This is a genomic window from Corynebacterium canis (assembly GCF_030408595.1).
Lineage (GTDB): Bacteria > Actinomycetota > Actinomycetes > Mycobacteriales > Mycobacteriaceae > Corynebacterium > Corynebacterium canis.
Genome location: NZ_CP047080.1, coordinates 1382185 through 1612870, shown reverse-complemented (window position 1 = coordinate 1612870; position 230686 = coordinate 1382185). Strand labels below are relative to the sequence as shown.

General features: G+C 60.1%; 202 protein-coding genes, 2 tRNA genes, 3 rRNA genes and 1 pseudogene (2 of these 208 running past the window's edge). 91 read left to right on the top strand and 117 right to left on the bottom strand.

All coding sequences use genetic code 11. From position 1 onward, the window contains the following. Positions 1–76: the end of a YbhB/YbcL family Raf kinase inhibitor-like protein gene (locus CCANI_RS07095; RefSeq protein ID WP_146323177.1), read on the top strand. 440 nt of this gene lie to the left of the window's left edge; only the last 76 of its 516 coding nucleotides appear in the window; its start codon lies beyond the left edge, outside the window; the stop codon is at positions 74–76. Between the two features lie 12 nt (positions 77–88). Continuing rightward, complete coding sequence (locus CCANI_RS07090; protein WP_146323176.1) at positions 89–454, top strand: hypothetical protein; 366 nt, start codon at positions 89–91, stop codon at positions 452–454. On the opposite strand, the gene CCANI_RS07085 is transcribed toward CCANI_RS07090, so the two are convergent. From CCANI_RS07085 to CCANI_RS07075, 3 genes are read right to left on the bottom strand one after another with little or no spacing between them, the layout of a single operon-like run. Beyond that, positions 451–1551: a quinone-dependent dihydroorotate dehydrogenase gene (locus tag CCANI_RS07085; RefSeq protein WP_146323175.1), complete on the bottom strand. Its 1101-nt coding sequence runs from the start codon at positions 1549–1551 to the stop codon at positions 451–453. The genes CCANI_RS07090 and CCANI_RS07085 overlap by 4 nt on opposite strands. Positions 1552–1562: 11 nt before the next feature. Beyond that, positions 1563–2552, bottom strand: a complete 990-nt coding sequence (locus CCANI_RS07080) for an SMP-30/gluconolactonase/LRE family protein (protein ID WP_146323174.1) — start codon at positions 2550–2552, stop codon at positions 1563–1565. Positions 2553–2569: 17 nt separating this feature from the next. After that, the gene (locus CCANI_RS07075; protein ID WP_146323173.1) at positions 2570–3469 is read right to left on the bottom strand and encodes an aldo/keto reductase; all 900 of its coding nucleotides are present in this window, start codon (positions 3467–3469) and stop codon (positions 2570–2572) included. A gap of 51 nt (positions 3470–3520) precedes the next feature. On the opposite strand from CCANI_RS07075, the gene CCANI_RS07070 reads away from it, so the two are divergent. From CCANI_RS07070 to metH, 4 genes are all read left to right on the top strand, one after another. Continuing rightward, positions 3521–4348 (top strand): undecaprenyl-diphosphate phosphatase, encoded by an 828-nt coding sequence (locus CCANI_RS07070; RefSeq protein WP_146323235.1) that lies wholly within the window; start codon positions 3521–3523, stop codon positions 4346–4348. Positions 4349–4358: 10 nt separating this feature from the next. Further along, complete coding sequence (mshC, locus tag CCANI_RS07065) at positions 4359–5588, top strand: cysteine--1-D-myo-inosityl 2-amino-2-deoxy-alpha-D-glucopyranoside ligase (RefSeq protein WP_146323172.1); 1230 nt, start codon at positions 4359–4361, stop codon at positions 5586–5588. Further along, complete coding sequence (locus CCANI_RS07060) at positions 5585–5917, top strand: hypothetical protein (RefSeq protein WP_146323171.1); 333 nt, start codon at positions 5585–5587, stop codon at positions 5915–5917. Before mshC ends, CCANI_RS07060 begins: the two co-directional genes overlap by 4 nt. A 70-nt stretch (positions 5918–5987) precedes the next feature. After that, complete coding sequence (gene metH / locus CCANI_RS07055; protein WP_146323170.1) at positions 5988–9530, top strand: methionine synthase; 3543 nt, start codon at positions 5988–5990, stop codon at positions 9528–9530. Positions 9531–9541: 11 nt separating this feature from the next. On the opposite strand, the gene CCANI_RS07050 is transcribed toward metH, so the two are convergent. Further along, complete coding sequence (locus tag CCANI_RS07050) at positions 9542–10840, bottom strand: HNH endonuclease signature motif containing protein (protein WP_146323169.1); 1299 nt, start codon at positions 10838–10840, stop codon at positions 9542–9544. Between the two features lie 351 nt (positions 10841–11191). Here CCANI_RS07050 and CCANI_RS07045 point away from each other — a divergent pair, with 351 nt between their 5' ends. Together CCANI_RS07045 and CCANI_RS07040 are read left to right on the top strand one after the other, a co-directional pair. After that, positions 11192–11365: an Rv0909 family putative TA system antitoxin gene (locus CCANI_RS07045; RefSeq protein WP_146323168.1), complete on the top strand. Its 174-nt coding sequence runs from the start codon at positions 11192–11194 to the stop codon at positions 11363–11365. A 60-nt stretch (positions 11366–11425) separates the two neighbouring features. Then, positions 11426–12352: a Dyp-type peroxidase gene (locus tag CCANI_RS07040; RefSeq protein WP_146323167.1), complete on the top strand. Its 927-nt coding sequence runs from the start codon at positions 11426–11428 to the stop codon at positions 12350–12352. Here the strand turns inward: CCANI_RS07040 and CCANI_RS07035 are convergent. Together CCANI_RS07035 and CCANI_RS07030 are read right to left on the bottom strand one after the other, a co-directional pair. Then, the gene (locus CCANI_RS07035; RefSeq protein WP_146323166.1) at positions 12349–12771 is read right to left on the bottom strand and encodes a hypothetical protein; all 423 of its coding nucleotides are present in this window, start codon (positions 12769–12771) and stop codon (positions 12349–12351) included. The two genes, CCANI_RS07040 and CCANI_RS07035, sit on opposite strands and share 4 nt — an antisense overlap. Before the next feature lie 68 nt (positions 12772–12839). Continuing rightward, positions 12840–13316, bottom strand: a complete 477-nt coding sequence (locus CCANI_RS07030) for a P-loop NTPase family protein (RefSeq protein WP_146323165.1) — start codon at positions 13314–13316, stop codon at positions 12840–12842. A 115-nt stretch (positions 13317–13431) separates the two neighbouring features. Between CCANI_RS07030 and CCANI_RS07025 the strand changes: the two are divergent. The 9 genes and pseudogenes from CCANI_RS07025 to CCANI_RS06985 form a co-directional block, all read left to right on the top strand. Beyond that, positions 13432–13968 (top strand): annotated as a pseudogene (locus CCANI_RS07025) (HAD family hydrolase); the annotation flags it as partial. Positions 13969–14046: 78 nt separating this feature from the next. Continuing rightward, positions 14047–14319, top strand: coding sequence for a phosphoribosyl-ATP diphosphatase (locus CCANI_RS07020; RefSeq protein WP_246118141.1), 273 nt, complete (start codon positions 14047–14049; stop codon positions 14317–14319). An 11-nt stretch (positions 14320–14330) separates the two neighbouring features. Beyond that, entirely contained in the window at positions 14331–15176 is an 846-nt protein-coding gene (gene hisG, locus CCANI_RS07015) for an ATP phosphoribosyltransferase (protein ID WP_146323163.1), read from the top strand. Between the two features lie 233 nt (positions 15177–15409). After that, on the top strand, positions 15410–16954 hold the full coding sequence (gene aspA, locus CCANI_RS07010; protein WP_146323162.1) for an aspartate ammonia-lyase: 1545 nt from the start codon (positions 15410–15412) through the stop codon (positions 16952–16954). A gap of 104 nt (positions 16955–17058) precedes the next feature. After that, complete coding sequence (locus CCANI_RS07005) at positions 17059–18366, top strand: anaerobic C4-dicarboxylate transporter (protein ID WP_146323161.1); 1308 nt, start codon at positions 17059–17061, stop codon at positions 18364–18366. 133 nt (positions 18367–18499) lie between these two features. Continuing rightward, positions 18500–19156, top strand: a complete 657-nt coding sequence (locus CCANI_RS07000; RefSeq protein WP_146323160.1) for an ABC transporter ATP-binding protein — start codon at positions 18500–18502, stop codon at positions 19154–19156. An 86-nt stretch (positions 19157–19242) separates the two neighbouring features. Next, entirely contained in the window at positions 19243–19965 is a 723-nt protein-coding gene (locus CCANI_RS06995; RefSeq protein ID WP_146323159.1) for a hypothetical protein, read from the top strand. Between the two features lie 107 nt (positions 19966–20072). After that, complete coding sequence (locus CCANI_RS06990) at positions 20073–21110, top strand: sensor histidine kinase (RefSeq protein WP_246118131.1); 1038 nt, start codon at positions 20073–20075, stop codon at positions 21108–21110. Continuing rightward, entirely contained in the window at positions 21088–21726 is a 639-nt protein-coding gene (locus tag CCANI_RS06985; RefSeq protein ID WP_146323157.1) for a response regulator, read from the top strand. The genes CCANI_RS06990 and CCANI_RS06985 overlap by 23 nt, the downstream gene beginning before the upstream one ends. A 4-nt stretch (positions 21727–21730) precedes the next feature. Here the strand turns inward: CCANI_RS06985 and CCANI_RS06980 are convergent, their stop codons facing one another. Continuing rightward, positions 21731–24049, bottom strand: a complete 2319-nt coding sequence (locus CCANI_RS06980; protein ID WP_146323156.1) for an ABC transporter permease — start codon at positions 24047–24049, stop codon at positions 21731–21733. Further along, on the bottom strand, positions 24049–24729 hold the full coding sequence (locus CCANI_RS06975; RefSeq protein ID WP_246118130.1) for an ABC transporter ATP-binding protein: 681 nt from the start codon (positions 24727–24729) through the stop codon (positions 24049–24051). Before CCANI_RS06975 ends, CCANI_RS06980 begins: the two co-directional genes overlap by 1 nt. A 691-nt stretch (positions 24730–25420) precedes the next feature. Between CCANI_RS06975 and CCANI_RS06970 the strand changes: the two genes are divergently transcribed. Then, entirely contained in the window at positions 25421–26305 is an 885-nt protein-coding gene (locus CCANI_RS06970) for a DUF8462 domain-containing protein (protein WP_484037855.1), read from the top strand. Here the strand turns inward: CCANI_RS06970 and CCANI_RS06965 are convergent. From CCANI_RS06965 to CCANI_RS06955, 3 genes are read right to left on the bottom strand one after another with little or no spacing between them, the layout of a single operon-like run. Further along, on the bottom strand, positions 26302–27114 hold the full coding sequence (locus CCANI_RS06965; protein ID WP_146323153.1) for a RecB family exonuclease: 813 nt from the start codon (positions 27112–27114) through the stop codon (positions 26302–26304). The two genes, CCANI_RS06970 and CCANI_RS06965, sit on opposite strands and share 4 nt — an antisense overlap. A 51-nt stretch (positions 27115–27165) precedes the next feature. After that, the gene (locus CCANI_RS06960; protein WP_146323152.1) at positions 27166–28299 is read right to left on the bottom strand and encodes a SufD family Fe-S cluster assembly protein; all 1134 of its coding nucleotides are present in this window, start codon (positions 28297–28299) and stop codon (positions 27166–27168) included. Between the two features lie 16 nt (positions 28300–28315). Next, positions 28316–29020, bottom strand: coding sequence for an ABC transporter ATP-binding protein (locus CCANI_RS06955; RefSeq protein WP_290210685.1), 705 nt, complete (start codon positions 29018–29020; stop codon positions 28316–28318). A 291-nt stretch (positions 29021–29311) separates the two neighbouring features. Between CCANI_RS06955 and CCANI_RS06950 the strand changes: the two genes are divergently transcribed. From CCANI_RS06950 to dop, 4 genes are read left to right on the top strand one after another with little or no spacing between them, the layout of a single operon-like run. Then, positions 29312–30538, top strand: a complete 1227-nt coding sequence (locus CCANI_RS06950; protein ID WP_146323150.1) for a M18 family aminopeptidase — start codon at positions 29312–29314, stop codon at positions 30536–30538. Between the two features lie 32 nt (positions 30539–30570). After that, entirely contained in the window at positions 30571–31407 is an 837-nt protein-coding gene (locus CCANI_RS06945; RefSeq protein ID WP_146323149.1) for a tRNA (adenine-N1)-methyltransferase, read from the top strand. 36 nt (positions 31408–31443) lie between these two features. Continuing rightward, positions 31444–32940, top strand: coding sequence for a proteasome ATPase (gene arc / locus CCANI_RS06940; protein WP_146323148.1), 1497 nt, complete (start codon positions 31444–31446; stop codon positions 32938–32940). Continuing rightward, positions 32940–34412 (top strand): depupylase/deamidase Dop, encoded by a 1473-nt coding sequence (gene dop / locus CCANI_RS06935; RefSeq protein WP_146323147.1) that lies wholly within the window; start codon positions 32940–32942, stop codon positions 34410–34412. The genes arc and dop overlap by 1 nt, the downstream gene beginning before the upstream one ends. Positions 34413–35317: 905 nt before the next feature. On the opposite strand, the gene CCANI_RS06930 is transcribed toward dop, so the two are convergent. Next, entirely contained in the window at positions 35318–37984 is a 2667-nt protein-coding gene (locus CCANI_RS06930; RefSeq protein WP_146323146.1) for an HtaA domain-containing protein, read from the bottom strand. A 273-nt stretch (positions 37985–38257) separates the two neighbouring features. On the opposite strand from CCANI_RS06930, the gene CCANI_RS06925 reads away from it, so the two are divergent. The 14 genes from CCANI_RS06925 (at position 38258) to CCANI_RS06860 (ending at position 52047) form a co-directional block, all read left to right on the top strand. Beyond that, on the top strand, positions 38258–38449 hold the full coding sequence (locus tag CCANI_RS06925) for a ubiquitin-like protein Pup (RefSeq protein ID WP_146323145.1): 192 nt from the start codon (positions 38258–38260) through the stop codon (positions 38447–38449). Beyond that, positions 38446–39879 (top strand): Pup--protein ligase, encoded by a 1434-nt coding sequence (gene pafA, locus CCANI_RS06920; protein WP_146323144.1) that lies wholly within the window; start codon positions 38446–38448, stop codon positions 39877–39879. The genes CCANI_RS06925 and pafA overlap by 4 nt, the downstream gene beginning before the upstream one ends. After that, positions 39873–40826, top strand: a complete 954-nt coding sequence (locus CCANI_RS06915) for a helix-turn-helix transcriptional regulator (protein ID WP_146323143.1) — start codon at positions 39873–39875, stop codon at positions 40824–40826. Before pafA ends, CCANI_RS06915 begins: the two co-directional genes overlap by 7 nt. Next, entirely contained in the window at positions 40816–41778 is a 963-nt protein-coding gene (locus CCANI_RS06910; RefSeq protein WP_146323142.1) for a helix-turn-helix transcriptional regulator, read from the top strand. Before CCANI_RS06915 ends, CCANI_RS06910 begins: the two co-directional genes overlap by 11 nt. A gap of 24 nt (positions 41779–41802) precedes the next feature. Further along, positions 41803–42087 (top strand): Sec-independent protein translocase subunit TatA, encoded by a 285-nt coding sequence (gene tatA / locus CCANI_RS06905; protein WP_146323141.1) that lies wholly within the window; start codon positions 41803–41805, stop codon positions 42085–42087. A gap of 20 nt (positions 42088–42107) precedes the next feature. After that, positions 42108–43121 carry a twin-arginine translocase subunit TatC gene (gene tatC, locus CCANI_RS06900; protein WP_425457299.1) on the top strand — a complete coding sequence of 338 codons (1014 nt, stop codon included), beginning with the start codon at positions 42108–42110 and terminating at the stop codon, positions 43119–43121. A gap of 17 nt (positions 43122–43138) precedes the next feature. Beyond that, positions 43139–45904, top strand: a complete 2766-nt coding sequence (locus CCANI_RS06895) for a DEAD/DEAH box helicase (protein WP_146323140.1) — start codon at positions 43139–43141, stop codon at positions 45902–45904. Then, a complete protein-coding gene (gene gluQRS / locus CCANI_RS06890) occupies positions 45897–46772 on the top strand; it encodes a tRNA glutamyl-Q(34) synthetase GluQRS (RefSeq protein ID WP_186749991.1) in 876 nt (291 codons plus the stop codon). The genes CCANI_RS06895 and gluQRS overlap by 8 nt, the downstream gene beginning before the upstream one ends. Before the next feature lie 23 nt (positions 46773–46795). Further along, a complete protein-coding gene (locus CCANI_RS06885; protein ID WP_146323138.1) occupies positions 46796–47923 on the top strand; it encodes a M24 family metallopeptidase in 1128 nt (375 codons plus the stop codon). Then, positions 47923–48642: an SDR family NAD(P)-dependent oxidoreductase gene (locus CCANI_RS06880; protein WP_146323137.1), complete on the top strand. Its 720-nt coding sequence runs from the start codon at positions 47923–47925 to the stop codon at positions 48640–48642. The genes CCANI_RS06885 and CCANI_RS06880 overlap by 1 nt, the downstream gene beginning before the upstream one ends. Positions 48643–48664: 22 nt before the next feature. After that, positions 48665–49900, top strand: coding sequence for a precorrin-6y C5,15-methyltransferase (decarboxylating) subunit CbiE (gene cbiE / locus CCANI_RS06875; RefSeq protein ID WP_146323136.1), 1236 nt, complete (start codon positions 48665–48667; stop codon positions 49898–49900). A gap of 1 nt (position 49901) precedes the next feature. After that, entirely contained in the window at positions 49902–50675 is a 774-nt protein-coding gene (cobM, locus tag CCANI_RS06870; protein WP_146323135.1) for a precorrin-4 C(11)-methyltransferase, read from the top strand. Beyond that, positions 50663–51400 (top strand): cobalt-precorrin-6A reductase, encoded by a 738-nt coding sequence (locus CCANI_RS06865; protein ID WP_146323134.1) that lies wholly within the window; start codon positions 50663–50665, stop codon positions 51398–51400. The genes cobM and CCANI_RS06865 overlap by 13 nt, the downstream gene beginning before the upstream one ends. Before the next feature lie 110 nt (positions 51401–51510). Next, positions 51511–52047 carry a hypothetical protein gene (locus tag CCANI_RS06860; RefSeq protein ID WP_146323133.1) on the top strand — a complete coding sequence of 179 codons (537 nt, stop codon included), beginning with the start codon at positions 51511–51513 and terminating at the stop codon, positions 52045–52047. Here CCANI_RS06860 and cobJ read toward each other — a convergent pair. The 3 genes from cobJ to CCANI_RS06845 are packed head-to-tail and all read right to left on the bottom strand — an operon-like array spanning position 52044 to position 55340. Then, entirely contained in the window at positions 52044–53534 is a 1491-nt protein-coding gene (gene cobJ, locus CCANI_RS06855) for a precorrin-3B C(17)-methyltransferase (RefSeq protein ID WP_146323132.1), read from the bottom strand. The two genes, CCANI_RS06860 and cobJ, sit on opposite strands and share 4 nt — an antisense overlap. Beyond that, positions 53531–54178, bottom strand: a complete 648-nt coding sequence (locus CCANI_RS06850) for a precorrin-8X methylmutase (protein WP_146323131.1) — start codon at positions 54176–54178, stop codon at positions 53531–53533. The genes cobJ and CCANI_RS06850 overlap by 4 nt, the downstream gene beginning before the upstream one ends. A gap of 10 nt (positions 54179–54188) precedes the next feature. Next, entirely contained in the window at positions 54189–55340 is a 1152-nt protein-coding gene (locus tag CCANI_RS06845; RefSeq protein WP_435382837.1) for a ferredoxin-like domain-containing protein, read from the bottom strand. Between the two features lie 178 nt (positions 55341–55518). Here CCANI_RS06845 and cobN point away from each other — a divergent pair, with 178 nt between their 5' ends. Further along, on the top strand, positions 55519–59091 hold the full coding sequence (gene cobN / locus CCANI_RS06840; protein ID WP_146323129.1) for a cobaltochelatase subunit CobN: 3573 nt from the start codon (positions 55519–55521) through the stop codon (positions 59089–59091). A gap of 588 nt (positions 59092–59679) precedes the next feature. Here cobN and CCANI_RS06835 read toward each other — a convergent pair. Then, complete coding sequence (locus tag CCANI_RS06835; protein ID WP_146323128.1) at positions 59680–60378, bottom strand: LbetaH domain-containing protein; 699 nt, start codon at positions 60376–60378, stop codon at positions 59680–59682. Between the two features lie 151 nt (positions 60379–60529). Between CCANI_RS06835 and CCANI_RS06830 the strand changes: the two genes are divergently transcribed. The 3 genes from CCANI_RS06830 to CCANI_RS06820 all read left to right on the top strand — a co-directional run bounded on the left by CCANI_RS06830 (position 60530) and on the right by CCANI_RS06820 (position 61986). Then, complete coding sequence (locus CCANI_RS06830; RefSeq protein WP_146323127.1) at positions 60530–60793, top strand: hypothetical protein; 264 nt, start codon at positions 60530–60532, stop codon at positions 60791–60793. Positions 60794–61024: 231 nt separating this feature from the next. Continuing rightward, positions 61025–61474, top strand: coding sequence for a hypothetical protein (locus CCANI_RS06825; protein WP_146323126.1), 450 nt, complete (start codon positions 61025–61027; stop codon positions 61472–61474). Positions 61475–61479: 5 nt separating this feature from the next. Continuing rightward, entirely contained in the window at positions 61480–61986 is a 507-nt protein-coding gene (locus CCANI_RS06820) for an O-acetyl-ADP-ribose deacetylase (protein ID WP_146323125.1), read from the top strand. On the opposite strand, the gene CCANI_RS06815 is transcribed toward CCANI_RS06820, so the two are convergent. Next, positions 61983–62993 (bottom strand): alpha/beta fold hydrolase, encoded by a 1011-nt coding sequence (locus CCANI_RS06815; protein ID WP_146323124.1) that lies wholly within the window; start codon positions 62991–62993, stop codon positions 61983–61985. The two genes, CCANI_RS06820 and CCANI_RS06815, sit on opposite strands and share 4 nt — an antisense overlap. Before the next feature lie 108 nt (positions 62994–63101). Between CCANI_RS06815 and CCANI_RS06810 the strand changes: the two genes are divergently transcribed. The 3 genes from CCANI_RS06810 to CCANI_RS06800 are packed head-to-tail and all read left to right on the top strand — an operon-like array spanning position 63102 to position 65882. Beyond that, entirely contained in the window at positions 63102–63620 is a 519-nt protein-coding gene (locus CCANI_RS06810; RefSeq protein ID WP_146323123.1) for an FxsA family protein, read from the top strand. Between the two features lie 38 nt (positions 63621–63658). Continuing rightward, positions 63659–65143 carry an apolipoprotein N-acyltransferase gene (gene lnt, locus CCANI_RS06805; RefSeq protein ID WP_146323233.1) on the top strand — a complete coding sequence of 495 codons (1485 nt, stop codon included), beginning with the start codon at positions 63659–63661 and terminating at the stop codon, positions 65141–65143. Further along, positions 65085–65882, top strand: coding sequence for a polyprenol monophosphomannose synthase (locus CCANI_RS06800; RefSeq protein WP_146323122.1), 798 nt, complete (start codon positions 65085–65087; stop codon positions 65880–65882). Before lnt ends, CCANI_RS06800 begins: the two co-directional genes overlap by 59 nt. A 50-nt stretch (positions 65883–65932) precedes the next feature. Here the strand turns inward: CCANI_RS06800 and CCANI_RS06795 are convergent, their stop codons facing one another. Then, on the bottom strand, positions 65933–66316 hold the full coding sequence (locus CCANI_RS06795) for an RNA polymerase-binding protein RbpA (protein WP_146323121.1): 384 nt from the start codon (positions 66314–66316) through the stop codon (positions 65933–65935). 86 nt (positions 66317–66402) lie between these two features. Here CCANI_RS06795 and CCANI_RS06790 point away from each other — a divergent pair, with 86 nt between their 5' ends. From CCANI_RS06790 to CCANI_RS06775, 4 genes are all read left to right on the top strand, one after another. Further along, a complete protein-coding gene (locus CCANI_RS06790; RefSeq protein WP_246118129.1) occupies positions 66403–66735 on the top strand; it encodes a hypothetical protein in 333 nt (110 codons plus the stop codon). A gap of 23 nt (positions 66736–66758) precedes the next feature. After that, the gene (locus tag CCANI_RS06785) at positions 66759–67454 is read left to right on the top strand and encodes a YceI family protein (RefSeq protein WP_146323120.1); all 696 of its coding nucleotides are present in this window, start codon (positions 66759–66761) and stop codon (positions 67452–67454) included. Then, positions 67451–67615: a hypothetical protein gene (locus CCANI_RS06780; protein WP_186749989.1), complete on the top strand. Its 165-nt coding sequence runs from the start codon at positions 67451–67453 to the stop codon at positions 67613–67615. The genes CCANI_RS06785 and CCANI_RS06780 overlap by 4 nt, the downstream gene beginning before the upstream one ends. Before the next feature lie 203 nt (positions 67616–67818). Then, on the top strand, positions 67819–68502 hold the full coding sequence (locus CCANI_RS06775; RefSeq protein WP_146323119.1) for a DedA family protein: 684 nt from the start codon (positions 67819–67821) through the stop codon (positions 68500–68502). On the opposite strand, the gene CCANI_RS06770 is transcribed toward CCANI_RS06775, so the two are convergent. Continuing rightward, positions 68483–69688 (bottom strand): class I SAM-dependent methyltransferase, encoded by a 1206-nt coding sequence (locus tag CCANI_RS06770; RefSeq protein WP_146323118.1) that lies wholly within the window; start codon positions 69686–69688, stop codon positions 68483–68485. The two genes, CCANI_RS06775 and CCANI_RS06770, sit on opposite strands and share 20 nt — an antisense overlap. Positions 69689–69856: 168 nt before the next feature. Here CCANI_RS06770 and CCANI_RS06765 point away from each other — a divergent pair, with 168 nt between their 5' ends. The 5 genes from CCANI_RS06765 to CCANI_RS06745 all read left to right on the top strand — a co-directional run bounded on the left by CCANI_RS06765 (position 69857) and on the right by CCANI_RS06745 (position 75135). Continuing rightward, positions 69857–71257 carry an NAD(P)/FAD-dependent oxidoreductase gene (locus CCANI_RS06765; RefSeq protein ID WP_146323117.1) on the top strand — a complete coding sequence of 467 codons (1401 nt, stop codon included), beginning with the start codon at positions 69857–69859 and terminating at the stop codon, positions 71255–71257. Between the two features lie 208 nt (positions 71258–71465). After that, a complete protein-coding gene (locus CCANI_RS06760; RefSeq protein ID WP_146323116.1) occupies positions 71466–73580 on the top strand; it encodes a pyruvate formate lyase family protein in 2115 nt (704 codons plus the stop codon). Between the two features lie 31 nt (positions 73581–73611). Next, positions 73612–73863 carry an autonomous glycyl radical cofactor GrcA2 gene (grcA2, locus tag CCANI_RS06755; RefSeq protein WP_146323115.1) on the top strand — a complete coding sequence of 84 codons (252 nt, stop codon included), beginning with the start codon at positions 73612–73614 and terminating at the stop codon, positions 73861–73863. Positions 73864–73873: 10 nt separating this feature from the next. Beyond that, positions 73874–74740, top strand: a complete 867-nt coding sequence (gene pflA, locus CCANI_RS06750; protein WP_146323114.1) for a pyruvate formate-lyase-activating protein — start codon at positions 73874–73876, stop codon at positions 74738–74740. Positions 74741–74826: 86 nt separating this feature from the next. After that, the gene (locus CCANI_RS06745; RefSeq protein ID WP_146323113.1) at positions 74827–75135 is read left to right on the top strand and encodes a hypothetical protein; all 309 of its coding nucleotides are present in this window, start codon (positions 74827–74829) and stop codon (positions 75133–75135) included. 814 nt (positions 75136–75949) lie between these two features. On the opposite strand, the gene CCANI_RS06740 is transcribed toward CCANI_RS06745, so the two are convergent. The 4 genes from CCANI_RS06740 to CCANI_RS06725 form a co-directional block, all read right to left on the bottom strand. After that, the gene (locus tag CCANI_RS06740; RefSeq protein WP_146323112.1) at positions 75950–77239 is read right to left on the bottom strand and encodes an amidase family protein; all 1290 of its coding nucleotides are present in this window, start codon (positions 77237–77239) and stop codon (positions 75950–75952) included. 241 nt (positions 77240–77480) lie between these two features. Further along, positions 77481–78062, bottom strand: a complete 582-nt coding sequence (locus CCANI_RS06735) for a class I SAM-dependent methyltransferase (RefSeq protein ID WP_146323111.1) — start codon at positions 78060–78062, stop codon at positions 77481–77483. Next, positions 78046–79524: an MFS transporter gene (locus CCANI_RS06730; protein WP_146323110.1), complete on the bottom strand. Its 1479-nt coding sequence runs from the start codon at positions 79522–79524 to the stop codon at positions 78046–78048. The genes CCANI_RS06735 and CCANI_RS06730 overlap by 17 nt, the downstream gene beginning before the upstream one ends. Before the next feature lie 58 nt (positions 79525–79582). Further along, positions 79583–80017 (bottom strand): PaaI family thioesterase, encoded by a 435-nt coding sequence (locus CCANI_RS06725; RefSeq protein ID WP_146323109.1) that lies wholly within the window; start codon positions 80015–80017, stop codon positions 79583–79585. A 31-nt stretch (positions 80018–80048) separates the two neighbouring features. On the opposite strand from CCANI_RS06725, the gene gnd reads away from it, so the two are divergent. The 7 genes from gnd to CCANI_RS06690 all read left to right on the top strand — a co-directional run bounded on the left by gnd (position 80049) and on the right by CCANI_RS06690 (position 88676). Continuing rightward, a complete protein-coding gene (gnd, locus tag CCANI_RS06720) occupies positions 80049–81494 on the top strand; it encodes an NADP-dependent phosphogluconate dehydrogenase (RefSeq protein ID WP_146323108.1) in 1446 nt (481 codons plus the stop codon). A 15-nt stretch (positions 81495–81509) separates the two neighbouring features. Then, positions 81510–82742 carry a DEAD/DEAH box helicase gene (locus CCANI_RS06715; RefSeq protein ID WP_146323107.1) on the top strand — a complete coding sequence of 411 codons (1233 nt, stop codon included), beginning with the start codon at positions 81510–81512 and terminating at the stop codon, positions 82740–82742. A gap of 3 nt (positions 82743–82745) precedes the next feature. After that, positions 82746–84125 carry a hemolysin family protein gene (locus CCANI_RS06710; RefSeq protein WP_146323106.1) on the top strand — a complete coding sequence of 460 codons (1380 nt, stop codon included), beginning with the start codon at positions 82746–82748 and terminating at the stop codon, positions 84123–84125. Further along, entirely contained in the window at positions 84122–85171 is a 1050-nt protein-coding gene (locus CCANI_RS06705) for a hemolysin family protein (protein WP_146323105.1), read from the top strand. Before CCANI_RS06710 ends, CCANI_RS06705 begins: the two co-directional genes overlap by 4 nt. Next, entirely contained in the window at positions 85158–86006 is an 849-nt protein-coding gene (locus CCANI_RS06700) for a 3-methyladenine DNA glycosylase (protein WP_146323104.1), read from the top strand. Before CCANI_RS06705 ends, CCANI_RS06700 begins: the two co-directional genes overlap by 14 nt. Positions 86007–86151: 145 nt before the next feature. Further along, positions 86152–87393: a vWA domain-containing protein gene (locus tag CCANI_RS06695; protein ID WP_146323103.1), complete on the top strand. Its 1242-nt coding sequence runs from the start codon at positions 86152–86154 to the stop codon at positions 87391–87393. Positions 87394–87701: 308 nt separating this feature from the next. Continuing rightward, positions 87702–88676, top strand: a complete 975-nt coding sequence (locus tag CCANI_RS06690; protein WP_146323102.1) for a putative endonuclease domain-containing protein — start codon at positions 87702–87704, stop codon at positions 88674–88676. Positions 88677–89593: 917 nt separating this feature from the next. Here the strand turns inward: CCANI_RS06690 and CCANI_RS06685 are convergent. The 5 genes from CCANI_RS06685 to secA2 form a co-directional block, all read right to left on the bottom strand. Next, positions 89594–90133, bottom strand: a complete 540-nt coding sequence (locus tag CCANI_RS06685) for a MerR family transcriptional regulator (protein ID WP_146323101.1) — start codon at positions 90131–90133, stop codon at positions 89594–89596. Positions 90134–90235: 102 nt separating this feature from the next. Beyond that, the gene (locus CCANI_RS06680; RefSeq protein WP_146323100.1) at positions 90236–90787 is read right to left on the bottom strand and encodes a bifunctional nuclease family protein; all 552 of its coding nucleotides are present in this window, start codon (positions 90785–90787) and stop codon (positions 90236–90238) included. Positions 90788–90791: 4 nt separating this feature from the next. Continuing rightward, a complete protein-coding gene (gene ftsR, locus CCANI_RS06675; RefSeq protein WP_146323099.1) occupies positions 90792–91520 on the bottom strand; it encodes a transcriptional regulator FtsR in 729 nt (242 codons plus the stop codon). Positions 91521–91562: 42 nt separating this feature from the next. Continuing rightward, on the bottom strand, positions 91563–92000 hold the full coding sequence (gene odhI, locus CCANI_RS06670; protein ID WP_146323098.1) for an oxoglutarate dehydrogenase inhibitor Odhl: 438 nt from the start codon (positions 91998–92000) through the stop codon (positions 91563–91565). A gap of 87 nt (positions 92001–92087) precedes the next feature. Continuing rightward, positions 92088–94370, bottom strand: coding sequence for an accessory Sec system translocase SecA2 (gene secA2, locus CCANI_RS06665; protein WP_146323097.1), 2283 nt, complete (start codon positions 94368–94370; stop codon positions 92088–92090). A 140-nt stretch (positions 94371–94510) separates the two neighbouring features. Here secA2 and CCANI_RS06660 point away from each other — a divergent pair, with 140 nt between their 5' ends. From CCANI_RS06660 to CCANI_RS06640, 5 genes are all read left to right on the top strand, one after another. Beyond that, on the top strand, positions 94511–95692 hold the full coding sequence (locus CCANI_RS06660; RefSeq protein WP_146323096.1) for an alpha/beta hydrolase family protein: 1182 nt from the start codon (positions 94511–94513) through the stop codon (positions 95690–95692). Continuing rightward, positions 95689–96117: a YchJ family protein gene (locus CCANI_RS06655; protein ID WP_146323095.1), complete on the top strand. Its 429-nt coding sequence runs from the start codon at positions 95689–95691 to the stop codon at positions 96115–96117. The genes CCANI_RS06660 and CCANI_RS06655 overlap by 4 nt, the downstream gene beginning before the upstream one ends. Before the next feature lie 42 nt (positions 96118–96159). Next, the gene (locus tag CCANI_RS06650; protein WP_146323094.1) at positions 96160–97122 is read left to right on the top strand and encodes a diacylglycerol/lipid kinase family protein; all 963 of its coding nucleotides are present in this window, start codon (positions 96160–96162) and stop codon (positions 97120–97122) included. Positions 97123–97223: 101 nt separating this feature from the next. After that, positions 97224–97297 (top strand) — tRNA-Pro (locus tag CCANI_RS06645). A gap of 264 nt (positions 97298–97561) precedes the next feature. Next, positions 97562–98290 (top strand): Ltp family lipoprotein, encoded by a 729-nt coding sequence (locus CCANI_RS06640; protein ID WP_146323093.1) that lies wholly within the window; start codon positions 97562–97564, stop codon positions 98288–98290. Positions 98291–98297: 7 nt separating this feature from the next. Here the strand turns inward: CCANI_RS06640 and CCANI_RS06635 are convergent, their stop codons facing one another. From CCANI_RS06635 to CCANI_RS06570, 14 genes are all read right to left on the bottom strand, one after another. Continuing rightward, positions 98298–100643, bottom strand: a complete 2346-nt coding sequence (locus CCANI_RS06635) for a hypothetical protein (RefSeq protein ID WP_146323092.1) — start codon at positions 100641–100643, stop codon at positions 98298–98300. Positions 100644–101025: 382 nt separating this feature from the next. Continuing rightward, on the bottom strand, positions 101026–102201 hold the full coding sequence (locus tag CCANI_RS06630; RefSeq protein WP_146323091.1) for an SPFH domain-containing protein: 1176 nt from the start codon (positions 102199–102201) through the stop codon (positions 101026–101028). 147 nt (positions 102202–102348) lie between these two features. Then, the gene (locus CCANI_RS06625) at positions 102349–107013 is read right to left on the bottom strand and encodes a hypothetical protein (RefSeq protein WP_146323090.1); all 4665 of its coding nucleotides are present in this window, start codon (positions 107011–107013) and stop codon (positions 102349–102351) included. Between the two features lie 35 nt (positions 107014–107048). Beyond that, positions 107049–107915, bottom strand: a complete 867-nt coding sequence (locus CCANI_RS06620; protein ID WP_246118127.1) for a DUF4132 domain-containing protein — start codon at positions 107913–107915, stop codon at positions 107049–107051. A gap of 46 nt (positions 107916–107961) precedes the next feature. Continuing rightward, positions 107962–109572 carry a hypothetical protein gene (locus CCANI_RS06615; RefSeq protein WP_146323088.1) on the bottom strand — a complete coding sequence of 537 codons (1611 nt, stop codon included), beginning with the start codon at positions 109570–109572 and terminating at the stop codon, positions 107962–107964. Beyond that, positions 109569–112919, bottom strand: coding sequence for a DUF5682 family protein (locus CCANI_RS06610; RefSeq protein WP_146323087.1), 3351 nt, complete (start codon positions 112917–112919; stop codon positions 109569–109571). The genes CCANI_RS06615 and CCANI_RS06610 overlap by 4 nt, the downstream gene beginning before the upstream one ends. Continuing rightward, a complete protein-coding gene (locus tag CCANI_RS06605; RefSeq protein ID WP_146323086.1) occupies positions 112909–114048 on the bottom strand; it encodes an ATP-binding protein in 1140 nt (379 codons plus the stop codon). Before CCANI_RS06605 ends, CCANI_RS06610 begins: the two co-directional genes overlap by 11 nt. A 144-nt stretch (positions 114049–114192) precedes the next feature. After that, positions 114193–114801, bottom strand: coding sequence for a class I SAM-dependent methyltransferase (locus CCANI_RS06600; RefSeq protein WP_186749987.1), 609 nt, complete (start codon positions 114799–114801; stop codon positions 114193–114195). A 32-nt stretch (positions 114802–114833) separates the two neighbouring features. Continuing rightward, a complete protein-coding gene (locus CCANI_RS06595; protein WP_146323084.1) occupies positions 114834–115820 on the bottom strand; it encodes a ribonuclease HI in 987 nt (328 codons plus the stop codon). Positions 115821–116182: 362 nt separating this feature from the next. Next, entirely contained in the window at positions 116183–117670 is a 1488-nt protein-coding gene (gene der, locus CCANI_RS06590) for a ribosome biogenesis GTPase Der (protein WP_146323083.1), read from the bottom strand. A 35-nt stretch (positions 117671–117705) separates the two neighbouring features. Beyond that, positions 117706–118401, bottom strand: a complete 696-nt coding sequence (cmk, locus tag CCANI_RS06585) for a (d)CMP kinase (protein ID WP_146323231.1) — start codon at positions 118399–118401, stop codon at positions 117706–117708. 8 nt (positions 118402–118409) lie between these two features. After that, on the bottom strand, positions 118410–119297 hold the full coding sequence (locus CCANI_RS06580) for a pseudouridine synthase (protein WP_146323082.1): 888 nt from the start codon (positions 119295–119297) through the stop codon (positions 118410–118412). A gap of 67 nt (positions 119298–119364) precedes the next feature. Then, positions 119365–120009 carry a dethiobiotin synthase gene (gene bioD / locus CCANI_RS06575; protein WP_146323081.1) on the bottom strand — a complete coding sequence of 215 codons (645 nt, stop codon included), beginning with the start codon at positions 120007–120009 and terminating at the stop codon, positions 119365–119367. Further along, positions 120006–121307, bottom strand: coding sequence for an adenosylmethionine--8-amino-7-oxononanoate transaminase (locus tag CCANI_RS06570; RefSeq protein ID WP_146323080.1), 1302 nt, complete (start codon positions 121305–121307; stop codon positions 120006–120008). Before CCANI_RS06570 ends, bioD begins: the two co-directional genes overlap by 4 nt. Before the next feature lie 174 nt (positions 121308–121481). Between CCANI_RS06570 and CCANI_RS06565 the strand changes: the two genes are divergently transcribed. Next, the gene (locus tag CCANI_RS06565) at positions 121482–122939 is read left to right on the top strand and encodes a peptide MFS transporter (RefSeq protein WP_146323079.1); all 1458 of its coding nucleotides are present in this window, start codon (positions 121482–121484) and stop codon (positions 122937–122939) included. A gap of 903 nt (positions 122940–123842) precedes the next feature. Here the strand turns inward: CCANI_RS06565 and CCANI_RS06560 are convergent. From CCANI_RS06560 to CCANI_RS06440, 25 genes are all read right to left on the bottom strand, one after another. Beyond that, positions 123843–124736 carry a metal ABC transporter permease gene (locus CCANI_RS06560; protein ID WP_146323078.1) on the bottom strand — a complete coding sequence of 298 codons (894 nt, stop codon included), beginning with the start codon at positions 124734–124736 and terminating at the stop codon, positions 123843–123845. Further along, entirely contained in the window at positions 124733–125608 is an 876-nt protein-coding gene (locus CCANI_RS06555) for a metal ABC transporter permease (protein ID WP_146323077.1), read from the bottom strand. Before CCANI_RS06555 ends, CCANI_RS06560 begins: the two co-directional genes overlap by 4 nt. Next, positions 125608–126369 (bottom strand): metal ABC transporter ATP-binding protein, encoded by a 762-nt coding sequence (locus CCANI_RS06550; RefSeq protein ID WP_146323076.1) that lies wholly within the window; start codon positions 126367–126369, stop codon positions 125608–125610. The genes CCANI_RS06555 and CCANI_RS06550 overlap by 1 nt, the downstream gene beginning before the upstream one ends. Beyond that, entirely contained in the window at positions 126341–127321 is a 981-nt protein-coding gene (locus tag CCANI_RS06545) for a metal ABC transporter solute-binding protein, Zn/Mn family (protein ID WP_146323230.1), read from the bottom strand. Before CCANI_RS06545 ends, CCANI_RS06550 begins: the two co-directional genes overlap by 29 nt. A 187-nt stretch (positions 127322–127508) precedes the next feature. Continuing rightward, entirely contained in the window at positions 127509–128057 is a 549-nt protein-coding gene (gene scpB / locus CCANI_RS06540; protein WP_146323229.1) for an SMC-Scp complex subunit ScpB, read from the bottom strand. 27 nt (positions 128058–128084) lie between these two features. Beyond that, entirely contained in the window at positions 128085–128915 is an 831-nt protein-coding gene (locus CCANI_RS06535; RefSeq protein WP_146323075.1) for a sulfurtransferase, read from the bottom strand. Between the two features lie 15 nt (positions 128916–128930). After that, a complete protein-coding gene (locus CCANI_RS06530; RefSeq protein ID WP_146323074.1) occupies positions 128931–129758 on the bottom strand; it encodes a segregation and condensation protein A in 828 nt (275 codons plus the stop codon). 3 nt (positions 129759–129761) lie between these two features. Continuing rightward, a complete protein-coding gene (locus CCANI_RS06525; protein WP_146323073.1) occupies positions 129762–130709 on the bottom strand; it encodes a ParA family protein in 948 nt (315 codons plus the stop codon). 74 nt (positions 130710–130783) lie between these two features. Further along, positions 130784–131683, bottom strand: a complete 900-nt coding sequence (gene xerD, locus CCANI_RS06520) for a site-specific tyrosine recombinase XerD (protein ID WP_146323072.1) — start codon at positions 131681–131683, stop codon at positions 130784–130786. Then, positions 131680–132336 carry an NUDIX domain-containing protein gene (locus tag CCANI_RS06515; protein ID WP_146323071.1) on the bottom strand — a complete coding sequence of 219 codons (657 nt, stop codon included), beginning with the start codon at positions 132334–132336 and terminating at the stop codon, positions 131680–131682. Before CCANI_RS06515 ends, xerD begins: the two co-directional genes overlap by 4 nt. A 20-nt stretch (positions 132337–132356) precedes the next feature. Then, positions 132357–133286: a copper transporter gene (locus CCANI_RS06510; protein ID WP_146323070.1), complete on the bottom strand. Its 930-nt coding sequence runs from the start codon at positions 133284–133286 to the stop codon at positions 132357–132359. A gap of 8 nt (positions 133287–133294) precedes the next feature. After that, a complete protein-coding gene (gene steA / locus CCANI_RS06505; protein ID WP_146323228.1) occupies positions 133295–134488 on the bottom strand; it encodes a putative cytokinetic ring protein SteA in 1194 nt (397 codons plus the stop codon). Positions 134489–134526: 38 nt separating this feature from the next. After that, positions 134527–136245 (bottom strand): DNA repair protein RecN, encoded by a 1719-nt coding sequence (gene recN, locus CCANI_RS06500; protein ID WP_146323069.1) that lies wholly within the window; start codon positions 136243–136245, stop codon positions 134527–134529. A 57-nt stretch (positions 136246–136302) separates the two neighbouring features. Next, complete coding sequence (locus CCANI_RS06495) at positions 136303–137208, bottom strand: NAD kinase (protein WP_146323068.1); 906 nt, start codon at positions 137206–137208, stop codon at positions 136303–136305. Further along, entirely contained in the window at positions 137205–138026 is an 822-nt protein-coding gene (locus tag CCANI_RS06490; RefSeq protein ID WP_146323067.1) for a TlyA family RNA methyltransferase, read from the bottom strand. Before CCANI_RS06490 ends, CCANI_RS06495 begins: the two co-directional genes overlap by 4 nt. Before the next feature lie 9 nt (positions 138027–138035). After that, a complete protein-coding gene (locus CCANI_RS06485; RefSeq protein WP_186749985.1) occupies positions 138036–138200 on the bottom strand; it encodes a hypothetical protein in 165 nt (54 codons plus the stop codon). Then, a complete protein-coding gene (locus CCANI_RS06480) occupies positions 138191–139186 on the bottom strand; it encodes an HAD-IIA family hydrolase (RefSeq protein WP_146323066.1) in 996 nt (331 codons plus the stop codon). Before CCANI_RS06480 ends, CCANI_RS06485 begins: the two co-directional genes overlap by 10 nt. 38 nt (positions 139187–139224) lie before the next feature. Continuing rightward, a complete protein-coding gene (locus CCANI_RS06475; protein ID WP_425457298.1) occupies positions 139225–140244 on the bottom strand; it encodes a hypothetical protein in 1020 nt (339 codons plus the stop codon). A gap of 124 nt (positions 140245–140368) precedes the next feature. Then, a complete protein-coding gene (locus tag CCANI_RS06470; RefSeq protein WP_146323064.1) occupies positions 140369–140752 on the bottom strand; it encodes a VOC family protein in 384 nt (127 codons plus the stop codon). 1072 nt (positions 140753–141824) lie between these two features. Beyond that, positions 141825–141941 (bottom strand): 5S ribosomal RNA (gene rrf, locus CCANI_RS06465). A gap of 62 nt (positions 141942–142003) precedes the next feature. Next, positions 142004–145128: ribosomal RNA gene (locus CCANI_RS06460) — 23S ribosomal RNA — on the bottom strand. 312 nt (positions 145129–145440) lie between these two features. Then, positions 145441–146987 (bottom strand): 16S ribosomal RNA (locus tag CCANI_RS06455). Together the 16S, 23S and 5S rRNA genes form the textbook arrangement of a ribosomal RNA operon. A 438-nt stretch (positions 146988–147425) precedes the next feature. Then, positions 147426–148685 (bottom strand): tyrosine--tRNA ligase, encoded by a 1260-nt coding sequence (gene tyrS, locus CCANI_RS06450; RefSeq protein ID WP_146325472.1) that lies wholly within the window; start codon positions 148683–148685, stop codon positions 147426–147428. Positions 148686–148712: 27 nt separating this feature from the next. Next, on the bottom strand, positions 148713–148904 hold the full coding sequence (locus CCANI_RS06445; RefSeq protein ID WP_146325473.1) for a Trm112 family protein: 192 nt from the start codon (positions 148902–148904) through the stop codon (positions 148713–148715). Positions 148905–148923: 19 nt separating this feature from the next. Further along, a complete protein-coding gene (locus CCANI_RS06440; RefSeq protein WP_146325474.1) occupies positions 148924–150222 on the bottom strand; it encodes an MFS transporter in 1299 nt (432 codons plus the stop codon). 85 nt (positions 150223–150307) lie between these two features. On the opposite strand from CCANI_RS06440, the gene CCANI_RS06435 reads away from it, so the two are divergent. After that, positions 150308–151069 (top strand): TetR/AcrR family transcriptional regulator, encoded by a 762-nt coding sequence (locus CCANI_RS06435; RefSeq protein WP_146325475.1) that lies wholly within the window; start codon positions 150308–150310, stop codon positions 151067–151069. Here the strand turns inward: CCANI_RS06435 and argH are convergent. The 9 genes from argH to CCANI_RS06390 form a co-directional block, all read right to left on the bottom strand. Continuing rightward, the gene (gene argH / locus CCANI_RS06430) at positions 151066–152499 is read right to left on the bottom strand and encodes an argininosuccinate lyase (RefSeq protein WP_146325476.1); all 1434 of its coding nucleotides are present in this window, start codon (positions 152497–152499) and stop codon (positions 151066–151068) included. The genes CCANI_RS06435 and argH overlap by 4 nt on opposite strands. Continuing rightward, on the bottom strand, positions 152499–153698 hold the full coding sequence (locus CCANI_RS06425; RefSeq protein ID WP_146325477.1) for an argininosuccinate synthase: 1200 nt from the start codon (positions 153696–153698) through the stop codon (positions 152499–152501). Before CCANI_RS06425 ends, argH begins: the two co-directional genes overlap by 1 nt. A gap of 123 nt (positions 153699–153821) precedes the next feature. After that, positions 153822–154340, bottom strand: coding sequence for an arginine repressor (locus CCANI_RS06420; protein ID WP_146325478.1), 519 nt, complete (start codon positions 154338–154340; stop codon positions 153822–153824). 18 nt (positions 154341–154358) lie between these two features. Further along, positions 154359–155330, bottom strand: coding sequence for an ornithine carbamoyltransferase (gene argF, locus CCANI_RS06415; RefSeq protein WP_146325479.1), 972 nt, complete (start codon positions 155328–155330; stop codon positions 154359–154361). Next, positions 155327–156526: an acetylornithine transaminase gene (locus CCANI_RS06410; RefSeq protein WP_146325480.1), complete on the bottom strand. Its 1200-nt coding sequence runs from the start codon at positions 156524–156526 to the stop codon at positions 155327–155329. The genes argF and CCANI_RS06410 overlap by 4 nt, the downstream gene beginning before the upstream one ends. Before the next feature lie 4 nt (positions 156527–156530). Next, the gene (gene argB / locus CCANI_RS06405; protein WP_146325481.1) at positions 156531–157469 is read right to left on the bottom strand and encodes an acetylglutamate kinase; all 939 of its coding nucleotides are present in this window, start codon (positions 157467–157469) and stop codon (positions 156531–156533) included. A 12-nt stretch (positions 157470–157481) separates the two neighbouring features. Then, the gene (gene argJ, locus CCANI_RS06400; RefSeq protein ID WP_146325482.1) at positions 157482–158642 is read right to left on the bottom strand and encodes a bifunctional glutamate N-acetyltransferase/amino-acid acetyltransferase ArgJ; all 1161 of its coding nucleotides are present in this window, start codon (positions 158640–158642) and stop codon (positions 157482–157484) included. A gap of 66 nt (positions 158643–158708) precedes the next feature. After that, positions 158709–159752 (bottom strand): N-acetyl-gamma-glutamyl-phosphate reductase, encoded by a 1044-nt coding sequence (gene argC, locus CCANI_RS06395; RefSeq protein WP_146325483.1) that lies wholly within the window; start codon positions 159750–159752, stop codon positions 158709–158711. 43 nt (positions 159753–159795) lie between these two features. Beyond that, positions 159796–160296 carry an HXXEE domain-containing protein gene (locus CCANI_RS06390; protein WP_146325484.1) on the bottom strand — a complete coding sequence of 167 codons (501 nt, stop codon included), beginning with the start codon at positions 160294–160296 and terminating at the stop codon, positions 159796–159798. Positions 160297–160377: 81 nt separating this feature from the next. Between CCANI_RS06390 and CCANI_RS06385 the strand changes: the two genes are divergently transcribed. Continuing rightward, a complete protein-coding gene (locus CCANI_RS06385) occupies positions 160378–160944 on the top strand; it encodes a TetR/AcrR family transcriptional regulator (RefSeq protein WP_146325485.1) in 567 nt (188 codons plus the stop codon). On the opposite strand, the gene thiD is transcribed toward CCANI_RS06385, so the two are convergent. The 9 genes from thiD to infC all read right to left on the bottom strand — a co-directional run bounded on the left by thiD (position 160926) and on the right by infC (position 168651). Beyond that, positions 160926–161741, bottom strand: a complete 816-nt coding sequence (thiD, locus tag CCANI_RS06380) for a bifunctional hydroxymethylpyrimidine kinase/phosphomethylpyrimidine kinase (RefSeq protein ID WP_146325486.1) — start codon at positions 161739–161741, stop codon at positions 160926–160928. The genes CCANI_RS06385 and thiD overlap by 19 nt on opposite strands. A 127-nt stretch (positions 161742–161868) precedes the next feature. Beyond that, positions 161869–164364, bottom strand: coding sequence for a phenylalanine--tRNA ligase subunit beta (gene pheT, locus CCANI_RS06375; protein ID WP_146325487.1), 2496 nt, complete (start codon positions 164362–164364; stop codon positions 161869–161871). Positions 164365–164401: 37 nt separating this feature from the next. After that, positions 164402–165439 (bottom strand): phenylalanine--tRNA ligase subunit alpha, encoded by a 1038-nt coding sequence (gene pheS, locus CCANI_RS06370; RefSeq protein ID WP_146325488.1) that lies wholly within the window; start codon positions 165437–165439, stop codon positions 164402–164404. 64 nt (positions 165440–165503) lie between these two features. Continuing rightward, a complete protein-coding gene (locus CCANI_RS06365; RefSeq protein ID WP_146325489.1) occupies positions 165504–166319 on the bottom strand; it encodes a TrmH family RNA methyltransferase in 816 nt (271 codons plus the stop codon). A 10-nt stretch (positions 166320–166329) separates the two neighbouring features. Next, the gene (locus CCANI_RS06360) at positions 166330–166668 is read right to left on the bottom strand and encodes an NINE protein (protein ID WP_186750381.1); all 339 of its coding nucleotides are present in this window, start codon (positions 166666–166668) and stop codon (positions 166330–166332) included. 110 nt (positions 166669–166778) lie between these two features. Continuing rightward, positions 166779–167255, bottom strand: coding sequence for a TM2 domain-containing protein (locus CCANI_RS06355; RefSeq protein ID WP_146325491.1), 477 nt, complete (start codon positions 167253–167255; stop codon positions 166779–166781). Between the two features lie 158 nt (positions 167256–167413). Further along, positions 167414–167797, bottom strand: coding sequence for a 50S ribosomal protein L20 (rplT, locus tag CCANI_RS06350; protein WP_146325492.1), 384 nt, complete (start codon positions 167795–167797; stop codon positions 167414–167416). 60 nt (positions 167798–167857) lie between these two features. After that, entirely contained in the window at positions 167858–168052 is a 195-nt protein-coding gene (gene rpmI, locus CCANI_RS06345) for a 50S ribosomal protein L35 (protein WP_146325493.1), read from the bottom strand. Between the two features lie 38 nt (positions 168053–168090). Then, positions 168091–168651 (bottom strand): translation initiation factor IF-3, encoded by a 561-nt coding sequence (gene infC / locus CCANI_RS06340; RefSeq protein WP_146325494.1) that lies wholly within the window; start codon positions 168649–168651, stop codon positions 168091–168093. A gap of 400 nt (positions 168652–169051) precedes the next feature. Here infC and CCANI_RS06335 point away from each other — a divergent pair, with 400 nt between their 5' ends. Both CCANI_RS06335 and CCANI_RS06330 read left to right on the top strand, forming a co-directional pair. Next, positions 169052–170944 (top strand): DUF2339 domain-containing protein, encoded by a 1893-nt coding sequence (locus CCANI_RS06335; RefSeq protein WP_146325495.1) that lies wholly within the window; start codon positions 169052–169054, stop codon positions 170942–170944. Next, positions 170941–172542: a hypothetical protein gene (locus tag CCANI_RS06330; protein WP_146325496.1), complete on the top strand. Its 1602-nt coding sequence runs from the start codon at positions 170941–170943 to the stop codon at positions 172540–172542. The genes CCANI_RS06335 and CCANI_RS06330 overlap by 4 nt, the downstream gene beginning before the upstream one ends. Positions 172543–172572: 30 nt before the next feature. Here the strand turns inward: CCANI_RS06330 and CCANI_RS06325 are convergent, their stop codons facing one another. The 3 genes from CCANI_RS06325 to CCANI_RS06315 form a co-directional block, all read right to left on the bottom strand. Beyond that, a complete protein-coding gene (locus CCANI_RS06325) occupies positions 172573–172722 on the bottom strand; it encodes a hypothetical protein (RefSeq protein ID WP_186750383.1) in 150 nt (49 codons plus the stop codon). 502 nt (positions 172723–173224) lie between these two features. Then, positions 173225–174082 (bottom strand): IS3 family transposase, encoded by an 858-nt coding sequence (locus tag CCANI_RS06320; RefSeq protein ID WP_246118325.1) that lies wholly within the window; start codon positions 174080–174082, stop codon positions 173225–173227. Positions 174083–174153: 71 nt separating this feature from the next. After that, positions 174154–174444: a transposase gene (locus tag CCANI_RS06315; protein WP_290211243.1), complete on the bottom strand. Its 291-nt coding sequence runs from the start codon at positions 174442–174444 to the stop codon at positions 174154–174156. 88 nt (positions 174445–174532) lie between these two features. Between CCANI_RS06315 and CCANI_RS06310 the strand changes: the two genes are divergently transcribed. Beyond that, positions 174533–175987, top strand: coding sequence for an HNH endonuclease signature motif containing protein (locus CCANI_RS06310; protein WP_290211548.1), 1455 nt, complete (start codon positions 174533–174535; stop codon positions 175985–175987). 26 nt (positions 175988–176013) lie between these two features. Here CCANI_RS06310 and uvrA read toward each other — a convergent pair whose 3' ends face one another. Continuing rightward, entirely contained in the window at positions 176014–178869 is a 2856-nt protein-coding gene (gene uvrA / locus CCANI_RS06305; protein ID WP_146325546.1) for an excinuclease ABC subunit UvrA, read from the bottom strand. Positions 178870–178949: 80 nt separating this feature from the next. On the opposite strand from uvrA, the gene CCANI_RS06300 reads away from it, so the two are divergent. The 3 genes from CCANI_RS06300 (at position 178950) to CCANI_RS06290 (ending at position 182813) form a co-directional block, all read left to right on the top strand. Further along, positions 178950–179549: an MBL fold metallo-hydrolase gene (locus CCANI_RS06300; RefSeq protein WP_146325547.1), complete on the top strand. Its 600-nt coding sequence runs from the start codon at positions 178950–178952 to the stop codon at positions 179547–179549. A 97-nt stretch (positions 179550–179646) separates the two neighbouring features. Next, positions 179647–180498 carry a DoxX family protein gene (locus CCANI_RS06295; RefSeq protein ID WP_146325548.1) on the top strand — a complete coding sequence of 284 codons (852 nt, stop codon included), beginning with the start codon at positions 179647–179649 and terminating at the stop codon, positions 180496–180498. A 104-nt stretch (positions 180499–180602) separates the two neighbouring features. Next, positions 180603–182813, top strand: coding sequence for a HelD family protein (locus CCANI_RS06290; protein WP_146325549.1), 2211 nt, complete (start codon positions 180603–180605; stop codon positions 182811–182813). 605 nt (positions 182814–183418) lie between these two features. Here CCANI_RS06290 and CCANI_RS06285 read toward each other — a convergent pair. The 4 genes from CCANI_RS06285 to CCANI_RS06270 all read right to left on the bottom strand — a co-directional run bounded on the left by CCANI_RS06285 (position 183419) and on the right by CCANI_RS06270 (position 188834). After that, on the bottom strand, positions 183419–183859 hold the full coding sequence (locus CCANI_RS06285) for a universal stress protein (protein WP_146325550.1): 441 nt from the start codon (positions 183857–183859) through the stop codon (positions 183419–183421). 74 nt (positions 183860–183933) lie between these two features. Continuing rightward, positions 183934–186021, bottom strand: coding sequence for an excinuclease ABC subunit UvrB (uvrB, locus tag CCANI_RS06280; RefSeq protein ID WP_146325551.1), 2088 nt, complete (start codon positions 186019–186021; stop codon positions 183934–183936). 5 nt (positions 186022–186026) lie between these two features. Beyond that, positions 186027–186623: a dephospho-CoA kinase gene (gene coaE, locus CCANI_RS06275; protein ID WP_146325558.1), complete on the bottom strand. Its 597-nt coding sequence runs from the start codon at positions 186621–186623 to the stop codon at positions 186027–186029. Positions 186624–186779: 156 nt separating this feature from the next. Continuing rightward, positions 186780–188834 (bottom strand): glucose PTS transporter subunit IIA, encoded by a 2055-nt coding sequence (locus CCANI_RS06270; protein WP_146325552.1) that lies wholly within the window; start codon positions 188832–188834, stop codon positions 186780–186782. 579 nt (positions 188835–189413) lie between these two features. Between CCANI_RS06270 and CCANI_RS06265 the strand changes: the two genes are divergently transcribed. Next, on the top strand, positions 189414–190220 hold the full coding sequence (locus tag CCANI_RS06265; protein WP_146325553.1) for a DUF4253 domain-containing protein: 807 nt from the start codon (positions 189414–189416) through the stop codon (positions 190218–190220). Between the two features lie 80 nt (positions 190221–190300). Here CCANI_RS06265 and rpsA read toward each other — a convergent pair whose 3' ends face one another. Continuing rightward, positions 190301–191755 (bottom strand): 30S ribosomal protein S1, encoded by a 1455-nt coding sequence (gene rpsA, locus CCANI_RS06260; protein WP_146325554.1) that lies wholly within the window; start codon positions 191753–191755, stop codon positions 190301–190303. A gap of 197 nt (positions 191756–191952) precedes the next feature. Here rpsA and CCANI_RS06255 point away from each other — a divergent pair, with 197 nt between their 5' ends. Next, on the top strand, positions 191953–192729 hold the full coding sequence (locus CCANI_RS06255; RefSeq protein WP_146325555.1) for a class I SAM-dependent methyltransferase: 777 nt from the start codon (positions 191953–191955) through the stop codon (positions 192727–192729). Here the strand turns inward: CCANI_RS06255 and CCANI_RS06250 are convergent, their stop codons facing one another. Beyond that, positions 192730–193377 carry an LppP/LprE family lipoprotein gene (locus CCANI_RS06250; protein WP_186750393.1) on the bottom strand — a complete coding sequence of 216 codons (648 nt, stop codon included), beginning with the start codon at positions 193375–193377 and terminating at the stop codon, positions 192730–192732. Positions 193378–193673: 296 nt separating this feature from the next. Further along, positions 193674–196313 carry a DNA polymerase I gene (gene polA / locus CCANI_RS06245; protein ID WP_146325559.1) on the bottom strand — a complete coding sequence of 880 codons (2640 nt, stop codon included), beginning with the start codon at positions 196311–196313 and terminating at the stop codon, positions 193674–193676. 131 nt (positions 196314–196444) lie between these two features. On the opposite strand from polA, the gene CCANI_RS06240 reads away from it, so the two are divergent. From CCANI_RS06240 to ehuA, 8 genes are all read left to right on the top strand, one after another. Further along, positions 196445–196518 (top strand) — tRNA-Leu (locus CCANI_RS06240). Between the two features lie 312 nt (positions 196519–196830). Further along, on the top strand, positions 196831–198165 hold the full coding sequence (locus CCANI_RS06235) for an NINE protein (RefSeq protein ID WP_146325557.1): 1335 nt from the start codon (positions 196831–196833) through the stop codon (positions 198163–198165). Positions 198166–198377: 212 nt separating this feature from the next. Further along, positions 198378–199358: a putative endonuclease domain-containing protein gene (locus tag CCANI_RS06230; protein ID WP_290211547.1), complete on the top strand. Its 981-nt coding sequence runs from the start codon at positions 198378–198380 to the stop codon at positions 199356–199358. Between the two features lie 1516 nt (positions 199359–200874). After that, entirely contained in the window at positions 200875–201075 is a 201-nt protein-coding gene (locus CCANI_RS06225; protein WP_146325744.1) for a hypothetical protein, read from the top strand. Positions 201076–201218: 143 nt separating this feature from the next. Beyond that, positions 201219–202151 carry a DUF368 domain-containing protein gene (locus CCANI_RS06220; RefSeq protein WP_425457363.1) on the top strand — a complete coding sequence of 311 codons (933 nt, stop codon included), beginning with the start codon at positions 201219–201221 and terminating at the stop codon, positions 202149–202151. Positions 202152–202251: 100 nt separating this feature from the next. Continuing rightward, entirely contained in the window at positions 202252–203172 is a 921-nt protein-coding gene (locus CCANI_RS06215) for an ABC transporter substrate-binding protein (protein ID WP_146325743.1), read from the top strand. Then, positions 203169–204080, top strand: coding sequence for an amino acid ABC transporter permease (locus CCANI_RS06210; RefSeq protein WP_146325742.1), 912 nt, complete (start codon positions 203169–203171; stop codon positions 204078–204080). The genes CCANI_RS06215 and CCANI_RS06210 overlap by 4 nt, the downstream gene beginning before the upstream one ends. A gap of 10 nt (positions 204081–204090) precedes the next feature. Then, positions 204091–204855 carry an ectoine/hydroxyectoine ABC transporter ATP-binding protein EhuA gene (gene ehuA, locus CCANI_RS06205; RefSeq protein WP_146325741.1) on the top strand — a complete coding sequence of 255 codons (765 nt, stop codon included), beginning with the start codon at positions 204091–204093 and terminating at the stop codon, positions 204853–204855. Between the two features lies 1 nt (position 204856). Here the strand turns inward: ehuA and CCANI_RS06200 are convergent, their stop codons facing one another. The 4 genes from CCANI_RS06200 to CCANI_RS06185 form a co-directional block, all read right to left on the bottom strand. Then, positions 204857–205600, bottom strand: a complete 744-nt coding sequence (locus CCANI_RS06200; RefSeq protein ID WP_146325740.1) for an ABC transporter permease — start codon at positions 205598–205600, stop codon at positions 204857–204859. Further along, a complete protein-coding gene (locus CCANI_RS06195; protein ID WP_146325739.1) occupies positions 205600–206340 on the bottom strand; it encodes an ABC transporter permease in 741 nt (246 codons plus the stop codon). The genes CCANI_RS06200 and CCANI_RS06195 overlap by 1 nt, the downstream gene beginning before the upstream one ends. Continuing rightward, the gene (locus CCANI_RS06190) at positions 206337–207242 is read right to left on the bottom strand and encodes an ABC transporter ATP-binding protein (RefSeq protein ID WP_146325738.1); all 906 of its coding nucleotides are present in this window, start codon (positions 207240–207242) and stop codon (positions 206337–206339) included. Before CCANI_RS06190 ends, CCANI_RS06195 begins: the two co-directional genes overlap by 4 nt. Positions 207243–207334: 92 nt before the next feature. Continuing rightward, positions 207335–207811, bottom strand: coding sequence for a winged helix-turn-helix transcriptional regulator (locus CCANI_RS06185; protein WP_146325737.1), 477 nt, complete (start codon positions 207809–207811; stop codon positions 207335–207337). A gap of 64 nt (positions 207812–207875) precedes the next feature. Between CCANI_RS06185 and CCANI_RS06180 the strand changes: the two genes are divergently transcribed. Continuing rightward, complete coding sequence (locus CCANI_RS06180; RefSeq protein WP_246118321.1) at positions 207876–208658, top strand: NADP-dependent oxidoreductase; 783 nt, start codon at positions 207876–207878, stop codon at positions 208656–208658. Here CCANI_RS06180 and CCANI_RS06175 read toward each other — a convergent pair. Then, positions 208635–209417, bottom strand: coding sequence for a transposase family protein (locus tag CCANI_RS06175; RefSeq protein WP_290210929.1), 783 nt, complete (start codon positions 209415–209417; stop codon positions 208635–208637). The genes CCANI_RS06180 and CCANI_RS06175 overlap by 24 nt on opposite strands. Positions 209418–209506: 89 nt before the next feature. Here CCANI_RS06175 and CCANI_RS06170 point away from each other — a divergent pair, with 89 nt between their 5' ends. Together CCANI_RS06170 and CCANI_RS06165 are read left to right on the top strand one after the other, a co-directional pair. Beyond that, the gene (locus CCANI_RS06170) at positions 209507–209770 is read left to right on the top strand and encodes a zinc-binding dehydrogenase (protein WP_146325583.1); all 264 of its coding nucleotides are present in this window, start codon (positions 209507–209509) and stop codon (positions 209768–209770) included. Continuing rightward, a complete protein-coding gene (locus CCANI_RS06165) occupies positions 209767–210597 on the top strand; it encodes an alpha/beta fold hydrolase (protein ID WP_146325582.1) in 831 nt (276 codons plus the stop codon). Before CCANI_RS06170 ends, CCANI_RS06165 begins: the two co-directional genes overlap by 4 nt. 168 nt (positions 210598–210765) lie before the next feature. Here CCANI_RS06165 and CCANI_RS06160 read toward each other — a convergent pair whose 3' ends face one another. The 3 genes from CCANI_RS06160 to CCANI_RS06150 form a co-directional block, all read right to left on the bottom strand. Next, the gene (locus CCANI_RS06160) at positions 210766–211896 is read right to left on the bottom strand and encodes a hypothetical protein (protein ID WP_146325581.1); all 1131 of its coding nucleotides are present in this window, start codon (positions 211894–211896) and stop codon (positions 210766–210768) included. 659 nt (positions 211897–212555) lie between these two features. Next, a complete protein-coding gene (locus CCANI_RS06155; protein ID WP_146325580.1) occupies positions 212556–213209 on the bottom strand; it encodes a response regulator in 654 nt (217 codons plus the stop codon). Then, positions 213206–214306 (bottom strand): sensor histidine kinase, encoded by a 1101-nt coding sequence (locus tag CCANI_RS06150; RefSeq protein ID WP_146325579.1) that lies wholly within the window; start codon positions 214304–214306, stop codon positions 213206–213208. Before CCANI_RS06150 ends, CCANI_RS06155 begins: the two co-directional genes overlap by 4 nt. Positions 214307–214392: 86 nt before the next feature. Here CCANI_RS06150 and CCANI_RS06145 point away from each other — a divergent pair, with 86 nt between their 5' ends. Further along, a complete protein-coding gene (locus tag CCANI_RS06145) occupies positions 214393–214899 on the top strand; it encodes a hypothetical protein (protein ID WP_146325578.1) in 507 nt (168 codons plus the stop codon). A 7-nt stretch (positions 214900–214906) separates the two neighbouring features. Here CCANI_RS06145 and CCANI_RS06140 read toward each other — a convergent pair whose 3' ends face one another. The 4 genes from CCANI_RS06140 to CCANI_RS06125 are packed head-to-tail and all read right to left on the bottom strand — an operon-like array spanning position 214907 to position 216899. Continuing rightward, entirely contained in the window at positions 214907–215647 is a 741-nt protein-coding gene (locus CCANI_RS06140; protein WP_146325577.1) for a sulfite exporter TauE/SafE family protein, read from the bottom strand. Positions 215648–215656: 9 nt separating this feature from the next. Further along, positions 215657–216130 carry a pantetheine-phosphate adenylyltransferase gene (coaD, locus tag CCANI_RS06135; protein WP_146325576.1) on the bottom strand — a complete coding sequence of 158 codons (474 nt, stop codon included), beginning with the start codon at positions 216128–216130 and terminating at the stop codon, positions 215657–215659. Further along, positions 216123–216686, bottom strand: a complete 564-nt coding sequence (gene rsmD / locus CCANI_RS06130; protein ID WP_146325575.1) for a 16S rRNA (guanine(966)-N(2))-methyltransferase RsmD — start codon at positions 216684–216686, stop codon at positions 216123–216125. The genes coaD and rsmD overlap by 8 nt, the downstream gene beginning before the upstream one ends. Then, on the bottom strand, positions 216687–216899 hold the full coding sequence (locus tag CCANI_RS06125; RefSeq protein ID WP_146325574.1) for a biotin/lipoyl-containing protein: 213 nt from the start codon (positions 216897–216899) through the stop codon (positions 216687–216689). A gap of 229 nt (positions 216900–217128) precedes the next feature. Between CCANI_RS06125 and CCANI_RS06120 the strand changes: the two genes are divergently transcribed. Next, positions 217129–218169, top strand: coding sequence for a DUF11 domain-containing protein (locus CCANI_RS06120; RefSeq protein ID WP_186750398.1), 1041 nt, complete (start codon positions 217129–217131; stop codon positions 218167–218169). A gap of 19 nt (positions 218170–218188) precedes the next feature. On the opposite strand, the gene CCANI_RS06115 is transcribed toward CCANI_RS06120, so the two are convergent. The 4 genes from CCANI_RS06115 to CCANI_RS06100 are packed head-to-tail and all read right to left on the bottom strand — an operon-like array spanning position 218189 to position 223283. Next, positions 218189–220300 (bottom strand): ATP-dependent DNA helicase RecG, encoded by a 2112-nt coding sequence (locus CCANI_RS06115; protein ID WP_146325572.1) that lies wholly within the window; start codon positions 220298–220300, stop codon positions 218189–218191. Further along, entirely contained in the window at positions 220301–221704 is a 1404-nt protein-coding gene (locus CCANI_RS06110) for a DAK2 domain-containing protein (protein WP_146325571.1), read from the bottom strand. Between the two features lie 11 nt (positions 221705–221715). Further along, positions 221716–222354, bottom strand: a complete 639-nt coding sequence (locus CCANI_RS06105) for a uracil-DNA glycosylase (RefSeq protein ID WP_146325570.1) — start codon at positions 222352–222354, stop codon at positions 221716–221718. Next, positions 222339–223283: a thiamine-phosphate kinase gene (locus tag CCANI_RS06100; RefSeq protein ID WP_146325569.1), complete on the bottom strand. Its 945-nt coding sequence runs from the start codon at positions 223281–223283 to the stop codon at positions 222339–222341. The genes CCANI_RS06105 and CCANI_RS06100 overlap by 16 nt, the downstream gene beginning before the upstream one ends. A gap of 25 nt (positions 223284–223308) precedes the next feature. Here CCANI_RS06100 and CCANI_RS06095 point away from each other — a divergent pair, with 25 nt between their 5' ends. Next, positions 223309–224214: a DUF3515 domain-containing protein gene (locus tag CCANI_RS06095; RefSeq protein WP_146325568.1), complete on the top strand. Its 906-nt coding sequence runs from the start codon at positions 223309–223311 to the stop codon at positions 224212–224214. On the opposite strand, the gene CCANI_RS06090 is transcribed toward CCANI_RS06095, so the two are convergent. Both CCANI_RS06090 and CCANI_RS06085 read right to left on the bottom strand, forming a co-directional pair. Beyond that, complete coding sequence (locus CCANI_RS06090; RefSeq protein ID WP_246118303.1) at positions 224201–225271, bottom strand: D-alanine--D-alanine ligase family protein; 1071 nt, start codon at positions 225269–225271, stop codon at positions 224201–224203. The two genes, CCANI_RS06095 and CCANI_RS06090, sit on opposite strands and share 14 nt — an antisense overlap. Before the next feature lie 12 nt (positions 225272–225283). Next, a complete protein-coding gene (locus CCANI_RS06085; protein ID WP_146325566.1) occupies positions 225284–226276 on the bottom strand; it encodes an NAD(P)H-dependent glycerol-3-phosphate dehydrogenase in 993 nt (330 codons plus the stop codon). 53 nt (positions 226277–226329) lie between these two features. Between CCANI_RS06085 and CCANI_RS06080 the strand changes: the two genes are divergently transcribed. Beyond that, positions 226330–227187, top strand: a complete 858-nt coding sequence (locus CCANI_RS06080; protein ID WP_246118302.1) for an NUDIX hydrolase — start codon at positions 226330–226332, stop codon at positions 227185–227187. A gap of 10 nt (positions 227188–227197) precedes the next feature. Here CCANI_RS06080 and leuD read toward each other — a convergent pair whose 3' ends face one another. Both leuD and leuC read right to left on the bottom strand, forming a co-directional pair. Continuing rightward, entirely contained in the window at positions 227198–227785 is a 588-nt protein-coding gene (gene leuD / locus CCANI_RS06075; RefSeq protein ID WP_146325564.1) for a 3-isopropylmalate dehydratase small subunit, read from the bottom strand. A gap of 13 nt (positions 227786–227798) precedes the next feature. After that, positions 227799–229247 carry a 3-isopropylmalate dehydratase large subunit gene (gene leuC / locus CCANI_RS06070; RefSeq protein WP_146325563.1) on the bottom strand — a complete coding sequence of 483 codons (1449 nt, stop codon included), beginning with the start codon at positions 229245–229247 and terminating at the stop codon, positions 227799–227801. A gap of 289 nt (positions 229248–229536) precedes the next feature. On the opposite strand from leuC, the gene CCANI_RS06065 reads away from it, so the two are divergent. Continuing rightward, positions 229537–230256: an IclR family transcriptional regulator gene (locus CCANI_RS06065; protein ID WP_146325562.1), complete on the top strand. Its 720-nt coding sequence runs from the start codon at positions 229537–229539 to the stop codon at positions 230254–230256. Between the two features lie 6 nt (positions 230257–230262). Here the strand turns inward: CCANI_RS06065 and CCANI_RS06060 are convergent, their stop codons facing one another. Further along, on the bottom strand, positions 230263–230686 hold the end of the coding sequence (locus CCANI_RS06060; protein ID WP_146325561.1) for an alpha/beta fold hydrolase. 467 nt of this gene lie beyond the right edge of the window; the window shows 424 of its 891 coding nt (coding positions 468–891); its start codon lies off the right edge, out of view; it ends in the stop codon at positions 230263–230265.

Genomic DNA, 230686 nt, shown 5'->3' with positions numbered 1-230686 from the left:
CACTGTGCTGGGATTCAACCTGTTCTTCCACTCCCTCGGGCGTGCGATTCTTTGGGGCTGGCACGAGAATCAGTAGACTGCCACACTTATGAGCGAGAATCGTGTTCCAGCCACTATTCGGATCGGCGGGGCGTTCGCCGCACTCGGGATCGTGTTGCTGATTTTCACCTTTGTGGAAGTAACCACCGCCGGCTGGCTGACCCCGTTTTCGGTCACCCCAAGGTTTCTTATGATTCTCCTCGCCGCCGGCCTCGTCGGGGCGTTCGCCACCGCTGGCGTTGCTAATTCGCGCAGCGTCGGCCAAGTGGCGGCGCTGGCGGTCGCACTGGTGTTGGTGGTGGCGGGGCGCCTCGTTCCAAACCCAACACTGATGATTATGGAACAGTGGTGGCTGCCCGCCTACGGCCTGCTGGCGCTCGCCTGCTCGTTGGTGCTGCGCCGCGCCGCCGTCTAATCCTTCCACTCCAAGCCGCTGCCGATGGCCTCCGAAATATTGGTCAGGCCATGGGCGCGAATCTGGTCCGCGATGCCTAGGTGGATATCGCGGATCCAATCCGGGCCGCCGTAAATCAACCCCGTGTAGCCCTGCAGCAGGGTGGCGCCGCTGGTAATGCGTTCCCAGGCCTGTTGCGGGGTAACAATCCCGCCGACGCTGATCAGCACCAGCTTGCCGCCCACGCGGGCGTACAAACGTTTGAGGATCTCCAGGCTGCGGGCCGCCACCGGGGGGCCGGAAATGCCGCCCGCGCCCATGGCCTCCACCTCGGCGGCCGGGGTGGTCAAACCGTCGCGCGAGATCGTGGTATTGGTGGCCACGATGCCGGCTAGGCCTAGCTCCACCGCGAGATCCGCGACGGCGTCCACGTCTTCATCGGAAAGATCCGGGGCGATCTTTACCAGCACGGGGATGGGCACCACTTCCTGCACCGCCACCAGGATGGGGCGCAGGGATTCCACGGCCTGCAGGTCCCGCAGCCCGGGGGTGTTCGGGGAGGACACATTGACCACGAGGTAGTCGGCGAGGCTGCCCAAAAAGCGGGCGGAGCAGCGGTAATCATCCACGGCGTCGGCGGCCGGGACGACCTTGGTTTTGCCGATATTAATGCCGATGATATCGCGGCTGCGGCGCCGCCGCAGATTGTCCGCTACGGCGGCCGCGCCATCGTTGTTAAAGCCCATGCGGTTTAGGATCGCTTTGTCGCGGGGCAGCCGGAACAGCCGGGGAGCGGGGTTGCCGCTTTGCGGGGAGGCGGTGACGGTACCCAGCTCCGCGTACCCGAACCCGATGCTCGACCACACGTCCGAAGCGGTGGCGTTTTTGTCGAACCCGGCGGCGAGCCCCAGCGGGCGCGGCACGGTGACCCCGAAGACGTTTTGGGAAAGCACCGGATCATCCACCGGCAGGAATTTCCCCAGCAGGCGGTTGACGGGGCCGGCGAATTGCAGGGCGCCCAGTCCATCGGTCATCAGGTGGTGAATTCGCTCGGGTTGGAGCAAAAACATGCCTTTCAAGGCGGTTTCATAGGCTTTGATTCGGAACGGATGTGCCATAGAGAAAAGTCCTAGCTCAATGCGTTTGTAAGGGTGTCAGCGTCCAAGACTTGAAGCTCGGAATCGCTGCCCACCAAAAGATTGCCGTCAGCGTCGATCGCCACCGCGCGGGCGTTTGCGATGGTTTTGAGTGTGCCTTTCTCCTCGGGAACACCAGTGTTAATGCTGTAGGCGGTGATCGTATTGGTCCCAGTAGACGCCACCCACACCACGTTGTTGTCCTTGTCCCAGGTCAAGCCCCAAGGGCTGTCCGCAACAGGGGCGGTTTGGTGTAGCCGGATCACGGGATCGAGCGTATATACGGCAAGCTGGTCACCGCTAGTATCGGTGGCGAACACCACGTCACCATCGCCCGGCGCGACCTTGCCCACACCCACTCCGACGCGCAACGCGGCCCCGTGCGTGCGGTCTTTCCACAACACGCCCTGGATGGCGGTCTGCTCCCGATTGATCGCGGCCACGGAGTCTGTCGGGGTAATAACCAGCTGGTCAGTGCGCTGGCCCACCGCGACCGTGTGCTGTTCATTGTTCGCAAAAATGGTGAGATCCCCGCGGTCCGTGCCGCCCGCAATCACCTCACCGGTGGAGGTCACAACAGCGCTGCTGAAGGGCCGCTCCCCGGTGAGTTTATTGTCCAGGCTGGGGTCCGCGGCGTCGATACGAAACACGTCGGTGCCGCAAGCCAGTACGAATGATGCGCCGCTCGCCGTGGGTTCCCCGCATTCGCCGTTGAGGTTCAGCGACTTTGCCTTGTCCGCGACGATATCGTCCAGGGAGCCGATGCGGAGGGTGGAACCTTGGACAATGGCAAGCGTTTTCCCGGCGATAGCAATATTGTTCGCCGCGATTTCGGACACTTTGCCGTCGGGTTTCGCGCCATCGGGGGAGCTCACAGGCGTGGCGTTTCCCATCGCCGCCGCTTGTTCTTCGCTTGCTTTGAGGGTTTCCACGCTGGAGCATCCGGCGAGCAATGCTGCCAAGAGTGCCACTGTTACTCGCATCTTCACAGTGCGTAATACTACAAGGAGATATCGTCTAAAGCCGCACGGATTGCACGCGGCACAGTTAAATCCTCGCTGGTATAGATTTCGTCCCACTGTTCGGGGGTGCGCGCGCCGACGATCACGGCCGTCACCTTTTCCCGCGCCCAGGCCACCGCCACAGCCGCCGGGGTCGCCTTTAGCCCCGCCGCCGCCGTCACCAACGCTTCCACGATTATCGACGCCCTGGCATCCAGGTATCCCTGCACCTCGGCGTTGCGGTCCGCCGACGCCCCTCTCGAATCCTTTGGAATGTTTGTGCGGTACTTGCCGGTAAGCACGCCCTGGGCGAGCGGCGCGCCTGCGAACACACCTACGCCTAAATGCTGGGCCGCCGGGATCAGTTCCTCCTCGGCGCGGCGCATGAGCAGGCTGTACTCCGTCTGGGCCGCGACGAGCGGAATCTCCGCCTCCGCCGCGGCGACCGCCAGCTGCCAGGCCGTGTAACTCCGCACGCCGGCGTAACGCACACGGCCCGTACGGACGGCCCAATCCAGCGTGTCCGCGACCTCCGCGGCGGGGGTGCGGGTATCCCAATAGCCGACGCTCCACAGGTCAATGTAATCGGTGCCAAGGTTGTTCAAGGTCTGGTCTAGGTGTGCCATGAGGCTACGGCGGGAACAATCAACACGCCGCCCTAAGGGCAATGCTGGGTTTACGCCGGCGCCGGCCGAAATCACCAATCTGGAGCGGTCGGCGATGGACAGCACAGGGCCTACAATTGCCTCATTATCTGGATTGACATCAACTAAAGTTCCCCCCGCATTGAGGAATCGACGAAGCACAGATTGTGCCCCATCAACCGTTGTCCACGTCGAAGTACCTAATCCGAGACGGGAAACACGGAGACCACTTGCACCCACGGTTTGTTCTCTCACCCCTCACACAGTAGTACGGTATTCGGGGTGACTACCTCAGCAGCGGAATCCATGAGTTGGATTCAAATCATCGTCTTATCCATTGTTCAGGGGCTTACAGAGTTTCTGCCCATCAGCTCCTCCGGGCACCTCCGCATTATTTCCCAGCTAATCTGGGGGCAAGACGCTGGCGCTTCGTTTACCGCCGTGATCCAATTGGGCACCGAGCTCGCCGTGCTGGTGTTTTTTGCCAAAGACATTTTCTATATTGTGGTCGGTTGGTGCAAAGGGCTCTTTAATAAAGAAGAACGCGGATTCGAATACCGCATGGGGTGGATGGTCATTGTGGGCACCCTGCCCGTGGTGATCCTCGGCGCCTTGGGCAAGGACCTTATCCGGGATGGGCTGCGCAACCTATGGATTACCGCCACCGTGTTGGTGCTGTTTTCCTTTGTGTTCCTGCTGGCGGAAAAATACGGCTCCAAGAAGCGCAATTATGAGGATCTGACCATGCGCGACGCCATCATTATGGGCTTCGCCCAATGCTTGGCGTTGATCCCCGGCGTGTCTCGTTCCGGCGGCACGATTTCGGCCGGCCTGTTTGTGGGCCTGAACCGCGAGGTGGCCGCTCGGTTCAGCTTCCTATTGGCCATTCCGGCGGTGTTTGGGGCGGGCATTTTCTCGCTCAAGGACGCCTTCGAACCGCAGGTTGGGCAGGCGGCGTCGGGCTCCCAATTGCTGGTGGGCAGCGCCATCGCCTTCGTGGTTGGCTACGCCTCTATCGCCTGGTTGCTCAAGTTCGTGGCCAGCAATTCTTTCGCCTGGTTCGCGGCGTATCGTATTCCGGTCGGTTTGGCCGTGATGGGTCTCTTAGCTACTGGCATGATCAGCGCAAGCTAAAGTATGTGGCATGTATTCGTGGCCTGAACCAGAAGTACCCAAGCTTGCGGGTGCGGCTGTACCTTTGCAATTGTTTGATACCGCCGACGGCGAAGTGCGCCCAGTGGTAGTGGACGGCACCGCTGGAATGTTTGTTTGTGGCATCACGCCCTATGATGCGACGCACCTGGGCCACGCTGCCACCTATATCGCATTCGATTTGATCTATCGGCAGCTGCTGGATAACGGGTATGACGTGCATTACGTGCAAAACGTCACCGATGTTGATGAACCATTGTTCGCCCGCGCCGAACGCGATGGCGTGGATTGGCGGGAGCTGGGCACCGAGCAGATCGACCTGTTCCGGTCCGATATGGAGCAGCTGCGGATTCTGCCGCCGCGCGACTATGTCAGCGTGATGCACGCCGTGGATGAGGTCATCGAATTGGTGAACCGCCTTATCGCCAGGGGAGCCGTCTACGAATTGGAGGGCGACCTTTACGCGAGCATCGACGCCACCAGCAATTTCGGCTATGAATCCAATTACGATCAGCCCACCATGCTGGCCTTTTTCGCGGAGCGCGGCGGCGACCCAGACCGCCCGGGAAAGCGGCACCCGCTGGATGCCCTCGTGTGGCGGAAATCCAAGGATGGCGAGCCCGAATGGGACGCGCCCTTTGGGCCGGGGCGGCCGGGCTGGCACATCGAATGCTCGGCGATCGCAACGAACCGCTTGGGGCCGAGCTTTGCCATTCAAGGCGGCGGCAAGGATCTGATCTTCCCGCACCACGAGTTTTCCGCGGCGCATGCGGAGGCCGCGCTGGGTTGCTCCCGCATGGCGGGCCACTATGTGCACGCAGGCATGCTCACCCTCGGCGGCCGCAAGATGAGCAAATCGCTGGGCAATCTGCTGTTTGTGTCCAAATTGGTGGCCGCAGGCCACGATCCGCGCGCTATCCGCCTGGGCATTATTTCTGGGCATTATCGGGCGTCCCGCGAATGGACCGAAGAATTATTGGCGGCGGCGGAGGAGCGCTTGGAGCGGTGGGAACGCGCCGTCGAAAAGCCCTCTGATGAGGAGGCGGCGCAGGAGCTTGTGCAATTGGTCCGCGCGTGCCTGGCCAATGACCTTGATACCCCGAGCGCCATCGCCGCGATCGACGCGTGGGCGGATGATATCTCCGGCGCTGGTTCCGGCGGCGAAATCGTCGGCGCGGCCCTCGATGCTTTGTTCGGTTTGAATATGCGCGGGGAAGAATGAATCAATTCGTGGAGGAATTCCTCGCAGATTTGGAGGCCTTTGCCACGGGCGCGTACCTCCGCGAAGAGGACAAGGAGTTCTGGGAACAACCGTACGATCCCGCCGCGGTGGTCGAATTGCGCGCAATCCTCGAGGGGTTTTTGCGCGGACCGGCTACTGTGGCGCGGGCCTCGGCATGCATCGAGCAATTGTGCGCCATGAATCGCGAGTACGGGGATGCGGTGATCGAGCCCGAGGAAGAGGCGGAACTGACGGCGTTTTTTCACCGCGTTCTTGCGGCGGCTGGCGTGATGGAAGAGGAGTTCAAAAGCCTGCCGGAATTTGAGTAGCGGCAGCACAGCGGGCGTACCGAGCGGTAAACTATGACAGAAACGGCTTACATACTAAGCTGTCTGTTTTATGAACCTCCTTGAAGCTCTCGATCGGCGCGTACTGATAGGCGATGGCGCCATGGGTACCCAATTGCAGTCCTTTGACCTCGACGTGGAAAAGGACTTTTTAGGGCTTGAAGGCTGTAATGAAATCCTCAACCACACGCGGCCGGACATCCTGAAAACCATCCACCGCGCGTACTTCGAAGCCGGGGCGGACTTGGTGGAAACCAATACCTTTGGCTGCAACCTGCCAAACTTGGCGGATTACGATATCGCCGATCGCTGCCGCGAGCTCGCGTATAAGGGCGTGGCGTTGGCGCGGGAGGTCGCCGATGAAATGGGCCCCGGCGCGGACGGCATCCCGCGTTTTGTGGTGGGTTCGATGGGCCCGGGCACGAAATTGCCGTCGCTGGGGCACGCGCCGTACGAGGACCTCAAGGCGTATTACAAGGAGGCCGCGCTCGGCATGGTGGAAGGCGGCGCCGATGCCATCCTCGTGGAAACCGCGCAGGACTTGTTGCAGGTCAAGGCAGCGGTGTTAGGCTGCCACGAGGCTTTCGACGCCCTGCACACCACCTTGCCGATTCTGTGCCACGTCACCGTAGAAACCACCGGCACCATGCTGCTCGGTTCCGAGATCGGGGCGGCGCTGACGGCTTTGGAGCGGCTCGGCATCAGCATGATTGGCCTGAACTGCGCCACGGGGCCCGCGGAAATGAGCGAGCATCTGCGCTACCTTTCGCAGCACGCAAATATTCCGGTATCGGTGATGCCGAACGCCGGCCTGCCTATCCTGGGTAAAAACGGGGCGGAGTATCCGCTGACGGCACCGGAGCTGGCGGTGGCGTTGCGGGATTTTGTTACCGAATACGGCCTTTCGATGGTCGGCGGATGTTGCGGTACCACGCCGGACCATATTCGCGCGGTGGCTTCGGCGCTGCGTGGCGTCACCCCTGCGCAGCGCAAGGTGAGCGAGGACGATAACGTGTCTTCGTTGTACACGACCATGCCGTTGACGCAGGATACCGGCATTACCATGATCGGCGAGCGCACCAATGCGAATGGTTCCAAGGCGTTCCGCGAGGCGATGCTTGCGGGGGAGTGGGAAACCTGCGTTGACATTGCCAAACAGCAGACTCGCGACGGCGCGCATATGCTCGACCTCTGCGTGGATTACGTGGGTCGCGACGGCCGCGCGGACATGGCGAAGCTGGCAGGATTGCTGGCCACCAGCTCCACGCTGCCCATCATGATTGACTCCACCGAACCGGCGGTAATCCAAACCGGTCTAGAACACCTGGGCGGTAGGTGCGCGGTAAACTCCGTGAACTTCGAGGACGGCGACGGGCCCGATTCCCGCTACCAGCGCATCATGCGCCTGGTGAAAGACCACGGCGCGGCGGTGGTGGCGCTGACCATCGACGAGGAGGGCCAGGCCCGCACCTGCGAGAAGAAATTGGAGATCGCCTCGCGGTTGATCGACGATATTACGGGTTCGTGGGGTTTGGAGCAGCAGGATATTATTGTGGACTGCCTGACCTTCCCCATTTCCACCGGCCAGGAGGAAACCCGGCGCGATGGAATCGAAACTATTAACGCCATCCGTGCGCTCAAGGAAAAGTACCCGCGGGTGCACACCACGCTCGGTCTTTCGAACATTTCTTTTGGCTTGAACCCGGCGGCGCGGCAGGTGCTGAACTCCGTGTTCCTGCACGAGTGCATCGAGGCCGGCCTGGATACCGCGATCGCGCATTCCTCCAAGATTCTGCCCATGAACCGAATCGATGAACGGCAGCGCGAAGTTGCCCTGGACATGGTCTACGACCGCCGCGCCGAGGGCTACGACCCGCTGCAGGTCTTTATGGAATTGTTTGAGGGCGTATCTGAGGCCGACGCCAAAGACGCGCGCGCCGAAGCCCTCGCCGCCATGCCGCTTTTCGAACGTTTGTCACAGAGGATCATTGACGGCGATAAGAACGGCATTGAGATCGATCTGGACGCCGGTATGGAGGAAAAAACCCCGATCGAGATCATTAACCAGGACCTGCTCGGCGGCATGAAAACCGTGGGTGAGCTGTTTGGTTCCGGCCAGATGCAATTGCCTTTCGTGCTGCAATCCGCGGAAACGATGAAGACCGCCGTGGCGTACCTCGAAAGTTTTATGGAGGCCTCCGACGACTCCGGTGGCAAGGGAACAATTGTTCTGGCGACGGTAAAGGGCGACGTTCACGATATCGGCAAAAACCTGGTGGATATCATCCTTTCCAACAACGGCTATAACGTGGTCAACCTTGGCATTAAACAGCCCGTGGCCACCATTATTTCCGCAGCTCGCGATCATGGTGCGGACGTCGTGGGCATGTCCGGTTTGCTGGTGAAATCCACGGTGGTTATGAAGGAAAACTTGGAGGAAATGAATAGCGCTGGCGCGGCGGATATCCCGGTGCTGTTGGGCGGCGCGGCGTTGACCCGCACGTACGTCGAAAATGACCTTACGGAGGTGTATCAGGGCGACGTTCACTATGCGCGCGACGCGTTCGAGGGCCTGCGCCTGATGGACGAGATCATGGCGATCAAGCGCGGCGATTTGGCGGCGGTGGATCCGGAGGCGCAGCAGAAACGTGAGGCTCGCCGAGCCCGCCACGAGCGTTCGAAAAGAATTGCGGATCAGCGGAAGGCTGCGGCGGCCCCCGTGGAGGTTCCGGAGCGCAGCGACGTTGCAACAGATGTTCCAGTGGCAGCGCCGCCGTTTTGGGGGACGCGCATTATTAAGGGCTTGCCGCTCGCCGAATATTTGCCCACGCTCGACGAACGCGCCTTGTTTATGGGGCAGTGGGGGCTGAAGGCGGCGCGCGGCGGCGACGGCCCCGACTACGATGAGCTTGTGGAATCGGAGGGTCGGCCGCGGTTGCGCGCGTGGATCGACCGCCTGAAGTCCGAGGGCATTCTCGACCATGCGGCCGTGGTGTACGGCTATTTCCCCGCCGTTTCGGAAGGCGACGACGTGCTGATCCTGAGCGAACCGGAACCGAATGCACCCGTTCGCGCCCGTTTTTCGTTCCCTCGTCAGCAGCGCGGACGTTTCCTGTGCATCGCCGATTTTATCCGTTCGCGTGTCGACGCCGCGGCCACCGGCACCGTGGACGTGTTGCCGTTCCAGCTGGTCACCATGGGCCAACCCATTGCGGACTTTGCTAATGAGCTGTTTGCCGCCCACGAATACCGTGATTATCTGGAGGTGCACGGTATCGGTGTGCAGTTGACGGAGGCGTTGGCGGAGTATTGGCACGCCCGCGTGCGATCCGAACTCTCGTTCGCCGATGGTGGTTCCGCTGGCGATGAGGACGCGGCCGATAAGCGGGGCTTTTTCAACCTCGAGTATCGGGGTGCGCGTTATTCGTTCGGCTATGGTTCCTGCCCCGATTTGGAGTCACGCCGCACGATGGTGGAGCTTTTGCAGCCCGAACGTATTGGCGTGCATTTGTCGGAGGAGTTGCAGCTGCATCCGGAGCAGTCCACGGACGCGTTTGTGCTTTACCATCCTGAAGCGAAGTACTTCAATGTGTGATGGCACGTGGTTTAGAAGGGTATGTCTTCGGCACCTTCGAACGAGGGTTTTCGTTTGAGGTGTTTGGTGAGTCGTTTTAATTTGTGGTTAACCGTGTAGCCCCACCTTCCGATTCCGTTGTTTATTGGTGGTTTTATGTTGTCATCTGCTTGGGTGTGTTTGCCCCAGCGGGTGGAAACGGCTTTTGGGTTGCCTCGGATGCCGGCGAGGATCCCGGTTGGCATGGATATTGCGATCCGACCGTCGGGGAAGTACCAGGTGGATACCCCGTATTCGTTCATGGTGGTGCGGATTCGCCGGTCGGTTTTCGTATTGTGGTGTTCCGTGCACAGGCTTTGCAGGTTTCCGGCGGAGGTCCAGCCGCCGGCGCCGTGGTTGATCACGTGATCCATTTGGCATTTCAGTGCGTCGCGGTCGCACCCGGGGTAGCGGCAGGTTCCATCGCGTAGCCGCACTACGGCGCATTGCGCTGCGGTGGGCACGTAGCTGTCTCGGAGTTGCTGCGCAGTTTTGGTTATCGAATGATAATGTTTATGGAGTTTTGTGAGGTTGGCTTGCTGGTCTTTGGCGAGTTCGCCTGCGCCAACGATGTGCGTGGGGGTGGGGTCGTGCGAGGTTTTGGCAAAACCCACCAGCGTGATGGAGGTTTGGGCGTTTTCGTTGCAGATGCGGTGCATCGCCTCGGAGCGGGAAATGCGTTCTCGGTTCACTAGGTTGCAGATGCTTTGGTCGAGCCGCAGGATCTGATCGCTCGGGCCGATCCAGGTAAAACCGCTGAGCCCCGGGGTGTGGGTGGGGAACGCTTCGGCGCTGGTGGTGCAGGTTTCGTCCCGCTCGTCGCTGCCGGTGATATTGAGGCGAATAAGGTAATCCGAAAGCTGGCGCCGTAAATGCTCGGGGCGCGGCAGCGCCTGGTGCTCAAACCTTGCGGTGGTGATTTTTACCAGGAAGGCGTCAACCTTGGCCATCACCGTATAGATGCTTTCGTGTTCCGGGAGGAGCGGCTCGATCGTCCGCAGCACGGCGGTGAGTTTTTGGAAATGCTGATACTCCAGGTGCGCCTTGCTGATCACGTGCTCCTTGAAATCTGGGAGCCACGTGTGCAGGTAGTGCATAAACAGCAGCCATTGTTCAGCGCGGTGCTGTGAAATACCCATTTCCACGCCGACGCGCCCGGCATGCTTGTTTAGGCATTCCGTGTTCCCCATTTTTGCGTATTGTTTCAGGTACGCCTGCAATTGCAACCTATTGGCGGCGCGCTGCATTTTGGAGGCTTCGCACGTTGGATCCTCAATAGTGTAGTAGGCCAACCGTGTCCGCTTGGGCTTGCGCCCAATTACTCTCCGCAATGTGATGCACCCCCTTCAAGGCCGTTGTGCAGTGTCTGTGTGTGGATTCCGATGCTGTACACAGCCCTCCCGATCCGGCTGCTAACACATATACTACCCCTACAGCAATTCCACCACCACCCCCAGGGGTAGCGATTTTCGCAGCTCAACCGAGATTTTTTCGCGCGCACAGCTACGTTGCGCAAAATTGAAACGGGGTGGGTCGCGGCGTCGAAAAGCGGAAGTATTTTATGGGTAAACCTATTGCGCGGAGGCGTTTGCGGGTATATTTACGTGCGTTGTAAACGTTTTGGAATGTAAGGAGTTACTGCGATGGGAATTTTCGACGCCGCGAAGCAAAAGGCGCAAGACGCGCTTAAGAGTGAGCAAACTACCGACACTGTTCTGGATAAAGGCGAAGAATTGGCCAAGAATAAGTTCGGTGCAGATAAAGCCGATCAGGTTTCAAAGGCTCGCCAAGTGATTGACGATAAGGTGGGCGAATAGCATTTATTCGTTGCCTCTTCGCATTATGTCTGCACCGTGCGTGTACGGCATAATGTCCGTATGACTTACCAACACGGAATTAATGCGTATGGCACTACGGATCACGTCTATTTAGAGTTTGATCTTGTGCAAGGCGCCGATGCGAAAGAGGCTATCGGTAAACTCGCCGCGGCCGTCAATCTGCCCACCACCGTTGGCGCAAACGCGGTCGTCGGCGTGCGTCCCGAGCTGTGGGCGGAGCTTGCCGACGCCGCGAACGTACCAGCGAATGTGCACGGCTTCAACGAGCCCATTCGGGGCGCCGACGGGTATGAAATGCCGGCTACGCAGCATGATGCTTGGCTGTGGGTTGCCTCCGCGTCGCGTTCGGAATCGTTTAATGTGTCCCGCCATATCCTTGATAAGGTCGCCGGGCTGCTCGATATCGCCGATGAGACTGTCGGATGGGTGTACGAAGGCAACCGCGACCTTACCGGTTTTGAAGACGGTACCGAAAACCCCGGCGCGCTGGAGGTCCCGAGCGTGATCGCCGTGCCGGCGGGCGAACCCGGCGCTGGTTCCTCCGTGTTGCTCTTCCAAAAGTGGCCACACCTAGTGAACAAGTGGGCGAAACTTTCGGTGGATAAGCAGCAAAGCGTGATCGGCCGCACCCGCGCGGATAGCGTCGAGCTGCCCGAGGAAGCCATGCCGGAAAGCTCGCACGTGTCCCGCACCGTGGTGGAGCACGATGGCGAGGAGCTGGAGGTGCTGCGCCGCAATACTTCCTATGGTGAGCTGCGCGAACACGGCACCGTCTTCGTCGGCTTCTCCTTCGATCAGTGGCGCCTCGAGGAAATGTTGCGCCGCATGGCGGGCGCTGTGGATGGCCCGCGTGACGCGCTGACGTACTTTGCCGACGTGGTCAGCGGCTCCTGGTACGTGTGCCCTTCGGTTTCGGCGCTCCTCGCCATTGCCGAAACTGTTGGCGAAGACGCCGAGGAGGACTAAGTCTCCGGATCCCGAACGGGAGCATCGAAGGTTTCCCACGCAAACCTTGGGTCTTCCGTCGGGATTTTTTGCGTGTGGAAGTAGGCGAGCGCGCACTTGGTTGCCTCGCTGCGCGTCACCACATACTTCGGTTCGAACTGGCCTTCGTTGCCTCCGGCGACCACGGTGATGCGTTCCGTCGCGTGTGTGTTGGGGTTGGTGAGGTTGTGGATCGTCTCCGATTCCGCGCTGGTGATCACAAAATGCTCCGGTCCGCCGGCGATCTGCAGCAGGTTATCGTCCGCAACCACGAACGATAGTAACGTGTGTTGCTCGCCGTCGAGGCGGTTGATCAGCGGCGGGATTTCCGTATCGTCGCTGAGCACGAGTTCGTCTTGGGTGCAGGTTTCACCGTGCCAGTCATCTAAGAATGCTTGCATTGTTTTTCTCCTCTGACCTCGATTAATGCGGTGGATTGTGCGGGCCCGAACCAGGTGCGTTCGGCTGGCTATTTTGGAAGTGCCGCGGCGCGGTTCAAAAGATCGGGTATGCCCCACGGGCTGTGTATGTAGTGGACCGTGGCGTGACGGCCAAACTTTTGGATCAAGCGTTTGATCCGAGGAAGGTGCTTGATGCGGTAACTGAGCAGCCAACGCCAATATTCGCCGTTTTCCTTACCGCGGCGCACGGTGCGCCACGCGCAAATTCCGAGCGGATAATCCAGCACCATAATCGTGTCTGCGGCTGCAATTCGGGCGCCTAGGTCCTTATCGTAGGGGCCCAAATCGCCATCGATAATCCAGGAATTTTTGGCGATTATTCCGTCTTGTATTTTGCGCCATTGTTCCGGCGGTGTAGGGGAGAGGTTGGCTTGCCAGAATATGGAATCCAAATTGATGTGTTCGATTTGCAAACGGTGTGCCAGAGCTTGAGCAAGCGTGGATTTGCCTGCCCCGCCTCGGCCCAAGATAAGTACACGTTTCATAGCATCACTGTACCGAGAATATAAGTTGAGTAGTAGTAATTACGAAGATGTTTAATTGCGGACCGCAAAATTACACTCAAGCGACCATGTAAAACCGCGAGGTAAGCTAAGAATTATGCTAAAAGCAGTTTTATGGGATATGGACGGCACGCTGATACAATCCGAGCCGCTATGGGCCCAAGCCACATTTGAGATGAGCGAAATAATCGGCAGGCGCCTAACCCCAGAGTTGCACCTCACAACCATCGGCGGCACCTTCACGCACGCACTGAAAGTTTGTTTGGATCACGCGGGCGCCGAATGGTCCGCCGAAACGCACGAACATTACTTCGAATGGATGCACACGCGTATGGCGCAACTGATTCCCCACGCGGAGATCACCCCGGGCGTCCCCGCGCTTCTCGACGCCCTCGCCAGCGAGCAAGTGCCGTGCTTCGTAGTCACCAACACCGCGCGCAGGCTTGCCGACGGCGCGATAGCCAGGGTCGGCGCGCACCGCTTCGCTGGCAGCATCACGGGTGACGACGTCGCGCGGGGCAAGCCGGACCCAGAAGGCTACACCGCCGCGGCCCTCCAGCTGGGCGTACGTTCGGATGAGTGTTTGGTTTTCGAGGATTCGGCGGCGGGCATGAGGGCCGCGCGGGCGGCTGGGTGTTGCGTCATCGACGTAACTAAATTGCCCACGTTTGAGGGGGTGGGAGTCTCTGACTTGCGCCAATGGTATGAAACAATGTCCACCGTGAAAAATTTTGACTCGCTGTATTCCGAGCTTGTTGATCGTGCGGCTTCTCGCCCCGAGGGTTCCGGCACCGTCGCAGCACTTGATAAGGGTGTTCATGCGTTGGGGAAAAAGGTCATCGAGGAGGCCGGCGAGGTGTGGTTGGCCGCCGAGTACCAATCGAAAGAAGAGCTGGCGGAGGAAATCTCGCAGCTATTGTATTGGACCCAAGTCATGATGGTGGCGCGTGGCGTGACTCCTGACGATGTTTATAAATACCTCTGAGGTTGCCAACAATGCTTAAAGTTGCTGTTCCGAATAAAGGTTCGCTGTCTGAGGCGGCGGTGGAGATCCTGCGTGAGGCAGGCTACGTCGGCCGCGGCGATTCGAAATCCCTCACGGTCATAGACAAAACCAATAACGTCGAGTTTTTCTTTCTGCGTCCGAAAGACATTGCCATCTACGTCGCGAACGGGCACCTTGATCTCGGCATCACCGGGCGCGATCTCGCGGCGGATTCGATGGCTGATGTCAGCGAGATTCTGAGTCTGAGTTTCGGCGCCTCTACGTTTCGTTATGCCGCGCCGCGTGACCAGGACTGGACGGTGGACATGCTGCACGGCAAGCGCATCGCTACCTCTTATCCAAACGTTGTTCGGAAAGACCTAGCCAAGCGTGGCATCACCGCGGAAGTGATTCGGCTGGATGGCGCGGTGGAGATTTCCATTAAATTGGGCGTGGCGGATGCCATCGCCGACGTGGTTTCTACGGGGCGCACGCTCCGCCAGCAAGGATTGGAACCTTTCGGCGAACCGCTGGTGGATTCCGAGGCCGTGATCGTGGGGCGCAAAAACGCTCCGATCACCCCCGAACAGCAGGTTTTATTGCGCCGGGTTGAAGGCATTCTGCACGCGCAGAACTTCCTCATGCTGGACTACAATGTGCAACGCAACCTGCTCAAGGAAGCCACGAAAATCACGCCGGGGCTTTCGGGCCCCACGGTGTCTCCGCTGGCACTTGAGGATTGGGTTGCGGTTCGGGCCATGGTTCCAAAGTCCGAAGCAAATGCGATCATGGATGAGTTGGCGGCGCTGGGGGCCCGCGCGATCCTCGCTTCCGAGATTCGCATCGCACGTATTTAATGCGCCGCGGCACGGGGGAGGTGCCGCGCGCTACCATCGGGGGTGTTCCAGGGGTGTGAGAAGACCGTAAAACGCCGAGATTTTCGGCTGCAAATGGTCTCACCGGACCCCGCTTCGCGTGATCCTTCCAAAATGGCGCAAAATGTTATCACTAGCAGCAATAAGTGGTTGTTACCAGGCGTACAATCGGTAGTGTAAGTCCCCGCACCGATTCCCATGGAGGTACACCGCTCATGAGTAAGAGGAAGGCGCAAACAGCCGCCGAAGACACCAAGGTTGATTCACAAGAAAAGCCTGTTGCACCTGCGGAACCCGCAGCTGGCGCACCAAGCCAAGCTTCGAACAAATCGGGGAAACCGGGGTTCCGTATCGAGGAGGATCTGCTCGGCAAGATGGAAGTCCCCAATGATGCGTACTACGGTGTGCATACATTGCGGGCCATCGAAAACTACCAGATTTCGCGTACGACCATCAATCAGGTTCCGGAGTTTATTCGGGGCATGGTGCAGGTCAAGAAGGCGTGCGCATTGGCGAACCGCAGGTTGCACACGCTCCCTGGCAAAAAGTGCGAGGCGATCGTATGGGCGTGCGATGAAATCTTGGAGCATGGTCGCTGCATGGATCAATTCCCGATCGACGTGTTCCAGGGTGGCGCTGGCACCAGTTTGAACATGAATACTAATGAGGTGGTCGCCAACCTAGCGCTCGAATACTTGGGCGAGCCGAAGGGTTCCTATCACATCATTAACCCCAATGATGATGTCAATATGAGCCAGTCCACCAATGACGCGTACCCCACCGGTTTCCGCCTCGGCGTGTACGCGGCTATGCAGGAGCTCATCGTGCGTTTCGACGCCCTGCAATCGGCGTTTAACGCCAAAGGCTCGGAGTTCATGGACATTCTGAAGATGGGTCGAACCCAGTTGCAGGATGCCGTGCCTATGACTCTTGGCGAGGAGTTCTTGGCCTTTGCCCACAACCTGGCTGAAGAGCAGGCGATCCTGCGTATGTCTGCGAATCGTTTGCTGGAGATCAACCTGGGCGCTACCGCTATCGGTACCGGTGTGAATACCCCGGCCGGGTATCGGCACCAAGTGACGGCTACCTTGTCCGAGGTCACGGGCCTGGAAATGAAGTCGGCGCGAGACTTGATTGAGGCGACCTCTGATACGGGCGCATATGTGCTTGCTCATGGCGCGGTGAAGCGTGCCGCGATGAAGCTTTCCAAGATCTGTAATGATCTGCGGCTGCTGTCGTCGGGTCCGCGTGCCGGGTTGAACGAGATCAACCTGCCGCCGCGCGCCGCTGGTTCCTCGATCATGCCGGCCAAGGTGAACCCGGTGATCCCGGAGGTTGTCAACCAGGTGTGCTTCAAGGTGTTTGGCAATGACTTGACCGTGACCATGGCCGCCGAAGCTGGCCAGCTGCAGCTGAATGTCATGGAGCCGGTGATCGGTGAGGCCTTGTTCCAGTCCATCCGTTTCCTTGGCAACGCTGCGGAGACGTTGCGCACCAAGTGCGTTGTGGATATCACTGCAAATCCGGAGGTGTGCCGCCAATACGTGGATAATTCCATTGGCATTGTCACGTATCTGAACCCTTTTATCGGGCACCATAACGGCGACATGATTGGCAAGGAGGCCGCCGCAACCGGAAAGTCGGTTCGTGAATTGGTCCTGGAAAAAGGGCTTATGGATGAGAAGACTCTGGACCAGGTTCTTTCCAAGGAAAACCTGATGCACCCAGTCTTCCGCGGGAAATTATACTTGGAGAACTAGGAAAAGGGCCCCGCATTGGGGCCTTTTTCGGTTCCGCGGAAGGAGGGGATGTTTCGTGTAGCTAAGGATGTCGTCTGCTCACATCATAATCTGAAGGAGTAAACGTGTTTTTAGTTTTATGCATTCTAATCGTTATCGGGGCCATTGTTTTGGGGGCCCGGTTGGGTTCTGTGGCGATCGGCCTCGCCGGCGGGCTAGGCGTGTTGCTGCTCGGCCTCGTTGGCGTCCCAGTAACCCGAGACGATATTCCCTTCGATGTCATCGGCATCATTATGACGGTGATCGCCGCAATCGCGGCGATGCAACGTGCCGGAGGCATGGATTACTTGGTGTTCGTAGCGGAACGCGTATTGCGTAAACGTCCCCGTTACGTTACCTATTTGGCACCGTTGGTGACCTATTTAATGACCCTATTCGCAGGCACCGGGCATACCGCGTTTTCCACATTGCCGGTGATTGCGGAGGTGGCAAAGGACGGGAAGGTACGCCCGTCTCGCCCGTTGTCTATTGCGGTGGTTTCCTCGCAGCTAGCCATCACGGCATCGCCAATCTCGGCGGCGGTTGTGTTTATGGCTTCGCTTATGGAGCCGCTGGGCGTCGGATATTTAGAGTTACTTGCGGTGGTTATACCAGCAACATTTTTTGCGATATTCCCAACCGCATTTGTCACAAATAAATTGGGCAAAGAACTCGAAGATGACCCCATCTATCAGCAAAGATTGGAACAAGGTTTAGTCAAGCAGCCCAAGGGTTCAGATTATGTTCCCACAAAGGCGGCGCGCCAATCCGTATGGATTTTCCTCGCCGCCATTGTGATCGTGATGTGTTATGCAACAGCGATCTCGGAACAGGTCGGATTGATTACTGAACCGACATTGCCGCGTAATGAGGCGATTATGTCCATTATGTTGGCGACAGCAACCGTAATCACCATTGTGTGCCGCATTCCCGCCTCGGAAATCGCAGGTACACAGGTGTTCAAATCGGGCATGTCCGCGTGCGTGTGCGTGATGGGCGTGGCCTGGCTCGGCACGACCATTATCAACGCCTACATTGAGGACATCAAGGTGCTTTCCGGCAACGTGTTGCAGGCGTACCCGTGGATGCTGGCCGTGGTGCTATTCTTCGCCGCTGCCTTGCTGTACTCGCAGGCCGCGACGGCGAAGGCGCTGATGCCGGCCGCATTGGCGGTGGGCGTTTCACCGCTGACGGCCATAGCATCGTTCGCCGCAGTGTCCTCGCTGTTTGTTCTCCCCACGTATCCGACATTGCTTGCGGCTGTGGAAATGGATGATACCGGTTCCACACGGATTGGAAAGTTTGTATTCAACCATTCCTTTATCATTCCGGGTACTTTGTGTATCGCCCTTGCCGTCGCATTCGGGTTCCTTTTTGGGTCCATTATTTTGTAGTCGACTGCCACAGAGCGGGTTGCCTTGAGCAGCCCGCTTTTCGACGCCGCGCCCGCCTCCACCATTTGGGGGAGATTGGAAAATCGCCTGTTCAGGGGATGTTTTTCCAGGTGGCTATCGGCACGATAAAGGTATGAGCAGATTACTTGAAGGCCGAGACGTATGTGTTCGCTTCGGCCATACTGAGGCGTTGAAAAACGCGCACTTAAGTGCAAAGCCGGGAGAGGTGGTGGCCCTGTTGGGGCCAAACGGCGCTGGTAAAACCACGCTGCTGAAGTCCCTTTTGGGGCTGATCAAACACACCGGAGAAATCACGATCACCCCTGACGTTGGCATCCTTCTCGATGACGGTGGCTTACTCCCCGGATTGACTGGTCGCCAGCATCTCGTGGCGGTGCTGTTGCATCGCGGCTTGCCTGCTAAGCGAGCCGATGAGCTTTTGGAACTGGTCGACATGGCTAGGCACGCGGACCGTAAGTTGGGGCAGTATTCGTTGGGTATGCGGCGTCGAATAGCGCTTGCTGCGGCATTGGCTACCCAACCGAAATTATTGCTTCTTGATGAGCCTGCAAATGGCCTAGACCCCGAAGGAATCCGTTGGTTGACTAGTTTTTTGCAACGGTATGCGGCGGCGGGTAACGCCGTGGTGATCTCCACGCATCATTTGGCGGAAGCCGCGATCATGGCAAGCAAAGTCACCATGATCAATAACGGCACAACCGTTTATGAAGGCGAAACTCAAGACAACCTTGAACAGCACTATTTTGAACTCATGGGGAGCGAATCCTGATGAAAAGTGAACTTTACACGGCAAGAAAACTACTGGTAATCAGGATTATTTGTGGGATTCTGTTCTGTGGAATCCTTGCGACTTCCATGTTGATGGGATTTTTGCCTAAACTCCTGGAGATTCAGGAGGTGCAGGTGATGGATCCGCAAGCGCAGCAGATGTTGCAAATGTTAGATCCGAAGCTGGAGATTTTCCAATTGCAAATGCTTGATATCACGGGTTCGAGCCAAAGCGGAGGGCTTGTGATTTCGCAGATCGCCGCCGTTGTTTTGGGCGTGATTTTGGTGGCGGGCAATTTCCGGCATGGTGCGGTGGTATGGAAAGTCCTGCAGGGGCGTTTGCGCTGGGGTCTTAATATTCTTGGAGCTACAGCATTGTGCACGGCGAGTATTGCGGCGCTGAGTTGTTTTGGAACGCTTGGTGTCACGGGTGTGGTCACGAGTTTGTACGGTGTGGACTGGAACGTACAGGTTGGCGAATTGCTGCTGGTGTGGGTGCGGGGAATACTATCGCTCACGCTTTTGGCATTGGCTTGTGCCGGCGTAACCCTAGCCACGCGTAGCGGTGGTTTGGCTGCGGCCGTGATCGGCGGTGTGCTCGGAGCGGAAGTGATCATCGGCACGATCATGACGCTGGCGCATTACGATGCGAAGTACCTTTCGTGGATGCCCTCGCACGCAATTGCCGCCGCCGTGGGCGTAGGAAATGACCTTAGCTATGGCATCGGTGCTGGCTTATTGTGTTGTATCGGGTGGGCTCTCGTCGCTTGTCTTGTTGGTTGTCTTCGCCTGCGTACCTACAATTTATAGTCATGGTAACGGATCGGATTCTCTGTGTAATAGTGCTCTGTACTGGAGTTTTAAACACAGTAATCTCGCTGTGGCTCACGCAGTCCCTGCCCGTTAATTTGCCTCCCATGCAGCCTGTAACCATTGCGGTGACCGGCTGCATGTTGGTTGTTCAAGCACTCGCAATGCTGAGGCGCCGCACCCAGCCTGTTCGAATGTTTTGGCTAGCCCTGTGTTGTGAGGTTTTTATCGTTATCACGCCAGTCATGCAGGTCCCGCCGACGAGCGCGGGCCAAGGGTTAGCCTTGCTATTTTTAGCGTATGCGCTGGTGCGCTATTCGCAGCATCCGGTGCGTCATTTAATTCCCGGAATTATTATCGTTTCGATTGTGTATGCGATGCCTGCGATGGTGGTTCCGGTATTGAGAATCAATACACCGATTCTAGCGCTCGCATCGTTGGTTACGGCGCTATTAACGCTCGGCGGCGGCGCGCTCACTGGGTTTATTGTGCTGAGTAATCAGCGGCTTCAGGATGCGCAACGGCAAATGATCCTTGCGGAGGAACGTACGAGGATTGCGCGGGAGTTGCACGATACTACGGCGCATCATCTGAGCAGCATCGCCATTCAGACTACGGCTGCGCGGGCAATGTTGGATACGGATCCGGCGGCGGCGCGCTCTCATCTTGAAGGCGTTTCTGCAAGTATTTCTGCGGCTCTTGCGGACGTACGTGCGACGGTGTCAACGTTGCGTAACTATACCGCGGCGGAGGTGGATAATGCGCCGCAGCCAACTCTTGACAACGTTCCGGAGTTAATCGAACACTGCCGCGAATTGGGCATGGATATTCGAGTGCAGGGGTCCGGATTGTCGGAGGGTTTAACCACCGTGGAACAGCGCTGCGCATACCGGATTTTGCAGGAGGCGTTAACTAATGCGCGGAAGCACGCCCCCGGAGCCACAGTCGAGGTGACGCTGTACGATGCAGGGTTGAAGGTGCACACCCGCGGTAGTTTTACCGCAAAACCGTTGGGGCGTGGCGGTACCGGAATGCGGGAACGTGCAGCTCAATGTGGTGCAGAATTGTTGAATGGGCCGGCCGAGCACGGCTGGTTGGTGGCGCTGAAATGGAAGGAAACTCGTGATTCGCCTGTTGATTGTTGACGATGAAGCGCTCATACGCACCGGCCTAGCCACGATTTTTCGCGCTTCCGGCGAGATTGACGTGGTGGGGGAGGCGGGCACGGGACGCGAGGCCGTCGCCCAGGCCCAGGCGCTGCACCCGGACGTTATTTGTATGGATATTCGAATGCCCGATGGGGACGGATTATCGGCCACGCGGGCGATTCGCGCCTTGGATCCGGCGCCGAATGTCATCGTAATCACCACCTTCGATATGGACGAATACGTGTTCGGGGCGCTGGAGGCGGGCGCGTGCGGGATCCTGCTCAAGGATTCGCCGATGGAAACCCTAGTCGAAGGCGTGCGGCGCGCGGCCTCCGGGGAGGGGCTTGTCGACGCCGCGCTGACCCGCCGTGTCATCGCAGAGTTTGCGCGCCGCAAAACCGGCGTGGCACTTGCTTCTGCGGGGCTCACTCCACGGGAGCGTGATTGCGTAATTGCATTGTGCCAAGGATTCAGCAATACCGAAATTGCGCGGAGCCTATTCTTGGAACCTTCGACGGTGAAAACTCATTTGTCCTCCGCGATGGCGAAAACTGGAACGCATAATCGCGTCCAGCTCGCCATCTGGGCCTTTAGAAACAATGTGGTCAGCTAGGGGATTATTCTTCTCGGGCTTTGAGGCCCGCCACCAAATCCTGTTTGCGGAGCTGGGTGCGGGCGTTGAGCCACACAATGCCGATCACTACAATTGCCGCGGCGATTGCGACCGCATAGCTGATTTCCGTAACCTGCGCCTGGAATAGCATCGAATCGTTTGAAAATAGCGATGTCAGGTATGTGGTGAGCACATATCCGCCAACCAAACCGATCGGGAGTGCCAACAAGAATTGCAGGACCATTTCTTTGAGGTATGCCCTGAGGATGTCGTTTCGGGAATACCCCATGACCTGCAGCACAATGAATTCGTATTGCCGCGCCAGCAGGGTGATTGAGGAAACTGAGTATAGGGTCGCAATGCCCAATACGATGGAGAAAACCACCAACAGTGTTGTGTACACCCCGAACGTATCGGTGAGTTTTTGGTAGCTGGTTTTATCGTCCGTAATGGAACTGACGGATAGCACGTCGTCTTCGCGTTCCAGTTTCTTTACAATGGCGTCCACATTGGTGCTTGCCTGCGCGTATACCGTGTTATACACCGGATCGTGCAAGTTCAGGTGCTTCTCCGCGGTATCGAACGTGAGCGCGACGGTAAAACCGAGGTTTTGATTGGACAGGTCGGAGATTTCTACGCTGCCGGACGCCAGCCCGCTCGGCGTCGAAATATCCACGCTATCCCCAATGCCCACGCCAAGCTTTTCCGCATAGTATTTCGGAATCACCACGCCGCCCTCAAAGTCCACCGGCTCGCCGACTTCGGTGGTCAGGTTGTGCATTTCAATTGGGTTATCGGCGATCAGCAGCGGCAGATCCTCAGAATGCTCATTGGAGTCCAGCGTTGCGGAAAGCACGAGTGCGCGTTCGTAGGCGTCGAGGGACACGGCGTCGATAAACTCCGGTTCCTGGTCGCGCGGTGTGGGCGGCACGTTGATGGACACATCGTAGCGGGCAACGGTGTCGTAGTAATTCGAGGTCACATAGCGAAACGAGTCCCTGAATCCGAGCGACATCACGGTCAGCATGAGCAGTGCGATCATGCCGCACAGCATGGCGATAAAGCGCCCCTTGTTGCGCAGGGTGGCCTTCGCGGCATAGCGCGAATTGAAGGACATTCTTCGCCACAGGGGGGTGCGTTGCAGCAGGATATTTTTGCCTTCTTGCGGCGCTTCCGCGTGCATGGCCTCCGCCGGGCGGATCATGACGATGCGCCCCACCGCAAATAGTGTGGACGCTACACAAACGGCGATAGCGAGCGCGGACGGCACCACAAGGTTGTCGATAGAACCATCGAAATCCAGGAACGGCGCAGAAAGCACGGAGTCGAAATTCCCGATCACCCACGGCCCAGCGAGCTGCGCAAATCCGAAGCCTAGGATGGAGCCAACCAACGCCGTCACTACAGCCGCAAATATGTACAAACGCATGACTTCCCAGGAGCCGTAGCCCATCGCCTTGAGCACGCCGATCTGGCGCCTATCGCGCAGCACATTGCGGCGCTGCCCCACGAAAATCACAACCGCAGCGATAATCAGAAACACCAGCGGAAAAACGTACGCCATCAATCCGAAATGTTCGACGTCGGATTTAAAGGCGTTGTAGCTATAAATGTCCGGCCGCCGCGTGACGTCGCGCACTTTGTCGCCGAGTGTTTCAGCGATGCGATCGTCCAAATCTTCCGTATCGACGCCCTCACGGTAGCGCACCGCAATTTCGCTTAAGGGCAGCTCGTGGCGCGTCATAAATTCGGTATCCACGTACAGCATCCCAAAGTCTTTGGGATCGGCGATCGGCTGAGTTGCGCTCTGTTTGAGGTATAGGTCTTCGGGTGTCGTGGCGAATCCCGCTACCACGCACGAATCCTCAAAGCGCTTATGGGAAAACTCAATCCGGTCACCGACCCGCACCTTGTTCGCCTCTGCGTATTTCTCCGTAATTAAACACTCGTCGGGGCTGCGCGGGGATTTCCCGCTGTAGATATACGGCTTATTGGCCCGCGGGCTGCTGGTGTCGTACGACATTAAACGCAGCGTGTGATCGCCGCGCTGCGTATCCACCACGGCGCGGCGCTGCACGGCCTCCACCCCGGGAATTTCCGCTACCTTCTTTTCGTCCTCCGCATCGAATTCCCCGCCCGCGACGAGCAGGTCGGGGAGCGCGTACTGGTGAAAGAACTTATTGGAGCTATTTTCGTAATTCACCGAGGAGGTTTTAATGGTCACGTAAAACCCAATGCCCACCGCAATAATGATAATCAAGCCCAGAAGCGATCTGGCCTGCCGGGCGGATTGCCGCAGCATGTTTTTGGTGGGTGCTTTCACTACCACTTCACCTCGGCCGGGCTTAGTGGGTTGGCGTTGGATTCAATATCAATGATCTTTCCGCTGCGCATTGTGAGCACTAGGTCAGCGATATTCGCTATGTCTTGATTGTGCGTGATCACAATGATCGAAGTGTTGTTTTCCCGATGTAGCTGATGCAGCACCTCCAGCACTTTGATGCCGGTTTGGAAATCTAGGGCGCCGGTCGGCTCGTCGCATAACAGCACCGCCGGTTTTTTCGCCAAACCACGGGCGATTGAGACGCGTTGTTGTTGCCCGCCGGATAATTGGGCGGGGTAATGGTCGAGCCTGTCGCCTAGGCCCACTTTTTCTAATGCCTCGGTGGCGTATTCCCGGGGAATGCCCGCGATTTCGGTGGAGAATTCCACGTTCTCTTTCGCGGTAAGGTCCGACAATAGGTTATATGATTGGAATACGAACCCAACTTCGTTTTTCCGAAACTTTGTCAATTGTTTCGCGGAATAGTTCGAAATGTCCGTGCCATTAAAAAGCAATGTGCCCGAGGTTGGGGTATCCATTCCGCCAAGCATATTAAGTAGGGTACTTTTGCCGGAACCGCTGGCTCCTAGGACAACAATGAATTTGCCTGCGGGAATATCCACGCTAACGTCGTCGAGCGCGCGCACTTCGGCCGGTGGTTCGCCATAGGTTTTCGTCACATTTTTCAGTGAGTAAAGCAATGTATTTTCCTTTAAATGCGGGGTGGATGGTGTTTTGTGGCATTTCCACGCTAGGCGTTCTGATCGGCAAAGGCAATAGGTCCGATGAATGCGCAACGCTCACTTTAATAATACTAGGAATAACGCAACGGGAAACTCGATAGCAATTAAAAAGTCGCAAAAACGGTCGTTTGTGTTACAGATTTTTGGGCGCCGAGGTCGGCCGGCACATCGCCTAGCCAACGTGGCGAGCCGCCGCAGTGGGGGAGGTGGCGGCGGAGAAACTGAGTAAACCGATAGCTATCCTGTCCTGCCTTCTATGTGCGAATTGGGCGCAACCTCTCAGCTTTAGCTTCAGAAAAACGCCAGGTAGATCGACAAAAAGAGCAGCGAAACCCCCAAACCATGCAACATTTGGTCGAATTGAAAAACCTGAGTAAACTGACAGAACAGAGTGAATTGAGTGAACCGAGCCGTTGGCGCTCGGCGGATTGGTGAGGCGATGATCGTGAAGTCCCCCTTCGACCCCCGGCTGGGCGTTATCCCCGAATTAGTCGCTGCGTGCGATTGGCCGGTTGCGGAGTTTTCGGCGAGCGCGCCGCGTGGCTGTTTGCTCCTAGGGTTCCCCGGTGCCGGGAAGACAACGGTCCTTGACGGCCTTGAACAGGCCGCGCGGAATAATAATTGGGCGGTGATTGCGGAAAACGCGACTGCCGGTGTTTCTGCGCGATTCAGAGACGCACATGTGCCCGCTTTAATGGATGCATTAGGGATTTCGGTTCACGGCCGCAGGGTCACCGGAGTTTCCGCCCCGCAATTCTTTGGTGTTGCGCGCCAGGAACAATCCTCGTCGGCGGGAGTCCTGCACGAGAGTTTTAAGCAGATCGTGGAAGTCCTCGCGCAACATAACAGTGGTGTACTTATCACCATCGATGACCTCAACGCACATACTTTCACGGAATTCGAAGAGATTTTCGCCGCCATTGCGCCGCTTTTGCGCGCGAGCGCTTACGTCCGTGTCGTGGCAACAATGTCACCCTATGAATTTGGCAAGCTTCCCCAAAACAAACAGGAGTTGCCGGGGTGTGTAATCGAGAAATGCGCGCCATTGAGCCTAACCCAGGTGCGGGAATTGTTTATCAATGCGGCGGCGCAGCTGGAATGGCAGTGGGAAGAAACAGCACTGACAAAGGCGGTGGCGGCGACGCATGGTTATCCGCTTCTCGTGCAATTAATTGGCCACCATTGCATAGACGCGGCGAAACAATCCGGCCGCCTCGATGATCTTTGCGTCCAACAAGCTCAATCAATTGCGCTGCAAGAATTCGCGGAGCTTGTGGTGCGCCCATTGTTGGCGGAATTGTCTGGCTTAGATCTGGTGTTTTTACAAGCGGTTGCGGCCGAAGAGGGGCCGGTAAAAATCGCGAATATTGTGGCGCGAATGGGGCGTTCGGCGGATACTATTGCCCAGTATCGCAGGCGCCTTGTGGACCGTGGTTTGCTTGAAATGGCGCGTCGCGGCTGGGTCGATTTTGCCCTGCCGGGAATGCGGGAATGTCTCCGCCAATTGCATTAATCGGCGGTGCTTCCCGGCCACCCGGGATATGCCGGCGGTGTGCCACCGAATTCGGGGCAGAGTTTTTGGTGCGGGCACCAACCGCATAGCTTCGAGGTGCGCGTCCGGAATATCCCGCTTTTTCCATCGCCTTCGATCTTGGACCACAGATCGCCCAGATCCCGCTCAAAGTATTCGAGTTCCTCCCGCGAGGGCGTAAGAAACATGGAGTCGATTACCTTTAAATACATGAGGCGCAATTGCGTCGGGATAACCTGAAACAGCCGCCAGTACACCAGCGCGTAGAAGCGCATTTGGAATTGCGCTTGTTGGCTGTACCTGGGGAGGGGCTTTTTGCCGGTTTTATAGTCCACCACGCGTACTTCGCCGGTTGGGGCGATATCTACGCGGTCAATAAACCCGCGCACTGGAACCCCGTTGGGTAGCACGGTATCCACATACATTTCGCATTCGTGCGCATCGAAGCCTTGCGGGTTTTCCATGCTGAAATAGCCGCGCAACAGGCTGCGGCATTCGACGAGGAAATCGTAGAGTTGATCCTCCGGCACCAGCGTTTGGAGGTCGCCGTCTTCCTTGCACATGGCCGCCCATTGCGGTTTTAGTCGTTTGACGGCGGCTGGGTAGAGCCGCTGCTCCCTGGGCAGCTTGTGCATTTCTTCGAGTACCGCGTGCACTAGGGTGCCTTTGACCTGGGCCACGGTTTTGGGTTCGGGTAGTCGGTCGATGGCGCGCAACCGGTAGAGCAGGGGGCATTGCTGGTAGTCCCCGGCGCGGGAGGGGGAGAGGGCGAGAGGTCGAGGCTGGTTCACGGTTCAATACTGTACCGTGAGAACCTCGCCTCGACCTGTGCGCTCCTTGAGCTACATCGCACCTGCGCGTGCTTTGGCGATGAGCCCGGCAACGGTGTGCCGGAGGTTGTCGGGGATATCGCGATCCTCAACATCGAGGAAGCCGCGGACGATCAGATCGCGCGCCTCGTCTTCGTCCAGGCCGGTGGACATCAGGTATTCCAGCCTGTCGGAATCCACCATGCCCACGCTCGCTTCGTGCGAGAGTTGCGCGGTGTCGGTGGCCGCGACGAGTGCGGGCACGGAGGTGATGGTGCCGTCGGGCGAGATCATCAGGCCGTCGCATTGCAGGAATCCGCTGGTGCCATCGCCGCGCCCGAAGAGGGTGGTTTCGTTTTCAATGTCGCCACCGTCGGAAACCATGCGGGCGACCTGTTCACAGCGCGACCGATCGCCCTTCAGTTCGACGATGGATTGCACTTTGCGGTGGGTACCGGTGGGCGCAAACACGACGGAGTGGTTGGTGTCCACGGCGTCGTCATCGAGGACGGTGTAGGACGATGCGATGTGGCTGCGGATCGCATTGACGGCGACCGAAATGGAGCTGCATACGGCGCCTTCCGCGATCTTGGTGCCGCTGTAGGATCGCACATCCATTTGTGCGCCCCAGCGTTCCACATCGAGGGAACGCACGCGTGCCTTGGGGTGGATAAAGGTCTCGGAGACGGAGACGTGGGTGCCGTGCGTCATATGTTCGGTTACGGCGGCGCCGGAGATGGAATCCACCACCGCTCCCTCGCCGATCACAGTGATGTCGTGCATGTATTGGCGTTCCTGCGGCACCGTCATCAGGGTGAAGGATTGCAGGGGCTTATCCAATACGGCATTGTCGTGAACCCACGTGAAGGTGCCAAAGGGGCGGCGGGTGGATTCGAATGCGCGGCGCAGCACTTCATCGCTCGTAGGATCGATCAGTGAGAACATGAGTTCTTGCAGCCACGGGTAGGTGACCAGGGCGTCGGCAAGCGGCATGATCTCCACTTGGCCGTCGTGCGTGACCATGTGCTCAACGTGGTGGTCGACGAGTATCGACGTCGCGCTTGACTCGGTCTCCGGCACGTACCCCACCGTCTTCAGCAGGTCCGGGTTGACTGAGGTGTGCCCCAGCCCAGTAACTGGGGTGACAGGGGCTGGTTTGGTGTTCATGATGAACTCGCTTCCATTAGGTGTGGTATCCGTGAAGGCGAATACGTTCGAATAGTTCACGGGGATCGCCGGAATCAACGATGCGACCAGCAACCATAAGGTGGGCGATCGTGGCATCAACGTGATCGAGGATGAATCCTGTGTGGGTCACAATCAGCGCGCCTCGGGCGCCGGCGCTACCCGGCTCCTTGAGCAATTCTTGGACCGCGTGGCCTACCACTGCAACGTGTTCAAGATCCACGCCCGATTCCGGTTCATCGAACAAACACAGATCCGGTTTTTGCAGCAGTAGCTTCATGATTTCCCAGCGTTTGGTTTCGCCGCCGGAAAAACCGCAGTTCACTTCGCGGTCATGAAGATGGCCCAGTCTTAATGTTTCTGCGGCGCGAGCCACGGCGGGCTCTGCGTGCATCGCTGCGGCCAATTGGGAGACCGTAACACCCGGCATTTTCGGCGGGCGTTGGAACGCCATGCCAACTCCGGACTTTGCGCGTTCGGTGACATCCATATCGGTGATATCTTTGCCACGGAAAAGGATTTTCCCGCCCGTTACAGTGAACGGACCTACGCCCATGATTGCGTGAAGCAATGACGATTTCCCGGAACCATTTGGCCCAAGAAGAACGTGAGTTTCGCCCTCTTGGATGGTGAGTGAGACTTCGTGGCAGATGGGGGTTTCGCCGACCCCGACGGAAACCTCGTCCAACTGCAATAGGGGCACAGTAGACACTGTGACCTCCCTTCGTTTGATTTTTCTAATACCTAAATCTTAACGCAATAAAGCATTCACCGCAGGGGTGTTAATACCGAAATTGGGGGTACGCTGAGTGAAATATTGTGAGAAATAGATAAACGTCTAAATGTCACCGATATTTAACTTTTAGGCTAGGCTGCATTTGCCCATCAATTGTGAAAACGATTTCTTTAGTAAAGTTAAGCCCGCATGGAATTTGCTTGTGATCCCAGGCGAGATCACCATCGGCGGTTGCACATATGGCTTAGGCTAACTGGCATGCGTAATTTCCCAGCTTTCCTCAATGCCTCGCCAAGTAGTTTTCATGCGGCGGCTGAGGTTTCGAACATGCTTACCGGTTTCCGTCAGCAAGACGAGACACAACCGTGGGATGCCAGCCCCGGCGGGCATTACCTTATTCGAGGTGGCGCGATTGTCGCCTGGTGGATTCCGGAATCGCCCCGGCACGCGTTCCGCATCGTCGGTTCGCACACCGATTCGCCAGGTTTTATGCTGAAGCCTACCCCCGAGGCAACCGTGGCGCACTGGCAGCAGGCGCAGGTGGAGGTATATGGTTCACCCATTCTGGCCTCGTGGTTCGACCGGGAACTACAGTTCGCAGGCAGGATCGTCCTGCGGGACGGCACGGAAACCTTGGTAGCCACGCCACCGGCGTTCCGCATCCCGCACTTGGCCATCCATCTTTCGCGTGAGAATAATCTCACCCTGGATAAGCAACAGCACATGCAGCCGATCTTCGCGGCCCGGGAGGGTGCGGGCGGCGTGTTGGACTTGCTGGCGGGTGCGGTGGGCGTCGATAAGCACGACATTGCCGCGTGGGACCTTATTACGCGCGACGCACAACCCGCACGGGTATTCGGCATGGAGGATGCCTATATCGCCGCCGGAAGGCTGGACAACCTTTCGTCCGTATATGCGAGCGCCCGCGCGTTTGTGCAGGCCACGGCCGATGCGACGGACATCCTCGTGCTGGCGTGCTTCGACCACGAGGAAATCGGCAGCGCAACCACCAGCGGCGCGGCGGGACCACTCTTGCAGGATGTGCTGACGCGCACCGCATACGCCTTGGGGGCGGACGAGGACGCCTTGCGGCGTATGTATGCACGTTCGAGCTGCGTTTCCGCCGATGCCGCGCACGCGGTGCACCCGAACTACGTACAAAAGTACGATCCCGCGACGGGGGCGCAGATGAATGCCGGGCCGGTGCTCAAGATCAACGCCAACCAACGCTACGCCACCACCGCGCCCACATCGGCATTGTGGTTGCGCGCCTGCGCCGCCGCCGATGTGCCCGTGCAACGCTTTGTCAGCCGCAATGACGTGCCCTGCGGTTCCACGATCGGGCCGATCACGGCGACGCGGCTGGGCATCCCGACGGTGGACGTGGGCGTTCCATTGTTGTCCATGCACTCCGCGCGCGAGTTAGCAGGTGTGCGCGATATGGAGTGGTTTACCAGTGCGTTACACGCATACTTTGTCGATTAGACTCACCATGGATAGCGATACGAAAGGTACCCATGGCATACTCTGGCCCGTTTCAGCCGGGAGACCGCGTTCAATTAACGGACGCGAAACGCAGGCACTTTACCATTGTCCTTACCCCGGGCGAATTCTTTTTCACGCACAAAGGTGGCATTGCCCACGATGACATCATTGGTCAGCACGAAGGCACGGTGGTCGAATCCGCGCAAGGAGGACAGTACCTGTGTTTCCGTCACCTCTTGGTCGATCACGTGCTTTCCATGCCGCGCGGCGCGGCGGTAATCTACCCCAAAGACGCCGCGCAGATCCTTGTGGAAGGCGATATTTTCCCCGGTGCGCGGGTGCTGGAGGCGGGCGCGGGTTCCGGCGCATTGTCTATGTCTTTGTTGCGGGCAATTGGGCCCAGCGGCGAATTGTTTTCGTATGAGATTCGGGAAGATCACCTGGAATTCGCCCGGCAGAACGTGTGCGAATATTTCGGGGAAATGCCGCCGAATTGGCACCTGCGGTTAGATGATTTCAATAATGCCACCGTGGCGAGTTTGGGTGGCCCCGTGGATCGGGTGATCTTGGATATGTTGGAGCCGTGGGAATGTTTGAACACGGTTTCAAAACTCCTCCAACCCGGCGGCGTGTTTATGACGTACGTGGCCACGGTGCCGCAGCTTATGAAGGTGATGGAGGGGATTCGGGAGCAGCGGTGCTTTACCGAGCCGCGGGCGTGGGAGTCGCTGGTGCGCGAGTGGAAGGTGGAGGGCTTGGCTACTCGCCCGGAGCACCGCATGAACGCCCATACCGCGTTTTTGGTGTGGACGCGGCGGCTTGCGGACGGCACCGTCGCCCCGCGACCCCAACGCCGCGCCCGAAAATAGTATCGAATACATCTGAGGAGATTTCGAAGGATTCGCATGGAAACAGCAGACCTGCAACGCCGTATTCAACAATTAGGGGCCCGCAATGCCAAGCTCGCGGAGCTGTTGAAGGCCTCCCGGGACAAACTTGCGGTGCTGCGGGAGGAGCTGCAGCAGCTGGCGGACCCGCCGAGCACCTATGGCATTTACCTTGAGCCCAGCCAGGGCGGCCGGACCGCCGAGGTGTTTACGCTGAACCGGCGTATGCGTTTGGTGGTCTCGCCGATGGTTGATAAGACGCAATTATTGCCCGGGGTGCGCGTGCGTTTGGGCGAATCTTCGCAGGTAGTTGAGGTGTGCGGCAAGGAGGACGCCGGCGACCTCGCGGTGATCACCGAGCTGTTGGGCCGCCGGGTGCTGGTCGCGGATTCCACGGGGGAGGAGCGGCTCGTGCGGCTGGCGGCGGGCGTCGTGCCCAAGCGCGGCGATACCGTGCTTGTCGACGTCCGCGCCGGTTACGCGTTCGAAGTCATCCCCAAGGCCGAGGTGTCCAAGCTTTCCTTGGAGGAAGTCCCAGATGTGAGTTATGCCGATATCGGCGGTTTGGATGAGCAGATCGAGGCGATCCACGATGCGGTCGAACTCCCATTCGCGCACCCCGAGCTGTATCACAATTATCAATTGCGGCCGCCGAAGGGCGTGTTGCTGTACGGCCCGCCCGGGTGCGGGAAAACCTTGATTGCCAAGGCGGTGGCCCGCTCCCTTGCCGAACGTTCTGGCGATAATGGGAAGTCTTATTTCCTGAACGTGAAAGGCCCCGAATTGCTCAATAAATATGTCGGGGAAACGGAGCGGCAGATCCGCGTGATCTTCGACCGCGCCCGCGAGCTGGCGGAAGAGGGGCGGCCCGTGGTGGTCTTTTTTGATGAAATGGAGTCTATTTTCCGCACGCGAGGTAGTGGGGTCAGCTCCGATATGGAAACTACGGTGGTGCCCCAATTGCTTACGGAACTCGATGGGGTTGAGGGGCTGGATAATGTGATTGTTATCGGCGCCACGAACCGCGAGGAGCTTATCGACCCCGCCATTTTGCGCCCCGGTCGCCTCGACGTGAAGATCCGTGTGCATCGCCCCGATCGCGCCGGATCCCGCGATATTTTCGGGCGTTATATTACCGATGAACTGCCGCTCGCCGAGCCCGCCGCGGACCTTATTGATATCGCCGTGGAACAATTGTTTACGGATAAGCCTTTTGTGGAGTTAACGCTGGTTGATGGCTCCACGGAGGTGCTGCATTACCGGGATTTTGTGTCTGGGGCGATGATAGCCAATATCGTCGACCGGGCGAAGAAAAACGCTATTAAAGACCAGATTCATGGCGTGGGTTGTGGGATCACTCGCCAGCATTTGATCGCCGCTATTAATGCGGAAAATCGCGAAAACGAGGATCTGCCAAATACCTCGAAGCCGGATGAATGGTCGCGGATTACCGGCCGCCATGGGCTGCGGGTTGTGGAGGCAAAAGTACTTATCGATGCAGGAGTCGAAACATAATGGTTCGTTTTCTAGGTACGGAAACGGAATACGGGATCGCAACGCCCAGTGATCCGACCGTGAGCCCGATCATTACCTCCACGCACCTGGTGGTGGCGTATGCTGGCAAGTCGCAGCGCACGCGGTGGGACTTCGCCCCGGAATCGCCATTGCGGGATTTACGAGGCTTTGACCTGCGGCGTTACCACACCGTGCCGGTGGTTGATCCGCAGGCCCTCGGCGTGGCCAATGTGGTGACCGCCGCCGGCGCTCGGTTTTATGTGGACCACGCGCATCCGGAGTATTCCGCCCCCGAAACTACCAACGCATGGGACGCAATGGTATACGATGCAGCCGGGGATTTGGTCTTGCAATCCGCCGTCGCCGCAGTGGCGGAGATCACCGCCTTGGGTCAGTCGGTTTTGGACAAACATGCGCCGTGCCCGCCATTAAAGGTGTATAAAAACAATGTCGATGGCAAGGGCGCCTCGTACGGTGCGCACGAAAACTATTTGTATCATCGTTCCACCGATTTTGATGTATTGGCCCAAGCCCTGATCCCGTTTTTCATTGCGCGGCAAGTAATTATCGGCGCGGGGCGCGTGGGTTTGGGTCAGCATGGGGAGCAGCCGGGCTTTCAAATCAGCCAACGCGCGGATTATATTGAGCAGCAGATTTCCCTAGAGACGACGTTAAATCGCGGCATAATTAATACTCGTGATGAGTCCCACGCCACGGACGAATTGGCCCGCCTGCACGTGATTATTGGCGACGCAAACATGTCCCAAACCTCGAATTTCCTCAAACTCGGCATGACAAAATTGGTCATCGACGCCATCGAGCAGGGCGTTGATTTCACCGATCTTGCCGTGGTCGCCCCCGTGCCCGAGGTGAGCCGCGTTTCCCGCGACCTTACATGCACGCACCGCATCCCGCTTTGCGACGGCCGCGCCCTCACCGCAATCGAACTCTTGCGCGTGTACCACTCCCGGACCAGCCCGCAGAATGCCGTGGATACACGAGTGTGGGAAATGTGGGCGGAGGTCATGGATCTGCTGGAATCCGATCCGCTGAGCACCTCGCACCTGCTGGATTGGACGGCGAAGCTGGCCCTGCTGCGCGCCTTTGAGGCGCGAAACGTGTCTTGGTCCGATCCGAAAATGGCGTTGATCGATCTCCAATATTCGGATATCGACCCCGCAAAAAGCCTCTACCACGCCTTGGTCCGCAAAGGCCGCATGGTTACGCTTGCCAGCGAGGCGGAAATCGCCGCGGCGGCGCACACCCCGCCGTCGGATTCGCGCGCGTATCTTCGGGGCCGCATGATGTCTCGCTTTGGTGCCGAGATCGCGGCGGCAAACTGGGACAGCTTGACCCTTTCCGATGGTTCCACGATCCCAATGCCAACCCCGGCCGATGGCACCTTCGATCAGGTTGGCCACTTGGTGGAGTCCGCCACATCGGCAGCCGAGGTCGCGGCCGGCATCGCCTAGATTTTTTAGACGCAGAAAATGATTCCGCCGTAGCAGCCCCGCTAAGCCCGTGAAGTTCGCTACCCTTGGTCACCTATGGGCGAATCCCGCTAACTGGCCTCATTCAGCACGGTAGGTCGCCCACAAGCCATTCCCACGCCTGGAGTTGAACGGTGTCTACCGATATTTTTTACATCAAAATCCGGAAATCTGTGTAAAACATATCGCACCGGCGGCCCTGGGCGGCCCCAGATGATGAAAATTACACAAAATCCGGCTTTCGTGTGTAAAAAACTTCATGCACCGCGCACAACCCATCGCTACGGCATACCGATCGCCCACCGATGGCTCGCCACCGCGCCTAGAGCCACCCTCAACCCTACGAAGATGCAGGCAGATCCAAGGGCGTGGCTTGCGCTGTGGGTGCCGTTCACACACCGGGGATCTGCCCGACATTGAAAAGGTATGTATAGATAACCGCATTGGTTCGGGTGGTCGGCGTCGGCCTGAGGTTGATGGCAACCATTTTGTGCGCAATAGTTGCGAGCCCGCTGGAGGCCTCGATTCGTCTCCCTATATAAAAGCATGGCGGAATTACGTCACTGTGACGAAAAGAAGATCTGATCCGTAGTGGGCAACCTATTACGATAGCTAGAGTTGAACGGTGTCTACCGATATTTTTTACATCAAAATCCCGAAATCTGTGTAAAACATATCGCACCGGCGGCCCTGGGCGGCCCCAGATGATGAAAATTACACAAAATCCGGCTTTCGTGTGTAAAAAACTTCATGCACCGCCCACAACCCATCGCTACGGCACGCCGATCGCCCACCGATGGCTCGCCACCGCGCCTAGAGCCACCCAACACCAAAGCCCCCGTCAGCATTGTGATCGGGGGCTAGGGGCGGTGATGTGCTAGTCGCAACTATCCACGGCTGCCGAACAATCCGATGAACGGGTGCATGATGGAGTAGATGATTCCAGCGAAGAACGTGAGGAATCGTGCGATCGGACCGCCAACGCCGCGGTTTTCCAACCAGTGCTGGAAGCCGTTCTTCCACTTGTCGGGGCTAGCGTTTGGCTTTTCTGCCTCACCGGAGGTACCCGGCTTGCCAGCCTTTTCGGCGGCTTTTTGTGCTTCCTCGGCTGCCTTCTTGGCTGCATCGGCGGCGTCGCGAGCTTCCTCGGCTGCCTTGGCTTCCGCAGCTGCCTTTTCGGCCGTCGCTTCGGCGACCTTTTGTGCCTCGGTTGCAGCGTCCTTAGCCTTTTCGGCTTCTTCCTTGTCTGCGGCGGCCTGGGCGGCGAGCTTTTCGGCTTCGGCTAGGAGTTCGGCCGCCTTCGCGGCTTCGGCCTCGACCTTTGCCCGATTTTCCGCTGCCTTGGCTGCGGCATCTTCGGCCTTCTTGGCCTGTTCCTGTGCCTTGGCTACTTGCGCCTCTACTTCGGCAGCCTTGGCGGCATCAGATTTCGCGGCCTCGGCGTGCTTCTTGGCTTCTTCTGCGGCGGCTTCTGCCTTCTCAGCTGCGGCCTTTGCCTGGTCAACGGGGTTTTCCGAAGTGCCGGGATCGGTGTTGTCGCCGGGCTTGGGGTCAGTGCCAGGATTGGTGTTGTCGCCGGGCTTCGGGTCCGTCCCAGGCTTGGGATCGGTGCCGGGGTTGGTCGCGGGCGGCAGATTGTCCTCGGCGGAAGTATCGTCGGTGTTGCTGTAACCGGGGTCTGCCTGTTGGCCCGCCATGGTGTAGCGGCTCAGCAAGGGGTCACGCTGCTGGACGGTGGTCGGCAGAGTCAGGCGCTGGAATCCAACATATTCGCGCCAATCGTTTTCTGCGGGCGGGCGGTAGTCGATCACGTAGAGGGAACCGTCTGTGCCGAATACCGCGCCGTCGTTAAGCAGGCGTGCGGTGTCCTTCATGAAGGAGCCTAGCGACGCCCGCCCAACTTCCTCGGTGGTGGCAGGGTTGACGAATACGGCTATCGAACGGTCTTGGCTCACGAAGACCGCGTTGCCATCCTTATCAAAGCCCACGCCGGCAACGCCTACGGCGTCTGGGTGCTTCTTCGCAGGGTAAACGGTGAAGGAACCATTGTTGTACCGGGCGAAGCCGATGGTTGCGCCGGATGCGGTGCCTGGCTGGTCAAACTTGGTGTAGATGGCGATATTGCCAGCATCGTCTACCGTGATACCACGGAAGTTGCCCTTGCTGCCGTGCATGACATCCGTAAACGCTTGGACGCGGGTTACGATGTCGGCGGGTGCTGCGTCGGGCTTAATGTGCAGCGGAATATTGGATTCGGCGGCCTTGTCGTTGGTGCGCAAAACAACGTCGTAAAGCGAAATGAACGTGCCATCGGGGAGTGCGCGCAAGCCTGCGGCTTCGCTGCCGAAGCTGGACCCGTACACTTCGCTGACGTCCTCAAACCCGGGGGCTACGGTTGACGGCGCTGGAAGTTCGATGGTCCGGACTTCCTTGTTTGCATCGACCATGGTGAAGCGGTACTTCGGGTTACTATAATCGCCCTCGTTGTGCAGCGCGGCGGCCACGTTGCGGCTGGGGGAGTAGGCAAATCCGGTGGCCTTGCCGGTGAACGTGGTCAAGTCTGTGACCTCGGTGAGCCCGCCATCGGTAACCTTTGCGGTTTTGATGGTGGATCCGTGCAGCCAGTACAGGCGATCGGCCCTCGGATCGTAGCCCGCCGGGGTGTTCGGATTGATCTGAATGTCGCTGACGGCCTTGACGTTCTTGAGCTCCTTGTCTAGGAGCTGTACTTTACCGTCACTGCTGGCGGTGACGTGGAGGATCGAGCCGTCAGGGCGGGCGAACACGCGGTTGGAGTTGTCAGCCTCAACCTCGGTGGCGATCTGGCTGCTCAGGTTGTAGCCGGTGCGCTCGCCGACTTCGAAGGTGTCATCGAGGCTAAAGGAAAGCGAATCGAGGAAGCCGCCCTCTTCGTAGAAATTGCTGAATGCGGCATTGCCGTCGGCGGTCAGGGTGGCGGACACGCCCTTCCAGTGCATTTTCCCGCCGGTCACGTTGTAGCGGGCGGCATTGGAGTCAAGGTTGCCGATGTGACGTTCTTCGGGGCCGGACCACTGCTTGCTCAGGTAGTCCTTGGTGTGGATCGTGGCGTAGAGCTTGCCCATGCCGGTCTTGGTGTCCAGCACGATTTTCGGGGAGCCGAAGGTGAAGTCAAGGTCACAGTTCGGACGCTTGGTCTCGCCACTGCAATACTTCATGAAGTTGACGGTGCCACCGTATTGGATGGTTACCTCGCCGGTATCGGCGTTTTTGGTGGTGGATTTGTAGGGCCACAGGTAGCTGTTGTGGGGGCCTTGTTTTGCGCCGTCAAGGATGTTCGTTGCGCCGCTGACGTATCGAACAAACGATCCGCGGATACCCCATTGCAGGGCTGATGCTTCAGCGGGGACGGTCTGTTCGACACCTTGTTGGGCTTCAATGCCGAACTTGGAGTTGGCGTCGGCAAAGGCGACCGGCATGGCCGGGCTGAACATTGCGATTGAGGTGGTCAGCGCGGCGATCGCGAGGGTGGCGGGGCGGACACTCCGACCCAAACCAGAGTGTTGTTCAGTCACGAAATACTTCCTTAACGTGAGCAGTCGACCTGGATGGTGTTGCAGTTGTCGCGCCGAAGCTGAGCCGAACCTTAACTCTTAATCCGTAAAGGTTAATGCTAGCCAAATCTAACTCGACAAACCGTTAAGAAAACTATCAGAGGTTTGCCTAACCTCCGCTATAATTAGATTGGCTTCAAAGCTGCGGGGGTAATGGGGTACCCCCACCCGCGTCGAAGGGCAGACTAACGTAAAGGACGATATCGTTTGGTTTTTTACGAAAGGTGGTTTGTAATGTCGACGCCACAATCCCATATCCAGCGCCCCGGCGGTGGCAATAATGACGAGTTCGCCGGTGATGCGACGTTTGGGCAGGCGCAGATACAAACGCACGGCACCGACGATCTCCTCGATGAAATCGACGGTTTGCTCGAAAACAACGCGGAAGAGTTCGTTCGCTCATACGTGCAAAAGGGTGGGCAGTGACTCTCCTGCACAGAATCTTCGGGGTTGAGACCGAATATGGCATCACCTTTACCTCCGACGGCCGCAAAAAGCTCGGCCCGGATGAGATAGCCCGCTATATTTTCCGCCCAGTGATGGAACAGTACGGCAGCGCCAATGTATTCATTGAAAACGCCGGCCGCCTGTACCTTGATGTGGGCTCTCACCCCGAATACGCCACCCCCGAATGCGATAGCCTGACCCAGCTATTGCATTACGACAAGGCCGGGGACCGGATCGTGGACAACTTGGCGCGCGTGGCGGAGGCTTCGCTCGCCGGCGAGGGCATCAATGGCCAAGTGTTCCTCTTTAAAAACAACGTGGATTCCATCGGTAATTCCTATGGCTGCCACGAGAATTACCTGGTCAGCCGGTCCACGGTGCTGCGCACGCTCGGCACCACGTTTTTGCCGTTTTTGATTACCCGGCAATTGATTGTCGGCGCCGGGAAAATCTACCGCCCGTTGCCGAATTCGGGCGAGCAGGATTTCGGCCTTGGGTTCTGCGTGTCGCAGCGGGCGGATCACGTGTGGGAGGGGGTGTCTTCGGCGACCACTCGTTCCCGCCCGATCATCAATACCCGCGATGAACCGCACGCGGATTCGGAAAAATACCGGCGCCTGCACATTATTGTGGGCGATTCGAACATGGCGGAGCCGACCTTCGCGCTGAAAATCGGGTCCACGCAATTAGTGCTGGAGCTGATCGAGGCGGGTTGGCCGCTTCCGGATTTCACGCTGGAGGATGAGATCAGCGCTATCCGCCACATCGCCCGCGATATCAGTGGCAACGCGCCGATCCGATTGCGCAATGGTTCCACGGTGACGGCCCTAGAAATACAGCGCGCGTTTTTCGACGCCGCGCAGCAATGGCTGGAGCAGCGACCCCCCTGCGAGCAGGGCACCACCGTCGCCGAGTTTCGTCGGGTGCTGGATTTGTGGGGCAGGATGCTTGACGCGATTGAGACGCAGGATTTTTCCGCGGTGGATACGGAGATTGACTGGGTGATTAAGCGCAAGCTTTTGCAACGGTTCCAGCATCGTCACGGGCTTGAGCTTGACCACCCGAAATTATTGCAGGTGGATTTGGCGTATCACGATGTGCGTCAAGGCCGTGGCCTGCACTGGGCGCTAGAATCGAAGGGGTTGGTGCAGCGTTGGACCACCGATGCTGATATCGATCGTGCCGTTGCGGGTGCCGCGCCGCAGACCACGCGGGCGCGGTTGCGCGGTGAGTTTTTGCGTCACGCGTTTGCCACGGGTTCGCCGATTACGGTGGATTGGATGCGGTTAAAGATCAACCAGCCGGCGGCATTGAGCGCGGAACTCGGCGACCCATTTGCCACAACCGATGCTCGAGTCGATGAAATGATTGCCTATATGAACTCTCATCAAGGGGGTAGTACATGGTAGCTCGTGATCGCGTCATTGAACGCCTCACGAATTTGACCTTTGCGTTTCTCAATGCCGATCGCCTTGGCCGCAAGTTTTTATCTCCGCAGTGGATTCATGAACACGTGGATGGTTATGCGGAGTATTCGGCGGCGTCGTTTCATACGATTTTCACGCGTGACCGTGCTATTTTGGCTAAGGTAGGGGTGCCCATCGAGTCCGTGGCTCAGGCTGGCTACCGGCTGCAGCGCGAGCGGTACATGTTGCCGCCAGTGCACTTTACGCCCGCGGAGGCCACCGTGCTCGGTCTCGCGGGCGAACTGGGTTTCGATCCGGACCTTGGTTCCTTCGCTCGCTCCGGGTGGACGAAGCTGGCAGCTGCAGGCGCAGATCGTGAGCTCCATTCCGCACCTCAATTCACGGCAGTAAACGATATTTCTACGTTGTCTGCTCGCCAGCTGGACGCATTGCTCAACGCCACCCGGCGCGGGCGTCGAATAGCGTTTCAGTATCGTTCGGGGCAGGCGGCGCAGGCGATCACACGTACGATGGACCCGTGGGGTTTGGTCAACGTGCGCGATCGGCTTTACCTCGTGGGCTTCGATATCGATCGTGATGCCCCGCGTTCCTTCCGCATTACGCGCGTCGATGACATTGTGCCGGTGGGTGAGGCGACGCACCCGCGTCCGAACGAAGATTTGCAAGGCTTTGTGGAGCGGTTGTTGCGCACCGGGCAGGAGCTTATCGACGCCCACCTGGCCATCGCCGAGGGGCGCGCCTACGAGCTTGCAGCGAAGGGCGTGCAACGGGCCGATGGGACTTGGGATCTCACCGGTGTGGATCGGAATTGGCTGGTCAGGACCGCCGCGGCGTACGCTCCGCACGCGGTTGTGTTGGGTCCGAGCGAGGTGCGCGAGGCCGTGATTCAGCAATTGGCAGTGGCGCAGGAGGTGTACCGTGGCGCATAGTTCGGCCAGGCTCGAAGATTTGGTTCGTATGCTCAATCTGCTTCCGTATTTTGAGGCCCATCCGGGTCGCACGATCATGGAGGCCGCCGCCGATTTGGGCCGTAAACCATCCGAAATTAAAGACGATTTGGATCGCCTGTGGTGCTGCGGTTTGCCCGGCATGTTTCCGGACGATCTGGTGGATTTGGACCACAGCTATCTCGGCGTCAATGTTACGAATAATCAGGGCATGGATCAGCCGTTGCGGCTGACGCAGACCGAGGCCGGGGCGTTGTTATTGGCCCTGGATTCCTTGGAGAATGTGCCGGGGTTGATGGACCGATCCGCGGTGCTCAGCGCGGCGGAGAAGCTGCGCGGCATTATGCAGGATGAGATGGTTGCCGTGGTGGATTCGTTGGCGGGTGAGGTGTCTACCGAACCTGTGTTGGACGCCGTCCGGCAGGCGATGGAGCAGCAGCATAGGCTGAAGTTCCGCTATCACAGCGCCTCCACCGATGAAGTGTCGGTACGCGAGGTCTCGCCAGCACGTGTGTTCGCGCACGAGGGTATCACGTATGTGACGGCTTGGGATACCCAGGCGGAGGCGCACCGCACCTTCCGCACGGATCGCATGCTGGACGTTGAGGTGTTGGAAGCCGCCGCCGAGCCGCACACCGAATTGCTGCGTTTTGATGCCAAGAATCCGTTCGATTTCGGCGCCGATGAGGTGCAGTTGCGGCTGCGTTCGGAGGCCACATGGCTGGCCGAGTATTTTCCGATTACTCTCGGTGACCAGCACGATGCGGAGTGGTTTGATGCGACGATGCCGCTGCTTTCGGAAGATTGGGTTGTGCGGTTCGCACTGAGTAACGCCGATCGGGTTAGTATTGTTGCACCGACGTCCCTCGTTTCAGCCGTGGCAGCGCGTTCCAGTTCTGCCCTGGCAGCGTATGATGAAACATCAGACAATTAAACTTCCAGCTTGGAGGAAGACACCATGCCTACTCTAGGGCCCACCGAATTCATAATTATTGCCGTGCTCGTGGTGCTTTTGTTCGGCGCTAAGAAGCTTCCAGATGCGGCACGTTCGCTTGGGCGTTCGATGCGCATCTTCAAGTCCGAGGTGAAGGAAATGAGCCGCGACGATGAGGCGCACGAGCAGCGAGCCATCACGCAGCAGCAGGTGCAAGCGCAGCCCATCCAGGCGCAGCCGCTTGAGCAGCCGGTGCAGCAACCAGTTCAGCAACCCGCTCCGCAGCAGCAGTCGCAGCAACAGCAATAGTGGGGTAGCAGCGTCGTCCCATGAGCACCGCTGAACAAAAACCCACCAAGAAGAAAAAGAAAAAGCGGCCCGCCGACGGCTCGATGTCGCTGGTAGAACACATTCAGGAGCTGCGGCGCCGCCTGATCATTTCCCTCGTCGCGCTGGCGATTGGCACTATCGTTGGCTTCTGGTGGTACCAGGCCAACCCGTTCGGCCTGCCATCGCTCGGTGAGATCTTGCGCGGCCCCTATTGCAGCCTGCCGCCGGAGGCGCGGGCTAGTTTCACCGCCGATGGCGAATGCAAGCTGCTGGCCACCGGGCCGTTTGAGATGTTTATGCTGCGCCTCAAGGTAGGTTCGCTGGCGGGCGCGGTGTTTGCCTCACCCATATGGCTCGCCCAATTGTGGGGTTTTATCACGCCGGGATTGATGAAGAACGAGCGCCGCTGGACGTTTTCGTTTGTGTCCATAGCCGTCACATTGTTTGTGTGCGGCGCGGTGCTTGCATACTTTGTTATCGCGCTTGGCCTTTCGTTCTTGCTGACCATCGGCGCAGATAGCCAAACCACCGCCCTCAACGGCGAACAATATTTCAACTTTTTGCTCGCATTCCTGCTTATATTTGGCGTGAGCTTTGAGGTTCCGCTGATCCTGGCCATGTTGAATATCGCCGGTGTGATCACGTACGAACAACTCCGCACCAAACGGCGTTTAATTATCATTCTGCTCGCCGTCTTCGCCGCGTTTATTACCCCAGGCCAGGACCCGTATTCGATGGTGGTGCTGGGATTCGTGCTGGTGCTCCTTGTGGAGGTGGCCATCCAGTTCGCTCGCCTGAACGATAAGCGCCGGGACCGGAAGCGCCCCGACTGGCTGGATATTGCTGACGACGAGTCTTCGCCGATCACCGCCTCGGGTGGGGTGGGTGCGGCGGGCGATATCGCGGCGTCGACAAGCATTGACGCGCCGACGCCAATCACGAATGCCCGCGGGGTTGAGCAGCGCGGAAATCTTGCGGAACGGAGCGGTTCGGACTTCGACGACGTGCTCTGACCGGGTAAGTTGGAGGCATGAGTCACCTCGCCGAATTCACAGCTAACCTGAAGTTTCCCCTGGATCCGTTTCAGATTCAGGGGTGCCGCGCTGTCGAAGAGGATCGGGGCGTGCTGGTGTGCGCACCCACCGGCGCCGGCAAAACCATCGTCGGGGAATTCGCGGTTTCGCTCGCGCTTTCGAGGGGCACAAAGTGCTTTTACACCACGCCGATTAAGGCGCTGAGCAACCAAAAATACCACGACCTTGTAAAGGCGCACGGCGAGGAAACGGTGGGGTTGCTTACCGGCGATGTGTCTATAAACGGCCACGCCGAGGTGGTGGTCATGACCACCGAAGTATTGCGCAATATGATTTACGCGGAATCGCCAACATTAGAACGTTTGAGCCACGTTGTGATGGACGAGATCCACTTCCTTTCCGACGTCTCCCGCGGCGCCGTGTGGGAGGAAGTGATCCTGAACTTAGACGAACGCGTCCGCATCATTGGGCTGTCCGCGACGGTGAGCAATTCCGAGGAGTTCGGCGCCTGGTTATCCATGGTCCGCGGGGATACGGACGTGATTGTTTCGGACATTCGCCCGGTGCCGCTCGAGCAGTGGATGATGGTGGGGCGGAAGGTGTTTCCGCTGTTTGAGCCGGACACGGGCGGGCAGGTAAACCGTTCGCTACAGCAGGCCGTGACCCGCCTTGAACACCGCGAACATGTGCGCGAACAGTGGTCGCAGGAAACGGGTGGGTTTAGGGCCCGTTCAAGCGGCAAACGCGCAACCACGGGGCCGCGCGCGGAGGCCGAATTCCGGCCGTTGGGGCGCCCCGAGGTGCTGCGGATTCTGCACGGCAAAAACATGCTGCCCGCCATTAACTTTATCTTTTCCCGCGCGGGTTGCGACGGCGCGCTTATGCAATGTTTGCACTCACAGCTCACCCTGACCACGGACGAAGAAGCCGAACAGATTGGCCAAATCGTGGATAACGGGGTGGCGGATATCCCCGCGGCCGATCTGGAGGTGCTGCGGTTTAGGCAGTGGAAACGCGCCCTGCAGCGGGGGTTCGCCGCGCACCACGCAGGCATGTTGCCCGCCTTCCGGCATATCGTCGAAGAGTTGTTCGTACGCGGGTTGGTGCGGGCGGTGTTCGCCACGGAAACCCTGGCGCTGGGCATTAATATGCCGGCGCGCAGCGTGGTGCTGGAGAAATTGGTGAAGTTCGACGGCGAGGCGCATGTGGACCTCACCCCCGGGCAGTACACGCAGCTGACGGGCCGCGCGGGGCGGCGGGGTATCGATATCAAGGGCAATGCGGTGGTGCAATGGTCGCCCGCGATGGATCCGGAGGCGGTGGCGGGGCTGGCTTCCACACGCACCTACCCGCTCGTATCCACGTTCGAACCTGGCTATAACATGAGCGTGAATCTGCTGTCCACGGTCGGCTACGAGCAAGCCCACCGGCTGCTCGAAAAGTCTTTCGCCCAGTATCAGGCCGACGAATCCGTGGTCGACGAGGTGCGCGAGGCGGAACGCGCCGCGAACACGGTGGCCACGCTAAGCCGCGAATTCGCCGAGGCCATCCAAGAGCTCGCGCCGGAGGAAGTCCGCAGCAACGAAAGCGCCGACCCGGAGGCGATGGTGCGGGACTACCTGGACCTGCGTTACCGGCTGAGCGCGGAGGAGCGCAACGCCAAACGCCGTAACCTTGAGGAACGCTTCCGCGAGGTAAAGGCGGTGCTGCGCAAGGCTCAGCTTGGCGACGTCCTGGCACTACCCGGCAAGAAAAAGCCCATGTTAGCGGTGGTTGTGCGAGTGGCGGATAGCCCGCACGATCCGCGACCGTGGGTCACCATGGAGACCGGCTGGTCCGGCCGCATTGATTCCGAATCTTTTGCAAATCCGCCGATCGTGGTGGGGCATATGCGGTTGCCGCGCGATGTGACGCTGAAACCGCGGCGCACCACCAATTCGATCGTGGAAGAGTTCCGCCGGGGCAATTATCCGCGCCCGAAACGTTTAAAGCATCAGGCGCGGGTGCGTGGTGGTCCCGTGGTGGCGGGTTTGCGCGCGGAGATTCGCGCCCACGAGGTGCACCATTGGCCACAGCGCGAACACCTCGCACGTTTGGGCGAACGCCTGCTGCGGCGCGAGCGTGAATTAGAACAATTGCGCGGACGGGTGTCGGCTGCCGTGGACACCCTGGGCAAGCACTTTGACCGGATCTTGGACCTGCTCGAAGAGATGAATTACGTGGAGTTCGATGAGCAACGCGTTCCCACTATCACGGAGGAAGGGGAGCGGCTGGCCCAGATCCACAACGAGTCGGACCTCTTGGTGGCGCAATGCTTGCGGCGCGGGATTTGGGAAGGCTTGGATCCCGCGGAGCTGGCCGGCGTGGTCAGCATGTGCACCTTTGAGAATCGAAAAGAGACGCGACGCGTGGCGGAGGCCGCCACGGATGCGATGGCGAACGCCATGAACAACACCGACCGCATTTGGGAGGAATTGGTCATGGATGAGCAGCGCCATAATCTGCCCGCCACCCGCCGCCCGGAGCCGGAGTTTTCGCTGGCCATTCACCAGTGGACGGCCGGCGCCCCGCTGGGTTATTGCATGGCGGCGGCAGCGCAATGCGGCGCTGAGCTTACCCCTGGTGATTTTGTGCGCTGGTGCCGCCAGGTCATTGACCTACTCGAACAGGTGCGCGCCACGGGGTATTCGCGGGAGATTCGCCGCAGCGCGCAGCAGGCCATCGAGGCGATTCGACGGGGCGTGGTGGCGATCGGTGCCTGATACAACGAGCGGCGCTGGCCGATACGCGCCTTCCCCTTCGGGGGACCTGCATTTTGGCAATCTGCGCACCGCCCTCCTCGCCTGGTTGTGCGCCCGTTCAACCGGACGTGCGTTCTATATGCGGGTGGAGGATATCGATTCCGGGCGTTCCTCGGACGCTTCCGCCGCGCGGCAGCTGGAAGACCTCGCCGCGCTCGGGGTGGATTGGGACGGTGAGGTGTTGTACCAGCACACCCGTTTTGCGGCCTACGAGGACGCATTGCGCCGCCTGCCCACCTACGAGTGCTATTGCTCCCGCAAAGATATTCTAGCGGCCGCGGCGGCCCCGCACGCCTTGCTGGGCGCGTATCCGGGCACTTGCCGAGACCTAAGCGAAGCGGAGCGGGATCACCGCCGCGCGGCGTTGCGCGCCCAGGGTCGGGTGCCCGCATTGCGGCTGCGCAGCACGGTGAATTCGTGGACGGTCACCGATGAATTTGTGGGCGATTACGTGGGGCTCGTCGATGATATGGTGCTCAAGCGCGCCGATTGGGCGTATAACCTCGCCGTGGTTGTCGACGATGCGTTCCAAAACATCGACCAAGTAGTGCGTGGGGACGATCTGCTTTCCTCCGCGCCGCGCCAGGCATATCTCGCGCATCTGCTCGGCGTGGCCACCCCGCGCTACATCCATGTGCCCCTAGTGTTGAACGCCGCGGGCCAGCGGCTGGCCAAGCGGGATGGCCCGGTAACCTTCCGCGAAATGGGCGATGACGTGCTCGAACGTCTTGGCGCTTCGATCGGTTTGCCGGGGGCGCGCTCGGCCGCGGAATTGCTGGAGCGTTTTAGCATCGGGGCCATTCCGCGTGAACCATTCATCTGGCTGTGACCGGGCATGCCTATGATGGGCGCATGTCTTCCTTGTTTCCAACGCATACGTATGCCGATCGCTTGGCCCGCGCCGCGGCCGCGGCCCGCACTGCCGACCTTGATGGATTGATCTTTGGTACCGGCGCCGAGCTCGCCTATCTCACCGGTTCGTGGATACAAACACACGAGCGGCTTACGGCTTTAGTGGTCCCGGCGAACGGGAGACCTACGATGCTGCTTCCCGCCGTGGACCGTGGCGATCTAGCGCTCTCCGCGATTCCCGAACTGGATATCGAGGTCCGCGGTTGGGTGGACGGCGAAGAACCGCACCGGCTCGCGATTGCGGCCCTTGGCAGCTTGCCGACGGCCCCCGTGGTCGGCCTCGGCTCCGCGCTTACCGCCGACCACGTCCTGCCGTTGCAGGAGCTGCTGCACGGCAAGACCGTCTTGGCTGGTCAGGTGCTTAAAGAGCTGTTTATGCGCAAGGATCCCGGCGAGATCAGCGCCCTGCGTGAGGCTGGTGCCGCCATCGACCGCGTGCACGCCATGGTTCCGGAGTTGTTGGTGCCCGGCGCGACCGAGGCGCAGGTGGCGGCGGAGCTGGAGCGCCTGATCCTGCAGGAACATGCGTCCGTGGACTTTATTATCGTTGGCTCCGGCCCGAACGGCGCCAACCCGCACCATTCCTTTTCGGATCGGGTGCTGCAGCTCGGCGATGTTGTGGTGGTGGATATCGGCGGTACGTTCGGCCCGTCCTATCACTCCGATTGCACCCGCACGTACGTGGTGGGCGGCCCCGATCAGCCGGTTTCCGATCCCGATTTCGCCCGCCTGTATGCGGTGCTCGAAGAGGCGCAGGCGGCGGCCGTGCGTGCGGTGCGTCCAGGGGTCACTGCGGCGAGTATCGACGCGGTCGCGCGGGGCATTATTTCGGCCCATGGGTTTGGGGATGACTTTATCCACCGCACCGGTCACGGCATCGGGCTATCCACCCACGAGGAGCCTTTTATCATGGCCGGAAACGAACTGGTGTTGGAGCCCGGCATGGCGTTTTCCGTGGAGCCCGGCATCTATCTGGAGGGCCGCGTCGGCGCGCGCATTGAAGACATCGTGATCGTCACCGAACACGGCTGCGAGGCCGTAAATAACCAACCCCACGGGCTGCAATAATGGGAAATATCGTATTGTTTGGCGGCACCAGCGATATCGGCGTGGAATTGGTGCAACGCCTTTGCAAAGGCAAGAAGGTTATCGTGGCGGCCCGCCGGCCGGAGGCCGTGCACATCCCCAATGTGGAGGCGGCGGTCGAGGTGGTGCCCTTTGAGGCGACTGATTACGCCTCGCACCGCGGCGTCGTCAAACAGGTGTTGGAGCATGGGCCCATCGAAACCGCGATCGTCGCGTTCGGCATTTTGGGTGATCAGCAGCGCGCGGAACACGATGAAGCCCACGCCGTAGAAATCGCAAGTGTGGACTATACGGCGCAAGTTTCCGTGCTTACCGTGCTGGCCGATGAGCTGCGTCATCAGGCGGAGCCCGCGACGCTCGTGGCGTTTTCCTCGATCGCCGGGTGGCGGCCGCGGCGGCCCAATTATGTGTACGGTTCCACCAAGTCCGGGTTGGATGCGTTTTGCCAGGGGCTCACCGATGCCCTGCATGGAACACATATTCGGTTGATCACGGTGCGGCCGGGGTTTGTGATCGGCTCCATGACCGCCGGCATGAAACCCGCACCCCTATCCGTGTACCCCGCGGATGTGGCCACCAAGGTTGCGGAGCGGCTGCGGCGTCCCGGCTCGGCAACCATCTGGGTACCTGGCAAGTTGCGTTATGTGGCGGGTGTGATGCGCTTGGTGCCGCGCCCCGTGTGGCGTCGTGTGCCGCGTTAAAAACCCAGTACGATGGGTGCCTATGACGCAACTCGCTGCGAAACGGCATCCGACCGACCCGGCCACCCCCATCGAAGTGGTCGGCATCGGCGCCGACGGCTTCCCCGGCCTCACCGAAACGGCCCGCAACGCGCTGCTTAATGCGGAGGTTATCGTGGGTTCGTGGCGGCAACTCAACCTGCTGCCCGAGCAATGTCGCGCCGAACGCCGCCCCTGGCCCTCGCCGCTCATACCTTCTATTGAGCCGCTGTTTCAGGAACTTGCGGGAAGCCGGGTCGCGGTGCTGGCTTCCGGCGATCCCATGTTCCACGGGATAGGCACCACCCTGATTCGCATCCTCGGCGCGCAGTACATTCGCGTGCATTCCGCGCCGTCTTCGGTGTCGCTGGCGTGCGCGCGCCTCGGCTGGGCGGTGGATCAAACACCAGTGGTATCGCTGGTGACAAAACCCGTGGCCAGCATCGTGCCATTCGTAGACGGTGGCCAACCCTTTATGGTGCTGTGCCGCGACGAAACAAGCGTGGGGGAGGTGGCCGCGCTTTTGCAGGCCCTCGGGCACGAGGCCGCCAAACTTACCGTGTTGAGCGATCTCGGCAGCGCCGACGAGCAGGAGCTCTATGGCACCGCCGCCTTGCCCCCGAATCCGGAAAGCGCTTTGAACGTACTTGCGGTGGTTCCGCGGGGCCCCACGCACAGTTGCGTGCCCGGCTTGCCGGACGCCGAATACGAGTCCGATGGGCAGCTGACCAAGCGCGATATCCGGGCGCTGACCGTTTCCGCATTGGCCCCGCGGCCCGGCGAGATGTTGTGGGATATCGGGGGTGGCTCGGGCTCGATCGCTATCGAGGCGATGCGCGCCGAACCCCGGCTATCCGCATGTTGTTTCGAAGTCAACGAGGACCGGAAACAGCGGATCGCCCGCAACGCCATGGCCTTGGGCGTGCCCACGCTCAAGGTGCTGGGCGCGGCCCCGAAAGCGCTTCTGGACGCGCCACCGCCCAATATCATCTTTATCGGCGGTGGCCTTACCGCGGCCGCCGTGTTTGAAACCGCGTGGGCCGCGCTGCCCGTGGGGGGTCGCCTAGTGGCCAATGCCGTCACAGTAGAATCCGAACAAAAGCTCTGGCGGTTGCGTAAGCAATACGGCGGTTCGATCATGCGTATCGACGTCGCGCACGAATACCGCGTGGGCACGTTTACCGCTATGAAACCAGCGCTGCCAGTGATTCAATGGCGCGTAACCAAGGAGAACGACTAACGTGACTGTGTATTTTATCGGCGCTGGTCCGGGTGCCGCTGACCTGCTGACCCTGCGGGCCGACCGGCTGATCCGCAGCTGCCCAATCTGCATGTATGCGGGCAGCATCGTGCCGCCGGAGGTGCTGGCCAGTTGCCCGCCCGATGCGGAGGTTATCAATACCGCGCGGATGCCGCTGGAGGAGATCGTTAGAATCTTTGTTCGCGCCCACGCCGAGGGCAAGGACATCGCCCGCCTGCAATCCGGCGACCCCGCCGTGTATTCCGCCCTTGCGGAGCAGGCGCGGCGGCTTACTGAACTGGGCATCCCGTACGAGATCGTCCCGGGAGTGCCCTCCTATGCGGCCGCCGCGGCCGTCTTGGGCCACGAGCTGACCGTGCCGACGGTGGGCCAGACCGTGATCCTGACCCGTGTGAATGGCCGCGCCTCGAAGATGCCGAAAGGGGAGGATTTGGCTACTTTGGGCGCGTCTCGGGCTACCTTGTGCATCCACCTCGCCGCCCACGATATCGAACGTGTGGTCGCCGAGCTGGTGCCGAACTACGGTTCGGATTGCCCGGCTGCCGTCGTAGCTTTTGCCGCCCGCCCGGAGCAGGTTATTCTGCGCGGCACGCTGGCGGACATCGCGAGCCAAGTCCAGGAGGCCGGAGTCACCCGCACGGCCGTGATTATCGTTGGCAAAGTGCTGGCGGCGGAGGGTTTCCCGGATAGTTTCCTGTATTCCGATGATCGTCCCCGCGACGCCGAGGGCAGGACCATCCCATGCGTGCACTGATCCTCGGCGGCACCCGCGAGGCCCGTGAGCTGGCGCAATTGCTGCAAAACGACAATTGGCACGTGACCAGTTCCCTCGCCGGCCGCGTCAAGGAACCCGCCCTGCCCGTCGGCGAGGTCCGCATCGGGGGTTTCGGCGGACCCGCCGGCCTCGCTTCATGGCTGTTGCAGGAAAAGGTAGAGGTGGTTATCGACGCCACGCATCCCTTCGCCGAACGTATTAGCGTCTCCGCCGCTGAGGCTACGCGCGCAACGGGCATTCCCCTGATCGCCTTGCACCGCCCGGCCTGGGTGCCGCAGGAGCGGGATCACTGGATACCCGTGGCATCCATGGCGGAGGCCGCGCGGGTGGTGGCCCGCGATTATCACCATATTTTCCTTACCATCGGGCGCCAGCAATTGGCCGCGTTTTCGAAGGATCCGCACAATCTATATGTGATCCGTTGCGTGGATACGCCGGAGGTCGATTTGCCCAAGCGCCACCGCATGATTTTCTCCCGCGGTCCGTTCACCCTTGCGGATGAAAAACAATTGATGCGCGATAATCAGATCGATTGCGTGGTCACCAAGAATTCCGGTGGTGAACTGATCCGCGCCAAGCTCGATGCCGCCCGTGAGCTGGGGATTCCGGTGGTGATGGTGCAGCGCCCCGAATTGCCCGGCGGCCCCCGCATTATCGAGGTGCACACCGCCCAAGAGGCCCGCGACGCGGTCTACAAGGTCTAGCACGAACGTACGAACCTGCGGCTCAACACCCCCGTTGCCACACCCCTGCACAACGGCTCTCATAGGATGGACAGCAAGTTTCCAATTCAGGGCTGAAAGGAACACGTCAAGTGAATAATGTTTCGGACTTCGATGTGTCGAACACAACGGTGGTTGTTGAGGATTGGCTGGGGCATTTCACCCTTTCCAATAACGGTGAGACACGCACGACCCAGATCGGTGATTGGGACCTCAGCGCGGCCGACGTCGCTGCGGTACTGGCCAGCATTCCCGGCTTGGAAAACCCAACCAAACGAGCCTGGCTCGTCGCGCCTAAACAGCACGGGCGTGAAACTACCCTTCACTTGCTGAATTCCTATAGCTTTGCCAGCGCCCCCCGCGTCGTGCAGCTGACCTTGGGGCGCGACGATTCCTATGTGGAGGTCTACACCAACGAGGAAGAGACTCCGGTGTTTTCGGACAGCCTTGCCAGCGCGGAATGGTCCCCTCTGGAATTCGAATCTGAGATCGAAGATGCCGGATATGGTGTGGCGTCGCTGTGGGTGGTTTGGCCGCAAATCAGCGCCGATGGCGGCGAACGCGCGCTGATTTGCCGCGCCATGTGCACGCCACTCAATGAGGAAGAGTGGCAGCCGGTCTGGATCTAACTTTGGCGCTCGCCGTAGGTGCGGGAGGTAAACACGCGATCCCCGTAGCGTCGCGTGGTGCTGGCGCCGATGATAAGCATGGTGCGCATGTCCACAACCTCGGGGTCGAATTCCGCGAGCGTGGTCAGGGTCACCTGTTCCTGGTCGGAGCCCACGGCCCGCGCCACCACCACGGGGGTGTCGGGCGCTTGGTATTCCAGGACGATCTCGCGCAGGCGAATTACCTGGTGGCGGCGTTCTTTGGAGGCCGGGTTATACACGGCAAAGGCCATGTCCGCCCCGGCGAGCGCGCGGATGCGCGTTTCCACTTGGTCCCACGGCTTCAGGCGGTCGGACAGCGAGATCATGCCGAAATCGTGCCCCAGCGGTGCGCCGACGCGGCTGGCTACGGCTTGGGCCGCGGTCATGCCGGGGATAATGCGCACCGGGACGTCGCGCCATTGGTCGTCGTCCGCGGTTTCGAGGACGGCGGCGGCCATTGCGAATACCCCGGGGTCGCCGGAAGATACGACCGCTACTCGACGCCCGCGTTTGGCCAGGTCCAGGGCCATGGCCGCGCGCTCAGCCTCGACCTTGTTGTCGGATAGGTGGCGGCGTTGGCCGGGGCGTTCGGGGACCCGGTTGACGTAGGTGGAGTAGCCGACGATATCCGTGGCTTGTTTGAGTTCCGCCGTGACTTCCGGGGTGGTCCACCGGGCGGCACCGGGGCCAAGCCCAACCACCACGACCTCCCCGGCGGGGGCGTTTTCTGCCGCCGGGTTGTGGTGGGTTTCGGTCGGGGAAGGGACCACGATCACGGAAAAGTACGGGATGTGATCGGGGTCGGCGGCGAGCACGGGGGTGGATTGCTGGCCTTCCATGCCGACGCGCACCACCACATATGCCTCCTCGGCGCGCCCGGCGGCGACCAGGGCGCGCCGAACCTTTGTAAAGGTGCGGCCGAGTTTCATGATCACGGCGGAATCCGTGTCTGCGAGGCGGCGGATCAATTCCCCTTCATCGAGGGTGCCCGCGAGGACGGACAGCACCTCATCGTCTTCGGCCAGCGGGATGCCAAGCTCGGAGGCGGCGGCGGTCAGGGACGGGACCCCGGGGATCACTCGGGTGGGATAGTGGTCCACGAGCTCCCGGTGGAGATGTTGAAAGGAGCTGTAGAGCATGGGGTCGCCGAGGGCGAGCACGCACACGGTGCGCCCGGCGTCGAGATGCGCCTGTAGGCGGGCGACGGCGGAGATGTAAAAGTCGGCCATCGCACCGGCATATCCGCCAGGGTGTTCGGTAATGCCGGTGGTGACGGGGTAGTGGAGCAGCTCGTGGATCTGGCCCTCGCGAAAATACGGGGCGGCGATCCGGCCGGCGGAAGAGGTGCCGCCGGGGCGGGCGTGGTAGGCCACCACATCGGCTTCGGCAATCGCGCGGGCGCCAGCAATGGTCACGAGCTCGGGGTCGCCAGGCCCCACACCCACACCGATCAATTGTGCGGTCATGGCAGGATTTCCTGCTCGGTAGCCAAGGCGTTTATGGCGGCGCAGGTAATGGCGGAACCGCCGCGACGGCCGTGCACCGTCAGAAATTCCACACCCAATGCGGCGGCATCCTGGGCCAGTGCCGCCTTGGATTCGGCCGCGCCAACGAACCCCACCGGAATGCCCAGAATCGCGGCGGGCCGGGGGCGATCCGGGTCCGCAGCCAGCCAATTCAGCAGGTGGAATAACGCGGTCGGCGCGTTGCCAATGGCCACCACGGAACCCGCCAGGCGATCCGCCCACAACTCCACGGCGGCGGCGGTGCGGGTGGTGCCGAGCTGCGCTGCCAGGGCGGGGACGCGGGCGTCGTGAAGCGTGCAAATCACCTCGTTATCGGCGGGCAAACGGTTGCGCGTCACGCCGGAAGCCACCATATTTACGTCCGTAAAAATCGGCTTCCCGGCGCGCAATGCGGCGCGCGCGGCCGGCACCAAACCCGCAGAACACGCGATATCCGCGGCGAGGTCGGTCTGGCCCGCGGCGTGAATCATACGAACCGCCACCTGCGCCTGGTCCGCGTCGAAAGCGGTGAGGTCGGATTCGGCGCGGATCATGGCGAAGGAACGACGGTAAATCTCATTGCCGTCGGTAATGTAGGTGTGCATTCTCAGTAGCTTACCTTCGGCCGACTTCGTACTCGTTTTCGGCTACTGCCAGGTAGTCGGTGTATTCGCCGAGCGGGTGCCCGCAGCGGCGTTCGCAGCCGGAAAAATGCACCAACCCTTCCTCCACCTCGCCCAACGCAATGTGGTGCGCGGCATCATCGCGGGTGTATGCGGGGGATTTCGCGCAGCCCGGCAATCCGGTGCAGGCGGTGACCCGCAGCCAGGTGGAGTTGGCGTCGAAAATCAGTCCGAGCGGGGCCAGCACGCGCACCACCTGTTCGGCAATATCTTCGGCCAAGCCGTGGATCACCAGCGAATGCCACGGGGTGACGGTCACCGGCGCATTGATCACGGCGATCATGCGGGCAAGCTGGCTCGACAACATGCCGAACCGCAGCCCCGCGCCGAGGTGCACGGCGCCGTCAAACTCCAACCAGCCGATTGGGCGCCCCGGCGGATTCGAAAACTCTGGCGCTTTGTCCGGGGCCGTGAATTCCGCGACCTGGGCCAGCATTTCGGCGTGCAATTCGGGGCGTTCCTGCACCCGCCACGCTGGCCCGCGGCGCTCTGCCCAGGTTTCGGCGAGCCGCACCAACACCCGGGCGACGTGCTCGCGCCCGCAACTCACGCCGGCGGCCTGTCCGCCAAGGATCACGTGGAAGCGGTCGCCGCGATCGATCACGCCGAAATCAACCCGGTGCCCGTAAATATCGCCTTGGCCTGCATCGATACCAAATAGCGTCCGGCCGGACAGGCTGGTCACCTGTGTGGATTCCAGCAGCGCGGCGTCCAGCTCGGCTACCAGTGAGTGCACGGCGAATCCGAGCGGGGAGACGATGATATTGCGCATGCGGTCGTGTGCCGGGCTGGGCAGCAGGCCGTGGTCGCGCACCGCTTGGGCGAATTCGCCGTCTTGCGTGATGCCGCGGATTTGCAGGTTTCCGCGGGAGGTGACGTGGATATCCCCGTCGCCGAACGTATCGGCGAGGTCGGCGAGGGTTTCCCAAATGGTCGGGGTGAGTTGTCCACCAGGGACGCGGATGCGCCCGATGTGGCCGTCTTCTGCCACATGCATTTTCAGCGCGCCGGGGCAGCCGTCGCTGCGGTCGCGATCGCCGAGGTGGAATGACTCGGATAGCAATGAGGTGGTCATGGAGTTCAGCTTAGTCCGCTCGGGTAGGCTACTCAGTTAAGCTCCACGAAGCCAAGTGGTGGAACCCACGGTGAAATTCCGGGCGGTCGCGCCATTGTTACAGCCAGACCCACCGCATGGCTTTCCCAGTTTCCAGGGCTTAACGTTTCCGGGGCGCGAATCCCCTGAGAAAGGATCACACTGTCTTATGTTCCTATTGTTGTCCACCTCTGACACGGACTTGCTTTCCGCCAAAGCCGCCAGCAGCGCCGAGCACGTTTCGTACCGTTTTGCTAATCCCACGCTGCTTAGCGACGAATTGTTGGCAAGCCACCTCGAGGAATCCGAACTGATTATCGTCCGTTTGTTGGGCGGTAAGCGCGCCTGGGAGGAAGGGCTGGAACGCGTGCTTGCTACGGGCAAGCCGGTGATCGTGGTGTCGGGTGAGCTTGCGGTGGACGCGGAGCTTACGGATATTTCCACCGTGCCGGCCGGCGTGGTCACTACCGCACATACGTACCTTGCCGAGGGTGGCGCGAAGAACCTGGAGCACCTGTACCGTTTCCTTTCCGATACCGTGCTGTTGACCGGCTTGGGCTTTGACGCCCCCGAGCATATGCCCATGTGGGGGCACCTGGAACGTCCGGCTTCGCAGCTTGACGACGCCGCGCCCCGCATCGCCGTCCTCTACTACCGTGCGCAGCACCTTGCTGGTAATACGGCCTATATCCAGGCGTTGTGCGATGCGATTGAGGCGCGCGGTGCGCGCCCCGTGCCGATCTTTACCGCCTCGTTGCGGCAGGCCCCGGCGGAGCTATTGGACGAGCTGGCAACCGTGGATGTGGCTATTACCACCGTGTTGGCGGCGGGCGGCACGAAGCCCGCAACGGCGCAGGCTGGCGGGGACGATGAGGCTTGGGATGTGGCCCAGCTGGCGGCCCTTGATATCCCGATTATTCAGGGCTTGGCGTTGACCTCGCCGCGCGCCGATTGGGATGAAAACGATGATGGTTTGACCCCGCTGGATGTGGCCACGCAGGTGGCGGTCCCGGAATTCGATGGCCGCCTGATCACCGTGCCGTTTTCCTTTAAGGAGCACGACGCCGACGGGCTGATTTCCTATGTGCCGGATGCGGAGCGGTGCGCGCGGCTTGCTGGCATCGCGTACCGCCATGCGCGGCTGCGTCACCTGCGCAATAGCGAAAAGAAGATCGTGGTGATGCTATCGGCATACCCGACCAAGCACGCCCGCATCGGTAACGCCGTGGGCTTGGATACCCCGGCTTCCACGCTGCGGGTGTTGCGCGCGATGGCGGACGCCGGCTATGACCTTGGCGATACTTCGGCCATCCCCGGCTACGCCGATATGGACGGTGATACCTTTATGCACGCCGTGATTGACGCCGGCGGGCACGACCCGGAGTGGCTTACCGATGAGGTGTTGGCGAGCAACCCATTGAAGCTGTCCCGTGAGCAGTACCTGGAGTTTTTTGCCACGCTGCCGGAGGATATGCAGGCGGAAATGCAGGAGCATTGGGGGGCGGCGCCCGGCACGCATTACGTGAATCCGGAGACCAATGAGATTTATATCGCCGGACTGGTGTTCGGCAAGGTGGTTGTGATGGTGCAGCCGCCGCGCGGTTTCGGCGATAATCCGGTGGGCATTTATCACGACCCTGACCTGCCCGCGAACCACCATTACCTGGGCACGTACTACTGGCTGCGCGAAGTGTTTGGCGCGGATGCGATCGTACATATGGGCAAGCACGGCAATATGGAGTGGTTGCCCGGCAAGACGGTGGGCTTGTCCGCCGGCTGCTATTCGGATGCCGCGATCGATGAGCTGCCGCTGATTTACCCGTTCTTGGTCAATGATCCCGGCGAGGGCACACAAGCGAAGCGCCGCGCGCATGCCACGCTTATCGACCATATGATCCCCCCAATGGCCCGCGCCGAGACCTATGGCGATATCACCCGCCTCGAACAGTTGTTGGACGAGCACGCGAATATTTCGGCCATGGATCCGGCGAAGCTGCCCGCGATCCGTCAGGAGATTTGGACGCTGCTTACCGCCGCAAAGATGGACCGCGACCTCGGCTGGGACGAACGCCCCGACGAAGAGGTGTTCGACGACATGCTGATGCATATCGACGGCTGGCTGTGCGAGATCAAGGACGTTGCCATCCGCGGCGGCCTGCACATCCTCGGCGAGGAAGTCTCCGGCGAAATGCGTGTTGACCTCGTGCTTGCCATGCTGCGCGCCCGCCAACTCTGGGGCGGCGAAACCGCAGTGCCCGGCTTGCGTGAAGCCCTCGGCCTGTCCGAAGAGGGGGACGAAACTCGTGCGCGTGTCGACGCCGCGGAGGAACAGGCTCGCGGCCTGCTCACCGCCCTTGACGCCGCCGGGTGGGACAAGTCGGCGATTCCGCAGATCGCGGAAGGGCTTCCTGCGGATGTCGCAAAGATTTTGGAATTCGCGGCGGATGAGATCATTCCGCGCCTTGCCCAGACCCCGCGCGAAATCGACCAGGTGTTGCACGCTCTCGATGGCGGTTTTATCGAGGCAGGCCCGTCCGGTTCCCCGATGCGTGGCCTGATCAATGTGCTGCCCACCGGCCGCAATTTCTATTCGGTGGACCCGAAGTCGCTGCCTTCCCGCTTGGCTTGGGAGACCGGCCAGCTGCTCGCGGATTCCTTGGTGGAGCGCTATCAGGCGGATCATGAGGGCGCGTATCCGAAGTCCGTGGGCCTGTCCGTGTGGGGCACGTCCGCGATGCGTACCTCCGGCGACGATATCGCCGAGGTGTTCGCCCTGTTGGGTGTTCGCCCGGTGTGGGACGAGGCGTCCCGCCGCGTGATCGACCTCGAGGTGATCTCCCTGGCGGAGCTTGGCCGTCCGCGCATCGATGTGACGGTTCGCATCTCCGGTTTCTTCCGCGATGCCTTCCCGCACGTGCTTGCGCTTTTGGACGATGCGGTGCAGATGGTTGCAAACCTCGACGAACCGCTGGATCAAAACTATGTTCGCGCGCACGCCCAGGACGATGGGGCGGAGCACGTACGCCGCATCTTCGGTTCCAAGCCGGGCACCTATGGCGCCGGGCTGCTGCAGCTGATCGAATCCGGCAATTGGCGCGACGATCAAGACCTTGCCGCCGTGTACACCACCTGGGGCGGCTACGCCTATGGTCGCGGCCTCGATGGGGTGGCCGCGGCCGACGATATGCGCACCGCCTACAAGCGCATCCAGGTCGCCGCCAAAAACGTGGATTCCCGGGAGCACGATATCGCCGATTCGGACGATTATTTCCAGTTCCACGGCGGCATGGTCGCCACGGTACGCGCCCTTACTGGCAAGGATCCCGATGCGTTTATCGGCGATTCCACCCGGCAGGAAACCGTGCGCACCCGCACGCTGCACGAGGAGTCTCGGCGCGTGTTCCGCGCCCGCGTGGTCAATCCGCGCTGGATCGAGGCGATGCGTAACCACGGCTACAAGGGCGCGTTCGAAATGAGCGCTACCGTCGATTACCTGTTTGGTTACGACGCCACCACCGGCCTTATGGACGATTGGATGTACGAAACCCTCACCGACACGTATGTCGGCGACCCCACCAACAAGGAATTCTTCGAACAATCCAATCCCTGGGCGCTCCGCGATATCTCCGAACGCCTCATCGAAGCCGCCGAGCGCGGCCTGTGGGAAAAGCCCTCCGCCGAGGCCATGGAATTGCTCCGCAATACCTTCCTCGAAATGGAAGGCCAGCTGGAGGACCGCTAGCCATATTGCTCTAGGTTTTGGCGCGCCAGCTCCGCGATCCGCTCACGGAGCTCCGGCGGAATTGCTTGCGTGAGCCGAGTTCGGCAGCCGGTTCAACCCCGCCACATCACATCACCGATAGGTTGTGCGCAACCGCCTAGGTCGCCGATGGGTTGTGCGCAACTGCCGACCTGGGGCTGGTCTTTCTATTCTTCATTCGGGGCCCCAACGAAGAAATCCAGGACGAATCTGGCCCAAAAACGCCCAAAAACGCCGCAGCTCGTCTTTCCATTCTTCGTTAACTACCCTAATGAAGAAATTCCGGACGATCGCAGGTCAACGGCTGCGCACAACCTATCCGGAACCACACACGACATAGCGGCGGAAGCGGCGGGGAGAGCATTCCCGGGCAATAAGGTTCGAACTTTCTCAAACCAATCACCTTGGCCAGATCTGCCTCAGGCACATCTCACGCGGCCGTTTTGCGCACCTGCGGAAACACCGACCCAAGCACCCCGGCATGTCGAATCTGCCTGAGCGGCGGGATCGGCGGGCGGGAGCGGTCGGGCCTACCGTGCGGCTCGCAGCATTCCTCGGCAGGGCAATGGACTAGTCCGCCCACCTCACTATCAATGTTTCAAGGAATTTGACCAGCTGACCTATTTGATGTTCGTTGTTTTCGCGCAGCTGGTCCAATGAATGCTCGGAATTGCCGTGGCGGATTATCGCGTTACCATTGCGGTCGCGATACATAATAATAGGTTGCCCCTCAAAAGCCGGGAAATTCTGAATTACTAGGTATTGATTGCGTGCAGTAATTTCCGCAAAACCGGCGATATATGCATTATCGGCCACCACAGCATTCCCGAACACCTGTGCGCGTTCGGTGATGGTGGCGTGACCGCAGATGCGGGCGTTGCCATGGACGTGGGCGCGGCCGTCGATAAGCGCGTGATCGGTGATCGTCGCCTTGCCTTGTACGCAGGCGCGGCCGGTGATTCGTGCGTTGTCTGTGACCGTGGCTTGCCCGCGCACGATGGCGCCTTCGCAGACAAGCGCGTGGCCTTGAATTTTCGCACGTCCCTTGACTAATGCGTGGTCAAGGAGCCGCGCTTCACCGCGCAACGTTGCGTCCCCGCCGAGCCATGCGGTGGGTGCAATGCGCGGTTGCCCGGCCGCGGTATGGGTGGAGGAAACCCAACCTCCGTAGTCGCCGGCGCGGACGCCGTGCATTGGAATGTCCGTCAGCGCGCGGATGCGGGATAGGCCCCCCGATTGATAATCGGCAAGTTCGAAAATTAGATCCACTATTGCCTCGATTGTGTGTCAATGGTTTACTGTGACAATGTACCCCGATTTGCTTGTAAAAGTACCCGCAAACCACTTAACAAAACCTGCATCTTTCATAGAGAAAGCATTAGCCTTCAATCCGCTGCAAATACTCGTTGGAACCGGCGGAATGATTGCGCGCGGCGGACACCTTGGCGTCACGCCGGATCGCTTGGTATTTGAACCGCACGCGCTGAATTTCAATACCCAAGAGAGCCAGATCGCCATCCCGTTTACGGAACTCACTGGATTGCGCAAACATAAGCGCATGGCGGCGGTGTTACTGACCGCAACAACGAGGGCGGGAATCGATTTCGAGTTTGTGTGCTGGAAGCGTGACGCCGTGATCGAAGCGGTGCGGCAGCAGTGCCCGCAAATCGCCGTTTCTGAATAATACTTCGTGGTTTTCTCGAATTTAAATAAGCGTACGCCAATACTCTTGTATTGCGCTAAGCCTAGCCATAAAGCAAGGTATTGGGTGTGGGAAAACTGTGCTGAGCTGCAGGGTTGAGAAACGTTCCCGATTATTGAAAACCCACACCGTTAACTTCCGTTACGAAACCTAAATGCCATCGTTGGGTTTTGGTCCTGATGCTTTGTATTTTTCCCACCTACACTGGGTTGTGTGAACATTAGGAAGGACGAACTCGTCGAGCTTCCCGGCCTGGGCGAGTTTCGGCGCAGCGAATTCTTCTCGCCTGAAGGTGACCGAATCAGCAGGCCCGAATACACCGGGGAAGTGGCCACGGCGCTCGGCAAGTGCTACATCGTGATTCGTGACTGGGAACGATACCTGGATACCGAATCCGTGAGCGCGCTCATCCCGCGCGTCCAGCTTGTGTGCCAGCAATTGGAAGCGCTGAAATTGCGCGCTGCGGAAACCATCGTGGAGATCTTCGCAGGGGAGGAGAATGCGGAAGTGGTGCCGGAGGAATTCGACGCCTCGCTGGAATTCGACTCTGAAACAATTGTGCTACACATGGTGGACCTGATGGGCAGATTCGAGGACGGCTATTGGCCGGCCGTGCACTTTAACCCCCACTTTGAGGTTATTAACGTCACCCTGGAATGCTAGGTGGCATGAACATCGAAGTGATGCGCGGCGACATCACCGCATTACGCATCGACGCGATTGTCAACGCCGCGAACACCAGGCTCGTGGGCGGGGGCGGCGTCGATGGCGCGATCCACCGCAAAGCTGGTCCCAGCCTGGTGGAGGAATGCCAAGTGATCCGTAATCGGCAGGGCGGGTGCCGGGTAGGCCAGGCGGTGGCCACCAGCGGCGGGCTCTTGCCTGTGCGGCACATTATCCATACGGTTGGCCCGACGTGGGTGGGCGGCGGCCATAACGAGGAAACGCTGCTTGCGGAGTGCTACGCCAATAGCCTGCTGGTGGCGGAGGAGCTCGGCGCAACAAGCGTGGCGTTTCCAAATATCTCCACTGGGGTGTACGGCTTCCCCAAGGAACTCGCCGCGCCCATCGCGATCGCGGCGGTGCAGGAGTTTCTGGCGCAGCGCGTGCAGCGGGTGCTATTTGTCTGCTTTGACCAGGAAAATCACCGGTTGTATCGGCAGGCGCTGGGCTAGGGCTGCCCCCAAAATTCGGCGAGTTCGTCGGCCAGGGGGTCGGCCACCTCCATGGGGAGCGAATGGGTGGTATCCGGCCATACCTTAACTTGGGCGTGGGGGATAAGCTCTTTTGCCGTATCGGCGCCGCCGGATCCGCCGGCGAGCGAAAAGCCGCCCGCAATGGCCACGTATACCGGCATGCGCAGCTCGGCGGCTTCCTGATTAGTAAGCGGATGCGGGGTGGGCAAAGCCGCCGAATATTCCTTCGATCCGACGTCGATCATGCGGGCCACGGGCGTTTCCGCGGAATACTCAGACCCGGAGATTTTGCCGAGCGCGTACTCCCGCGCCGATTGCGGCAATCCTGGCAATTGCGTGATGGCGGACCACCACAGCACGCTCGCCGGCGGGTAGCCAAACACAAATGCCGGTTCGAGGAGCGTCAAGGTTTTCACCTCGCTGGGGTAGTGGTGGGCGTAGGTGGCGGCGGTCGCGCCGCCGAAGGAGTGGCCGACGATGTGCGCGCCTTCGGGGGCGAGTTCCTTAAGGGTTTGGTGCACCCAGTGGGCCTGGTGCGCCGTATCGGTCAGCGGGACGCGCTGGGTGGAAAGGCCGGCGTCGCCGATGGCGTCGAAGGCGATCACGCGGTGTTGGCGCGCAAACCCCGCCAGGTTTTCTGACCACATGGGAGCCCCCGAAGCCCGTCCCGGAATCAATACCACCGGCACGCTGTGTTCGGTTTCCGGCGTGCTCCATTCGTAGGCGCGCACGGTGCCAAAATCCGTGGGCACGTCCAACATACGTTTGGGTGCCGGCATATCCGCCAATGCGGCGTCGTACTCACGTTTGTACGCCGCATAGCCTTCGGCGGTGCGGAATTTGCCCACCTCGCCGTCCCGTTGAAGCAAGCCGCCCACCACCAGAATTGCGCCGAGGACGCAGGCGATGATGGCCACTCGCCGCAGCCATCCCCGGCGGCCCCGCTGCCACCAGCGCGGCGGTGTTGCTTCAGTTTTTATACCCATAGTTTTACGCTACACGGGGCGAACATACGCAGCAACAAGGCGTTTTCGGCGCACGGTTCGGCGGGCACCGTTGCTAGCGCGTCTCCCAAAATGGGTAATCTTGACAGTGTGCCATTGATTATTGCTATCCCGTATATCATTCTCGAAATGCTCGCGTTCTGGGGCATGGCCACCTGGCTGGGTGTCGGGTGGGCGCTCCTGCTGTTGGTCGCTTGTTTCTTCGGCGGCCTGTTCCTAGCCGCCTTTGAGATGCGCCGCATTGCGCTAGCCGCATCCCAGGGGCGCAGCACCCCCGGCCAACTCGCCGGGGATTACGGCTTGCTGGCGGCCGGTTCGGTGTTGGTGGCCCTGCCGGGGTTTGTTTCCACGGTCATCGGATTGCTATTTATCCTGCCGCCCACACGTGCGATTGCGCGCAAGATATTGGCGAAGAAGCTGCGCGCCCGGATCGAAGAGATGGGCGTACGGAGTTTCGTGGCCACCAGCCGCTACGGCAACACCTACGGTTCCTTTATTGATATGGAATCCGCGCCGAGCCCGCAGCCCCCGAAACCCGCGGAACCCAACCCCACGGAGGAGGAGATCCAGACTTGGGCGGATAAGGCCCGGCCCGAGGATTTTAAGTGATCCTCACGTTGCTGCTCGCCGCAGCATCCGGGGTTTTCATGTACGCCGCCACCCAACCGATCGGCTGGTGGCCGGCGGGTATCGCGGGCATGGGGTTGTTGTATTTCGTGCTGCTCCGCGCCCGTTCAAAACGCCAAGGTGCGCTGTTTGGGTGGGTGCACGGCGTCGTCACGTATTTATTGCTGCTGCCGTGGATCGGCGAATTTGTCGGCCCGCTGCCGTATATCGCGCTTGCGCTCACGGAGTCACTGTATTCGATTCTCCTCGGCGCCATCGGCGTCCTTCTGGTGCGCTGGCCGCGCCTCGGTCCGATAGCATTTTCGCTTTGGACGGTGGCCGTGGAATGGCTGCGAAGCTCGTGGCCGTTCGGCGGTTTCCCATGGACGCGCGCGGCATGGGGGCAACTCGGCGGCGTCCTCCAATGGTTCACCCCGATCGGCGGCCCGGCGCTGGTCACCGCGATGTTGGTGATCACGGGCGCGGGCTTGGCGTTGCTGCTGCACAGGCCGCGTGTGTGGGGTGCGGTGTACCTGATCGTTCCGCTTGCGCTGGGCACGGCGTTAAGCTTTGCGCAGGTAGGGGAGCCGACGGGCACGGTCAAGGTGGCGGCGATTCAGGGCAATGTTCCCCGCCTGGGCTTGGATTTTAACGCCCAGCGTCGCGCCGTTTTGGCTAATCACGTGGCGGAGACGCAGCGCCTGGATGAGCCCGTTGACCTGGTAATATGGCCGGAGAATTCCTCCGACGTAAACCCGTTCGCCGATGTTGAGGCGCGCAAGGGTATCGACGCCGCGGTACGCCACGTTGACGCCCCCGTGCTGGTGGGCACGCTCACGCGCGATGAAGTTGGCATGCGCAATACCATGGTTGTGTTCGATCCGGAGGAAGGGCAGGGGGAGTGGCATCATAAGAAATTCCTGCAGCCATTTGGTGAGACGATGCCCATGCGGGATTTTTTCCGGCTGTTTTCCTCGTTTGTGGATCGCGCCGGTAATTTCCAGCCCGGCGACGGCAGCGGCGTGGTGCATATGGACGGTATCGCCGTGGGCATTGCCACCTGCTACGAAATTGCTTTCGACGCCGCGGCGCGGGAGGCGGTGCTGAATGGCGCGGAGATTCTGACCAGCCCGACGAACAATGCGACCTTCGGTTTCACGGATATGACCTACCAGCAATTGGCCATGAGCCGGATGCGGGCGCTGGAGCTTGATCGCGCGGTGGTAGTGGCGGCGACCTCTGGGGTTTCCGCCATTGTGCAACCCGATGGGAGCGTCACCCAAAGCACACAAATCTTCGAGGCCACGACGTTGGTTGCGGATCTGCCATTGAAGGACTCGAAGACAATTGCGGCCCGCTTCGGTTCAGTCATTGAGTACACAATGGGTATCATTGGGGCATTGATTGCGGCCGCAGCCGTACTGAAGGACCGCAACAGGAGAACCTTATCCAAGGAGACTGACACCCATGAGCAATCCCAGCGACCGTACGTTGGTCATCATCCCGACCTACAACGAGCTAGATAATCTGCCGCTAATTACCGGTCGCGTCCGATCCGCCGCCCCCACAGTGGACATCCTGATTGTGGACGATAACAGCCCCGATGGTACCGGCGAGTTGGCCGATAAGCTGGCCGCCGAAGACGATCACATCAAGGTATTCCACCGCGAGGGCAAGGGCGGCCTGTGCGGTGCCTATGTGGCGGGGTTCCAATGGGCCTTGGAGCGCGACTACCAGGTGATATGCGAAATGGATGCGGACGGTTCGCACGCGCCGGAGCAATTGCACCTGCTGCTCGCCGAGGTTGATCGCGGCGCTGATCTGGTGATCGGTTCCCGCTACGTGCCCGGCGGCAAGGTGGTCAACTGGCCCAAGAAGCGCTGGGTGCTATCCAAGGGCGGCAATATCTATATCTCGCTGGCGCTGGGGGCCGGGCTGTCCGATATGACGGCCGGCTACCGGGCGTATCGCCGCAGCCTGCTCGAATCCCTGGATCTGGATGAGCTTTCCAACGCCGGCTATATCTTCCAGGTGGACTTGGCGTGGCGGGCCGTTCGCGATGGTTTCGATGTCCGCGAAGTGCCCATCACGTTTACCGAACGTGAGATCGGGGAGTCCAAGCTGGATGGGTCCTTTGTCAAGGACTCCCTGCTGGAGGTCACGCGTTGGGGGATTGCCCATCGGGGTTCACAAGTGCGCGAGATTTCCAAGGAATGCGCAAAGATTGCCCGTTACCAATGGAAGAAGCTGCGTAAGCGCTCCTAGGAATCCTGCGGACATAGGGAAAGGCACTCATGATCGAGTGCCTTTTTGGGTTAGCCGTTCTTTTCGGCTTCTTCTTGCTGCTGCTTGAGCAGGCGGGCCGCGTTCCGGCGGCGCTTGCGCAGCAGCTCAATGCGTTCTTCCAGAAGCACGTCAAGCTCCTCAATGGTGCGGCGTTCCCGCAGCATATCCCAGTGAGTGCGCGGCGGCTTCACCGGCTTGGCTTCAATTCCCTCGCCCTCAACGAGGGTTCCTAGCTGCCCGTTCTTGCACATCCAGGTGCCGGGAATTTCGGCATCATCGGCGAACGGAACTTCGAAGATTTCACCGGCTTCGGTACGGTATTTGACCATTTGGCGGGGTGCCAAATCATGGTCGCGGTCTGTCTCATAGCTCACGGCGCCCATGCGGCTGCCACGAAGTACGCGATCTGCCATAGAGGTTATTCCGTCCTTACCCTCAATAGTGGTTGGTGTATTTCTCCACTATAGCCAACCAAAGCGCGTGGGCTAGGGTTGGGCGTGTGGAGGAGATTGAAAAGCGATGCGAATGGTGTGGGAAGCCCATTCCGCTACCACCCGCAAACCGTGGGCGGCCGAAACGATATTGCAATCGCTCCTGCCGGCAACGTGCCTACGAACAACGCAACCTTCACATCACTAAAAAAATTCCACGGCAGGGGGTTCGCCTGAGTTATGGCCAATTGTTGATGCTTCACGATCGCTTATTTGCGCTACGCTGCGCCTCCGAGGATATACAGATCGCCCTACAGGATGAAAGCCCTGATCAGGAGGAGATTCAGCAGCTGTGCGAAGAGCTGATTCGGCTCGCTAAGACCATTGAAAATTCGTACTAGTCGCGTTGGATAGGATGCTGGGTATGAGAAAACCGTTCCTCGTTCTGACAGTAATTGCCATTGTGCTTCTCACGCTGGCAAGCGTCGGTCCCGTGGTATACAAGGCGCTCACTGATCCGGGGATTAAAACGGGAGGCTTGAATGCATCCCAGGCGGTTGGTGCCACGACCGAACTGAGCGGAACGTGGAAGGTGATTCCCGGCAGCGGCGCAAATACCACATCGGTCGGCTACACGTTTTTTGAAATTCTGCCGGGCGAGCCGCGGTCGACCTCTGGGAGCACGCGTGATGTGACGGGCTCCATTGAGGTGGTAGGCACGCAATTGAAAACCGGTGCAATTGAGGTCGATATGACCACGCTGCGCACCGATGTGGAGCAACGCGATATCAATGTGCGCCGCAGCCTGCTGCACACAGACGATTACCCGAAGGCCTCATTCGAATTGACCAACCCGGCGGAGCTGAGCAATATCCCGGACAACGGGACCGTAGGCAAGGCGCGCGTGATCGGCAACCTACAATTGCACGGTGCATCCCGCGAAGTCTCCGGCGATTTCGAGGTGCTGCGCACGGCGCAACGCTTGGTGGTCGCCGGAACCTTGCCGCTGAACCGGCTGGACTTCGGCGTGGAGACCCCAGAGTTCGTGGCGGCAAAGATTGATGAGCAAGGCGAGCTAAATATTCGCCTCACGTTTGAGAAGGTGGCTGACGCAAAATGATCTCCAAGATGATTCCGGCATTGTGGTTGCGCATCGTCGTGCTGATTGTCTTTATCGGCTACACGATGTACAACGAGATGACCTTGATGGCGCTCATGTGCGCCGGGTTGATGATTTTGACCTCGGTGCAGCTTGTGCAGGCGTACCGGCAACGCCGCTGAGGCTGACTAATTTCGTCGCCAACTAATTTCGTCACAGTGACGTAATTCCGGCATACCGTCACATACCACTCAATTAGTCCGATAATGTACATTATGTCATTTTACGTTTTTGGTCTGACTTTTGGGATCGCCGGGAGCCGCGACACGCTATCATCTTTCTAGCTACCTATGTAACTCCGGATTTGAAGGATACGTACCAGCCTGTGTTCGATGTTCACATGCTGCTGACCACATTTGGTCTGGCAGGAATCCTAGGCATTGTCTTTATGGAAACGGGCCTTCTCATCGGCTTTATTTTCCCCGGCGACACGCTGTTGTTTACGGCGGGCATCATGGCCGCCGCCGATCCGCCGTTCACTCCGCTTTGGACGCTGATGGTCGGCATCCCGATCGCCGCCGCGCTCGGCGACCAGCTCGGGTTCTTTATCGGCCGCAAAGCCGGGCCCCGCATCCTGCGCAGCCGCGTGATGCGATGGATCGGTCCAGAGGCCGTGGAAAAGACCGACAGGTTCTTTGATAAATATGGCGTGGTCACCGTGCTCTTCGCCAGGTTTATCGGCGTGGTACGTACCGTCACCCCCGTTTTCGCCGGATTCTCCCATATGAACCACCGCGCATTCACCCTCTACTCGGCGCTAGGCAGCACGCTTTGGGGCGCAGGCATTCCCTTCCTTGGTTATATGCTCGGCGGCGTTCCATTCGTACAGGAGTTCCTGCACTGGTTCATTATCGCCGGCCTCGCCACGGTGTTCGTACCCATGGCCATTAAGATCATTCGCCTGTGGTGGAAAAACCGGGGCGCCGCACCCCCAGAAGACGAGGCACCTGAGGCCGCAGCAGAGCCCGAGGCTGCGACGGAGCCCGCCACTAGCGACGTCGTAAAGTAAGCTGCACCGAATCTAGAACGCCCAGGCGAAACAGCGCCTCGAGCAGCGCGAGGTGGTAACGCCAGAGGCGGCGATACACGGGATCGTAGCCAGCCGCAGCGGCCTCCCGCATCCGCCCCTCAAACAATGATCGCTGCAGGCCACAAGCGATTCGGCTGTGCTTGCCTGTGTGCACCTCGTGCGTGATGCGCAAGGAAGTCCCCCGGTCCACGATGCGGTATAGCTCATCCAATGTCGGATAATCCAACGCCGGCCAAATGTATGCGCGAAGCAGATCGGTGGCCTCCCGCACCACCGGAAATTGTTGCTCGGCAAGCACGGTTACGCCGAGCGCGGCCGTCCCACCCGATTGCAGGAGCTGGTCGATGCTGCGCAGGTAACTCCCCCGCAAACTTCGGCCAATAGTTTCGATCCGCCCAATGCCCACCACGGCCTCGTACACACGTCTGCATAATTCCGGCGGCAACACGTGATCCGGGAGCTCGCGAATATGCAATGAATGTTCGACAATATCGCCGCGCACCAATTCGCTTAGGTCCTCCAGCGCGCCCGCGTCCAAGGCCCAGGTGTCCACAGTCGCCTCGCGCTGTGCCGCCCGAATGGACAGTGCCCCACCCGAAGCGGGGTAATCCAGAAGGTAAGTGCCGCGCCCCACCCCCGCGGCGTCGAGAAGCATGTCCACGGCGCGCGTTTGCGCATCGGCCAGGTCGCAGCGCTCCACGTGCACGGGTTCGTCGAGCATAGTCACGTCCACGTCGCGCTCGTTGCGCACGGTCGTGGCCACGCCGGATGCGAACACACCTCCGAATGGGCTGTAGCCGTCCCCGGCGTACAGGCGTACCAGCGACGCCGGCAGCGAACCCCCCGGCGGTCCGAACGCGGAACGGGCCGGGCGGTAGCTGCGCTTGGGGCGATAACCGCTGGCAATCAGCGTGCTCAGCGCGCCCACCAAATCTGCGGTGTGCCACTCCCCTGCCATAAACCCCTCCGCCAGCCCGAGCCAGCCGGAGTCCGCGATGCGGGCAAAGAGCACGTCTTGTTCCACGCTGATATCAATGTCGTTGCGTTCGCACACTTGGTAGAAACCCCGTTCGGCCCGCCGAAAGCTAACCGCCCGCACGTTCGGCACGGTGGCTACCCCGGGCCAATCCGTTGCGCTGATATGCGCCAAATGCTCGAATGCCACAATGCTCCTTGAATGAACCTCCAAATCGGTTCACATAGTACCGCTGTCCCCGCGCGGAGCTGCGGAGGCGCCGCCGAAGGTGTGATCGTGGCGACAAAGCATTACGATAGTCACACAGCTAAGCAGATGATTCACTAGAATCCGCATTTTTCAGGAGCATTCATCGTTATGACCGAGAAGCCGTTCCGCCCAGAAAGCGGCCGTCAACATGTCGTCATCATCGGTTCCGGCTTCGGCGGTTTGTTCGCCACCAAGTCGCTCAAAGACGCTGACGTAGACATTACGATTATCGACCGCACAAACCACCACCTGTTTCAGCCGCTGCTGTATCAGGTGGCCACCGGTTTGTTGTCCTCCGGCGAGATCGCGCCGTCCACGCGGCAAATCCTGCGCAATCAAGGCAACGCCCACGTGGTCAAGGGCGAGGTCACGGATATCGACCTCGACCGCAAGGTGGTTACCGCTTGCCTGGGCCAATACAGTCGCGAATATGAGTACGATTACCTGATTGTCGCCGCGGGCGCCGGCCAGTCCTATTTTGGCAATGACCACTTCGCGCAGTTCGCCCCCGGCATGAAAACCATCGACGACGCGCACGAGATCCGCGCCCGAATCGTAGGTGCGTTCGAGCGCGCCGAATTGTGTAGCGACCCCGCCGAGCGCGACCGCCTGCTCACCTTTGTGGTGGTCGGCGCTGGCCCCACGGGCGTTGAGCTCGCCGGCCAGATCGCGGAGATGTCCCGCCGTACCTTGCGTGGGCACTACTCAAACATCGACCCTGCGGCCGCCAAGATAGTGCTTCTCGACGGCGCGCCCCAAGTGCTGCCACCCTTCGGCAAGCGCCTCGGACGCAACGCCCAACGGCAATTGGAAAAGCTGGGCGTGACGGTAAAGCTCAATGCGATTGTCACCGATGTGTCCGAAAATTCCGTCACCTTCAAGTCCACCCAGGACAATTCCGTGGAGGTGATCCCGGCCTATTGCAAGATCTGGTCGGCGGGCGTGGCGGCTTCCCCGCTGGGCAAGCTGATTGCGGACCAGGCCGGCGTGGAAGTGGATCGCGCGGGGCGCGTGATGGTCAATGAGGATCTCAGCGTCGGCGGCTATAAAGACGTGTTTGTGATCGGCGATATGATGAACTTCCAGAACCTGCCCGGCGTGGCGCAGGTGGCCATTCAGGCCGGCGAATACGTCGCCGCCAACATCGAAAATGAGACCGAAAAGCCCGGCGCGGATCGGGAGCCTTTCGAATACTTTGACAAGGGCTCCATGGCCACCGTGTCGCGCTTCTCCGCCGTGGTAAAGCTGGGCAAGGTCGAGGTGACCGGCTTTATCGGCTGGGTGCTGTGGCTGGCCGTGCACCTGATGTTCTTGGTGGGCTTCCGCAATCGCTTTGTTTCCGCCGTGTCCTGGGGTTTGAATGTGCTCAATCAAAACCGGTGGCAATTGACCACCACGCGGCACCAGATGCATTCCCGTAATGCGCTAACCAAGCTGCGCACTTTTGTCGGCGATAGCGGTGACGTGGTGGAAGTGAACGAAACCGAGCAATTCAACGGGAAAAAGTAAGATTATTCACGCCTAGCCCCCAATTCGGGGGCTTTTCCTATGTGTGCCGTCGTGTCAATGTATGGTTGGTCACTTTTACTGTGGTCTTGTAAGGAATTCCACAGGGGGTAGACATCAGACATTAACCCCACACAGGTGTACACTGAACGCAGAACCGCATAGTGGTAGATAGGCCCATAAAAGAACACTTGAAAGGCTTTGAAATACAGTGCCTCAATATGCTGCTTGGGAAGGTTTCGCTTCCGGTCCATGGCAAACCGCCATTGATGTCCGTGATTTTATTCAGCGCAATTACACTCCTTATCAGGGAGATGCATCCTTCCTCGCCGGCCCCACCGACAAAACCCTGCGCGTGTGGGACCACCTAGAATCCAAGTACCTGTCCGAAGAGCGCGCGCGCCGCGTGTATGACGTGGATACGGAGACCCCGGCCGATATCGATGCCTTCCCAGCGGGCTATATCAGCGCCGATGATGATGTCATCGTGGGCCTGCAAACCGATGTCCCGCTCAAGCGCGCCATGATGCCGAACGGCGGCTGGCGCATGGTGGAAACCGCCATCCGCGAGGCGGGCAAGGAACCCAACGATCGCATCAAGGAGATCTTTACCAAGTATCGCAAGACCCATAACGATGCGGTCTTTGATATTTACACCCCGCGTATCCGCGCCGCCCGCTCCTCCCACATCGTCACGGGCCTGCCGGACGCCTATGGCCGCGGCCGCATTATCGGCGATTATCGCCGGGTGGCGCTCTACGGTGTGGACGCCCTGATTGCGGAAAAGAACGCTGCCAAAGACAAGGTGATCGATCAACCGTTCTCCGAGCATTGGGCCCGGTACCGCGAGGAACACGCCGAGCAGATCAAGGCCCTAAAGCAGCTCAAGGCCATGGCCTCCGAATACGGGTTCGACATTTCCGAGCCCGCCACCACCGCCAAGGAAGCGGTGCAGTGGACCTATTTCGCCTACCTCGCCTCCGTGAAATCCCAGGACGGCGCCGCCATGTCCATCGGCCGCCTTTCCGCCTTCCTCGATATTTACTTCGAGCGCGACCTACAGGCCGGCCGCATCACGGAGACCGAGGCGCAGGAGATTATCGACGCCCTGGTGATCAAGCTGCGCATCGTCCGCTTCCTGCGCACCATTGATTACGACCAAATTTTCTCCGGCGACCCCTACCGGGCCACCTGGTCCGACGCCGGATTTTCCCTCGATGGCCGCGCCCAGGTGACCAAGACGTCCTTCCGCCTGCTGCAAACCCTGCGCAATCTGGGCCCCGCCCCGGAACCGAACATCACCATTTTCTGGGACCCCGCCCTACCCCAGGGCTACAAGGACTTCTGCGCCGCGATCTCCATTGAAACCTCCTCGATCCAATACGAATCGGACGAGCAGATTCGGGACAGGTGGGGCGACGACGCCGCAATTGCGTGCTGCGTTTCCCCGATGGCCGTCGGCAAGCAAATGCAGTTCTTTGGTGCCCGCGTCAATGCGGCAAAGGCCCTGCTCTACGCAATCAACGGCGGCCGCGACGAGGTTTCCGGCAAGCAAATCGTCACCGGCTTCGCCCCCATCACCGGCGACGGCCCCCTCGACTTCGACGAAGTCTGGCAAAAATACGAAGACATGCTCGATTGGGTCGTGGGCACCTATGTGGAAGCGCTCAATATCATCCACTACTGCCACGACCGCTACGCCTACGAAGCAATCGAAATGGCGTTGCATGATTCCGATATCGTCCGCACCATGGGTTGCGGCATCGCCGGGCTGTCCATCGTCGCCGACTCGCTCGCCGCAATCAAATACGCGCAGGTCACCCCCGTGCGCGACGAAACCGGCCTCGTGGTGGACTACCTCACCGAAGGCGATTTCCCCGTCTACGGCAACGACGACGACCGCGCCGACGATATCGCCGCCACCGTCGTGCACACCGTGATGAGCAAAATCAAGGAAATCCCCCTGTACCGGGACGCGATCCCCACGCAATCCGTGCTCACCATCACCTCCAATGTGGTCTACGGCAAGGCCACCGGCTCCTTCCCCTCCGGGCACAAGGCGGGCACCCCGTTCGCGCCGGGCGCCAACCCCGAAAACGGTCTGGACAGCCACGGCATGCTCGCCTCCATGCTCTCCGTGGGCAAACTGGATTACGAGGACGCACTCGACGGCATTTCGCTCACAAATACGATCACGCCGTCCGGCTTGGGCCGCACCAAGGAAGAGCAGGTAGGCAACCTGGTGGGCATCCTCGACGCCGGCTTTATCATGGACGAGCCGCTGTTGGACCCCGCGAACGCCGTGGTCGACGAACCCGTCCGCTAACGTTTCCCCCGCACACATTCAAGGAGAACACATGTCCAGCAAAACCTTTGACGAGCGTATGGCCGATATGAAAGCCGCCCGCACCGAACACAATGCCGGTTCCGGCCTGTACCACGCGAGCATCAACGTGCTTGATCGTGGCACGCTGGAGGACGCCATGGAGCACCCCGAAAACTACCCCAACCTCACCGTTCGCGTGTCCGGATACGCCGTCAATTTTGTCAAGCTGACCAAGGAGCAACAGCGCGACGTGCTTTCCCGCACCTTCCACTACGGCGCGTAAAGGAGTACCGATGGCCGACGGCATCAACGCCCCTGTCACCCTCACCGCTGAATCCCGGCCTCGGGTCCGGGGCGCCGCTGCCGGCCTCGGGTCAACCGCCACGATTACGCTCGAGCGCCCTGCGCTTTTCGACGCCCGCCGCACCGGCGATATCGGCCTCGTCCACTCGTGGGAGCTAGTCACCGCCGTCGATGGGCCCGGCACTCGCCTCACGGTGTTTATGTCCGGTTGCCCGCTGCGCTGCCAGTATTGCCACAACCCCGACACCATCGAAATGCGCGAAGGCACCCTGGAGCGTGTGGAGGACATCATTGCCAAAGTGATGCGGTACCGGCGGATTTTCCAGGCCTCCGGCGGCGGCCTGACCGTTTCCGGCGGCGAACCTTTGTTTCAAATCGCGATGACGCGGCGGATATTGGCCGCGGCGCATCAGGCGGGGATCCACACAGCAATTGATACCTCCGGTTTCCTTGGCTCCCGGCTAACGGACGAGGACTTGGACAATATCGACCTCGTGCTTCTCGACCTCAAATCCGGCATCCCGGAGACATATCGCGAGGTCACCGGCCGCGCTTTGCAGCCCACCATTGATTTCGGCGATCGCCTCACCGCGATGGGTAAGCGCATTTGGTTGCGCTACGTCCTTGTCCCCGGGCTTACCGACGCCCCGGAAAACCTCGCCGCCGCAGCAAACATTGCCGCCAATTGGAAAACCTCAATCGAACGTGTGGAGGTACTGCCCTTCCACAATATGGGTGAGGACAAGTGGCATCGCCTCGGCATGAAATACACCCTGCACGGCGTGCGCCCACCCACCCCCGAAAGTGTGGAGGCCGCCCGCGAAACCTTCCGATCCCACGGCCTCACCGCGTTCTAATTCCGGTATGGGGGTGCCCCAGGGCACGTTTCGGCTCCAAAACGTAGACTTCAAGTACATGGCCTAACGCAATGGAGTGACCTTTTATGTCTTTGCCACCACTGCCCTGCATTATCCGCTGGGACCCAGAAGTCTTCGCCCCCGAAAAGCGTTCCCTGCCTAGCGCGTTAACGCTGCACACCCAGTTGCATCAACCCGACGCCGCTTGGAGCGTCGTGTTCTCCATGAAGACCCCACCCGTGGAGCAAGGCCTCGAAACTTTTGTCGACGAAGTCCGCTTCCTTGTCGACGACGCCCCCCACTATCTCCTCTCCGCCGGATCCCGCTTCCCCTTTTTCGACGGTGGCAATATCATCGGCGAGTGCGAGGTCCTCCCCGACGCCGACCAAGCTTAAGTCGTGCACTTCACATGAAGTTTTTTACACACGAATCGCCGAATCTGTGTAATTTTCATCATCCGGGGCCGCCCAGGGCCGCCGGCGCGATATTTTTTACACAGATTTCTGGATTTTGATGTAAAAAATATCGGTAGACACCGTTCAACTCCCGGCCTGGGAATAGATCGCACGCAACCGACCGCATCGAATGAGGCCAGTTAACGAATTTTGGCCATAGGTGACCAAGGGTAGCCGATTTCGACGGCTTAGCGGAGCCCCTATGACGTTTTCCTAATAAGCTTTTGGTTAGAAAATATATTGGCGCCGATCGGCCTCGCCTAGGGGCCGGCATGTTGCGGCCCGCCGATCGCCGAGTGGGATACAACTACAGCAACGGGCACCCCGCAAGTCGCCGGGCGGCCCAAGTGGTGCATCAGTGATGTTCCTGGGCTTAGGCTTCGGCGCAGAATGGCACGCACCACCCCGCCAGGGGGCCTGTGGCAATAGGTTGCGCACTTCACATGAAGTTTTTTACACACGAATCGCCGATTTAGTGTAATTTTCATCATCTGGGGCCGCCCAGGGCCGCCGGCGCGATATTTTTTACACAGATTTCTGGATTTTGATGTAAAAAATATCGATAGACACCGTTCAACTCCCCGCCCGGAAATAGATCGCGCGCAACCGACCGCATCGAATGAGGCCAGTTAACGAATTTTGGCCATAGGTGACCAAGGGTAGCCGATTTCGACGGCTTAGAAACGCTCCTACGGCGTTCCCTAACGAGCTTTCGGCCGCAAAATATATTGCCCGCCAGCAATCTCGCCGAAGCTCAACGGGGTGTGATGCGTTCCGCCAGGTGTAGCAAGAGTGCCTCGCTGTCCCGCGGCCCGCCGATTTGCACGGAGATGGGCAGTCCGTCCGGCCCGTGCCCGAAGGGTATGGCGATGGCGGGGTGCCCGGTCACATTCCAAAGCGCCGTGTATGCGGCGAAGGGTGCGTTGGCCATCAGGGTGCGCATCAGGCCTTTGCCTTGGATCCCCTCTGCGGGGGCAGGCCGCGCGGCGATTGTGGGCGATACGATCACGTCGTAATCCGCAAAGATCGCATCGAGTTCGCACGCGTATTCCCTTCCTCGTCGGCGCGCCCATTCCAGCATGCGCGGTGGGATTCGTGTCCCTATCGCGGCGATTTGCCGGGTCCGCCGTTCCAAACGTTCGGGATGTTCCATGGCCGAGACCTCGGCCGCGACGCCGGCGAAGAATTGCACCATAAAGGCGTCGGTGGGTACGGGGAGCCGAACGTCGAGCTTTGCGACGCCGCCAATGGCTGCGGCGACGTTGTGGGCGGCGTCGATAAGCGTCTTTGGCGCCCGGATCCCCGGCAAGCCTGTTCGAATGGCCACGGCGACGCGGGTGGGGGTTTGGAAGACGGGTGGGAAGGGTCCGCCGGCGATCACCTCGTAGATCAGGCGCAGGTCGCGAACCGAACGTGCGATCGGTCCGATAACCCCAAGGTCGTACCATAGGTGTTCGGCGGGGGCCGTGGATACCCGTCCGCGTTGCGCTTTCAACCCGTATAAACCGCAATGAGCTGCGGGGATGCGGATGGAACCGCCGCCGTCGCCACCGATGGCAACGGGAACCATGCCTGCGGCTACGGCCGCCGCGCTCCCGCCGCTCGAACCTCCGGGCGTATATGCGGCATGTTGCGGATAGCGCGTTACCCCGCCGTGTTCGGATGAGGTCAGCGCCCATGCCCCGCACTCCGGCATCCGCGTGGTCCCGATGATTATCGCACCGGCGTTCTGAAGCGTCGCGACCACGTGGCTATCGGCCCCGGCTGGGGTGACGCAGGCCGCCGTGCCGTAACTGGTAGGGATCCCGGCGATGGCGTTTTCGGCCTTGATGGCCACCGGAACCCCATGCAGAGGACCCCGTTCGCGCATCGGCACGCCCGCCAATTCCACGGCTCGCCGCCGCGCGGAAGCGGCGAACACACGCTCGAATGCATTGATGGTGGGGTCTAGAGAGCGGATCCGCCGCAGGCACAGCTCCACCCCCTCCACCGGGTCGAACACACTATTCCATGAGCTTGCGTCCGGTAGGGTCTGGTCCGCCATGGTGGTCCTTTCCGCAGGTCGGCACCCATCGCCGAGGTTACCCACATTGATAGCACATCCTCGGCGCAGCGGGTATTGTGTGCAGTGCGCCCTTGCAGGAACTCTGTGAAAGGTAATACCACGCTGGCCTCTTGTGTACCCTTCCGCCAATTGGCCAAACAGCGGAATAGCCGAGGGTTAAGAATCCAGCACAGGACCTGGGAAAACGCCTCACCACCCCAACATCGTGGCGGGGCGTTTTCTAATGCTCCAGGATTGCCACCAGGAATTCGGAGTCGGCGGTAAACGGGTGCAGCTCCCACGAGGAGAGCAGCAGCGAGGGCCGCAATCCTGCGGATTTGGCGTCGGCCAGGAATTGCTCGAAGCTCCACCCCCGTCCGGCGCTAAAGCCGATTACGGCGCGCCCGTCCGGGGCGAGATGCGCGGCGTGGGCGGTAAGTGCCGGGATGCGCCCCTGTTCCGGCAGGAAACCCATCACATTGCCGGCGGAGACGATCACATCGTATTCCCCGCCGGGGATTTCGCCTTTGCACAGGTCCCCGACCTCCCATCGGCAATCGGGGTAGTCTTGCCGCGCGTATCCGATCAATATGGGATCCAGATCCACGCCCACCACATCGTGCCCGCGGGCGGCAAGGTAGCCTCCGACGCGACCGGTGCCGCAGCCAGCGTCGAGGATGCGTGCGTGGCGGGGTGCCAGGGCGTCGATAAGCCGGGCCTCGCCGTCAATGTCGCGTCCCTCGGCGACGAAGTTGCGCCAGCGTTGCGCGTAATTTTCGGAATGCTGGGGGTTGCGGGCGAGAATCTCATTCCATGTTGGCATGCATGTTACTGTACCGACGCACCAATAGCGCGGATGCAAAACCCAGTGCGAGGAACGCCACGGTGCTGTAGAGGGTTATCCGCGTGGCTTCCGCAAACCCCTGCACAAGCGTATCGACGTCCATACTGTGACGCATTGCGGCAAGTGCGGCGCCCCCGGAGGCAATCACCGCCTCCGAACCCGGGCCGGTGACATATGCCTTCATGCCCCACGACAACACGGTGCCCATGATCGCCGTGCCCAGGGCCGAACCGATCTGCCGCACGGTGGACTGCGTCGCGGAGGCCTGCCCGGAATGCTGGGCGGGAACCTGCGCAAGCACCAGGCTGGTGAGCTGGGCGCTGGCCAAGCCAAGCCCCACCCCGTAGATCACTAATGCGACGGCGACGAGCCATATCTGCTGGTCCGGGCGCTCCTCCGCGGCGAGCTGCAACGCCCCAAACACCTCGAGGCCCAGGCCCAGGATCACCACGCCGGAGGGGCCGATCGCGGCCGCCAGGTGACGCGCCAACGCCCCCGATAGGAAAGCCCCAGCCGCCATGGCGGCGAGCACCCCGCCGGCGGCCAGCGTGGACAGGTTCATGCCCGAAACCAGAAACAGCGGCAGCACGAACACCAGGCCGAATTCGCCGATGGCCACCAGCATGGCCGTGAGATTGCCCCAGGTAAACGCGCCGATCCGCAGCATGGAAAGATCGAGCAGCACAACCTTGCCTTGCTGGAGGCGCAGCCGCTCCCACACGATAAACGCGACCAGAAACAGCGCGGCGACCAGCGTGAGCGTGATGTTCTTTTGAATAATCCCGTGGACCAGGCCGCCGAAACTCACCGCGGACAGCAGGAAACCCACGGCGTCGAACCCCGGCGCGGCATCGCCCTTGGTATTGGGCACGATAAGCAGCGCGGCGGCGATGAGCAGCAACCCTAAAGGAACGTTTACCCAGAACACCCAGCGCCAATGCGCCCATTCGGTGATCATGCCGCCGAGCAGCGGGCCGACCGCCGCGGCGCCCGAGATCACCGCGCCCCACACGCCGAAGGCCGCCGCCCGATCGCGGCCGCGAAACAGGGCGTTTACCGTGGACAATGTGGAGGGCAGGATCAGCGCCCCGCCGACGCCCTGCACGATCCGGCCGGCGATCAACGCCGCGGCGGTGCCGGAAAGCGCCGCCAACACGGAGCCCGCCAGAAAGAACGCGAGGCCTAGCAGGAATGTGGTGTTGCGCCCCACGCGGTCCCCGAGCGTGCCCGCAGCCAGCAGCAATGCCGCGAGCACGGTGTTATAGAGCGCGCTGACGCGCTGGGCGTCTACCAGGCTGAGCTGCAGGTCCTGCATGATCGCCGGCATGGACACCCCAACGATGGTTGCGTCCAAGACAATCAGGGAAAGGCCGGTGGCCAGGATGACCAGCACCCACCAATTGCTTGCGCGGTGCCCGCCGGTCGCCTCGGATTCATTCATACTTCCCGATGGTGCCGCATCAATTAGACGCTTGCATCAGCGAAAAGGTGGATTCGGGCTACACCATCACCATCGTCCTAAGGGAGGTTACGGCCAGCAACTTGCCGTCGACGGAGCAATTAATTTCCCACATTTGCACGTGCTTGCCAAGGTGTACCGGGCGGGCCTGGGCGTGAATAGTGCCGCTGGTGCCGGGGCGTAAAAAGTGGGTAGTGTTGCTGAGCCCCACCACGGGGGCACCGGCGGCGAGGCAACCGGCGAACGAGCCGACGGATTCGGCGAGGGCCGCGTAGCTGCCGCCATTGACCAGCCCAAACGGTTGCAGCATGTGCGGTCCGATCTCCAGTTCGGCGGATACGCCGTCTTTGGCGATCTCCGTATAGCGAATTCCCAGGGTGGCGTCCATGCCGGTGATTCGGGCATTTATGGCGGCGATTTGTTGCTCATTGAGGGGGCCGGATTCCACCAGCTTCACCAGGGCCTGCAGGTTCATGGGGCCGAATATACAGAATCGAACAGGTACCATGACAACCATGACAAATCTTGCTCAGATTGGCGTTGTCGGCCTTGCGGTCATGGGTTCGAATATCGCCCGTAATTTCGCGCGGCACGGCCACACCGTCGCCGTATACAATCGCAGTTTTTCCAAAACTGAAGCCTTTATGGAAAGCTACGGCGCTGATGGATCGTTTCTCCCCTCGGCCACGATCGAAGACTTCGTCGCATCGTTGGAGCGCCCGCGTCGCGCCCTCATTATGGTGCAAGCCGGCGCCGCTACCGACGCCGTGATCCAACAACTCGCCGCCGCCATGGAACCGGGCGACATCATTATCGACGGCGGTAACGCGCTATACACCGATACCATTCGCCGCGAGGCCGAATTGCGCGACCGCGGCCTGCACTTCGTGGGCGCCGGCATTTCCGGCGGCGAGGAGGGCGCCCTGAACGGCCCGTCGATCATGCCCGGCGGCCCGGCGGAATCCTACGAGTCGCTCGGCCCGCTGCTGGAATCCATTGCCGCGCAGGTGGATGGCGTGCCGTGCTGCACCCATATTGGGTCCGACGGCGCCGGCCACTTTGTCAAGATGGTGCACAACGGTATCGAGTACGCGGATATGCAGGTCATCGGCGAGGCGTATCACCTGTTGCGTTACGCCGCCGGTTTGACCCCGCTGGAGATTGCGGAGGTGTTCCGCGAGTGGAATACCGGCGACCTTGATTCCTACCTCGTGGAGATCACGGCCGAGGTATTGTCCCAGGTTGATGCCGCCACCGGTAAGCCGCTTATCGACGTCATCGTGGACGCCGCCGGCCAGAAAGGCACCGGCCGGTGGACGGTGAAGGCCGCCCTTGATTTGGGCATTCCCACCACGGGCATCGGCGAGGCCGTGTTTGCCCGCGCCTTGTCCGGTGCCCGCGCGCAACGTGCCGCGACGGCCGGGGTGTTGCCCTCCGGTGAGCTGCGGGAATTGGCCACCGATCGCACTCAATTCGTGGCGGATGTGTGCCGCGCGCTGTACGCCTCCAAGCTGGTGGCTTACGCTCAGGGGTTCGATGAGATCCGCGCCGGTTCGGAGGAGCACGGCTGGGACATTGATCCCCGCGACCTGGCCACCATTTGGCGCGATGGCTGCATTATCCGCGCCAAGTTCTTAAACCGCATCGTGGCTGCCTATGACACCAATCCGGCGGTGGAGTCCCTGCTTCTCGACCCATACTTCAAGCACGAGCTGGAAGGATTGATCGATTCCTGGCGCCGCGTGGTGATCACCGCCACTGCCGCCGGCCTGCCGATCCCGGTGTTCGCTTCCTCCTTGTCCTATTACGACAGTTTGCGTGCGGAGCGCCTACCTGCGGCGTTGATCCAGGGCCAGCGCGACTACTTCGGCGCACACACGTACGAACGCACGGATAAGCCGGGGCATTTCCACACGCTGTGGAGCGGAGATCGTTCCGAGGTGGAGGCATAATACACTGGGAGGACGATGACTACGTTCCAAGAGTTGGGTCTCCCCCAAACCATCGTCCGTGAGCTGCGGCGCGAGGGCATCACGGAGCCGTTTCCCATGCAGGTAGCAACCATTCCGGATATCCTTGCCGGGCGCGACGTGTTGGGCCGCGGCCCGACCGGCTCCGGCAAAACCTTCGCTTTTGGCTTGCCCATGCTTTCCCGTTTGGCTGGTGCGCCCTCGCGTCCGCAACACCCGCGCGCCTTGGTTTTGGTGCCCACCCGCGAGCTTGCGGTGCAGGTAAAAGAGCGTCTCGACGCCCCGGCTGCCGCCCTCGGGCTGCGCATCCTCGCCGTGGTTGGTGGGGTGAATATCAAGCGCGACGTCACCTTTCTCGCCGCCCCGGTGGATCTTTTGATAGCCACCCCGGGCCGCGCCATCGACCTAGTGAAGCAAGGCTTGCTGCATCTGGACGCGGTGGAGATCACGGCGATCGATGAATGCGATCAGATGGCCGATTTGGGGTTTTTGCCGCAGGTGAGCACCCTGTTGCAGCGTACGCCTCAGGGCCAGCGGCTGCTCTCTTCCGCCACCTTGGATGGGGATGTGCAGGCGCTCGTCGACCGTTTTATCGCTGATCCCGTGTTGCATGCCACGGCCGCGGTGACCGCCGCCGTGGACACCATGGAGCATTACCAATTCGATGTTGGCACCGCGGCGGAGCGCGATCAGGTGGTGTTGCATATCGCGGGTCGCGCGGGCAAGACCTTGCTGTTTCGCCGCACCCGTTACGATGTGGACCGCCAGGTCAAGGCCCTGCGGGAGGCCGGCATCGATGCCTTAGGCCTGCACGGCAATAAGGGTCAGGCTTCCCGCACGGAGGCCGTGCGCAAGTTCACCAGCGGCGAATCCCGGGTGCTGGTGGCCACGGACATCGCGGCCCGCGGCATCGATATTTCGGATGTCTCGCTCGTGGTGCACGTGGACCCGTCGGCGGATCACAAGGCCTACCTGCATCGCGCCGGGCGCACGGCGCGCGCCGGGGCGGCCGGTATGGTGGTGACGCTGGCAACGGACAAGCAGCTTGCCGAAGTGACTACGCTATTCAAACAAGCGGGCGTACGCCCGCATCGCGAACGGATGCACACACACTCCAGCCGCCTTCGCGAACTCACCGGTGCTCGGAAACCGAAAGGAAAACCTGTGGAGCCCCCACATCAGCGCCCTCACCATCGAAAACCCCGCCGACCGAGGCGGCCTGGCCGGTAATCCATGGACACTGCACTCAGTATCCTGTCCCTGCTGGGCTTTATCGCGCTTACCCTCGGCACGGGCTTTTTCGTGGCCATCGAATTCGCGCTGACCGGCCTGGAACGCGCCGCCATTGACAACCATGTGGAAACCCAAGGGGACGCCAAGGCCCGGGCGGTGCAGGCCGCCCACACCAACCTCTCCTTCGAGCTTTCCGGGGCGCAGCTGGGCATCACCATCACCACCCTGGCCACCGGTTTCCTCGCGGAGCCCATCTTGGCCAAATATTTCACCCCGCTGCTGGAATTGTGCGGCTTGGGCCCCGGTACGGCCACCGCCGTGGCGCTGGTATTGGCGCTGGCCGTGGCCACACTATTATCCATGGTGTACGGCGAGCTCGTTCCGAAAAACATGGCGATTACCGACCCCCTTCGCACCGCCCGCTTCACCGTAATCCCCGTCCGCACATTCAACCGTTTGTTCGGGTGGTTTATTCGCGCGCTCAATGCCTCCGCCAATGCGGTGATCCGCAAGATCGGCTTGGAACCCGCCGATGAATTGGCCTCCGCGCGCTCCGCCCAGGAACTCGGCGCGCTGGTCCGCAATTCCGCCGAACACGGCGCCCTCACGCAGGCCCAGGCGGCGCTGCTGGATCGCTCCCTGAAGTTCGGCGAATCTACCGCCGAGGACGTGATGACGCCCCGCTCGACCATCGAATACCTGTCCGTGGACGACACGGTGGCGGACCTGCTCGCCCTATCCCAAAAAACCGGCCGTTCCCGGTTCCCGGTGGTGGACGGGGATCTGGACGATACGATCGGCGTGGTCCACGTCAAGGCCGCCTTTGGCGTGCCCCGCGAACAGCGCAAACACGTCTCCGTGCGGGCGCTGGCACGGTCCGTTCCGGTGGTCCCCTCGAGTTTGGATGGCGACGCCGTGCTCAATGCCGTCCGCTCCGCCGGCACCCAAATTGTGCTGGTTGCGGACGAATACGGCGGTACGGCGGGCATCGTGACAATCGAAGACGTGGTCGAGGAAATCCTTGGCGAGGTCTACGACGAATACGATGACGCCAATGCGGAACGCGATTTCCAGCAACTCGGCGCCAGCTGGGAGGTTTCCGGGCTGGTCCGCGTCGATGAACTCCCCGAACGCATCGGCTATCACGCCCCCGACGGCCCCTACGAAACGCTGGGCGGCCTGGTGATGGCCTGCTTCGGTTATATCCCAACCGTCGGCGAAAAGAAGCTGCTCCCGCAGACCGAACACGACGCCTTCGACGAATTCGAATCCGGCATTTCCGGGCGCTGGGGCGTCCGCGTGACCATGATGGACGGGCGGCGCATCGACCGCGTGATCCTCACCCCGATGTCCAACGAGGAGGCGAGCAATTTCTCATGAGCGACTGGTATGCCGTGATTTTGACCGTGGTGCTCCTCGGCGTGAATGCGTTTTTCGTGGGCGCGGAGTTTTCCCTGATCTCTTCCCGCCGCGACCGCCTCGACGCGCTGATCGCCCAGGGCAAGGCGCGCGCCCGCAAGGTCCTCTACGCCTCCGAGCACCTGTCCATGATGCTGGCGGGTGCCCAATTTGGCATTACGATCGCCTCCCTGCTGCTCGGCAAGGTGGGCGAACCCGCCATCGCGCACCTGATCGAAGGCCCGTTCCATGCCCTGGGTTTACCCGATGCGCTGCTGCACCCGATTTCCTTTGCCATCGCGCTCGGCATTGTCACCTTCCTGCACATCCTGCTTGGCGAGATGGTGCCCAAAAACATCGCGCTCGCTGGGCCGGAATCGGTGGCCATGATGCTGGTGCCCACGCATATGGTGTTTGTGAAAGTCACCCGACCGCTTATCCTGGCCATGAACTGGATGGCCCGCATCACGCTTCGCATGTTTGGAATCGAACAAAAAGATGAGCTGGAGGCGGCGGTGGATCCCGAGCAATTGGCCACCATGATCACCGAATCCCGCTCCGAAGGGTTGCTGGACGAGGAGGAGCACGCGCGCCTGAATAAAGCGCTACGCTCGGATCGCCGATCCATTCGAGAGGTGCTGATCCCCAATGAGCGCGTCCGGATGCTCCCCTTCGAACAGGGGGTACCGCTCGGCCTCATCGAGGAAGCCGTCCAGGAAACCGGGTTCTCCCGCTTCCCCGTCACCGCAGGTGAAGATGCCTATATCGGCTATATCCACGTCAAAGATATTATCGAACGCATGGTCGCCGATGATCCGCACGAACTCTTGCCCCGCTCCGCCCTGCGGCCGCTCACCAATATCGACGGCACCTGCACCCTCGACGAGGCGCTTCGCCTGATGCACCGCCGCAATGCCCATATGGCGCAGGTGCGAGAACGCGGCCAAGTGATCGGCATCCTTACCCTCGAAGACCTGATCGAGGAATACGTGGGCACCGTGCGAGATTGGACCCATGAGGATGCTTAGCGTCGGCGAATGGACGGCCCGTTTGGAGGCCCACCGCAGCCGCGCAGAGGCGCTTACTGGGGCGCACCTGGCGCGGCGTCGAAAAGCGGAAAAACACCCCGTATTCGACTTCCTTTTCGAGTACTACCCGATCTCGCCGGGCAAACTCGCGCGGTGGCACCCCGGACGCGGAGAAACGCTCGCAGGCGAGCCCCCACACGCGCGCTGGCGCGACTATACCCGCACTCCGGAAGGCGTCACCGTGGACCTGCATGCCATGTGGGCGCGCCGCGGAAACGCCATCGAATACGTCAAACACTTGTTGGAACGCACGGCGACGAACCCGACGCACTTCGATTGCTTCGGTTTGCACGAATGGGCGATGGTGTATCAGACGGATCGGCCGCGCCACAACCTTCCGTTGCGGCTCGGCAAAGACGGCACCAACGACGTCGTCAAAACGCACAATATCCGGTGCACCCACTACGACGCGTTCCGCTTTTTTACCCCTGCCGCGCGCCCCTTAAACCTTCACGCGCTGCGCCGCGAAGATCAACCTGAGTTCGATCAAAGTGGTTGCCTACATGCGACAATGGACTTATATAAATGGGCTGCAAAACTGGGACCTTTAGTGCCGGGCGAACTCTGGCTGGACACCTTCGAACTAGCACGAGATGTTCGAATTCTAGATATGGAAGCGTCACCATATGATTGCAGTGAATACGGATTCCATGTCGTGGCGATTGAAACTGCGCAAGGCAAAGCCGAATATGTTGCACGCCAACGCAGACTCGCCGAACGTGCAGCACCATTGCGGCAGTCACTCATTGACTTGTGCACAAAGCCTACAATATGAACCAACGCCTCATGTCAGTTAACGCTTAGGAAGAACACTCGTGGCTCGGCATTCAAACGGACTTAAAAACTACGCAATTGCCCCTAGCATTTTCGCCGCTGTTATCGTCCTTGCGCTAATCCTCGTTGGAGGTGTCTGGTGGCTCATGAAACGCGACCAGGCAAACCAACAACACGAAGCCTCGGACAGCTCCTGCATCGAAGGGGACGTCAAACTCCCCGTCTCAAGCGCCTCCACCGCCGTACTCCAACAACTAGTCACCGACTACGCCGCAAGCAAACCAGTGGTAAAAGACCACTGCGTAAAAATCGAACACGTTCAAGACATCAAAGACGCCGCACTGGTGTTCCTATCCGGGGACGTCCAAGGCAGCCTCGAAGCGGCGAAACGCTCCGCCGCCTCCGCCACCTGGCCGGTAGCACAAGCCGACCCGCTGGGCGTGGCCTACAAAGTCGGCTCCGAAAAACCCAGCGGAACCTGGGAAACCCTCCGCGAACAAGCCAGCATCGGCGCCCCCGCCAGCTTCGAAGGCAAACTCGCCGCAGCCTTCCTGGGCAATATCCACGGGCAGCCATACCAAGTGGTGACCTCTACCACGACGCCGAAGGGGATGGAGTTCTACCAGCCGGAAGACACCATCGCCGTGCCCATATACGCGGTGGCGCTCAACCCCGCCGGATCGGTCACCGAAGACCAGACGCGCGCCGCCGATGACTTCACAAACTTCATAAAATCTACCGATGCGAAAACCGTGAAACTCGCCAGCGACGAACTGCTGACGCAGGCGAAACAAGCCAATGTTGAGGTGCAGGTGAACCTGCCTACCGGGACCGATACCCTCGTGCTGCTGGACACCTCCAGCAATATGCAAACCGATATGGGCGGCGGCAGCTACTTCGACGAAACCGTCGCCGCGATCGACCCCCTACTCCACGCCGTGGGGCGCAATGGCGGAAATGTTTCCCTGTGGAACTACTCCTCGCCATTGACGCAAGGCGTAAACCGCGCGTGGCGCAGCAACGTGGAGTTCAGCAAAAACGACGACGGCACCGCCAGCATGGACGCCATGCGGAAATTCGGCACCGGCGGCACACCCCGCACCCGCGAAGCCCTCGACGAAGCGATGAAAAAAGCCGGTGACCATGCGCGCGAGACCAATAACCCAGTGCGGCTCGTGCTGATCACCACCGGAACCCAAGATGCGGACCCGACCACGCCGTACAGCGGCCTGGACAATGTCATCTTGGAAATCGTCCACATTGGCAGCCAGCCGGTAGACACCGGTATCGCCGATTGGGCCACCACCCACGGCGGATCCGCCACCGTGGTTTCCACCAGCTCCGAATTGCAGGCGGCATTGGCCACCATCTTTGGGGCGACGGGGTAAAGGGGCGCGGCGAGGGAAACGCCGCCCCCGCTTTTGCCTGCTGAGCGGTAGTGTACAACCACCGGAACTCGCCTTGGTGGGCCACTCTCCGTGCGTTGCGCGGGGTTGCGGCGGACTCGGGGGTTTTAGCTGGTGGGAGTGGTTTCATTTGCTGCGGACGGCATTATACCCTTTTGGCTTGCTGGGCGCCACCTTATTGCTGCTGGCACCCTGTGTGTCTGTGGATTGTTTGGGGTTATCCACAGGTTGGTGGGGTGTGTTTAGGAAACCCCTAGGTTTTGTGCTGTTTTGGGGTTATCACTGGTGCTATGGGTTTGTTTCAGCGTCGCACCAAATTGCTTGATACCTCTTTCATCAATGTGACTCGCCGGCTTGCGATGCCGCGTGGGTATTGTCGTGCGAGCCGGGAGGTGGAGTGGGGTTCGCGATATCACCCGCAGCGCCTAGGGTTTGCCGCCCCGATCATGCTGCGGGCCCGGGCCCATTTCACCCAAACCCCGAATGTCATTATCGGCGGCTGGGCCGCCGCAGCCTACGCCGGCCTGAAGTATTGGGTGGATGATGCCCACATCACCGTGCATGTGGCCAGTAATTTCCAACGCAGCCACAGCGTGTTCGACGCCACCCGCCGCAGACTGCGACCAGGCACCAGGGTGTGGACCCCGGACCAGGAACTGCCCGGCATGCAGGTCGTCGCCCCCGAATACGCGTTGGTGGATTGCCTAATTGATCTGCAGCGCGACCGCCACTCCTGGTGGGTCTACCAGGTGCCCAACCTTGCTAACTGGGAAGTCCGCGCCATCCAGCTCATCGACGCGCTGCGCGCATGCACCACACTAAACTTTCAGCTGGTGCGTGACATCGCGCGGAATATTTTCAGCGCCCGCCAATTGAAAAAACTGCTGAACCTGTCCCGCACCGGGGCGCAGTCGCCTCCGGAAACCGTGTTGCGGTTGATTGCCGAGCAGCTTCGCCAACACCTGGAGGTGCAAATCCCAATCTACGATTCCGGTGCGCTGGCAGACGATGGCACACCCCTGCTGACCGTGCTTGATTCCGGCTGGCCCGATATTCGCGTTGGTTTGTTCTACGACGGTGCCCACCACCTTCAACGCAGCCAACGTGACTACGACGCCAAAGTGTTGATCCGGCTACGCGAACTCGGCTGGGAACCACTACGTATCACCCACGGGCTGCTGCAACAACCCCGCGACCTGATCACCACCCTGCGCCGCGCCATCCACCGCGCCGAAACCAACACCACACAACCACCAAAACCATAAACGGCCGAAACCAAACACCAAATCCTGACGCCGAACCTTAACGGCCGAATCCCCACGGCCGAATACTCACGGCGATCGTTCGCTGCACCCCAGCTATCTTGGCGTGGTCGCCGATCCGCCTTGTTGCTGCGTGCCCATCACACCCCTGTAACCGGCACGGTCAAGCTCAACACTGTTCGGTGAAGCCCGAAACCCAGCGCACCCTCGGCTCATTTTGTGCGCCGCGCCTGCCCCGCTACTTCCGTCTGCCCGCAGCACCCTGCAGCTGCCCGTGGTTTACGCGCCTCCGTTTCCCCGGCTACGTCAAATCTGCCTGACTGCGCTCCGGCGATGTCACATCTGCCTGGCTCCGCCGGATCTGCCTGATTTTTGGGCCGAGTTTTCCTGGGGAAATGCGACCGCGACGAATCTGCCTCAGGCACATCTGACACGGCAGGCATCGCAGGCAGATCCTCACCACTAGGTGATGCAGCGAGTTGGGCCAGAATCGGCCGACGATTTTTCATGCTCAGGCAGATTCGACACGCCGGTCGTCGCGTGGTGGTGTTTTCCCAGGAACGCGAAACGGCCGTGTTATATCTGCCTGGCCGCGCAGGATCTGCCTGATTTTTGGGCCCAGTTTTCCTGGGGAAATGCGACCGCGACGAATCTGCCTCAGGCAGATTTGACGCGGCAGAGAACCAGGCAGATCTAACGCGGCAGAATTTCATCGGTGCCGCCGAGTTGGAGGCCAATCATATCTGCGGTACCGCGCAGCGGCGGGATGCTAAGTGTGTGATATTCACCTGTTTGGTTTCGGCGAACTCACTGACACTGCGACGGTCACCACGCCGGCTGGCAGAGCGCCTGAAACTCGCCCGCCATTCGGATAGGCCGACAGGTCAACGAGTCGACGGCGCGGAGCGCAACCTACGCGCCTAAGAAATCCGCCGGTTGCGGCGCCGTTCGGCGAGGTCATCGCGCATGGTATCCGAATCGTCAGCGATGCGTTCGGAGGGGAAGGAAGAAATGGTTCCGGTAAGTTCTTTGACAATGCCGGGGACGGCGATACCGAACACGCCCTGGCCGCCGCCAAGTAAATCAATCACTTCTTCATTGGAACGGCAGTGGTACACGGTGGTGCCGTCCGACACGAGGGTGATTTCCACCAGATCATTCACCCCGAGATCCCGCAGTTTATCCACCGCCAGCCGGATGTTTTGTAAAGAAATGCCCGTATCCAGCAGGCCTTTCACAATTTTCAGCACCAAGATATCGCGGAAGGAGTATAGCCGCTGCGATCCGGACCCTTTGGCGGTGCGGATGGAGGGCACCACGAGTTTGGTGCGCGCCCAATAATCCAATTGGCGGTACGTTATCCCCGCGACTTGGCATGCCGTAGGCACTCGGTAGCCGACTTCTTCGTCGGGTCCGAGGTCAAACAATGACTCTTGGATGCCGCGGGGCTCGTCGTACATCTCTACTCCCTGTGACGTTGGATAATCCTGAAAGCAAGATTAAACGAACTGGAATAGCATTCCAATAACGACACGCCCAAAGACGGCCCCTGCACCGGAAGGTTAGTCTTTGTCCGAATCGTCGTCCTCAGAAAACAGGTCTTCCTCAAAAACGCCCATGCTTTCCATGAACTGCTCGAAATCTTCATCCTTCAATAACTCAGTATCGTCAAAGATATCCGAAGGTTCAATATCTAGGTAGTCCTGAAGATCAGAATCCACCAAAAATACCGCCGTTTGCGCAGCTACCTCCTCATCTACCGCGACGGGAAGGTTCAGCAATTGCGCCAAAATGAGGGCATCCACGGGCCGCGCATCCAATTCTTGACCATCGTTTGTCACGATCGAAGCAATAAATACGCCCTCGAAATAACTGACGATATTTACCTGCGCCACACCATTGGTTAACCGCGTCAACGATTCCGCCAGCAGATCGTGGGTGCCCGGCCGCCGGGTCTGATACCCGGCATCCCGCGCCTCCAAAAGCTCAGCGTCCCGTTGGGAAATCCAAATCGGAATCACTCGGTTTTTTTCTTTCCACAGCAATAAAGCGCAGTAGAAATTCTCAGGTCCAAGGGTGTGCACACCGTGATACTTAACCGGAATAAAAGCCATAAGGCTAACCCAACTCCTCGCGCAACGCGCTTTTGACCAGTGAAGCGTGTAATGACACCACCAGCGCCGTCATCTGCTGCGATAATTCCTCGGCGCGCTGCCGGGAATCCCCACCCTGGGAGCGCGCGATGGGCGCGGCAACCTGGCCGATCAGCCCGGCCTGCCGCCCCGCCGCCGTGCGCAGCGATTTCAAATGCCGCTCGTCGAATCCGAATTCGGATAATGCGACGGCGGTTTGCACTACCCGCACATCGTCGACGGTAAAGTACCCGGACACGTCCGGCTTGACCAGGCCGATTCTGAGCAATTGCTCAACGCGTTCAGTTTCCACCCCGGCCTGCGCGGCCACGTCTTCGATGCTGAAGCGCGTGTCCCCGGGCGCCCGGAAATTGTCGGGGCTGATCATCGGCGTCGCGCGATTCGCACGCATTATCGAAGTCACGGCCCCGGAATCCATCGCCTCCAACTGCTCGCGGATCACCTTCAGCGGCAGGTAATCGTCCCGCTGCGTCACCAGGATATAGCGGAGGCGTTCAATATCTTCCTCAGTAAACCGCCGATACCCCGCCGAGGAACGTTGCGGAGCAATCAAACCTTCCGTTTCCAGAAACCGAATCTTGGAATGGGTAACGTCCGGAAACTCTGCGCGCAGCTGTTCTAGCACCACACCAATGGACTTGGTCTTCACGGTTTTTACAGCCTGTACGGCCGCAGTTTTGCGGAGTGCAGTCACGGTTCGAGTTACTCCTGTGTGAGGCGGGCAGCAACGGGGGGTTTATTGGGCTTTCGGCCCTGCGATAAAGACCAGGCGGAACTTGCCAATCTGGACTTCATCACCAGTGTTCAGGATCGCGGCGTTCTTGGGTTCGCGGTTGACGTAGGTGCCGTTCAGACTCCCAACGTCCACCACTTCGAACTCGCCGTGGTTCATGCGGAATTCCGCATGCCGGCGAGACACGGTGACATCATCGAGGAAGATGTCCGCTTCGGGGTGACGTCCGGCGCTGGTGGTGGGCCGGTCCAACAGGAAGCGAGAACCCGCGTTCGGACCGCGCTTCACTAGCAAGAGTGCGGCACCGACAGGTAGTTGATCGGCACCCACGGGCACTGCTGGATTTTGCCCAGTATTGGACTCCATCTCCTTCAGCAGGTCCGCACGAAAGACTGATGTAGTCTCTACCTGCGGCTCAGGGATGCCGTGATTCTCGCTCATTGTATAACCTCCGGGTCGACATATTCGCTGGATATAATTCCAATGCTTTTCATCATAGCGGTTGGGTACCGCCACGAGTGCCCAACGTTACCTGAACATTGCAGATAACGAGCCAATAACGGATTTACCCCCACCCGCCAGCGGGTTATCACCCACCATATAGGTCCACGTCGCGGACGGGCGTGCGAGGCCTTCATCTGCGAGGTGTGCCCCCGCGGCGTCGATACGCACGGTATTGAAGGTGTCCACAGCTTCCGTCACCGCGCGCTGGGCAAGCTCCTTAAATTCCGCAACGGCGATTCTGTGGAATTCATCGATGGGGGTTTCCTTAGCGATGGCGCGCAGGTGGATGGATTCGCGGACATCGTCGAGCAATGCCAAATGCTCGCTCCAGCCGCGGTCCAGGTGATACAGCATGATTTCCCGCGCTGCCTGCTCCAATACCTCCTGCGGTAGTTCGCTTATCGACGCCGCGCGCTCCGGCGACCGCGCCGACAATTCCTCCCATGCACGGGGCGTGTCGAGTAGGTTCGCGCGCCGTTCGTCGATGATCACCCGCTGGTCCGCCAGCAGCTTGTTGTATTTCCAGGTTTGCGCGTGGATCTCCAATAGCTGCCCCTCGGTGACGCGTTGGCAATGCTCCACGAAATCCTGCACCCGTTTGGAATCGATGCGGCCATCGCCCGCCGGGTGCGCGGTCACGGATTCCCCCGCGCCGCCCACGGCCACCACATCGTCCTCCAATGAGACGAAAAACACGCTCGTGCCCGGGTCCCCTTGGCGGCCGGCGCGGCCCCGCAGCTGATTATCCAAGCGGGAGGTGCGATGCCGCGCGGTGCCGATCACGGCGAGGCCGCCGAGCTCCACCACGGCGTCGCGGTCCGCCTCGTCCGTGCCCCCGAGTCGAATGTCTGTGCCACGGCCGGCCATTTGGGTAGACACCGTCACGCGGCCCAAATCGCCCGCCTCGGCGATAATGCGCGCCTCCTCGGCATCGTTTTTGGCATTGAGCACGCTCACCTCGATCCCGTGGCCGCGCAGCCGGGTCGCCAGGGCCTCGGACTCCGCGACGTCGTGCGTGCCCACCAGCACGGGGCGCTGCACGGAATTCAGGGCGATAATCTCGGCGACAATCGCATCGTTTTTCTCCGCCTCGGTGGCGTAGATGCGATCGGCTTCGTCGAAACGCTGCAGCTCCTTGTGGCGATCGATCACCGAAACCCGCAGGTCATAAAATTGGCGGAGCTGGTCCGTGGCCTCCACGGCCGTGCCGGTCATGCCGCACACCATCGGATATCGCCCCACCAAAGCCTGCAGCGTCATCGTGTCCAAGATGCGCCCGCCCTCGGACACCGCCAACCCCTCCTTGGCCTCCACCGCGGCCTGCAAACCATCCGGCCACCGCTGCAGATCCGCAACGCGGCCGCGGGAGGCGTCGATCAGCGCCACCTTGCCATCGCGCACAATGTAGTGCACATCGCGCACCAGCAATTCCTGCGCATGCAACGCCAGATTGACCTGCACCAAGGTCGAACCCACGTGCTCATCGTTATACAAACTGGTGATCCCCAACGCCCGCTCCACGGCGGCCGCCCCCGCATCCGTTAAAAACACATTGCGGCGATCATCGTCCACGGTGTAATGCGCGCCTAGGCGCAGGCGCTTGACCACATTCACGATCTTGCCGGTCGGCGCGCGCCCCGGCTCATTGCCCGCCAGCACCAGCGGCACCAGCGCCTCATCGACGAGGACAGAATCCGCCTCATCCACCAGCGCCACATCGGCGCCGTGCTGCACCGCCTGATCGCGGGACGTAATCAGCTGGTCCCGCAGCACATCGAACCCGATTTCGCTTACGGGGGCGTACACCACATCGCTGCGATACGCCGCGCGACGCTGCTCGGGCGTCAATTTCTCCGTGACGCTCGCCACGGACAAGCCAAAAAACTCCACTAGGGGGCGCATCCACTCGGCGTCGCGGTCCGCCAGGTAATCATTCACCGTCATCACATGCACACGCTTGCCGGACAAGGCGAACCCAGTAGCCGCCATCGCGCCCACCAGGGTTTTGCCCTCGCCGGTAGCCATATGCACCACATCGCCCTCCAGCAGGCGCAATACCGCCTGATTCTGCACATCGAACGGCACCATGCCGATCGTGCGATGCGCCGCCACGCTCAAACACGCCAACAACAAGGCGGGGTCGTCGGCGACGGTGGAGTTGGTGACGCGGGCTGCCAGCGCGGCGTCGTCAAGCTGCCACAAATCACGCCGCAACTCGTCGGCGCGCTGCACAATCGCCTTACTGCGCTTCTGGTTACGGCCCTGCTGACCGCCCATAGCCTTCCAGAACCAGTCAAATCCCGCCACCGGTGCGTCTCCTTTAATGTGATGTATGGCCAACCCCAACCATAAACCAGGACCTGGCCACACGCCGCGACCAGTGGCTCCTAGCTGGGATAAGGTTGTGTTCGAGCAATAACCGTCGTTGTGAAAGCGAGCAACACCTCGTGCATTCCGTCAGCGTAAAACTACCCAGCAGCAAGGGCCTCACCATGGCTGGGACTATCGACACGCCCGACACCCCACCCGTGGCGTGGGCGATGTTCTCCCACTGCTTTACCGGCAACCGTTTCACCCCCGCCGCCGCCCGCGTATCCAAAACGCTGGCCGAACACGGGATCGCCTGCCTCCGCTTCGACTTCCCCGGGCTGGGGCAATCCGAAGGCAATTTCCACGAAACCACCTTTAGCGAAAACGTGGCAGATCTCGTCGCGGCAAGCGAATGGTTGAGCGAACATTACGAGGTGCCGCAATTGCTTATCGGGCATTCCCTCGGCGGTGCGGCGGCGCTCAAGGCGGGAACGCAGATTCGAAGCTTGCGGGCGGTGGCCACCATCGGCGCGCCTTTCGACCCCGCGCACGCCGTGCTGCACTTCGCGGACCGCATCGGCGAAGTCGACGAATCCGGGGCCGTCACCCTCGTTCTGGGCGGCCGCGAAATCACCATCTCACGCGAATTCCTGGAGGACTTGGCGGAGGTAAACCCGGAAAGCTATATCGGAAGGTTGCGGCGGCCGCTGCTGATCCTGCACTCCCCGATCGATCAAACTGTCGGCATAGATAACGCCCAGAAAATCTTCCTGGTGGCGCGGTACCCCAAATCTTTGATCGCCCTAGATAAGGTCGACCACCTGTGCACCCGCGCCGGATCCGCACAGCGCGCGGCGCAACTGATCCGCACCTGGGTGGAGCCCTATCTGGAACCCCACGAGGAAGCAATCGCAGACGCGATCCCGGAAGGCGTGGCCATCGCGCGCTCCATCCCGGCGGGCCGGTACACCGACCAGGTGCGCACCGGGACGCACAGCTTTACCACCGACCGCGAAAAGGCATTGGGAGGCAAAAACCTAGGCTATTCGCCGACCTCATTGCTGCTTTCCGCGCTCGCCGCGGCGACCTCGCAGGCGATCCGGGAGGCTGCGAAGGAATCCAAGATCCGCGGCTTGGACGATGTGGAGGTAAGCATGTCTCAGGTGTTTAGCTCCGACGAACAGCCCGTGCTGCGCCGCAAGATCAGCCTGCTGGGCAGCGTGTCCGAGTCGGAGCGCGCGGAATTGCTGGCGGCCGCAGCCAACACGCCGATCGAACAATTGCTCGGAGGCGTGCGGATCGTCGATGAGGACCAATGATGTGTCCGTGCGGTAGCGGAACGCCATACGAACAATGTTGCGGCGTGTACCACCGTGGCGCGCCCGCACCCACCCCGGAAGCACTGATGCGCTCGCGGTACACCGCCTTCGTGCGTGGCGACGCCGCGTACCTCCACCGCACCCACGCGCCGGAAACGCGGCCCGCGCGCTACGAATTGGACCCAAACATCCAATACTTTGCGCTCAAGGTGCATAGTGCGGTTGGCAATACCGTGGAATTCTCCGCGCATTACTTAGTAAAAAACCAGCCCACGGCGGCGATTCCGGGCGGGATTCTCGCGGGCCTAGGCGAAGGCATCCCTGGAGTGCAGCGGGAGCTTTCGCGGTTCCGCAAAGAGGGCAACCAATGGCTGTATGTGGCTGGGACCATGAAGGCCGATGCCAAAACCGGCGGTTCCCCCTAAAGTAAGTGGTATCACCTCAGCGCTAGGGGAAGGACAACCACTGTGACGGGCAACCGCATCGGTATTATCTGGAACCCAACAAAAACGGATAAGGCCGCGTTAGAGGCCGCCTTTGACAGGCGGCTGGTTAATGTTGAAAACCTTGAGGTCGCCTGGTACGAAACCACCCCGGAGGACGCCGGCCAAATGGCCGCCCAACGCGCCATAGACGCCGGGGCAACGCTTATTTTTGCGGCGGGCGGGGACGGCACCATCCGGGCCGTGGCCGAACACCTCGCCGTGACGAAATCCACCGCCGAAATGAGCATTATCCCGCTGGGCACCGGCAATCTGCTGGCCCGCAACCTGGGGGTGCCGCTGAATAATCCCACCGCCGCCTTTAACCGCGCGTTTATCAATAACCCGCGCCGCATCGATATCGGGTGGGCCGAAATCAGTACCGCAGCGGGACATTGCCGCCACGCCTTTGTGGTCATGGCCGGCTTTGGTATCGACGCCCACATGATCACCGAAACCAACGACAGCCTCAAGGAAACCGCTGGGTGGCTCGCCTACCTCGAATCCGTGGGCAGGGCGGTATCCGCAAGCGAACTGGTGGATATCCGGCTGCGGCTCCCCCGCCGGCACCCCGAGCACGGCAAGAAAACCAAAAAGCTGCGGGCGCACACGCTGATCATAGGCAATTGCGGCACCCTGCAAAGCGGCTTCCGGTTGCTTCCCGACGCCGACCCCAGCGACGGCGAACTGGATATCCTCGTGCTGCAGGCGCGCGGGATTTGGGGCTGGTTGGACACCCTGCGCAATGTGGTGTGGGACAACGGGATCAAACGAGTGTTCACGCGGCACATGAGCGCACACAGCAGCAGCACCATCACCCACCGACGGGCCACGGAATTCACCATCATCCTGGCCGAACCCCGCATCTTTGAGATCGACGGCGACGAAGTGGGAGAAACCACCCGCATCGAGGTAACCATCCAGCCAGGCGCGATCCGAGTCCGATAATCCTCCCCGTATCTGCGCGCTGACCTGCGGATTAGCCCAAGGGAACCACAGTGTTGTAACCTATAGCAGTTGCCGCGGTGCACTCGCACCAAGACCAACACCGGACTGTGGCGCAGCTTGGTAGCGCACTTGACTGGGGGTCAAGGGGTCGCAGGTTCAAATCCTGTCAGTCCGACAACAGCCCAGCTGAGAACATGATTCCCAGCTGGGCTTCAACGCGTTTTGGCAGAAAGCCCGCAATGCGCAAGTTTTAGCTGATTGGTTGGGGTGGCGGGGCGTCGATAAGCAACAATGCGTGGCCCCAAATGTTGCGGGCACCAGTTTTTCGCATTGTGTGCGTGTTTTCTTTGGTACTGCTTAATAGCTAACATGATTAGGTAGCAAGAAGCGTATAAGCTTTTGGCAAATAATATGGTCGCAGCCTACGCGAAAGGTTTCGATGACAAACCCGAATTCGACCCCACCAAACCCCTATAGCTATCACCCCGGCGGCGGCAACGGCGCACCCCAAGGGCAACAGAACACACCGGCGGAAGTGCCCCCCACGCCGACACCCGGACAAGGGTTCTACGGCCCCGGTCCCGCTGCGGGGATGCCTCCGGCGGGGATGCCGCAAGCTGGTGCGCCGAACTATGCGGGCATGCAGCAACCCCCGCAGCCGCAAAAAAAGAAGAAGAACGGGTGCCTGATCGCGGGGATCATTGGCGCCGTATTGTTTATCGCACTGATTATCGTCGCAGCCGTATTTGTGGTGCCGATGATTAGCCGAATGCTTTTTCTATCCCCGCCGGAAATCCAGACGGGACCCTTGCCCACTGCTTCGATTAGCACGTCGAGCGGGGCGCCCGCCGGTACAAATACCGATGTGGAAGCGGCGAAAGTGTCCGCGCAACGATACGCCGATTTGCTGAACCTTTCCAAAAAGGATCTCCAAGAACAGCTGGTGACTTACGATAGTTTCACTCCGGAGACGGCCCAGGAGGCGATCGAAAGCCTGGATATCGATTGGAAGGAAAACGCATTAAAACAGGCGGAGGTGTATGTGAATGAGATGGATATGCCGATCAATCAGGTTTACGAGCAACTTACCTCCGAATACGGCGGTCAATTCACCTCGGAGGAGGCGCAATACGCGGTGGACACCCTGACGAAACGATCCGGCGGATAACGCGGCCCTATTGCGCTTGGGCGGCGGCCGCGCGGGCCAGCTTTGTCTCGCGCGGAATGACCGCGGCCAGGACCGAAATCGCGCGGGGCGGATCGACCACATTGACGATCGTATCGGGGAGGGAAATCGGGGTTCCGTAATCGAGTGACAGCATCGCCGCGAACCGCAACAGCGTCTCGCTTTCGCCAATATCTTCGCAATCATTGAGAATGCGCTCCACAGCCTGCAGGATGCGGTAACCGCTGATGGCGTTAATTTGGGCGGCGTCCGCAAGCGTGGCCGCAAGGCGCGCCGGGCGGATCAGGCCCAGCGACCACAACGTGGCAACCTGGTCCGCGAAAAAATCCGCCTTGAAAACCCCCGACAATGCCCACGCCGCCAGCGTTTGCGCGCTCGCGTACCGATGGCGCTGGTGCAGGGCGCAACTGGTAAGGGCGAGCAATGAATACTCCGGTGCCACCAGCGGGCGACGCACCGTGGCAAGAGCCTGCAGTACCGGCTGCAAACCGAACGCATTGACGGACATGCCGGAGACCAGTGCCGCTGGGTGCGCAAGTGCGGCCAGCGTATCGAGGTTGTGCTGCAAAAGCCACGCCGCCCAGTCCATGGCTATCTCCGCGTCGCGGCTAATCAACGCTTCGAGGGCGCGATCCTGGTACTCATTAAACATGCCCAGCGTATCGAAAATACGTTCTTCTATCGGGGCGGTTGCGGGAACGGGAGCATCGCCGATGCCCCGCCACACCAAACCAGTGGAGATAGTGTCCAGCTGGCTAAAGTTAAGCTTTTCGGGGCGGAAATCGTCGAGCTCCCAGGCGCGGTGCTGGCGCGGAAACGGGGTCACGGTGCGATAACTCACGCCCTGGTGCTGCACCTCCCAAACATGTTGAAACAACGCCCCCAGCACCCCGATTGGGGCATTGGTTTCGATGTATTCCCACTGGTAATCGTCGTAATGCAACCTGCCGTACGCCTGTTTTACCGCGAATTGGTTTTCCGGATCGTCGCAGCTTCTGAGCAGGCGCGCAAGCTGCACGCGCGGGGCCGCAGAATCCTCGTATAACGGGAAGGCTCGCGCTTTGGCAGCCAGCTCCGCGGGGATCTCATACCCCGGCCTGCTGCCCAAATAATCGATCACACATTGCAATTCGGTGCCGCTGGCGAACTGCCCAAAAATATGGGAAACGAAGGTAGCGAACTGCCGCTCTTCAATACTGGGCAGCGGCGCTGTGTGTTCGTACATGATAGTGCCGAACTTTGCCTTTGGCGTAGGGATTCGCAGCTTCTCCCCCGCCGGCTCATTGGCGCACGGGCCATCGACGCGGTCAATGTAATCTCGCACGTCGTGGGGTGCCCGCTTGGCCAGCTTGCGCATGACGGAGCAGATCTTTTGCGTTCTCGTGGGGGTGATCAACGCCCATTCGCGGAGCAACCCAAGCTGTCTTCGCATCAACAGCGCCTCGCCGAGTTCAAACACATCATGGGAAGCCGCCAAGAGGGATTCGCTCGGGCAGGCGCCAAGATTGCGCCGCAGCATCGTTTGGCCGAGCTCGATGCAGCCGTGCAACCCCTGCGACATCAGCAGGCAATATTCCCGTACCCGCGCGGCTACCTCCTCCGCAGTTGGGTCTAGGGCCTCGTGCACCGCGATATGCAGCGCGGAATCCATTTTGGACACGCCCCTGAACAGGCCTTTCAACGTCGCGTCGAGGACACGGTTGCGCAGCTGTGGATCCTCGGAGGCGAGTTGGACGATCGCCTGGACCCACGTATCGAGCTTTTCGGGGAACCGAGTGATCTCATCGACAATGCCGGGTGTGCTGAGCGCCACGATAAGCTCGTGGTTCAGCAGACCCGGATCGTTGCGGAAAAAATCGCACAAACTTTCCACCGGACGGTCCACGTAATAGGTGCAGCGATTGCCATTGCTAACAAAAGCCCGCAGGTAACTCACGCTCGAACATTTCACCTTGGACTGCCGCAATACCTCCCGCTGCAAACCCCAGCCAATGAAATCATTGGGCAGCGCCGCAACGAATGCGCAAATCCACTCCGGGGTGCGCCCAACCGCACCCAACAATAACCGCGAATAGTCACCGTGAAACGGCCCGTTGCGCACCAATTGCTCCGCCGCAGCCCCCGGAGACTCGCTGGCCAACAACAGGTAGCAGGCGCGCGGGGTGGGGCCTTCATAGGTAAAAAGCGTTTCGGGAGGGACGATCTGGGCAAGCGCTTTGCGCTGTTCGTCCGATGCCCCAGCAAAGGCCGACTGGAGTTTTTCAAATGCGCGTAGGCCACCCATCATCAGCGCTTCTTCCACGAGCGCACGCCGACGATTTATTCCGTTATCCAACGCATTCTCCTCCAGCGACAAAAGCCACCGCCGTAACAATCCTGCACAACGTGCCCTAGGCGCAAAATCGGCGCAGCGTATCGCACTTGACACAACTCAACCGAAGTATAGTTTACGTAGCAGATTCGCAACCGGCGTTATAGCCTCACTAGTTTTACACCACAATGTCCGAAACAAGACGAGCCACACCCCCGCATGCAGGGAGTGACGTCACATCCCGTAACACTACTAATAAATGTGTAAAATATATAATCGCTTGTCATTGCTTGTTTACGCAAATACAAAGCCCGCGGAAAAGCCGTGCCCCCGCATCGGCTCAAAGGAAACAGCCGGCGCGGGGGCACGATGAATGCGTTACAAATGCGGGATTGATCCGCCGCGGTTAAGAACCGATCGGCTCGGCGCTATCAACCGAATTCACGTCGGTTTCGGAGAGGGCGAGCGCATTCGCAACATCGGCAGTTGTTTGCGAATCATCTTGATTGCTCAGGGCCTGATTTCGCGCGCTGCCAATAAGGTGCTGGGTCAGCGCGGTAATCTCGGAATACAATTGGGTCAGCCCTTCCCCACCGTTAAACATGGTGATTCGGCTTTCCGCCAATGCGGAAGCGATGTTTTTGGCAACCTCCGGCATCACCTGAATAATTTCGGCGTCTAAACCGATCCGATCGTGCGATGCCAGCGCCTCATTAAGCAAGCGTTGTGCCTGCGCTTCCGCCTGCGCCTCGATGGTGCGGCGTTTCGCCTCCGCTTCGGCAGGTTTAATCACCTGAGCGATCAATTCCACCTCGCGCAATTCCGCTTCTTCGGCCGCCAATTCCTTGCGGCGCTGCGTCAACTCAATCAACGCTTCCGCCTCGGCGGTCGGCCCGGATTGGGCGGCGCGGGCGCGTTGCTTTGCCGTCTCCATTGTATTCGAGGAAACCTGCAGATCCGTTTCCTTTTGGTACAAGGATTTATCGCGCGCCGCCTGTTGTTGCGCCTTTTCAATTTCGGCATCCGCCTGCGCTGCAGAAACCTCGGCGAGTTTCCGAACGCGGCTCAATTCCGGCTGCGAGAGGTTATTGATGTGATTGTTATGATCGCTGATCTCATTGATTTGGAAATTATCAATCTTCAAACCCATTGCCAGCAATTTCGGCTCCGTGGCCGTCAGCACATCCATATTCAGCGAATCGCGATCACAAATAATATCCTCAACGCTGCGCGCACCCACCAAAGAACGAACCTCACCGGAAAACACATCCGAGGCGATGCGATTCATTTCCTCATCGGTGGTGCCCAAAAACCGCGATCCCGCCTCGGCGATGCTTTGCTGATCGGGATTAACCCGATACACAAAAGTGGCCTCTACCTGGAGCGAAATGTTTTGGGCGGTTTGCGCATCAACGGTCACCCGAACCGAACGCGAGCCAATGTGCAGACGATCCACCTTGTGTATCAGCGGCAACACGATAACGCCGCGGCCAATATACACACGAAATGGCGTGCCGTGACGCTGCCGCAGCCCACCAGAGACCAAAAGGGCCTCATTCGGCTTTGGAATAAAGTACAGCATCTATCTCCTTAAAAAGTGAATTTAATCAGGCATCGAAGGATATGACTGAGACATGAGTTGTCCCGTAAAATATCCTACATTTTACATGCCAAGTGCTACCTCTTTGCCCTCAATAGATCCCTGGAAACGGCGAAAGATTCGCATATATTATCGACGTTTCCGATACCGCTTCGTGGTCAATTCCTCATAGCGCGGCACATCCCCAGACGAATAACGTTTCCACGCCGCAACAAACAATTCCTCCGCGGGCAGAATCGGCGGACACCACGGCACAACCGAAAACGCTTTTGGATTGTAGCGAACCAGGTAATACTCGGTTTTCCATTCTTCCATTGGCATATGGGGATTCGAAGCCTCCAGCCACATACCGTCGAAGAACACCGTTCGCCCTGCTCGAGAGCGTTTCCCTTCGACCACCAGCCCAGCCGCAAGCAATTCCGCGCGCGCCTGATCGAATTCTTTCTTGCGCCAAGCGTTCCATCGCTTAATGTTTCGATCCGTGCATTCAACGAGGCACAACAATTGCAGGAAATAGGTGGCAGCGTTTTCGCTTAACCCCAATTGCTCTTGCACCGCGGCGACGGTTTCGCTCGCCGAGGTCCTAGGATCCATCACACAACCGGGCTGACCGGCCGGACGACGCAACGAGGCAATCAGGTTGTCAAAGACGCCTTCCTTGATTGCCCGAATGGCGTCGGCATTATGGGAAGGAGAAAGCCACGGGTACTCATCGTAATCGGTCTCAACGATTTTGCCTTGTAAAGGCAACTTTGTCAGATGCTCGTTACCCAACGCGCTATCTTCGATGGTCTTCAGCGCCTCCAATTGGTCGGCGTAAAACCCACGCAATGGATCATTCATTTCCGCATGCGTGGCCCAATGCAAAACCGCGCCGGCCACCCTGCCATAGCCCATCCCAAACTGCAGCGTTGCCTTGGCCGGCAATGGGTTCGCGGCACGGAGCAACAGGTCAAAGGACTTTTCGGAATACGGCGTGTACCAACCAAGCAAAAGATCAACCTGCTCATCGGTCATAGGCACCTTCGCTTGACGCAGCGTCTTGGCAATGGCCGTCACGGCTTCCAAGTTTCGGTCATATGCGGCGGCAAGCAACAACTCGACCTTTTCCTGCGGGAATACCTCCAATTGCCGCACGGCGTTTAGGTACGGCGTCTTTGTCAGGGAAAGCTTTCTCAACGCTGCCTTAAAATGCTCCTGATCCCCAATGCTAAACCCTTGGTTATCCGCGCTGGGCCGATAATAATCATCGCGATCGTTCCAATACAGCTTGAGGTTCTCCACGCTCGGATTAAAACCACCAGCAAGAAGCACTTTCGCCGCCCGCGGAGTCAACGCGCAATGCTCAACCACCGCATCAATATAGGGCTGCATTTCCGCCAACCAGGCTGCGATATCCACCTCTTGCGGTTGCTCGTGATCGTCCACCCAGCGCTGGAGTTCCGCCCGCGACATCGCAACCGAAATACCCAGCTTCTCCGCCATATCCACATGCGACACCACCGGCGAATTTGCAATGGTTGTAGGCGGGGTGCCCGTAATGAGCGCCTTCATGTACTTTTGTCCGCGCTGTACTAACACGGCGTCGACAGTAGGGGTTGCGGGGAAGATCATGCCCATATGGGATTTGCCGTACACGCGGGCCAATTGCTGCCAATTTACAAAGATGTGGCGCCACTGCTCATTGACCAAATTGTGGTACAGCTCAGAACGCATGAATTCCCGCATGAATTCCCGCATTTCCGGGGGAACCAGCGGCCCTTGCGCCCACATCAAATACGGCTTCTCATTGCCCACAATGTGCATCCAGACCCAGCGTTTCGCGCGGGCACCCGGACGTTTTTGGATCGCATTAGCGAGCTGCTCGCACTCCCGCGCCGCCAAATTTTTACTGGGCTGCGGCTTCGGCTGCTCCTCCGCCGGCTTGGTGGGCTCGGTCGCCGCGGCCTGTTCCTCATGCTCCGCCGCTAATTCATCTCGCTTGCGTTTGCCCGCCAAGAACTTGTGGTTTCGAACAAATCGCTTGGCCAACGCAGCTACCTCCATGGCTAGCTGCACCACGCTAGCGGAGAGCTCGGGGTCCGCACTTCCCAAGATTTCCGCCACGGTTCGCATCGCATCGGAATCCACCTTGCAATTCGAATGCGTAACCGTAAATCGATCCGTCAGCGTATTGGGGTTTGGTTCGGCCTTGGGGCGCTTGAGCGGGTGATTATCCAAGGCATCGAGGATCCGCTGCGCGTCCTCCGAAGTGATCTCGCGCAGCTTACGGCTAGCGTCGTGATCCCGCACCCGCAGGTTAACCCACATGGACCAGGGCAAACGATGCAGCCAGTGGACTGCCCCACTGCCATCCCGGGCGCACGCGAGCTGCCCATCCGCGCTCCGGGCGTTGGGGAGATACACCTTGCCGGTATCGTCGACCAGCAGCGTGACACCCGCGCCTTGCACCGCCCCAATTACCGGAACATCGCAAGCGTATTCGGTTCCATCGCCGAGCCGCAAGCGGGCCCGCAAGGGGTCCGGCGAAGCGGCGGGCTTTTCGGACACCACGCACACAATATTTCCTTCGTGCAGGGCCACGATGCTATCGCTCGGCGCGTGTGGTGCCGCAAGCACGGTCGAAAGCGGCACCCGTGTTTCGGAGCCTTCGGCGGCCGAGATTTCCAGATACGAAGGCAGGCCAGCTTCCTTCGTATTGCCCGTCGCTGGGTCGACCTCGTGGCAAGCGAAACGCTGGGGCACATCAGCGGCATCGCAACGCCACGCGCGTCCATCGCTGGTGGTAAACACTTGACGCAGATCGTTTTGGTAGGCGTGCAGGTGAAGGCTTGATTGCCCAGGCATGACCACCCCAGAAGGCAATAGCCGCCCACCCGCCAGCGGCACGGAATTCCACCGCAATCCGATGCCGCGCCAGAAATACCCCGCGATTTTCGTTTCCACGAAGGCCCCGCTGGACCATTCACTAATCACTGGGTTGTAATTGCTTTCGCTTACTTGTAGCACGTCATATTCGTCGCCAAAATAGCCCGCGAAGTGCAGGTTCTGTCGGACATCAAGGCGGCGCTCCGCGACCACCTGATCCCCTTCAATAACAACGCACTGCTTTTTAAAAATCACAACGATGCCCGGATACGAAGGATAGAACTGTATTTCCCTCATCCCACGCGCTTCTGTGCTGTTTCGCCACGATTGCACTTGGCGTTCCAACGCGGGCCACGTGAACTCCGTAAGCAAACCTGCGCGAAGATTATCGCGCAATACATCAGCGGCATTGATATCGGTGATCGACACCATAAAATCCTGCAGGTCGGACGGCAAATCTAGGCCACGGATATGCCCCAACCACGGGTCGACATGCTGCAATGCGGGCACTAATTTCGTCGTGCTCAAGTGCTGGATTTCGCGGCGCAAACAGAACGCCACGAGGTCATCGTTGCCGGTTTGATGCAATACATGCGCAAAACTGCTCAGGAACTCATCCACGCTGTACCCATGAAGGAGCCGCTCGCAAATCTCGGCATCCTGAAAAAGTGGCGAAAGATCCCACGGCGGTTCATGCTGCGCATGGTTTTCGCGTATTTGGTACAAATGACGCGTGCGAAACTCGGCCGAATCCAGCCATTCCCATTGCACACCGCAGCGTTGAAGCTCCGCCAAATACGCTATGTGAAGTTTTTTAAACGAAACGCGCATCGGTTGATCGCGCAATATTTCGGAATTCTCCGCGATCCATTCGCGCAGCCGGGGATCATAATCATCGGGCGAGCTGACATCATTCCAGGTATTCCCCAACCATTCGCGGAATAGCTGGGGCTGGTCCCGCAGCGCATCCAAGACCCCGGTTTTCAACACCACGTCGCACCATTGATCGAGCTCCGTACCCGTGGGCATGCGGAGCAACAGGCGGATAACTTGATCGCTGGGAGGCGCGGTTTTGCTCCCCGCCTTGGTGGCCAATGCGGCAAGGAATTTCAAGGGAGCTTTGCGCATGCCGGGCGTATCAATCACCGCATCGAGCAGGCGCGTCGCAATATCTCGCTCCGCAAGGCCGGCATTGCGGCCAAGCTTGATCAAATCCCGCACCAAATAGACATAAGGGGCGCCGCCCGCCTTCATGCGGTCAATATTCAGGTCAAAGAAGTATTCGTACGCCTCGGCGGGATCGTCGAAGCGCCGCGCGCAACTAGCCGCCTCCTGTGCCAGCTCTTTCGCGCTAATCAAACCGCGGCGCCCGAATTCCAGGAATACCTCGCGATGCCGCTGCGGATCGATTTCCAAACCGTAAGTGCGTTCGAATTCCCGAGCCTTGCCAAAATACCGAATCGCGTACCGCGAACTCCCAACGCTATCGAAGATACGGGCGAGTTCTTCAAAGAGCGTGGGGATAAAGTGCGGCGTCGACTGCGCGAGCACCTGGGCGAGCTCGTCGAACCGCGCCGCGACTTTTCCCGTCGAACCGCGGGCTAGGCGGCGCGCCCACTCCAAATCTGCGACAAGGTTCAACGCGTGATGCGCATTGTCTGGATCCTTGAGCATCGGCCATGCCGGAAACCCCACGGCCCGAGTAATCGACGCCCCAACGGGTTGCGAGGATCCGCTGGTTAACCCCAATAATTCCTGGGTAAGGACCTCCGCGGGCAGCAGCGCTTCATCCACGACGCGCACCACAACGCGATCCCCCAACAGCGCCGGGGAACTGGCCGAAAGCGCGACCACCCGCGAATCCTTTTCCCCTTGCTCTTCGAGGGGTACCACGCCGCCGTACCGCGTGATCAAGCTCGGTTCCATTGTGTCAGACTCCTCCACGTAAACTTCAGCGGTAATTAATCTTGTTCTGGTTGCTCGGAAATACTGCGACCGGCATATACGAATTCGCACATACGAATGCCTTCAGACCAGGCAATGGGGCCCACCTGTTCCGGAGAAATAACGTGACCATCGCGGGCGAATTGCACTTCGTACAGGGCCGCCTCTTCGTCGTAATACCAAGCGTCGATCCCCAACATGGCGGTGATTTCCACGCCGTTTTCCAATACGGTGAGCGAAATGGAATCACCGGAGGTTTGAAACCCGGCACCTCGGCTGCGTCCGATCAGCGTGCCCGCCTGGTTATACATCGCACCGTCGTATTTGGACACCGCAGCCTCCAGGCCATCCTTGTCGCCGGGTTTGCGGTAGATATCACGAAAGAGCTGGTCAATGCCCTGCGTAAAGCCGAGCTCCACGGCGAATTCCCGCCACTGGTCAATATCCTCCATGATCGCGGGGTGCGGAATGCTCAGCACCTTGCTTGGTGCCGCACCAATATCCACGGTTTCCCCGTCCAGGTCCACCAGCTGTAACCCCTGCTCAGTGGCGGAACGCAGAAACCCCATCACATCATCGCCGACCGATACCACGAGGTTTTTTAAACACCGCTGCCACGCCGGATCCGGCCACACCGCAGCGACCAGCGCCACCGGGACGGGCAGCCCTTTCAAAAACCAATCGCGCACCGTATCCCCGCATAACACCTCGTGGCTTTGCAGGTAGGCTTGCAACATTTCGATGCGCTGAAATACCTCCGTTTTCCGCGCCTTCGGCGGAATGCTTTTTAGCACGCGACCTTTCGCATTCCTGGCGATAATAGTTTCGCCGTCCAACCTGAAACTATAATCGCCAGCATCAATCCACTGCTGTGTTGTATCCATAAAAGTGGTCATCCTTGTATTTCGGTTACGCCAACTTGTTTCGTGGCTATAATTTATTCGCGTATAGCGCCAGCGCAAGACATGCCTGCGGCGTCTGCTGATCCAAAAGATTGCGCAATAAGGTTGCGGCAAACGGGGCGGCCAAAGATTCCAAGTGCTCCGCATCGCGATGCAATTCTTGATGCCGCCGCAGCACCATTTGATACCCACCGAGGGCGGCCCGTGCGAGCCAAGGATTGACGACGTCGCTCACGCTGCGGTGCGCGGCGTCGTCACCCTCGGCGGTACCCACCGTATTCGCATAGGTGTTTGCAAGCGCCGGTGCCGGCACGCGCCCGAGACCGGGAAACACGCGGCCACCAAACTCCGCGGGTAATTCGAACGATGTATCCAATGGCCAGAAGCACAGCACGGTGCCGTCGCGAACCAAACATGCGCACGGCATGGGCACCTCATTGCTGAGGTAACGCTGGCACGCCTCGACAAAACTTGCGAGCTCGGCCTTGCGGGAGGCCGCCGTAAAGCCCAAGGTGGTCGGCGGGACATCCTCCGCGAATTGCAAGGTCATGCCCTTGAACGTGATGGCCGTCATGGTGCCTTCGAGGATTATCAGGCCGTCGCCAAGCGGCAACGCTTTGACCATGTCGAGGGTGACGGGTTTGCCTAATGCGGCGCGCACGCCCTTGCCGGAGCCGATGCGACCATCCGAGGACGCCTTGCCGCCGGTGACCATGAGCACCCGCTGCGCGAGTTGCGCGTGGCTGCAATGCAGGTCCCCCAGCCGAATCGGACCGTGCCACACCGCGGCGATATCGTCCGCATCGCCCGGCGGGGTTTTGGTCACGGAATAGAAACCGCCTTGGGAGGTCATCAGCACCACACTGACCCCGGCGAAACCGGAGGCCGTCACGATCGGCTCGGCGTAGATCGGGGTGAACATCCCGGCGCCGACACCGGATTGCGCATCCAATGTGGCGTACGCGCGACGGGCCTGACCAATGGCCTCCCTATCTGCGGGATCGCGTTCGAGGCAATGACACAGGTACGCCAACCTCATAATGGCGATCGTGGCATCGAGGCGGCCTATCGGACGGCCCATTCGCATGTGCTGCGAACACGTGGCCACCGCCGTCAGGGCGCGTTCGAGGCGCGGGAGACCGCACACACGTGCGCGTTGCACGCAGGCCAATAATTCCGTGTGCTGCTGGATGCTCAGCTGCCCCAGACCATAGCCGAGGATCCCGGCCAGGATGCCATTGACGCTTGCCACGATCTCCGCAATAACGGCCGGGGCGGGGAGCTCTTTTGCCCACGCGGCCCCCTCGGAATTCGAATTTGATTTCGGATCTTCTGCTGGGGTTTCGGGAGGCGATGCCGCCGGTTCGGCGGCAACCGTTGCCTCGCCGACTGGGGCGGCGACACATACCGCCCCAATGTGCGCGCAGCGGGGTGACAGCAAACAGTCACAAGTCAGGGCGTCGGTAAGCGTCACCGTGGACTGCCCAATGGTAATGCGCACGGCTGTGCTATCGGCGTGAACTTCCCAGGTATCCGAATCGGCGGCGAGCTTTTCCGCGCGCTTTAACAATCGCGGTGCGAGCTCGGCTAAGGCGGCGGCGCTCAACGCCGGATCCAATGGTGGCAATGGATTGCTCACGAAAGCGCCTCCTTGACCCAACGGGCGAGCTGCATCGGCGTTACGCTGGCCACACGCATGCCGGCCGCCGCAACCTGCTCGGCGATACCGACGTTATACACGGCTTGGCCGGTATCGTCTAGGGCCGCGCAGCCGATCAGTTTTACACCCGATTCCGCGAGGCTTCGAATGCCGCCAAGCAATTTGCCCAGCGAGCCGAATTCCTCGAAATCGCTCACCAGTATGAGCGCTGTTTTGGTGGGGTTTTCTACCTTGGTTGCGGCGTAACGCACCGCCTGCCCGATATCCGTACCGCCGCCTACGCGGATCTCTAAAAGGAGCTCTAGGGGGTCGCCGGCGAGCCCGGATAGGTCGATCACGCTGGTATCAAAGGTAATAAAACTCACCTTCATGGTTCGAACACCAGTAAGGATCGCGGCGGTCATGGCGGCGTACACCGTGGAAGCTTCCATGGAGCCGGAAACATCCACAAGCACGATAACGTGCCACGGCGAGGTGCGCTGCTCCGGGGTGCGAAATATGGGCACCACAGGCACGATTTGCGGGCGCCCGTCGAGCTCGACAACATGTTTGAGGTTGCGCCTGATGGTGAGCGGCATATCCAAGCGCGCGCTCTTGCGACGCGTCGGCTGCGAACGCGCAAAGCCGGACATCACCGGGGTCAGATCCTGGGCTAGCACCCGGGACAGCTCCTCAACAATGCGGGCCACCAAAGGGCGCAGCTGGCGCAACCGAGATTCCGGCAGCGCGCCCTTGAGGTTCAGCACCGTGGTCAGCAGGTCAATCGAGGGCCGCACCTGGTCCACATCGAGGGAGGTCACCACGTCGGGGCGGCCCTTTTCGGCGGCCGCACCAAAGATTTCTTGGACATGGTCCGTGCCGAACAAAGCTTCGATTTCCGCACGCCATTTTCGCACGCTGACCTGGCTGGGCCCGGAGCCACCCCGGCGGACCCTGCCATCCGCCTCGCCGGTGACATCCTTCCCGGGCCCGCCATACAATTCATCGAGGGCGGAGGCCATCTGCGCGCCGCGAGCATCGAGTTGCTCCGGTTCTGCGCCGAGGATCAACCGCCACCGCATGGCGGGCGTAAACGACACATCCGCCAACCCCAACGCCGCTAAGCGCTCACGCGCGGCGACATCCATGCGCGCGTTCGCCTCCAGCAGGCGGGGATCGATGCTGGCGGTCCGCGCCACCGCGCCCACGCGATCGCGAAGGTAGTCCAAGAAGCGTTCCCGCTCCGAGGCCGGCACCGTATCAAAAGCGCCGCGCAGCGCCGGTAGCGCTTGCACGAAATGGGCGTCCTCGATCCCGGCCACGCGTTCGATAATGGCGTCCATGCAGGGACTATCGCACCACACGCCGCGGGATGCGCAAAGATAACCCGTGAGCCGCAATTGCAGCTTTGCGCGCGTTGCACCGGCCGCGCATTGGTCGATCCAGCTGCCGATAAATTCGGAGGTTTGTGTGTAGTCGGCCTCGCCGTGATCCAGGGCGTCCAAAACCGCATAGGCCGCGCCCTGCATCAATGGTGAGCCTTCCCGTTTCACCTGTTCCATGACGGCGCCCACGCTCACTTGATGCGTACCGATCAAACCGGCGACCTGCCCGAGCAGCCGGGCGTGCTCCGGGTCCTCCGAACCCGCGATGCCGCGGATTTCGCGGACTACCACCGAACCCAATTGGTCCGCCACGGCCCGGCACCTGGCCAAAACGTGTTGGCTAAACAGCCGCCCCGCGGGTTCCCGGTTGCCGACGACGCCGAGCAGCACTTCGATGACCTGCACGGCATCGGTAAACCCCAAGCGATGCAGGACGTGAGATTCCAGCGCCGTGACCGCCGCGAGCAGCACCTCGTTGGCACCCGTGCGGGCCGCGTGTTGCAGCACCTCAAGCACCACGCGGGGATCTAGTTCGCCCGCGGCCGCGACTTGCGCGCCCAACCTGGCACCCAGCACGGTATTGATTACCTGTTCGAGCGTGACGCCGGCGTGGGACACCGCCGCCAGGCCCGCCGCCGTATTGGAGCTAAACGAACAGGTGGCGGTGTAGCTTCGCGCCTCTAGCCCGCGATTCGAGGCGTTGGTGCGTTCCCGCACATAGCTGATATCCAATACCTCAAGGCGGGCCAGCAGCAGGTGCCGGGCGAAATCCTTGCCGCCCTGAAACGGGTCGATCCGCCGGGTCGCGCTCGCCTGGCGTTCCTTGAACGGCAATCCGAGCTTTTCCATCTCCGCACGGGTGTGCGCCTCCAGCGCGGGTACCGGGGCTGCGGAGGGTAGTTCGCCAAAGCGATCGCCCACGAGCACCTCGCGCATGGCATCGGCGATCCCACGCCCCCGGCCGGTCACGTTGCCATGCGCAAACACGCTGGTCATGGCCTCCACCAATTCGCGCCGACCCGGTGCCGGAAGCGCGCGGATACGAGCGAGATCACCGGCAAAACGGCAGGCCTCCGCGACCTCGCCGGTGCCCGCAGGCTCCCCGGCCGCGCGGCACGTACGGGCGATATCGGTGATGATCCCGCGCGTGAAATCCACGACCTCGTCGGCGGTTTCGCAGGCCCAGATCCCCTGCTGCCACTGGGGATCGCGAATACCAGAGGCATAGCCGGAACGGGAGTCCAATTGCTCAAAGCTATAACGCACAAGCGACGACACGATCGGACGCAATGCCGCAGGCGCTGCGGCCTCGCCGGATAACAGGCCGAGGCAGTGGAAGGATCCGACCACAACCAAGGTAGCCTCGGGAACTTCCGCAAGGCACGAACGCATATACGCCTCGCGGGCGGCGGTGTAGGCATCCAGACCCGGCTCCGCCAGCCGCGCGCCGATACCCACCGCCAACGCGGCGCGGCGCACATTGCGCCACCCCTGCCCGATCGCGCGGGCCTCCACCTGCGTGTCCCACGCCTCCTGGCCCACCAGTTCGCTCACATCAACAAGATCACGGTTGGCGCCATCGCCGGCTTCGTCTTGCACAACCTGATACCGGGCCCCAACGGGAAGATCAATGCAATGCACGGGGATCCCGCGCTGCCCAGCCCACCGGATAATCGCTAACTCTGGCGAAAAGTCCGCGAATGGGTACAGCGACATTCCGATCGGCCCGACCTCCTTATCGGATACCGCCACCGCCACCGGCGCGACGGTCTCCGCATGCCATAACCACGGCAGCACCTCCGCCAAATCCGCCGGAAATTCCACCGCGATGGCTTGAGGTTGTAGCTCCTCAGCCGCCGCGATCACCGCCCGAGCACATGCCGGTGAGTGGTGGCGAACGCCGAAGAATGTGTGGGAGGCCGAGGTCAGGGCGTCGAGAAGCTCTTCGGGGTCAGCGAACATCCTCGCGCGCCTCCCACAATGTGCGCCACGTCCCCGCGTGGTCTTCGTGGGTGCGGCGGCGGATCACAGCATCCCAATACGCCTGCAGGCGGCCGGCGTCCTTATCATCGTCCTTGCGCACCGCACCCAGCAAATGGCCGGGGATCAGCTGCAGCGCGCTCGGGCCCTGCGGAAAATATGAAGTCGAAAGCGCTATCGAAGACGAGATGGCCACGGCCTCTGCGGTAGACATGATCGTGCCCGGCTTTTCCACCGCCCAACCCTCGGGGGTGATGCCATTGCGCAAATCGCGGAAAATTGTGACCAATGTGTTCACAACTACCTCGTCGACGCTGCCCGGTGCGGCGGCGTCCACAAGCGCCTGCTTCGTCTTCGTTGTTACCAGCGCAACCTCCGCGTCGCGATCCGCAATCGGGTCAATATGTTCGAAATTGAAACGGCGCTTTAAAGCGGCGCTCATTTCGCTCACCCCCTTATCGCGCAGGTTCGCGGTAGCGATCACGCAGAACCCCTGAATCGCCGGCACGCTATGCTCGCCCAATTCGGGGATGGCCATGCGGCGCTCGGACAGGATCGGCACGATGGCATCCTGGACTTCCGGCTGGCAGCGGGTGATTTCCTCGATGCGCGCCACCTTCCCGGTGACCATCGCCTGCAGCACCGGCGACGGCACCAGCGCCGCCTCGTTCGGGCCCTGCGCCAACAGCATGGCGTAGTTCCAGCCGTAGCGCAATTGGTCCTCCGTGGTCCCCGCGCTCCCCTGCACCGTCAGCTCCGAAGTGCCGCAAATCGCGGCGGATAAAAGTTCGGAAAGCATGGACTTTGCCGTGCCCGGCTCGCCAACCAACATCAGCGCCCGCGAGCCAGCAAGCGTGACCACGCAGCGTTCGATGAGCGCCTGATTGCCTATAAATTTGGGGGTGATATCCATGCGCTGCGGCAGCTCTGGATGTTGTTTTTTCTTGGCGGGGGTAAGGCGTAAACCCACCGCGCCGCAAATGAAATTGACCACGGATTGCGGGGTGAGCAACCAGCCCGGGGGCTTCGGGCCTTGGTCATACACGGCGAGAAACGCCAGTTCATCGGCGTAGCGGACTTCGGGGAGGGCTATCTGTTGGTTGTCATTCACAATTACTCAAGCTACCGGAGCCCCAAAACAACGCGCCGTGATTTCTCAGCCAAGCATTCGAATTATAGAAAACGTGCAGCCTGAGACCGGTTTTATGCGCCGCGCAAAGGGGTGTGAAAAGCACCCCCGAACCTTGGCTTGAACCTATGCCGCGGCACCCTTTTCCGCGGTGATAAGAAACGTCCGATACGGGTTTTCGGTGCCGTCTTCGCGCACCTTAACGCCCTCGTACGCGGTTTCGAACTTCAGCACGGTGAAGCCCAGCTCTTGCAGCAGTTTGGCGAATTCCTCCCGCGCAAACCCGTGATGGAACACTTGTACGTCCACGCCGTGGTGGAAGGATTCGCTGCCGGCATCGAGGTCCAACACGCTGAGCAGCCCGCCTGGGCGCAGTTTTTCCGCCAGTGTCGCCAGCGTTTCCCGCACGTTTTCCACGTGGTGCAGCACCATCGACGTAAACACAACGTCCAAGCTAGCGGCGGGTATTTCCGCGAGGGAACTCACGGTGGTATAGCGCTCGGAAGGCGCCTTGCTGCGGTAGACCTCCAACATATTTTCGGAGGTATCGTATCCGATAAACCGCGCGGCGCAATCGCCCAACGCATACGTGACGGTGCCCGTCCCGCAGCCGAACTCCAGTGCGGTTTCTAGGTCGCGCTCGCCCCAATGTTCGCGCAGCAATCGCGCTTGGACTGCGGAGCGTTCCAACACATGCGGCGTGTCCCACTGAAAAGCTTTTTCATCAAAGTACATGCGCCCAGTATAGAAAAAGGTGGCGATCTGCGTTACGACGCCGCGACCCCGGCACCACCGCCGCCCGCAAGCTGTTCCCACAACTCGGCGACAATCTTTCGTTGCACCTGCGCCCTGTGCTCGGTGGGGATCTTCCATTCCACGCTGCGCCGGGCATGTACGGCGAGGCGATGCGCCGCCTCATTGAGCGGGTGCCCGCAATGGCCACGAACCCACGCCACCCGGATCACACCGATCTGCAATAACGTGTCTATATCCTGCCGGTTTACACCGCGCCGCTTTAGCAAATAGATCGCCGGTTTGGAGTCGCTATACACCAATACCCTGCGCCCTGGGTGCCGCTTGAGCACGCGCTCGATGCCGCGGATCAGCGCAGCGTATTCGGCGACATGGATCTTGGTCCCGCGTTTGATCAATGCGCTCCCATAGTCCCCGTGGTCGGTGGCCCAACCGATAGCAGCCTGCTTGCTTGAGGTATTCAGCGAGGCGTCGGTGGCTACCTTGACCGGCGGCAAGCGACTCGCAATATCGCTCATGGTTTGCTCGGTGGCGGTGCGCTGCATCAGCGAACGCGCGGCGCGTATCGCCGGTTTGATCAGCATTAGGGCCATATTTGCCTTGGTTTGCAGCAGCATGCGGGATGCGAAAGCGCGCAGGTGCAACGAGAGCGGCGCAGCGGTCTTTTTGGATCTCCACACCACTGTCGCGTCGGCGCTGGAATACGGCGTTACAAACACCTCAATCGCGCCGTGGACCAATGCGATGGCGCGAATCGAGCGTTCCGCCTCGATATGGATGTCCGCGATCGCGGCGTCGCGGTGCTCGACCAGCACGGATCGGGCAATGATTTTCAGCCACTCCCCGCTTGGGGAACTCGTTGCCACCACGAGCGCTAGGCAGCATTGGTCTTCAATAATCGTCTCCGCGATGCCGTCCACGACGACCCAACTGGCCAGCCGCGGGCGCACGCTTCGGGCCGCCAGGAGGGCGGGGTTTAAAGCGCGGTTCATCGCAGTCATGGGGTCTATCTTACGAGGTAAAACGGGACGCAAGTTCCACGCACCCGTTACCAAAAGTGCATTGAAACCCGATAAATTGTAAAGATTACTCGACGAAACCCCTTAGTTACCTCTATAGTAATAGCGTTAACTATCCGCATAACGAAAGGCACGAACCTATGGACATCGCTGCAGTATTGGAATTCGTCAAGCTGGTCGGCTCCGTCTTCTCGCTGGTCAAGCTCGTAAACGATGGCGATCTCGCCGGCAGCCTTGACGGCGCACAGCTCAGCGCTTAATAACTATCGCCTTTCACAGAGGCCCAGAAGCTCCTTGGAATTCCAAGGAGCTTTTCTGATTGCAGCCAGCCGCTTTTCCAAGCCTTACTTTCGTTTCCGCCGCTTTTCGCGAACCCGAACAGCTATTCGCACCGGCGAGCCGGCAAAACCAAACGTTTCACGGAATTTACGTTCGAGGTAGCGGCGATAACCCGCATCCAGGAAACCGGTGGTAAACAGCACAATTACCGGCGGCCGCGTCGAGGCCTGCGTGGCAAACAGCACTCGCGGCACGCGCCCGCCCCGCATCGGCGGCGGATTTTGGGCGATCACGCCACGCAACCAGGTGTTCAATTGGCCGGTGGAAACGCGGGAGTCCCAGGATTCCAGCGCCTCCAGCATGGCGGGTTCCAATTTCTGCAACGCCCGACCGGTCTTTGCAGAGATGTTCACGCGGCGCGCCCACGGAATATGCGCCAATTGCTGTTCGATTTCCCGTTCGAGCAAGTCGCGGCGATCCTCGTCCACAAGGTCCCATTTATTATAGGCAACCACAAGCGCGCGGCCGGAGTCGATGATCATGCCCAGGATCTTCTGATCCTGCTCGCTGATATTTTCGGATGCGTCGATCAGGAACACGCACACCTCGGCGGCATCGATCGCACCGCGCGTGCGTAGCGACGCATAATACTCGTGGCCAACCGCACTTTTCACCTTTTTCCGCAGCCCGGCCGTATCAATAAACTTCCACAGATTCTGGTCCAATTGGACCAAAGAATCGACCGGATCGATGGTAGTTCCGGCGACATTATCCACCACCGCGCGTTCCTCGCCGGAGATTTTGTTTAGCAGCGAGGACTTCCCCACGTTCGGCTTTCCAACCAGAGCTACACGCCGCGGACCTGCGGTTATCGACGTCGCGCGGGGCGAATCCGGGAAGGATTCGACAATGACGTCCAGCACGTCGGCGCCGCCACGACCATGCAATGCGGATACCGGATATGGGTCCCCGAGGCCAAGGCCCCAAAACTCCGCCATATCCCCGTACTGGGCGTCCGAATCGAACTTATTTGCAACGAGAATGACGGGCACCTCGGCCTTTTGCAATCTGCGGGCCATCACCTGATCGGTTTCCGTAATACCCACCTTGGTGTCCACCACAAACACGATCACATCGGAGGTGGCCATCGCGGTTTCGGCCTGCCGGGCGATCGCGGCGTGGATGCCCTTGGCATCGGGATCCCAACCGCCGGTGTCTTGGACCCAGAAGCGGCGACCGTTCCAATCCGTAATATAGGAAACGCGATCGCGCGTGACGCCGGGAACATCCTCCACGACGGCCTCGCGGCGTTGCAAAAAGCGGTTTACCAGGGAGGATTTCCCCACATTTGGGCGGCCCACGATGGTAACGGTGCACAGCTCCTCTTCGGTATGCTGCGGCACTCCGTACGCTTCTTCGAGTTCTTCCCACTCGGCGTCGCCATAGCGCTCCCCGAAATCGGGCTCGCCGAAATCCGCCTCATCGAAATCCACGCCCTCGAAATCCTCATCGAAGTCACCCTCTTCGAAATCGGCAGCGCGCTCCGCGTCCATAGGTTCAAATTCTTGTTCGTCAGGGTTGTGGGGCTTCACAGCTCTGGAGTCCTTTCTGCGGAGGCTACGGCAAGCTCGACAAGGTGATCGATTACCTCGGCCAGGCTCAGGTCCGAGGTATCCACCAGTATCGCATCACTTGCTGGGCGCAACGGCGAGGCGGCGCGGTTGGAATCGTGGGCGTCTCGGCGCTCAATATCCGCCAAGATGGAATCGTAATCGGCGCTTCGGCCAGCGGCGATATCCTGATCAAATCTGCGTTGTGCGCGCACAGCGGCGGAAGCGGTCAGAAACACCTTCAGCGGGGCGTCGATAAGCACAACAGTTCCAATGTCGCGGCCTTCGACCACGCAACGGCCGGCCTGCTCGATCAGCGAACGCTGCAAATCCACCAGGTTCTCGCGCACCTCGGGAATCGCGGACACCGTGGAAACGTAGCGCGTCACCTCGGCGCTGCGGATGTCTGCGGAGACGTCGGCACCCGCGAGCAATACGGTGGTCGCTGCGGGGTCATCGTTGACTACCAGCGGCAATTCGGAAGTCGCGGCAATCACCGCGGCCGAATCTTGGGGATCAATGCCGTGCCGCAACACGTGCAGCGTGGCCACACGGTACATCGCGCCGGTATCCAAATACTTCGCCCCGAGGTGCTGGGCGAGGGCTCGGCACGCGGTCGACTTGCCCGTACCGGAAGGGCCATCAACCGCAACAATCAACCCGCCTTGCGGCATATTCGAAATCACATTCCCACCGCCTTATAGAGGCTCGTCAGCTCAGAATTGTTTAACGCGCGCAGCGTGCCGGGCTTTTGCTCGCCCAATTGCACCGTGTGAATCTTGGTGCGCACGAGGCGCTCCACGGGAAAACCCGCCTCTTTGAGCATTCGGCGAACGATGTGCTTGCGGCCCTCATGAAGCTCGATGCGGATCAGCGACTTGCCCTGCCAGGTGTCCACGATCTGCACATAGTCAGCCTTGGCCAAACCGTCCTCCAGTTCGACACCATTGCGGAGCGTACGCACCAGCGCACGATCGGCCTCGCCCTGCACCGTAGCCAAATACGTTTTCGAAACCTCGTATTTCGGGTGCATCAGCCGATTGGCCAGTTCCCCGTCGTTGGTCAGCAACAGCAGCCCCTCCGTATCGGCATCCAGCCGCCCCACGTGAAACAGGCGCTGACCTGCGCTTAAACGTTCGCTCACAATATCGCCGACGCACGGGCGGCCCATATCGTCCTGCATGGTGCACTGCAAACCCCATGGCTTATTCAGCAGGAAATACACCATGTCTTCGTTGACGCGGATACGCACGCCGTCGACACGCACAACGGCGGTGTCCGGATCAATGCGCATACCCTGCGCGGTGACCACCTTGCCATTGACCTCAACGCGACCGGCGGCGATCAACTTTTCGGCCATCCGGCGGGAGGCGACCCCGGCCTGGGCCAGCACTTTCTGCAGGCGCACCCCCTCCCCCTGAGGTTGATTGGCAAGGCGAGCGCTATCCACGTGCTGGTGCCGGGCTGGTTTCGCCTTGGACACGTACACATCGGCGGCATCGGACCGCGGACGCGCGGGTCGTTTGCGTTTCTTTTCCGGTATACCGTCACGGCGAGCGGGAGGAGTCACAATTGTGTCCAATCTGTATATGGTTGTGAAAATCGAATTCCACACTAGCCGATCGGCACCGCCGAATTCAATGCGCCGGAACGCGAATGCTTGCGGCTGCTTGTGCGAATTCCTCCCGCGTGTACTTGCCCGCTCCGGCAGGCAACCAACCCAGCAATGGCACGCCCGTCACCTCCGGTAATTCGGCGAGGTTCAGGCGCGTGGCCAGGTCCGGTTCCGCCGGCATCAAACCGCCGATCAGCCCCAAGACGTGCAGCCCCTTCGCGCGCGCCGCCGCCACGGTCAGTTCCGCCGCATTGAGCGAGCCGAGGCCCAGCGAGGTGACTACGATAATGCCGGCGTCGAGGCGCAGCGCGAGGTCCGCGATCGTCCAATCGTCCGCCATGCGCACGAGGAGTCCGCCAGCACCTTCGATAAGTAGGGTGCGTTGCGGGGTGGCGAGGCTTGTGATCCGATCCACCGTTTCCGTGAGCGAAAGCTGCGGCATGTTTGCCCGCCGCGCGGCGATATTCGGCGCCAACGGTTCGGGGTAGCGGGTAAACTCCACGCCGGTCACGCCGCTAAGGCGCGCGATGGTAACGATGTCCCCGCTACCGTCCGGTTCGCCCGTTTGTACGGGTTTGACGGGGAGGGCGTTCGGGATGCGCGTTGCCAGCGCCGCCGTGGCGATGGTCTTGCCCACATCCGTGTTTGTGCCGGTGACGACGATCATGATTTCTTCCTCTCTTCCGCCACAGTGGCCCGCACCGCAGCCGCCATAGCTTGGCAAATATTTTCTATTTCCGCGCTGGTGCAAAGAAACGGCGGCATGCAATAAATAAGCCTGCCGAACGGCCGTAACCACACCCGCTTATCGACGGCCGCTTCCGTCGCCGCCCGCACGTCCACTTCCTCGACCATTTCCACCACGCCAATCGCACCGAGCACGCGGACATCTTGCACGCCCGAAATGCCGCGCAGCGGGGCAAGACCCTCCTCCAACTCACGTTCGATTCGGGGGACTTGCGTCCGCCAATCCCCCGCCGCGATCAATCCCATCGCGGCGGTGGCCACCGCGCACGCGAGCGGATTGGCCATAAACGTCGGCCCGTGCATCAAGGCACCGCCGCCGGCCGGGGTCTGGATCGCCGCCGCCACCGCATCGGTGGTGATCGTGGCGGCCAGCGACATAAAACCACCGGTGAGCGCCTTACCCACGCACATGATGTCCGCCGCGATGTGCTCGGCGGCGAAGAGCCGCCCGGTGCGCCCGAATCCAGTTGCGATTTCATCGACGATTAAAAGCAGGCCGTGCGCATCGCAAATGCTGCGCAAACCTATCAGCAATTCGGGATCGTGGAAACGCATTCCGCCCGCGCCTTGCACCACGGGTTCCACGATCACGGCGGCATGAGTGTCTTCGATCAAAGAATCGAATTGTGCAAGATAGTCGGCGCGTGTGGTGGCGCTGGCGCCGCGATCCGGCGGCCGCGGCGCGAACGTGTGCTGCGGGAGGATCCCAGACCAGATCGAATGCATGCCCGAATCTGGGTCACATACGCTCATCGGGGCGAGCGTGTCCCCATGATAGCCACCGCGCCAGGTGACAAATTTGGTACGCTTCGCCTGTCCCAGCCCGCGCTGGTACTGGATGGCCATTTTCATCGCGACTTCCACGGAAACTGACCCGGAATCAGCGAAAAAGACCTTACTAAAATGCGGCGGCACCAAATCCAATAACGCCGCGGTCAATTCGGCCGCCGGGCGGTGCGTAAGCCCACCGAACATGACGTGGCTCATGCGCGAAAGTTGCTGGTTAGCTGCGGATACCAACGCCGGATGCCCATGCCCGTGGGCGGCGGCCCACCAGCTACTCATAGCATCGATAAGGCGCGTGCCGTCATCCAAAAACAAATGCACGCCCTCGGTTCGAGACACTACGCGCGGATCCATCGGCGCCGGAGTTGCGCTATATGGGTGCCAGATATGCGCCTGATCATACGCGACGATATCTGCAATCTTCGTAGACATTGTTCAACTATATAATGCCCCGCCCCTCCCGCGAAACTCCACCCCTATCGGTAGGCTAGCCCGAAAATATCCGCAGGTCAAGGCCCACTAGGGACTGTGTGAGCGGCCAGCATCACGCAGGGCATCTATACGATGTTTAACACAACTGAACGATGATCATGTAGAAATATTCCCATGACCCTTACTCAACGTGACACCGTGCACACCTCGGAACACTCTTCCCCGCCTCCCGTTACCCCCGGTATCGTGCCGGGCATCGTCGGCGTGGAAATGTGGGAGCGATTCAGCTTCTACGGCATGCAAGCAATCATGGTGTACTACCTATACGCCACCACCACCGGCATCGGCCTGGACAAAAGCACCGCCACCGCGCTCATGGGCGCTTACGGGGCATCCGTCTACCTGTGCACGCTGGCTGGCGGCTGGGTGGCGGACCGCCTCTACGGAGCCGAACGCACCCTCCTCGGCGGTGCCATCACCCTAGTGATCGGCCACCTTGCCCTCTCCCTTATCCCAGGCGGTTGGGGCGTGGCAATCGGCCTCGTCCTCGTAGCCATCGGCTCCGGATTCCTCAAAACGGCAGCCATCACCGTATTAGGACAAGCGTTCCCAACGGATGACGACGCCCGCCGCGACTCAGCATTCCAACTCTTCTACCTCGGCATCAATGTCGGCGCCCTGTTAGGTCCCCTGCTCACGGGATGGCTTGCCGATACCCGCGGCTACCATGTCGGCTTCGGCGCCGCCGCCGTACTCATGATTATCGCACTCACGTACTACTTGGCGTTTCGCCGCAAATTCCTCAGCCCCGAATTGCTGCGGCCGCACAATCCGATCACCTCCGCGCGCCCCCTCTACGCCGCAGCTGCCGCATTGTTGGTGGTCGCGGGCGTCGTCACGCTCGTTGCAACCGGGCAAATCGCGCTCAGCTCACTGGCCACCATACTCCTCATAGCCACGCTCACAGTGGCCGCCGCGCTATTCGCACAAATCCTCGGATCCAAAGACGTCACCGGCCCGGAAAAACGCCGCGCCATCGCCTACCTGCCGCTCTTCTTCGCCTCCTGCGCATTCTGGTCCGTGCTCAACCAAACCTACGGCGTCTTCGCCGTATACTCCGACGTGCGTCTCGACCGTACAATCGGATCCTTCACCATCCCCGCAAGCTGGACGCAATCGCTAAACCCGCTCTATATCCTGGCGTTCTCGCTACCACTCGCCTGGCTCTGGCGGCGCACGCCAAAACTAAACTCCCCGGCAAAAATGGGGTTGGGCGTAATCATCTCCGGATCCGGACTCCTAGTCATGCTGCCATTCGCAGGAAGTGGCGAAAACTCCACGCCATTTCTCGTGCTGGCCGGGGCAACGCTGATAATCACGTTGGGCGAATTGCTGGTCGGTCCGGTGGGAATGTCGGCAACCACGGCCTATGCACCGCAAGCATTTTCGACGCGGTTTTCCGCGCTGTACTTCCTGACCATGGCAATCGGAACCGCCACCGCCGGGGTACTCTCAACGTTCTACAACCCAGACAACGCGTCGGCGGAGGCGACATACTTTCTTACCTGCAGCGTGACGGTCATGGCGATCGGCCTGTTCGTGTTTTTATTGAGCCGAAAACTGCAGCACTAGGCGGTGGGTACTGCCGCTGCGATACGTTGTGTGCTGCGCATGAAGTTTTTTACACTCAAATCCCGGATTCCGCCGCGTAATTTTCATCGTTCGGGGCCGGCTGGGGCAGCTGCCGCGATATTTTTTACACAGATTTCGGGATTTTGATGTAAAAAATATCGGTAGACACCGTTCAACTCCCGCCGAAGAAAAGCGTTGCAGGCAACCGACCGCATCGAAATGGCGTATTTAGCGGCATGCGGCCATAGGTGACCAAGGGTAGTTGACTTCAAGGCCTTAACGGGGCTCCTACGGCGTTTGCGCAATAAGCTTTCGGGCGCAAAATGCATTGGACACAGTCGGTCGCGCCTGGGCCCAATGCATTGCCGCCCGCCGATCATTGGGGGCGCCGAGAATGAGGCCAGGCAAGCTAAAGTGCCTCATCGATGGCGGCTTCGAGCTTGAGGTTCCGCGCGGAGCGGTGCATATTGGCCCGTCTGGGGCCGGTAGCAATAGGTAGCGCACTTCACATGAAGTTTTTTACACTCAAATCCCGGATTCTGTGTAATTTTCATCATTCGGGGCCGGCTGGGGCCGCCGCCGCGATATTTTTTACACAGATTTCGGGATTTTGATGTAAAAAATATCGGTAGACATCGTTCAACTCCCGCCGAAGAAAAGCGTTGAGGGCAACCTACCGATGAAAGCAAGGAATTGCGGGCAACCGACCACCCAAAATGAAGCCAATTTACGCAATTCGGCCATAGGTGACCAAGGGTAACGGACTTCAAGGCCGCAGCGGGGCTCCTACGGCGTTTCACCAGGTGAGCGCCCGGAAACGATGCGAGCGGCGCAGCCAAGGCACCCGAAACCATGAGGAGCAACACCCGTTGCTCTAGTTGTATCCACCCCCCGATACCCGCCTCAGGTTAGTGAAGCGGGCTCGGCTGCTTTGGATACTTCGGTAGCCCCGGCACGACGGGCGCGAATTCGTGTGAATCCCCACAGTCCAAGGAATATCAGGCCGTAGACCAGCGCCATGGTTGGCGAGGTTGCGGCGTCGAGCCGATAGGCCACCCAGAACCCGATTTGGGAACTGGCCAGCGCGATGAGCATCGTGAGCGAAAGCAGTTCGCCCAGCGAGTGGGTGACCAGCAGCGCTGTGGCGGCCGGCACAATCATGAGCGCCACCACGAGGACCGCGCCCGCAGCGTTGAACGAGACCACGACGGTCAACGATACCAGCACCATGATGACGTAGTGCAGCAACCGCTGTTTCAAGCCTATCGACGCCGCGAACACAGGGTCGAATGTGGAGATCGTCAAGGGGCGGTGGGCAACGATAATAACGATGGCGGTAAGGAGCCCCACACTGCCCACGATCCAGGCGTCTTTTGGACCAAGGTCTATGCCGCCGATCACGAGGTGACTGAGTGCCGCGATATTGAGGTCGCCGACCAGCACCGTGTGTTCGGAGATCGTGGAGGTGGTGAGCCTTGTCGAAATGATGATTACGCCGATGGCGAAGAACGCCGGGAAGATAAGGCCGGTGGCGGAGTCTTCCGTGAATCGGCCGTGGCTACGCAACCATTCGGTGGCGGCGATAACCACCACGCCACCGATGGTGGCCCCGACGATCAGCCAGGGGGAACGAGGGGAACTCACCCACATTGCCGCGATGGCAATGCCGGGGAGCACTGCGTGCGATAACGCGTCCGAAAGCATGGCCTGTCGCCGGAGCACCAGCACGACGCCGGGCAAGGCGCAGGTCAATGCCACAACCAAGGCAAGGATGGAGACGGAGACGGCGAAACTCATGCGGCTCGCACCCCCGATCGCTTCGGGGTAAACACCATGGAGATCGCCACGATCACGCTGAGCACCAGGACGATCGCGGGCCCGGTGGGTACCTTGCCTGCGGCGACGGAGAAGTAGGTTCCTAGCACCGCCGCGATCGCGCCGAAGACGCCGGACAGGATCACCATGCTGCCCACCGTCTTGGAGAATTGGCGGGCGGCGGCGGGCGGGAATACCGCGAAGGCGATCATAAGGATCAGGCCCACGGCCTTCACGCCGATCACCATTGCGAGCACGATGAGCGCGAAGAAGAAAGGATTCAGCCAGCGCAGCGGAAGGCCCGCAATGTAGGCCATTTCATTGTCAAAGGTCATAAAGGTGAATGGTCGCCAAAAGACGGCGAGCAGCACGATGACAACGATGCAGACCACGGCGATGGTGGTGACGTCGAGATTGGTCAGCGTGGCCGCGTTTCCGAACATGAGTTCTTCGATGCCGCCCTTGCCGGGAATGCGACTCCGCTGGATGATCTGCAGCAACAGCAGGCCACCACCGAGGAAGAGCGAGAGCATGACCGCCATCGTGGCATCGATTCCGATGCGGGTGGTATCGGCGACACGGTTCGCAAGCACCACCGATAGCAAGCCCGTGATCAGCGCTCCGACCGTGATCACGGGCATGGCGCGGGCGTCGACAAGGAACGGGGAAAACCCAATCACCAAGAACGCGCCCATCACACCCGGCGTGGCCGAGTGGCCGATCACGTCCGACATCAGCGATTGTTTCCGCAGGTACAGGAACGCGCCCATGGCGCCCGAGCAGGCGCCGATCAGCACCGTTCCATACACGATGCGCCGGTAGGCAAATTCAGACAAGAACTCGATAAGGCTCACTACAGCAACCCCAACCCAAACGCTTCGTTGACATACTCGCGAGTAAAGGACTCTGCGACGGGACCGGTAGAAACGAGGTGCTTGTTCAAAATGGTCACGTGATCGCACAACTCCGCCACCGTGGAAAGGTCGTGGTGAACGATCACGATGGATGCCCCGGCGTCGCGAAGCTCGTGCAGCACGCCACGGATGACGCGCTCACTCGCGGCGTCGACACCCGCAAACGGCTCATCGAGCAGGTACAAGTCAGGTGCCTGCACCAAAATGCGAGCCACGAACACACGTTTGCGTTGGCCGCCGGACAGCTCCGAAATCTGGCGCCGCGCGAGCTCCTTAATGCCCACGCGTTCCAAGGCGTCCGCGACCTGCTGGCGCTGCTCTGGGGACATGCGTTTCAGCCATCCCAGCTTTGGGTATAGCCCCATGGCAACCACCTGCTCGACGGTAATGGGATAATCCCAATCCACCGCCGCGGATTGCGGCATATAGGCGACCCGGTTCCGGACGGCATCGAGCGGCTGTTCGAAGAACTTAATGGTGCCGGTCTGGCGCGGAATCAGATCGATAGCCGCCTTCATCACCGTGGACTTGCCGGCACCGTTGGGGCCGATCAGCCCCATCACGGCACCGGAAGGCACCACAAAACTGATGTTCTCTATGGCGCGAAAAGCACCATAGGTCACAGTCAGATCAGCCACATTGAGCGCGTTGACAGTTTCCTTAGTTCGGTCTTTAACCGACGAGGGCTTCACGGATTGCATCAGCGTTGTACTTCAGAATTCCGATGTAGGTGTCAGTGGGGGCGTTTTCACCAAGCGAGTCGGCGTAGAGTTCCTTATCCGAAATCACCACGTCCCAACCCTTGGACTTCACGGTCTCCTTCAGCGAGTTGATGGCCTGCGGGTTCGCCAGGTTGTCCTGGAAAATCGTGTGGATCTTCTTTTCCACGATAAAGTTGCCCAGCTCGGTCAGCTCGGTGGCGGACAGCTCGGACTCCGAGGTAACGAAGTCGGTGGCGTGGATCTCCAAGCCGAACTGCTTGCCAAAGTAGTTGAAGGCATCGTGACCGGTGATCAGGATGCGCTTGTCCTCCGGGATCGCATTGATCTGCTTTTCGACGTACTCCGCGGCCTCGTCGATCTCCTTGCTGTACTTTTCGGCGTTCTGCTTGTAGGTATCCGCATTGGCGGAGTCGACCTTGCCGAGCTTGTCGGCGATGCCGTCAACCACGTACTTCCAGTTGGAGGTGCTGTTCCAAATGTGCGGGTCGTAGAGCTTCTCGCCGCCCTCGCCCAGCTCCGGCCAATCCAGCAGGTCTTCCTTCGGGATGGCCTCCCCGACGGCGTACTGCCGATCGCCCTGCGCCTCCAGTTGATCGATCATCTGGGCTTCCATGTGCAGACCGGTCCACAGCACCACGTCCGCTTCCTGGATCTTCGAAATGTCTTGCGTGGTCGGCTGGTAGGTGTGCGGGTCGCCGCCAGGACCAACCATGATCGTGACATCGGCGTCCGGCGCGACGTTCTTGACCGCATCACCGATGTAGCCGGTCGTGGCAAACACGGTGAGAGCTTTGCCGTCGGAAGAAGTCGACCCCGACGACGTATCTTCGGCACTGCATGCGACGAGCCCGCCGGCAACAACCAGCGCCGCGACGGAGGCGGCAGCACGGCGCAAGAAGCTGCGGCGAGGAATTTCGCTATTGAAGTTCATTTCCATAGGTGTCGATCTTAGGGTGTAGACCATGAAGTTAGCCATACCTACAAAGCGATTGATTCATTTCGGGGGTACTCAATAGTTTGGGGTCCCACGCGGACAGAGTTCTGGGCAGTGAATTCCCAAGTCGTGGGAAAGTAGATTACCCCCTAACCCCGCTTCGAACATCAGCGCAGTGTTGAATCTAAAACTCTTCCTCAATGGAATCCACATCGGGCAGCAGCGGCGCCAGATTAGGCAGCTCCTCCAAGGACGCAATCCCCAATTGCTCCAGCAGCAATTCGGTGGTCACATAGTGATGCGCGGGCCCCACGGCCCCCTCCACCTGCACTTCCGCTATCAACCCCCGCAATTGCAAGGTGCGCATCACGCCGTCTACATTCACGCCGCGCACCGCCGAAACCTGGGCGCGCGTCACCGGCTGCCGGTACGCGACCACCGCGAGGGTTTCCAACGCGGCGCGCGTCAGCCTGGTTTGGGTGCCGTCCAGCAGGAAATGCTCCACCGCGTCGGCGTTTTCTTGGCGCGTGTAAAAGCGCCACCCATCCTCGCTTTCCCGCAGGTCAATGCCGCTTCCGCGGTCATCTAATTCGGTGGCGATCTCGCGCAACACCGCAGCCACCTCGGCCGCCGGGACGCCAACCGCGTTAGCGAGCGCGGCGACCGTCACCGGCGAATCCACCACCAGCAATACCGACTCAAGCTGGGACCGTAACCGAGAAACCGAGGACATCACATCTGCAGATTGTACGCACGCAACCTATCGGACAGACTCAATCGGTTGTGCCATGTCAGGGCGCCCCCACTCCGCCCACGAGCCGTCATACACCACCACATCCGTGTAACCGGCCTCGAGCGCAGCCAAGGCAAGCACGCACGCGGAAACGCCGGAGCCGCAGGTCATGGTGAGGTGCTGGGCGTCGTCAATCTGGGCGCGGAACAATCGCTGCAGGTCGGTGGGCGGCAACATCAGACCACGCTCATCAAAAAGCCTGGTGTACGGCAAATTCGCGCTGCCGGGAATGTGGCCGCCGTGGACGCCGTCGCGCGGCTCGGGCTCAGTGCCGGCGAAACGCCCCGACGAGCGCGCATCGACGACCGCGTGTCCGCTGCGGGCAAGCGCGTGCTGCACCCCAGTAATACCGGTCAACAGTTCGGGGCGTTCGGAACCCCGGATAACGCCGGGCTGCTCCGCGATAGCCTCATCGAAATTCCTGATAGGGGCGGTTTCCTGCCCCGCCTCAACCCACGCCGGCAACCCGCCATCAAGCACGAACACAGAATCGAGCCCGGCGGCGCGGGCCAACCACCACACGCGGGGGCCGCACATCACGCCAAAGCGGTCATACACCACAACGGTCGTCTCCTGGCCAATGCCAAGCCGCGTAAACGGGGCGGCCACATCGGCGGGCACGGTGTGCGGCAATTCCGCCCCGGCCTCCGAAAACGGCCCCTCCAAATCGGCGAGGATCGCGCCCGGAATGCCATTGGACAAGGACTTTTTCGGATTACCCATGGATGCGCAGAGCACCACAACATCGTCACGGCGGAGGTTGTCCGCCAGCCAGGAAACATCAACTAAGTAACTCATATTTCCCAAGCTTATCTACTCCCAGTCGCTCGCAGCCACCACCGCGGGGTCAACGTTTACGCCCGTCCAAGCGATTCTTAATTCGCCTAGCGACTCCACTTGGTCTACCCCCACCGCGTGTACTTTATACAATTCCAAGAGGGCGAGGAAGCGGCCGATAACCTCCATAGAAACTTCACAGTCTTTTGTCAGGGTTTGAAAGCTGACCCAGGTTCCCTTCCCTGCTTGGCGCAACGCCTCAAGCAATTTTCCGGCCTGTTCCGGCACCGATACCGCCGCCTGATGCAAGTGTGAAGTACCAACTTCGGGTACCCGTTTGGGGCGGAACACAGTTGCGGCTAGCTCGGCGAACGTGTCCGAATTATGCGACAATCGAACCGGCGGTAGCAATTGTGCGAACTGTGGCTCCAACGACACCGCGCGCGGGTATCGACGCCGCGCCGCAGCCTGCCATTGCGCAAACAGATCGGCCACCTGCTTATAAGCTTTGTATTGCAACAACCGTGCGAATAGTAAGTCGCGGGTTTCTAGCAGCTCAAGATCCTCGATCTCGTCCGCCTCCCCGCGCGGCAATAAACGGGCGGTTTTCAAATCCAGCAAGGTGGCGGCGATAAGCACAAACTCGGTGATTTCATCAAGGTTCGCGGTCTCCCCCAAAGCCCGTGTATAAGAAATAAACTCGTCGGTGACCTCCGCGAGCGCCACTTCCGTGACATCCATCTTTTTTGCCGATATTAATTGCAGCAGCAGATCCAGCGGGCCCTCAAAGTTTTTCAGCGCCAGTGTGAAGCCCGTGATCTCCGGCTGATTCGCCTCCGGCGCGAGCGCATCGTATTGAGTCACGCGCTAACAAGTTCGCTCGATGACTTCGCGGGCGAGGTCGCGATATTGGGCGGCGCCCGGGGAGTTCGGCGCCCACGTGATAATCGGCTCACCCGCCACGGAGGTTTCCGGGAAACGCACCGTGCGGGTAATCACGGTATCGAAGACCTGTTCGCCGAATACCTCGACCACGCGAGACATAACCTCCCGCGCGTGGCTCGTACGGCGATCGAACATGGTGACAAGGATACCGATGATCTCTAGGTTGAAGTTCAAGCGGTCCTGCACCTTGCTCACCGTGTCCGTAAGCAATGCTAGGCCGCGCAGCGAAAAGTATTCGCACTCCATCGGAATAATCACGCCGTGCGAACAGGTAAGCGCATTGACGGTAAGCAAACCCAGCGAGGGCTGGCAATCCAAAATAATGTAATCGTAGTCGCGCATGACCGGGCGCAGCGCGCGCGCCAAGGTTTGCTCGCGGCCCACCTCGTTGACTAATTGGATCTCCGCCGCGGAGAGATCGATATTCGCCGGAACCAAATCCAACCCAGGAACATTTGTTCGATGGATCGCATTTAAAATGGAAGTTTGATTGTCCACTAAGAGGTTGTACACAGTAAGGTCAAGTTCTTCATGTGGCACGCCCAAACCTGCGGACAGCGCACCCTGTGGATCCAAATCCACCAACAGCACCCGACGCCCGAGATCCGCTAAACACGCACCCAAGTTAATTGTGGACGTCGTTTTCCCCACGCCGCCTTTTTGGTTGCACATTGAAATAATCTTGGCTGGCCCATGGCGATCCAATGGCTTTGGTTCAGGGAGCTTTCGCACCGGTCGGCCGGTAAGGCCGACTTCGGGCCCGTCCTGATGTTTCGAGCCGTTATCGCCGTTTGCAGACAAGATCAATCCCTCTTCCTTGACAGAATTGGCTAGTGCACGATGTTCATGCTCCCAGAAGACAGAATACATTGCATACTCACAAGCATCGTGCACATTTTCCGCAAGCGAGGCGACAATGCTGCAGACTTGACCGGTCTCAAGTTTTATGCGCGGGGGTGCGCCTCCCGCCACACCTGACGGAGGTTTTCGGCGGACACATGGGTATAAATCTGCGTCGTGGTTACTGAGGAATGCCCGAGTAATTCTTGGACAACGCGCACATCCGCCCCGCCCTCAAGCAGGTGCGTAGCAAAACTGTGGCGCAAGGTATGCGGCGAAATATCGTGCTCGATCCCCGCCCGCTGCGCCGCACGTTTGACCACCGCCCACGCGCTCTGCCGGGACAGCGCACCCCCGCGCAGGTTCAAAAGCAGCGCGTGACTTTTCCCCGTCGTCAGGCTCGGTCGGCCGCGCACAAGATAATCGCTCACGGCCCGTTGCGCCTGCCGACCCACAGGCACCAGCCTCTCCTTGTTTCCCTTGCCGCGCACCAGTAGGTAGCCGCGCTGCTCCAACTCGGCCACATCATCGACATGCAATGCGGTCAATTCGCTGATGCGCGCACCCGTACCATACAACAGTTCGAGCAACGCACGGTCGCGCAGATCGACGGGCTCGGCGTGAGGCACGGCGTCGAGAAGCTTTTCGACGTCCGCGATGCTCAACGTATCCGGCAAGTGCCGGCCCTGCGCGGGGGGCGGAACCTCGGCGGCCACGTCGACATCAAGCACGCCTTCGGCAACCGCAAATTTGTGCAAACCGCGCGCGACAACCAAGGCCCGAGCGCTCGATGAAGCCGCCAATCCCCCACGCCGCAGATCCGCGACATAAAGTTCGATATCGGTGGTGGTCACGGAGGCGAGATCGGCGATGCCCGCGCCCTGCAGCCAGGCCAAATAACGCTCGACGTCCCTGCGGTAATTGCTCAGCGTATTGGCCGAAAGCCCCCGCTCTACCGTCAGGTGATTCAGCCAAGTATTCGCTATTGTGTGCGGGGATGTCACAGGCGTTTCATATCCTCGCCAAACCCCATCGCTTGCCGCCGCCGCGGCAGGCTCTCCGGACGCAAATCGAACGGTTCATCGACGCTGCGCGCGGTTGCGCGACCGGCGATCACCTCCCCCGCCACCATGATGCCGGCGATGGCGATCGAATTCTTCACCTCGCCCCGCAACACCATTTCGCGCGCCTGTTCGATTGGCACCCAGGTCAGGCTCATATCCGCCTCTTCGTCGTCCGCCGCGGGGCGCGGCACCTCGCTCAACTCCCGCGCAAGGTAGATGCGCACGGCCTCCTCGCAAAAACCGGGCGAGCACACGAGATCGGTCACCAGATCCCAGCGCGCGGCGGCCTGCCCGGCCTCCTCGGCCAGCTCGCGGCGCGCGCATTCCAAGGGATCCTCGTTGGCAATGTCGAGCAAACCGGCGGGCAATTCCCACAGCCGATCCTTGACGCAATGCCGGTATTGGCGCACCAGCGCGATGCGCTCGCCATCGAACGCAACGACGGCCACGGCACCGAAATGCTCCACGATCTCGCGGTTGGATTCGGTGCCGCCGGGCATCACCAAACGATCGCGGCGCACGGCGATAATCGGGGCTTCCAGCAGCACCTCGGAATCAACGACAGTAAACGAATGCTCTCCAGGAACGGTCATACTATCCAAGGATACGTGCGTCAGCGCAGCGGCACGGGCGGGGCCGCCGCATCCGTGTTCGTCGCCGCACCATAGGCCCCGGAACCGCCCTCCAATTGCTCCACCACCGCCAGGATCGTGCCCATACGGCCGAAACTGCGATCGATGGAATCCACGGTGGACACGGTATCGCGCCCCTCGGGCTTCTCCCGGATCCGGCCGATGGCACCGCCCTCCGCGGCGGCACCGAGGCGCCCGGCCACCACCACGCCCACCCCCTGGGAATCCATGCCCTGCGCAAAGGTTGCGATGGTGTTCGCGGCGAACGAGTTTTTCGAACCATCGTCATCACCGGTCAGCAGCAGCACGCCGGCCGCCGGCTGAATCGTGTTTTCCTTGAAGCTAATAAACCCGCCGTTTTTCAGCGCATCCAATAGCGCCGCGCGATCCTCGTCGCTCGCCGTGGCTTGCCCATCCACCGCGGCCAGCGCATAGCCGATCGCCTCGCCCGCATGCGTGCCCGGATCCAGGGTTTCCGTAGACAATTGCGCCCCGGCGGGCAGCGTATCGGTGATGATCCGCTTCAGGCTATCCGCCCCCTCCTGATCCAAAAACTTCTTTTCCAGCTTGATCACGCCGGCGTCGATGGCCCCCGCCCGGCGCAGCAACCAATCCACGTTTTCCACATCGTCCTTGTTCGCATCCGGCGTGGTCATTACAAGCACGGAGCGATCGATCAAGGTGGCGTCGACGGTGCCTTCCGCGATGCTGGCAATATAGCGATCCACGGTCTCGGCCTGGGTCTTGGCGTGTTCTGCCTCCTCCCGCGCCTGATCCAATTGCGCAACCGCATTGTTATTGTCCTGATTGCTGCCCCCCGGCACATTCGGCGACAGCACATATGTGCCCAATACCAATCCGATAGCAACGCCCAACATCAGGCCAGTCACGGTGGAACTTTTTAACGTCATTGCTGCTCCTACTTAAACCAGCCCTGCACGGCCAGCGCGATGTTGTTCCAAGTATCAATCAGATTTTCGGTAAAGGACCCAGTGCCAGAAGTCCCCGCAATCAGCAAAACCACGGCCACCACGACCAACGTAGCCAACGCGGCCCACACCCACGCCAAGCCCGCAGTGCCGCGCACTACGTACAATTCGGCGATGGCCGCGGCGTCGACAAGCTTGCTGCCGAGCCTGCTGCGGGTGAGCAACGAAGACGGCGTGGCATTGGGGTCGGCGGCGAAAATCTTCATCAGATCCAGCGGTGCCCCGACATTGACCACCAGCACCGCGCCATGATAGTCCGCGAGCAATAACGCCAGGTCCGTCGCGGAATCGCTGGCCGCCGGGAACGTCATCGCACCCACGCCGAGATCTTGGATGCGTTCCAGCCCCGCCGCGTGCCCATCTGGGTCGGCGGGCAGCACCACGCGCGCCCCGCTGCGCAACGCGTCCGCACCAATGCCCGCCGGATTGCCCACGATCAAATCCGGCTTATAACCCAGCTCCACGATCGTATCCGCGGCCTCGTCGCAGCCGATCAACACAGGCGAGTATTCCCGAATGTAATTTCTAAGCTCCTTGAGCTGTGTGCGATGCCCCGGCCCCGGGCTGACCACCACCACCGGCTTCCCCTCGATGTCCACGCCCACATCGGGCACGCCGAGGCCGTCGATAAGCAGCGGCGCCTCGGAATGAATGAACTGAATGGTATTGCCAAAAAACGCCTCCATATGGTCCAGCAGTTCCCGCTGTGCCTCTACGAAACCCTCTTCGGCTTCCGCGGCGGTGATCACCACGCCGGAAGCGATCAACTTCTCCCCATGGAATAACTGGCCGTCTTCCGTAATTCTGGCTTTCTTCCCATCGCGCAATTGATCCCAGATTTGCGCGCCCACGCCCTCCACCAACAAAATGTCCACATCGGTTAACATTTGCGGGCCAAAATTCGGATAGGCGCCGGTGGTAAAACGCGAAACATTGACCACGGCCGCGGGACCTGCATCAATAAGGCGTTGCGCTAATGAACGGGGCATGTCGGGGGCGTCGATAACGGCGATATCGCCTCCCGAAAGGCGTTTAAAACCCTTGCTGTTTGTGGTGCAATCGCGGATTACACCGTGCAGTCCAGGCAAATCTGAGTTGCGGGAAAAAAGACTCATGCAGCTTATTGTGCAGCGCAACCCTCAAGTAAGGGTGGAGGCGCGCCCTAGACTGAGAAGCTCTTACGTTCCGTTTTAGCCATTTCCAATAACTCCGCCGCGTGCGCGCGCCCCGTGTCCGTGTCCTCCAGGCCCGCCAACATGCGTGCCAATTCGGTGACGCGCCGTTCGCCGCTGAGGTGGTCCAGGCCGGAGGTTACGCTGGCGTCGCCCACATGTTTGGATACGTGCAGGTGGGCGTCCGCAAACGCCGCTACCTGCGGTAAGTGCGTTACCACCAGCACCTGATTGTGCCGGGACAAGCGTGCTAATCGACGCCCAATCTCTACCGCAGCGCGGCCGCCAACCCCGGCGTCCACCTCATCGAACACCAAGGTGGTGCCCGTGTTTCCGGCGGCGAGAATCACCTCCAGCGCCAACATCACGCGCGATAATTCGCCGCCGCTTGCCGAGGTTGCCAGTGGCCGCGGAATTGCATCGGCGGTGGGCGCGAGCAAGAATTCCACTTCGTCCGCGCCGTCTTTCCCCGGTTTAATTGGGCGCAATTCAGCCACGAAACTTGTTTTTGGCATGGCAAGACCATGAAGTTCCTCTGTGACCCGCTTGCTTAATTCTTTGGCTGCGTGTGTTCTCGCCTTGGTGAGCTTTGTGGCGGCAGCAAGCATTTTCTTTTCCGCGGCCGCGACCTGTTGCTGTAAGCGCGCCAACGCATCGCTGGAAATATCTATAGACTCCAGCTTTCGATGCGCTTTTTCCCGCCACGCCAGCACGCCATCAATATCCGGCGCGTATTTCCTAGTGAGTTGTTTTAATTGCTGCTGGCGTTGCAACATACTTTCCAACGCCTCCGCGTCGACCGGGAGTTCGGATAGAAAGTGCCCAAGCTCCGCGGAAATATCGCCCAACGCCGAGGTCAGCTCCGCCAATCGCTCCCCCAATTCCCGCAGCGTCGGGTCCTCGCTATCCGCCAACGCCGCCTGCGCCTGCCCCAATAAATCCGAGGCCACGGGCTCATCGACCAGCGCCTCCATATCCCCGTCGATGGCCCCCAACGCCGTTGCCGCCGCTTCCCGCAGCGTATCGACGTCCTGCAGCCTCCGGACCGCCGCCACCAGCTCGGCGTCCTCGCCGGGTTGCGGATGCACCGCATCGATTTCCCCGATTGCGAATTGCAGGCGATCCACCTCCTGCGCCAGCTCCCGCCGCTTGGTGCTGCGTTCCTGCAGGTCTTTGGCAAGGGCGCGCCACTGGCGATAATGCTCGCGATAGGCATCCACCAGCCCGGCAATCGTGGGATCTAGGCGGTCGAGCGCGGCGAGCTGCCGCTCCGGCGACAGCAGCCGCAGCTGATCGTTTTGCCCGTGAATGGCTAACAGCTCCACGCTGAATTCCTGCAGCGTGGCCGCCGGTACGGAACGGCCCCCGAGGTGCGCCCGCGAGCGTCCAGAAGCATTGACCACGCGGGAGGCGATAAACTCCCCGTTTTCGTCCGCGGCCCCACCGGCGGCGGCGACCACTTCCCGCGCCACCGCCTGGGATTCGACGGGCAGCGAATCCACCACGAATCGCCCCTCCACCACGGCCTGGTTGGCGCCGGCGCGCACCCGGGAGGCATCGGCACGCCCGCCGCACAACAAGCGCAGACCCGAAACCACCATGGTTTTTCCGGCGCCGGTTTCACCGGTGAGCACCGTCAGCCCGGGGTGCAATTCGGTGGTAACAGCAGGAATGACGCCAAGGTTTTCGATGGTGATTTCCGCGAGCATAGCAATACTGTACCCCTCAGATAGGCAAACAAACGTACTGGTGAGGCGCGTGGCGGCCTAATCCGGGCCGCGCCAACCCTCCACCGGAAGCCGGAACTTGGTGACCAACCGATCCGTGAACGTGACATCATCCAGCCGCACCCAACGCACTGGGCGCACCCCGCGCACCACCTCGACCCGGGAACCCGGCGGCATGGGCAATTTACGGAACCCGTCCATCACCACCTCCGCCGGATTGGAACGCATCGTGGATTCCACCGCCACCGTGGAATGCGGGCTCACCACCAGCGGACGGGCGAACAATGCGTGCGCATTATTGGGCACCACCAAGATCGCATCGAGCTCCGGCCACAGCACCGGGCCGCCCGCGGAGAACGCATAGGCGGTGGAACCCGTCGGGGTGGAGATCAACACGCCGTCGCAACCATAGGTGCTCACCGGGCGGGCATCCACCTCCAATAACACATCCAACACGCCGCTGCGATCCTGGTTTTCAATGCTTACCTCGTTGAGCGCCCAGCCGGTGCCCAAGCACTTCTTCTCATTATTGGTCACCCGGACCTCGACGGTCATGCGATCCTCAACGCGATAATCGCAATCGATCACGCGTTGGATCGCCTCATCCAACGAGTCCTTTTCCCACTCCGCCAGGAAGCCGATATGGCCAAGGTTGATGCCCAGCACCGGCACATCAACGCTGTGCGCGATATCGGCGGCACGCAGAAACGTCCCGTCACCGCCCAGCACCAGCACCAATTCCACCCCCAAGGCGGCCTCATAGGAGTGGCGGTACAGATCAAAGCGGCCAAGCACCGGATGCTCCGCCACCGAACTGGCATCCCGGTACACCAGCACGCGCACCACAATGCCCGCGGCATCCAAAAGCTCTGCCGCGCGGGCGGCGGATTCCACATTGGTGCGGCGGCCAGTATGGGGAACGAGCAACACCTCACGAGGACTCATTGCGGGCCTTCCTTTACGGCAGTTTCGATCATCCGGTCAAGTTCCTGAGCGGTCGGCGCCGAGGCGCCACCATCTTTGATCAGCATCAGAAAATACTCCACATTGCCACTCGGACCGGGCAGCGGCGAAGCAACCACTCCGTTACAACTTAACCCCAGCGTCGCGGCAAATTCCGCGACTTCGCGCGTGACTTCCGCACGCAATTGTGGGCTCCGCACCACCCCGCCGGCACCCAGGCGATCCTTCCCCACTTCGAACTGGGGTTTTACCATCGGAAGGAGCACGGCGCCCTCTGACATACATTCGACAATCGCGGGCAGCACCAAGCGCAGCGAAATAAACGACAAATCCCCCACCATCATGTCGCACGGCCCATCCGTGTGCTCCAGGGTCAACGAGCGCACATTGGTACGGTCCACCACACGAACCCGATCATCGTTTTGCAAGCGCCAGATGAGCTGACCGTAACCTACGTCCACGGCGACGACCTGCCGGGCGTCGAAACGCAATAACACGTCGGTAAAGCCGCCGGTAGAGGCGCCCGCATCGAGCACCTTTTTGCCCTTGACGCTGACGCCCAAAGGTTCGAATGCGGCAAGCGCGCCGAGAAGCTTATGGGCCCCGCGGGAAGCCCAATCGGCGTCACTGGCGGCGGCGACACGGATGGACACCTCAGGGTCAACAACCGTCGCCGGTTTCGCGGCGCGCAGCCCGGCAACCTCCACCCGCCCAGCCCGAATCAATTCCACCGCATGTTCCCTTGATCGAGCAATCTTTCGACGCACCAATTCAGCGTCAAGGCGCCTGCGCGCTACCATCAAAACTCCTTATTTCAGCGCGTTCTGCACAATATCATGCGCCCGGGCCAACAACTGCGCCTCAGCCTGCAACGACTCCGCAGGCTGGCCAAGCACCTCCGCAACCTGGCGGCGCACCTGATCCGGGGACACCTCCGGCTGCCGCGGATCCCGCGGCTTCGGCGCTACCACCACGCCTCCAATACACGCCGCGCATGCTCCCCATCGGGGCGCACCTCGCTGACCAAACCCTCCTGCGTGCCGCGCGCCCACACCTCCGCAACCGCCGTCCGAAGCGCCTGCATCGGCGTGGATTGGGCATTACCGCCGCGCACATGCAACACCCCATCGGCGGCCAACTCCGCCACGAAACCACCCTGCGCGCTCGGCGCCAACGAATCAGCCGGCTGCAATAAATCCAACATCGTCTCCGCAAGATACGTCGCGCGCTGCGTCACCGGGGCGTTCAACACGGCATAATGCCCGCTCACGCCGGTGAGCACCTGAAACGCGTCCATACCCGCGGCAACGGCGCCAGCAATATCCGTATCCAGCCGATCCCCAACCGCCAACGGACGCTGCGCGCCCGCCCGCGCCGCGGCGGAATGAAACATCATCGACTTCGGCTTACCCGCCGACTCCGGGGTCACGCCAGTAGCATTCACCACCGCCGCAACCATCGAACCATTCCCCACGGCCAGTCCGCGCTCCTGAGGCAAGGTGGAATCCAGGTTGCTCGCATAATACTGCGCACCGGCATGAATCGCCATCGACGCCTCCGAAAGCTGCGCCCAACCCGTCTCCGGATTATGGCCCTGCAACACCGCCACCGGCTGATCATCCGCCGAATGCACCACCTGGAAACCCGCCTCCAGCGCGAGCTGCTGGAACGACGGCGTGCCCAAAATCAACAACTTGGAACCCGCCGGAATATTCTCCGCGGCCATCTCAATGGCCGCCTGGGCGGAAGTGAACACCTGCGACGGCTGCGTGGCCAACCCAATACCCGAAAGCTGTTGCGCAACTACCGACGGGGCTTTCGAAGCATTATTTGTGATGTAAAACAACGGCAGCTTGGTGGCCAACACACCCTCAACTGCGCCGGGAATGGGGCGACCGCCCTCCCAAACGGTTCCATCAAGATCCAGCAGGAGGCAATCGTAATCACTCGCAACAGTCATAACTCCACAGTTTAGTGGAGCGGCCGAAACGCACAGCGTTAACCCAATTTTTCGAGCTCCGCAATGCGCTCCTGGGCGTCCAAAAAACCCTCTTCATCCGCATTCTTAGCATGGCCAAACCACACCTTTGCGTCCGCCGGGCGACCCGCCGCAACCAACGCATCCGCATACGCATAAAACAACCGAGACGCCGTCATCCCCTTCCGCGTCGGCTCAAACAACACACGCTGCAACTCCGCCACCGCAGCATCATGATGGCCCAAATCCTGGCGAGCGCCAGCGGCGACAATCGCGAGCTCCACACGGCCAGCCTCATCAAGACCGGCAGCATCCTCAGTGCGAATAAACTCAAGCGCCTTCTCAGGGCGGCCCAAACCCCGCTCACAATCCGCCATCACAGCCAACAAACCCGGGCCACCACTCATCCGGCGCGCCGCACGCAACTCCGCCAGCGCCTCCTTCCACTCGCCCGCATGATAAGCCGCAATGCCACAAGTCTCACGAACCACCGCGACGCGCCCCGCCCGATCCTTCGCAGCACGCGCATGAGCAAGCGCCAACTGCGGATCCTCCTCCATCAACACCGCAGCCATCACCATATGGCGGCCCACCATATCCGCATTATCGCGAGCCAAACTCTTCAAATCCTGCAAAATACTAGGATCAAGATCCCGCGCCGTCACATCATCCGGCAATGTCGGCTCCTGCTGGCGCTTCTGAATCCGCTCCTCGCGGAAACCCGGACGCTGCGGGCCACGGAACTGACCATCCTTACGGCCCGCACCCGCCCGCTGCGAATGACGGCGATCATCGCGGCGGTCATCGCGGCGGGCATCATCCCGATAACGACGAGGCTGGCCGTCACGGCGATCACCGCCATCGCTGCGGTAACCCCCGCTGCGGCGATCGTCGCGACGTCGATAATCATCGCGCTCATTCCTGGAACGGTCACCGCGATAGCCGCCGCCTGAGCCTCGATAGTTCCGCGAACTACCAGAACGATCCGAGCGATCCGAGCGGGAGAAATTATCAGACATTCGTGCCAGGGAGCCTTCCATACCGAAAATAAACAACACCCGCAGCAACAAACACCGAGGGAGCGCAACCTATAAAGTCACTCAATACTACCCCGTATTGAGCACAATGTGTGACTCGAAGAAAAAGCAAAACACCGCCGGAGAATCACAACCCAGACGTATCCGTAGCACACACGCGAAGCCTGTGGCCATCAGGATCAGCCGCAACGAAAGTATAACCAAACTCCAAGGTCGTAGGCTCAAGGACTATCGCAAACCCAAGCTCCGACCACTCGCGAAACAGCTGATCAACCTCCTGCGCAGTGGCGTAACTCATAGAAAGCTCGACGCTGCCGGGCGCGCCGACAGCCGGTGGGTCAATCTCCGAACGAGTTTGGAGACCTAAGGTTAGTTGGTCGTTGAGGGAAAACAACGCGAAATCTTCGAAAATCTCGACGGGTTCTTTGGCGAGAGCAGCGCGGTAAAAAGCAATACTAGAATCCACATCCGCTACATACAGTATTACGCTTGAAGGCTGAAACACGGCCATCCAAAACTCCTAGAGGTCTTGAAATGAGCAAACTTAAGGAAAGTCTACTGGAATTCGTGGTTTAGGGCGGGTTGTGGTTCGGTGGCTGGTATGTCGAGTCTGCCTGGGCAAGGGCTTTTGGTGGCCCGTTGGACTGTTGATCGGGGTGGGTGCGGCCGGCCGCAGGGTGGTGTGCGATCCGCACTTGGCGGCGGCATCAGGGCTTGCCAACACGGGTTGTGGTGCGGCAGGTACCGACTGTTGTCCGATCACTGAGTCTGCTCAGGCAGATGTGACGGGCCGCTTCTGCATTTTTGGGGAAATGCCGCCGTTTCTCAGCCTGCGTGTCGGATCTGCCTGGGCGAGATGTGCGCAGGCGAGGTCGAGACGCCGACAAGCCTCGGCGACCTGCGGAAGCGGTGTGTCGGATCTGCCTCGGCAAGGGTTATGGCGGCCTGTTGAATCACGTACGATCATCGTTCCTAGGCTGTTGATCTGGTGATCGGGGCGTATGCGGCCGGTCCAAAGGTGGTGTGCGATCCAAACCCGGCGGCGGCACGTCACCTGTTTGATGCGCTAGGGCTCATGCGTAGATTGACGAACTGCGGGCGATCGTTGGGGCTGTCCAGGCAAATATGACACAGGCAAATATGACACGCCTTGTCTGAATCTTGGGGTGAATCTTGGGGACGTGCTGCCATTCGGCGACCTCCGTGTTGAATCTGCCTGGGCGGGGTGCGTGTGGGCGAGATTGCGGCGGCGACAAGCTGCGGCGACCTGGGGAAATAATGTTTGCGGGGTGGGGGTGTGGATCTGCCTGAGGCAGATCTGCCATGGGCGTTTTGGCGACCTGGGGAAATGCCGCCGATTGAGAAGCGGTGTGTCGGATCTGCCTGAGGCGGATGTGACGTGTCGTTTTTTGAGTTTTGGGGAAGCGACGCGGCGCGGTGGTTGGTGTGTCGGGTTTGCGTGGGTGCGGCCCCCTACCGCGCCCTGATTCCTGTTGTGTTTTTGTGTTTGTGTTGCTTTGGTGGGTGTAGACGTGAAAAACGGCCCGGTTGGTGTGTCCGGGCCGTTTGTGTTTGGTTTTGGGTGTCGGCGGTGTCCTACTCTCCCACACACTGCCGTGTGCAGTACCATTGGCGCTGGTGGGCTTAGCTTCCGGGTTCGGGATGGGTCCGGGCGTTTCCCCGCCGCTGTTGCCACCGACAAGTTTTTTTGTTTGGTTTTTGGGGTGGTGTTGGTGGTGGATACTGTGTAGTGGACGCGTGGTGGTTGTTGGTGTTCGGTGGATTAGTACCGGTCATCTGAGCACCTTGCGGTGCGTGCAATTCCGGCCTATCGACCCCATGTTCTGTGGGGCACCTGGTTGATGAAACGTTATCTTGGAAGGGGCTTCCCGCTTAGATGCTTTCAGCGGTTATCCCGTCCGTACGTAGCTAACCAGCCGTGCCACGGGCGTGACAACTGGCGCACTAGAGGTACGTCCGTCCCGGTCCTCTCGTACTAGGGACAGCGTTCCGCACGTTTCTGCGCGCGCGGCGGATAGAGACCGAACTGTCTCACGACGTTCTAAACCCAGCTCGCGTGCCGCTTTAATGGGCGAACAGCCCAACCCTTGGGACCTACTCCAGCCCCAGGATGCGACGAGCCGACATCGAGGTGCCAAACCATCCCGTCGATATGGACTCTTGGGGAAGATCAGCCTGTTATCCCCGGGGTACCTTTTATCCGTTGAGCGACACCGCTTCCACAAGCCGGTGCCGGATCACTAGTCCCTACTTTCGTATCTGCTTGACGTGTCAGTCTCGCAGTGAAGCTTCCTTGTGCACTTACACTCTGCCACCTGATTGCCAACCAGGCTGAGGAAACCTTTGGGCGCCTCCGTTACTCTTTGGGAGGCAACCGCCCCAGTTAAACTACCCACCAGGCACTGTCCCTGACCCGGATCACGGGCCGAGGTTGAAGATACCCAATACGATCAGAGTGGTATTTCAACTTGCGACTCCCACACCACTGGCGTGGCGTGTTCACAGTCTCCCACCTATCCTACACAAACCGTATCGAATATCAATACCAAGCTATAGTGAAGGTCCCGGGGTCTTTTCGTCCTGCCGCGCGTAACGAGCATCTTTACTCGTAGTGCAATTTCGCCGGGTCTGTGGTTGAGACAGCAGGGAAGTCGTTACGCCATTCGTGCAGGTCGGAACTTACCCGACAAGGAATTTCGCTACCTTAGGATGGTTATAGTTACCACCGCCGTTTACTGGGGCTTAAATTCTCCGCTTCGCTTGACGCTCACGGGTCCTCTTAACCTTCCAGCACCGGGCAGGCGTCAGTCCGTATACCTCGACTTATCGTCTTCGCACGGACCTGTGTTTTTAGTAAACAGTCGCTTCCCTCTATTCTCTGCGGCCTGGCCACGCGCACCCACCGCCAAGGGTGGGCCACCCAACCAGGCCCCCCTTCTCCCGAAGTTACGGGGGCATTTTGCCGAGTTCCTTAACCACAGTTCTCCCGATCGCCTTAGTATTCTCTACCTGACCACCTGTGTCGGTTTGGGGTACGGGCCGCACATGCACTCACTAGAGGCTTTTCTCGGCAGCAGAGGATCATCAACATCCCCAACAAGTTGGGTACGCATCACGTCTCACCCATACCTGTGTGGCGGATTTGCCTACCACACGGGCTACACGCTTACACCACAATCCAATCAGTGGCTTGACTACCTTCCTGCGTCACCCCATCGCTTGGCTACTACCAGCTCAGATCCCACGCAACCACAAGCCACACACACCACCAACCACAAAAGCTGGCAGCACACATAACCTAGGCCGGGTGGTTAGTATCACTGATTCACCATGGGCGCACACATGCGGGTACGGGAATATCAACCCGTTATCCATCGACTACGCCTGTCGGCCTCGCCTTAGGTCCCGACTCACCCTGGGAAGATGAACTTGACCCAGGAACCCTTGGTCATCCGGCGGACGAGTTTCCCACTCGTCATTCGCTACTCATGCCTGCATTCTCACTCGCATCCACTCCACCACACGATCACTCGGCAGCTTCCACGCAAACACGACGCTCCCCTACCCACCAACCCCAACAAGGGCCGGTGCCGCGGCTTCGGCGGTGTACTTGAGCCCCACTGAATTGTCGGCGCAGAACCACTCGACCAGTGAGCTATTACGCACTCTTTCAAGGATGGCTGCTTCTAAGCCAACCTCCTGGCTGTCTTCGCGATCCCACATCCTTTTCCACTTAGTACACGCTTCGGGGCCTTAGCCGGCGATCTGGGCTGTTTCCCTCTCGACTACGAAGCTTATCCCCCGCAGTCTCACTGCTACGCTCTCACCTTGCCGGCATTCGGAGTTTGGCTGGCATCGCTAAGATGATAGTCCCGCATCAACCATCCAGTCGCTCTACCTCCAGCAAGAAACACGCAACGCTGCACCTAAATGCATTTCGGGGAGAACCAGCTATCACGGAGTTTGATTGGCCTTTCACCCCTACCCACAACTCATCCCCTCAGTTTTCAACCTAAGTGGGTTCGCGCCTCCACAGCGTCTTACCGCTGCTTCACACTGGCCATGGGTAGATCACTCCGCTTCGGGTCCAGAACATGCCACTGACACACCCTATTAGGATTCGCTTTCGCTACGGCTACCACACACACGCGTTAACCTCGCGACATGCCGCTGACTCGCAGGCTCATTCTTCAAAAGGCACGCCATCACACACCCCACCCACAACGGGCAGACCATGCTCTGACGGCTTGTAGGCACACGGTTTCAGGTACTCTTTCACTCCCCTCCCGGGGTACTTTTCACCATTCCCTCACGGTACTACTCCGCTATCGGTCACACTGAGTATTCAGGCTTACCGGGTGGTCCCGGCAGATTCACAGCAGATTCCACGAGCCCACTGCTACTCGGGAATACGATCAAGCACAACACGCCACATTTTCAGGTACGGGACTCTCACCCACTCCGGCAGACCATTCCAAGCCACTTCCCCTAACACAACGCACCACACCACAAGCACGGCAGCACTTGCAACAACCGCATCCCACAACCCCACACACGCAACCCCTGCCGAGTCTCACACGCGCATGGTTTAGCCAACATCCACGTTCGCTCGCCACTACTAGCGGAATCACACATTGTTTTCTCTTCCTACGGGTACTAAGATGTTTCACTTCCCCGCGTCACCACCACACCAGCTATTTCATTCACCAGCAGGCGACCATGCACAACCATGGCCAGGTTACCCCATTCGGACACCCTCGGATCAACGCTCAATTGACAACTCCCCGAGGCTTAACGCAGCCTTTCACGTCCTTCATCGGCTCAGCATACCAAGGCATCCACCGTGTGCCCTTCCAACACAACAACACACACAAACAATAAAGATGCTCGCGTCCACTATACAGTTCCACAAACAACACCAAAACAACCACAACACACACCCCAACCAACCCAACAAACACATCAGATCAATCAGAACATGCAAACCGTGCCTGCCCCAGACACCCAACAGCGCGCCACGAATGCCCCATCATCATCAACCAACCACAACCATCAAGTAGTAACCAACAATTTGGAAGTCCACCTGGAAAAAACAAAAACAAAACAGTGCTGCACACATTTCCAGCGGCCACCACCTACAGCAACCACCACACACAGCACCACACAAAAACTCCTTAGAAAGGAGGTGATCCAGCCGCACCTTCCGGTACGGCTACCTTGTTACGACTTCGTCCCAATCGCCAATCCCACCTTCGACCACTCCCCCCAGCAAACACTGGTTAGGCCATGGGCTTCGGGTGTTACCAACTTTCATGACGTGACGGGCGGTGTGTACAAGGCCCGGGAACGTATTCACCGCAGCATTGCTGATCTGCGATTACTAGCGACTCCGACTTCATGGGGTCGAGTTGCAGACCCCAATCCGAACTGAGGCCGGCTTTCAAAGGGATTCGCTCCACCTCACGGTCTCGCAACCCACTGTACCGACCATTGTAGCATGTGTGAAGCCCTGGACATAAGGGGCATGATGATTTGACGTCATCCCCACCTTCCTCCGAGTTGACCCCGGCAGTCTCTCATGAGTCCCCACCATCACGTGCTGGCAACATAAGACAAGGGTTGCGCTCGTTGCGGGACTTAACCCAACATCTCACGACACGAGCTGACGACAGCCATGCAGCACCTGTATCTAGATTCCCGAAGGCACCAATTCATCTCTGAAAAGTTTCTAGTATGTCAAGAGTAGGTAAGGTTCTTCGCGTTGCATCGAATTAAACCACATGCTCCACCGCTTGTGCGGGCCCCCGTCAATTCATTTGAGTTTTAACCTTGCGGCCGTACTCCCCAGGCGGTCTACTTAAATCGCGTTAGCTGCTACCCACTAGGTCTAAATCCCCCAACGGCTAGTAGACAGCGTTTACGGTGTGGACTACCAGGGTATCTAATCCTGTTCGCTACCCACACTTTCGCACATGAGCGTCAGTCTTTGGCCAGGGAGTCGCCTTCGCCACTGATGTTCCTTCTGATATCTACGCATTTCACCGCTACACCAGAAATTCCAGTCTCCCCTACAGCACTCAAGTTATGCCCGTATCGCCTGCACGCCCGAAGTTAAGCCCCGGAATTTCACAGACGACGCGACAAACCACCTACGAGCTCTTTACGCCCAGTAATTCCGGACAACGCTCGCACCCTACGTATTACCGCGGCTGCTGGCACGTAGTTAGCCGGTGCTTCTTCTCCAGGTACCGTCACCAAAAAAGCTTCGTCCCCAGCGAAAGAGGTTTACAACCCGAAGGCCGTCATCCCTCACGCGGCGTCGCTGCATCAGGCTTGCGCCCATTGTGCAATATTCCCCACTGCTGCCTCCCGCAGGAGTCTGGGCCGTATCTCAGTCCCAATGTGGCCGTACACCCTCTCAGGCCGGCTACCCGTCGACGCCTTGGTAGGCCATTACCCCACCAACAAGCTGATAGGCCGCAAGCTCATCCCACACCAGCTACCAAAAAGAAGCCTTTCCACCATGACACACAAAAGCATGGTCCTATCCAGTATTAGACCCAGTTTCCCAGGCTTATCCCAAAGTGCAGGGCAGATCACCCACGTGTTACTCACCCGTTCGCCACTCGAGCACCCCAACCAAAGCCAGGGCCTTTCCGTACGACTTGCATGTGTTAAGCACGCCGCCAGCGTTCGTCCTGAGCCAGGATCAAACTCTCCACAAAAACAAAATCAGCCCTATGAAAAGCCAAACCCCAACAAAAAAACAAACAACCAACAAAACAATCAGTTGTCCAAAAAAACAAAAACAAAACAGTTGAAAAACCAATCCCAACCATCCCACTGCGACCAGCCCAAAGCCAGCTCACGAAGCACAAACCCCGCCAGCAACCAAACCAACCACAACAAAACAGCCACAACCAGCCAACAACAACAAAACAAACATGACACACTATCGAGTTCTCAAACAACACAGCCAAGCTAACGTCTCGCCCTTGTTTCTCTTAGGGCGACCGCTGAGCTGACTCGATTAAATCTACACACAAGCTTAAAGCTTGACAAATCCCCAGGTAAAACCATGTTTTCTAAGCGCTGAAACGCAACAACCCCGCATCCCAGTGGCGATAAAACGCGCAGTGGGAGGCGGGGCGTCGATAAGCGCCTTAAGAGCGGATAAGCGCGCCGGCGAAGTTTTTCTTACCTCGCCGCAGCACCAGCCACTCCCCGTGGAGCAGGTCCGCGGCGGCCGGCTGCCACTCCTCGCTGGTAATGCGAACATTGTTCACGTAAATGCCGCCCTCCTTGATGGAACGGCGGGCCGCGCCCCGGGAATCCGCCAAGCCCGTGGCCACCACCAAGTCGATGATTCCGCACGGTTGTTCGGGGGCGATTTCTGCGACAGTAGTTTCGGAAAGCGCACCGGCGAGCGTCGCGGCGTCGAGATCCGCGAGCTCCGCTTTGCCGAACAACGCCTGCGCGGCAAGCTCCACGGCCTCCGTCGCCTCCGCCCCATGCACCAACGTGGTGAGCTCGCGGGCGAGACGGCGCTGGGCCTGGCGCTGATGCGGACGCTCCGCAACCTCCACCTCGTACTCGGCGATTTCCTCCTGCGTGAGGAAGGTGAACCACCGAAGGTAATCGATAACCACCGAGTCACCTGCATTAATAAAGTACTGGTACCAGGAGTACGGGCTGGTTAGCTCGGGGTCCAGCCACAGCTTGCCGCCGCCGGTAGACTTGCCAAACTTCTGCCCCTCCGCGTCCGTAACCAGCGGAACGGTCAGGGCGTGGGTGCGCTTCTGATCCATGCGGCGGTTCAGGTCCACCCCGGAGACGATATTGCCCCACTGATCGCCGCCGCCGATCTGCAGCACGCAATCGTACTCACGTTGCAGGTGAACGGAGTCGAATGCCTGTAGCAACATATAGGAAAACTCGGTGTAGGAAATGCCGTCGCTTTCCAGCCGGCGCTTCACCGTGTCCCGGTCCAGCATGGTGTTCAGCGAGAAATTCTTGCCCACGTCGCGCAGAAATTCGATCACGCTCATGCTGCCGATCCAGTCCGCGTTATTGACCATGATCGCGCGGCCGTCGGAGTAATCGATAAAACGCCGAATCTGCCCTTGGATTGATTCGACATTATGTGCGATTTCTTCGTGGCTCAGCATGGAGCGCTCGCCCACGTCGCGCGGATCGCCGATCATGCCCGTCGCGCCGCCCGCCAACGTAATGGTACGGTGGCCCGCGTCCTGGAACCGCTTCAGCATGATCAACGGCACCAAATGCCCGGCATGCAGCGACGCCCCGGTCGGGTCGAAGCCGCAGTACAAGGTGATGGGCTGCTCCGTTGCTTCCCGCAGCGCGTCGAGATCGGTGGATTGGTTAATCAGCCCACGCCACGTGAGCTCATCGATAATATTCATTACCATGCCTTAGAAAATGAGTTCGGTTCAGGAGTTGGCGGCGGGATCCGCAGGCCATGCGAAAGCTTCGTCGATCAGCATGACGGGGATGCCATCGTCGATGCGATAGGCGATACCCAGCCGCTCGTTGACAAGCACCTGCTCGTCCTCGAGATATCGTAACGGCCCGTGATCCTGCGGGCAGGCTAGTACTTCCAACAACTGGGGGTCGATACTCATGCTTGGTAATTGTAGCCGGTCACCGCGCCGTCGCTGACCTCGCCTCCGCGCTCGCCTGTCCGCCCATCGCAGCGCTCGGCTCCGCGCGGCGGAATTGCGGATGCGCCCATACGTACAAACAGCTCCCTGCGATTAGCACAATGATTCCAATGAACGGAATGCTGTGATTCCACCCGTACAACGACGTAGCCAGCACCGGCGCAATGGCATAGGTGGCGCCATTGTTCGCGCTGATCAGGCCGGCCAGCCCGCCTTGCTCCCGCAGGTCAAGCTCCAATGTCGGCCCCGTGTTGTACCCAGTCATCGCCATGCCAAGCCCGGCGCCGAGCCCAACCGTGGCCACCGCGAGCAGCGCGTAGGAATCCATCGGCCACAGGCAAATCACGGAAACGAGCAGCACAAGGAGCCCAACGCGAAGCAACCTGCGCGCGGGCCAGCGCAGCTTGGGCACCACGCCGCCTTGTACCGCCGCCATCACCACCGCCATGGTCACCATATAGATCGCCGTAACGCTAGCGGTCTCGTCCGGGCCCAGCGAGAACCGATCCTGGACGGTAAATCCAAACAGGGTTTGCACCGCGGAAAACACAAGGAAGATGCAAAAACCGCTCACCAAGTAAGGGAACACACGTTTGTCAAAGTAAGAAATTGCGGCAGGTTGTTCGATGAGCTGATTCACCGGCTGCGGCTTAAACGTGGCGGCAAACACGCCGATCGTGATCAGCACCATAAGCGGCATGGCCACCAGCGGAAGCATGAGCCCGCCGAGCGCGGCCAAAACCCCGCCGAGGATGCCGCCGCAGATTGCGGAAATGCCCTGCGCGGCGCCGAGCCCGCCCATCATGCGCACACGTTCGGGTTCCGTATCGGCGTGCCCCACGAGATATGCCTGCGCGGTAGGCGTCACCGCGGAAATCGAAACTCCGTACAAAAGGCCGCGCGTGATCAGCACGCCAAAGACAAGGGATATGCCTTGCCACATGCCGCGCATGCCCAGATAGGAGGTAATGGCAAACAGGGCCAGCGCCACAAACGAACCTATGAGCGATACGACGAGCACCCGCTTGACGCCGTGGCGTTGCGACGCCCTGCCCCAAAAGGGGCTGCTCAGCGCCAGCATGACAGCGCTCAACGAGATTGTGGCCCCGATGTGCCAGTCCTGCAGCCCCATCTGGCGGGACAGCGGCGCAATGATCGGGTTGAGCAGCATCTGCCCCATGAACGCCAGAAACACGGTCATGAGGATGGGCCGCAGCTGCGGGTTTCCCCGCCCGGCATCGCCGCTGGTAGCGGCGCCTTCAGCTTCCGTAGGCAGCATAGACTTACCTTTCTAGATCACTGTTCTGTTAAGCCAAAATTAGAACAGCGATCTAGTGGTTGTCAATAGCCGCTAGACTGGAGCAATGAGCACTCACCGCGGACGAACATCGAAACGAGCGGGCCTCAGCACCGAACGGATTACCGCCAAGGCCGTCGAACTCACCGAACAGCATGGCCTAGACGGGTGGTCCATCCGCAATATCGCAAAGACGCTCGACGTGGCGCCCTCCGTGATTTACCACTACTTCCCCAAAAAAGACGAGCTTTGCGACGCCGTGGTTAACGCCGTTACCGCTTCCGTCCCCCTCCCCGACGACGACCTCGATTGGAAAGCGTGGTTTACTGCACTCTTGCAAAACTACTATCCCGTGTATGTGCGGTATCACGGGATCACGGATCGCCTATCCCGCGGCGTGTTTTCGGAGGCTTTTCTGCCGATAATCGACCGGGCCAGCACAAAACTGCTGGAAGCGGGCTTTGGCGCGATGATGCCGCTCGCCTATTCCATGATTTTCAATGTGGCCAGCTCCACGATTTCCAGCCATAATCACCGCGTGGCCACGCGCCCCGAGGATCGCCAAAGCCTGAGTAGCATGATTGAGCGAATCCGCCCGATGGCCAAGGAATCGGAGGGCGTTACCTACCTACTCAACCAGCTCTACCTACCGCTGCAGGAAGAGCCCGCCGATATCCCGATCAGCAAGCAATACTTCGATCTGACCCTCGAAGTTTTGCTCGATGGCATCGAGCGCACGCTGCTCCCCCGAGCGCAGGGAATTTCCGAACCCCTGATCGCACAAGGCGATGGTGGGTCCGGCCCCGCGTCAGCGGCGTCTGCCAGCTAGCCGCGCACCGGTGTTTCCGCCCAGGCGCGATGCTCGGCCGCGGCCTGTTGCACCCGTTCGCGCTGTTCCGCAACGCGCACCCCGGCGGTACCGCCGCGGGTCGTGCGCGAAGCCACGGAGCCAGCCACGGTAAGCACCTCGCGCACCGCCGGGGTAAGTGTGGCGTGCACACTTGCCAGCTCCTCGTCGGTGAGCTCATCAAGCCCCACGCCGCGAGACTCGGCGATGCGCACGCAGGCACCGGAGGCTTCGTGCGCCACCCGGAACGGCACGCCTTCGCGGACCATCCATTCGGCGAGATCGGTGGCCAGGGTATACCCGGCCGGAGCGAGCTCCAACATACGTTCGGGATGGAAGGTAAGCGTGGAAACCAATCCGGTCATGGCGGGCAGCAATAGACTCAGCTGCGCCACGGAATCAACGATCGGCTCCTTATCTTCCTGAAGGTCGCGGTTGTAGGCCAACGGCTGGGCCTTGAGCGTGGCCAGCAAACCGGCGAGGTTGCCGATCAAGCGCCCCGACTTGCCGCGCGTCAATTCCGCCACATCGGGGTTCTTTTTCTGCGGCATAATCGAACTACCGGTCGACCATGCATCGGCCAAGGTAACGTACCCGAACTCCGGCGTGGACCACGCAATGATTTCTTCCGCGAGCCGCGACATATCCACGCCGATTTGCGCCAGCACGAACGCGGTTTCGGAAGCGAAATCGCGGGAGCTGGTGGCGTCCAGCGAATTATCCGCGGCGGAATCGAAGCCGAGCTCCGCGGCGATCGCCTCTGGGTCCAAGTGCAGCGAGGAACCAGCGAGCGCGCCCGAACCGTATGGGGAAACGGCAAGTCGCTTATCCAAATCACGGAGGCGTTCCAAGTCCCGCAACAGCGGCTGCGCGTGCGCCAACAATTGGTGCGCCAGCAGCACCGGCTGCGCGGCCTGGAAATGGGTCTTGCCCGGCATGATCACCTCCGGGTGGGCCGCCGCCTGCCCCACCAACGCGTCGATCAGGTCGACCACGCCCCCGGCGATATCCCGCACGGCGTCACGAATCCACATTCGAAACAGGCACGCCACCTGGTCGTTGCGGGAACGCCCGGCACGCAACCGGCCCCCTACCTCAGGGCCGACGATTTCGATCAGGCCGCGTTCGAGCGCGCCGTGCACATCCTCGTCGGTGGGTTCCGGGGTAAACTCCCCCGCCGCCACGGCCGCGCCCAAGCGTGTGAGCCCGTCCAGCATAGTCTCGAGGTCGGCCTCGCTCAGCAACCCAGCGCGCCGCAACACCTTCGCATGCGCTTTCGAAGCGAGCACATCGTATGGGGCGAGCACCCAGTCGAAATGGGTGGACACGCTCAAGGCGAACATCGCCTCCGCGGGGCCGCTTGCAAAACGGCCGCCCCACAAGGCTCCCTCGTTGGTTCCGTGGCCCTGCACTAGCGCGCCTCTCGGTCCCGCCGGCAGGCGATCTTCGAGGACAGGCCGTGCAGCTCAACGAACCCGCGAGCCAGGGTCTGATCGAACGTATCGCCGGTGTCATAGGTGGCCAGGTTGAAGTCATACAGCGAGTGCTCGCTGCGGCGACCATTGACCACGACCTTGCCGGCGTGCAGCACCACGCGGATATCACCAGTGACGTTTTCCTGGGTGGAATTGATAAACGCATCCAACGAACGCTTGAGCGGCGCAAACCAGAGGCCGTCGTACACTTCCTCGGACCAGCGGGCGTCGATAAGCCGCTTATAGCGCGCCAGTTCGCGTTCCATGGTGACGTCTTCCAGCGCCTGGTGCGCGGTGATCAGGGTGATGGCGCCGGGCGCTTCGTACACCTCGCGGGACTTGATACCCACCAGGCGGTCCTCGACCATATCCAGCCGGCCGACGCCCTGCGCTCCCGCACGCCTGTTCAATTCTTCGATTGCTTGCAGGACGGTCACGGCGCGGCCGTCGATGGCCACCGGCACGCCGTGTTCAAAGGAAATAATGAGCTCATCGGGGGCGTTGCCCAGCGCGGGATCCTCGGTGTAAGCGTAAAGGTCCTTCGTCGGCGGGTTCCACAGGTCCTCCAGGAACCCGGTTTCCACGGCGCGTCCCCACACGTTTTGGTCAATGGAGAACGGCGACTTTTTCGATTGTTCGATCGGCAGATTTACCTCTTCGGCGAAGGCGATGGCCTTGTCGCGGGTCCAGGCGTAGTCGCGGGCCGGGGCGATGATCTTCAGATCGGGGTGCGTATTTGCGAATCCGACCTCGAAACGAACTTGGTCATTGCCCTTGCCCGTGCACCCGTGTGCGACGTGCGTGCCACCGAACTCTTTTGCGGCTTCCACCAAATGCTTCACAATCAGCGGGCGGGAAATCGCCGACACCAACGGGTATTGCTTCATGTACATGCCGTTGGCTTTGATGGTGGGCAGGCAGTACTCCTCGGCGAATTCGTCCTTCGCATCGACGACGATCGATTCCACCGCGCCGCAGTCCAGGGCACGTTGCCGCACCGACTCCATGTCCTCGCCGCCTTGGCCGAGGTCGAGGGAAACGGCAACCACTTCACCGCCAGTCATCTTGGCCAGATACGGGATTGCCACCGAAGTGTCGAGGCCACCCGAGTACGCGAGTACGACGCGGTCAGTCATGAAAGGAATCTCCTTGCGAACAAAAAACAACGAAAACGTTAACTATTGTATTGTGCCTCATCGTGCGCTAGAACAACCGCACTCCGCAAGCATGTATGAGGGCGCCGCTTATCGACGCCGCGATTATCGCCGCTGAAACAGCTCCGCCAGCTCCGCGCCAGTCAACGGATCCCTGGCGAGTACGAAGATCGTATCGTCTCCGGCGATGGTGCCCACCACCTCGGGTAGCTGCACGCGATCGATATAGCTGGCTAGGTATTGGGCCGCGCCCGGCGGGGTGCGCAGTACCGCGATATTGGCCGAGGCATCCACGCTGACCACAAGGTCATCGAGCATGCGCCGCAGCTTCTCGCGGGGGCCGCGCAGCGTTTCCAAAAGCACGGAATCCCCGGGTCCCACCGTGTAATACGCGCGGCCGGACTCCGGGCGCACCTTCTTGGCGCCCAGCTCATCCAGGTCACGCGAAAGGGTCGCCTGGGTGATATCGATGCCATCGTCAAGCAGCAGTTCCGAAAGCTGCACCTGGCTGGAAACCCGGTATTGCGACAGGATCTCCAAGATGCGTGCTTGCCGTGCCGTGCGGCTTACCGGTTGCGCGGGCGGGGGTTGGCCTTGACCCGAGCCGAGCAGGTCTTTGTCCATGGTTTTGCGTTCCACCTTCTAGTGAGTTGCCTGTTCCGGCTGGTGTTCCAACAGCCAAACCAGCAACGCTTTTTGGGCGTGCAGCCGGTTTTCGGCCTCATCAAACACCACGGATTGGGGGCCGTCGATCACGCTGGCGGTCACCTCGTTGCCACGGTACGCGGGCAAACAGTGCAGGAAGATCGCATCTTTGTTCGCCCGTGCCATGACCTCGTCGTTGACCTGATAAGGCAGCAGCGGCGTGTGGCGATCGACGCCATCGTGCTCCATGCCCATCGAGACCCACGTGTCGGTGATCACCACGTCGGCGCCTGCCACGGCGTCGAGAGACGTGGTCACCGTGATGGTCGCACCGGTTTCTTGGGCGCGCGCCTGCGCCCTCTCCAGATAGGTTGCCGCCGGATGGAAACCTGCGGGCGCAATGATCGCAAGGTCCATGCCCGCGGTGGCAAAGCCAAGCAAGTAGGAATGCGCCATATTGTTCGCGCCATCACCCAGGTACACGGCTTTCTTGCCGCGCAATCCGGCCGCCCCCTCCTCCGCGCACAGATTTTCGATGCAGGTTTGGAGGTCCGCCAGGATTTGGCACGGGTGCAGGTCGTCCGAAAGGCCGTTGATAATGGGCACGGTGGCGGTCTCCGCCATATCGAACAAATTTTGGTGCGCGGTGGTGCGCCACACGATGGCATCCACAAAGCGGCTCAGCACGGCACCGGTATCTTGAATGGTTTCGCCTTTGCCGGTTTGCGTGTTTTTGCTATCCGCCACGATCGGGTGGCCGCCAAGCTGCGTAATGCCGGCTTCGAAGGAGAAGCGGGTCCGCGTGGAGGTCTTATCAAAGAGCACGGCGACACTGCGCGGGCCCTCCAGCGGCCGACGGGAAAACGGGGCGCCCTTGAGTTCGGCGGCAAGGTCAAGCACCTCGGCCTGTTCGGCCGGGGTGAGGTCATCGTCGGCGATAAAGTGCCGGACGTTCGGGGCGTGTGTCATGGGTGTTCTCCTTCGAGTGTGTGCAGCAATTCGGCGATGCGTGCGACGCCTTCGCGCAATTCCACGCCGCTGATCACCAGCGGCGGCGTCAGCCGAATCACTCGTTCGTTCGGGGCGTTGAGGATCACGCCGAAATCAAATCCGCGGGCGACGGCTTGCCGGGCGATCGGCTGCCGCAGCACGGCCCCCAACATCAACCCGCGTCCACGCACCTGTTCGACGCCGGGCACAGCTTCCAGCGCTTCCTTCAACCACGCGCCCTTGGCCGTGACCTCTTGGCAGAAATCATCATCGATGATCTCAAGGACGGTTTCGGCCGCGGCGCAGGCCACGGGGTTACCGCCAAAGGTGGTGCCGTGGGACCCTGGGGTAAAAAGCTTGGCGGCCGGACCGTGTGCGAGGCACGCGCCGATGGGTAGGCCGCCGCCAAGCCCCTTCGCCATGGTGACCACGTCCGGCGTGACCCCTTCGGCCTGGTGGGCGAAAAAGGTGCCGGTGCGGCCGACGCCGGTTTGCACCTCGTCGAAGATAAGGAGAATTCCGTGCGCATCGCACAGCTGCCGCGCCGCAGCAAGGAAACCCTCCGGGGCCGGGATCACCCCGGTTTCCCCCTGGATCGGCTCCAAAACAATAGCGGCCACGTCCTTCGGATTGACCGCCACCAATTTGGCAAGGTAGCCGGCATCGCCGTAGGGGAAGAATTCCACGCCGGTGGGCAGGGGCGCGAAAGGATTGCGCTTGTCCGGTTGGCCCGTGAGCGCCAGCGCGCCCATCGTGCGGCCGTGGAACCCATTGACCGCGGCGAGGATGCGGGATCTGCCGGTAAGACGCGCGATTTTAAAGGCCGCCTCATTGGCCTCAGCCCCGGAATTGCAGAAGAATACGCGGGTGGCGGCGGCAAGCGCGGCGTCGTCACGCGCGAAACGCTGAATAAGTGTGCCCGCCACACTTAGCGCGGGTGCGGAGGCGAAAAGGTTGGAGGTATGTCCCAATTTCGCCGCCTGTTCGGAAATCGAACGCACGAGCGCCGGGTGCCCATAACCAAGGGAATTCACGGCGATGCCGGCGAGCATATCGATATGGGAACGCCCCTGCTCATCGACCACGGTGGCTCCCGAACCGCTGACCAGCGCCAGCGGCGGGGTGCCGTAATTGTCCATCATGCGTTCGGACCATTGGGCTAGCAGATCGCTCATACGCCTAGTCATCCTTTCTAAAGACCATATGTTCGGGATAATCGCCGCGGTTAAAATCGTCCGGCAGGACCATGGTGCCTATGCCACCCTCGGTCAGCAGTTCGAGAAGCACGGAGTGGGCGACGCGGCCGTCGATAATGTGCGCTGCGGAAAGCCCACCGCGCACCGCCTGCAAGCACGCCTCCATTTTCGGAATCATGCCGGAGTCCAATTGCGGCAACAGCGGCGTCAACTCCCCCGCCGTAATCGAAGAAACAAGCGAAGAGCGGTCAGGCCAGTCGGTGTACAGGCCCTCGACATTGGTCAACATCAGCAAACGTTCGGCGCCCAAGGCCACGGCGAGCGCACCGGCCGCAGTATCGGCGTTGATGTTGTACACCTGGCCCTCCGCATCGGGGGCAATCGTGGAAACCACGGGGATGCGCCCGGCGTCGATAATATCCATGAGCGCCGCGGGATTGACCTCGACGATATCGCCCACGAGCCCGATATCGGTGGGCTGACCGTCCACCTCCACGAGGCGCTTGGTGGCGGTAAACAGCCCAGCGTCCTCGCCGGAAGTGCCCACCGCGTACGGACCGTGGGAATTGATCAGCCCCACCAAATCGCGGCCTACCTGCCCAAAGAGCACCATGCGCACGACGTCCATAACCTCCGGCGTGGTCACACGGAAGCCGCCGCGGAACTCGCCCTGCAACCCAAGCCGGGTGAGCATCGCGGAAATCTGCGGGCCTCCGCCGTGCACCACCACGGGCTTCGCGCCGACCGTGCGCAGAAACACCATGTCCGCCGCGAACGCCGCCTTGAGCGTCTCATCCACCATGGCGTTGCCGCCGTATTTCACCACCACGATCTTGTCGCGGAAATATTGCAGCCACGGCAAGGCTTCCGCCAATACGTTCGCGCGAATTTCCGGCCCGATGCCGGCGAGCATTTTATTCATTTTCAACCGCCTTTACGTGGTGTACGCCGAATTGATTTCCACATACGCGTGGGACAGATCGGTGGTGCGCACGGTCGCCTTGCCGGGACCACCCGTACCGAGGTCGATAACCACATCTATGTTCGAGCCGCCGAGGTCCACCTCGCGGGCGTCCGAGGTGCCGCAGGAGCGCTCGCACACCGCGTGCCCATTGAAGCTGACGCTAATGTTTTCCGGATCCATATCCGCCTCCGCCATGCCCACCGCGGCAAGCACCCGGCCCCAGTTCGGATCCGAACCGAACATGGCGCATTTGAACAAGTTGTCGCGTCCAACGGTGCGCGCGGCGGCCGCGGCCATATGGTCGTCGGTGGTGCCGGTGACGGTGATGCTCACCCGTTTGGTCACGCCTTCCGCATCGGATTGCATCAGCGCGCTGAGCTGCTCACACGCCGCGAAAACGGCGCGCGTGAAATCCTCTTCGCTGGGCGTTATTCCGGAGGCGCCGGAGGCCAATAACAGCACGGTGTCATTGGTGGAGGTGCTGCCATCGATATCCAATAAATCAAAAGTTTGTGCGGTGGCCGCGCGGAGCGCCCGGTCCGCTAACGCCGGGGATACCACGGCGTCTGTGGTCAAACACACCAACATGGTGGCCAGCGCGGGTGCCATCATTCCGGCGCCTTTACCCATCCCGCCCACGGACCAGCCATCCCCCGTGACCTGCGTTTCTTTGCTGATGGTATCCGTGGTCATGATCGCCGTGGCGGCGTCCGCGCCATGATCGCCCAAGGCCTCCACCAGCGTATCCACGCCCGCGAGGACCACCGGCATCGGCATTGGCTCGCCGATGATGCCCGTCGAACATACGGCAATATCGGACACGGAAGTATGCAACGCTGCCGCGACCTTATCGGCCATGGCCTGGGCGTCCACATCGCCCTGCTGCCCATTGCAAGCATTCGCATTGCCGGAATTAAATACCACGGCGTGCAGGTTGCCACCCGCTACGTGCGCGCGGGTGAGTTTCACCGGCGAGGCGACCACGCGGTTGCGGGTAAACACACCCGCCGCCACCTGCAGCGGGCCGAGGTTTTGCACCAGGGCCATGTCCGGTTTTCCGGAGGCCTTGATGCCCGCCGTAATGCCCGCGGCCGCAAAGCCTGCGGGGGCGGTCACGCCAGTGTTGCTCATTGCTGATTCCTTTTCCTTATTGCTTGCCATTGGTTGCATCGTTTCGCCGGACGGCCACAAGTTCGATTAGGGCGCTACCCCAGCGCGCGGCAGGCCTGCGGTTTCGGGGAAGCCAAGGGCCAAGTTCATGCATTGCACCGCGGCCCCTGCGGTCCCCTTTGTGAGGTTATCAATCGCGCTGGTGACCAGCAGCCGGCCCGCGCCCTGATCCACCTCCACCTGTATCTGACACATGTTCGATCCGACGACGTGTTGGGTGTGCGGCTGCTGCCCCGCCGGAAGCACTTGCACGAACGGCTCCTCGGCATAGGCACGGGCATACACCTCACGGGCTTGCCCCTCGCTGACCGCCCCGCGAAGCGGCGCGGAGGCGGTGGTGAGGATGCCACGCGACATCGGTGCCAGCACCGGCGTGAAACTCACCGTCACCGATTCGTCCGTATATTCGCCGAGGTTTTGCATAATTTCCGGCGTGTGGCGGTGCTTGCCGGCGGTGTTATAGGCCTTGGCGCTGCCCATGGTTTCCGACCCAAGCATGGCCACGCTGGCCTTCTTCCCAGCGCCGGAAACGCCCGTAATGGAGACCACCGCGACATCGGGAATGATCAGCCCCGCGGCCACCGCAGGCAATAATGCGAGCGTGGCACCCGTGGGGAAACAACCCGGCACGGCAACCCGCTTGGTACGTTGCAGCTGCTCCCGGTGGCCCGGCATTTCGGGGATCCCGTAGGGCCACGAACCCGCGTGCGCAGTGCCGTAATATTGCTCCCACGCGGACGCGTCCCGCAACCGGAAGTCCGCCGCGCAATCGAGGACCAAGACGTCCTCCCCGAGCTGCTGCGCGATCTCCGCCGAATGCCCGTGCGGTAGGCCGAGGAACACCACATCATGTTCGGCCAGCGTGCCAATATCGGTCGGCTCGATCACGCGATCCGCGAGTTCCGGCAGGTGCGGCATGAGCTCGCCGACGCTGCTTCCCGCGTTCGAGGCACCCGTAAGCGCGCCTATTTCCAATTCACCGCTCGCGTATGCTGGGTGTCCGAGTAGCAGCCGCAAGATCTCGCCACCCGCGTAGCCGCTCGCGCCCGCTACCGCAACAGAAAGAGTCATGCCGGCAAGCATAACATTTATGCAGAGAAGTGCAAGTTATGCATTACTTGGTGAGGAACCAGCTGACTACATGTACCAGCACTAACACCGGCAGAACCAATGCCGCAATGGCAATAGCTTGCAGATCATTATCACGCAATCCTTCCGCCCGCAACGCGCGCCGGGCATATATCCAATAAGGGATCACAATGATTGGTGACGTAGCTACACCCGTTGTGTAGCGCCCAGCAATCACGGCGGTAAGAATATGGGTGAAACCATGCAAACCGAACACCAAAAGCGCCCCCCGGAACAATGGCGACGCGCCACCGGTGCGTTTCCCTTCCGCCGCCGCGAGCGCCACCAACACCGCCATGATGGAAAGTGCCACGTTAACGTGGGTTTGGCTGACCCCTTCGGAGCGTAGCCGCGGGGGCAATGGCAACCATTTTGGCATTCGTGGGAACAGCTGTTTCGAGGTTCCCACGATTGTGTACAGCTCTTCAAGATCGTGCGCCGCCCATGCGGCAAACAGCCCACCGCTTACTTTGTTTACGGTGTTCATCGATTCAGCTCCTCATTAGGGAATCAGTTCACAGTAATAAAGATACCCTAGGTAGCGTTTCTTATATATAAGCTGTAAGACATGACACAACACACCGGACGCCCACGAGACGAAACAATTGACCACAAAGTGATGCAAACGACCCTCAGGTTGATGCAGCTTTACGGATATACAGGCTTACGCATCAACGAAATCGCCCACCGCAGCGGCATCGCAAAAACTACGATTTACCGCCGCTGGCCGTCGCTGGCGCACCTCGCGGTCGCCGCGCTCCGGCAGGAGCTCGGCGAACGCACCGTGAATCTCAGCGGAGACTTTGACAAGGACCTCGATAGCTTTATCAGCGCCTACGCGGACCTGATTAACGGCACCAACGCCACCCTCGTTGCCATCAGCCTAGATATCCACAAGCAGAACAACCCCGAGCTTTCCAACCTGTACCGCGAAACCATTATCGAACCCGTGCGCGGACAGGCGGTGGAGCTGACCAAGCTCGCCAAAGTCAAGCCAGCCAGCTTTACCGACCTCACCGATTCCATTATCGGCGGCCTTGTCTACCGGTCCGCAATTTTAGGCGAACAGATGGACAATAACGAGATCAAGGAATACATCCTCAACCTACTGAAAGGTTACGCAAGCGCCCCATGATCAATAGGGCCATTACCAGCGCCCACCTCCAACGCATCCGCGCCTTCCAGCGCAGCTTGCAACCAAGGTTTGACCAGGCTCAGCGCCTCGTCCCAACGCCCCGTCCGCACGAACGCCGTTGCCATCGCGGACGATAATGAGCACCCCGTGCCGTGCGTACAACGAGTGTTCACGCGCGGAGATTCGCACGGAAATACGCCACTGCGATTCACCACCACATCGGAAACCACGTTACCATCGAGGTGCCCGCCCTTGACCAGCACCGACAGTGCCGTGCCGCCAATCAGACGCTTCGCCTGCAACACCGCCGCCGCGGAAGTTTCCGCAGGTTCCTCCCCCGCCAAACGCGCCAACTCCGGGATATTCGGGGTAAGCAATACGTCCCCGTTCCTTTCCGCGAGTTCGCCAATCAGTTCGCGCAGCGCGCTTTCCGCATCCGCCGCCAATAACGAGTGCCCCGACGTGGACACCATCACCGGATCAAGCACCACCGGGGCATCGATATCCCGCAGCCATTCCGCAACCACCGCAATCGTCGCAGTGTCACCGAGCATGCCGATCTTCACGGCGTCGATATGCACGTCTTCGCTCACAGCGTCGAGCTGCTCGCGGATCCACGCCGGCGCCAACGAATGCACATGCCGCACACCCTGCGTGTTTTGCGCGACGATGGCCGTGACCACCCCCATGCCGTAGCCGCCGAGCGCCATGATTGCCTTCAGGTCGGCGTGGATGCCGGCGCCCCCAGTCGGGTCCGTGCCGGCGATTGCCAAAATGCGTGGTCTCGCTGCAGTCATGACGTTCATACTAACCATTTTCAGCCCGCGTGACGACGCCCCCACCCGCACCCTCCCCAGGCACCGCGCGGCGCTGGCGAACAACGCGGCGCGACACCCATGCGGATTCGATCAAACGTACCCCTTGCTAGCGCATCTCGGCGCCGCAAGCCACGCGGGCCGCCTCGGCAGCGGCCAACCGTGCGGTATTGCACTCCTCATCGGTAAGGGTGCGATCGGGAGCGCGGAAACGCAAGGAAAACGCCAAGGACTTCTTGCCCTCGCCAAGGGAATCAGCGCGGTAAATATCGAACAGTTGGACGTCTTCCAGCAGGTCGCCGGCCCCCTGTTCCACGGCGCTGCGGACGGCTTCCGCGGGCACATCTTCAGCAACAACCAGCGCCAAATCCTGCAACAAGGCGGGGAACGCCGAAAGCACGGGCGCGGGCAGGCTCGGCGCAAACGGCAAGGCCGCGACATTGATTTCCATGGCGCAGGTCCGCGGCGGCAGACCCGCACGCTCCACCACCTGCGGGTGCAATTCGCCCGCATAGCCCACGATCACATCGCCGACAAACAGCGCCGCGCAGCGGCCCGGGTGCCACGGCAGCTTTTCGGCATTGGCCACGGTCAGCTCCACATCCGCGGCGCGGGCCACCACGCGGGCGGATTCGATCGCATCGGCGAAGCTATAGGCGCGGCCCTCGCCCCACGGGCCCTCCAATTCCCAGTGCCCACAACCAACCGTTGCCACGTGCAAGGGCTGGATCGGCAGGGAATCAAGGAGCTCCGACACGGCGTCTTCGTCTGGGCGCTGAGCCACGGAAGGCATCGGGGAAATCCCCGTGCCGCGGGCGACGCTTACCTGCTGCACGCCGAACAGATGTACGTCCTTATGGCCGCGCGCGACATTGCGCTTCAGGGCATCGAGCATGCTCGGCAAAAGCGTGGTGCCCAGCACGCCGCGATCGGCTTCCAGCGGGTTTTGCACCGTGACAACGCGGCGGCGTTCGTCATCAGCATCGAGACCCCACACATCGAACACATCATTGGAAATAAACGGGGTGGGCAGGATTTCCGCATAGCCGCCATAGGCCAAGGCGTGGCCGATGGCGCGGCGTCGTAACTGGGCGGCGGAAAGGCCGCGGCCCGCAGGCGCGGTGGGCACGATCGACGGAATATCCTCCAAGCCTTCGAGGCGCAGCACCTCCTCCACAAGGTCCGCGGTCATGGTCAGGTCACTGCGCCAGGTCGGCGGCGTGACCTCGAGCTTGCAGCCGCAGCCCAGGACTGCCACCTCGCAACCGACCTCCTCGAGGCGGCCGATCACGGTTTCGCGGGAATACTCCACGCCCGCGATATCGCCGGGGCGGGCGGCGGACATGGTGATGGTGGGCATGGCCGGAACCTTGCCAACCAACGTACGTTCGGCCGCAATGGTGCCGCCACCGTATTCGACAAGCAGACTGCAGGCCAAGTCCAGGGCGACCTCGACCACCGCTGGGTCCACGCCGCGCTCAAACCGGCGGGAGGCCTCGGAGCTCAGCTTATGGCGGCGGGAGGTGCGCGCCACTGTGATCGGATCCCAGTTCGCCGCCTCAAAGAACACATTCACGGTGGCATCGGAAATCTCCGAGGTGGAACCGCCCATCACACCGGCTAGGGATTGGATCCCCTGATCGTCGCAAATCACCACGTCACCCTCGTCGAGCACGCGGGTGGCGTCATCCAAGGTGACCAGCGTCTCGCCCGCGCGGGCGTTGCGCACCACGAGGCCGCCGCTGATCTTATCCGCATCGAAGGCGTGCATCGGCTGCCCCAACAGCAACATCACGTAATTGGTGATATCGGTGGGCAGGTTTACGGGGCGCTGGCCGCAAAGCATCAATTCGCGCTGCATCCAAAACGGCGTCTCCGCCTGCGGGTCCACGCCGGTGACGCTGCGCAAACCAAAGCGGCGGGCCTTCGTTTCCGCTCCCAAAGTCACGGGGATCAGCTCGGCGGCGGAGTTGGTGGGAAGATCAACACGCTGCGCGGCGGGGTCAATAAAGTCAAGCTCGAATGCGGACGCCAGTTCGCGTGCCAGGCCGCGCAGGGACAATGCATAACCCCGGTCCGGCGTAATATTCACCTCGAAAACAGTATCGTCTAGGCCGAGGATCGCGCGGGCATCCGTACCCGGCTCGCCGACGGAAGCATCCAACGTAATAATCCCGGCGTTCTGCTTTTCCGTCATACCAAGCTCGGCCGCGGAGCAGATCATACCTGCGGACATCCGCCCATATGTTTCACGCGCGGAAATGGCGAAACCACCCGGCAGCACGGTCCCCGGCAGGCACACCACCACGGTGGAACCCTCGGTAAAGTTACGCGCCCCGCAGATAATGGATTGCAATTCGCCGGTGCCGTTCGCATCGCCAACATTGACCATGCAATGCCGGATCGGCTTTTTAAACTCGGTCAATTCTTCGATTGATTCCACGCGGCCAATGACCAGCGGGCCGGTGGTTTCGGGCAACGGCGCGTAGCCTTCGGTTTCGAAGCCAACGCGGATAAAGCCCGCGTCGAGTTCTTCCGGGGTGACGGACCAGCCGGGGTTTGCCCGCTGCAATAACCCCGTTAACCAGCTTTGAGCGATGAACATTTTTTGGGAAAACTCCTGATAGTAACGCGGGGTGGGGTTATGCCTGAATACCGAACGGCAGTGTGAAGCGGACGTCGCCTTCGACCATGTCGCGCATATCGGACAGGCCATTGCGGAATTGCAACGTACGTTCCAGGCCCATGCCAAAGGCGAAGCCGGTGTATTCCTCGGGGTCGATGCCCGCGGCACGCAGCACGTTCGGGTTCACCATGCCGCAACCGCCCCATTCGATCCAGCCCGCGCCGCCCTTTTTATTGGGGAACCACACGTCCACCTCGGCGGAAGGCTCGGTAAACGGGAAGTAATTTGCGCGCATCCGAGTGTGCGTCTCCGGCCCGAACAAGGTTTTGGCTAGGTGATCAAGTGTTCCACGCAGGTGGGCCATGGTCAGCCCCTTATCCACGGCCAGCCCCTCGATCTGGTGAAACACCGGCGTGTGCGTGGCGTCCAGCTCATCCGTGCGAAACACGCGCCCCGGGCACGCGATATACATGGGCACATCGCGGGACAGCATGGTGCGCATCTGCACCGGGGAGGTGTGCGTGCGCAGCACCTGGCGCGACCCCTCGGGCGCGATATGGAACGTGTCCTGCAGCGTGCGCGCGGGGTGATCGGGCAGGAAGTTGAGCGAATCGAAGTTAAAGTACTCCGCTTCCACCTCCGGACCCTCCGCGATTTCCCAGCCCATGCCTACGAAAATATCGGCGATCTGCTCGCTCAGGATGGTGATGGGGTGCAGCGCGCCAGATTGCGTGCGGGTGGTGGGCACCGTGACGTCGACACGCTCCGCGACGAGTACTTCCGCGTTACGCTTTTCCTCCAGCGCCACCTTCGCCTGCGCAAAAAGCTTTTCGACGCGCCCGCGAGCCATGTTCACGGCACGCCCAGCGTCCTTGCGCTCGGCCTTTGGCAATGAGCCAAGCGCGCGGCGGGCTTGCGGAATCGGAGCCTCATCGCCCAAGTGCGCGCGGCGGGCGACGGCCAACTCCTCTAAGTTTTCTGCTGCTTGAAACGCCTGCTCGGCAGCGTCGGCCGCGGCGTTCAAACTGGCTTCAGTTAACTGGATCTCAGACACCTTCTGGATCGACCCTTCACATGATTTCAATAGTCTGCTAACCGCACTATCATAGCCGACGCGTTCAGAGCTGCGAATATAGGGCCTTCGCCGACTCGTACAAACATATCGACGCCGCGGTGGCAAGGTTCAGCGACTCCGCCCGGGCGCGAATCGGAATGCGCACCCGATGGTCCGCCAGATCCAGCAATTCCGGCTCCAATCCATGGGCTTCATTGCCAAACAGCCACGCCGTCGGGCGCGCCAACAATTCGCCAGCATGATCGAGATTCATTTCGCCGTCCGCGGCGGTGGCCAATACCTGCAATCCCCGCGCCCGCAACTGCCCTATCAACCCCCGCGCATCAGCCTCCCGCGCCACCGGAATATGAAATAGCGAGCCCGCCGAAGCGCGCACCGCCTTCGGACCCTGCGGATCCACACACTGCCCGGCAAACACCACGGCATCCGCGCCCACGGCATCGCTCACGCGGATCAGCGTGCCCGCATTGCCCGGATCATTGGTGCCCACCGGAACCGTGACAAGGCGCGGTTTGCCTTGCAAAACCCTGCCGATGCCCCACGTGACCGGCGTGCACACGGCAAAGATGCCGGTAGGGGTCACGGTATCCGCAAGGGCGCGGGCCGCACCATCCGTAATGGGGTGCACGTACACGCCCATATGTCCAGCGGCCACCAGCAAATCGGCAAAACGTTCGGCCGCAGGTTCGGTGACAAATACGTCGGTTGCGGCGCCCGTGGCAATCGCGGCGTCGACAGAATTTTCGCCCTCCACAAGGAACCGGTTCACCTTTTTCCGCGCCGCCGCCCGATGCAACTTCGCCGCCTGCACAATGCGCCCCGTGCGCTCCGTAAATGGTGAACCAAAATCCAATTGCATGCGATTAAGGCTAGCAGTATGCGGCGGCCGGGCTCACCACGATATAGCCCTGCGCATCACAGGAATACGGCGCGACCCGAGCCAATAACAACACCAGCTCCGCCAGCACCCACAGGGCCAGCATGGTCAGCAATACCAACCCCAGGCCGGAAGCGAACGTGGCAATCCCCGCGACCAGCAAACCCAATTGCACAAACCCCCGTTGCGGATACCCCAGATAAAAATTATGGCCCCCACACAGGCCGGTAAACACCGCGAAGAGGACCGTGACCCGCCAGCGCACGGGCGCGCCCGAATCTTGCGAGTCGGTTACTTGACGCGTTGCTGAAGATGGCGCGGTCAACATCATTGGTTTACTCCAATACCAGTAGGGTACTGAAATAAACATTAGTAACAGCAATGCGCAAAGGCGAGGGTGCGTAAAAAATCTTTACCGCACCTTCACGCACTTGTAACGCCCTACTTTTGCAGCGGAAGCCCTTGCCCGTCACGATCGTACGGGCTGCTGCCGATCAGCAACATAATGAACTCAATAAACGCCCAAATGCTCACGGCCGCCATCGGAATCACGCCAATAAACAAGAACGAGGTGATAATGCCACCAACAAACAGCCCGAACTGAAGCCACGCCTTCTGGGTGTAACCCAAGTAGAAGTTATGGGCGCCCCAGGGACCAAGGAAAAACGCAAGCAACACGGCGACGATCCACTGCTTCGGCACCGCATTTACCGCCATCGGAGAAACCGCACCGTATTGCATGGGTACGTTCGCGAACTGCTGCGGCTGCTGCGGCGGAATCGGCATATTGGTCATGGGATTCATGTACGCCTGCTGCGGCTGCGAGAACGGATCAGCGTACGGGTTCGGTTGCGCCTGCGGATGCTGAATCGGCAAGCCGTCCTTATCGTAGTGGACTTCACCGAAAGGATTTGTCATAGTGTTTCGCTCATCTCCCTAGGACTCAACGTCTGTTCTAGTCTACAGACAATAAATGAACAGCTTAGTCATACAACACGCCCCAACGCGAGCGAAAACCCCCAAGATGCGCGGCACCAAGGGGGTAATAGAAAAACTACGGCAGTCCAGCGAGAATGCTAGGCGGCCTTCGGCGCGTTGACATCGGCCGGAAGTGCGGCCTTTGCCGCCTCGCAGATCGCGGAGAACGCGGCGAAGTCATTGACAGCCAGCTCCGCTAGGATCTTGCGATCCACCTCGATGCCGGCGAGACGCAGGCCCTGGATGAGGCGGTTGTAGGTGATATCGTTCATGCGGGCAGCTGCGTTGATGCGCTGGATCCACAGCTTGCGGAACTCGCTCTTACGGGCGCGACGATCGCGGTAAGAGTAAGTCATGGAGTGCAGCCACTGCTCCTTGGCCTTGCGGTAAAGGCGGGAGCGCTGGCCGCGGTAACCCTTTGCAGATTTGAGGATTGTGCGACGCTTCTTCTTGGCGTTGAGGGACCGCTTGACACGTGCCACGGTGGTACTTCCTTAATACAGTCTTCGGGGGTAGAGGGGATGACGGGCGTGGGCCGTATCTTAAGCCTTGCCGAGCAAGCGCTTCACGCGCTTCACATCAGCCTTATCGACATCGGCAGTGCCCTTCAGGCGACGAGTGCGGGTGGAGGGCTTGCCCTCAAGGAGGTGACGGCGATTAGCCCTCTCGCGACGGAGTTTGCCGGAGCCGGTGACCTTCACGCGCTTGGCGGTGCCCTTGTGGGTCTTCTGCTTCATGAGATGAGTGTCCTTGAAACTTGAAACTTATGAGGTATTTACTTCTTGCCTTTACGCAACGGGCCAATGACCATCGTCATATTCCGCCCGTCTTGCTTGGCCTTCGTCTCTACGACGCCGTATTCAGCGACGTCCTGCGCGAGTCGGTCCAGAAGACGGAAACCAAGTTCGGGACGCGATTGCTCACGGCCACGGAACATAATGGTGACCTTAACCTTGGAGCCTTTCTCCAGGAACCGGATCACATTACCCTTCTTCGTCTCATAATCGTGATCATCGATCTTGGGACGAAGTTTCTGCTCCTTGACCACAGTCTGTTGCTGGTTCTTACGAGCCTCACGCGCCTTCTGCGCGGCCTCGTATTTGAACTTTCCGTAATCCATGATCTTGCAGACCGGGGGTTTCGCGTTGGGGGCGACCTCAACGAGGTCTAGGTCTGCGTCGTATGCGAGCTTTCGGGCATCTTCAATACGAACGATGCCAACCTGCTCACCACCCGGCCCTACGAGGCGAACCTCGGGGACACGGATACGCTCATTAATGCGAGCTTCAGCGCTGATGGGTACTCCTAAGTCGCAGCGGATGGGTAATGTGTGCATACCGCACCGCAACCGGCTGCCCGCTCCACCAACACACGACAAAAACCCGTTCACCTTGCAAGCGAACGGGAGATCTCCGTGAAAAACAGCAGCCACTATACCGTGGTGATGCTTTGCGTTGTTACCATGATCCAGCCGGAATGCCCGACGGCCTCTGGTGGGAGGGACCTCCACTTGCGGCCTCATACAAAATGTAATGAGGCGGTAGTGCTGACAAGGTAACACAGATGAAAGCTGGACACAAAATAAGACCCACCTGAATTGGCACCCACGGTAAATTGCGCCCACCATAAATCACATTTGACGCCCGCAAACAGGGCAAATCCCCCCACTGCAAATTGCACTGCCCCAAGCTTTCATTGCTCCCATTGTTACTGAGTACCCCCTACACTATTGATTTATGGAACGCCCCAAAGCTGAGAACACCGCAACACAAAACCATGTTCAGCGGTACTCAACGATCCCGTTGCCGATCCTCGGCCCACCGTTAGCGAGCGTGCGTGCGCGCGACCCCGTCGTTCTTCTCACTCCCCCGCTGCCGGTCCCGCGCCCCGCCCCAAGCGGAACGATTGGAACGCAGCGATTCCCGCAGGCCGCCGCCAATTACCGTGCGGTTCTCAAGCCGCATGTCCCATGGTGGGATCGGGAACGAATGATCCTGCGCTCGTTAGCGGCGCTGGGCGGATTGCTCACCGTTATTGGCGCGTTTTTCTTTGTGGTGAATTTCCCGGAGTTCTTTGCGCTTGAGCCGCCCACCCGCGTACTCCTTGGCACGATCTTAGGTTTCATCCTCTTGGGCGTTGCGGCTTGGCTGCACCGCAGGCGCATGCATCCGGTGGCCATTTGCGGGATGTTGGGCACCTCGGCGGCGGTCCTGTGCATCACATTATTGGTGTCCGCTTTTACGTACGGTTGGCTTTCGGAGTGGGTCACGCTCGCTTTGTTTACGGCGCTGACCGCCGCGTATTTGGGCATTGGCCGCGCGTGGCAGCACCAAAGTTACGTTATTTTGGTCGGCGCCGTGTCGCTGATTTCCACGGTTGTCATCGACTCGCTTCTCGACGACGCGGTTTTCCTCAGCGCATTCACGGGGCTGGCGTTGCTCGCGTTGGTGCGGGGCACTCATTGGCAACACGCCCGCATTGCAGGCGGCAGTTTTGTGCTGATCGGGGTGGCTATTGGGGACACGCTGCAGGGCCCGCTGGTGGGCAGTGATATTCGCGTGGAAGGCCTACCGCAAGCGATCGCCCTGGCGATCCTTGTAGGCATCGTGTTTTTCGATCGGAATATCTCCCAACGCACCTTCCAATTCGTTGGTTTGTTCGTGAGCTCAACGGTGCTGTTTTTCGGCTTCGGGGCCACCTCGACGGGCTGGATCGCCTGGATCTTGGTCGGCATTACGTTCGGCTGGGCGATGATCGCTTATCTGCGGCAATCGGATGTCACCCAATGGTCCGAAACGTTGGCATTGACATGGCTCCCGCTGGGTTTCGTCGGCGTTGTGCTAAACACGCCGTCGACAAGCGTTTTGCAAAGCCACATGGTGCCGTGGGTGTTCCTGCTGGTGTTCGCGGCGGCAATCGCATGGATTTCCGAACAACGCGAGCATTGGGTGGTGTGGGCATCATGGTCGCTGGTGTCGCTGTACATGGTGTCGCCGATGCACAGTTCCGTCATGCTGAAACGGCCGCTGTGGCTGACTTCCACGAACTCGGTAACCATCGCTTTCCTGCTGTTTGTGGTGCTGTCCGTGGCTTTGTGGCACCGCAAATCGCTCACCGCGCTACCGAACGTAGTTGCGTTTCTCTTGGCGCTGCTGGGGCTGCACTATTCGACGCTCGCGGTGGTGACCACGGCGACGTTTATCGGCGCCGCGCTCGCCGGCGACCCCACCATGTGGTTGGGCTACCTCGTCGGCCACGCGCTGATTTCCATTTCGTGGATCTTCGCCTCTGGGTGGATCCTGCTGGGGCATTCGAAACTTCCGCAACGCGCCTCACTTGGTGTGGGAATTACACTTGCGATCGCCGGAACGCTCAAACTGGTGTTCTTGGATATGTCCACGCTCACGGGGTTGCCACGCATCGCAGCGTTCCTTATCTCCGGCATTATCCTGCTCATCATTGCGACGCGGCGCAGTAAGCACTTCGCGCACAACAATTCGAATCAACGCCACGCGTATCCGCCGCCGCAGTATCCGCAGGGGCAATATCCGCCGCCGCAGTATCCGCAGGGGCAGTACCCGCCGGTCGGTGGCGCGCCCACGTATCCCGGACAGGGGGTTCAAAAATGAATTCGAACCAGCAATTCGCGGGGCCACCGCCGCAACAGCAACCCTGGTGGGCGAACGAGCGCACCGTGATCCAAATCTTGGCGATCTTTGGCGCTGTGATCACGATCGTCGGCGCCGGATACCTAGTGTCGCTGGTCGCGGACCTAAGCTTTATCACGCCTCTCATGCGGGTGCTCGCCGCCACCCTGCTCGGCTTTATCTTCCTGGGCTTCGCGTTGCTGCTGCACATGCGGGGCACGCTGCCCGTGGTAACCAGCGGCGTGCTGGTGACCGCCGCCGCGACGCTCGCACTCGTGATCTATTCGATGATAGCGATCTACAAATGGTGGCCGGGCTGGCTCGGTGCTGCCGCTTTTACCCTGCTCGTCGCCTGTTTCTTCGGCATCGGCAGGCTGTGGAAAGCGCCGATAACCACCATCCTTCTCGGATATATGTTCCTCGCGTTTCTGACGCAATACCAGACGTTCGCCCCGGAATTCCTGCCGCTTCCGGGCACCATAGTTGGCGTGCTCCTGATCGCGCTCACAAGCTTTGGGCAGCATTGGGACACCACGCGGCTACACGCGTCCGCGATACTTGCGCTCGGGCTGGTCATGGCCGAACTACCGTTCAGCCCTGCAGCCTTCCCCGGCGAAATATGGGCACTTACGTTCGCGGCCGCGCTGATCCTGCTGACGCACTGGGATCGCAGCATGCTCACAACCACCTACCTCGCATGCGGCGGTATCGCCCCCGCCATATTGATCTTTGTTGCCTGCCCGCTGTGGGACGACACCCGCCTGAGCGGCTGGGCCGCCTTCGCACTCTGCGTGGCGTGGGTAGCCTTGACCCAATTCGTGCGGCCCCGGCCCGACACCGCCAACCTGCAGCTTTTCGCGTGGAGCGTGACACCGTTGCCATTGCTGATGCTCTTGGTGAACGATTTCGACCAGCCGTCCCCGATCTGGGTGTTCCTCCCCAGCTGCATCGTTTTCTTCTTCTGGTTTGCCCGGAATAAGTCGGCGCTTACCCCGCTGGTGTGCTGGGCGCTGGCCACGCTATTCCTTACCGGCCCGTTGACCTTGTCCGCGCTTTCCCACAATGATGGCTTCTTTTCCGCCCCCATGGAAGCGATGCTGGGCGTGGCAATCTTGGCGAGCCTCGCCGGGTGCGTCTGGGCGCTGCGTAATCCCGCGCCGCTGCCCACGCCCGCCCGCATCGCACTATTCGCCTTGAGCCTGCACGCCTTTATGATTTCGTTCGTGCCGCTGGCCAAGGCCCTGGGCGGCAACCTGGCATTCGAATACAGCCACGTTTTCGTGACCGTGCTGTGGTTGACCATCGGCGCGCTCGTGCTCACGGGGTTCACCAAACTCAAGCACCCGACCGATATCAAATTGGCCATGCTGTTTATTGCCGCCAGCACCTTGAAAGTCTTCGAATTAGACTACCCGATCCTGCCGCTTCTGCCGCGCTCATTGGTGTTCCTATTGTGCGGCATCATCTTGCTGATCGCGGTCGCGCGCCGCAGCAGCAACTCCCGCAAGCCGAAGCCCGCCGAACCCGCAGCGGAAGAAACACCGACCGCGGCGGCCGTGGGCGAGCTATCGCGGCAATAGCTCTCAGGAAGTTGCCCGTGTAGGACTCCGCTAGGCGACTTCTTCGGGGGTTCCGGCGGCCACGACGGGCAACAAGGGTTTGGCGCGGCTCCGTCGCTTTTCGACGCCCCGACTGGCGCCAACCTGCTCAGCGTTACGGTGGTTCGCCGCTTTATGGCTGGTGGGGGTGGTTTCATTCACCCCTGTTGGTGTATTCCGGTTTGTGGGCAAGCTCATAGTGTTTTCTGCTGCGGGTTTCAGCTCGTTGTTTGATGGTTTTTGGTGCCTAGTGTGCTGTTTGTGGGTGTGGGGGCGTGTGGCGGGTGCTTGTGGGTGTGGTGGGTGTGCTACACCATGGTTTGGGTGTGGGCAAGTGTTGTGTTGCCCACCACGGGTTCGGGTGTTGTTTTGCCTGGTCAGGCAGGGTGTGGCGGGGGTGGTGTTCCGGTTGTGGCCAAGGTGTTTCGCCTGGTTTCGGCGCTGGTAGCGGGTGTGCGTGCTGGGTAGAACAAGGGCTATACAGTACATAGATGTTCGGGAAGGGTTTCGGGAGGTGACACGGGGCAATGACCGCACAACAGGTGGATTCGGTGGCGGGGTTTGTGGTGGATGATCCGCAGAATTTCATTGGTGCCGCCGAGTTGGAGGTGGGCTGTGTCAAATTTTGTGGACGGTAAAACCCGGTTGTGTTCGTTGTGTGGGGTTATGCTGCGGAGTTTGGGGGGTGGTCGTTGTGGCGGGCGAAGAATTGGTGCATGGCATCGGCCGGGACGGTGCCGGTGGCTGAGTGCGGTCGTTGCCGGTTGTAGTACGTTTCGATCCATTGGCCGGTTTCAAACCGAGCGGCGAATTTGGTTGGAAATTGTTTTCGGTCGAACAGTAGATGGAGTTTCAGCGTTGAAAACAAGGATTCAGCGACGGCGTTGTCCCAGCACACTCTTGTTTCACCGACGCTTAAACGTACATCCATTTGGGCGGCGATGCGGGTGAAATGTTGAGAGGTGTATTGGGAGCCGCGATCGGAATGAAAAATGGCGTTCCCGGCGACGTACCCGGCGTGATAGGCCATGGCAAGTGCATCGACGACAAGTTGGGAGGTCATGCGATCTGCGATCTGCCAGCCAACGACCATCCTAGTGGTTAGGTCGATGACTGTCGCTAGATACATCCAGCCCTGGCCGGTACGAAGGTAGGTGATATCGCCGCACAGATGCGTCGTGGCCACCGGCGGCTGAAAGTTCCGTTGCAGCAGATCAGTGCGGGCAGCAGCCTTTGGATCAGGGATTGTTGTCCGTTTGAATGGGCGCCGGTATTTCGTAATCAAATGTTCTTGGGACATGATGACTCGCACGGCATACAGGGTTGTGGCGATGCCTTCCCGGCGAAGCTGTCGATGGATCGTGCGCGCCCCAGCAAACCCATTGTGACCATGGAAAAGTTCCTTGACGTGTGTGGTGATCTGGGCTCTGCGGCCGCGTGGTGTTGCCGGTGCTGGTGGGCAATCCACCCGAGCCCGCCATGCATAGTATCCCGAGGTAGAAACCTCCAAAAGCCGACACATCATCGTTACGGGAAACCGGGGATTTGGTGTGCCCAATGCATCGAAATGGAAAATCACCGGATAAATCTCGACTACGGTTGCGTCTTTGCGAAGAAGGCGGCCGCTTTCTTTAAAAAATCATTCTCGCGTTCCAACTCCATAATCCGCTTACGCAATTGCGTCGGATCATCCGAGGTAGTATCCGCGGCGCGTTTGTGACTGCCGGAACCAGTCCCCAGTGTGCCCTGGGCTTTGGCCACCCACCGGCCCAACGACGACGAAGACACGCCGTACTCGGCGGCCACTGAAGCTCTGGACTTTCCAAGGACTATGACAGCGTCAACACATTGCTGACGGAATTGCTCAGAATAACTAGAAGTCATGATTCCTATCCTCTCAGGATGTGGGTTTTACTGACCACAAGAATCATGACACCTCAAGGCTAATCGGGTGTTTTTACACAATTGGTTGTTGGCGACCTTTGGGTTGGATGTGCACCGGTTGAATATCCGCGCGTTGGTGAAGGAATTCGCGGTGCACAGTGGCACGTATTCTGAAGCCCGGATGTATAACATTGTGGGTGGGTGTTTCCTGCTGCATGAGCGCCTGCCCGGGTTGAAGGCGCACGCGCTGGAGCATAATTATTTGAATTATGAGCGGTTGCGGACGATTTGGTTCGCCCTGGTGACCGTGTCCTTGGATGCCCCAAGCTATGTGTGGCGTGATATCGATACCGTGCTGGTGGGGTTGTTTACCCCAACCAGGGCGAATCAGCCGTTGCCGAGTACGCGGCGGATCCGGCAGGTGCTGCGCGATACCCTAATCCGGCTACATATTGTGGAGGAAACCCCGCCGGAGGAGGCGTTAACCGAGGAGGCGATGGCCGCCCGGATTCAGGCGATGTGTGGGGTGGAATTGTGGGAAAGCCCGCATGCTGGGGTCAGTATGCTCAATGTGACCCTACCTAGTGATGAAGCCCATGAGATTAAACAACGCCTGGCCGCGGGGGCGAAAAAGCTGAACCTGCGGGAAGATGAGATCATCACCAATCGTATTTGCGGTAGTGGGGAGCAGCGGGATGCCGGGTGTACCGTCCACCTGTTTGGCCTTGGCACCCTTACCGAGGCCACGAAGGTGGTCCCAGAGCGGCTGCATGGGGTGGGGCTGCTCACCGGGGAACAACGCAAGCGGATCAGCGGCCGGGATCTTGCCTACACCAATATTAGCGATGTGGCCGAAGTGCTGCGGGCTGCGCATGATCCCACCGAGGAGCAACGCTTGTTGATCATGGGCCGGGATGGCACCTGCCGATTCCCGGACTGCACCATGGACGCTACCTTTTGTGACATTGATCATGTGATCAACCATGAGGTCGGCGGGTGGACCACCGCGTCGAACCTGCAGTGTTTGTGTCGGCATCACCACAATTTCAAAACCGACCGGCACGCCACCGCTTCCACCGATACCTACGGCAATGTCACCTGGCGGTTTGCCACCGGTGCGACGATTACCACGATTCCACAGGGGGTGCTTGCCGGCCATGTGGTGGGCTGCCCCGAAGGGATTACCACCCGCCATGCCCAGCCCACCAAAACCGAGGAGGACTATCAGCAGCCGCCGATCCGGGAGGATTTCGGCCGGTGGGGCACCACCTTAATCAACTACCGCAACCGGCAACGCGCCCGCTACCTCGCCCGCCACAACCTAGTTGCCAATATTCCCACCGAACTGCCGCCCCTACCCGAAGCCCCACACCCCGAACCCCCACCGGATGACCAATGGCCCCAAGAACCACCCACAGACTATGTGCCGCCTGTGCCACGGTGGGCCAAACCACCCTGCCAACTGGCGAAACTGCAGAAACGCGCCCGCCAAGCCAAACACCACCGCCGAACCGCCACGAAACGCACGCGTTCAAGGTGGTAGCTCGGCGAGCAGCTGCCGTGGGCGAGCTATCGGGGCAATAGCTCCCGCAGGAAGTTGCCCGTGTAGGACTCCGCAACCTGGGCGACCTCTTCGGGGGTTCCGGCGGCCACGACGGTACCGCCGCCTGCGCCGCCTTCCGGACCCATGTCGATGATCCAGTCCGCAGCCTTGATCACATCGAGGTTGTGTTCGATGATCAGGACGCTATTGCCCTTGTCCACGAGCCCCTGGATCACCAGCATCAATTTGCGGATGTCTTCGAAATGCAGGCCGGTGGTCGGCTCGTCCAGAATGTACACCGTCCGACCATTGGAACGCTTGTGCAATTCGGAGGCGAGCTTGACGCGCTGGGCCTCGCCACCGGACAGCGTCGTCGCGGATTGTCCCAAGCGCACATAACCCAAACCGACTTCCACCAAGGTGTTTAGGTAGCGGTGGATTGAGCCGATCGGGGCGAAAAACTCGGCGGCCTCGCTAATGGACATGTCCAACACCTGTGCGATGTTTTTGCCTTTGTACAAAACTTCGAGGGTTTCGCGATTGTAGCGAGCGCCACCACACACCTCGCAAGGCACATACACATCCGGCAGGAAGTTCATTTCGATCTTTAGGGTGCCGTCGCCGTGGCAGGCCTCGCAACGCCCACCCTTGACGTTAAAGGAGAAACGCCCCGGCTTGTAGCCCCGCACTTTCGCCTCGGTGGTTTCCGCAAACAAGGTGCGGATCTTATCAAACACACCGGTATAGGTCGCGGGGTTGGAACGCGGGGTGCGCCCGATCGGCGATTGATCCACCTGCACCAATTTGTCTAGGTGTTCGACACCCTCCACGCGCTTGGTTTTGCCCGGCACCTGGCGCGAACGATTAAGCTTATTCGCCAAGACTTTCGCCAAAATCTGGTTAATCAACGTGGATTTCCCGGACCCCGAAACGCCGGTAATGCAACACAGCACGCCCAAAGGAATATCGACATCGATGTCTTGGAGGTTGTTTTCGCGCGCGCCGACGATGCGGAGCTGCCGGTCGGGGTTGGCGGGGCGTCGAGAAGCGGGGACGCCGAGGACCTTGCGGCCGGAAAGGTAATCGCCGGTGATGGAGTTTTTGCACTTTTCGATGCCGCGCGGCGGGCCCTGGTACACAACCTCACCGCCGAACTCGCCGGCGCGGGGTCCGATATCCACGAGCCAATCGGCGGCCTTGATCGTGTCTTCGTCGTGTTCGACCACGATCAAGGTATTGCCAATGTCGCGCAAATGTTCGAGAGTGGCGATGAGTCGCTGGTTGTCGCGCTGGTGCAACCCGATCGAAGGCTCGTCGAGCACATAGAGCACACCCGCCAAGCCGGAGCCGATCTGCGTGGCCAGCCGAATGCGCTGCGCCTCACCGCCGGACAGCGTGCCCGCGGCGCGATCGAGCGACAGGTAATTCAGGCCCACATCCAGCAGGAACTTCAGCCGCGCCTGGACCTCTTTCAACACCGCGCCCGCGATCATCGCCTCGCGGTGACCAAGGGTGAGGGAATCCAGGAACGCGGAGGCCTCCTCCACCGACATGCGAGTCAAACCTGCGATCGATTGTTCGCCATGGCTTTCGGAAGCCAGCCGGACCGCCAAAATCTCCGGCTTCAGGCGCGTCCCCTGGCAGGTCGGGCAGGCGACCTCGCGCATATAACTCAGCAGGCGTTCCTTTTGGGCGTCGGAATCCGTGTTTTCCAGTCGGCGCGTCAGGCTGGGCAACACACCTTCGAACGCGGAATTCCAATTGCGGGTGCGGCCATAACGATTCGTGTATTGCACGTTCACCTTGCGCCGCGAACCATGCAGGATCGCCTTGCGCTGCGCGGCCGTCAGCTCTGAAAACGGGGTGTTTACATCGAAGCCCATCACCGCGGCGAAACCGACCAGCAGCTTTTGGTAATAGCCCTCGCCGGCGCCCGACATCCACGGCTGGATCGCCTCCAATACCGGCGCGTCTGGGTCGGGAATCACCAGGTCAAGGTCCACTTCCAGGCGGGTACCCAGGCCATCGCACGCCGGGCAGGCGCCGTACGGAGAGTTAAAGGAAAACGAACGCGGCTCCAGCTCGTCCACGCCCAGGGTGTGCCCGTTCGGGCAGGCGAGTTTTTCGGAGAAGCGGCGCGTGCGGTGCGGGTGATCGTCGGGCAAGGTGAGGAAATCAAGCTCCACCACCCCATCGGCGAGCTGCAACGCAGTTTCGATGGAATCGGTGAGCCGTTGGCGCTGCGTGGGCTTGACCTGCAGGCGGTCCACCACCACCTCAATATCGTGCTTGATCTGCTTTTCCAAGGTGGGCGGATTGGTCAGCTGATGCACCTCGCCGTCGACGCGAACGCGCGCGTAACCCTGCGCCGCAAGGTTGGCAAATAGTTCCACGAATTCGCCCTTGCGGGTGCGCACCACCGGCGCCAGCACCTGAAACTTCAGGCCCTCCTCCATCGCCAGGATCTGGTCCACGATCTGCTGCGGGGTTTGGCGCTCGATCACGGCGTCGCATTCCGGGCAATGGGCGGTGCCTGCGCGGGCATAGAGCAGGCGGAGGTAATCGTAGACCTCCGTAATGGTGCCCACCGTGGAGCGCGGGTTGCGGTTGGTGGATTTTTGGTCGATCGAAACCGCTGGCGATAACCCTTCGATGAAATCTACGTCCGGTTTATCCATCTGCCCCAGGAATTGGCGGGCATAGGAGGACAGCGATTCCACGTACCGCCGCTGCCCTTCCGCGAAGATGGTGTCAAACGCCAACGAGGATTTCCCCGACCCCGAAAGCCCGGTAAACACCACCATCGTGTCACGTGGAATATCGATATCAACGCCCTTGAGGTTATGCTCCCGCGCGCCTCGCACAATCAGGCGATCAGCCATGCTTTGGACACCTTTCATTTCAGACCGCACCCACCATATCGAACAAACCACTAAAGCTCATGTTTGGTTACGCTGGCCGTATGACCACACTCTCGCTTCATCAGATTTCCGTGTCCGATATGGACAACAATTGCTATCTTCTCACCTGCGGGCAAGAAGCGTTACTTATCGACGCCGCGGATAACGCCCCCGCCCTCCTCCAACTCGCCGCCGACCTCGATGTGCGGATCACCCAAGTGGTAACAACGCACCGGCACGGCGATCACGTGCGCGCATTACCAGAAGTCCTGGCCGCCACGAATGCCACCCATATCGCCTCGGCGCTGGACGCCCCCGCATTGCCGTGCCCGGTGGACGTCGAAAAGCATGATGGGGACACGCTTACCTTTGCGGGGCATGAATTCCCGGTGCGAATCGTACGTGGGCACACTGAAGGGGGCATGGTAATCGCCGCCGAAATCGACGGCCGCACTCACCTCTTTGTTGGGGATAGCCTGTTTCCCGGCGGCGTGGGTAAGACGAACTCGCCGGCCGAATTTAAGCAATTGCTCGACGATGTAACCGAACGAATTTTCGCAGAATATCCCGACGATGCCATCGTGCATCCGGGGCACGGCAAGCCGACCACGCTGGGTACGGAGCGTCCGCACCTCGACGAATGGCGGCAACGGGGCTGGTAAATAGGTGTTTGAGTCCGGCAATTCAGCAGCGCAAGTGCGGAAGTTTCCGTACACTCGAATACGCCTCATCCGCGAAACTTAAAGGAGCTTTACAGCAATGATCCGTAAGCTTGCACGCCCAATGCTGGCGTCCGTGTATGTCGCCGATGGTGTGGACACGCTCATTAACACCGATGAACACGTCGAGGGCACCCAAGCCGTGATCAGTCACGCGCGCACCGTCCTGCCCTACGAATACGCCCGCCAGATCCCGCGCGACCCCGAACTGGTCGCCCGATCCGTCGGCGCAACCAAGGTCGTAGCCGGCACGCTGCTCGCGCTGGGCAAGTTCCCGCGCCTTTCCGCAGGCGTACTGGCGGCGGTCTCCGTGCCCACCATTTTGGCCCGCCACGCCTTCTGGGAAACCCAGGACCCGGAGGAAAAGAAAAACCGCCGAAACGGGTTTACCACCAGCGTTGCCCTGCTCGGCGGGTTGATCATCGCCTCCGCCGATACCGCCGGCAAGCCCGGCCTGAAATGGCGCGCAACCCGCGCGGCGAAGGACGCCAATAAGGCGATCCAACAGGCCCTGCCCACCAAGAGCGAAACCGAAAAGTTTGCCGATTCCGCCCAGGAAACCGCATCTGCGTTCGCCTCCAACGCCCGCAACTTCCTCGAGGAAGCGGCCGAAACCGTCGGCGGATACGCAGACCAGGCGCGCGACTATGTGGAGGACAATAAAGACGATTGGTTGGACCGCGCGCAGCACCACGCCACGGCCGCGCGTTCCCGCTTGGTCAAGGCGGCGGCCGCCACGCAGGCACGCGCCGACGAGCTTTCCGAGCAGGCCGAAGCCTACGCCGGGCGGCGTTCCAAGAAGCTGCGCAAAGCGGCGGCCGTGTACCAGAAGCGCGCCGATAAAGCGCTGGTCCGGGCGCAAAAGAAGCTGACCAAGAAGTTCGATATTTAACGGTTTTGGCGCCTTCTCGGCCGCGCTAGTGGCATAACCGGCGGAATATAGGGCACACTGGTGGGCCGAACATTCCGCTGGTTTCCAAAGGAGAAGGTGCCCCCATGGAAAATGTTGCCGCTACGGAAATCGCGGCCGAACAGGAGTATGTGAGCTCCCTGTTCGCTCGGTTGGACGCCGAAGTGCAACGCTCCAACGAACGGCTCGCGGAGGTTATGCTGCGCGTCGACCGCGCCAACCCTGACGCCGAAGCGCTCGTCGAACGTGAGACCGAATACCATGCGTTGAATAGGAAACTTGATCGGCTCAACTTGGCGCAGCTAGGCCTAGTGTTTGGGCGTATCGACGTCGCGGCCGCCGAACCGGAAAACCCCGTACCCGAGCGCCCAGACCTAGACCGCCGCTATATCGGCCGCATGGGTTTAGATGCCCGCGAAGACAACTACCGCACCTTGTTGCTGGATTGGCGCGCGCCGATGGCGCGGGCGTTCTACCTGGCCACTACGGCGCACCCGGAGGGCGTGGAGACCCGCCGCCATATTCGAACAAAGGGCCGATCTGTCGTTGGGGTGGACGATGAAAACCTCGCCGGCGATCAAGTCGGCCCAGAGCGCGCCGACGTCAGCAGCGAATCCGCGCTGTTCCGCGCCTTGGAGGCCGCCCGCACCGGGTTTATGACCGATATCGTGGAAACCATCCAACGCGAGCAGGACGAGATCATCCGCGATACCACGCGCGGCGTCATGGTTGTTGAGGGCGGCCCCGGAACCGGTAAAACGGCCGTGGCCCTGCATCGCATCGCATATTTGCTCTATACCTGGCGCGAGCAATTGGCCAAGACCGGCGTCTTGATCATCGGCCCCAACGCCACGTTTTTGGATTACATCTCGCGCGTGCTCCCCGAACTCGGCGAGACCGGTGTCGTGCTTTCCACCATCGGCGACCTCTACCCCGGCGTGCACGGCCGCGCCCCGGAATCGCTGCTGACCAGGGAAATCAAGGGCAGCGCGGAAATGGCCCACATTCTCGACCACGCAGTCAAGGCCTATCAAACCTTGCCCGAGGAACCCCTCACCCTCACCGTCGAGGGCATAGCGTTGCGTGTCGACGCCGCGCTGGTAAAGAAATCACGGACCCGCGCCCGCCGTTCCCGCCAACCGCACAACCGTGCGCGTTCGGTATTTCGCGAGCATATGCTGGAGCAGCTCGCCGGGCTGCTAGCGGAAACAATCGGTGCCGACCCATTGGGTGGGAAAAACCTGCTTTCCGGAGGGGATATTGCCCAGCTCCACGAGGACCTCGCGGAGGAGGCGCACGTCATGGAACTTATCGATTCGTTTTGGCCGCCGCTGGAACCGCGTGAGGTTTTGCGCGATTTGCTCGAAAACGCGGATCGAATAGACGTTGCAGCATCCGAATATGATGACGAAACCCGCGCGGCGCTTTTGCGCCCGGCCGGATCCGAATGGGCCGCCTCCGACGCAGCCTTGCTCGACGAACTTGCCGTATTGATCGGCATCGCCGACCCGGCGGAAGCCCAAGCCGAGGCCGACCGCCAGTGGCAAGAACAGATCGAGGAGGCGCAAGAAGCGCTGGATATCCTGACGGGATCCGCTTCCCAAGACCTCGACGACGGCTTCGATGCGGAAATCCTGATGGCGCACGACGTCATCGACGCCGAAACCCTGGCCGCCCGCCAAAAAATCCGGGACGTCCGTTCCACCGCGGAACGCGCCCAAGCCGACCACACCTGGGCATATGGCCACGTCGTGGTGGATGAAGCGCAGGAGCTTTCCCCCATGGAATGGCGCATGGTGATGCGCCGGTGCCCGTCCCGCTGGATGACCATCGTTGGAGATACCGCCCAAACGGGTTCCCCCGCCGGCGTGGATAGTTGGGCCGAAACCCTCGCCCCCTATGTCAAGCAGCGTTTCCGCAGGCACCAGCTGACGGTGAACTACCGCACACCCGCCGAAATCATGGAGGTGGCATTGCGCATCCTGCCAATGATCGCCCCAGAGCAGGAGCCCAGCCGATCCATTCGGCATACCGACACGCCCGTAACCTTCCTACCTGCGGGAACGGCTGCGGAACCGATCGCTGCGGCGATGCAATCCGCCCAACCCGACCGCCTTACCCACGTGATCAACGCCGGTAACGTCGCCGAGGTCAAAGGCCTGGAATACGACCACGTCATTTTGGAAAACCCCGCCCAGATCGTGGAACGCTCGCCCCAAGGTTGGCAAGACCTGTACGTGGCGCTGACCCGAGCCACCCAAACCCTTACCGTCATCGGCGAAATCCCCTCCCCCTGATCGTCGCAAGGCGGCAGCGCATAACCCCGATGTGTTGCACACGATCAATAAGGCCCGTTTTAACGGCCTGTAAGTGTGGCGCCCATACCCTAGCACCCCGCAAGGCCGCTGCGAGGATCAATTAGTGGCCCGCCACTTGATGGTTAAGTTGTGCCACGTGATATTTTTTACATCAAAATCGCGTTTTTGATGTAATTTCTTACGCGCCTGGCTGATTTCGCGGCCGAATTTGATATTTTTTACACCAGAACGCGAAATCTGTGTAAAAAATTTCATGTGCGGCACACAACTGAATTGCCTCCAGTTTAATATCTCGGTTTTGGCTCCGCAATAGCCGATTTCGGGCGGATGGATGCCCGCCCAACCCGCGGAGGCACCTTTTGGGGCTCTGGGCACTGGGCCTGAGCCAGCAAACCGGTCCCCCACGCTGGCACTGGATTGCCACGCCGGGCTAACACACGCCAAGCCAGGTCCGGGTGCGGCAAGCTCGTAACCCAAAGGCAGAAAGAGGCCCCATATCGCATGTTTATTCGAAAGCGTGGAAATGGAAACGCCGCTCGGTGAGATGTGTTACCGGGCGGCGTTGAGTGGCGATGCGATGCCTGTTAGCTCACGGTGTGAACGATCATGACGTCGCACTGCGATTGGCGGGCAACGTCGGCGGGCACGGAGCCAAGCAACCGGCCGGTAAGGGAGTTAATGCCTCGGTTACCCACGACCAGTAGGTCGGCCTGGTTCTCATTCACAATGCTCATCAATGCCTCAACCGGGGTGCCCGGCTTGATGCAGGTTTCGATATTCTTGGCACCGGCGGCCCTGGCGGCGGAAGCTGCGGTTTCCAGATTCTTTTGAGCCGGATCGTCGCCCAAGACGGTGACGGAGTCCTGGCGCAAGGTCTTGGATGCATCTTCTTTGGTCTCGTAATATGCGCAACCAATAATCAGGGTCGCATCGAATGCACCTGCGATTGCGGCGGCACGCTCTACCGCAAGCAAGGAGGATTTGGAGCCATCCGTGCCAACGACGATTTTTTTGTAATCGCTCATTATGAACCTTCCCAATGGGTCTTGTAAGCCGCTAATATCCTAGCATTCGACCCTCCGATAATAAGCCTCTTTTCCTAGATTCCCGCCTCCCGCATGCCGCGGAGTTCCTTCTTCAAATCCGCGATCTCATCGCGCAAGCGTCCTGCCAGCTCAAACTTGAGTTCGCGGGCCGCCGCACCCATCTGAGCAGTGAGTTCATCGATGAGCTTTTGCACCTGACCCTGTGGCATCGAGCTCACGTCGGGCCGCTCCACAACGGCGACGTCAGCCGCGGCGTCGATAGGCGTGTCTTCGTACACTTGGTCGAGGATATCGGCGATCTTTTTGCGCAATGGCTGCGGGTCGATCCCGTGCTCCTCGTTATAGGCGATCTGGCGGGCGCGGCGACGATTCGTCTCATCGATCGCCTGCTGCATCGAATCCGTGATCCGATCGGCATACATATGCACCTCGCCGCCAACGTTGCGCGCGGCACGGCCAATCGTCTGAATGAGCGAACGCGTGGAGCGCAAAAACCCTTCCTTATCCGCGTCCAAAATGGACACCAGCGACACCTCGGGCAGGTCCAAACCCTCGCGCAGCAGGTTAATGCCAACCAGCACATCATATTCGCCAAGCCGCAGCTGGCGCAGCAATTCCACGCGCTGCAAGGTATCTATATCGGAGTGCAAATAGCGCACGCGCACCCCGTGCTCAAGCAAATAATCCGTAAGGTCTTCGGCCATTTTTTTGGTCAGCGTAGTCACCAACACACGTTCGTTTTTCTCGGTGCGCTGCCGAATCTCGTAGATCAAATCATCGATCTGCCCAGACGTGGGTTTCACAACTACTTTCGGATCAACCAAGCCGGTCGGGCGGATCACCTGTTCGACGAATTCGCCCCCGGCGGCCGCCATTTCATAATCGCCAGGGGTGGCGGACATATACACGCATTGCCCCTTGCGGTCATCGAACTCCTGCCAGGTCAGCGGGCGGTTATCCAGCGCCGACGGCAGGCGAAACCCGAAATCCACCAGGTTGCGCTTTCGCGATGCGTCGCCTTCGTACATACCGCCGATCTGCGGCACCGTCACGTGAGACTCGTCGATGATCGTAAGGAAATCCTCTGGGAAGTAATCAATCAGCGTGGCGGGCGCGGACCCGGCCTCGCGGCCGTCAATATGCCGGGAGTAATTCTCAATGCCCGAGCAAAAGCCCACCTGTTCGATCATTTCAAGGTCGTACTCGGTGCGCATCCGCAGCCGCTGCGCCTCCAGCAATTTGCCGCGATTTTCCAGGTCTGCCAAGCGCTGCGCCAGCTCCTCCTTGATCGCGGCCACGGCTTTTTCCATGCGTTCCGGCCCGGCAACGTAGTGCGTGGCGGGGAAGATCCGCACCTCGTCGGATTGCCGGATCACATCACCGGTGAGCGGATGAATGTAGTACAAAGAATCGATCTCATCGCCGAAGAACTCCACCCGCACCGCCAGCTCCTCGTAGGCCGGGATGATATCCACGGTGTCGCCTTTTACGCGGAACGTGCCGCGGGTAAACGCGACGTCGTTGCGCCCGTATTGGATATCCACGAGCAGCCGCAGGAAGCGATCGCGTTCGATCTCCTCGCCCACCTGCAGCACCACCGAGCGATCCAGGTAGGACTGCGGCGTGCCCAGGCCGTAGATACAGGAAACGGAGCTCACCACCACCACATCGCGACGCGAAAGCAAGTTCGAAGTTGCGGAGTGGCGGAGGCGTTCCACATCCTCGTTGATCGAGGAATCCTTTTCAATATAGGTATCCGTCTGCGCGATATACGCCTCCGGCTGGTAGTAGTCGTAGTAGCTCACGAAGTACTCCACGGAGTTGTTCGGCAACAGCTGCCGCAGCTCGTTGGCCAGCTGCGCTGCCAGCGTTTTATTCGGCGCCATCACCAGCGTCGGGCGCTGCACCTGCTCGATCAGCCACGCGGCGGTGGCGGATTTGCCGGTGCCGGTGGCGCCCAACAGCACGATATCGCGCTCCCCGCGTTGGATGCGTTCCGTGAGTTCCTTGATCGCCGCGGGCTGGTCCCCCGCCGGTTGATATTCGGAAACAACTTCGAATTTCCCTTCGGCGCGTTCGACCTCCCCAACGGGGCGGAATTCGGATACGGACAATACGGGGTGCTCAGCAGCGAAAGCCATGCCTCCTATGGTAAGCGAAGTTGCTTGGCCAGCTGTTCCACTTGCGGCACCAGCGCCTCAATATCGCCATTGTTATCAATCACAATATCGGCCGCCGCATTGCGCTCCGCATCGCTAATTTGCTGCGCCAATCTGCGGCGCGCATCCGCTTCGTCGAGCCCGCGGTAGCGCACCAATCTGGCGATGCGGATTTCCGGATCCGCGTGCACAACCACCACCGTGTCCATCTCGCGGTGCAGCCCATTGTCCACCAATAACGGCATGTCATAGACCACTTCCTCGTGCCCTTCCGCGACGGCGTCGGCGAATCTGCGCGCGGTTTCCGCAGCGATTTTCGGGTGCGTGATCGCATTGAGCAGCGCCGTGGATTCCGGCGAGGAAAACGCCAGCCGGGCGAGTTCCGCGCGATTAAGGTGACCGTCCGCAAGCACGATCCCAGGGCCGAATGCGTTTACTAATTCCTCCAACGCCGGCTGCCCCGGTTCGACGATATCGCGCGCGATCTGGTCCGCGTCAATAATGCAAAACCCGGCCCGCGCCAGCAGGCTCGCTACCGTTGATTTTCCGCTTCCAATTCCGCCTGTAAGCCCGATCTTTTTCAGTCCCATGCGCTCCAACCTACAAGGATTTCTCGGGCGGCGATGACCCCAAAGTTGCTTATCGACGCCGCGGCTCCCGCACCTCCACCGCCGCACCCAACGTGATCGGCGCATAAAAAAGATCCCCGCCGCGGACCGGCGGGGATCGAAAAGCGCGGGTTAGACGGTAACCTCGATCACTGGGGTGGTCAGGGTAACGCTATCCGCGGGAACACCAGCGACGGATTCCAGCTTCTTGGTGTTCATCACAACCACCGGGGTGATCAGCGGGTAACCTGCCTCTTTGATCACGGCGGGGTCGAAGGTGATCAGCGGGTCGCCGGCCTTGACGTCCTGCTTGCGCTCCACATGGGTGGTAAAGCCCTTGCCATTGAGCTGGACGGTATCCATGCCCACGTGAATCAGCAGCTCCACGCCGGATTCCAAACGCATGGCAACGGCGTGACCGGTCTTTTGCACGATCAGCATCTTGCCGTCCGCCGGGGCGTAGACGGTATTGCCGGTAGGTTCGATGGCGATGCCCTTACCCATGGTCTCGCCTGCGAATACCGGATCATCGATATCCGTCAACGCAATGGCGCGGCCCTCCAGCGGCGCGGTAATGGAAACCTTGGTGCCCGGCACCAACTGGGGCTTTGCGGGCGCAGTAGCTACCGCACCGCCGGCAGCCGCGCCGGCGCCGAGGGGCTCGGCTGCGGGGGCAGGCGCGGCGTCGATACCCTCTTGTTCAGCCTTGAGCGCGGCGATGGCGGCCTCGTTCTCCGCGCGCATATTGGCCTGCTCCTCCTTCGTGCGGTAATCGAAGAACACCACGAGCAAGAAGGAAGTAAAGAACGCAACGGCGATACCGATGGCGTAACCACCCATCGGGTCCATGGCGGGCACGGTCAGCAACGAAGTAAACACGAAGGCGTTTGCCTTGACGTCAAACAAGCCCATGACCACACCACCGGCGAAACAGCCGGGCAGCAGGCGCATATAGGACTTGCGGAAACGCAGCAACACACCGTAGAGGGACGGCTCCGAAATACCACCGAGCAGACCGGCCATCATGCCACCGAAGGACACCTGGCGCATCTGCCGGTTGCCTTCCTTCAGCGACACCACCATCACGCCCGTGACCACGCCGAAGCAGGCGAAGTTCCAGGCGCCCATGGGGCCTTGGATAAAGTCATAACCCAGGGTGGCGATGTTCTGAATCATAATGGCGTTCAGCGGCCAGTGCAGGCCCAACGGCACCAAGAACGGATACAGCAGCGGCACCACAATGGCCAAAATCAGCGGCGAGAAACCATTCACTGCGCTCAGGAAAGCGGAAATACCGTTACCCACGCCGATGCCGAATGGGCCGAGCAGGAACGCCGTCGCCGGGATCAGAATCAGCAGCGAGAAGAACGGCACGAACACCATGTGCACGGCGGAAGGAATGACCTTCTTCAGCAGCTTTTCCAGCCAGAACAGCGCGATCGCGGCCAGGATCGGGGGGAACACCTGTCCGCCGTAATCGCTCAGCACCATCGGAATGCCGAACACGTCCACGGTAAAGATTTCCGCGCCGACATTGTTCTGGGTCACCACCGTTTCCGGCAATTCCTTCATCTTCAGGAACTCCGGGGTGAGCAGCGCGGCCGGGATGGCGGCGCCGACCCACTCGTTTGCGCCCAGCTTACGGGCCGCGGTGGCACCCACCATCACCGGCAGGAAGTAGAACACGCTGCGCCACATGGCGTGCATAAACTGGAACGTCGGCGGCTGTTCCTCCGCGCGGAAATCCTGCACGCCGAAGGTATCCAGAAGCACCAGGATCGTAATAATCAGCGAGGCGCCGAGCAGGGCCCACAGCACGGGGCGGAAGGTATCGGATAGGAATTCGAAGCAATAATCGATCCAGCCGTATTTGCCGCGTACGCCGCCGTAATCCTTTTTGCCGCTGTCCGCCTTGGGGCGTTCGCCGTCCCCCATGCCCGGCTGCTGCAAAATCCCCTGGTAGTAGTCGGCGACGCCGCCGCCCATAACCACCTGGAGGCCGTTGGTTCCCTGCGGCACGACACCGAGGACTTCTGGGTGCCCGTCCAACGCTTTCTGATCGATCAAACTTTGATCCGCAACTTGGAAGCGCAACCGCGTTGCACAGTGAGTCAAGCTCGTAATGTTCGCTGCGCCGCCCATCTTTTCAAGGATGAACTGCGACGTGGTCATTGTCTTTGATGCCACGAACACACCTTTCTTTTGGGAACCCCCCGGTTAGCGGATTGCACGCGGACGCCACCACAGGAAGGTTGCACTGGATATGATCTCTGGCCCACCGCTTATAGCAACAGACCAGGGTTATAGTCGAAAATTCGAGCAATGCCCAAGTGTGCCCGCATCCTTCGACCGTTCCCAATATCATATGCCCGAACCCAATAAAATCCAAGACATTCGGGCACAAATGTGGGAGAGATTATTCACTTAACCTGCGGCGTTACCACCATGAAGCCGATAAATGACATCGCCACAATGCCCGCATTTGGCCCCCACCTCCCCCGGAAAGGTGATGCGTGGTCATAACCAGGTTTGTGTTAGGCAGTATCGCTATGCCCACTGGTATGTACCCGAGAGCCGCCGATTTTTGGAACATATGGCCACATATAACCACCCTTGCAGCAAGGTAACAGCGGCACTAAACGCCCGGGTTTGCTGTGGTAGCCGACACAATAGGGCGTACCGCGTTGCGCGCTTCACACCCGCCGTCACTTTCGCTGAAATTTTCGAATCGCTGACAGGGTGCCGCACTGGTATTAACATGGCCTCATGGTGCAACTCCCATCACGCAAGGTATGGCCCCAACAATCAGACGGTTCATTCGAGCTGGCCGAAATTCAAACCCGCGCCGCGCGCCCCGGCGAACTTGACATGTTGCGCGAGCGCTGGGGTTGCAGCTACACCCCCGTCGCGGCGGGCGAAAGCGGCGAGGCTGTCGCCGCGCTGGTCACCGCAGGCAACCTTGAATTACTCTGGCAACACCTCGTACTCACGTTCCCAGAACACGGCTTATGGCCGGTGGTTACGGACCTAGAAGAGTACCGCGGCGACCCCCTCGGCGTGCTCCGCGAATTCCTAGCCGGACCAGCGGAAATCACCGAAGACGCGGAGGCCTTTTTCCGCCGCCGATACAGCGATCCGGACTTCCGCACCTACGCGGTACCGCACCCACCGTTCACACATTTGGCCCGCTTTACGACGTCCGGCACCCGCCATCGCCTCGCCCCCGCCGACGTCCCCGCTAATTACGGTTTATTGGTGGTGCCCACGACCCGTCCGGCGGATATCCCGGCGGCGCTGGGCTGGCTGGGCGGCACCAATTACGATATCCTCGGCCCCGATGTCAGCGCCGTGCTCCGCAGCTGGGAGGACCGCTTCGGCGCGGTGCTGATGCAACTCAACCCGGATTTCCTCACGCTGCAGGTCCCCCATCCCCCGACGGATCCGGGCGAACAGGTGCAGGCGGCGCTGGAGCATTATCTCTTTTGCCCCGACAATATCGAACAAGGCACCCAAACTTTCGAAAACTATGTGCCGGCCATACCGGCTCTCGCATGGGCGTTCTGGTGGGATTAGCCGCGAGCGAGGCAAAGCAAAAGCCTTCCCAGCCCGGCCGGAAAATCGGCGAGGTATAGGAAGGCTTGTACTTTCAGGCGTTAGTTGCCAGCGAGCTTTTCGCGCAGTGCTGCGAGCTGCTCGTCGGATGCCAGCGAACCAGCGACCTCGGCGGCGTCGGCAGCAGCAGGTGCCTCCGCGGCGTCGGAAGTGTATTCGCCTGCGCCGGACTCTGCAGCGGCGTCGGCAGCGTAGCGGTGGCGTTCGATCTGAGCGGTGTGCAGCTGGAAGCGACGCTCGGACTCTGCGTAGCGTGCCTCCCACTCCTGGCGCTGAGCGTCGAAGCCTTCGAGCCATTCGTTGGTCTCGGGGTCGAAGCCTTCAGGGAAGATGTAGTTACCCTGCTCATCGTAGGAGTCGCCCATGCCGTACTTGGACGGATCGAAGTCTTCGGTGTAGTCCTCGTCGGCCTGCTTCAGCGACAGGGAGATGCGGCGGCGCTCAAGGTCAATATCAATAACCTTGACCATTGCCTCTTCCCCGACGCCCACAACCTGGTCCGGCACCTCAACGTGGCGCTCGGCCAGCTCGGAGATGTGGACGAGGCCTTCGATGCCTTCCTCGACGCGGACGAACGCACCGAACGGCACCAGCTTGGTGACCTTACCAGGCACGATCTGGCCCACAGCGTGGGTGCGGGCGAAGACGCGCCACGGATCCTCCATGGTGGCCTTCAAGGAAAGGGACACGCGCTCGCGGTCGAGATCAACGTCGAGAACCTCGACGGTCACTTCGTCACCAACGGTGACAACCTCGGACGGGTGATCGATGTGCTTCCAAGACAGTTCGGAAACGTGCACCAGACCGTCTACACCGCCCAAATCGACGAACGCGCCGAAATTGACGATGGAGGACACAACGCCCTTGCGGACCTGGCCCTTCTGCAGCTGGTGCAGGAACTCGGAACGCACCTCGGATTGGGTCTGCTCGAGCCAAGCGCGACGCGAAAGCACAACATTGTTGCGGTTCTTGTCCAGCTCGATGATCTTAGCTTCGATCTCCTGACCAATGTACGGATCCAGGTCACGAACGCGACGCATTTCAACGAGGGAAGCAGGAAGGAAACCGCGCAGGCCGATGTCCAGGATGAGACCACCCTTGACAACCTCAATAACGGTACCGGTAACCGGCTCGTCCTTCTCCTTGAGTTCCTCAATGGCACCCCAAGCGCGCTCGTACTGGGCGCGCTTCTTGGAAAGGATGAGACGGCCTTCCTTGTCCTCCTTGGTCAAAACCAGAGCGTCGATTTCGTCGCCGACCTGGACGACCTCGCCCGGATCGACATCGTGCTTGATGGAAAGCTCGCGGGAGGGAATCACACCCTCGGTCTTGTAGCCGATGTCGAGCAGTACCTCGTCGCGGTCAACCTTAACGACGGTACCTTCCACGATATCGCCATCGTTGAAGTACTTGATGGTTGCGTCGACTGCGGCGAGGAAGTCCTCAGCGGTGCCGATGTCGTTGATGGCAACCTGAGGGGTGTTGTTGGTGGGCATATAAAGTGCTCCGAATGCGGATAGGAATAGAAAACGGACAGGAAGCGAGTCTCTCAAAAATACTGTTGAACACAGGCTTTGATCCCGCCCGCTACCACTTTCCACCCTCCTATGTAAGCGAAACGCGCTAACGAGCACAGACACGCTCTTTCAAAGCTACAGCGTTTGCCCAGCTAAAGCAAATAGAATCGCACCGTATGAGGAACTTCACCGGCACCGATCCGGATGACCAAGAATCTTCCCGCGCAAACCGCACTTGGTGGGACTTGGACGCACGCAACTACCACGAGGAGCATACAAACTATCTCCAGGGATTTTATTGGTGCCCCGAAATGCTTCACGAAAAAGACATTCGTTTACTCGGCGATGTCCGCACCTCCCACGTCCTCGAAATAGGCTGCGGATCTGCTCCCTGCTCCCGTTGGTTAGCCGACGACGGCGTTGGCTTTATCACCGCATTTGATATTTCCGCGAATATGCTGCAATTCGGCCGCGAACCCAAAATACCTCTCGTGCAAGCTGACGCCGTGCATATGCCCTACGCCAGCAATATTTTCGACGTCGCGTTCTCGGCGTTTGGCGCCATCCCCTTCGTCGCAGACACCGCCGCCCTAATGCGGGAGGTAGCGCGCGTTTTAAAACCCGGCGGCCGGTTTGTGTTCTCCGTCACCCACCCAATGCGATGGATCTTCCCCGACGATCCGGGCCCTGAAGGCCTCACCGTATACACCAGTTACTTTGACCGCAGCCCATACGTTGAACGCGACAATGCCACCGGGAAAATCACATATGTGGAACACCACCGCACCCTCGGCGACCGCATCCGCGAACTCCGCCAAGCCGGGTTTATTCTCAACGACCTTATCGAACCCGAATGGCCCGAGCACCTCACCGAGGAATGGGGCCAGTGGTCCCCGCTGCGCGGCAAGCTATTTCCCGGCACGGCAATATTCGTGGCCGAACTTGCACGCTAATCAGTACTCCACCCAACCGGCACCAGGCGGAACATCGCCGAAGCGATCGAGGTTTTGGTAGTCCTCATTCCAGCTGTACCGAGCGGTTACGCTGCCGGAGGCATCTGCGGTGGATTGGCCTTCCAGCGCGTACCGGAATTCGATAAACACATCATCGTCATCCCCAAGCCAAATCCGATAAGGCTCAAAAGCGAACGGCTGATCAGTCGCGCGCGTCACATACACGCCATTGTGGAACAACATCACCTGATGCGGCGAGGAGGCCGTGCCGCGATCAATCTTCAGCAGGATCCAGGAAAGCTCCGCACACGGATCGTAGGTATCTGTGGGGCTATTCAAGCTCCAATGGTTTTCGGCGGGATCATAATCATCAGGGAACGGCCGAGGCACCTGGGCGAGGTGCTTTTCCAGGGCCTGTTGGCCAGTCAGATTCTGGCACTTCTGGCCGTCAGACGATGTGGCCGCCTGGCTGGAAGATTCCGAACCGGACGAGGTTGCGCTCGTCGCTTGATCAGTTCCGGCGATGGCCGAAGTGCTATCACCGGTGCTGGAAACCCCGCTCGTGGCCGCCGAACCCTCGGCGGAGGTTCCGGCCGTGGACGTTTGGGTATTTTGCCCCGCAAATGGATTGTCGCAAGCAGCGAGCATACAAGAAAGTACGCACGTTGCAACGGCTACTTTTGTAAAGGCTAAACGCTGCGTGGCCATGAGTAACTCAACTCCTTCTTGTCTTATCCAACGTGTTATGCAACGACGTATAAAACTTCGCCCAAGGAACCCGGGTTAAATCACTTGAGGAGTAATAGTTTTTTCAATAGGAGTATCGGGTGGATTATGTATACGTTACCATATTTCCATTCACGCACTCTACCCCTATTAAAATTTAGGCCACAAATAAATTACTAATAGGAAACGACTCGGCCGGAAAATAAAACCTTTCCAAACTAATGGGCCGCCGCATCCCAATCGGGGCCGACACCAATGGAAACCTCCAAAGGAACCGAAAGCTTGATCGCTTGATCCATCTCCCGTTCGAGGATCTCCTTGACCACCTCCAGCTCGCCGGGCACAACGTTAATCACCAATTCGTCGTGTACCTGCAGCAGCATGGTGGATTCGAGGTTGCCGGAGCGCAACGCGGCGTCGATACGCACCATGGCAACCTTGATAATGTCCGCGGCCGTGCCCTGAATGGGCGCGTTCAAGGCGGCGCGTTCGGCGTTTTCGCGCGCCACACGGTTATCGGAATTCAGCTCGGGCAAATAGCGGCGGCGGCCGAATAGCGTGGAGGTATAGCCGTCGCGGCGGGCCTGCTCCACCACCGAATCCAGGTAACGCTTCACCCCGCCAAAACGTTCGAAATAGGTCTCCATGATTCCCTTTGCCTCCCCCGGCGGAATGCCCAATTGCTGCGACAGACCGAACGCCGAAAGGCCATACACGAGGCCATAGGACATGGCCTTAACGCGGCGGCGCAATTCTGGGGTGACCTCGTTGATACCCACGTTAAACACCTTGGAACCGACGTAGTTGTGCAGGTCCTCGCCCTTACTGTAGGCGTCGATAAGCCCGGGGTCTGCGGACAGGTGCGCCATCACGCGCATCTCAATCTGCGAATAGTCCGCCGTAATCAGCAAATCCGACTCCCCGTTCGAAACGAAAGCGGAGCGAATTTTCCGGCCCGCCGGGGTGCGCACCGGGATATTCTGCAAGTTCGGATCGGTGGAACTCAGGCGACCCGTGGACGTCACCGTCTGCTGGAACGTGGTGCGAATCCGGCCATCGGGCTGCACCGCCTTGATAAGCCCGTCGAGCGTAGTCTTCATTTTCTGGTACTCGCGGTGCGCCAATAAATGATCCAAGAACGGGTGCGGCGACTTCACCGCAAGCGCCTCAATTTCCTTCGCCGCCGTGGAATAACCGGTCTTGATCTTCTTGGTTTTCGGCAAACCCAGGGTTTCAAACAGCACCACCTGCAGCTGCTTGGGGCTCGAAAGGTTTAGCGAGGGATCGCTCACCAGTTCGCGCGCGGCGGCTTCGGCTTCGGCGACCTTATCAACGTAAACCTCACGCTGCTCCTCAAGGCGCGCAACATTCACGGCGATGCCGGTTTCCTCCATGCGCGCCAAAACGCCCGCCAACGGCACCTCAAGTTCCTGATACAACTCAAAGGAATCAATGGCCTGCAATTGTTTGGTCAGCTCCACCGTAAGATCCAGGATTGCGGCCGCATGATCGACAAGTTCGCGGGAATTATCCGGCACATCTAATAGCGAAAGCTGGCCGGATTGCGCCTCCGGAAGCTGCCGCTGCAGATGGCGCTGCAGGACGTCGATAAGCTCATACGTTCGCTGGCCTGGACGCAGCAGGTAAGCCGCAATCGCAGTGTCATGGGTGACGCCCTGCAACGGCAAACCCCGCCCATGCAACATGTGGTACGCAGCCTTCGCGCCGTGCAAATACTTCGGACTATCGGAAGCCAACCACTCGGCCAACGCCTGCTCGTCCTCGGGCGTGACCTCGCGCAAATCCACGATAATGCTGCGGTAATCCTGATCCAGCAACGCCACCACCCAGGCATCGCCCTCGCCCGGCGTGGCATCACCAGTAACCGCCATGGCAAGCCCACGCCCGCGGCGCTTAGGCAACCAGGTGCGCACCGGCTCGGACTCGATAACAAGTTCGGTGGGCTCTTCAGTCTCGGCCGGTTCGGAGTCGCCGGTATCAATGACACCCAGCACCCGCTCCCGCAAATTCGTTCCAAACTGGAGCTGGTCGAACTGCTCTGCGATTTCCGCGGCGTTGGCTGGGCGGAACTCCAGCTCGTTAGGCCGATACGGCAACTCCAAATCCTTGACCATCTCCGTCAACCGGCGGTTCAAACGCACCTGGTCAAGGCGCTCACGCAGATTATTGCCCGCGCGGCCTTTAATATCCGCCGCGTGCTCCAACAGGTTTGTCAGCGAACCGTATTCCTTAATCCACTTCGTGGCGGTCTTCTCCCCCACGCCCGGAATATTCGGCAGATTATCCGACGGGTCCCCCCGCAGCGCCGCGAAATCCGGATATTGCTCCGGCGTTAAACCGTACTTTTCTTCGACCGCCGCCGGGGTAAAACGATGCAACACGCTCACCCCGCGCATCGGGTACAGCACCGTGGTGGAATCATTGACCAATTGGAACGAATCCCGATCGCCGGTGACCACGAGGGTTTCAAAATTGAGCGGCTGCGCCGCCGTGGCCAGCGTGGCAATAATGTCATCTGCCTCGAAATTGTCCAGTTGCATCGTGACAATGCCCAGCGCGTTCAGCACCTCTTGGATCAGCTCGACCTGGCCGCGGAACTCCTCCGGCGCCGCCTCCCGTTGCGCCTTATACTCGGGAAACATTTCCGTACGGAAGGTATTGCGCCCAACATCGAACGCAACGGCGATGTGCGTGGGGCGCTCCTCCTTCAGCAGGGACGTCAACATCGAAAGAAAACCGTACACCGCGTTGGTGTGCTGGCCACCGGTGGTTGAAAAATTCTCGGCGGGCAGCGCATAAAACGCACGGAAGGCCATCGAATGACCATCAATAAGCATGAGGCGAGGTCGAGTTCCAGTCACCCGCCCGATTGTAAACCACGCCCGTCCCCCACGCGTGGGGTGACAGCCCCCAGCAGCCGATTTCTCATAAGCCCGCACAATGCGCTAACATCATCCACGCAGCGAATGCCCCAGTAGCCCAATTGGCAGAGGCAACGGATTCAAAACCCGTCCAGTGTGAGTTCGAGTCTCACCTGGGGCACAGCACCCAAACCCCTGTTAGCCGGGATTTTCCCAGGCTGAGAGGGGTTTTTTCGGTTTCGGCGCTGGTTGCGTCAAAGCCGCAGGCACAACGCCACGTTTGAGCCGCCCATCGCCGCGTCCGCACTCCCCTGCATACGGGCTCCAGGATTTATCGGGCAAGGCAACCCTGAGTACAATGATCGCAGTGCGGTCGCTGGCAAACCCCAGGCCAAGGGCATAAAATTCGCTACCCCGCAGCCCGGAGGGCCGGCGTTTTGCAGCGTTGCACGCCTAGTTCCAACCTGTCGGGTGAAAGATTGAGCAAAACCCAATGAGCATTCCCCAGAGCATCGATGTTTCCACCGGGTCCACGTGGTGCGACCAGAAGTTCGTTGGCGCCCACTTTTACCGCTCCACTCTTCGAAAGCTGCAGAAGGTGGCTACCGTGGCTGACGACGGCGCGCTTCGCTTTCCCGTAAGCCTCGTGCCCGAGCCAGACAATCCCTATTCACAGTCAGGCTGCGCGATTTCCGTGCGCTGGAATGGGAAAACGATCGGCCACCTTCCCGACGATGATGCCACCAAGTATTGGCCGGAATTGTGCCGTATCGCGGCTTCCGGGCATGTTGCCACGGCGCACGCGCGGCTGTGGTTCCGGGGCAGCCTGCGCGACGAGAACACCAAGTTGTTCGGTTCCGTGGATGTGCGGAAACCCGGCCAGTGGGTGCCGCTAAACGATCCGCCATTGGAGGGATATGCCTTTATTCCGCAGGGTGGCCGCATCCAGGTGACCAAGGAGGCGGATCATTTCGATGTGCTGCAGGATTTCGTGCCGCCGCAGGGTACGGGCTTACTGATTGTGACGTTGCACCGCGTGTTGGTGGGCAAGAATGGGGATTTACCGCGCGTTGAGGTCCGCCTCGACGGCGAACGCGTTGGCGAATTAAGCAAGATTTCCAGCGAAAAACTACTGCCCGCCGTTGAGTACTTCGAAACGTTGGGCTTATCGACGTCGTGCATAGCCCAAATCAAAGGCTCTTCCCTCGCCGCCGAACTGATTCTGTTAGCCCAAAAAGCCACGGAAATGGGTGACGAATTATTAAATCCCGAGATTTCCCCCTTGCCGGTGCTCGTCGAATTTGAGGCAAACCCGCAAAACTACGAAGTGCCCGCTGCCTGGCAACCCTCAGGCGACGATAAGAAACGCAAGGTCGCACCCGCGAGCAGCGATGATCCGCTCGGCGATGCGCTGCTGGCGGAGTACTACAAGTCTGTGGTTCATCCGGCTGGAAATCCACCCGCCCCGGCGGCAAACTTTGGCCCTCAGGCGCCACAAATGCCTCAGGTGCTGCCGGCGGCACAATTCCCACAGGTACCCTCGATGTCCCACATGCCGCACATGCAACCGGCGGTGCCCTTTGCGTATGCGCCGCAGCAACGGCCCGCCTACGCCGTACGGGTTCCTACTAAGGATTTCTCAACATATTTGGCGTTGGCCATCGTGGGCGGCTGGTTGGGCCTTCATCATTTTTATATGGGTAGCGCGGGTAAAGGCGTGGTGTACTTCCTTACCGGTGGGCTATTTGCCATTGGCTGGATCATTGACATCCTCACTGCAAAACGCCAGTTTAACGCCGCAATGACCATCATCGTTCAGCCTTCTTAACAACGGGGTCTATTCACGAGCCCTGTTCGAGCGAAGAAGTACACCGCCCCCGCTGCGGCGATCGGCATTATACCCGTTTGTCTTGCTGCGCGCCACCTTGTTGCCGTTGGCACCCTACATGCCTGTGGATAGTTTCAAGTTATCCACAGGTTGGTGGGGTGTGTCTGGGAAATCCCTAGGTTTTGTGCTGTTTTGGGGTTATCACTGGTGCTATGTGTTTGTTTCAGCGTCGCACCAAACTGCTCGATACCTCTTTCATCAACATCACCCGCCGGCTTGCCATGCCGCGTGGGTATTGTCGTGCTTCCCGGGAGGTGGAGTGGGGTTCGCGGTATCACCCGCAACGCCTCGGGTTTGCCGCCCCGATCATGCTGCGGGCCCGGGCGCATTTCACCCAAACCCCGAATGTCATTATCGGCGGCTGGGCCGCCGCAGCCTACGCCGGGCTGAAGTACTGGGTGGATGACGCCCACATCACCCTACATGTGGCCAGTAATTTCCAACGCAGCCACAGCGTGTTCGACGCCACCCGCCGCAGACTGCGGCCAGGCACCAGGGTATGGACACCGGACCAGGAACTACCCGGCATGCAGGTCGTCGCCCCCGAATACGCGTTGGTGGATTGCTTGATTGATCTGCAGCGCGACCGCCACTCCTGGTGGGTCTACCAAGTACCCAACCTTGCTAACTGGGAAGTCCGCGCCATCCAGCTCATCGACGCGCTGCGCGCATGCACCACACTAAACTTTCAGCTGGTGCGTGACATCGCGCGGAATATTTTCAGCGCCCGCCAGTTGAAAAAACTGTTGAACCTGTCCCGCTCTGGTGCCCAGTCGCCCCCGGAGACCGTGCTGCGGTTGATTGCCGAGCAGCTTCGCCAACACCTGGAGGTGCAAATCCCGATCTATAACTCCGGTGCGCTGGCAGACGACGGCACACCCCTGCTGACCGTGCTTGATTCCGGCTGGCCCGATATCCGCGTTGGTTTGTTCTACGACGGTGCCCACCACCTCCAACGCAGCCAACGCGACTACGACGCCAAAGTGTTGATCCGGCTACGCGAACTCGGCTGGGAACCACTACGTATCACCCACGGGCTACTGCAAAAACCCCGCGAACTCATCACCACCCTGCGCCGCGCCATCCACCGCGCCGAAACCAACACCACACAAACACCAAACGCCAAATCCTGACGCCGAACCCTGAACGGCCGAAACCAAACACCAAATCCTGACGCCGAACCTTAACGGCCGAATCCTCACGGCGATCACTCGCTGCACCCCAACTACCTGGGCTTGCTCGCCGACCTGTCTCGTTGGTGCGCGCCCCACACCCCTGTAACCGGCACGGTGAAGCTCAATACTGTTCGGTGAGCCCGAAACCCGGCACACCCCGGCCCATTCTCACGCCGCGCCAGCCGCGCCACTTCCGTCTGCCCGCAGCACCCCGTAACTGCCCGTAGCTGAAGCACCCCCTTTCCCCGGCCACGAACAATCTGCCTGGCCGCTCTTCGGCAATGCACGATCTGCCTGGCTCCGCGGGATCTGCCTGATTTTTGGGCCGAGTTTTCCTGGGGAAATGCGCCCGCGATGAATCTGCCTCAGGCACATCTGGCGCGGGTGGAAAGGCAGGCAGATCCTCCACACCACGCCAGGTGATGTGGCTAGTTGAAGGCCGGAATTTTCCGTGCTCAGGGCCGATGATTTTTCACGCCCAGGCAGATTCAACACGGAGGTCGGCGCTCGGTGGCGTTTCCGCAGGAACGCGAAACGGCCGTGTTACATCTGCCTCAGGCAGATCTGCCACGGCAGGAAAATCAGGCAGATCCGCATCACCGCTCCAATAAAAGGTCGCTGGGGGCAACGTACTGTTGCGCGCGAGAAGTCACGGCCGCCTCGAACACGTTGGAACGACATCGATTGCGAACCACCGAAACTCGCACCACACAGCCACGTACAATCTGCCTGGCCGCTCTTCGGCAATGTACGATCTGCCTCGCTCCGCCGGATCTGCCTGATTTTTGGGCCGAGTTTTCCTGGGGAAACGCGACCGCGACGAATCTGCCTCAGGCAGATCTGACGCGGGAGGAAAACTAGGCAGATCCGCACCACCACACTAGGTGATGTGGCGAGGTGGAGGCCGGAATTTTCCGCGCAACCGCCTCGCTATATCTGCCTCAGGCAGATTCGACACGCCGGTCGTCGCACGATGGCGTTTCCGCAGGAACGCGAAACGGCCGTGTTACATCTGCCTCAGGCACATCTGACACGGCAGGAAACCAGGCAGATTTCGCGGGTGAGGTTGATGGATTCAACCGAAGAAACACAGCAGCGCAAATAGGCACACAGGTAATCGCCAAGCACCCCGACCAAACAGCTAACGGCGGCTCGGCTGATGCCGGGGCGACCGGCGACGATGCGATCCGCGACCAAAGGCTTCGTAAGATATGGCGGCACACCGCAACGCACCCGACAAAGAAGGCGGCACGCCACAACGCGGGCGGTGCTCTAGTTCACCCAAACACATCTCGCAAACAGACCCCAAGTGGGTCGCATCGATCGCTTGGAGGCACCCGAAATTTCGCACGTGTTTCGCTGAGGTCTCCATCAAATATCACTTTTGCCAGGGGCTTGACTCCCCTCGTACCGCGCTCTTTCAATGGTAGTAGCGAAGGTTTTTGGCTCTACACTGCGAGGAGGCGCGGGCACCATGTTGAAGCACCCCGATGATTGCACGAAAGATCAATTGGATGTGCGAATCGTGATCCTGCTTGCGCTGGCCCTATTGGCCGCCCAGATCAGCGTATTGAGCGGGGAGTTTACGCTGGCACATGCGGTGCCCATCGGATTGTCGGCGTATGGTGTTGCCGGGCTGATTCGCGCTCGAATCAAGTTGCAAACGCGAAGCTAACATGCCCACTGGACTGGGGGCGCCACAGCGGGAAACGGTTCGTGTTTCTGCTCACGATGTGTGCAGCGGCGTCGATAAGCAATAGCAAAACCACGTAGAGTGATTGTGCGTTTTCTTCTTACCAAAAGTTCAAAGGATTCTTCGTGAGTGAAACCCCTGTGCTTACCCGATCAACGAAGCAGCCATTGCAAATTCTGCTCAATGTTATTCGCGGTGCATTAATCGCAATGGCCGAGCTGGTGCCCGGTGTATCCGGCGGCACCGTCGCGTTGGTTGTTGGTATCTACGAGCGCGCCCTGTTCGCGGGTAACCAATTGCTATCCGCCGCCAAAACAGCCGTGACGCACCCGAAAGCGGCGAAGGAAAAGCTCGCCGCGGTGGACTGGTGGCTTATTATCCCGGTCGCCGTGGGCATGATCCTGACCATCTTCGCAATGGCGGGTGTGATGCATAACTTCGTGGAACACCACACCGCCGTCGCCCGCGCCCTGTTCCTCGGCATGGTGGCTATGTCAATCCTGGTGCCCATCCAAATGGTGGACCGGGCCGAATTGCGTTCCAAGGCGCTGGTGGCGTGGCCCTCGCTCTTCCTCGCTGCGGCGATTACGTTCTGGGGCACGGGTTTCACCTCTGCCGAACAGAAGGACCCCTCCCTGCTGATCATTTTCTGCGCCGCCGCCGTGGCTATCTGCGCCCTGGTGCTGCCGGGTATTTCCGGCTCGTTTTTCCTGCTTGCGGTTGGTTTGTACGCGCCCGTGATCGGCGCGATTAAGGACCGCGATCTGACGATCATGGTGGTGTTTGTCCTCGGCGCCATGACCGGCATTGCGCTATTTATCCGGTTCCTGGATTACCTGCTGTCCAAGCACCGCACTATTACGCTGTTTGTGATGGCTGGCCTGATGTTGGGCTCGCTGCGCGCGTTGTGGCCGTGGCAAACCGCCGACGCCGACCTGCTGGCGCCCGGGGACGACCTGGTAAAGATGGTGGGCTTTATGCTGCTGGGGGCGGCGATCGTTGCAATCACCATCTTGGCTGAAAAATATGCACCGAAGAGTGCCGCAACGGACGAGTAACGCGGGTTTTATCGCCTTTCACGTGGGCTTTTTCGCGCTTAACGCGGGCTGCAACGGCGCGATATAGCAACTCGATTGTGCATATGTTACATTTATGCGCATGACTTGGCGTTTACTTTCACAACCATTGCGGGTGGTGGCGGCGCTTATAGCCGTGGCCACCGTTGTCAGTGGTTGCGTGACCAATGTGGAAGGCGGCCTGCCGGAAGGCTGGGTGGAGATCAAGCCCGCCGCCGTTCCCGAAATACAAGCATTGGTGCCGGCCGATATCGCGCAGCGCGGCACCATTTCCATTGGGACCAACCCGCCGTTCGCGCCGGCTGAGTTTAAGGATTCCGAAGGCGCAATCATCGGCTTTGATATTGACCTAGCCCGCGCCGCCGCGTCCGTGATGGGTTTGGAGCTGGAGGTCAAAGACCAGGATTTTAGCCTGATCCTGCCGGCCGTTTCCGCTGGTACGGTGGACTTTGGTGCCAGCGGTTTTACGGACACCGAGGAACGCCGCAAAAATTACGATTTTATTAATTATCTGAATGCGGGGATTCAGTGGGCCGCGCGCCCTGGCACCGACATCAGCCCCGATGATGCCTGCGGGCGGGTGGTCGCCGTGCAGCGCACCACCGTTTCTGACACCGACGATGTGACGGGCCGCAGCGAGGCGTGCGTGGCCGCGGGCAAAGAGCCGATTGAAAAGCTAGCCTATGATGCCTCCGATGCCGCCGCCACCGCCGCGATTTTGGGCCGCGCGGACGCGTTTTCCGCCGATTCCCCGGTGACCGCGTGGGCCGTTGAGCGTTCCGACGGACGCTTGGAGCTGATCGGCGAGATTTTCGACGCCGCGCACTACGGCTGGCCCGTGAAAAAGAACTCTGAATTGGGGCCGGCGCTCGCCGCCGCGCTCCAACATTTGATCGAATCGGGCGAGTATGCCCGGCTGTTACAACAGTGGGGCTTGGAAGACGGCCTTGTTGAACAAGCCATGATGAATGGCGAACCCGTGACCGGAAAGGAACAATCATGAGTGCCCCCGCGACTCCGAACCCTATTGAGGCGAAATCCCTTCCGCGTCCGGGCCGGTGGATTACCGCCGGCGTGCTGGCCCTGCTCGCCGTGTGGTTTATCGTCTCCGCCGCCGGCAATGAGGCGTATGGGTGGGCAACCTACCGCGCATATTTGTTTGATAGCCGCGTGGCTAATGCGGCCTTGCACACCCTGGCGCTGACGGTGCTGGCCATGCTTATCGGCGTGACGCTGGGCTCGATTCTGGCGGTGCTGCGCATGTCCCCCAACCCGGTTTTGCGGGTGGTGAGCTGGGGTTACCTGTGGGTGTTCCGCGGCACGCCGGTGTACGTGCAATTGGTGTTCTGGGGGTTGGCGAGTTCGCTGTACCAGAGCATTAACCTGGGCTTTGCCGAGATTGATTTGCAAACGGTGCTGAAGAATTCGTTTTTCCTTGCGGTGATCGGCTTGGGGCTGAACGAATCCGCCTATATGGCGGAAATCGTGCGCGCCGGTATTCAGGCGGTGCCCGAGGGGCAGACGGAGGCGTCGCAAGCTTTGGGCATGAGCTGGTGGCAAACCATGCGGCGCACGGTATTGCCGCAGGCGATGCGAATTATCATCCCGCCGACCGGCAACGAGCTGATTTCCATGCTGAAGACCACGTCCTTGGTGGTGGCGGTGCCGTACTCGTTGGAGCTTTACGGCCGGTCCATGGACATTGCCAATAGCTTGTTCGAACCGATCCCCATGTTGTTGGTGGCCGCTACCTGGTATTTGGTGATTACCTCGATCCTGATGGTGGGCCAATACTACCTAGAGAGCTATTTCTCGCGGGGCGCATCCAGGCATTTGACCACCCGCCAGCTCGCCGCGCTTGCGGACGCCGAGGGCGTCCCGCCGTCCAACGTCACCATTGACAATGACTAGAAGGAATACCATGTCTGAACTCATGATCGACGCCCAGCAGGTGATCAAAAACTTCGGCCAGCTGCAGATCCTGAAAGGCATTGACCTTCAGGTACCCAAAGGTTCCGTCGCGTGCCTGATCGGGCCATCCGGTTCCGGCAAATCCACGATGCTGCGCTGCGTGAATCACCTGGAAAAGATCACCGCAGGCCGCCTGTACGTGGATGGCGAGCTGATCGGCTATAAAGAACGCAAGGGCACCCTGTACGAGATTTCGGAGCGGGAGGCCGCCCGCCAACGCGCCGATATCGGCATGGTGTTCCAGCAATTCAACCTCTTCCCCCACCGCACGGTAATAGAAAATATTATCGAGGCCCCGATCCAGGTGAAAAAGCAGCCGGAAGCCCAAGCCCGCAAGCGCGCCATGGAACTGTTGGACTCCGTTGGATTAGCACACAAGGCCGACACGTACCCCGTGCAGCTATCCGGCGGGCAGCAACAGCGGGTGGCCATCGCCCGCGCCGTGGCCATGGACCCGAAGCTGATGCTCTTCGACGAGCCCACCTCCGCCCTCGACCCCGAACTTGTGGGCGAGGTGCTCAATGTGATGAAGGGCCTGGCCGCCTCCGGCATGACCATGCTCGTGGTCACGCACGAAATGGGCTTCGCCCGCGAGGTCAGCGACCAGGTGATCTTTATGGACGACGGCAAAGTGCTGGAAACGGGCACGCCCGCCGAGGTCATTGATAACCCGCAACACGAGCGCACCCAAGCGTTCCTGTCCAGCCTGCTCTAGGTCACAAGGCGGCACCTTTACGCCTGCGCAGAGAATACGCACCGAACGCGGCGAGGGTGAGGGTAATGCACGCGGCGGAGGCCAGCATGCGGGTAACAGTCGCGGCGTCGGCAATAGACTCCCCCACGGCCAACGAACCCAACAGAATACCGTTTGTGAGCAGGGAATATGGGAATAGTAGCGCCAAAGTTGGCAGCTTAAACGCGAACCCCACGCCGACGATGCTGCCCAAAACGCCAACGCCGATGGGGGCTGCGAAGGACTTCATCCAGATGGAAAACACCGATTGCAGCGCCACCACGGGGGCGGCCATGGCCACGGTCATGCCGATCACGGTAAACGTATTCGCCGAAGGCAGCCCCGGCAGCGACATTGCAAATTTGCCGCCGATAGTCACGCACGCAAGCAGCAACAGGTTCATGCCCAACACCGGAATCAGCAAGGCAGCGATCTTTGCCAGCATGAATTTGAAATAGTTGGAGGTGGTGGTGTGCACCTGGGTCCAATTATTGCCGCTGTGTTCCATCCGCCACCCCGCCGCCACAATAATGGCCACGCCGATGGCGCAATAGAACAGGCCATAAAAGAGGGTGATTTGGCTCATTAACCCGTCCCAGTTTTGGCTGATCACCCCGGGATTTGCGGTGGTATTCACGGTGCCGGTGATTGCCGCAAGAACGGGAAGCACGACTATTACTACCCAAAGTTGAGCCCGCTTTAGCTTGAGCATTTCCGCGCGAAACATTATTGCTCCTTTGTGTTCATTTTTGCGGTGACCAGTGTGAATGCCCCGATGCCGAGGGCCGCGAAAACTACCGTTGGCACCCAATTTAACGCCACGTATTCCGCGATTCCTTCAGCGTTAAACGTCGCTGTGGTGGCGTTTGCGTAATAGCTCCACGGTAAGATTTTTACGGCGATTGAGTCCGTGGGAATTAGGTAGCTGAAGCAGGCGATAAACGCGCCGACCACTCCGATGCCCATGCCTATAGCTTGGCTTTCAAAACGCGCCGACAGCACGATATGAAACGCGATAAGCCACAGGTTGACCACGCACAATCCAAGCCAGAAACTCACCCAGTATTGGTTTCCTTCCGCTATGGGCCCGAGCCCGGACAGTTTGCCCAGCAAAATGTGGAAGCCGACGCTTAACGTTGTCACCGCCAGAATTATTGGGGCGAGCGCAAAGAATTTTGCCCGGCATAACGCACCCGGGTTGCTGCCTATCGACGCCGCGACCAACCACCCTCCGCTCGAATGTTCAATGTCCGTCTGGCGTGTGGCAACCACGGCGAGCACGAGTGGCATGGTCAAAGACATGGCCATCGATAGTGCGAGCAGGGCGTCTTCCCAGCTTTTCTGCTCATCGCCGGAAAAGAATCGGGAGGCGAACAGGAATCCCGCCGCTGTGGGCACCAGCATGATGGGGATGAGGTGAAGGCGCCGCATTTTAAACCATTCCAGGGGGACCATGGTGCGCATCATCGCAGACCACCCTCCCCCGTGAGATCCAGGAACACGTCTTCGAGCGTCTGGTGGGCGCGCGAAAACTCGTACACTTCGATGCCGTGCGTGACCAGGTAAGACAACAAGGTGGCGGCCGCCTGCTGGTGCAGGCCCGCGAGCCGCACCGCACCGCTCGGCTCCCGGACGGCATTGGGGACGATGGCCAGCACCGCCTCAGGGTCGGATGCGTGCACGATTACATCGGGCATGCTGCGGCCCAATAGCTCCTCGCGGGTGCCTTGGAAAATCATCTTGCCGCGCATGATAATGCCCAGCACATCCACCATCTTGTCCATCTCATCGAGCAGGTGGCTGGAAACGAACACAGTCACCCCGCTGCCCGCCAGCTGAATCAAAAGGTGGCGGATTTCATCGATGCCGGCTGGGTCGAGGCCGTTGGTTGGCTCGTCCAGGATCAACAGCTTCGGGTCCCGCGCCAATGCCATCGCGATACCCAAGCGCTGCTTCATGCCCATGGAATAGTGTTTGACCAGCTTCTTCCGGTGCTTGGTCAGGTGGACGGTGTCCAGCGCCCGCGCCACCTGGTGATCCGTTAGCCGGAGGCAGCGCTGCATGATCTTCATGTTTTCCTCGCCCGTAAGGTGGGCGTACCCGGAGGGGGCTTCGATCATTGCGCCCACCGTGTGCATGAGTTGCTTGCTGGGGCGGGTGGAAATGGTTTCGCCCAGCACGCACGCCTGGCCGGCCGTGGGGCGGCACAGCCCAAGGAGCATTTTCATGGTGGTGGACTTGCCGGACCCATTGGGGCCGATAAAGCCGTAGATTTTTCCTTCGGGGACCCGCAGATCAAGCGCGTCTACGGCAGCCACGCCCTTGAACTGCTTGGTTAAACCTGTGGTCTCTATTGCAAGTGATGTCATAGCCATGATTCTTGCCGCTACCTGCAGGTTTAGCGTCAACCTGGGAGTTGATCTTCCCCGCTCATCCCAAGGGTGGAGGCGGGTGGATGCGCTCATCCCGATGCTAAACCGCTGCCCTGGTGTAATTCGGGCCACTCAACGTCAATCTCAGCGGCACCAATGTGGTGGCCGTGCGCACAGGTCAGCGCCGCGTGCACCTCTCCACCGCACTCGCGATGGAATATCCGGGTGGATATGAGCTCGGCCGGGTCGAGGTGGGCTTGCCCCCACGATTGCAAGGCAATAAGTACGGGCAGTAGATCCGCCCCGGCTTCCGTGAGGTGATACGAGCTGCGCAGGCGAGCCCCGGGCTCTTTGTACTCCCGCTTGGCCAAAATGCCTGCGCTGACGAGGGTTTTCAGCCTTGCCGAAAGGAGGTTTTTCGGGCAGTTAAGGCTGTCGTGGATTTCGCTGAATTTGGTTATCCCCCGAGCGACGTCCCGCAGGATAAGCAAACTCCACTTTTCCCCGACGATTTCCAGGGTCCGAGCGATAGGGCAAGTAGCCGCGGGAGCAGCGGGCGTTGACATAGCGGTCCAATCTACATAAGCTGGGTTGCAATTCTGAACCTAGCCTACTCCGAATGGAGCCCAATTGAAAGCCGCCACCCTAGTCAAATACGGTGCCCCACTTGCGTGGGCAGACCTCCCCACCCCGACCCCGCAAGCAGGGGAAGTCCTGGTCAAAGTGCACGCCGCGAGCATCAACCCCTTGGACAGCATGATTCAACGCGGAGCGATGAAATCGCTCTATTCCTACAAACTGCCGCAAATCATGGGCAATGACCTCGCCGGGACCGTGGAACAAATAGGACCTGGCGTGACTGACTTCCAGGTGGGAGACGAGGTTTTCGCCCGCCCCGCCATGGAACGCCTTGGCGCATTCGCAGAATATTGCATCGTCCGCGCCGCAGACCTCGCCCACAAGCCTCGAAACATTCCCGCTATCGAAGCCGCAGCGCTACCCCTTGTCAGCCTCACAGCGCTGCAAGCGTTTACAGAAAAAACCAATGTCGGCCCAGGCACCAAAGTGTTTATCCAGGGCGGCGCCGGCGGCCTCGGGTCGATCGCACTTCAGGTGGCAAAAATGCTCGGTGCCACCGTGGCCGTCACCGTCGGCACCGCGGATGTCCAATTCGCGCGAGAACTGGGCGCAGATATCGTGGTCGATTACAAAACCCAAAACTATGAAGAGCACGTCAAAGATTTCGACGTTGTATTGGACACACTCGGCGGGGCCGAAATCGAACGCTCAATGAAAGTACTGCGTAAGGGCGGAACCATCGTCAGCGTTATCGGCAATCCAGATGCGGAATTGGCAAACCAACTTGGCAAACCCTTCCTAGAAGGTTATTCAGGGGTTTCTGTAGAAGAATAGCTTGGTAAGGGTTTGTATTGTGCGCTTCGTGGTGGCTATGGGTAATCGGCAGTCGGTGTGAAGTATTCGCCAGTTTTTGATGTGGGCGATTGCTTGTTCGACGACCCAGCGGATGGATGCAAGAGCGTTGTTGAAGCGCTGCTGCCAGGGTTCGAGAACCTTTTGCCCGTTGTTGCGTTTCTGGGGGATGTCAAAACCAGTACCTACGTACCCAAGGTCGGCGGTGACATAGTCGCCTGGCAACACGGTGGTGATGCCCAGCTTATCTGCGATGCGCTTATCGTGAGATCTCCCAGGCATTGGCGGGCTGATGTACTCGATATTGCCGTTCTGGTCGGTCAAGACTGCGAGGTTGTGGCCGGTGGCTTTGCGTTTGCCGCTGATCAACTGTTGTTGCCCTTTCCATGACCAGCATGGGACCAATGTCCCATCGAGGACGCGATGGCGCGTTGGTACGAGGTCTTCCACGGTTGGTGCGGTTGGGAGAAAGCGTTCCAGAAGGTCAAGGACTGCGTTGATGGCGCGGGAAATCGTGGGTTGGGACACCCCATAGATCGTGGCGATCACACGTTGCGGGAGATTTTCGCTCCAGTAGTAGACCAAAGCGCATTCCAGGCTACTGACTAACCCCAAACTAAGGGGGCAATGATGTGTATAACCTGCGGTTTCGATGTCGTTGGCTAGCGCGATAATCTCATCAGTCGAACATTTGCTAGTATTGGCCCAGCGGTACAAGGCATTTGTGTTTTGTTTTGTCATAGATTCATTATGCGGAACCTTGTATCGCCTTTGCTATGTTCGGGGGTATTGAGGTCGGAAAGTCCACCCGGCAAAACCCCAGCGGTTGAATAACCCTCCTAAAACCAATCTTTCATTTCCTCAGCCGCAAGGAACGGGCGTCCGCACGCAAAGCCGGTGTGACCTACAAATTCCTCTTTATGCGTGCCGACGGCGCACAACTCACCCGCATCGCGGAAGCCGTCGACGTCGCACAACTAAAACCGATCGTGGGAAATGTTGTGCCCTTTGACGAACTGGTAAACGCACTTAATAACCCCAGCGAGAAAAAGACGGGCCCGGGCAAAACCGTCATCGAGATTGCGGCACAATGACTTTCAGCGAACAACCTATTAAATATCTTGAAACCCCGGCAGGCCGCATTGCGTTCCGTGAATCACAGGGCCCGGCCAGCGACCAGCCACCCCTATTACTGCTGACCCACCTCGCTGCCACGCTCGACAATTGGGACCCCTATCTCATTGACCTCCTAGCACAAACCCGCAGCGTGGTCACCCTCGACTACGCAGGCACAGGAGCAAGCGGCGGCATCGCGGCGTCGTCAATCGCGGACATGGCTGCGGGCGTTGCCGAATTTATCAAGCACAGCAAATTGGGTCCCGTCGATGTGCTGGGGATGTCAATGGGCGGATTCGTTGCGCAAAAACTAGCGCTCGATTATCCCCAGCTTGTGCACCGACTCATTCTGGTCGGAACCGGACCCGCCGGAGGCCGTGGCATCACCAAAGTACCCTTGGTTACATTTTGGGCAATGCTGCGCGGATTTGCCACGAGAAAGGACCCAAGAAACTATCTTTTCTTTCCAAAATCAGCGCGCGATGGCATGCGAGGCTATTTCGAACGGCAACAAACATACACGCACCCCGGAAAAGCGATTCGCCCACGAGATTTTATCAAACAACTCAAAGCGGTGAGCGCATGGGGCAGAAAACGCCCCGACAATCTCGCCGATATTCCACACCCCACACTGGTGATTAATGGCGACAAAGACATCATGGTCCCAACCAACCCCAACACGTTCGAGCTTGCACAATGCATCCCAAACGCAACGTCGGCACGGCTCTATAAAAACACCGGTCACGCACCGCTATTCCAACATCCAGAACGGTTCACAAAAGACGTTAAGAACTTTCTCCGATAGAAGCAATTTCTCGTGAAAACAATGTAACGGCTCGTACCGGCGGCGACGTTGGTGGTGGTGGCGGGTAAGCACGTGGTGGATGCGACCCGCGAACGGTCCCCCTAATCAGCGTGGGCGGCATGTCCGAGTTGCACAATCTTAGTATCAGGGGATGTGTTGGCGCTCGGGCTACGCACAATTTACCTTGGGGTTCCGCTCAATCGGCAAGATCGAAAAAACAATAGCGTCTATCGGAAGCAAATGGACACCAAATGTTTTCGGAGGTGTGTCATATCCCCGCAATACGGTTGGGTGAGAAACACACTGGGGATTATTTAAATCTACAAGCGACACTGTTTGCTCAAAGTCGAAATCCTCGAAAGCGGCAACTATAAGTGCCGTATCACCCTCAAATGTAATTGATCGAATTATGAATCTTGAATCAAGTACCTTCACCGAATAATCCACCGACCTGGTATCTAGGTCGATTCGGTGCATTGCTCCCGATTCGCCATACACATAATACTTGTTGCCACTGCCATGGCTGGATCGTCCTATCGTCGTTTGCTCTGGTGTAGGCATCGTTCCACGGTCGACGATTTCGACCTTGCCATCGACGAACCTGATTTTAACCACTAATAACTCATCGCCGCTGAAATATGTCACGTAGCTCGGTTCATCTAAACAATTAATTGAAGAATCAAAAGATGGCTGATATTCAGCTTCATACGGAAACTCGTATTTCGCAACTTCACCATTGATTGTTGCACGCGTAATGCGTGTAATGCCAGGGCCGCCAGCATGATCGTCAGATTCAGGAAAATGTTCGGCCCATACAACCGAAGCATCATCACAAGTTGCGACCGCAACCGGTTTATATCGAGTGTGCATGGAAAACACTCGATCCCCTTCGGCAAGTACCATCAGATGACGTTCGTCCTGCTCCACAGTCCCATCATTAAAATAGAGCGCCGCAACGTTCCCATTTGATGAACTCCGCGAATCTGAAAGATAGCCAACGCCCAGCCCAGGCACATGCAGCTTGCGCACTAGGTTTAGTTGTTTATCAAGCACCAATAAATGATCATCATCAGGAACAACAAAGTTATCTCCGAGACGTGCAATAGCTGGAAAATACTCGGCGCGAGTTTGCAACAATTCAAGTTTATCGCCCGCCTCTGATGTTAATACCACATTGTCGCGCGGATTCATTGTTAACGTCTTTACCGCTTCGCCTGAAATACCAATGAATGCAGGTTTATGGCTGACAATTTCTTCCCGTGGTATAAGCAAGATACGTGCAACCACTACGGCAAGCACAAGCGCCAATCCAAAAACATAGAACCGAGTTTTACTCACTTTTACCCGCCCAGCCATCACGGATGATATATATTGAAAGAAGCAAATACTTTGATTGCAATACGTGTTGCAGTGGGGATGTCAGCCTAGCCAATTTACCTTAAAGCCTTTCAGAGTTTCTATTCATCATTAAACAGATTTATCAGAATATGGATCAATTTCGGAGTATTTGTCCGATCAAGGGGTAATCCGACATGATCCATTCACCCCCGGAGGTTTATTCACCGGGCTTATTTGGGTGAACAAGAATCCCGCCCGCACTGTGGCGCGCCACCACACATAATGAAGCTTTTGGTGGCGGGTTACATCGTCGCCGCGCTGCGCACCCCGTCAACTAAGCCGCCGTCAGCCGTTTGATCAACCCACCCGGCGAGAAAACGCGTCCCAATCATCCGCTCGCTGCACATCTGCTGCCAATCGTGTGCAGATGTGCCCGAGGCAGATCCTGCGTGGCCGCGTTTCCCCAGGAAAATCGGGCCCGAAAGCGAGGCAGATCCCGCGCGGCAAGGCAGATCGTACAGGGGCGTTCGGTTCGGAGTCCGGCGGTGCACAACCGATGTCGTTTCCAGTGTTTTTCAACCGACCGTGCCCAGTTGACGCAAGTAGGCCCTGAACAACCCTTATTCTTGCGAAAGCAATTCTTCTTGGCTTACCAGCCCAGTGCGGTAGGCATACAAAACGGCATGCACGCGGTCTCGCGCGCCGAGCTTCATCAGAATATGCCGGACGTGTGTTTTTACCGTCGCCATACTGACCACATGGGCTTTCGCTATTTCAGTATTGCTATAGCCGAAAGCCATAAGCCGTAATACCTCTACCTCGCGCGGGGTAAGGTCGTCGCAATGCACCACCGGCACGGCGGGACGCGGAATGAATTCGGTCAGCAATTTGGCGGTCACGCGTGGAGCAAGCACCGCTTCCCCAGCGGCAACCACACGGATGGCCTTAAGCAGTTCTTCCGGCTCGGCATCTTTGAGTAAAAAGCCGCTCGCACCTGCAGCAATGGCGTCGGTAACATAGTCGCGATCATCAAACGTTGTGAGCATGATAATGCGCACATCAGTATCCTTGGCCAACAATTGTGCGGCGGCGGTGATGCCGTCCATGTTGGGCATCTGCACATCCATCAGCACCACGTCGGCGGGCGGCTGGGCAAAGACTTCACTGCCGTCACCGGCCTGCCACACCACTTCAAGATCGGGTTGGGAATTCACCAGCATTGCAAAGCCAGATCGAACTAGGGGTTGATCATCAACGAGGGCGACTCGGATCATCGCGGGATCACCACCTGCACCACAAAGCGCTGGTCAGCGCTCCGGATCCGCACTGAACCACCCACCGCCTCAACGCGTTCTTGAAGTCCCAGCAAACCGGATCCTTTCTCCCAAGGCTTCGTGCAGTCGTTTTCTGCAAGGCATTTCACCGCAGTCGGCGATGATTCAAATATTAATGAACCAGTCGGCGTGTCCGCGTGCCGCAGCATATTTGTAAGCAATTCCTGCACGGACCGGAACAATACAAATGCCTGGGCGGGAGGCAAATTCTCCGGAATATCACCCGTGAGTTTCAGATCAAATCCCGCCGCCCTCGTGTCATGGATAAGCGCGGCGATACCGTCGCTCGATGGGGCAAGCCGCGGCCTGGCGTCTTCGCGCAGCAAGGTGACCAATCCGCGGACTTGTTGCAAGGCTTCGCGCGAGGAATCCGAAATTGTTTTCAAGGTTTCCACGGCGATTTGGGGGTCGTTTTGAGCGGCGAAACGGGCACCGTCGGCGAGCGCAATTACGGAGGTTAAATTGTGGCCAACTATATCGTGGAGTTCCCGCGCAATATGGGTGCGTTCGAGGAGGGCGGCAAGTTCGGCGCGTTCGGAAAGCGTCATGAGCATTTCGCGTTGCCGGCGTTTATTCAGGCCCACGAGCCACATAAAACCCACTCCAAATAGCGTGGGTATGGCCACGGGCAACACCATGCTCGGCGATTCGACTTGAACATAGGTATTGCCAAAATACGGCGCGGCTATCGTACCTACGATCGCCCACACCAGCCATCGATTGCGGTGCGCAGCGTACGCCGCCGCCAAATACACCGCATACAGCGTAGTAGGCGCCACTAGCACGGTTTCCACCACGTTAGGCACAAAGATAAGTACGGTGAGCACTGCGCAAACCACGAATAAGGCGCGGTCTTGCCCCCAAGGATGCAGCAGCAAACCGAGTAAAAGGATAACGGCTAGGGCGCAGCCAAGCGGCCCCGCGGGCTGATCACCCGCAATTGGGCTGCCGAAAAACACGTCGATCAAACCTGCGAATCCGAAGGCGAGAATCAAACTCCACCGCGGAAACGGGCCAAGGTACCGTTGCAATTGCATAATGCCCACTACCCTAACCAGCTCACCTGTAACATTGCGTCAACCCTAGGGTTGATTTCGCGCCTGAAAGTGGTTAACTAGGGCACGTGCAGCTTCTTGTTCACACTCTGACCACGACGGCGCTTTGCATGGTGGCGCCCACGATTGTGCTGATTGTTGCGATCGGGCTCGGCAAAGAGGCGTTTCGCCAGGATTATCCCGCCGATATTCAACAAGCCATGCCCCCTGCAACGCCCCGCGAGAAACGCGCTGGGCTCGTTTGGGGTTCGCTGTTTATGGTGGTTTTGCTTGGCGCCATGACGTTAAGCACGTGGCTTTACCTCACCGAACACCCGGGCGTTTTCAATGCGTATTTTGCGGCGTTGGGCGCGGGCATAATGTTTTTGATTTACGATCTCCTTATCGTGGATTGGCTCGTAATTTGCACATGGCGGCCCGCCTGGGTGATGCCGCGCGGCACCGCGGAGTGCGCGGGCTGGGGCGATTATATGTTCCATGCCAAGGTACTGTGCCAGGCGAAGGTGATCGCCGCGAATCTCGCCCTGCCGCTGCTACCCGCGGCCCTCGCCTTCGGCTTGCACGCGTGGATGTAAGACCCGCTCATAGGGTAAGCAATCCGCGGCCGAGTGCCGACGCCCCGCCCGTCGCCGCCACCAATAAGGACAAGGTCCGCGCGCGCGACCTCGGAATGCGATCCGCCAGCCGCAGCCCGAGCCAATTGCCTAGGAGCATGCCGAAGATGCCGATCGGCCACACCCATATGTTCGTATCGCTGATCGTGCCCGCCCCCAACACCAGTTTGGATACCAGCGAGATCAGGCCGGCCACCATAAAGATCGGTTGCAGGGTGGCGGTGAAACTCCGCTGCTCCCACGCGGAAGCAACCGCATACACGGTGACCGCCGGACCTGCGACCCCTGCGGTGGTGTTCATAAAGCCGGCTACAATCCCGGATGTGATGGCGGCACCGCGGCCACCGATCGGCGGGATCCATCGCTGCCCGTAAACCACCACGGCCAGGGCGATCAAGAGCAGGGAGCCGACTAGGACTTGCAGCAGCGCCGGCGAGGCGATGCGGACGAGGTAGGCACCCGGCACCGACCCCACCACCAGCACCGACGCGATCAACGAAAACTTTTTCCAATCGATCCATGCGCGCACCGTGGTGGTGGCCATAGCGGCATTGAGAAACGCCAGCAGATTCACCACCAGCACGCCCGCGACGGGGCCCATGAGCAAGCTGAGGATCGGGGCGGAGAGCAACGCCAATCCCATGCCCGAGACGCGCTGTAAAAACGACCCCACGGCCACGGTTGCAAAAACGATCGCCAGCTCGAACATGTTTCCACCTTAGAATTTGGTTTTTAATGCCCGCACCACGGCATCCGGCAGCAACCCCGTTACGTCACCGCCGTACTTGGCCACCTCCTTGCATAGTGTGGAAGAAATATACCCGTATTTCGGGTCTGTAAGCAGGAAGAAGGTATCCACACCCGTGAGCCTGCGGTTCATTTGCGCCATGGGCAATTCGTACTCATAGTCGATACCGCTACGGAGCCCCTTTACCAAGGCGCTAATGCCGTGCTCAGTGGTGTAATCCACCAACAGGCCCGCCCAAGAGTCCACCCGCACCCCAGCGATATGGCAGGTGGCGTCACGGATTAAATCCATGCGCTCCTGGACGCTAAACAGCCCCGCCTTATTGGGGTTGTGGGTCACAAGGACCGTCACCTCGTCGAATTGCTGTGCGGCGCGAGAAATAATGTCCACATGGCCGAGCGTCACCGGATCAAAGGAACCTGGGCACACCGCGCGGCTACGCATGGTACACCGCCATATCCATGCGGGCGATGCCATACGTCCGCTTTTTCAGCTTCTGGGTGGTCGGCACGAAACACGGCGGCCAGTCGGTTTCGGGCGATTGCACGTGCCGCTCAACGACGACCGCCGCGCCGTCGACAAGCGCGGGAATGAGCGCCTCGAGCATTTCGCGGACGGCGGAATCCGCAAGCTCATACGGCGGGTCCGCAAGCACCATATGGAAGTGATTGCGCGGCGCCGACGCCAAATATGCGGAAGCCTTCTGCTCCACAATCGAAACATTGGGGTGCTTCACCACGGCAGCGTTTTCGCGGATAATTTCGACGGCGCGACGGTCATTCTCCACCAGCACCACCGACGCCGCACCCCGCGACGCAGCTTCCAAGCCAAGCGCCCCCGAACCCGCAAACAAATCGAGCACATTCGCACCCTGGAAACCAAAACGCACCTGCAGGGACGAAAACAACCCCTCGCGGGCACGGTCGGAGGTGGGACGCGTGCCCTCCGGCGGCACCTTAATCTTCCTGCCGCGCGCCTCACCAGCAATAATGCGAGTCATCTACCTCTCACCCAATTCGAGAATCAGATCACCGCCATACACATCAGCGAAATCCTCCACGGAGCGGGAAGTGACAACGCCGGGCCCTGGCGCAACCACAGGAGCCTCAAGTTTTACGGTCTCAACCACGGCCAGCGTGTCGCCAGTTGCAACGGTATCGCCCACCGCAACGGTAAAACGGACGATCCCAGCAAACGGAGCACAAATATTCATGCAGCTAGCTTAACCCAACCGGCTGTAAAACAACGGCAACAGACTGGGGCCCGCACCAACTCCCAGCGACACCGAGCTTGGTGGCGGACCGCACACAAATGGGGTTAACCACTAAATAATACGAATTCCAGAAGTTACAATGAAAAGTCAAATCGACAAAACTAGATGGAACCTATTTGACTTATATGTGAATTCAATGGCGCGACGAAAGGTGGCTACTTTGCCAGAAATGATCAGCGAACAGGAGTGCTATTCGGATGCCTTGAAAAAGAGCAACGAGCGGCCACGACTCAATTTCCCACACCAGGCACCATACGTGACCTTTAATTCCACTACCGATAATCCGGAATGGGGGGATGAATTCCAGTTTTTGCGCATCAGAGAAGTTCACGACGATGGCGTCACTGAACCCCGGAACGAAATAACAGTACAACCAGGAGAGTTGTACCTGGCCACCCTCTACTACAACAACAATGCTGAAGCAGATCAATTAGCTCGCAACACTCAAATAAAAGTTACTGTACCCAGCGTAATTAGAGCGCACCAAACCGCGGAACTTATAGGCGAAATCTACGCACAAAACGCCCGACCAAATTGCTATTTTTCAAGCGTGAAGCTAACAGCCAACGAAGATATCATATTCAGATACATATCAACTGATGAGTACCCACTAAATACTATTGTACGTTCGGAGGGGCGCATCAATCACCATATATTGGGAACCGAAATCTTCGAAGGAACGATGCGCAAAGTCGGGTATTACGAAGCTGACGGCTTAGTGCCTGGAGGAATAGAGTATGCGGGCATGGTCCACATGGTGTTTGAGGCACAGTCCGCGCAGGCAAATTACGAAATTGAGGTACACAGCAAAACCAAAAACGATACCGAATGGCGATCTGGAAACTTCGTCTCGGTGGGTGAGGAAATATCGTTCCTCGTAAGCTACCAAAACACAGGGACCGTCCAGCAAGACAATGTGGTGTTCAAAGTTGCACTTCCTTTCGGTTTTGAATATGTACCGGGATCCAGCCGGTTAGCTAACTCAAAACACCCCACAGGTTCAGCTGCGCCCGATGGGATCACCACCTCAGGTATCAATATCGGCTCGTACGCGCCCCGCGGTAACGCAAACATGAAATTCAACGTAAAGGTTGTGTCGAATCAAGCGAGCGAAGAAAGCGACGATCTGGAAATTGCGAAATTATATTTCACGACCATCACTGAAAATGGCAACAAACAAGTCATATCGTGCATCTACACGGAAGACTAGCCCGCCAACAATCCCAGAATCACGATTTCTCTAGGAATTCCTGAACGCCCATTTCAACGTCGCTGATGAGTTGTTCCGCAAGCGGCCGGTTGCGGGCGACGAGGTCGCGGGCGTCGATAGTGGCTTGGCGGATAATATCGTAATCATTGATCAGGCTGAGCAATTTCATGCGGCGCACAACTCCGGATTGCGCGGTGCCAAGCACGTCGCCTTCTTGGCGGTACCGCAAATCGATCTCGGCGATTTCGAAGCCATCATTGACCGCCGCGACGGCCTCCAGCCTGCGATACGAAGGCGAATCCAATGGGTGACCGGTATGGAACAAACAATAGGAAACCGCATCGCCGCGGCCCACGCGCCCACGAAGCTGATGCAGCTGCGCCACGCCAAAGTTTTCGGCCTCGCGGATCAGCATCACCGTGGCATTGGGAACGTCCACACCGACCTCGATCACGGTGGTGGACACCAGGATATCGATGTCTCCGCGGGCGAAATCACGCATCACCTGCTCTTTTTCGTCCGGATGCAGGCGGCCGTGCAGGTAGGCGAGGTTGTACTTTGAATACTTCGAATTGTCCAATTGTTCGAAGGTGTTTAGCACCCCTCCGTCGCCCTCGATGCGGGGGCAGACGATATACACTTGGTGGCCCTTGTCCAGCTCCTCCGTAATGCGGCCCCAGGTGCGCGCCACCCACGAAGAGCGCTCCTGATTGACCACCGCCGAAATGATCGGCTGCCGGCCGCGCGGAAGCTCCCGGAGGGTGGAAATTGCCAGATCGCCAAACACGGTCATGGCTATCGTGCGGGGTATCGGCGTGGCGGTCATGACCAAAAGATGCGGGGTAACCCCTTCGCGGCCGCGATTACGCAGGATATCGCGCTGCTCCACGCCGAAGCGGTGCTGTTCATCCACTACCACCAGCCCGAGATCGAAAAATTCCACCGCATCTTGGATAAGCGCGTGCGTTCCCACGACGATATCGGCATCGCCGGAAACGATGTCTAGAAGCGCCTGGCGTTTCTCCGCCACCGATAGCCCGCCGGTCAACAGAACGACATTGACCGGCAGATCCAACAGCAGGTTTCGCAAGGTGCGGGCGTGTTGGGCGGCCAACACCTCGGTTGGGGCCAAGAGGGCGCATTGCCTGCCGGCGTCCACCACCTGCAGCATCGCCGCCAGGGCCACCACGGTTTTGCCCGAACCGACCTCGCCTTGAAGCAGCCGAGTCATTGGAACAGTATTGCTAAGATCGCCGGCGATTTCCGTGAGCACCTGTGCCTGACCCGCGGTGAGGTCGTACGGCAGGACGTCGAAAAGTTCCTGCTGGTAACCCCCGGAGCGGGGGCGGCATTCGGGGGCGGTGCGCACCGAGGCGTCGGCACGCCGCAACGCCATGACCAGCGCCAATGAGAGGGCTTCGTTGTATTTGAGGCGGGTGATAAAGCGGTCGGGACCCTGCTCGTCGGGCTGATGGATGCCGCGCAATGCTTCGCCCATGCTGACCAGCCCGTGCGGCACATAGTCGAGCGGTTCTGGAATGTCTGTGCTACGCAGCACCTCGTTGATCGCGCCGATAATGCGCCACGAATTCACAAACTTTTTCTCGGGGTAAATCGGCACCCACTCTAGGGCGAACAGGAGTTCGGCGATATCCTTGGCGTCGCCATAAGCGGCGAGCCGATCCAAACCCCCGATGGCGCGCTGCTTGCGCTCGCCCGGCTCGGGAATCACGAAATAGGTGGGGTGCTGGACATTCGGCCTGCCGTGGAATATCTGCAGTTTGCCGGTCATGATCACCCGCATCCCGGCTTTCAATTGAACGTTCGGAAGCGAGGTATTGAAAAAGGTGGCGTTGTATATCGTGTCCGCCGCCCGGACCCGCACCTGCGTTACCGAACGTTTGGCCGAGGCGGGGCGGTATTTTTTATACACCACCTCCCCCACGAACGTGATCAAATCGCCGTGCTCCACCGGCCCCGCAGCAACACCCCCGCCGTGGTGCGAATACGTGCGCGGATAATACTCCAGCAATTGCCCACATGTGCGAATACCGAGGTCGCGCGCCAACGCCTTAGCCTCGGTTTTGGGCAGGACTCGGGAAAGCTCGCGATCAGCCACCCATCCGAGCATCTATTCCACCCCGATTTCGATCATGTGATCCATTCCCTCGGCGGGGTAAATATCGAACTCAACCTCGGGGTGGTCGCGCCGCAGCTCGTCGCCATCGACGGGCACGGAGGTCAAAATGGTGACCAATTCGCCATCGCTGGCCAACATCGAACCAACCGCGGCGGCGAGCTCATCCGGGACGTCTAAGGTTTTGGTGCGCACCTCGCGCGCGGCCTCGGCCATGGCGTAGGCGTCGACGGCAATCGGCTGGTGCGGGTCATGCACGGCGACCGCCGCGATGCCATTGATCAACCCCGCGGTGGGCACGATCATGATGGTGCGTTCCGCCGCCAACGCCGCGCGCTCCGCGGACACCAGCTCCCGCCGGGACAGGAAACCATTGGGCAAGAGGATCAGCTCCCCGCAATCGTGGGCGGCGGCGATCAGGTCATACAGCACCTCCGACCCGGGGTTGATCACGCGCGCCCCGGCCTGCGAATACAGGTCCGCCAACGGCCCGGCGGGCGCCACCACGATCACGGCGCGCGTGGGCACATCCACCTTGGCGTCTGGCAGCGTTTCCAGGTGCAGCCCACGCACCGCACCCACCCCGAACACATATTCAATAAGCGGGCCGGCCTGCCGGGTGTGAATGTGAATCATGGCGGCGGTTTCGTGCTCGCGAGCCACCATGAGGCTATCGCCAAACGACCGCAACTGGCCGACAACATGTTCTAATTGCGCGGGGGTGGAACAGGTGAGGTGAAACATGACCTCAAGGTGCACGCTCTTCGCGGCCTCCCCCAGCACCTCCACATGTACATTCGGGTTCCCCTCCACCTCGGCGAGCAGCGCCTCCAGCAACACCACCAGGCCCTGCCCCCCGGCATCCACCACCCCCGCCTCGCGCAGCACCTCGAGCTGACTCGGGGTATTGGCCAGCGCCGTCGCGGCGGCCGTCACCGCCTGCCGGCTGACCTCCGCCAGGTTGCCGCCGTGCGCGGCGGTGGCGGCCGCGCGCAGCACGGTGATCACGGTCCCTTCCACGGGGTCGCTGATGGCACGATCCACCAAGGTCACGGCGGTGTGCAGTGCCGCTTGGACGTCCGCACCCGTGATTTCCTCGCCGGCGGCGTGCGCGATGCCCCGCAACACCTGGCTCAAAACCACCCCGGAATTGCCGCGCGCGCCGCGCACCGCACCGGCTGCGAGCGCGTGGGCGACGTCGCGGGCGGAGCCGGTCACGCCGCGGGCCTGGGTCAGCGCGGCCTCCATGGTGTGCGCCATATTAGAACCAGTGTCCGAATCTGGCACGGGAAAAACATTGAGCGCGTTGATTTCCATGCGGCGTGCGGCCAATTCATGTGTGGCGCGCTCCGCCCAACGCAGCATTGCTTCTCCATCAAGGCTGGTCAAGTGTGCCATAGAAGACGATGTTACAGACGCCAATCCACCGGCGCGGCACCGAGCCCCGCCAGCAGCTCGTTCGCGCGGCTAAACGGACGCGATCCGAAAAAGCCCCGGTATGCGGAAAGCGGCGATGGGTGCGGCGAACAAATGCAGGGCGTATCCCCTAAGAAACGCTGCGTCGCCTGCGCGTCTTTGCCCCACAGGATGGCCACCAGCGGTGCCTCGCGCTCCGCCAACTTTCGCAGCGCGAATTCGGTGATGGCTTCCCAGCCGCGGTTGCGGTGCGATCCGACGCTGCCGGGGCTGACGGTAAGCACGCGGTTCAGCAGCGCCACGCCCTGGCGGGACCACGGAGAAAGGTCGCCGTCTTGGGGTTTCGGCAGGCCAAGGTCCTGCGCGTACTCTTCGAAAATATTGATAAGGCTCTTGGGCAGCGGGCGCACTCCCGGCGCGGTGGAAAAGGCAAGCCCCATGGCGTGCCCCGGCGTCGGATACGGATCCTGGCCGACGATCACCACCTTGACCTGATCGAACGGATCATCGAAAACCCGTAAGATATTGGCGCGTGCGGGCAGGCACTCCGGCTGCTCCATCAACGCATCGATCTGATCCCGCACTGGTTGCAGGACTTCCTCCCACCGAGCATCCACTAAAAACTCACCCATCCTGATTGGTACTTTGGCCGTGCGCCGTCCACGGTAACACCGCGCCCGCGATGCACGTGCCCGATCGTCCGAAAACCGGAGGGCGCTTCCTTGGCCGTGGTTGCCAACAGCGTGTGGTCCTCCCCGCCGCTCAATACCCATTCCCAGGGGTCTACGCCCAGGTGTTTCCCCGCCTCCACAAGCAGCTCATCGGGCGCAATTTCTTTCGAATGCACGTCGATGGAAACCCCGGAACGCTCAGCCAAATGCCGTAGATCCTGAATCAACCCATCCGAGTTATCGGTCATGCTTGTGGCACCGGTCGCGCGCGCCACCACGCCCCGCCCGGGGATCAATTCCGGCACCAGGTGCGCCTGCACCAAGGCCTCGAAACGACGGGGGTAACCCAAGCCGTGGCGTTGCAGCAACGCCAGCCCCGCCGCGGAGTAGCCGATGCGCCCGGAGGCCACCAGGTGTTGCCCCGGCCGCGCCCGATCCAGCGTCAGGGGATGCTGCGAGCCGCCCAGAATCCCCAGCGCCGTCACGCTGACCACAAGGCAATCGCTTTCCGTGATATCGCCGCCGACGAGTTCGGCGTTGTAGCGCCCGGCGCGCCGGTTGATGCCGCGGGCGATGCCTGCCGCGACGTCGATAGGCAAGCTCGCGGGAGCGGCAAGTCCGAACAAAGCGGCGACTGGACGGGCGCCCATCGCTTCCACGTCCGCGAAATTCTGCACGATCGCCTTTTCGCCTACTTGTTCGGGGGTGGACCAGTCCAGGCGAAAGTGCCGATCCGCCACCAGGACGTCGGTGGTGGCAACGGTCCTGCTATTGGGAGCGGGCGGGGCGAGCACCGCGGCGTCGTCACCGTTCATTCCGGAGGGGGCGGCTGCGGTGATGGCTGCGATGATGGCACGTTCGCCGGCCTCGCCAAGCGTTAACTTGGACATAGTTCTCCACGTAGACTAGGGATACATGAGCGCCGAACAACCCTATCATCGCCGTCCACTTATTATCGCCCTCGTGCTCGCCGTGCTGCTCGTTGTGGGGGTGTTGGCAGGTGCCAAAATTGTGTACGACCGCGCCGCCCATCAACCCGTGGGCATGAGCATTATCGACGCCCCCGACGCCGCCACGTGCGGCCCGCTTCTCGACGCCCTGCCCGCCACCCTCGCCGGGCACCCTCGCGCCGAGCTCGCCGACCCCGCCCCCGAAGGCGCGGCCGCGTGGGCCTCGAACTCCACGGATCGAATCACCTTGCGGTGCGGCATCAGCCTGCCATTGCAGTACACGAAACTCTCCGAAACCACCGAAGCGGCCGGTGCCACCTGGCTCCAAGTCCGTGACGTCACCCCCGGCACCAACCTCGCCACCTGGTACACGGTGGATCGCTTCCCCGTCGTCGCCGTCACCGCATTTGCGGACGCCGAAGACCCCCTCGCGGGGCTGGACGAGGCGATCTCCACGCTGGACGAAAAAACCTTTGAACCGAACCCGGTGCCGCTGACCGACCTTGAGGCCGGGGACGCCGCCGCCTGCCCGCAGCTGCTCAATGCGCTGCCCGAAAACCTCAGCGATTACCGCCGCAGCGACGCCGCCCTGGAAGATAATATGGCGGCCTGGACCGCCGCCGGCATGGAACCCATCGTGCTGCGCTGCGGCGTGGCCGACGCGCCGGGCTACCAACCGGGGGCGCAGCTCCAGCAGGTGGATGATATCCCCTGGTTCGAAGACACCACGCTAAGCAACGGCACCACCGCTGGCACCTGGTACGCCATCGGAAGGCAGGCCAATGTGGCGGTGTCCATGCCGCAGGGCGCGGGCAATACCGCGCTGGTGGAATTCAGCACCGCGATCGAACGGAACCTCAGCGAGCGATAGCGCGCTGGACCAGCACGTCCAATAGGTCTTCGTAGCCGACGCCAGTGGCCGCGAAGACCTGGGGATACATGGAAATCGGGGTAAACCCGGGCAGCGTATTGATCTCATTGATCACCGGGCCCTCCGCCGTGACAAAGAAATCCACGCGGGCCAGGCCGTCGCAGGCAAGGGCGTGGAAGGTTTCGATCGACAGCGATTGGATCAGCTCGGTGACCTCCGGGGACAGCGGGGCCGGGATCTCCGCGGTGACCACGTCGTCTAGGTATTTGGTATCAAAGCCGTAGAAGCCTTCCTCGCCCGCGTCCGTGCCCACCAATTGGGCGGGCACAGATGCGACGACGCGGCCATCCGGGTATTGGAGCACGCCGCATTCCACCTCCACACCGACGATTTCCGCCTCGACGATCACCTTTTCATCGTGGGCTTTGGCCAGGGCGATCGCGGCCGGCAGGTCCGCCCAGCTGCTTACACGGGAAATGCCGATGGAGGAGCCGCCGCGGGCGGGCTTTACATATACCGGCAGGCCAAGCATCGCCTGTTCGGTTTCGCTCAGGGTTTCGCGGCCGCGCAGGATCACCTCGCGGCCCACCGGGAGACCTTCCGCCGCCATCAGCTTCTTGGTGTATTCCTTGTCCATCGCGCAGGAGGATGCCAGCACCCCGGCGCCCACATAGGGCACGCCGGAGAGTTCGAACATGCCTTGGATGGTCCCGTCCTCGCCGAAGCGGCCGTGGAGGACGGGGAACACGACGTCGACAGTGGCGAACAGGCTGCCGTCGCGCACATAACGGAACTCGCCGCGCTGGGCGGGGGTCAACGATAAGTAGACCTCGTCCTTGAGCTCCACCTTCGGCATGATGCGATCGACGGTCTTGAGCTTTTCGGTATCGGATTCGCCGACTGTCCACACCCCTTCGAGGGTGATGCCGACGGGGATCACCTCATAACGCTCGGGGTCAAGGTGGCTCATAATGGCGCCAGCGGAGACGCAGGAAACGGAATGCTCGGAGCTGCGGCCGCCGTAAACAACGGCGACTCGGATACGGTCGGTAGTCACAAGCACTGCATTCTACTCGGCTTTCTTGGAGCGCCCCATGAGGGCGACGATCATATCGTCGACATTCATCCCCTGATGGCACACCGCGTACACCGCCTGCGTGATCGGCATTTCCACGCCGTGGATCTGGGCGAGATCAAACACCGATTGCGAGGAAATCACCCCCTCCGCCACCTGGCCATGCGTGGCGTGGCGCGCCTGTTCGAGCGTATCGCCGCGGCCGAGACGCTTACCAAAGCTCCGGTTACGCGACAGCGGCGAGGAACAGGTGGCCACCAGGTCACCCAAACCCGCCAGGCCGGAGAACGTACGTTCGTCCGCGCCGAGGGCCACGCCGAGGCGACTGATCTCCGCCAGGCCGCGGGTAATAATGCTGGCCAGGGTGTTTTCCCCAAGCCCCTTCCCCGTTGCCATACCGCACGCCAATGCGATGACGTTCTTGCAGGCACCGCCGATCTCGCAGCCGATCACATCGGTATTGGTATAGGGGCGAAAATACGGCGCGGCCACCGCCTGCTGGATCGCCTGCGCCTTGGACACGTCCGAACACGCGATCACGGTGGCCGCCGGTTGCTCCAAGGCGATCTCGCGGGCCAGGTTCGGGCCGGAAAGCACGGCGATGCGGTCCAGGCTGGCCCCGGTCACCTCGGCTATCACCTCGCTCATGCGCAGGTGGGTTCCCTGCTCTATGCCCTTGGCCAGGCTCAGCAATGTGGCGGATTCCGGAATGTCCCACGCCGCCAGATTCGAACGTAGGGTCTGGGAGGGGACGGCGAGGACGACGAGTTCGGCGTCGCGGAGGGCCTGCGCGGCGTCGCTAGTCACGGTAATCGCGTGCGGCAATGTCAGCCCGGGGAGGTAATCCGCATTTTCGCGGGTGATCTGCATGGTGCGCGCCGCCTCCTCGCGCCGCGCCCACAATCGAACAGGGTTTCCGGCGTCCGCAAATACTTTCGCTAGCGTTGTCCCCCACGAACCTGCCCCCATGACACTGACGTGAACCATGTAAAACTCCTTTCCTGCCCCTCACCATATCGGAACGTGCCACAATGAGGAACATGTCAAAGTTCGATAAAGACCGCAGCTCAGCGCTGATCATCCCCCGAAACCCCGGCGATGCATTCGAACGCACCACGCTTGCCGCAGGTGCGGTGCTGTGGCGCGGTAAACTTCCGAACCCCGAGATCGCCATCGTGCATCGGCCACACTACGACGACTGGTCCCTGCCCAAAGGCAAAGTCGATCGCGGCGAATCGCTGCCCGTAACCGCCGCCCGCGAACTTGTGGAAGAAACCGGGATTCAGCCGCGGCTAACCAAATTCCTGGGCAGCATCAACTACCCGGTAGGCGATCGAACCAAACTGGTGTACTACTGGCTAGCGGACGCCATCAGCGGCACGTTCACGCCCAATGAAGAAGTAGACGAGCTGCGCTGGGTGCCCGCCAAACAAGCCGCCAAGCTGCTCAGCTACCCGGACGATCGGCAAGTGGTGCGCAATGCGAAGCACTGGTTTGACACCCCGATCACCACCCAAGTGCTGTGCGTGCGGGCGGCAAAAACCCCGGAACAGGTGGAGCTACTCGCACCGCTCCTGGCCGCCTACCAGCCGCAACGCATCATTTCCCTGCCCGAGCAACCGTGCATTGACACCGCCGCCCCGCTCGCCAGCGCCTTAAACCTCACACCGAAACAGGACTACCTCACGCACGGCAAGGATTGGAAAAGCCTGGCCACGAGCGGTGTGCCCACGGTGGTGGTTGCCGATAAGCGCACGATCCAAAAGGCCGCGGGAAGGTTCTCCTCATCGCTGAAGGACATCCCGGCCAAACGCGCCAGCGTGTGGGTTTTAAGCTTCCACGAGGGCCAGCTGATCGGGGCCGACTATCTGGAAAGCCCCGACGCCGTGCGCACGTAGCGGCCTGGGGTTAGAGGGTGTGCGGCATAAAGCCGGGGCGGCGCAGCTCGTATTCCGAAATGGATTCCTCGTTGCGCAGCGTCAGGCCGATATCGTCGAGGCCTTCCATCAGGCGCCACCGGGTGTAATCGTCTACCTGGAAGGTAAAGGTGTGGTCGCCGGCGGTGAGCAAACGGCGCTCAAGATCGACCGTGAGTTCTAGGCCCGGTTCGGCCTCCATCAGCTTCCACAACAGCTCCACATCGGCCTCTTCCAATTGGGCTGCGAGCAAGCCCGCCTTGCCCGCATTGCCGCGGAAGATATCGGCGAAGCGAGGGGAAAACACGGCCTTGAAACCGTAATCCATGAGCGCCCAAACGGCGTGCTCACGGGAGGAACCCGTGCCGAAATCAGGGCCCGCGACCAGCACGGAACCATTGCGGAAGGCGTCCTGGTTGAGCACGAACTCGGAGTCAGTGCGCCAGCCGGAAAACAGGCCGTCTTCGAAGCCGGTGCGGGTGACGCGCTTGAGGTACACGGCGGGGATGATCTGGTCCGTATCCACGTTCGAGCGCTTCAGCGGCACGCCGATCCCGGTATGGGTGGTGAACTTTTCCATTGGTATCTGCTCCTTAGCGCTGCACGGGTTCGAGATCTGCGGGAGACGCGAGGTGGCCAGCCACCGCAGTGGCGGCGGCGACCTGCGGCGACACCAGGTGCGTGCGGCCGCCCTTACCTTGGCGTCCTTCGAAATTACGGTTGGATGTAGAGGCGCTGCGTTCGCCGGGGGTGAGCTGGTCCGGATTCATGCCCAGACACATCGAACAACCGGGCTGACGCCACTGCGCACCGGCGGCTTGGAAAATCGCATCCAAACCTTCGGCTTCGGCCTGTTGCCGCACCCGCGCCGAGCCGGGCACCACCAGCATGCGCACGGTGTCGGCAATCTTGCGGCCCTGCAGCACCTCGGCGGCGGCGCGCATATCTTCGATTCGGCCGTTGGTGCAGGAACCCACGAACACAGTATCAATGGCGATCTCCCGCAGCGGGGTACCCGGGACCAAATCCATGTACGCCAACGCCTTTTCCGCGGCCGCGCGCTCCACATCACCGGCGAATTCCTCGGGATGCGGCACCTTGGCGCCCAGTGGTAAACCTTGGCCCGGGTTGGTGCCCCAGGTGACAAACGGCGTCAATGCCGCGCCGTCGATTTCGACAACCGTGTCGAATCGCGCGCCGTCGTCAGTGCGCAGGCTCTTCCAATATTCCACGGCGGCGTCCCAATCCTCCGGCGCGTGGTCGCGGCCCTTGAGGTAGTTAAAGGTGATCTCGTCGGGCGCGATCATGCCGGCGCGGGCACCCGCTTCGATGGACATATTGCAGATGGTCATCCGCGCCTCCATCGAAAGCTTTTCTATCGCTTCGCCACGGTATTCGATGATGTGCCCCTGCCCGCCGCCGGTGCCGATCTTGGCAATAATGGCCAGGATCAAATCCTTCGCGGTGACCCCCTCGGCGAGCTCGCCGGACACGTTAATGGCCATGGTCTTAAACGGTTTCAGCGGCAACGTTTGGGTGGCCATCACGTGCTCCACCTCGGACGTGCCAATACCGAACGCGATTGCGCCAAACGCGCCGTGGGTGGCGGTGTGGGAGTCGCCGCACACCACGGTCATGCCGGGTTGCGTGAGGCCCAGCTGCGGCCCCACCACGTGGACAATGCCTTGTTCGTTATCGCCCATCGGGTGGATCCGCACGCCGAATTCTTCGCAGTTTTTGCGCAGCGTTTCCACCTGGGTGCGGGAGATTAGGTCGCGGATTTCGGTGATTGCGCCGGTGGTAATGCCCTCGGTGGGCACGTTGTGATCCTCCGTCGCGATGGTGAGGTCGGGGCGGCGGAGCTTGCGTCCGGCCATGCGCAGGCCGTCGAACGCTTGTGGCGATGTCACCTCGTGGAGGAGCTGCAGGTCGATGTAAATCAGGTCAGGCTCGTCGTTTTCGCCTTTGACCACGATATGGTTGTTCCATACCTTTTCCGCCATTGTGAGTGGCATGGCGGTCGTTTCCATGGGGCTGGTCATGGATCTCACCTCGTTTTGGATGCCGCTCCCGCACCGCGTTTTCTCACGATCCGGGATTGCTATTTCAGTTCATGGGACAGTATAGCGTGCACACTAAGGATGAGAAAAATACTCCACGCAAACAGGTGGTCCCACGCCCGCCGGAAGCTAATATTCCGCCACCGATTCCAATAGAGTTTGGTAAGCCTTGCAATAATCCCTGCCGGTGAGCGATATACTGGTAATATCGCAGCTCAGCCGCGCGAACCCCGCACTAGCTTCCCATATTTTGAGATGTTAGTATCAAGTTATGGGACAGTATCAGCCGCCAGGAAACGGTAGCGGCATCAAAGTACTCGATCGCGCGGTGCATATCCTCACCACCATCGCCGAGCAGCCACGTTCGCTCTCCGAGCTTTGTGAAGCCACCGGCCTGCCCCGCGCCACCACGCATCGCCTTGCCACCGCGCTGGAATCGCACCGTCTGCTTACCCGCACGTCCGACGGGCGCTGGAATATTGGCAGCGCGCTCACCGCACTCGGCTCCGGCTCCTCCGACAAGCTTGTCGACGCCGCGACACCGCTCATGGCCGCAATCATGGAACACACCAACGAATCCGTCCAGTTGTACCGCCTGACGGGAACTACCCGGACGTGCATCGCCAGCCTCGAACCTCCGTCCGGATTGCAAAACACCGTCCCGGTTGGCTCACGCATGCCGCTGACTGCGGGTTCCGCCGCGCGCGTGTTTATGGCGTACGCATCCCCGCAGCTCCGCGCCGCGATTATGCCAAAGGCAGCGTTTTCCATCGAGGACCTCGAACAGGTGCGCGCCGCGAATTTTGCCGAATCCACGAGCGAGCGGGAGGCCGGCCTCGCCAGCGTTTCCACACCTGTTTTCGACCACACCGGCCAGGTTATCGCGGCCCTTTCCATTTCCGGACCGATCGAACGTTTCGGCCCCCACCCCGGCACCCGCTGGGCACCCGCGCTTATCGACGCCGCGGAAAAGCTCAGCGCTCAGCTCTAACCCCGTCTAGCGGGTGGCCACAAACCCTCGGACCGCATCGGCCACTTGTTCGGAATGCCCGTCGAGGTAATGCCCACCCGCATCGAATGCCACAAAGCTGCACCGCGGGAACCGCGCCACCGCGTCCCGCGTTTGGGTAAAGCTCACCACTTTGTCATCTTGGGCGTGCACCACCAGCGTCGGCGAGTCCAGCTTCTCCACCGCGTAGGAATCGAAATTCCTTGCCATATCCGTATTGGCCACCTTGCCATCCAGCAACACGCCTTGGCGCCGCTTGCTCACGGGCATCATGGTGGCGATCGTATCGGGCCGAATACCCACCACCAGGCCAAATAGCGGGCTGACCAGGAACATCCCAAAATCATTGGAGAGCAGCCGCGGCGGGCCCGCGTAGCGCTCCCTTCGTGCGGGACGCTTCGCATACGGCATC

Excerpts from the sequence above, each read along its gene's own strand:
- CCANI_RS07090 (WP_146323176.1), top strand. The coding sequence starts at position 89 with ATGAGCGAGAATCGTGTTCCAGCCACTATTCGGATCGGCGGGGCGTTC.
- CCANI_RS07085 (WP_146323175.1), bottom strand. The coding sequence starts at position 1,551 with ATGGCACATCCGTTCCGAATCAAAGCCTATGAAACCGCCTTGAAAGGC.
- CCANI_RS07080 (WP_146323174.1), bottom strand. The coding sequence starts at position 2,552 with ATGCGAGTAACAGTGGCACTCTTGGCAGCATTGCTCGCCGGATGCTCC.
- CCANI_RS07070 (WP_146323235.1), top strand. The coding sequence starts at position 3,521 with ATGAGTTGGATTCAAATCATCGTCTTATCCATTGTTCAGGGGCTTACA.
- mshC (WP_146323172.1), top strand. The coding sequence starts at position 4,359 with ATGTATTCGTGGCCTGAACCAGAAGTACCCAAGCTTGCGGGTGCGGCT.
- CCANI_RS07060 (WP_146323171.1), top strand. The coding sequence starts at position 5,585 with ATGAATCAATTCGTGGAGGAATTCCTCGCAGATTTGGAGGCCTTTGCC.
- metH (WP_146323170.1), top strand. The coding sequence starts at position 5,988 with ATGAACCTCCTTGAAGCTCTCGATCGGCGCGTACTGATAGGCGATGGC.
- CCANI_RS07045 (WP_146323168.1), top strand. The coding sequence starts at position 11,192 with ATGGGAATTTTCGACGCCGCGAAGCAAAAGGCGCAAGACGCGCTTAAG.
- CCANI_RS07040 (WP_146323167.1), top strand. The coding sequence starts at position 11,426 with ATGACTTACCAACACGGAATTAATGCGTATGGCACTACGGATCACGTC.
- CCANI_RS07035 (WP_146323166.1), bottom strand. The coding sequence starts at position 12,771 with ATGCAAGCATTCTTAGATGACTGGCACGGTGAAACCTGCACCCAAGAC.
- CCANI_RS07030 (WP_146323165.1), bottom strand. The coding sequence starts at position 13,316 with ATGAAACGTGTACTTATCTTGGGCCGAGGCGGGGCAGGCAAATCCACG.
- CCANI_RS07020 (WP_246118141.1), top strand. The coding sequence starts at position 14,047 with ATGTCCACCGTGAAAAATTTTGACTCGCTGTATTCCGAGCTTGTTGAT.
- hisG (WP_146323163.1), top strand. The coding sequence starts at position 14,331 with ATGCTTAAAGTTGCTGTTCCGAATAAAGGTTCGCTGTCTGAGGCGGCG.
- aspA (WP_146323162.1), top strand. The coding sequence starts at position 15,410 with ATGAGTAAGAGGAAGGCGCAAACAGCCGCCGAAGACACCAAGGTTGAT.
- CCANI_RS07000 (WP_146323160.1), top strand. The coding sequence starts at position 18,500 with ATGAGCAGATTACTTGAAGGCCGAGACGTATGTGTTCGCTTCGGCCAT.
- CCANI_RS06995 (WP_146323159.1), top strand. The coding sequence starts at position 19,243 with ATGTTGATGGGATTTTTGCCTAAACTCCTGGAGATTCAGGAGGTGCAG.
- CCANI_RS06990 (WP_246118131.1), top strand. The coding sequence starts at position 20,073 with ATGCAGCCTGTAACCATTGCGGTGACCGGCTGCATGTTGGTTGTTCAA.
- CCANI_RS06960 (WP_146323152.1), bottom strand. The coding sequence starts at position 28,299 with ATGAACACCAAACCAGCCCCTGTCACCCCAGTTACTGGGCTGGGGCAC.
- CCANI_RS06950 (WP_146323150.1), top strand. The coding sequence starts at position 29,312 with ATGCGTAATTTCCCAGCTTTCCTCAATGCCTCGCCAAGTAGTTTTCAT.
- CCANI_RS06945 (WP_146323149.1), top strand. The coding sequence starts at position 30,571 with ATGGCATACTCTGGCCCGTTTCAGCCGGGAGACCGCGTTCAATTAACG.
- arc (WP_146323148.1), top strand. The coding sequence starts at position 31,444 with ATGGAAACAGCAGACCTGCAACGCCGTATTCAACAATTAGGGGCCCGC.
- dop (WP_146323147.1), top strand. The coding sequence starts at position 32,940 with ATGGTTCGTTTTCTAGGTACGGAAACGGAATACGGGATCGCAACGCCC.
- CCANI_RS06925 (WP_146323145.1), top strand. The coding sequence starts at position 38,258 with ATGTCGACGCCACAATCCCATATCCAGCGCCCCGGCGGTGGCAATAAT.
- CCANI_RS06915 (WP_146323143.1), top strand. The coding sequence starts at position 39,873 with ATGGTAGCTCGTGATCGCGTCATTGAACGCCTCACGAATTTGACCTTT.
- tatA (WP_146323141.1), top strand. The coding sequence starts at position 41,803 with ATGCCTACTCTAGGGCCCACCGAATTCATAATTATTGCCGTGCTCGTG.
- tatC (WP_425457299.1), top strand. The coding sequence starts at position 42,108 with ATGAGCACCGCTGAACAAAAACCCACCAAGAAGAAAAAGAAAAAGCGG.
- CCANI_RS06895 (WP_146323140.1), top strand. The coding sequence starts at position 43,139 with ATGAGTCACCTCGCCGAATTCACAGCTAACCTGAAGTTTCCCCTGGAT.
- CCANI_RS06885 (WP_146323138.1), top strand. The coding sequence starts at position 46,796 with ATGTCTTCCTTGTTTCCAACGCATACGTATGCCGATCGCTTGGCCCGC.
- CCANI_RS06880 (WP_146323137.1), top strand. The coding sequence starts at position 47,923 with ATGGGAAATATCGTATTGTTTGGCGGCACCAGCGATATCGGCGTGGAA.
- cbiE (WP_146323136.1), top strand. The coding sequence starts at position 48,665 with ATGACGCAACTCGCTGCGAAACGGCATCCGACCGACCCGGCCACCCCC.
- CCANI_RS06865 (WP_146323134.1), top strand. The coding sequence starts at position 50,663 with ATGCGTGCACTGATCCTCGGCGGCACCCGCGAGGCCCGTGAGCTGGCG.
- cobJ (WP_146323132.1), bottom strand. The coding sequence starts at position 53,534 with ATGACCGCACAATTGATCGGTGTGGGTGTGGGGCCTGGCGACCCCGAG.
- CCANI_RS06850 (WP_146323131.1), bottom strand. The coding sequence starts at position 54,178 with ATGCACACCTACATTACCGACGGCAATGAGATTTACCGTCGTTCCTTC.
- cobN (WP_146323129.1), top strand. The coding sequence starts at position 55,519 with ATGTTCCTATTGTTGTCCACCTCTGACACGGACTTGCTTTCCGCCAAA.
- CCANI_RS06830 (WP_146323127.1), top strand. The coding sequence starts at position 60,530 with ATGATTGCGCGCGGCGGACACCTTGGCGTCACGCCGGATCGCTTGGTA.
- CCANI_RS06820 (WP_146323125.1), top strand. The coding sequence starts at position 61,480 with ATGAACATCGAAGTGATGCGCGGCGACATCACCGCATTACGCATCGAC.
- CCANI_RS06815 (WP_146323124.1), bottom strand. The coding sequence starts at position 62,993 with ATGGGTATAAAAACTGAAGCAACACCGCCGCGCTGGTGGCAGCGGGGC.
- lnt (WP_146323233.1), top strand. The coding sequence starts at position 63,659 with ATGTACGCCGCCACCCAACCGATCGGCTGGTGGCCGGCGGGTATCGCG.
- CCANI_RS06800 (WP_146323122.1), top strand. The coding sequence starts at position 65,085 with ATGAGCAATCCCAGCGACCGTACGTTGGTCATCATCCCGACCTACAAC.
- CCANI_RS06795 (WP_146323121.1), bottom strand. The coding sequence starts at position 66,316 with ATGGCAGATCGCGTACTTCGTGGCAGCCGCATGGGCGCCGTGAGCTAT.
- CCANI_RS06785 (WP_146323120.1), top strand. The coding sequence starts at position 66,759 with ATGAGAAAACCGTTCCTCGTTCTGACAGTAATTGCCATTGTGCTTCTC.
- CCANI_RS06780 (WP_186749989.1), top strand. The coding sequence starts at position 67,451 with ATGATCTCCAAGATGATTCCGGCATTGTGGTTGCGCATCGTCGTGCTG.
- CCANI_RS06765 (WP_146323117.1), top strand. The coding sequence starts at position 69,857 with ATGACCGAGAAGCCGTTCCGCCCAGAAAGCGGCCGTCAACATGTCGTC.
- grcA2 (WP_146323115.1), top strand. The coding sequence starts at position 73,612 with ATGTCCAGCAAAACCTTTGACGAGCGTATGGCCGATATGAAAGCCGCC.
- pflA (WP_146323114.1), top strand. The coding sequence starts at position 73,874 with ATGGCCGACGGCATCAACGCCCCTGTCACCCTCACCGCTGAATCCCGG.
- CCANI_RS06745 (WP_146323113.1), top strand. The coding sequence starts at position 74,827 with ATGTCTTTGCCACCACTGCCCTGCATTATCCGCTGGGACCCAGAAGTC.
- CCANI_RS06740 (WP_146323112.1), bottom strand. The coding sequence starts at position 77,239 with ATGGCGGACCAGACCCTACCGGACGCAAGCTCATGGAATAGTGTGTTC.
- CCANI_RS06735 (WP_146323111.1), bottom strand. The coding sequence starts at position 78,062 with ATGCCAACATGGAATGAGATTCTCGCCCGCAACCCCCAGCATTCCGAA.
- CCANI_RS06730 (WP_146323110.1), bottom strand. The coding sequence starts at position 79,524 with ATGAATGAATCCGAGGCGACCGGCGGGCACCGCGCAAGCAATTGGTGG.
- CCANI_RS06725 (WP_146323109.1), bottom strand. The coding sequence starts at position 80,017 with ATGAACCTGCAGGCCCTGGTGAAGCTGGTGGAATCCGGCCCCCTCAAT.
- gnd (WP_146323108.1), top strand. The coding sequence starts at position 80,049 with ATGACAACCATGACAAATCTTGCTCAGATTGGCGTTGTCGGCCTTGCG.
- CCANI_RS06715 (WP_146323107.1), top strand. The coding sequence starts at position 81,510 with ATGACTACGTTCCAAGAGTTGGGTCTCCCCCAAACCATCGTCCGTGAG.
- CCANI_RS06710 (WP_146323106.1), top strand. The coding sequence starts at position 82,746 with ATGGACACTGCACTCAGTATCCTGTCCCTGCTGGGCTTTATCGCGCTT.
- CCANI_RS06705 (WP_146323105.1), top strand. The coding sequence starts at position 84,122 with ATGAGCGACTGGTATGCCGTGATTTTGACCGTGGTGCTCCTCGGCGTG.
- CCANI_RS06700 (WP_146323104.1), top strand. The coding sequence starts at position 85,158 with ATGAGGATGCTTAGCGTCGGCGAATGGACGGCCCGTTTGGAGGCCCAC.
- CCANI_RS06695 (WP_146323103.1), top strand. The coding sequence starts at position 86,152 with ATGAAACGCGACCAGGCAAACCAACAACACGAAGCCTCGGACAGCTCC.
- CCANI_RS06690 (WP_146323102.1), top strand. The coding sequence starts at position 87,702 with ATGGGTTTGTTTCAGCGTCGCACCAAATTGCTTGATACCTCTTTCATC.
- CCANI_RS06685 (WP_146323101.1), bottom strand. The coding sequence starts at position 90,133 with ATGTACGACGAGCCCCGCGGCATCCAAGAGTCATTGTTTGACCTCGGA.
- CCANI_RS06680 (WP_146323100.1), bottom strand. The coding sequence starts at position 90,787 with ATGGCTTTTATTCCGGTTAAGTATCACGGTGTGCACACCCTTGGACCT.
- odhI (WP_146323098.1), bottom strand. The coding sequence starts at position 92,000 with ATGAGCGAGAATCACGGCATCCCTGAGCCGCAGGTAGAGACTACATCA.
- CCANI_RS06655 (WP_146323095.1), top strand. The coding sequence starts at position 95,689 with ATGATGTGTCCGTGCGGTAGCGGAACGCCATACGAACAATGTTGCGGC.
- CCANI_RS06640 (WP_146323093.1), top strand. The coding sequence starts at position 97,562 with ATGACAAACCCGAATTCGACCCCACCAAACCCCTATAGCTATCACCCC.
- CCANI_RS06630 (WP_146323091.1), bottom strand. The coding sequence starts at position 102,201 with ATGCTGTACTTTATTCCAAAGCCGAATGAGGCCCTTTTGGTCTCTGGT.
- CCANI_RS06625 (WP_146323090.1), bottom strand. The coding sequence starts at position 107,013 with ATGGAACCGAGCTTGATCACGCGGTACGGCGGCGTGGTACCCCTCGAA.
- CCANI_RS06620 (WP_246118127.1), bottom strand. The coding sequence starts at position 107,915 with ATGGATACAACACAGCAGTGGATTGATGCTGGCGATTATAGTTTCAGG.
- CCANI_RS06610 (WP_146323087.1), bottom strand. The coding sequence starts at position 112,919 with ATGTTCGCTGACCCCGAAGAGCTTCTCGACGCCCTGACCTCGGCCTCC.
- CCANI_RS06600 (WP_186749987.1), bottom strand. The coding sequence starts at position 114,801 with ATGTACTTTGATGAAAAAGCTTTTCAGTGGGACACGCCGCATGTGTTG.
- CCANI_RS06595 (WP_146323084.1), bottom strand. The coding sequence starts at position 115,820 with ATGACTGCGATGAACCGCGCTTTAAACCCCGCCCTCCTGGCGGCCCGA.
- der (WP_146323083.1), bottom strand. The coding sequence starts at position 117,670 with ATGGACGCGGAGCGCGCTGCCGATTTCGAAGAGGGTGACTTCGATGAG.
- cmk (WP_146323231.1), bottom strand. The coding sequence starts at position 118,401 with ATGCCGCAAGGCGGGTTGATTGTTGCGGTTGATGGCCCTTCCGGTACG.
- bioD (WP_146323081.1), bottom strand. The coding sequence starts at position 120,009 with ATGATCGTCGTCACCGGCACAAACACGGATGTGGGCAAGACCATCGCC.
- CCANI_RS06570 (WP_146323080.1), bottom strand. The coding sequence starts at position 121,307 with ATGTCTACGAAGATTGCAGATATCGTCGCGTATGATCAGGCGCATATC.
- CCANI_RS06565 (WP_146323079.1), top strand. The coding sequence starts at position 121,482 with ATGACCCTTACTCAACGTGACACCGTGCACACCTCGGAACACTCTTCC.
- CCANI_RS06560 (WP_146323078.1), bottom strand. The coding sequence starts at position 124,736 with ATGAGTTTCGCCGTCTCCGTCTCCATCCTTGCCTTGGTTGTGGCATTG.
- CCANI_RS06550 (WP_146323076.1), bottom strand. The coding sequence starts at position 126,369 with ATGCAATCCGTGAAGCCCTCGTCGGTTAAAGACCGAACTAAGGAAACT.
- CCANI_RS06545 (WP_146323230.1), bottom strand. The coding sequence starts at position 127,321 with ATGAACTTCAATAGCGAAATTCCTCGCCGCAGCTTCTTGCGCCGTGCT.
- scpB (WP_146323229.1), bottom strand. The coding sequence starts at position 128,057 with ATGTCCTCGGTTTCTCGGTTACGGTCCCAGCTTGAGTCGGTATTGCTG.
- CCANI_RS06535 (WP_146323075.1), bottom strand. The coding sequence starts at position 128,915 with ATGAGTTACTTAGTTGATGTTTCCTGGCTGGCGGACAACCTCCGCCGT.
- CCANI_RS06525 (WP_146323073.1), bottom strand. The coding sequence starts at position 130,709 with ATGTATTCTGTCTTCTGGGAGCATGAACATCGTGCACTAGCCAATTCT.
- CCANI_RS06515 (WP_146323071.1), bottom strand. The coding sequence starts at position 132,336 with ATGACCGTTCCTGGAGAGCATTCGTTTACTGTCGTTGATTCCGAGGTG.
- CCANI_RS06510 (WP_146323070.1), bottom strand. The coding sequence starts at position 133,286 with ATGACGTTAAAAAGTTCCACCGTGACTGGCCTGATGTTGGGCGTTGCT.
- recN (WP_146323069.1), bottom strand. The coding sequence starts at position 136,245 with ATGCTCGCGGAAATCACCATCGAAAACCTTGGCGTCATTCCTGCTGTT.
- CCANI_RS06495 (WP_146323068.1), bottom strand. The coding sequence starts at position 137,208 with ATGAGTCCTCGTGAGGTGTTGCTCGTTCCCCATACTGGCCGCCGCACC.
- CCANI_RS06490 (WP_146323067.1), bottom strand. The coding sequence starts at position 138,026 with ATGGTAGCGCGCAGGCGCCTTGACGCTGAATTGGTGCGTCGAAAGATT.
- CCANI_RS06480 (WP_146323066.1), bottom strand. The coding sequence starts at position 139,186 with ATGACTGTTGCGAGTGATTACGATTGCCTCCTGCTGGATCTTGATGGA.
- CCANI_RS06475 (WP_425457298.1), bottom strand. The coding sequence starts at position 140,244 with ATGGAAGGCTCCCTGGCACGAATGTCTGATAATTTCTCCCGCTCGGAT.
- CCANI_RS06470 (WP_146323064.1), bottom strand. The coding sequence starts at position 140,752 with ATGGCCGTGTTTCAGCCTTCAAGCGTAATACTGTATGTAGCGGATGTG.
- tyrS (WP_146325472.1), bottom strand. The coding sequence starts at position 148,685 with ATGAATATTATCGATGAGCTCACGTGGCGTGGGCTGATTAACCAATCC.
- CCANI_RS06445 (WP_146325473.1), bottom strand. The coding sequence starts at position 148,904 with ATGAGTATCGACCCCCAGTTGTTGGAAGTACTAGCCTGCCCGCAGGAT.
- CCANI_RS06440 (WP_146325474.1), bottom strand. The coding sequence starts at position 150,222 with ATGCTGCCTACGGAAGCTGAAGGCGCCGCTACCAGCGGCGATGCCGGG.
- CCANI_RS06435 (WP_146325475.1), top strand. The coding sequence starts at position 150,308 with ATGAGCACTCACCGCGGACGAACATCGAAACGAGCGGGCCTCAGCACC.
- CCANI_RS06425 (WP_146325477.1), bottom strand. The coding sequence starts at position 153,698 with ATGACTGACCGCGTCGTACTCGCGTACTCGGGTGGCCTCGACACTTCG.
- CCANI_RS06420 (WP_146325478.1), bottom strand. The coding sequence starts at position 154,340 with ATGGACAAAGACCTGCTCGGCTCGGGTCAAGGCCAACCCCCGCCCGCG.
- argF (WP_146325479.1), bottom strand. The coding sequence starts at position 155,330 with ATGACACACGCCCCGAACGTCCGGCACTTTATCGCCGACGATGACCTC.
- CCANI_RS06410 (WP_146325480.1), bottom strand. The coding sequence starts at position 156,526 with ATGAGCGATCTGCTAGCCCAATGGTCCGAACGCATGATGGACAATTAC.
- argB (WP_146325481.1), bottom strand. The coding sequence starts at position 157,469 with ATGAATAAAATGCTCGCCGGCATCGGGCCGGAAATTCGCGCGAACGTA.
- argJ (WP_146325482.1), bottom strand. The coding sequence starts at position 158,642 with ATGAGCAACACTGGCGTGACCGCCCCCGCAGGCTTTGCGGCCGCGGGC.
- argC (WP_146325483.1), bottom strand. The coding sequence starts at position 159,752 with ATGACTCTTTCTGTTGCGGTAGCGGGCGCGAGCGGCTACGCGGGTGGC.
- CCANI_RS06390 (WP_146325484.1), bottom strand. The coding sequence starts at position 160,296 with ATGAACACCGTAAACAAAGTAAGCGGTGGGCTGTTTGCCGCATGGGCG.
- CCANI_RS06385 (WP_146325485.1), top strand. The coding sequence starts at position 160,378 with ATGACACAACACACCGGACGCCCACGAGACGAAACAATTGACCACAAA.
- thiD (WP_146325486.1), bottom strand. The coding sequence starts at position 161,741 with ATGACTGCAGCGAGACCACGCATTTTGGCAATCGCCGGCACGGACCCG.
- pheT (WP_146325487.1), bottom strand. The coding sequence starts at position 164,364 with ATGTTCATCGCTCAAAGCTGGTTAACGGGGTTATTGCAGCGGGCAAAC.
- CCANI_RS06365 (WP_146325489.1), bottom strand. The coding sequence starts at position 166,319 with ATGCAATTGGATTTTGGTTCACCATTTACGGAGCGCACGGGGCGCATT.
- CCANI_RS06360 (WP_186750381.1), bottom strand. The coding sequence starts at position 166,668 with ATGATGTTGACCGCGCCATCTTCAGCAACGCGTCAAGTAACCGACTCG.
- CCANI_RS06355 (WP_146325491.1), bottom strand. The coding sequence starts at position 167,255 with ATGACAAATCCTTTCGGTGAAGTCCACTACGATAAGGACGGCTTGCCG.
- rpmI (WP_146325493.1), bottom strand. The coding sequence starts at position 168,052 with ATGAAGCAGAAGACCCACAAGGGCACCGCCAAGCGCGTGAAGGTCACC.
- infC (WP_146325494.1), bottom strand. The coding sequence starts at position 168,651 with ATGCACACATTACCCATCCGCTGCGACTTAGGAGTACCCATCAGCGCT.
- CCANI_RS06335 (WP_146325495.1), top strand. The coding sequence starts at position 169,052 with ATGGAACGCCCCAAAGCTGAGAACACCGCAACACAAAACCATGTTCAG.
- CCANI_RS06330 (WP_146325496.1), top strand. The coding sequence starts at position 170,941 with ATGAATTCGAACCAGCAATTCGCGGGGCCACCGCCGCAACAGCAACCC.
- CCANI_RS06320 (WP_246118325.1), bottom strand. The coding sequence starts at position 174,082 with ATGTGTCGGCTTTTGGAGGTTTCTACCTCGGGATACTATGCATGGCGG.
- CCANI_RS06315 (WP_290211243.1), bottom strand. The coding sequence starts at position 174,444 with ATGACTTCTAGTTATTCTGAGCAATTCCGTCAGCAATGTGTTGACGCT.
- uvrA (WP_146325546.1), bottom strand. The coding sequence starts at position 178,869 with ATGGCTGATCGCCTGATTGTGCGAGGCGCGCGGGAGCATAACCTCAAG.
- CCANI_RS06300 (WP_146325547.1), top strand. The coding sequence starts at position 178,950 with ATGACCACACTCTCGCTTCATCAGATTTCCGTGTCCGATATGGACAAC.
- CCANI_RS06295 (WP_146325548.1), top strand. The coding sequence starts at position 179,647 with ATGATCCGTAAGCTTGCACGCCCAATGCTGGCGTCCGTGTATGTCGCC.
- CCANI_RS06290 (WP_146325549.1), top strand. The coding sequence starts at position 180,603 with ATGGAAAATGTTGCCGCTACGGAAATCGCGGCCGAACAGGAGTATGTG.
- CCANI_RS06285 (WP_146325550.1), bottom strand. The coding sequence starts at position 183,859 with ATGAGCGATTACAAAAAAATCGTCGTTGGCACGGATGGCTCCAAATCC.
- uvrB (WP_146325551.1), bottom strand. The coding sequence starts at position 186,021 with ATGGCTTTCGCTGCTGAGCACCCCGTATTGTCCGTATCCGAATTCCGC.
- CCANI_RS06265 (WP_146325553.1), top strand. The coding sequence starts at position 189,414 with ATGGTGCAACTCCCATCACGCAAGGTATGGCCCCAACAATCAGACGGT.
- rpsA (WP_146325554.1), bottom strand. The coding sequence starts at position 191,755 with ATGCCCACCAACAACACCCCTCAGGTTGCCATCAACGACATCGGCACC.
- CCANI_RS06255 (WP_146325555.1), top strand. The coding sequence starts at position 191,953 with ATGAGGAACTTCACCGGCACCGATCCGGATGACCAAGAATCTTCCCGC.
- CCANI_RS06250 (WP_186750393.1), bottom strand. The coding sequence starts at position 193,377 with ATGCTCGCTGCTTGCGACAATCCATTTGCGGGGCAAAATACCCAAACG.
- polA (WP_146325559.1), bottom strand. The coding sequence starts at position 196,313 with ATGCTTATTGATGGTCATTCGATGGCCTTCCGTGCGTTTTATGCGCTG.
- CCANI_RS06235 (WP_146325557.1), top strand. The coding sequence starts at position 196,831 with ATGAGCATTCCCCAGAGCATCGATGTTTCCACCGGGTCCACGTGGTGC.
- CCANI_RS06230 (WP_290211547.1), top strand. The coding sequence starts at position 198,378 with ATGTGTTTGTTTCAGCGTCGCACCAAACTGCTCGATACCTCTTTCATC.
- CCANI_RS06225 (WP_146325744.1), top strand. The coding sequence starts at position 200,875 with ATGTTGAAGCACCCCGATGATTGCACGAAAGATCAATTGGATGTGCGA.
- CCANI_RS06215 (WP_146325743.1), top strand. The coding sequence starts at position 202,252 with ATGACTTGGCGTTTACTTTCACAACCATTGCGGGTGGTGGCGGCGCTT.
- CCANI_RS06210 (WP_146325742.1), top strand. The coding sequence starts at position 203,169 with ATGAGTGCCCCCGCGACTCCGAACCCTATTGAGGCGAAATCCCTTCCG.
- ehuA (WP_146325741.1), top strand. The coding sequence starts at position 204,091 with ATGTCTGAACTCATGATCGACGCCCAGCAGGTGATCAAAAACTTCGGC.
- CCANI_RS06200 (WP_146325740.1), bottom strand. The coding sequence starts at position 205,600 with ATGTTTCGCGCGGAAATGCTCAAGCTAAAGCGGGCTCAACTTTGGGTA.
- CCANI_RS06195 (WP_146325739.1), bottom strand. The coding sequence starts at position 206,340 with ATGATGCGCACCATGGTCCCCCTGGAATGGTTTAAAATGCGGCGCCTT.
- CCANI_RS06190 (WP_146325738.1), bottom strand. The coding sequence starts at position 207,242 with ATGACATCACTTGCAATAGAGACCACAGGTTTAACCAAGCAGTTCAAG.
- CCANI_RS06185 (WP_146325737.1), bottom strand. The coding sequence starts at position 207,811 with ATGTCAACGCCCGCTGCTCCCGCGGCTACTTGCCCTATCGCTCGGACC.
- CCANI_RS06175 (WP_290210929.1), bottom strand. The coding sequence starts at position 209,417 with ATGACAAAACAAAACACAAATGCCTTGTACCGCTGGGCCAATACTAGC.
- CCANI_RS06165 (WP_146325582.1), top strand. The coding sequence starts at position 209,767 with ATGACTTTCAGCGAACAACCTATTAAATATCTTGAAACCCCGGCAGGC.
- CCANI_RS06155 (WP_146325580.1), bottom strand. The coding sequence starts at position 213,209 with ATGATCCGAGTCGCCCTCGTTGATGATCAACCCCTAGTTCGATCTGGC.
- CCANI_RS06150 (WP_146325579.1), bottom strand. The coding sequence starts at position 214,306 with ATGCAATTGCAACGGTACCTTGGCCCGTTTCCGCGGTGGAGTTTGATT.
- CCANI_RS06140 (WP_146325577.1), bottom strand. The coding sequence starts at position 215,647 with ATGTTCGAGCTGGCGATCGTTTTTGCAACCGTGGCCGTGGGGTCGTTT.
- coaD (WP_146325576.1), bottom strand. The coding sequence starts at position 216,130 with ATGCGTAGCCGCGCGGTGTGCCCAGGTTCCTTTGATCCGGTGACGCTC.
- rsmD (WP_146325575.1), bottom strand. The coding sequence starts at position 216,686 with ATGACTCGCATTATTGCTGGTGAGGCGCGCGGCAGGAAGATTAAGGTG.
- CCANI_RS06125 (WP_146325574.1), bottom strand. The coding sequence starts at position 216,899 with ATGAATATTTGTGCTCCGTTTGCTGGGATCGTCCGTTTTACCGTTGCG.
- CCANI_RS06120 (WP_186750398.1), top strand. The coding sequence starts at position 217,129 with ATGATCAGCGAACAGGAGTGCTATTCGGATGCCTTGAAAAAGAGCAAC.
- CCANI_RS06115 (WP_146325572.1), bottom strand. The coding sequence starts at position 220,300 with ATGCTCGGATGGGTGGCTGATCGCGAGCTTTCCCGAGTCCTGCCCAAA.
- CCANI_RS06110 (WP_146325571.1), bottom strand. The coding sequence starts at position 221,704 with ATGGCACACTTGACCAGCCTTGATGGAGAAGCAATGCTGCGTTGGGCG.
- CCANI_RS06105 (WP_146325570.1), bottom strand. The coding sequence starts at position 222,354 with ATGGGTGAGTTTTTAGTGGATGCTCGGTGGGAGGAAGTCCTGCAACCA.
- CCANI_RS06100 (WP_146325569.1), bottom strand. The coding sequence starts at position 223,283 with ATGTCCAAGTTAACGCTTGGCGAGGCCGGCGAACGTGCCATCATCGCA.
- CCANI_RS06095 (WP_146325568.1), top strand. The coding sequence starts at position 223,309 with ATGAGCGCCGAACAACCCTATCATCGCCGTCCACTTATTATCGCCCTC.
- CCANI_RS06085 (WP_146325566.1), bottom strand. The coding sequence starts at position 226,276 with ATGGTTCACGTCAGTGTCATGGGGGCAGGTTCGTGGGGGACAACGCTA.
- CCANI_RS06080 (WP_246118302.1), top strand. The coding sequence starts at position 226,330 with ATGTCAAAGTTCGATAAAGACCGCAGCTCAGCGCTGATCATCCCCCGA.
- leuD (WP_146325564.1), bottom strand. The coding sequence starts at position 227,785 with ATGGAAAAGTTCACCACCCATACCGGGATCGGCGTGCCGCTGAAGCGC.
- leuC (WP_146325563.1), bottom strand. The coding sequence starts at position 229,247 with ATGACCAGCCCCATGGAAACGACCGCCATGCCACTCACAATGGCGGAA.
- CCANI_RS06065 (WP_146325562.1), top strand. The coding sequence starts at position 229,537 with ATGGGACAGTATCAGCCGCCAGGAAACGGTAGCGGCATCAAAGTACTC.